The sequence below is a fragment of the Mesorhizobium sp. CO1-1-8 genome (assembly GCF_020164875.1).
Taxonomy (GTDB): Bacteria; Pseudomonadota; Alphaproteobacteria; order Rhizobiales; family Rhizobiaceae; genus Mesorhizobium.
On the sequence record NZ_JAIUGZ010000011.1, the window covers coordinates 57,672 to 259,160 of the forward strand.

General features: G+C 61.9%; 171 protein-coding genes, 3 tRNA genes and 5 pseudogenes (1 of these 179 cut by a window edge). 114 read left to right on the forward strand and 65 right to left on the reverse strand.

The genetic code is table 11. The annotated features are described in order from the left end of the window. Nucleotides 1-1,211, forward strand: the 3' portion of a protein-coding gene (locus LB558_RS21260; RefSeq protein WP_224699332.1) for an ATP-binding protein. 4,015 nt of this gene lie to the left of the window's left edge; only the last 1,211 of its 5,226 coding nucleotides appear in the window; the start codon falls outside the window, past its left edge; it ends in the stop codon at nt 1,209-1,211. A 55-nt stretch (nt 1,212-1,266) separates the two neighbouring features. On the opposite strand, the gene LB558_RS21265 is transcribed toward LB558_RS21260, so the two are convergent. The 3 genes from LB558_RS21265 to LB558_RS21275 all read right to left on the reverse strand — a co-directional run bounded on the left by LB558_RS21265 (nt 1,267) and on the right by LB558_RS21275 (nt 8,589). After that, on the reverse strand, nt 1,267-4,368 hold the full coding sequence (locus LB558_RS21265) for a hypothetical protein (RefSeq protein WP_224699333.1): 3,102 nt from the start codon (nt 4,366-4,368) through the stop codon (nt 1,267-1,269). Between the two features lie 72 nt (nt 4,369-4,440). Continuing rightward, nucleotides 4,441-8,172 (reverse strand): poly-gamma-glutamate hydrolase family protein, encoded by a 3,732-nt coding sequence (locus LB558_RS21270; protein ID WP_224699334.1) that lies wholly within the window; start codon nt 8,170-8,172, stop codon nt 4,441-4,443. Between the two features lie 219 nt (nt 8,173-8,391). Continuing rightward, nucleotides 8,392-8,589 carry a helix-turn-helix domain-containing protein gene (locus LB558_RS21275; RefSeq protein WP_263495355.1) on the reverse strand — a complete coding sequence of 66 codons (198 nt, stop codon included), beginning with the start codon at nt 8,587-8,589 and terminating at the stop codon, nt 8,392-8,394. A 150-nt stretch (nt 8,590-8,739) separates the two neighbouring features. On the opposite strand from LB558_RS21275, the gene LB558_RS21280 reads away from it, so the two are divergent. After that, nucleotides 8,740-9,261, forward strand: coding sequence for a hypothetical protein (locus LB558_RS21280; RefSeq protein ID WP_224699336.1), 522 nt, complete (start codon nt 8,740-8,742; stop codon nt 9,259-9,261). 74 nt (nt 9,262-9,335) lie between these two features. On the opposite strand, the gene LB558_RS21285 is transcribed toward LB558_RS21280, so the two are convergent. The 3 genes from LB558_RS21285 to LB558_RS21295 form a co-directional block, all read right to left on the reverse strand. Further along, nucleotides 9,336-10,523 (reverse strand): tyrosine-type recombinase/integrase, encoded by a 1,188-nt coding sequence (locus tag LB558_RS21285; protein ID WP_224699337.1) that lies wholly within the window; start codon nt 10,521-10,523, stop codon nt 9,336-9,338. Between the two features lie 170 nt (nt 10,524-10,693). Then, nucleotides 10,694-10,769, reverse strand: a tRNA-Phe gene (locus LB558_RS21290). 322 nt (nt 10,770-11,091) lie between these two features. Further along, nucleotides 11,092-11,985 carry a helix-turn-helix domain-containing protein gene (locus LB558_RS21295; RefSeq protein ID WP_224699338.1) on the reverse strand — a complete coding sequence of 298 codons (894 nt, stop codon included), beginning with the start codon at nt 11,983-11,985 and terminating at the stop codon, nt 11,092-11,094. An 85-nt stretch (nt 11,986-12,070) separates the two neighbouring features. Here LB558_RS21295 and LB558_RS21300 point away from each other — a divergent pair, with 85 nt between their 5' ends. The 5 genes from LB558_RS21300 to LB558_RS21320 all read left to right on the forward strand — a co-directional run bounded on the left by LB558_RS21300 (nt 12,071) and on the right by LB558_RS21320 (nt 18,291). Then, nucleotides 12,071-13,342, forward strand: coding sequence for an extracellular solute-binding protein (locus LB558_RS21300; RefSeq protein ID WP_224699339.1), 1,272 nt, complete (start codon nt 12,071-12,073; stop codon nt 13,340-13,342). 104 nt (nt 13,343-13,446) lie between these two features. Continuing rightward, nucleotides 13,447-14,307, forward strand: a complete 861-nt coding sequence (locus LB558_RS21305; protein WP_224699340.1) for a carbohydrate ABC transporter permease — start codon at nt 13,447-13,449, stop codon at nt 14,305-14,307. Further along, the gene (locus LB558_RS21310) at nt 14,304-15,140 is read left to right on the forward strand and encodes a carbohydrate ABC transporter permease (protein ID WP_127256867.1); all 837 of its coding nucleotides are present in this window, start codon (nt 14,304-14,306) and stop codon (nt 15,138-15,140) included. Before LB558_RS21305 ends, LB558_RS21310 begins: the two co-directional genes overlap by 4 nt. An 8-nt stretch (nt 15,141-15,148) precedes the next feature. After that, on the forward strand, nt 15,149-16,228 hold the full coding sequence (locus LB558_RS21315; protein ID WP_224699341.1) for an ABC transporter ATP-binding protein: 1,080 nt from the start codon (nt 15,149-15,151) through the stop codon (nt 16,226-16,228). Between the two features lie 35 nt (nt 16,229-16,263). Continuing rightward, nucleotides 16,264-18,291: an aldo/keto reductase gene (locus tag LB558_RS21320; RefSeq protein ID WP_224699342.1), complete on the forward strand. Its 2,028-nt coding sequence runs from the start codon at nt 16,264-16,266 to the stop codon at nt 18,289-18,291. A 32-nt stretch (nt 18,292-18,323) separates the two neighbouring features. Here LB558_RS21320 and LB558_RS21325 read toward each other — a convergent pair whose 3' ends face one another. Next, on the reverse strand, nt 18,324-19,370 hold the full coding sequence (locus LB558_RS21325) for an AraC family transcriptional regulator (RefSeq protein WP_224699343.1): 1,047 nt from the start codon (nt 19,368-19,370) through the stop codon (nt 18,324-18,326). A 76-nt stretch (nt 19,371-19,446) separates the two neighbouring features. On the opposite strand from LB558_RS21325, the gene LB558_RS21330 reads away from it, so the two are divergent. The 6 genes from LB558_RS21330 (at nt 19,447) to LB558_RS21355 (ending at nt 28,446) form a co-directional block, all read left to right on the forward strand. Then, nucleotides 19,447-20,913 carry an alpha-glucosidase/alpha-galactosidase gene (locus LB558_RS21330; protein WP_224699344.1) on the forward strand — a complete coding sequence of 489 codons (1,467 nt, stop codon included), beginning with the start codon at nt 19,447-19,449 and terminating at the stop codon, nt 20,911-20,913. A 117-nt stretch (nt 20,914-21,030) separates the two neighbouring features. After that, on the forward strand, nt 21,031-23,115 hold the full coding sequence (locus LB558_RS21335; RefSeq protein ID WP_224699345.1) for an ABC transporter substrate-binding protein: 2,085 nt from the start codon (nt 21,031-21,033) through the stop codon (nt 23,113-23,115). Nucleotides 23,116-23,226: 111 nt separating this feature from the next. Continuing rightward, entirely contained in the window at nt 23,227-24,234 is a 1,008-nt protein-coding gene (locus LB558_RS21340) for an ABC transporter permease (RefSeq protein ID WP_127256879.1), read from the forward strand. Nucleotides 24,235-24,236: 2 nt separating this feature from the next. Beyond that, a complete protein-coding gene (locus LB558_RS21345) occupies nt 24,237-25,376 on the forward strand; it encodes an ABC transporter permease (protein ID WP_224699346.1) in 1,140 nt (379 codons plus the stop codon). A gap of 9 nt (nt 25,377-25,385) precedes the next feature. Continuing rightward, entirely contained in the window at nt 25,386-27,053 is a 1,668-nt protein-coding gene (locus tag LB558_RS21350) for an ABC transporter ATP-binding protein (RefSeq protein ID WP_224699347.1), read from the forward strand. Between the two features lie 19 nt (nt 27,054-27,072). After that, nucleotides 27,073-28,446 (forward strand): alpha-glucosidase/alpha-galactosidase, encoded by a 1,374-nt coding sequence (locus tag LB558_RS21355; protein ID WP_224699348.1) that lies wholly within the window; start codon nt 27,073-27,075, stop codon nt 28,444-28,446. Nucleotides 28,447-28,461: 15 nt separating this feature from the next. On the opposite strand, the gene yacG is transcribed toward LB558_RS21355, so the two are convergent. The 9 genes from yacG to LB558_RS21400 form a co-directional block, all read right to left on the reverse strand. Continuing rightward, on the reverse strand, nt 28,462-28,659 hold the full coding sequence (gene yacG, locus LB558_RS21360) for a DNA gyrase inhibitor YacG (RefSeq protein ID WP_136617172.1): 198 nt from the start codon (nt 28,657-28,659) through the stop codon (nt 28,462-28,464). After that, nucleotides 28,656-29,285, reverse strand: coding sequence for a Maf-like protein (locus LB558_RS21365; RefSeq protein WP_224699349.1), 630 nt, complete (start codon nt 29,283-29,285; stop codon nt 28,656-28,658). The genes yacG and LB558_RS21365 overlap by 4 nt, the downstream gene beginning before the upstream one ends. A gap of 21 nt (nt 29,286-29,306) precedes the next feature. Then, the gene (infA, locus tag LB558_RS21370) at nt 29,307-29,525 is read right to left on the reverse strand and encodes a translation initiation factor IF-1 (RefSeq protein ID WP_006200926.1); all 219 of its coding nucleotides are present in this window, start codon (nt 29,523-29,525) and stop codon (nt 29,307-29,309) included. Nucleotides 29,526-29,612: 87 nt separating this feature from the next. Next, nucleotides 29,613-30,083, reverse strand: coding sequence for a low molecular weight phosphatase family protein (locus tag LB558_RS21375; protein WP_224699484.1), 471 nt, complete (start codon nt 30,081-30,083; stop codon nt 29,613-29,615). Then, nucleotides 30,071-30,556 carry a UPF0262 family protein gene (locus LB558_RS21380; RefSeq protein ID WP_224699350.1) on the reverse strand — a complete coding sequence of 162 codons (486 nt, stop codon included), beginning with the start codon at nt 30,554-30,556 and terminating at the stop codon, nt 30,071-30,073. Before LB558_RS21380 ends, LB558_RS21375 begins: the two co-directional genes overlap by 13 nt. Before the next feature lie 6 nt (nt 30,557-30,562). After that, the gene (hisD, locus tag LB558_RS21385) at nt 30,563-31,855 is read right to left on the reverse strand and encodes a histidinol dehydrogenase (protein WP_224699351.1); all 1,293 of its coding nucleotides are present in this window, start codon (nt 31,853-31,855) and stop codon (nt 30,563-30,565) included. Nucleotides 31,856-31,862: 7 nt separating this feature from the next. Beyond that, nucleotides 31,863-32,297 carry a DUF2948 family protein gene (locus LB558_RS21390; RefSeq protein WP_224699352.1) on the reverse strand — a complete coding sequence of 145 codons (435 nt, stop codon included), beginning with the start codon at nt 32,295-32,297 and terminating at the stop codon, nt 31,863-31,865. Nucleotides 32,298-32,386: 89 nt separating this feature from the next. Beyond that, nucleotides 32,387-33,679: a UDP-N-acetylglucosamine 1-carboxyvinyltransferase gene (gene murA, locus LB558_RS21395; protein WP_224699353.1), complete on the reverse strand. Its 1,293-nt coding sequence runs from the start codon at nt 33,677-33,679 to the stop codon at nt 32,387-32,389. 146 nt (nt 33,680-33,825) lie between these two features. Further along, on the reverse strand, nt 33,826-34,002 hold the full coding sequence (locus tag LB558_RS21400; protein ID WP_224699354.1) for a hypothetical protein: 177 nt from the start codon (nt 34,000-34,002) through the stop codon (nt 33,826-33,828). A gap of 161 nt (nt 34,003-34,163) precedes the next feature. Here LB558_RS21400 and LB558_RS21405 point away from each other — a divergent pair. The 4 genes from LB558_RS21405 (at nt 34,164) to LB558_RS21420 (ending at nt 38,658) form a co-directional block, all read left to right on the forward strand. Then, nucleotides 34,164-34,238: transfer RNA gene (locus tag LB558_RS21405), tRNA-Thr, on the forward strand. 319 nt (nt 34,239-34,557) lie between these two features. Beyond that, a complete protein-coding gene (locus tag LB558_RS21410; RefSeq protein ID WP_224699355.1) occupies nt 34,558-36,198 on the forward strand; it encodes a DUF882 domain-containing protein in 1,641 nt (546 codons plus the stop codon). A gap of 174 nt (nt 36,199-36,372) precedes the next feature. Continuing rightward, nucleotides 36,373-37,284 carry a MurR/RpiR family transcriptional regulator gene (locus tag LB558_RS21415; RefSeq protein ID WP_224699356.1) on the forward strand — a complete coding sequence of 304 codons (912 nt, stop codon included), beginning with the start codon at nt 36,373-36,375 and terminating at the stop codon, nt 37,282-37,284. 57 nt (nt 37,285-37,341) lie between these two features. Further along, nucleotides 37,342-38,658 (forward strand): M20 family metallopeptidase, encoded by a 1,317-nt coding sequence (locus LB558_RS21420; protein ID WP_224699357.1) that lies wholly within the window; start codon nt 37,342-37,344, stop codon nt 38,656-38,658. Between the two features lie 126 nt (nt 38,659-38,784). On the opposite strand, the gene LB558_RS21425 is transcribed toward LB558_RS21420, so the two are convergent. Genes LB558_RS21425 through LB558_RS21445 form a run of 5 tightly spaced genes read right to left on the reverse strand, consistent with a single transcriptional unit; the run spans nt 38,785 to nt 43,408 of the window. Next, nucleotides 38,785-39,819: a branched-chain amino acid ABC transporter permease gene (locus LB558_RS21425; RefSeq protein WP_224699358.1), complete on the reverse strand. Its 1,035-nt coding sequence runs from the start codon at nt 39,817-39,819 to the stop codon at nt 38,785-38,787. Further along, nucleotides 39,816-40,691 (reverse strand): branched-chain amino acid ABC transporter permease, encoded by an 876-nt coding sequence (locus LB558_RS21430; RefSeq protein WP_224699359.1) that lies wholly within the window; start codon nt 40,689-40,691, stop codon nt 39,816-39,818. The genes LB558_RS21425 and LB558_RS21430 overlap by 4 nt, the downstream gene beginning before the upstream one ends. A gap of 12 nt (nt 40,692-40,703) precedes the next feature. Further along, a complete protein-coding gene (locus LB558_RS21435) occupies nt 40,704-41,417 on the reverse strand; it encodes an ABC transporter ATP-binding protein (RefSeq protein ID WP_127256929.1) in 714 nt (237 codons plus the stop codon). After that, nucleotides 41,414-42,151: an ABC transporter ATP-binding protein gene (locus LB558_RS21440; protein WP_224699360.1), complete on the reverse strand. Its 738-nt coding sequence runs from the start codon at nt 42,149-42,151 to the stop codon at nt 41,414-41,416. Before LB558_RS21440 ends, LB558_RS21435 begins: the two co-directional genes overlap by 4 nt. A gap of 3 nt (nt 42,152-42,154) precedes the next feature. After that, nucleotides 42,155-43,408 (reverse strand): ABC transporter substrate-binding protein, encoded by a 1,254-nt coding sequence (locus tag LB558_RS21445; RefSeq protein WP_224699361.1) that lies wholly within the window; start codon nt 43,406-43,408, stop codon nt 42,155-42,157. A 189-nt stretch (nt 43,409-43,597) separates the two neighbouring features. On the opposite strand from LB558_RS21445, the gene LB558_RS21450 reads away from it, so the two are divergent. The 3 genes from LB558_RS21450 (at nt 43,598) to LB558_RS21460 (ending at nt 49,851) form a co-directional block, all read left to right on the forward strand. Beyond that, nucleotides 43,598-44,416 (forward strand): alpha/beta fold hydrolase, encoded by an 819-nt coding sequence (locus LB558_RS21450; RefSeq protein ID WP_224699362.1) that lies wholly within the window; start codon nt 43,598-43,600, stop codon nt 44,414-44,416. 128 nt (nt 44,417-44,544) lie between these two features. Beyond that, the gene (metH, locus tag LB558_RS21455) at nt 44,545-48,354 is read left to right on the forward strand and encodes a methionine synthase (protein ID WP_224699363.1); all 3,810 of its coding nucleotides are present in this window, start codon (nt 44,545-44,547) and stop codon (nt 48,352-48,354) included. A 102-nt stretch (nt 48,355-48,456) separates the two neighbouring features. Continuing rightward, nucleotides 48,457-49,851: a multicopper oxidase family protein gene (locus LB558_RS21460; RefSeq protein WP_224699364.1), complete on the forward strand. Its 1,395-nt coding sequence runs from the start codon at nt 48,457-48,459 to the stop codon at nt 49,849-49,851. Nucleotides 49,852-49,884: 33 nt separating this feature from the next. On the opposite strand, the gene LB558_RS21465 is transcribed toward LB558_RS21460, so the two are convergent. The 3 genes from LB558_RS21465 to LB558_RS21475 all read right to left on the reverse strand — a co-directional run bounded on the left by LB558_RS21465 (nt 49,885) and on the right by LB558_RS21475 (nt 52,133). After that, nucleotides 49,885-50,172 carry a PTS sugar transporter subunit IIB gene (locus LB558_RS21465; protein ID WP_224699365.1) on the reverse strand — a complete coding sequence of 96 codons (288 nt, stop codon included), beginning with the start codon at nt 50,170-50,172 and terminating at the stop codon, nt 49,885-49,887. Between the two features lie 17 nt (nt 50,173-50,189). Then, the gene (locus tag LB558_RS21470) at nt 50,190-50,651 is read right to left on the reverse strand and encodes a PTS sugar transporter subunit IIA (protein ID WP_063170054.1); all 462 of its coding nucleotides are present in this window, start codon (nt 50,649-50,651) and stop codon (nt 50,190-50,192) included. Nucleotides 50,652-50,726: 75 nt separating this feature from the next. Then, entirely contained in the window at nt 50,727-52,133 is a 1,407-nt protein-coding gene (locus LB558_RS21475; RefSeq protein WP_224699366.1) for a PTS galactitol transporter subunit IIC, read from the reverse strand. Between the two features lie 342 nt (nt 52,134-52,475). Between LB558_RS21475 and LB558_RS21480 the strand changes: the two genes are divergently transcribed. The 3 genes from LB558_RS21480 to LB558_RS21490 all read left to right on the forward strand — a co-directional run bounded on the left by LB558_RS21480 (nt 52,476) and on the right by LB558_RS21490 (nt 54,490). Further along, complete coding sequence (locus LB558_RS21480) at nt 52,476-53,789, forward strand: NAD(P)H-dependent oxidoreductase (RefSeq protein WP_224699367.1); 1,314 nt, start codon at nt 52,476-52,478, stop codon at nt 53,787-53,789. Nucleotides 53,790-53,855: 66 nt separating this feature from the next. After that, a complete protein-coding gene (locus LB558_RS21485; protein WP_224699368.1) occupies nt 53,856-54,098 on the forward strand; it encodes a type II toxin-antitoxin system VapB family antitoxin in 243 nt (80 codons plus the stop codon). Then, on the forward strand, nt 54,098-54,490 hold the full coding sequence (locus LB558_RS21490; protein WP_224699369.1) for a type II toxin-antitoxin system VapC family toxin: 393 nt from the start codon (nt 54,098-54,100) through the stop codon (nt 54,488-54,490). The genes LB558_RS21485 and LB558_RS21490 overlap by 1 nt, the downstream gene beginning before the upstream one ends. An 8-nt stretch (nt 54,491-54,498) precedes the next feature. On the opposite strand, the gene proC is transcribed toward LB558_RS21490, so the two are convergent. From proC to LB558_RS21505, 3 genes are read right to left on the reverse strand one after another with little or no spacing between them, the layout of a single operon-like run. Next, on the reverse strand, nt 54,499-55,314 hold the full coding sequence (gene proC, locus LB558_RS21495) for a pyrroline-5-carboxylate reductase (protein ID WP_224699370.1): 816 nt from the start codon (nt 55,312-55,314) through the stop codon (nt 54,499-54,501). A gap of 60 nt (nt 55,315-55,374) precedes the next feature. Continuing rightward, nucleotides 55,375-56,721 (reverse strand): O-antigen ligase family protein, encoded by a 1,347-nt coding sequence (locus LB558_RS21500; protein WP_224699371.1) that lies wholly within the window; start codon nt 56,719-56,721, stop codon nt 55,375-55,377. Beyond that, a complete protein-coding gene (locus LB558_RS21505; protein ID WP_224699372.1) occupies nt 56,690-57,688 on the reverse strand; it encodes a glycosyltransferase family 2 protein in 999 nt (332 codons plus the stop codon). Before LB558_RS21505 ends, LB558_RS21500 begins: the two co-directional genes overlap by 32 nt. Nucleotides 57,689-57,860: 172 nt before the next feature. On the opposite strand from LB558_RS21505, the gene LB558_RS21510 reads away from it, so the two are divergent. Genes LB558_RS21510 through LB558_RS21520 form a run of 3 tightly spaced genes read left to right on the forward strand, consistent with a single transcriptional unit; the run spans nt 57,861 to nt 60,744 of the window. Next, on the forward strand, nt 57,861-59,033 hold the full coding sequence (locus LB558_RS21510; protein ID WP_224699373.1) for a glycosyltransferase: 1,173 nt from the start codon (nt 57,861-57,863) through the stop codon (nt 59,031-59,033). Beyond that, nucleotides 59,030-59,824, forward strand: a complete 795-nt coding sequence (locus LB558_RS21515; RefSeq protein WP_224699374.1) for a WecB/TagA/CpsF family glycosyltransferase — start codon at nt 59,030-59,032, stop codon at nt 59,822-59,824. Before LB558_RS21510 ends, LB558_RS21515 begins: the two co-directional genes overlap by 4 nt. After that, nucleotides 59,821-60,744 carry a DUF6492 family protein gene (locus LB558_RS21520; RefSeq protein WP_224699375.1) on the forward strand — a complete coding sequence of 308 codons (924 nt, stop codon included), beginning with the start codon at nt 59,821-59,823 and terminating at the stop codon, nt 60,742-60,744. The genes LB558_RS21515 and LB558_RS21520 overlap by 4 nt, the downstream gene beginning before the upstream one ends. A 99-nt stretch (nt 60,745-60,843) precedes the next feature. Here the strand turns inward: LB558_RS21520 and LB558_RS21525 are convergent, their stop codons facing one another. After that, nucleotides 60,844-62,139: a lipopolysaccharide biosynthesis protein gene (locus LB558_RS21525; protein ID WP_224699376.1), complete on the reverse strand. Its 1,296-nt coding sequence runs from the start codon at nt 62,137-62,139 to the stop codon at nt 60,844-60,846. A gap of 198 nt (nt 62,140-62,337) precedes the next feature. On the opposite strand from LB558_RS21525, the gene LB558_RS21530 reads away from it, so the two are divergent. The 4 genes from LB558_RS21530 to LB558_RS21545 all read left to right on the forward strand — a co-directional run bounded on the left by LB558_RS21530 (nt 62,338) and on the right by LB558_RS21545 (nt 69,005). Then, nucleotides 62,338-64,890 (forward strand): GumC family protein, encoded by a 2,553-nt coding sequence (locus tag LB558_RS21530; RefSeq protein ID WP_224699377.1) that lies wholly within the window; start codon nt 62,338-62,340, stop codon nt 64,888-64,890. Nucleotides 64,891-65,070: 180 nt separating this feature from the next. Then, a complete protein-coding gene (locus tag LB558_RS21535) occupies nt 65,071-65,970 on the forward strand; it encodes a bifunctional methylenetetrahydrofolate dehydrogenase/methenyltetrahydrofolate cyclohydrolase (RefSeq protein WP_224699378.1) in 900 nt (299 codons plus the stop codon). Nucleotides 65,971-65,990: 20 nt separating this feature from the next. Beyond that, complete coding sequence (locus tag LB558_RS21540; RefSeq protein ID WP_224699379.1) at nt 65,991-66,989, forward strand: GlxA family transcriptional regulator; 999 nt, start codon at nt 65,991-65,993, stop codon at nt 66,987-66,989. A gap of 351 nt (nt 66,990-67,340) precedes the next feature. Then, entirely contained in the window at nt 67,341-69,005 is a 1,665-nt protein-coding gene (locus tag LB558_RS21545) for a vWA domain-containing protein (RefSeq protein ID WP_224699380.1), read from the forward strand. A gap of 70 nt (nt 69,006-69,075) precedes the next feature. Here the strand turns inward: LB558_RS21545 and edd are convergent, their stop codons facing one another. The 3 genes from edd to zwf all read right to left on the reverse strand — a co-directional run bounded on the left by edd (nt 69,076) and on the right by zwf (nt 73,139). Then, on the reverse strand, nt 69,076-70,899 hold the full coding sequence (edd, locus tag LB558_RS21550) for a phosphogluconate dehydratase (RefSeq protein ID WP_224699381.1): 1,824 nt from the start codon (nt 70,897-70,899) through the stop codon (nt 69,076-69,078). A 72-nt stretch (nt 70,900-70,971) separates the two neighbouring features. Next, complete coding sequence (gene pgl / locus LB558_RS21555) at nt 70,972-71,688, reverse strand: 6-phosphogluconolactonase (protein WP_224699382.1); 717 nt, start codon at nt 71,686-71,688, stop codon at nt 70,972-70,974. After that, nucleotides 71,670-73,139 carry a glucose-6-phosphate dehydrogenase gene (gene zwf, locus LB558_RS21560; RefSeq protein WP_127320684.1) on the reverse strand — a complete coding sequence of 490 codons (1,470 nt, stop codon included), beginning with the start codon at nt 73,137-73,139 and terminating at the stop codon, nt 71,670-71,672. The genes pgl and zwf overlap by 19 nt, the downstream gene beginning before the upstream one ends. 315 nt (nt 73,140-73,454) lie before the next feature. On the opposite strand from zwf, the gene LB558_RS21565 reads away from it, so the two are divergent. Next, nucleotides 73,455-74,201, forward strand: a complete 747-nt coding sequence (locus LB558_RS21565) for an SDR family oxidoreductase (protein WP_027162287.1) — start codon at nt 73,455-73,457, stop codon at nt 74,199-74,201. A 91-nt stretch (nt 74,202-74,292) separates the two neighbouring features. Here LB558_RS21565 and LB558_RS21570 read toward each other — a convergent pair whose 3' ends face one another. From LB558_RS21570 to LB558_RS21585, 4 genes are all read right to left on the reverse strand, one after another. Next, nucleotides 74,293-75,144: an SH3 domain-containing protein gene (locus LB558_RS21570; protein ID WP_224699383.1), complete on the reverse strand. Its 852-nt coding sequence runs from the start codon at nt 75,142-75,144 to the stop codon at nt 74,293-74,295. Nucleotides 75,145-75,405: 261 nt separating this feature from the next. Further along, a complete protein-coding gene (locus LB558_RS21575; protein ID WP_224699384.1) occupies nt 75,406-76,692 on the reverse strand; it encodes an NAD(P)/FAD-dependent oxidoreductase in 1,287 nt (428 codons plus the stop codon). Between the two features lie 40 nt (nt 76,693-76,732). After that, nucleotides 76,733-77,101, reverse strand: a complete 369-nt coding sequence (locus tag LB558_RS21580) for a four helix bundle protein (protein ID WP_224699385.1) — start codon at nt 77,099-77,101, stop codon at nt 76,733-76,735. Between the two features lie 22 nt (nt 77,102-77,123). Beyond that, nucleotides 77,124-78,560, reverse strand: coding sequence for a glutamine synthetase family protein (locus LB558_RS21585; protein ID WP_027035719.1), 1,437 nt, complete (start codon nt 78,558-78,560; stop codon nt 77,124-77,126). A gap of 145 nt (nt 78,561-78,705) precedes the next feature. Here LB558_RS21585 and LB558_RS21590 point away from each other — a divergent pair, with 145 nt between their 5' ends. After that, nucleotides 78,706-79,419 (forward strand): HAD family hydrolase, encoded by a 714-nt coding sequence (locus tag LB558_RS21590; RefSeq protein ID WP_224699386.1) that lies wholly within the window; start codon nt 78,706-78,708, stop codon nt 79,417-79,419. Nucleotides 79,420-79,485: 66 nt separating this feature from the next. On the opposite strand, the gene LB558_RS21595 is transcribed toward LB558_RS21590, so the two are convergent. From LB558_RS21595 to aceA, 3 genes are all read right to left on the reverse strand, one after another. Continuing rightward, nucleotides 79,486-79,938 (reverse strand): response regulator, encoded by a 453-nt coding sequence (locus tag LB558_RS21595; RefSeq protein ID WP_224699387.1) that lies wholly within the window; start codon nt 79,936-79,938, stop codon nt 79,486-79,488. A gap of 231 nt (nt 79,939-80,169) precedes the next feature. Next, complete coding sequence (locus LB558_RS21600; RefSeq protein ID WP_127254689.1) at nt 80,170-80,412, reverse strand: hypothetical protein; 243 nt, start codon at nt 80,410-80,412, stop codon at nt 80,170-80,172. A 59-nt stretch (nt 80,413-80,471) separates the two neighbouring features. After that, nucleotides 80,472-81,761 carry an isocitrate lyase gene (gene aceA, locus LB558_RS21605; RefSeq protein WP_224699388.1) on the reverse strand — a complete coding sequence of 430 codons (1,290 nt, stop codon included), beginning with the start codon at nt 81,759-81,761 and terminating at the stop codon, nt 80,472-80,474. Between the two features lie 232 nt (nt 81,762-81,993). Here aceA and LB558_RS21610 point away from each other — a divergent pair, with 232 nt between their 5' ends. The 6 genes from LB558_RS21610 to LB558_RS21635 all read left to right on the forward strand — a co-directional run bounded on the left by LB558_RS21610 (nt 81,994) and on the right by LB558_RS21635 (nt 89,006). Beyond that, a complete protein-coding gene (locus LB558_RS21610) occupies nt 81,994-83,436 on the forward strand; it encodes a helix-turn-helix domain-containing protein (protein WP_224699389.1) in 1,443 nt (480 codons plus the stop codon). Between the two features lie 150 nt (nt 83,437-83,586). Continuing rightward, nucleotides 83,587-84,537: a DMT family transporter gene (locus tag LB558_RS21615; RefSeq protein WP_224699390.1), complete on the forward strand. Its 951-nt coding sequence runs from the start codon at nt 83,587-83,589 to the stop codon at nt 84,535-84,537. Nucleotides 84,538-84,877: 340 nt separating this feature from the next. Next, nucleotides 84,878-85,975, forward strand: a complete 1,098-nt coding sequence (locus LB558_RS21620) for a polyamine ABC transporter substrate-binding protein (RefSeq protein ID WP_224699391.1) — start codon at nt 84,878-84,880, stop codon at nt 85,973-85,975. 85 nt (nt 85,976-86,060) lie between these two features. Continuing rightward, nucleotides 86,061-87,200, forward strand: a complete 1,140-nt coding sequence (locus LB558_RS21625) for an ABC transporter ATP-binding protein (protein ID WP_224699392.1) — start codon at nt 86,061-86,063, stop codon at nt 87,198-87,200. Nucleotides 87,201-87,208: 8 nt separating this feature from the next. Then, the gene (locus LB558_RS21630) at nt 87,209-88,183 is read left to right on the forward strand and encodes an ABC transporter permease subunit (RefSeq protein WP_224699393.1); all 975 of its coding nucleotides are present in this window, start codon (nt 87,209-87,211) and stop codon (nt 88,181-88,183) included. A gap of 4 nt (nt 88,184-88,187) precedes the next feature. Then, complete coding sequence (locus tag LB558_RS21635; RefSeq protein ID WP_224699394.1) at nt 88,188-89,006, forward strand: ABC transporter permease; 819 nt, start codon at nt 88,188-88,190, stop codon at nt 89,004-89,006. A 23-nt stretch (nt 89,007-89,029) separates the two neighbouring features. Here the strand turns inward: LB558_RS21635 and LB558_RS21640 are convergent, their stop codons facing one another. Next, on the reverse strand, nt 89,030-90,883 hold the full coding sequence (locus LB558_RS21640; protein WP_224699395.1) for an AsmA-like C-terminal region-containing protein: 1,854 nt from the start codon (nt 90,881-90,883) through the stop codon (nt 89,030-89,032). Between the two features lie 236 nt (nt 90,884-91,119). Here LB558_RS21640 and LB558_RS21645 point away from each other — a divergent pair, with 236 nt between their 5' ends. Next, the gene (locus tag LB558_RS21645; RefSeq protein ID WP_224699396.1) at nt 91,120-93,078 is read left to right on the forward strand and encodes an acetoacetate--CoA ligase; all 1,959 of its coding nucleotides are present in this window, start codon (nt 91,120-91,122) and stop codon (nt 93,076-93,078) included. A gap of 268 nt (nt 93,079-93,346) precedes the next feature. On the opposite strand, the gene LB558_RS21650 is transcribed toward LB558_RS21645, so the two are convergent. Next, on the reverse strand, nt 93,347-97,123 hold the full coding sequence (locus LB558_RS21650; RefSeq protein ID WP_224699485.1) for a PAS domain S-box protein: 3,777 nt from the start codon (nt 97,121-97,123) through the stop codon (nt 93,347-93,349). A 247-nt stretch (nt 97,124-97,370) separates the two neighbouring features. Here LB558_RS21650 and LB558_RS21655 point away from each other — a divergent pair, with 247 nt between their 5' ends. From LB558_RS21655 to LB558_RS21700, 10 genes are all read left to right on the forward strand, one after another. Beyond that, the gene (locus LB558_RS21655; protein WP_224699397.1) at nt 97,371-97,829 is read left to right on the forward strand and encodes a phasin; all 459 of its coding nucleotides are present in this window, start codon (nt 97,371-97,373) and stop codon (nt 97,827-97,829) included. Between the two features lie 371 nt (nt 97,830-98,200). After that, a tRNA-His gene (locus LB558_RS21660) sits at nt 98,201-98,277 on the forward strand. Between the two features lie 129 nt (nt 98,278-98,406). Continuing rightward, entirely contained in the window at nt 98,407-99,768 is a 1,362-nt protein-coding gene (locus LB558_RS21665) for a DUF6538 domain-containing protein (RefSeq protein ID WP_224699398.1), read from the forward strand. A 445-nt stretch (nt 99,769-100,213) separates the two neighbouring features. Beyond that, nucleotides 100,214-101,176, forward strand: coding sequence for an ArdC family protein (locus tag LB558_RS21670; protein ID WP_224699399.1), 963 nt, complete (start codon nt 100,214-100,216; stop codon nt 101,174-101,176). Beyond that, nucleotides 101,173-101,580 (forward strand): DUF2958 domain-containing protein, encoded by a 408-nt coding sequence (locus tag LB558_RS21675; protein WP_224699400.1) that lies wholly within the window; start codon nt 101,173-101,175, stop codon nt 101,578-101,580. Before LB558_RS21670 ends, LB558_RS21675 begins: the two co-directional genes overlap by 4 nt. 64 nt (nt 101,581-101,644) lie before the next feature. Beyond that, nucleotides 101,645-103,774, forward strand: a complete 2,130-nt coding sequence (locus LB558_RS21680; RefSeq protein WP_224699401.1) for a ParB/RepB/Spo0J family partition protein — start codon at nt 101,645-101,647, stop codon at nt 103,772-103,774. A 166-nt stretch (nt 103,775-103,940) separates the two neighbouring features. After that, nucleotides 103,941-108,260, forward strand: a complete 4,320-nt coding sequence (locus LB558_RS21685) for a strawberry notch family protein (RefSeq protein ID WP_224699402.1) — start codon at nt 103,941-103,943, stop codon at nt 108,258-108,260. Further along, nucleotides 108,260-109,324, forward strand: a complete 1,065-nt coding sequence (locus tag LB558_RS21690; protein WP_224699403.1) for a toprim domain-containing protein — start codon at nt 108,260-108,262, stop codon at nt 109,322-109,324. Before LB558_RS21685 ends, LB558_RS21690 begins: the two co-directional genes overlap by 1 nt. Before the next feature lie 319 nt (nt 109,325-109,643). Then, nucleotides 109,644-110,573: a DUF2493 domain-containing protein gene (locus LB558_RS21695; RefSeq protein WP_224699404.1), complete on the forward strand. Its 930-nt coding sequence runs from the start codon at nt 109,644-109,646 to the stop codon at nt 110,571-110,573. 348 nt (nt 110,574-110,921) lie between these two features. Beyond that, nucleotides 110,922-111,089, forward strand: coding sequence for a hypothetical protein (locus LB558_RS21700; protein WP_224699405.1), 168 nt, complete (start codon nt 110,922-110,924; stop codon nt 111,087-111,089). A 45-nt stretch (nt 111,090-111,134) separates the two neighbouring features. On the opposite strand, the gene LB558_RS21705 is transcribed toward LB558_RS21700, so the two are convergent. Further along, nucleotides 111,135-111,575 (reverse strand): Lrp/AsnC family transcriptional regulator, encoded by a 441-nt coding sequence (locus LB558_RS21705; RefSeq protein WP_224699486.1) that lies wholly within the window; start codon nt 111,573-111,575, stop codon nt 111,135-111,137. Nucleotides 111,576-111,704: 129 nt separating this feature from the next. Between LB558_RS21705 and rocF the strand changes: the two genes are divergently transcribed. From rocF to LB558_RS21775, 14 genes are all read left to right on the forward strand, one after another. Continuing rightward, nucleotides 111,705-112,640 carry an arginase gene (gene rocF, locus LB558_RS21710; protein WP_224699406.1) on the forward strand — a complete coding sequence of 312 codons (936 nt, stop codon included), beginning with the start codon at nt 111,705-111,707 and terminating at the stop codon, nt 112,638-112,640. Further along, nucleotides 112,637-113,695 carry an ornithine cyclodeaminase gene (locus LB558_RS21715; RefSeq protein ID WP_224699407.1) on the forward strand — a complete coding sequence of 353 codons (1,059 nt, stop codon included), beginning with the start codon at nt 112,637-112,639 and terminating at the stop codon, nt 113,693-113,695. Before rocF ends, LB558_RS21715 begins: the two co-directional genes overlap by 4 nt. A 558-nt stretch (nt 113,696-114,253) precedes the next feature. After that, nucleotides 114,254-114,580: a DUF736 domain-containing protein gene (locus LB558_RS21720; protein WP_224699408.1), complete on the forward strand. Its 327-nt coding sequence runs from the start codon at nt 114,254-114,256 to the stop codon at nt 114,578-114,580. Nucleotides 114,581-114,753: 173 nt separating this feature from the next. Further along, nucleotides 114,754-115,014: a DNA -binding domain-containing protein gene (locus LB558_RS21725; protein WP_224699409.1), complete on the forward strand. Its 261-nt coding sequence runs from the start codon at nt 114,754-114,756 to the stop codon at nt 115,012-115,014. 123 nt (nt 115,015-115,137) lie between these two features. Continuing rightward, nucleotides 115,138-115,512, forward strand: a complete 375-nt coding sequence (locus LB558_RS21730; RefSeq protein ID WP_224699410.1) for a transcriptional regulator domain-containing protein — start codon at nt 115,138-115,140, stop codon at nt 115,510-115,512. Then, nucleotides 115,412-115,906, forward strand: coding sequence for a DUF2285 domain-containing protein (locus tag LB558_RS21735; protein ID WP_318011658.1), 495 nt, complete (start codon nt 115,412-115,414; stop codon nt 115,904-115,906). Before LB558_RS21730 ends, LB558_RS21735 begins: the two co-directional genes overlap by 101 nt. A 128-nt stretch (nt 115,907-116,034) precedes the next feature. Then, entirely contained in the window at nt 116,035-116,316 is a 282-nt protein-coding gene (locus LB558_RS21740) for a helix-turn-helix transcriptional regulator (RefSeq protein ID WP_224699412.1), read from the forward strand. A gap of 99 nt (nt 116,317-116,415) precedes the next feature. Then, complete coding sequence (locus LB558_RS21745; protein WP_224699413.1) at nt 116,416-116,928, forward strand: DUF2840 domain-containing protein; 513 nt, start codon at nt 116,416-116,418, stop codon at nt 116,926-116,928. Further along, nucleotides 116,925-117,470, forward strand: a complete 546-nt coding sequence (locus LB558_RS21750; protein WP_224699414.1) for a S26 family signal peptidase — start codon at nt 116,925-116,927, stop codon at nt 117,468-117,470. The genes LB558_RS21745 and LB558_RS21750 overlap by 4 nt, the downstream gene beginning before the upstream one ends. A 71-nt stretch (nt 117,471-117,541) precedes the next feature. Continuing rightward, a complete protein-coding gene (locus LB558_RS21755; RefSeq protein ID WP_224699415.1) occupies nt 117,542-117,877 on the forward strand; it encodes a DUF736 domain-containing protein in 336 nt (111 codons plus the stop codon). Between the two features lie 3 nt (nt 117,878-117,880). Then, nucleotides 117,881-118,654 carry a lytic transglycosylase domain-containing protein gene (locus LB558_RS21760; RefSeq protein WP_224699416.1) on the forward strand — a complete coding sequence of 258 codons (774 nt, stop codon included), beginning with the start codon at nt 117,881-117,883 and terminating at the stop codon, nt 118,652-118,654. 243 nt (nt 118,655-118,897) lie between these two features. Next, nucleotides 118,898-120,637, forward strand: a complete 1,740-nt coding sequence (locus tag LB558_RS21765) for a relaxase/mobilization nuclease domain-containing protein (protein ID WP_224699417.1) — start codon at nt 118,898-118,900, stop codon at nt 120,635-120,637. Between the two features lie 23 nt (nt 120,638-120,660). Then, nucleotides 120,661-122,649, forward strand: a complete 1,989-nt coding sequence (locus tag LB558_RS21770) for a conjugal transfer protein TraG (RefSeq protein WP_224699418.1) — start codon at nt 120,661-120,663, stop codon at nt 122,647-122,649. Nucleotides 122,650-122,654: 5 nt separating this feature from the next. Beyond that, nucleotides 122,655-123,092, forward strand: a complete 438-nt coding sequence (locus LB558_RS21775; RefSeq protein WP_224699419.1) for a CopG family transcriptional regulator — start codon at nt 122,655-122,657, stop codon at nt 123,090-123,092. A gap of 206 nt (nt 123,093-123,298) precedes the next feature. On the opposite strand, the gene LB558_RS21780 is transcribed toward LB558_RS21775, so the two are convergent. Continuing rightward, complete coding sequence (locus LB558_RS21780) at nt 123,299-124,609, reverse strand: type II toxin-antitoxin system HipA family toxin (protein ID WP_224699420.1); 1,311 nt, start codon at nt 124,607-124,609, stop codon at nt 123,299-123,301. Continuing rightward, on the reverse strand, nt 124,609-124,863 hold the full coding sequence (locus tag LB558_RS21785; protein WP_224699421.1) for a helix-turn-helix domain-containing protein: 255 nt from the start codon (nt 124,861-124,863) through the stop codon (nt 124,609-124,611). The genes LB558_RS21780 and LB558_RS21785 overlap by 1 nt, the downstream gene beginning before the upstream one ends. Nucleotides 124,864-125,299: 436 nt before the next feature. Between LB558_RS21785 and trbB the strand changes: the two genes are divergently transcribed. From trbB to LB558_RS21840, 11 genes are read left to right on the forward strand one after another with little or no spacing between them, the layout of a single operon-like run. After that, nucleotides 125,300-126,235 carry a P-type conjugative transfer ATPase TrbB gene (gene trbB / locus LB558_RS21790; RefSeq protein WP_263495362.1) on the forward strand — a complete coding sequence of 312 codons (936 nt, stop codon included), beginning with the start codon at nt 125,300-125,302 and terminating at the stop codon, nt 126,233-126,235. After that, nucleotides 126,232-126,558, forward strand: a complete 327-nt coding sequence (locus tag LB558_RS21795) for a TrbC/VirB2 family protein (protein WP_224699422.1) — start codon at nt 126,232-126,234, stop codon at nt 126,556-126,558. Before trbB ends, LB558_RS21795 begins: the two co-directional genes overlap by 4 nt. Beyond that, nucleotides 126,555-126,836, forward strand: a complete 282-nt coding sequence (locus tag LB558_RS21800) for a VirB3 family type IV secretion system protein (RefSeq protein ID WP_224699488.1) — start codon at nt 126,555-126,557, stop codon at nt 126,834-126,836. Before LB558_RS21795 ends, LB558_RS21800 begins: the two co-directional genes overlap by 4 nt. A gap of 10 nt (nt 126,837-126,846) precedes the next feature. Next, on the forward strand, nt 126,847-129,303 hold the full coding sequence (trbE, locus tag LB558_RS21805; RefSeq protein WP_224699423.1) for a conjugal transfer protein TrbE: 2,457 nt from the start codon (nt 126,847-126,849) through the stop codon (nt 129,301-129,303). Next, the gene (gene trbJ / locus LB558_RS21810; protein ID WP_224699424.1) at nt 129,300-130,058 is read left to right on the forward strand and encodes a P-type conjugative transfer protein TrbJ; all 759 of its coding nucleotides are present in this window, start codon (nt 129,300-129,302) and stop codon (nt 130,056-130,058) included. Before trbE ends, trbJ begins: the two co-directional genes overlap by 4 nt. Nucleotides 130,059-130,068: 10 nt before the next feature. Continuing rightward, the gene (gene trbK-alt, locus LB558_RS21815) at nt 130,069-130,395 is read left to right on the forward strand and encodes a putative entry exclusion protein TrbK-alt (RefSeq protein WP_224699425.1); all 327 of its coding nucleotides are present in this window, start codon (nt 130,069-130,071) and stop codon (nt 130,393-130,395) included. Between the two features lie 2 nt (nt 130,396-130,397). Beyond that, a complete protein-coding gene (gene trbL, locus LB558_RS21820) occupies nt 130,398-131,774 on the forward strand; it encodes a P-type conjugative transfer protein TrbL (RefSeq protein WP_224699426.1) in 1,377 nt (458 codons plus the stop codon). 3 nt (nt 131,775-131,777) lie between these two features. Next, nucleotides 131,778-132,467: a conjugal transfer protein TrbF gene (gene trbF / locus LB558_RS21825; protein ID WP_224699427.1), complete on the forward strand. Its 690-nt coding sequence runs from the start codon at nt 131,778-131,780 to the stop codon at nt 132,465-132,467. After that, nucleotides 132,464-133,525, forward strand: a complete 1,062-nt coding sequence (gene trbG / locus LB558_RS21830) for a P-type conjugative transfer protein TrbG (protein ID WP_224699428.1) — start codon at nt 132,464-132,466, stop codon at nt 133,523-133,525. Before trbF ends, trbG begins: the two co-directional genes overlap by 4 nt. Then, on the forward strand, nt 133,522-134,664 hold the full coding sequence (locus LB558_RS21835; RefSeq protein ID WP_224699429.1) for a TrbI/VirB10 family protein: 1,143 nt from the start codon (nt 133,522-133,524) through the stop codon (nt 134,662-134,664). The genes trbG and LB558_RS21835 overlap by 4 nt, the downstream gene beginning before the upstream one ends. A gap of 1 nt (nt 134,665) precedes the next feature. Further along, nucleotides 134,666-134,890, forward strand: coding sequence for a DUF2274 domain-containing protein (locus LB558_RS21840; protein WP_224699430.1), 225 nt, complete (start codon nt 134,666-134,668; stop codon nt 134,888-134,890). A 9-nt stretch (nt 134,891-134,899) separates the two neighbouring features. Here LB558_RS21840 and LB558_RS21845 read toward each other — a convergent pair whose 3' ends face one another. Next, nucleotides 134,900-135,865: a LysR family transcriptional regulator gene (locus LB558_RS21845; protein ID WP_224699431.1), complete on the reverse strand. Its 966-nt coding sequence runs from the start codon at nt 135,863-135,865 to the stop codon at nt 134,900-134,902. Between the two features lie 180 nt (nt 135,866-136,045). Here LB558_RS21845 and LB558_RS21850 point away from each other — a divergent pair, with 180 nt between their 5' ends. The 6 genes from LB558_RS21850 (at nt 136,046) to LB558_RS21875 (ending at nt 140,864) form a co-directional block, all read left to right on the forward strand. Further along, nucleotides 136,046-136,267, forward strand: coding sequence for a helix-turn-helix domain-containing protein (locus tag LB558_RS21850; RefSeq protein WP_224699432.1), 222 nt, complete (start codon nt 136,046-136,048; stop codon nt 136,265-136,267). Nucleotides 136,268-136,702: 435 nt separating this feature from the next. After that, a complete protein-coding gene (locus LB558_RS21855) occupies nt 136,703-137,362 on the forward strand; it encodes an ABC transporter permease subunit (RefSeq protein ID WP_224699433.1) in 660 nt (219 codons plus the stop codon). 12 nt (nt 137,363-137,374) lie between these two features. Continuing rightward, on the forward strand, nt 137,375-138,124 hold the full coding sequence (locus LB558_RS21860) for an ABC transporter permease (RefSeq protein ID WP_224699434.1): 750 nt from the start codon (nt 137,375-137,377) through the stop codon (nt 138,122-138,124). A 56-nt stretch (nt 138,125-138,180) separates the two neighbouring features. Continuing rightward, nucleotides 138,181-139,023: a transporter substrate-binding domain-containing protein gene (locus tag LB558_RS21865; RefSeq protein WP_412033489.1), complete on the forward strand. Its 843-nt coding sequence runs from the start codon at nt 138,181-138,183 to the stop codon at nt 139,021-139,023. Nucleotides 139,024-139,099: 76 nt separating this feature from the next. Next, complete coding sequence (locus tag LB558_RS21870) at nt 139,100-140,353, forward strand: CapA family protein (protein ID WP_224699436.1); 1,254 nt, start codon at nt 139,100-139,102, stop codon at nt 140,351-140,353. Between the two features lie 61 nt (nt 140,354-140,414). After that, the gene (locus LB558_RS21875) at nt 140,415-140,864 is read left to right on the forward strand and encodes a helix-turn-helix domain-containing protein (RefSeq protein WP_263495352.1); all 450 of its coding nucleotides are present in this window, start codon (nt 140,415-140,417) and stop codon (nt 140,862-140,864) included. Between the two features lie 23 nt (nt 140,865-140,887). Here LB558_RS21875 and xth read toward each other — a convergent pair whose 3' ends face one another. Beyond that, on the reverse strand, nt 140,888-141,685 hold the full coding sequence (xth, locus tag LB558_RS21880) for an exodeoxyribonuclease III (protein WP_224699437.1): 798 nt from the start codon (nt 141,683-141,685) through the stop codon (nt 140,888-140,890). Then, the gene (locus LB558_RS21885) at nt 141,686-141,868 is read right to left on the reverse strand and encodes a DUF3606 domain-containing protein (RefSeq protein ID WP_224699438.1); all 183 of its coding nucleotides are present in this window, start codon (nt 141,866-141,868) and stop codon (nt 141,686-141,688) included. A gap of 452 nt (nt 141,869-142,320) precedes the next feature. Here LB558_RS21885 and ligD (LB558_RS21890) point away from each other — a divergent pair, with 452 nt between their 5' ends. Next, complete coding sequence (gene ligD / locus LB558_RS21890; protein WP_224699439.1) at nt 142,321-144,966, forward strand: DNA ligase D; 2,646 nt, start codon at nt 142,321-142,323, stop codon at nt 144,964-144,966. On the opposite strand, the gene ligD (LB558_RS21895) is transcribed toward ligD (LB558_RS21890), so the two are convergent. The 3 genes from ligD (LB558_RS21895) to LB558_RS21905 are packed head-to-tail and all read right to left on the reverse strand — an operon-like array spanning nt 144,967 to nt 147,712. Beyond that, nucleotides 144,967-146,022: a non-homologous end-joining DNA ligase gene (ligD, locus tag LB558_RS21895; RefSeq protein WP_224699440.1), complete on the reverse strand. Its 1,056-nt coding sequence runs from the start codon at nt 146,020-146,022 to the stop codon at nt 144,967-144,969. 1 nt (nt 146,023) lies between these two features. Next, nucleotides 146,024-146,833 carry a Ku protein gene (locus LB558_RS21900; protein WP_224699441.1) on the reverse strand — a complete coding sequence of 270 codons (810 nt, stop codon included), beginning with the start codon at nt 146,831-146,833 and terminating at the stop codon, nt 146,024-146,026. A 12-nt stretch (nt 146,834-146,845) separates the two neighbouring features. Continuing rightward, on the reverse strand, nt 146,846-147,712 hold the full coding sequence (locus LB558_RS21905) for a Ku protein (protein ID WP_224699442.1): 867 nt from the start codon (nt 147,710-147,712) through the stop codon (nt 146,846-146,848). Nucleotides 147,713-148,195: 483 nt separating this feature from the next. Here LB558_RS21905 and LB558_RS21915 point away from each other — a divergent pair, with 483 nt between their 5' ends. Together LB558_RS21915 and LB558_RS21920 are read left to right on the forward strand one after the other, a co-directional pair. Next, nucleotides 148,196-149,311: a substrate-binding domain-containing protein gene (locus LB558_RS21915; RefSeq protein WP_224699443.1), complete on the forward strand. Its 1,116-nt coding sequence runs from the start codon at nt 148,196-148,198 to the stop codon at nt 149,309-149,311. A gap of 132 nt (nt 149,312-149,443) precedes the next feature. Beyond that, complete coding sequence (locus LB558_RS21920) at nt 149,444-149,806, forward strand: hypothetical protein (RefSeq protein ID WP_224699444.1); 363 nt, start codon at nt 149,444-149,446, stop codon at nt 149,804-149,806. 503 nt (nt 149,807-150,309) lie between these two features. Here LB558_RS21920 and LB558_RS21925 read toward each other — a convergent pair. Both LB558_RS21925 and LB558_RS21930 read right to left on the reverse strand, forming a co-directional pair. Further along, on the reverse strand, nt 150,310-151,551 hold the full coding sequence (locus LB558_RS21925) for an NAD(P)/FAD-dependent oxidoreductase (protein ID WP_224699445.1): 1,242 nt from the start codon (nt 151,549-151,551) through the stop codon (nt 150,310-150,312). 16 nt (nt 151,552-151,567) lie between these two features. Beyond that, entirely contained in the window at nt 151,568-152,956 is a 1,389-nt protein-coding gene (locus tag LB558_RS21930) for a PLP-dependent aminotransferase family protein (RefSeq protein ID WP_224699446.1), read from the reverse strand. A 288-nt stretch (nt 152,957-153,244) separates the two neighbouring features. On the opposite strand from LB558_RS21930, the gene LB558_RS21935 reads away from it, so the two are divergent. The 4 genes from LB558_RS21935 to LB558_RS21950 are packed head-to-tail and all read left to right on the forward strand — an operon-like array spanning nt 153,245 to nt 157,570. Further along, entirely contained in the window at nt 153,245-154,387 is a 1,143-nt protein-coding gene (locus tag LB558_RS21935) for an ABC transporter ATP-binding protein (protein WP_224699447.1), read from the forward strand. A 16-nt stretch (nt 154,388-154,403) separates the two neighbouring features. Beyond that, nucleotides 154,404-155,456 (forward strand): ABC transporter substrate-binding protein, encoded by a 1,053-nt coding sequence (locus LB558_RS21940; RefSeq protein ID WP_224699448.1) that lies wholly within the window; start codon nt 154,404-154,406, stop codon nt 155,454-155,456. Between the two features lie 6 nt (nt 155,457-155,462). After that, nucleotides 155,463-156,743, forward strand: coding sequence for an ABC transporter permease (locus tag LB558_RS21945; protein ID WP_224699449.1), 1,281 nt, complete (start codon nt 155,463-155,465; stop codon nt 156,741-156,743). A gap of 2 nt (nt 156,744-156,745) precedes the next feature. Continuing rightward, nucleotides 156,746-157,570, forward strand: a complete 825-nt coding sequence (locus LB558_RS21950; protein ID WP_224699450.1) for an ABC transporter permease — start codon at nt 156,746-156,748, stop codon at nt 157,568-157,570. 536 nt (nt 157,571-158,106) lie between these two features. Here the strand turns inward: LB558_RS21950 and LB558_RS21955 are convergent. The 3 genes from LB558_RS21955 to LB558_RS21965 form a co-directional block, all read right to left on the reverse strand. After that, nucleotides 158,107-159,516, reverse strand: coding sequence for a hypothetical protein (locus LB558_RS21955; RefSeq protein WP_224699451.1), 1,410 nt, complete (start codon nt 159,514-159,516; stop codon nt 158,107-158,109). Continuing rightward, nucleotides 159,506-160,705, reverse strand: a complete 1,200-nt coding sequence (locus LB558_RS21960) for an MFS transporter (RefSeq protein WP_224699452.1) — start codon at nt 160,703-160,705, stop codon at nt 159,506-159,508. The genes LB558_RS21955 and LB558_RS21960 overlap by 11 nt, the downstream gene beginning before the upstream one ends. Nucleotides 160,706-160,810: 105 nt before the next feature. Beyond that, on the reverse strand, nt 160,811-161,536 hold the full coding sequence (locus tag LB558_RS21965; RefSeq protein ID WP_224699453.1) for an AraC family transcriptional regulator: 726 nt from the start codon (nt 161,534-161,536) through the stop codon (nt 160,811-160,813). 377 nt (nt 161,537-161,913) lie between these two features. Between LB558_RS21965 and LB558_RS21970 the strand changes: the two genes are divergently transcribed. After that, nucleotides 161,914-162,972, forward strand: a complete 1,059-nt coding sequence (locus tag LB558_RS21970) for a class I SAM-dependent methyltransferase (RefSeq protein WP_318011656.1) — start codon at nt 161,914-161,916, stop codon at nt 162,970-162,972. Between the two features lie 176 nt (nt 162,973-163,148). Further along, complete coding sequence (locus LB558_RS21975; RefSeq protein WP_224699454.1) at nt 163,149-164,090, forward strand: LysR family transcriptional regulator; 942 nt, start codon at nt 163,149-163,151, stop codon at nt 164,088-164,090. Between the two features lie 1,099 nt (nt 164,091-165,189). Here LB558_RS21975 and LB558_RS21980 read toward each other — a convergent pair. Next, nucleotides 165,190-166,020, reverse strand: a complete 831-nt coding sequence (locus tag LB558_RS21980; RefSeq protein WP_224699455.1) for an excalibur calcium-binding domain-containing protein — start codon at nt 166,018-166,020, stop codon at nt 165,190-165,192. A 319-nt stretch (nt 166,021-166,339) separates the two neighbouring features. Between LB558_RS21980 and LB558_RS21985 the strand changes: the two are divergent. Then, a pseudogene (locus LB558_RS21985) lies at nt 166,340-166,459 on the forward strand (KTSC domain-containing protein); the annotation flags it as partial. A gap of 37 nt (nt 166,460-166,496) precedes the next feature. Further along, on the forward strand, nt 166,497-166,706 hold the full coding sequence (locus LB558_RS21990) for a hypothetical protein (RefSeq protein ID WP_224699492.1): 210 nt from the start codon (nt 166,497-166,499) through the stop codon (nt 166,704-166,706). 8 nt (nt 166,707-166,714) lie between these two features. Here LB558_RS21990 and LB558_RS21995 read toward each other — a convergent pair whose 3' ends face one another. Then, complete coding sequence (locus LB558_RS21995) at nt 166,715-166,903, reverse strand: DUF3606 domain-containing protein (RefSeq protein ID WP_224699491.1); 189 nt, start codon at nt 166,901-166,903, stop codon at nt 166,715-166,717. A 110-nt stretch (nt 166,904-167,013) separates the two neighbouring features. On the opposite strand from LB558_RS21995, the gene LB558_RS22000 reads away from it, so the two are divergent. The 4 genes and pseudogenes from LB558_RS22000 to LB558_RS22015 all read left to right on the forward strand — a co-directional run bounded on the left by LB558_RS22000 (nt 167,014) and on the right by LB558_RS22015 (nt 169,462). After that, nucleotides 167,014-167,307, forward strand: coding sequence for a hypothetical protein (locus LB558_RS22000; protein ID WP_224699456.1), 294 nt, complete (start codon nt 167,014-167,016; stop codon nt 167,305-167,307). Between the two features lie 75 nt (nt 167,308-167,382). Continuing rightward, nucleotides 167,383-167,929, forward strand: a pseudogene (locus LB558_RS22005) (IS1595 family transposase); the annotation flags it as partial. 134 nt (nt 167,930-168,063) lie between these two features. Continuing rightward, a pseudogene (locus LB558_RS33235) lies at nt 168,064-168,204 on the forward strand (helix-turn-helix domain-containing protein); the annotation flags it as partial. A gap of 7 nt (nt 168,205-168,211) precedes the next feature. Further along, complete coding sequence (locus LB558_RS22015) at nt 168,212-169,462, forward strand: ATP-binding protein (protein WP_224699457.1); 1,251 nt, start codon at nt 168,212-168,214, stop codon at nt 169,460-169,462. A gap of 289 nt (nt 169,463-169,751) precedes the next feature. Here the strand turns inward: LB558_RS22015 and LB558_RS22020 are convergent, their stop codons facing one another. Next, a complete protein-coding gene (locus LB558_RS22020; protein ID WP_224699458.1) occupies nt 169,752-171,485 on the reverse strand; it encodes a DNA methyltransferase in 1,734 nt (577 codons plus the stop codon). A gap of 804 nt (nt 171,486-172,289) precedes the next feature. Between LB558_RS22020 and LB558_RS22025 the strand changes: the two genes are divergently transcribed. The 3 genes from LB558_RS22025 to LB558_RS22035 are packed head-to-tail and all read left to right on the forward strand — an operon-like array spanning nt 172,290 to nt 177,752. Next, the gene (locus tag LB558_RS22025; protein ID WP_224699459.1) at nt 172,290-173,054 is read left to right on the forward strand and encodes an ImuA family protein; all 765 of its coding nucleotides are present in this window, start codon (nt 172,290-172,292) and stop codon (nt 173,052-173,054) included. After that, nucleotides 172,966-174,489, forward strand: coding sequence for a DUF6504 family protein (locus tag LB558_RS22030; protein WP_224699460.1), 1,524 nt, complete (start codon nt 172,966-172,968; stop codon nt 174,487-174,489). Before LB558_RS22025 ends, LB558_RS22030 begins: the two co-directional genes overlap by 89 nt. Continuing rightward, nucleotides 174,486-177,752: an error-prone DNA polymerase gene (locus LB558_RS22035; protein ID WP_224699461.1), complete on the forward strand. Its 3,267-nt coding sequence runs from the start codon at nt 174,486-174,488 to the stop codon at nt 177,750-177,752. The genes LB558_RS22030 and LB558_RS22035 overlap by 4 nt, the downstream gene beginning before the upstream one ends. Before the next feature lie 59 nt (nt 177,753-177,811). Here the strand turns inward: LB558_RS22035 and LB558_RS22040 are convergent, their stop codons facing one another. The 3 genes from LB558_RS22040 to LB558_RS22050 form a co-directional block, all read right to left on the reverse strand. Next, the gene (locus LB558_RS22040; RefSeq protein WP_224699462.1) at nt 177,812-178,573 is read right to left on the reverse strand and encodes a class I SAM-dependent methyltransferase; all 762 of its coding nucleotides are present in this window, start codon (nt 178,571-178,573) and stop codon (nt 177,812-177,814) included. Nucleotides 178,574-178,842: 269 nt separating this feature from the next. Next, nucleotides 178,843-179,553, reverse strand: a complete 711-nt coding sequence (locus LB558_RS22045; protein WP_224699463.1) for a hypothetical protein — start codon at nt 179,551-179,553, stop codon at nt 178,843-178,845. 5 nt (nt 179,554-179,558) lie between these two features. Next, nucleotides 179,559-180,152: an SOS response-associated peptidase gene (locus tag LB558_RS22050; protein ID WP_224699464.1), complete on the reverse strand. Its 594-nt coding sequence runs from the start codon at nt 180,150-180,152 to the stop codon at nt 179,559-179,561. Between the two features lie 265 nt (nt 180,153-180,417). Between LB558_RS22050 and LB558_RS32945 the strand changes: the two are divergent. The 4 genes and pseudogenes from LB558_RS32945 to LB558_RS22070 form a co-directional block, all read left to right on the forward strand. Next, nucleotides 180,418-180,540, forward strand: a pseudogene (locus LB558_RS32945) (DUF2285 domain-containing protein); the annotation flags it as partial. A 1-nt stretch (nt 180,541) separates the two neighbouring features. Further along, nucleotides 180,542-180,742, forward strand: a complete 201-nt coding sequence (locus LB558_RS32950; RefSeq protein WP_318011657.1) for a DNA -binding domain-containing protein — start codon at nt 180,542-180,544, stop codon at nt 180,740-180,742. Nucleotides 180,743-180,936: 194 nt separating this feature from the next. Next, on the forward strand, nt 180,937-181,416 hold the full coding sequence (locus LB558_RS22065; protein ID WP_224699465.1) for a hypothetical protein: 480 nt from the start codon (nt 180,937-180,939) through the stop codon (nt 181,414-181,416). Between the two features lie 596 nt (nt 181,417-182,012). Beyond that, nucleotides 182,013-182,318 (forward strand): hypothetical protein, encoded by a 306-nt coding sequence (locus tag LB558_RS22070; RefSeq protein ID WP_224699466.1) that lies wholly within the window; start codon nt 182,013-182,015, stop codon nt 182,316-182,318. 164 nt (nt 182,319-182,482) lie between these two features. Here the strand turns inward: LB558_RS22070 and LB558_RS33240 are convergent, their stop codons facing one another. Both LB558_RS33240 and LB558_RS22080 read right to left on the reverse strand, forming a co-directional pair. Then, nucleotides 182,483-182,851, reverse strand: coding sequence for a hypothetical protein (locus LB558_RS33240; RefSeq protein WP_412033487.1), 369 nt, complete (start codon nt 182,849-182,851; stop codon nt 182,483-182,485). 226 nt (nt 182,852-183,077) lie between these two features. Further along, nucleotides 183,078-184,592: a protein adenylyltransferase SelO gene (locus tag LB558_RS22080; RefSeq protein ID WP_412033488.1), complete on the reverse strand. Its 1,515-nt coding sequence runs from the start codon at nt 184,590-184,592 to the stop codon at nt 183,078-183,080. Between the two features lie 530 nt (nt 184,593-185,122). Here LB558_RS22080 and LB558_RS22085 point away from each other — a divergent pair. The 10 genes from LB558_RS22085 to LB558_RS22130 all read left to right on the forward strand — a co-directional run bounded on the left by LB558_RS22085 (nt 185,123) and on the right by LB558_RS22130 (nt 195,679). Beyond that, a complete protein-coding gene (locus LB558_RS22085; RefSeq protein WP_224699468.1) occupies nt 185,123-185,632 on the forward strand; it encodes a hypothetical protein in 510 nt (169 codons plus the stop codon). A 412-nt stretch (nt 185,633-186,044) separates the two neighbouring features. Next, nucleotides 186,045-186,755 carry a transcriptional regulator NanR gene (gene nanR / locus LB558_RS22090; RefSeq protein ID WP_224699469.1) on the forward strand — a complete coding sequence of 237 codons (711 nt, stop codon included), beginning with the start codon at nt 186,045-186,047 and terminating at the stop codon, nt 186,753-186,755. Then, the gene (locus LB558_RS22095) at nt 186,752-187,057 is read left to right on the forward strand and encodes a putative quinol monooxygenase (protein ID WP_224699470.1); all 306 of its coding nucleotides are present in this window, start codon (nt 186,752-186,754) and stop codon (nt 187,055-187,057) included. Before nanR ends, LB558_RS22095 begins: the two co-directional genes overlap by 4 nt. A gap of 50 nt (nt 187,058-187,107) precedes the next feature. Then, nucleotides 187,108-187,884 (forward strand): HpcH/HpaI aldolase family protein, encoded by a 777-nt coding sequence (locus tag LB558_RS22100; protein ID WP_224699471.1) that lies wholly within the window; start codon nt 187,108-187,110, stop codon nt 187,882-187,884. 10 nt (nt 187,885-187,894) lie between these two features. Continuing rightward, nucleotides 187,895-188,950, forward strand: coding sequence for an NAD(P)-dependent oxidoreductase (locus LB558_RS22105; RefSeq protein ID WP_224699472.1), 1,056 nt, complete (start codon nt 187,895-187,897; stop codon nt 188,948-188,950). Nucleotides 188,951-189,066: 116 nt separating this feature from the next. After that, a complete protein-coding gene (locus LB558_RS22110; protein ID WP_224699473.1) occupies nt 189,067-190,722 on the forward strand; it encodes an extracellular solute-binding protein in 1,656 nt (551 codons plus the stop codon). A 91-nt stretch (nt 190,723-190,813) separates the two neighbouring features. After that, nucleotides 190,814-191,755: a carbohydrate ABC transporter permease gene (locus LB558_RS22115; protein ID WP_224699474.1), complete on the forward strand. Its 942-nt coding sequence runs from the start codon at nt 190,814-190,816 to the stop codon at nt 191,753-191,755. Next, complete coding sequence (locus LB558_RS22120; protein WP_224699475.1) at nt 191,755-192,603, forward strand: carbohydrate ABC transporter permease; 849 nt, start codon at nt 191,755-191,757, stop codon at nt 192,601-192,603. The genes LB558_RS22115 and LB558_RS22120 overlap by 1 nt, the downstream gene beginning before the upstream one ends. A gap of 11 nt (nt 192,604-192,614) precedes the next feature. Beyond that, entirely contained in the window at nt 192,615-193,709 is a 1,095-nt protein-coding gene (locus LB558_RS22125) for an ABC transporter ATP-binding protein (protein WP_224699476.1), read from the forward strand. Further along, on the forward strand, nt 193,706-195,679 hold the full coding sequence (locus LB558_RS22130) for a hypothetical protein (RefSeq protein ID WP_224699477.1): 1,974 nt from the start codon (nt 193,706-193,708) through the stop codon (nt 195,677-195,679). Before LB558_RS22125 ends, LB558_RS22130 begins: the two co-directional genes overlap by 4 nt. A 296-nt stretch (nt 195,680-195,975) precedes the next feature. On the opposite strand, the gene LB558_RS22135 is transcribed toward LB558_RS22130, so the two are convergent. The 3 genes from LB558_RS22135 to LB558_RS22145 form a co-directional block, all read right to left on the reverse strand. Continuing rightward, on the reverse strand, nt 195,976-198,129 hold the full coding sequence (locus tag LB558_RS22135) for a putative bifunctional diguanylate cyclase/phosphodiesterase (protein WP_224699478.1): 2,154 nt from the start codon (nt 198,127-198,129) through the stop codon (nt 195,976-195,978). Nucleotides 198,130-198,744: 615 nt separating this feature from the next. Further along, on the reverse strand, nt 198,745-198,999 hold the full coding sequence (locus LB558_RS22140) for a hypothetical protein (protein WP_224699479.1): 255 nt from the start codon (nt 198,997-198,999) through the stop codon (nt 198,745-198,747). 389 nt (nt 199,000-199,388) lie between these two features. Then, on the reverse strand, nt 199,389-199,643 hold the full coding sequence (locus LB558_RS22145) for a hypothetical protein (RefSeq protein ID WP_224699480.1): 255 nt from the start codon (nt 199,641-199,643) through the stop codon (nt 199,389-199,391). Nucleotides 199,644-199,904: 261 nt separating this feature from the next. Here LB558_RS22145 and LB558_RS22150 point away from each other — a divergent pair, with 261 nt between their 5' ends. Then, nucleotides 199,905-200,336, forward strand: coding sequence for a hypothetical protein (locus LB558_RS22150; RefSeq protein ID WP_224699481.1), 432 nt, complete (start codon nt 199,905-199,907; stop codon nt 200,334-200,336). A gap of 973 nt (nt 200,337-201,309) precedes the next feature. After that, nucleotides 201,310-201,489 (forward strand): annotated as a pseudogene (locus tag LB558_RS22155) (Crp/Fnr family transcriptional regulator); the annotation flags it as partial.

Genomic DNA, 201,489 nt, shown 5'->3' on the forward strand with positions numbered 1-201,489 from the left:
GGGTTGTCGAGGCGGTCTTTATCTCTGCGAAAGCCTATGCGGCGGCGCACCCCAAATTCTATTGGACGCTGCTGGATATCGGGCTTCGACAGTGCGTTCTCGAACGAGAAGAGATACCTGAAACTTATTCGAAAGCATGGGACCAGCGCGAGGCAGCACGGAATCTGTTGCTCCTTGAGCGTGCGGACACGCTTCTCCAATCGCAAGTGGTCACCAATCTTCCCGACATCCCGATGCCGTGGATCAAGACGGGAAAGCCGATCGTGCGAAGGAACCGCGAGACCGACGGATATGACCGCAATAACACGATCTTCATGTTCAACCTTGCCGAGAAAATCCTCTTCAAATCGACGTTTGATCCGATCTTGAGCCAGGCGGAAATGCGCCCTCTGTTCTTGCGCCTGCTTGATCAACTGATGGAATGGAACATTCAGGAAATCGTCCCGCCGTTTGCTGCGTCTCGGCGTGAATATCTTGGTGACCACACACCCTTTGAATGGGTGTTCGGTTTTTCTGCCTGGTGTGGAAAGGTCTGTTTAGCCTTGACGCCAGACGAATGTCGCCAAGTCTTTCTGCAGCGCATTTTTTTGCAAGACAACGAGACCGCGCTGCTCATCATGCAGAGCCTGATGCGTTCCTTCATGGTCAATGCATTCCTCGTTCCCAATACCATCAAGGATGAACACGTGGCCTTGTGGAACGAGATGGCGGAATGGGTATTCGGCAATCCGGAGTGGCGGCATGGAGAGCGACAGGAGCATCTCGACCGCGAGTTTCAAAGCTGCGCACAATGTCTGCTGTTTTGCATGACCCCTGATTTATCGCCCAGGATATGGAGCGTTGCTCCAAACTGGCCGCACTGGTCGAAGTTCATGCCAGTTGTCGAGCGCGCGGTTCGAGAGTTCGGCCTTCACAAGTCGCTATTCTCGACAGTTGCTGTATTTCTTAATAATAGCGGCGCAGATTTGTTGCCTGATCCGGCGCTCTGCTGGTTGCGCGACATCGTCGTCGCGAAAAAGCGCGACCTTCCGTTCTGGAACGAGCATGGCGATCATGCAGTCGAAATCATCAAATCAGTCGTTGAAAAAAAGGCGGCAAGCTTGACGGCTGAGTACCGGGATATGATCTCGCTAATAGCCGACATTCTGGTGGACAACGGCGTCAGGGGCGCGGGATCCTTTCAACAAGAGCTCTTACGGGCAAGCCAATAGGTCTAGTTGATGCAAGTGGCGCAAGCCCATCCGACAGGGTGGTACCTGTAGTGGCCTATAGATCGGAAAATGGCTCGATCAACTTTGAGCTAATCTTTGTCTCCTTAGGAAACTCAACAAGCAAGCTGCGCGCCAGATCGCCCAGGGCATCGGCCCGGTTTTTCGTGACGTGGGCGAGCCACGCAATTGCTATACGGGCAGACCCATTGCGCACTTTGTGTTTGCCTTGTCGGCCAGTCAGCGCGCTTCTCCATCCTTTTTCGGCTATACTCAGGTCGACTTGACTGAGAATGTACTCGAAGGCTTCCGGGGCAACCTGCCGGCTCACACGCAGGAACAACACTGCCTCGTCGAAGAAGCTCGGGTTTTCCTTGGAGAGCGCGCCGGCCATGAATGAGGGATAATTGCCAAGCAGCGCTTTCACCAGCGCCGGCCGGCGCTGGTGAAATTCAGCTAGGACGACCGCACCCAGCTGCCAGCGACTAGACAGGTCGACCCGAGCACCCCGTTCTATCTGCCGAAACGCAGCTTGCGGCGCCATAACGGCGAACCGCGCGTCGAGCAGGTCGATTTCCTCGATATGCTCTTCGATCAGGCGGGCAACTTCCTTTCGCCCTACCTTGCTCGCATGGCATTGAGCAATAAACACGTCCGCATCATGCGGCAGGTTCGCCCAGTTGTCGCCAATGGCTGCATCGATTGCCTGCCAGTCGAGCGCTGCGATCGTCTCTTCATAGATATCCCGACGATGTCTTAGAAGGATATTGAGCAGTTCGGCCGAGCCCTGGAAACCACGCGGCGTTAGTTGCGAAAGCTTCGCTGCAAGCGCCTTCGGCTCCCATATAGAGCATAGCTTTGTGGCGATCGCGCGCGACCGGGCGGTTGGTGCCAGTTTGCCCACGTAGACTCCTAGGGGGTCGAAGACCCGTAGGGTGCTTCCAAATATGTCGTCCAACTGCTCGATGGCGTCGATCGGGTCGGCACGCATCCGCTCGGCGATTGCTGGTCCTAGCGCCTCGACGCAATCGCAACCGAACTCCCCGTCCAGGTAGGCAAATTGCTGACAGAACCATGCAGCGTGGTAGATTTGGCTCGAACCCGGCCAGTTGGCGATGAATCTCAGGGCCTTTCCGCGATCGACGCGGGTGAGGTAACGGGCGGTCCATTCCGGCGTTAGCGCGCCGAAGGACTGCGAGACCATCTTGGTGACCTCGCAAGCAAAATCTGCCGACGGCGCTTCCATTGCCTGGTTCAACGCATCGGCGATCCCTTCAGGGTTTGAAGCGCGGATGATCGCGCGACCGAAGCGCCGGTTGCGGTAGGTGCCGTTGATGAAAGCGCCAACTGGATAGGCCGCCTCGGGCATCGGCGCGCTGAACCAGCGGGCGATCGTCTCAATCTGCGCCTTGGTTGGGCGCTTGAAATAGTCAGCGATGTAGCAATCGATTTCGCGCAGGGCATATGCCGCCGCAGCGATGTCGGCCGGCGCCTGCGCAGTCCAGCACCGATCGAGAAAGGGCTCGAGCGAGTCGCGCCCGATAAGATGGGTCCAACTGGTGTCGCGTCGGCTCATCCGGAATTGCGTCAACAAACTGCCGAGACCCGCCAGCGGCATCATTGGATCGGCCAGAGCGTGACCAATCATGGCGGCGATCTGTTGACGCCCGTCCTTGTCCTGATCCGTCAGGATCGGATCGAAGACTTCGGCGGAGAAGCGCTGGTGCGGGCAGCGTAGGTCGTTGGCGGCTAGGACGAGGCGTTGTTCGACGAGCCATTCGATAGCGCGCCCGGCGGCGTCTGGCGTAACTTGCGCGGCGCCGAGCAATGGTGCGAGGCCGCTCGCGTCCGCACGCGCGTCCCGTGACGCAAGTTGACGGATTGCAGCAGCCCCGAGCAAGATGTCAGCGCCAGCCGCACGGGCGGAGGCGACGATCGATCGTACCCGGTGCCATCCGCCGCTCAACACAAAACAGAACTGCCAGGGGAAATCGGATTGGGCCGCAACATTGAGCCGCCAGTCAATGCTCTCTTGGCCACGCCCGTCGCCGATCCGATCATCAATCTTGCGAACCGCCGCCAAGGTCTCGTCATGCCGGGCGCGCAGCTCGTCGGCGATCACCCGGACCGCGCGCTTAGCATCGAGATGTATTGTGCCGGGCCGAGTACCCGCTCCATCAACGCTGGTGAACGTCGACAAGAGCAGCTTCGTCTCGCTTGCGCACTGCTCGGCATGCACGAGCCTATGAGGTGAGGTGAGATGGGCGTCATCGATAAGATGAACGGTCGGCACATCATCGTCGGTCAGTTGGATCCGCACGCTTGCTGGATCGGTCAGCCGCAGGACGCGATAGCCTTTGCTCGCCCAGGTCTCGACTGCCTGGAGCGCGCAAACCGACTTTCCCGAGCCCGGCACGCCTGCAAGCCTCGCCGAATAGCTTGCCTTCAGCTCCCGGACAAGGTCCCCAGCTTCGGGCAATCGTGGACATTGCATGGCGTCGGCCGCGCCGAGCGCTCGACCGAGCAGCGCCGGGCCCAAACCGCGGCCCTGGTCAAAGCGGAGCGTCTGCCAGACGCCCCTCGCATCGCTGGAAGCTTGGTTCGCCGCAGCGGTGAATTGTTCGATCATGGCGAGCACCTCGTCACGGCGAGGTAACGCGCGTACGGCGGCAAGCAGCTCCTGCATATGGCCGCCATGCTCAGGGTAGAATTGCTCGATGACCTTGGGGTGCTCGCCCATCAGAGCCACCAAGGTTTGCCAGCCGAGCACATTGACCGGAAAGGCGCCCAGCGCTTCACGTTCCGCCGAGCGAACCCTAGCGTGCTCTTGTAGAGTTCCATCGGCGGGCGCAGTGGTTGCGAGTATCCAATAGGCGGGCTGGGGCTGGAAATGCTCGGCCTTGGCAAGTTCGGCATCGAACTCGGCGATCGTGACCTTTCCGCCATAGTTCGCATCCTTGCCTTTGCATTGGACGCAGTGCGTGCCGGCATGGGATCCGGGTGCCCGACCCCAAACGTCGACGCCGTGCTGCGGCTGGCCCGTCCGGCCGTTTTTCTGCGTGTAGGGATCGCCCCATACCGCCGCGAACAGGCAGCGACACAGGTCCTCGAACCGACCCCAATCCTTGGGCGGCAAAATCTGGAGGGCGGTGAATTCCATCGTTTACAGCCGGCTCAGAGTCATTCGGTCCGATAAGCGGCCGTTTGCGCCGCACAACGGCGCTGGTGCCAATTATGGGCGCGTTCCATGCGGAGCCTCTAAGTGAGTTTGCACAATGGCAGACCGAACTGCGCCGGCAAAGCTCGCCAGCTTTTGGGCGTCGGCAATCAATGCATCCCGAAGTGTCCTTGGGATTTCAAGTTGCCCCCCAGCTCCGCGCTTGCCTCGATTGCAAATGTTATCCGGCTCTTCGCCGGGAAGGCGATGCCCTGTGGTGAGGACGCTAAACCCCGCGTCCTGCAAATTCTTGGCCACAGCATCGCGCAACTGGTGATCGAGACCACCGAGCCAGACGCTTTCTGTATCCCCCTCGTCCTTTCGACCGTGCACGGTGACCACGACGTCGGCTGCCGCCGCTAGGCGCAGACCTTCCGGCTCATCAAACAGATGCGATTCGATGTGGAGATCGGAGTGAGGACGGTCTGGTTTCAACCCTTCGAAGCAGTACAACGAAAGGTCATTGCCTGCGATCGCTACGGCGATCTCGGAGGTGCCAGGTTCGATCGTTCCACCATGAGGAGCGGCAATTAGGACGGGCAACGGCTTCTCGGTGAAGAACTTTCTGTAGTCCCCGCCTTCCGTCTCGCCAGCGGCAAGGGTCAAATAGGATTTGTATTTGTCGGACGTTTTTTCCGGTTTTGTCGACCGCACGGTCGCTCCAGATGAAACGTCGGATGTGGCCTGATTTCCGGACATTCCGCTCACATCGTCGTCTTCGCCGCTAACCTCGTCGGTGTCTGCGTCCTCGTCTTCATAGTCTCGGCGGCGCATTTCTCTTTCCGACTCGGCGCTGCGATGTTCCGACGCGATACGCAGGTTGAGTTCGGCAATGTGCTTCTCGGCAAATGCTTTTACCGAAGGACGCTCGTCCGACAGCCACTCCGACAGCGAATCTCTTCTAACTCGCCACGCGTCGGCGAAGCCCAAAGAGCCAGAAACCACTCCAGTACTATCGATTACAGCTCTTACCTCGCTCATTTTTCGATCATTGTCCGGGAACCGTGACACGATCTCCTTCAACGCAGCGTGTGTGGAGATTTCCCCGTGGTAGTTTCGCAGGATCGCAAGCGCGAAGTCCGCCTCTAAGTCACCGCCCGCCGTTACTAAATCGGCAAGCGCAGCAGCAAACTCCGCTGGGCAATGGGGGAATGCGCTACTAATCAGGCGGCCGCCCCGAAACTGAAACAGTCTCCGATCGTCTGCGAACCAGGCCAGACCCTTTCGGATAGCAAGTGCGGGATCTTTTGAGAGTGGCTTTTCCAAACCATGGAACCGGAATGGAACTGCCTCAAAGGGACCTTCGCTATCATTTTTGCCACGGTCTTTGGCCAAGCGGGCACCAAAATAGTCCCAGACTGCCTCCGGCTGACTTTCGGCCAGCCGAGCGAGAATGGCCTCCGCCTGATATTCTACTTTGCGAACATAGCCCAAGTTCTCGAGGATTTGCGCTCTTCGTTCCGGGGTGATCTCGCTGTAGACCTTTGCGGACTTCCGGAGAAACCACGCTTCCGATACCCATCGGACATCTTTGCGCACGGTAAGGAATGCCAAAGCGTCGCGTAAGAAACTGTCAGGGTCGGAGATGCGCTCGGTCCCGTAGTGCTCCAAGGCTAAAAGCAGGCATTCGCTTACCGCCACTGAGTCCAACGCATCAGTAGCACGCATCAATAGGCGTGCCGCGAAATCGGGATTGCTAACCTCCGAATAGCGAAGATGGCGTGCTATGCCTGACAGCATAGTTCCGGACACCAATTCTCGTTCCAAGACATTTGCATAAATCTCGTTGCGCCCACTCCGCGACAGCCCATTAAGGAACCCTGGGAGAAAGCGGCGCAGATCATCGGACGCTCTCGCCAATAATCTGTCAGCCACCTCGGGCTTTCGCTCGGCCAAATTGCTGAGGAAATTTCCGAAAACAGGGAAAGTTGCCAGGTCGGCCGACTTGGTTTCCGCGCAGCGCGCCAGCAGGTCGAACCACTGGTTCTCGTTTGCATCATTGATCGCTTCGATGTAGCGATCTGCCTCCCTCTTTCGAAACTCATCGGCTCTCTCATAGTCGAATTCCTCATCCGCCCAATGTTCTGGGTAGACAGATTCAAATCCGACCAGAACTTTGTACTGGCGGAACCGGTCGTCTGCGTTGATGGTATCGCGGAACGTTAGGATAGCAGCTATGAGCGCGGCAGCTTGGCTTCGACAGTTGAATCGGTTCCCCCCGTCACCCGCCAACGGCTTGGTTCGCCGGTAGTCATAAAGCAACTGGTGTTCGAGGTGCTGAAGCAGCTCGTAGCTTTCTGAGCTAGCCATTGTTGTCACAAACTCGACAATGCGCGTTGAGTCCGTGAGCGTAATGGCCAGTAGGTCGTTGGAATATTGGCCCTGACTAGGAACTCTGGTGGCCGCGTCCAACGCGTCGAGGACTCTGCGCTTTTGCGTGTCGTCAGTGGATCGCTCGTAGGCTGCAAAAAGACCCTTCATCGCCTTGTCGCGGACCAACATCAGCTGGTCGGATGCGGGCACTGCACCAGTGCTAAGCACCACGGAATCAGCTTTCCACTTGGCACCTGTGATGTCGGATTGGATGGCCTCGGTCCAAACAGTTAGGGCGACGGGCCGAATGCTGTCCAGTTCAGCACTACTCATTCCGGCAAGATGGTCCACAAGCGCCATCTGGAGCATCGGTCCGACTTTGTTGCAGGCGTCGATACTGTACTCGGCCAGGCGCTTGACTGCGTTTAGAATTGCCTGACGAATGTCCTCAGCCGACTCGTCTCGATAAATATCGATAAGCAGCTGCAATGTTCCGACCACGTCGGCATAGCGCAGCCGCTGTATTATCTCCAAAACAAGCGAGGTCACGGCAGCGGCGTCAAAACCCTCCATTTTTCCATAGGTGGTTTCTATTGGAACGGCCCCCGTTGCGCGGGCGGCCTTGACGGCTCGAAGCAGCGGAGCCTTGAGCCCCTCGTAAGCGGTTGGCAAGTCGTCGTAGTTGGAGATCGCGTAATCTTTAAAACCAGAGAGGATTTCGTACCGTTCGTTGTTGTTATGAGCACCATCGAGCAGCGTCGCGATGTCCTTGTCGAACAGACTCTTGCCTTGAAGGAGACGCTCATATTCCTGCTGAGCCTTCTGAATCTCAAACCCAGCCGGAATCAAGTACTTGTCCATAATCCGTGCAAATCGGCCGGCGATTGCCTTCATCGCTTCCCCGCCATAGCCGTTGCCCAGCTTGTCCTTGTAGAGAATATCGTGAGAGGTTTCCGACCAAGCATGGTTCAAGATCGTTTGGACTTGGATCTCGCAGCGCAGGCCGGCGAACTTTGCGTATTCAGGGAGGCGCGTTCGATCCTCGCGAAGCCTGATCGTGTAGTGCATCGCGCGATATCGGGCCTCCTCGTTCTCCGGAATGGGATGATGGATCTTGGTCGAATCCTCCTCGATTTCGAAGTTGTCGCGGATTAGCGACGATGCCAAGAAACGATCAACGTCGTTGTTGGTGTAGAAGATGAGCCGAGCGCCGGCGAGATCGCGCCGGTCAAGCTCAAGCGTCTGAGTATCCTGTCTGTTTGCCTCGACAAGACGACGACGGAGGCTTTCGACATCTTTTGCGCGACACTGAACAGATTGGGGCCGAGGGAGGTTTTTATGCGCGCGCAACGCATTTTCCAGGATGAATCGAACTGTTCGCGCAAACTCATCGTACGTTGATAGATACGTCTTTTCGTATTCGTCGAGGTTCATGGAGGTAGGTCTCAATTTGACAATGGCTGCCATCGCATGGGAACGCATTCTATGCAGCGGGGCGCCATCCGGCGTCTTGCTAACACTCCATCCACGTGTCGAAGTCGACGGCTCTTGCGGATGGATCTGCTGCCTTTTCCCGAGCGACGTTCGCCGCTCGCTCGCTACAGCGCATCTATCGGCGCGCTCGCGAGCGGCTAAGCCGGGGTTAGTTCATACTCAGTCTGGTTCGGCTGCCAATCTCTTGATAGCGACAGAGGGATCGAATCCCAGAATTTTCGCTAGATCAATGAATTCGATTACGTCTACGCGCCGTTGCCCGCTTTCGAGCCGAGCTACAAACGACTGATATTCACCCAGCTTCGCTGCGAGGTCAGTCTGTGTCAGTCCGATGGCCTCGCGCTTTTCAACAAGCATGGCGATCAACGACTGGTGGCGCTGCGTTCCCAGCGTTTTCACCACAGATTTTGCCTCATCCGGTTTCAGATGAGGACTTCAATTATATCTGATTTCCAGTTATCTTAAATTCAGATACGACATGTCCGAGTCAAGTTGGAGGAACTTTGGATGGCCTCATCAACAGCGGAAAAAAACGACCCTGCTCTCGTCCTATGGGCCGCGTGGCATCGTGCCCAACATACGTCTCAGTTGCTTTGCCGGGTGCAGCAGCGGTTGGAGACGAGAATTATCAGCAATACCGGAATTCAGGTATTGACCCCGGCCGAAATCACAAAGCAGCGCGCGCCAGTCGTTGCACCGGAAGGTGTCCGCCAATACGCTGTCGCTCAGGAAGCCGAAGTCTTGGCTGTGACCGAGGCGCTCAAACTTCAGGATGCGCTCCCAGAGGTAGTAGCTCTGTCGCTAGCTGGCATATTGGCCAAGTTGGAGGTGATCGTCGGAGCGGACCGGGATATCGGCGATCCGACCGATTTCCCTTGGCCAGACCTCGCTTCCGTTCTGCGCGACCTGAAGGCGATTGCCGGCAATCTGCCAGCCTGTCAGTCGGATCGCGCCATTACCCATGCGGCTGTAGCGCGGCATTGGAAGGAGGCCGCAAAGCTCGTTGCGGCATTGGAGGCGCACAGGTAAACGGCTCAAGAGCTTATGCCGGCAGCGATCACGCCAACCCGGAACAGCGGCTCTGCCGTGGAATGCGGACAAAACTAACGGGCCGTCTTTAGTCTATCCAGCAAATCTCCCCACTCCTGCATCAGAGTCACCCGCTGCTCCCAATAGGTGGCGCGGTTGTAGGTCCGCCGGATTGCGTTCTTATCCTGATGCGCCAGCACCGCCTCAATTACGTCTGGATCGCAATTGTTGGCGTTGAGGATGGTGCTGGCGGTCACCCGGAAGCCATGGGCGGTCACTTCGTCCTTGCCGTAGCCCATACGCCGCAGCGCGGAATTCATGGAGTTCTCGGAAAGCGGACGTCTGGTCGAACGGATCGAAGGGAAGACCAGGCCGCCGTGCTCGGAGAGCGGCCAGATCTCTTCCAAGACCTGAAGCGCCTGTTTGGATAGCGGCACATCGTGCGGAGCACGCATCTTCATGCGTTCGGCCGGGATGCGCCAGACAGCCTTATCTCGGTCGAACTCGCCGCGGGTCGCGCCCCGCACCTCGCCGGGACGGACGCAGGTAAGGGCAAGGAACTGGAGGGCGGCTTTGAGGGTTGGCCAGCCGTCGTACTCATCGATCGCAACGAGGAGCTGGCCAAATTTCTTTTCATCGGTAATCGCGGCACGGCCGTTGGCTTTCGGCGCCTGAAGTGCGCCTTGGAGCGCCAGGGTGGGATCGGTCTCGGCTCGCAGGGTGACAATCGCCAACCGGAAGACACTGCCGATGACGCCCCGTAAACGCCTAGCCGATTCCCGTCGCCCGCTCTTCTCGATTTTCTGAAGGATATGGAGAATCTCGGCGGGAGTGATCTCTCGGATGGGACGGTTGGCGAGCGGGCTGGCCAAGTCTTCGAGGAGCCACTCGGTTTTGGTCACCGTGGCCGCCGCTGCGTCCCGTTCCTTCATCCGTGTAATGTATTCCTCGGCGATTAGCCCGAAGGTGGTGCGCGCTTCTGTGAGAGCCGCAACCTTCTCCTCCTTACGCTTGGCGGAAGGGTCGATGCCGTCGATCAGCAATCTCTTGGCATTGTCCCGCCTCATTCTCGCGTCGAGAAGCGAGACAAGCGGGTACTTGCCAAAAGAGAGGATGTTTTCCTTTTGCAGATAGCGATAACGCAGCTGCCAGAGCTTCGAGCCGCTTCTTTGGACGACGAGATAGAGCCCATCACCATCAGCAAGGCGATACGGCTTCTCTTTAGGCTTGGCGTTCTTACAGGCGAAATCGGAGAGCGACATGGGTAACGGACCTCCTGGGCATGGGTAATACCCGGATCGTTACCCACAAATTGATGCGTTGCAACGGTACACGGCGGGTCGCCATGAGCGGGCCAGACCAGCCAACTAATTGATTTCTATAGATTAGTGGGGCGATGTGAGAAGGGTTGGGAAGCTATGGGAAAGGCAAGTGGTGCCCAGAGGCGGATTCGAACCACCGACACGCGGATTTTCAGTCCGCTGCTCTACCAACTGAGCTATCTGGGCCTGTTCCGGCAAACGAAAACTCGCAGACCGGAATTCATCGAGGCACCGTGCGGCGTCCCTTGAAAGCGCGTGGGTTATAGCACGGGAATTCGGCCTGTCCAGCGCCTAGGTGGCGATTTCAGGCAGGAAAAGCGATGCCGTGCGATGCCCCGGTTTCCATGCTGCTTGCAGGCCTGAATGGCGCACGGCATGGCACGATCCGGCCTTCGCCATTCTTGTCCGTGCCGCTATTGCGGGCTGACATGCCGTGGCACTGCCTTTGGCCGGCGATCGAGGCGCACCAATGCATTTGCGGCTCGGACGCGCCACTGGTTGCCGCCATCTATCTGGCGCCGGTCACGCCGCGGCGAAAATCGGAGGGCGACATGCCGGCGAGCTTGCGGAACGATTTGTTGAAAGCGCTGAGCGAGCCGAAACCCGAATCCATGGCGACGCGCAGCACATTGGCGTCCTGATGCATCAAAAGCGCCTGCGCATAGCTCAGCCGCAACAGGTTCACATATTCGTTGAGCGTCATGCCGGTCGATTTCTTGAACAGGCTCATGGCATATTTGGGATGGATGTCGGCGGCCGCCGCGATGTTCACGCAATCGATGTCGTAGAGGAAGTTTTCGGCGATGAAATCGCACATGCGACCGACATTGCGCGACGATTGCTGGTCGAAGGGACTGCCTGTTTCCTGGTCGGTCGGAGTTGCGGATACCAGCCGGTAAGGTTCGAACCGCACCCGCTCCAGCCGCAGCAGCAATTCGTTTACGGCGTGTTCCGCCTTGGCCTGGTCGCCGGACCGGGCGTAGCGGCTCCAGCGCTCGAAATTATGGTTGTCGGACTGGTCGGTGGCTGATGTCACCAATGTTGCGCCCGTCATCAGCCGGTGCCTTATGTCGGTGGGCAGGTGCAGCCGGAAGAAATGCACCAGCGGCAGATGCGCTCCGGCATAGATGGCGTCGTCGGACAAATCGTCCATCTGGTGCGGCAGGCCACCCCAGAACAGGCACATCTCGCCGGCCGAAAGCGAAATCTCGTGGTCATTCATGCGGTAATGCACGCTGCCGCGCACGATGAAATTAACCTCGACCTGGGCGTGCCAATGCGGCTTGAGCATCACCAGCGGATTGGTGTGAAACATCTGCAGGAGCAGCGGCAGGCCTTCCACGCTGCTGGCCCCAGGCTGGTAGAACGGCCGTTCAGGCATCTTACTTTCCGCCAATTTCATATTCCCTTTGACGGCGACAGGCCTTTCCCACTGCATAGTCTAGCCACGCTCACAGTGAGAGAGCAAATGAAATGGGAGGATTTCAATGCGCATCACAATGACCTGCGCCGCGCTCGCGCTTGCCCTGGGCTCAGCCCCGGCCTTCGCGCAATCCGGCGAAATCACCATCTGGAGCTGGAATGTCGCGGCTTCATCGCTGAAGGCGACCATTGCCGGCTTCAACAAGCAATTTCCCGACGTCAAGGTCACGGTCCAGGATCTCGGCAATCAGCCGACTTACGACAAGTCGATCGCCGGCTGCGCCGCCGGCGGCGTAGGCCTGCCCGACATCGTCACCGTCGAGAACGGTGAGGCCGAGAATTACTGGAGCCAGTTCCCCGACTGCTTCGTCGACCTGCATACGCTCGGCTACACAGCCGACGACCAGAAAAAGTTCCCCGATTTCAAGCGCACCGAGCTGGAAGTGGGCGACAAGGCCTACGCGATGCCGTGGGACTCCGGCCCGGTGGCCGCCTTTTATCGCCGCGACTTCTACGAAAAGGCCGGCGTCGATCCAGCGTCGATCAAGACCTGGGATGATTTCATTGCCGCGGGCAAGAAGATCCAGGCCGCCAACCCAGGCGTCTCGATGACCAATGCCGATTTCAACGGCGACTCGGAATTCTTCCGCATGATCTCCAACGAACAGGGCTGCGCCTATTTCTCCGAGGACGGACAATCGATCACGGTCAACCAGCCCAAATGCGTCGATGCCATGACCAAGGTCAAGGAGATGAAGGACGCCGGCATCATCTCATCGGCCGACTGGGGCACCAAGATCACCAACAATACCGCCGGCACGGTCGCCACTCAGATCTATGGCGGCTGGTATGAAGGCACTATTCGCACCGAGTCTGCCGGTGAAAACGGCAAATGGGGCGTCTATCTGATGCCGAGCCTCACCGCCGACGGGCCGCGCGCCGCCAATCTCGGCGGTTCTTCCCTGGCCATCACATCGGCGTCCAAGAACAAGGAGGCTGCCTACGCCTATCTGAAATACACGCTCGGAACCAATGAAGGCCAGATCACGATGCTGAAGGAGTTCGGCTTGGTGCCGTCCCTGATCTCAGCGCTCGACGATCCCTATGTCGCGCAAGGCCTTCCTTACTGGGGCGGCCAGGCGGTGTGGAAGGACATTCTCGGCACCTTGCCGAAGGTTGTTCCGAGCCGCGGCACGCAGTTCCAGAGCGACGCCGAAATCATCGTCCGCGCCGTGCAGACCAAGTATCTGGCCGGCGGCTATCCGGACGCCAAGGCAGCGCTTGACGATGCCGCAAGCCAGATCGCCGCGGCGACCGGACTGCCCGTCAAATCTTGATCTGGACGATGGCCCCGGGCGGCATGATGCTGCCTGGGACCATTCCCGAACGCGCCCGGCGTTTCAGCGGGCGCGCCACCCCTTGAACGCGGAAGGAGGCAAAAATGCGCAATCGCAACGCCACGGCCTATCCCTTCCTCACGCCCTATCTGCTGATCTTCGCGATCTTCTGGGTGTGGCCGATCATCAGCTCCTTCATGATCTCCTTCCAGGCGACGCGCACCGTGCCGTGGCGGTTCGCGCCGAGCTTCAACTGGGGCCGATTGATCGGCGATCCGGCCTTCTTCAACGCCCTGAAGAACACGCTGCTCATTCTGGTCATCCAGGTGCCGGTGATGATCTCGCTGGCGCTCGTCATGGCGGTGCTTTTGAACTCGCCGCTCTTGAAGGCGCGCGGCCTCTACCGCTTCGCCTTCTTCGCCCCGGTGGTGGTCGGCGAAGTTGCCTATTCGGCGGTGTTCCGGCTGATGTTCAACCTCGATTTCGGCATCATCAACAAGCTCCTGAACAGCGTCGGCCTGCCCAAGATCGACTGGTTTTCCAACGTCACGCCGGCGATGGCGCTGATCATGATCGCGGTGACCTGGCGCTGGGCCGGTTACAACGCCATCATCCTGCTCGCCGGCATGCAGTCCATTCCCGAAGATGTCTACGAGGCGGCGACGCTCGACCGCGTCAGCAAGCTCAAGCAGTTCTTCTACATCACCCTGCCGCTCCTGAAGCCGGTCATCGTGTTCTGTCTCGTGCTGTCGATCATCGGCACCATGCAGCTGTTCACCGAGCCCTTCCTGATCACCGAGCGCGGCGGGCCGGGCGGCGGTACGGAGACGCTTGGCCTGCTGCTTTACCGCCAGGGTTTTCGGTCGCTCAATTTCGGCTATGCGTCGGCCGTCGCCTACACCATGGCCGGGCTGGCGATCGCCATCACGCTGGCGCAGCTGTGGCTGACGAGGGAACCGAAATGAGTTCGCGCTCCTCCGCCAGACTGGGACGCAGCATCGCTCTGCATCTGTTCCTGACGCCGCTGGCGCTGATCTGGCTGTTTCCGCTGTGGATGATGGTGGTGTTCTCGACCATGCCGGACAACGGCATCTTCAGCCCCGGCATCGAGCTTTTGCCGCACGGCAACTTTATCGACAATTTCAACAATCTGCAACGTGACACCAACTTCGTCGGAGCCATCGGCATTTCGGTCTCGGTGGCGGTGACTTACACCATCCTGTCGGTGCTGCTGACGTCAATGGCCGGCTGGGCGCTGGCCCGCTACCAGTTCTTCGGCAAGGGCGTGGTTGTCGCCATCATCCTGGGTACCATAACGCTGCCTTATGCGGTCGTGCTGATCCCGCAATTCATCATGGTGGCGCGCGACTTCAAGCTCGCCAACACCTGGGTGGCGCTGATCGTGCCGCCGCTGTTCAATTCGCTTGGCGTGCTGTTCATGCGGCAGAGTTTTTCGATGATGCCGGACGATCTCTTCGATGCGGCGCGCGTCGAGGGCGTCAAGGAATGGCGCATCTTCCTCTTCGTCGCGCTGCCTTTGGCGCGGCCGATGCTGGCCGCACTCGCCATCATCCTGTTCCTCGCCTCCTGGAACAATTATCTGTGGCCGCTTTTGATCAACAGCCAGCCGGGTTCGATGACAGCGCCGGTAGCGCTCGGCACGCTGATTGGCCTCACCAAGGTGTCATGGGGCGGCATCATGGCGGGCGCGGTCATGCTGACGGTGCCGATGCTCGTCGTCTTCGTGCTGCTGCAGCGTCACTTCATAGCCGGCATTGCAGCCGGCGCGGTCAAGTAAGAGGCAGCATGGCAACGGTCACGCTCAACAATGTCGTCAAGCGCTTCGGCGTCTTCGAGGTCGTCCATGGCGCCAGCATCGACATCAAGGATGGCGAGTTCGTCGTCTTCGTCGGCCCCTCCGGCTGCGGCAAATCCACACTGCTCAGGATGATCGCCGGGCTCGAGGACATCAGCGGCGGCGAGATCGCCATCGGCGGCAAGGTGGTCAACGATGTCGAGCCGGCCGACCGCGGCATCGCCATGGTGTTCCAGTCCTACGCGCTCTATCCGCATATGAGCGTCGAACAGAACCTCTCTTTCGGCCTGCGCATGACCGGCAACCCAAAGGCCGACACCGAACGGCGGGTGAAGCGGGCGGCCGAGATCCTGCGCATCAGCGAATTGATGGAGAGGCGCCCGAAAAAACTCTCCGGCGGCCAGCGCCAGCGCGTCGCCATCGGCCGGGCCATCGTGCGCGAACCGCAGGTGTTCCTGTTCGACGAGCCGCTCTCCAATCTCGACGCCGAACTGCGCGTCCAGATGCGCGTCGAGATCTCCCGGCTGCACAAGGAGCTCGGGGCCACCATGATCTATGTCACGCACGACCAGACCGAGGCGATGACGCTCGCCGACAGGATCGTCGTGATGCGCGCCGGCCATATCGAGCAGATCGGCCGGCCGCTTGATCTCTACGACAACCCCGACAATCAGTTCGTCGCGGGCTTTGTCGGCTCGCCGAAGATGAACTTCATCAAAGGCCGCATAGTCGGGCACGATGCACGCGGTGTCGTGGTGGAACTGGCGGGTCAGGAGAAGACCCGTATCACCCAGCCGCTGACAGGCGCCATGCCCGAAGTGGGCAGCAAGGTTATCGTCGGCGTGCGGCCCGAACATTTCGGCAGTGCGGGAGAAGGTGGCGCCGACCTCGTCGTCGGCCTCGACGTGATTGAGCACCTCGGCGGCACGAGCTTTCTCTACACCAGAACGGCCAACGGTGAAGACGTGGTGATCCAGCGCGATGCGGCGAAGGTCCCCGACACATCAGAAATCACCGTTTCCATCCGCAAATCCTACCTGTTCGACGAAAAGGGACTGCGGCTGCGCTGACCGCCGGCCCTTCCCAGCCTTCAAGGAGAATGACAATGATCGCAACCACGCCCATTCGCTGGGGTATCCTCGGCCCGGGCAGCATCGCCCAGTCCTTTGCCGGCGGCGTGGCCGCTTCGCGCACCGGAAAGCTGGTCGCCATCGGCGCCCGCAATCCCGCCACCCCCGGCCTCGCCGAGAGTTTTCCCGGCGCCCGCATTCTCGACGGCTACGACGCGCTGCTCGCCGACCCCGAAGTCGATGCCGTCTACATTTCGATACCGCATCCCGGGCATGCGCAATGGGCGATCAAGGCGGCCGAGGCCGGAAAGCATGTGCTGTGCGAAAAGCCGCTGGCGCTGACCGCCTTCGAGGCCGACGCCATGATGCATGCCGCACGCAAGGCCGGCACATTCCTCGGCGAAGCCTTCATGTACCGGTTGCACCCGCAGACCAAGAAGTTGGTGGAACTGATCAGGTCTGGCGTCATCGGCGAGATCAGGATGATCAAGTCGAGCTTCGGCTTCGCCATGCCGGGCTTCATGCCGGAGCACCGTCTCTATGCCAACGACTCTGCCGGCGGCGGCATCCTCGATGTCGGCGGCTATCCCGTCTCGATGGTGCGGCTTATTGCCGGCGCGGCCGTCGGAAAGCCCTTCAGCGAGCCGGACAAGGTGGTCGGCGCCGCCCATCTTGGCCAGTCCGGCGTCGACGAATGGGCCTCCGCGCTGCTGCATTTCCCAGGCGGCATTGTCGCTGAAGTCTCCTGCAGCATTTCGCTCAACCAGGACAATGTCCTGCGCATCCTGGGCACCAAAGGTCGCATCGAAGTGCCGGACTTCTGGTTCGCCGGCGGCAACCGCGAAATCGGCCTGGGCCGGATCGACATCATCGCATCCAACGGCGCGTGCGAGACCATCAGCGTCGACGAGAAGCGCCATGTCTATTCCTTCGAGGTCGACGCAGCCGGTGAGGCCATCCGCGCCGGGCGGCAGGAATTCGCCTGGCCGGGGATGGCGTGGGCGGAAAGCCTCGGCACCTTGCGTGTGCTGGACAAATGGCGGGCGGCAGCCGGCCTCGAATACGGGATCGAGAAGGCCGAGCAGCGTACCAACACCATCTCCGGCCGGCCTTTGCGGTCCGGCGGCACGGCGATCGCCAAGCGCACCATTCCTGGCCTGTCGAAGCCGGCATCGGTGGTGGCGCTCGGCTTCGAGGATTTCCGTACCTTTTCCTCAGGCTCGATCCTGCTCGATGCCTTTTTCGAGGCCGGCGGCAATCTCTTCGATACCGGCTATGTCTATGGCGGCGGCTATACCGAGAAGCTGCTTGGCGAGTGGTTGAAAAACCGTGGCGTGCGCGCGCAATCGGTGGTCATCGCCAAGGGCGCTCACTCGCCGCTGTGCTATCCCGATGTGATCGGCAAGCAGCTCGACCAGACGCTCGAACGCCTGCAGGCCGATCATGTCGATGTCTACTTCATGCACCGCGACAATCCCGATGTGCCGGTCGGCGAATTCGTCGATGCGATGGATCGCGAGGTGAAGGCTGGCCGCATCCGCGGCCCGTTCGGCGGCTCGAACTGGACGATGGAACGCATGGATGAGGCCATCGCCTACGCCGAACGCACCGGCAAGCAGAAGCCCGGTGCGCTGTCCAACAATTTCTCGCTGGCTGAAATGCTGGAGCCGATTTGGGCAGGCTGTGTCACGTCCTCCACGGATGCATGGAAGGCCTGGCTGACATCCAGGCAGATGCCGAATTTCGCCTGGTCGAGCCAAGGGCGTGGCTTCTTCACCGATCGCGCAGGTCGGGACAAGCAAGACAATGAGGAATTGGTGCGGGTGTGGTACTCCGAGCGGAATTTCGGCCGCCGCGACCGGGCGATCGAACTTGCCGCGAGACTGGGCAAGAGCCCGATCCATATCGCGCTGGCCTATGTGCTCGCCCAGCCATTCCCGTCCATCCCGCTGATCGGGCCACGCACCCTGGACGAGTTGGACGACAGCCTGCGCGCGCTCGACATCACGCTGTCGCAGGGCGACCTCGAATGGCTGGATGGCGGCAGTCTGCGCGCGGCCTAGTCTAGTTCGCTGCCGGTTTAACGGTAGCGGCGTCAGGTCTCGTCATCAGGCGCCCTGACGCCACGCCTGGCCGGAGTCCGCAAATTGGCATACATGCCGGTGGTGCGGAATTGGCTGGGCGTAATGCCGTAGCAGCGGCGGAAGACCTTCGAAAAATAGTTCGCGTCCTCGAAGCCGCACAGTATGGCGACCTCCTTCACCGGCAGGAAATCCGCCTTGGTCAGCAGCTTCGCCGCGCGCTGCAGGCGCTGCTGCAGCACGAATTCGGCCGGCGGCAGGCCTTCGCTCTCGGCAAAGCAGCGTGAGAAATGCGCTCGGCTGAGGCCGCTGATCTGGACCAGGTCCGCCACCGGCAGCGGCCCGTCGAGATTGGCGTTGATGTGATCAATGACCGGCTGCATGGCGCTCATTTTTTCGGCGAAGGCATGGGAGCCGAAGACATCGTCATAGAGCGCCATCGCAGCCTCGTAGGCGACCGCCGAAGCAGCACCCGGCGAAGCGGCCCCTTTGATCAGGCGCAGGCTGCAATCGGCAAGATGATCGATTGTCGCCGGCTGCAGCCGAAACACCGGACCCGAGACGCTGAGGATCGACTTGTGGATGCGCAGCGCTTCCTCGCCGTTCATCGAAATCCAGAAATATTCCCAGCGCTCATCTCCAGCCAGCCAGTAGCGGTGGTTGTGCGGCACCAGCACCAGCAATGTGTCGTTCTTCTGCAGGCGGTAATTGCGATTCTCATAGCGCAGCCGGCCGGTTCCGCTGATCGTGTGCTGGAGCACGGTGAACGGTGTCTGGCCGCGCTTGCGACCGTCCCAATCGTAGATCTCGTCCTCGCGCACCTCATAGCCCGTGCTCGTCGGCATGGCGTGCAGGCGCTGGCGACCGCGCGGCAGCGAAATCGTGCGCATGGATTGTCCGTTGGTTATCAAATCATGCAGCACAAAATTACCCCTGAAAGCATAATCCTTCTCTGGTCGCGGTCGCGAATAAGCGCATAATCCCCGTCGAAAAGCGAGAGAGATCCGTAGTCGAGGAGCGGACAGGGAGGTTGGCAGGCCGGATTCCGGCTTGTCGCGCATACATGTTACGGCATGTGGCTACAACTTCCCATTGTCATTCCTTGCCTGCAATTCGAAATGGAATGAGGTGCGGCTGATGAGTTTCAAAATCGCTATCATCGGTGCCGGCAGCGTCGGCTTCACCAAGAAATTGTTCACCGACATCCTGTGCGTGCCCGAATTCAAGGACATCGAATTCGCGCTGACCGACCTCAGCGAGCACAATCTCCAGATGATCAAGGCGATCCTCGACAGGATCGTCGAGGCAAACAGGTTGCCGACCAGGGTGACCGCGACCACCGACCGCCGCAAGGCACTGGAAGGCGCACGCTACGTCATCAGCTGCGTGCGGGTCGGCGGCCTCGAAGCCTATGCCGACGATATTCGCATTCCCCTGAAATACGGCATCGACCAATGCGTTGGGGACACGATATGTGCCGGCGGCATTCTCTATGGACAGCGCAACATCCCGGTGATCCTGGATTTCTGCAAGGACATCCGCGAGGTCGCCGAGACGAACGTCAAATTCCTGAACTACGCCAACCCGATGGCGATGAACACCTGGGCGGCAATCGAATACGGCAAGGTCGACACCGTCGGGCTCTGCCACGGCGTCCAGCACGGCGCCGAGCAGATCGCCGAGGTGCTGGGCGCCAGGTCCACGCAGGAACTCGACTATGTCTGTTCCGGCATCAACCACCAAACCTGGTTCATCGACCTGCGCCTGAACGGCCGCCCCATCGGCAAGGACGAACTCGTGGCCGCCTTCGAGGCGCATCCGGTCTATTCCAGGCAGGAGAAGCTGCGCATCGACGTCCTGAAGCGCTTCGGCGTCTATTCGACCGAAAGCAATGGCCATCTTTCCGAATATCTGCCCTGGTACCGAAAACGTCCCGACGAGATCACGCGCTGGATCGATATGTCCGACTGGATCCACGGTGAAACCGGCGGTTATCTCCGCCACTCGACGGAAACCCGCAACTGGTTCGAAACGGAATATCCGCAGTTCCTCGAAGCGGCGTCAAAGCCGATCGACCGGGAGAAGCGCTCCAATGAGCATGCCAGCCACATATTGGAGGCGCTGGAGACCAACCGGGTCTATCGCGGCCATTTCAACGTCAAGAACAATGGCGTGATCACCAACCTGCCGCAGGATGCCATCATCGAGTCGCCGGGCTTCGTCGACCGTTTTGGCATCAACATGGCCGCCGGCATCATGTTGCCGGAGGCCTGCGCCGCCACCTGCATCGCCTCGATCAACGTCCAGCGCATGTCGGTGCATGCCGCGATATCAGGCGACATCGATCTTCTGAAGCTGGCCGTGCTGCATGACCCGTTGGTCGGCGCGGTTTCGACGCCGGAGGAGGTCTGGCAGATGGTCGACGAAATGGTCGTCGCCCAGGCGGCCTGGCTGCCGCAATATGCCCATGCGGTTCCGGCCGCCAGGGTGCGGCTGTCGACATCTCAGGTGAAGACCCGCGAGTGGGCGGGCGCCGCACGGCGCAGCGTGCGCTCGATCGAGGAACTGCGCGCCGAAAAAGCCGCGCTGAAGCAAGCCGGCTGAAAATTCATGCGGTGATGGTGGGTCCATGGGAGGCGGATCCACTGCCACGAAGCCGTTTGAATTCGAGGAGAGGCGGAGCGGGTGCACCGCTCCGGACAAACAAGAGGGAGAGAGACCGTGAGGAATTTACGCAATATCGGCCTTGCCGCCGGACTGACGCTGAGCGTCTCGGTCTCGGCACTCAGTGCTGACGCTTCCGAGCCGACGGTTCCGCCGGCGCCGGCACCGTTTCCCGCCGAAGGCAAGATCAACTATGTCGCGCGTGACTCGATCCTGGAGTTCAAGGCGCTCCCCGAATATCACGAGCCCGACTGGGTCACCGAGAAATACGTCAAGACCGGCAAGCTGCCGCCGGTGAAAGACAGGTTGCCGAAGGAGCCGCTGGTCTTCAAGACGGGCAACATGCAGGACGGCATCGGCGTCTATGGCGATACGATGCGCCACGTCATCGGCGGGCGGCCGGAAGGCTGGAACTACGGCGCCGGCCAGACGCAAGGGTGGGGCGGCATCGACATCGGCCTCTCCGAATGCCTGACGCGCACCGCCCCGCTGTTCCAGGTCGAGGCCAAGGACACCGAGCCGCTGCCGAATCTGGCCAGGAGCTGGGATTGGTCGAGCGATGGCCACAAGCTGACCATGCACCTCATCGAAGGAGCGAAGTGGTCGGACGGCGCGCCGTTCAATGCCGACGATGTCATGTTCTACTGGGACGACGAGGTGGTCGATCCCAACGTCTCGCCGCTGAACGGCGCGACGCCGGAAACCTTCGGCGTCGGCACGACGCTGAAGAAGATCGACGACTACACCGTCGAATGGACCTTCAAGGATGCCTTCCCGAAACAGTACCTGTATGCCATGGCCTATGGCACCTTCTGTCCCGGCCCCGCGCACATCCTGAAGCCGCAGCATCCGAAATATTCGAAGAACACCTACGATCAGTTCAAAAATGCCTTCCCGCCGGAATTCATGAATATGCCGGTGATGGGTGGTTGGGTCCCGGTCGAATACCGGCCAGACGACATCATCGTCATGCGCCGCAATCCCTATTACTGGAAGGTCGACGAGAAGGGCAATCAGCTGCCCTATCTCAACGAGCTGCACTACAAGCTGTCGACCTGGGCCGATCGCGACGTCCAGGCGGTGGCCGGCGCGGCCGATTTCTCCAATCTGGAGCAGCCGGAAAACTTCGTCGCGTCGCTGAAGCGTGCGGCGGAGGCGAACGCGCCGGCCCGTCTTGCTTTCGGCCCGCGGCTCATCGGCTACAATCTGCGCTTTAATTTTTCCGCCAATGGCTGGGGCAATCCGGACGAACGTGGGCAAGCTGTGCGCGAGCTGAACCGCAACGAGGATTTCCGCAAGGCCGTCACCATGGCGCTCGACCGCAAGGCGCTCGGCGACTCGTTGGTCAAGGGGCCGTTCACCGCCATCTATCCCGGCGGCCTGTCGTCAGGAACCAGCTTCTACGACCGCGCTTCGACGGTCTACTACCCCTTCGACCTCGAGGGCGCCAAGGCGGAACTCGCCAAGGCCGGCCTCACGGATACGGACGGCGACGGCTTCGTGAATTTCCCTTCCGGCACCGCCGGCGGCAAGAATGTCGAGATCGTGATGCTGGTCAACAACGACTACACGACGGACAAGAGCCTTGCCGAAGGTGTCGTCGCCCAGATGGAAAAGCTTGGGCTGCGGGTCGTGCTCAACGGCCTCAACGGCACCCAGCGCGACGCTTCGCAATATTCCGGCCGCTTCGATTGGCTGGTCCGGCGCAACGAACAGGAACTGACGTCGGTGGTGCAGAACACCGTGCAGCTTGCCCCGGTCGGTCCGCGCACCAGCTGGGACCATCGGGCGCCGGAAAATGGCGAGGTCGATGTGATGCCGTTCGAAAAGGACCTCGTCGACATCGTCAACAAGTTCGTCTCCACCCAGGACAATGACCAGCGCGCCAGCCTGATGAAACAATTCCAGAAGATCTCGACGGAGCACGTCTACAATGTCGGCCTGACGGAATATCCCGGCGCGCTGATCGTCAACAAGCGCTTCTCGAACATTCCGCAGGGCACGCCGATCTTCATGTTCAACTGGGCCGAAGATTCGATCATCCGCGAACGGGTCTTTGTCGCGGCCGACAAGCAGGCGAAATACGAATTGTTCCCGCAAGAACTGCCCGGCAAACCCGGAGAGAAGGGGCCGATGAATTAGGTTTACCTCCCTGACTGAGAGACCTCCGGCCGCGCCGCTGGCGCGGCCGGACAAACCAACCTCCGGACGCAACCAAGGGCGCGATCGGCGAGACAAGGAAACGAACCGTCCATGCTGCGATTCCTGCTCACGCGCATAGCGTCGGCAATCCCGGTCCTCGCCATTTTGAGCCTGGCCACCTTTGCCATCATCCAGGCGCCACCGGGCGATTATGCCGACTATATCCGCTCGCAGGCGATCAACCAGGGTGGAGCCTCCTTCGCAGAAGCCGACGCGCAGGCAAAGGCCTATCGCATCGAGCATGGCCTCGATAAGCCGCTGCCCGTCCAGTATCTGAACTGGATCGGCGGCATCGTCACCCGGGGCGATTTCGGCTACAGCCTCTACTACAACAAGCCGGTCGCCGACGTGGTCGGAGAGCGCCTGCCGCGCACGCTTCTCCTGGCGCTGGTCTGCCATCTGCTCGCCTCGGTGCTGGGCATCACATTCGGCATATGGGCGGCGACCCGGCAATACACCTGGATCGACTCGACACTGTCGGCCATCTCCTTCCTTGGCATGACGGTGCCGCGGTTCCTGATGGCGCTGATCATCGTCTATCTCCTGGTCTTCCAGTTCAACGTGTCGGAGATCGGCTCATTCTTCTCGCCGCAATATGGTGGCGCGCCGTGGTCGTGGGCCAAATTCATCGACCTGGTCAAGCATGTCTGGCCGGTGGTGGCGATCGCCACTTTCGGCGGGCTCGCTTACAATATGCGCGTCATGCGCGGCAATCTGCTCGACACGCTGAACGCGCAATATGTCGAGACGGCAAGGGCCAAGGGGCTGACCGGCGCCGCCGTCGTCATGCGCCACGCCGTGCCCAACGCGCTGCATCCGCTCATCATGTATCAGGGCGTGGTGCTGCCCTATATGCTGACCGGCGAGATCGAGACGGCGATCATCTTCGCGCTGCCGACCGTCGGCCCGGCGATTGTCGGCTCCATGGCTGTCGGCGACGTCTATGTCACCGCCACCTTCATGATGGTGCTGTCGGCGACGCTGATCGTCGGCAACATCATCGCCGACATGCTGCTCGTCCTGCTCGATCCGCGCGTACGCCAGTTCGGGGAGGGTTAGAGATGTTGGCGCGCGATCCATCACCGCCACCGCTGCCTGCCGAAGGACCCATCGTTGCCAAACCGGCGCGCGGCAACGAAAGCTACATCGCGCTTGTCTGGCGCCGGCTGAAGCGCTCCTGGACCGGCATGGCCGGGCTCTGGCTCGTCGTGCTGCTGCTGGTGATGGCGGTGTTCGCCGAATTCATCGCGCCAATGGACCCGAAGGTCACGGATGTCGGCTTCGCCCCGCCGCAGGTGCCAAGCTTCCATGACAGAGACGGCGGTTTCACCGCACGGCCGAGGGTCTATGCGCTGGCCGATTCGGCGGACCTCGATCCGGTCACCTTCCAGCCGGTCGTCGGTCCCGACTACGACCATCCAAGGCTGCTTGGCTTCTTCGTGCATGGCGCGCCCTACAAGCTGTTCGGGCTCATCCCGGCGGACCGGCATCTGTTCGGCTCGCTGGACGGCCAGCCGGTGCATTTCCTCGGCACCGACAAGTTCGGCCGTGACGTGCTGTCGCGCGCCATCCACGGCTCGCGCGTCTCGCTGATGATCGCGCTGACGGTCGTCTTCATCATCACCGTCATCGGCACAACCGTCGGCATGGTTTCGGGCTATTTCGGCGGCAGGTTCGATGTCTGGATGCAGCGCTTCGTCGAACTGGTGCTCGCCTTCCCGCAGCTGCCGCTCTATCTGGCGCTGACGACGCTGATCCCGGTCACCGCTCCCACCAACGTCTTCCTGGCTTTCGTCATCATCGTCATGTCGGCCTTGGGCTGGGCGCAGATGTCGCGCGAGGTGCGCGGCAAGACGCTGGCGCTGGCGCGGATCGAGTATGTGCGCGCCGCCATGGCGGTCGGCGCCACCGACCGGCGCATCATCATGCAGCACATCTTCCCCAATGTGATGAGCCATGTGATCGTCGCCGTGACGCTGGCGATCCCGACGGTGGTGCTGCTCGAATCCTTCCTCGGGTTCCTCGGCTTCGCCGTCAAGCCGCCGCTGATCTCGTGGGGTCTCATGCTGCAGGACACCGCGACCTATTCCGTCATCGGCACCTATCCCTGGATCCTGTCGCCGGTCGGTTTCGTGCTCGTCACCGTCTTTGCCTTCAACGCGCTGGGCGACGGCCTGCGCGACGCCGTCGACCCTTATTGAGGTGCTGAGATGACCGTCGCGCTCGCCGAATCCCTTGCACCGGTCGTCCGTCACGACCATGACGGACGCCAGGACCAGCCGATCATCAATGCCCGCAACGTCGCCGTGGCCTTCAAGGTCGAGCACGGCGTCGTCGACGCGGTCAAGGACATCTCTTTCCAGCTCTATCGCGGCGAGACGATCGCAATCGTCGGCGAATCCGGCTCCGGCAAGTCGGTGACGGCGCGCACCGTCATGGGTCTGCTGTCGCGGCGCGCCACGGTGTCCCCCGGGTCGAGCGTCTGTTACGACGGGCAAAACATCCTGAAATTTCCCGAGAGCGCCCGGCGCAAGCTGCGCGGCAACCGCATCTCGATGATCTTCCAGGAGCCGATGAGCTCGCTCAACCCGATCTATACGGTCGGCAGCCAGATCGTCGAGGCGATCAGGGTGCATCGCAAGGTCAGCCGCAAACAGGCCTGGGCGCGCGCACTGGAACTCCTGCAGCATGTGCAGATTCCCGATCCTGCCGCGCGGCTCAAGCAATACCCGCACCAGCTCTCTGGCGGGCAACGCCAGCGGGTGATGATCGCCATGGCGCTGGCCAACAATCCAGACGTGCTGATCGCCGATGAGCCGACCACGGCGCTCGATGTCACTGTCCAGGCGCAGATCCTGAACCTGATCCGCAGCCTGCAGAAAGAGCTGCGCATGGCGGTGATCCTGATCACCCACGACCTGACCGTGGTGCGCCAGTTCTCCGACTACGTCTATGTCATGCAGCATGGCGAAATGTGCGAGCACAACGTCACCGAACGGCTCTTCGCCGATCCGCGGCACCCCTATACGAGGCGGCTGCTGGCTTCCGAGCCGCACGGGCAGCCGAAGCCGCTGCCGGAGGGCTGTGGTACCATTCTCGAAGCCAGCGGCGTGCGCGTCTCATTCATGCTGCGCCACGGCACTTTCCTGAAACCGGACTGGCGAGAGCTGGTCGCCGTCGACGATCTCAGCCTCGGCCTGTGCCACCATGAGACGCTGGGGCTGGTCGGCGAGTCCGGTTCCGGCAAGACCACCTTCGGCCAGGCCCTGCTCAGGTTGATCGACGCCAAGCGCGGCGAGATCCGTTTCGACGGCAAGCCTATCCACGGCCTGTCGCGGGCCCAGATGCGGCCGTTGCGCTCGCGCATGCAGATCGTCTTCCAGGATCCATTCTCCTCGCTCAACCCGCGCATGACGATTGGACAGATCATCGAGGAAGGGCTGATCGTCAACAGCATAGGGTCGACGCGGCGCGAGCGGGTCGAACGGGTGCGCGACGCGCTGGTCAGCGCCGGCATGCCGGGCGATATACTGTCGCGGTTTCCGCACGAATTCTCCGGCGGCCAGCGCCAACGCATCGCCATCGCCCGCGCCATAGCGCTCGAACCAGAATTCATCCTGCTCGACGAGCCGACATCGGCACTGGACCTCTCCGTCCAGGCGCAGATCATCGACCTCCTGCGCAAGCTGCAGGACGAGCGCGGCCTCAGCTACCTCTTCATCTCGCACGACCTCAAGGTGGTGCGCGCGCTGTGCCATCGCGTGATCGTCATGCAGAACGGCAAGATCGTCGAGCAGGGGCCCGTCGACGACGTCCTGTCCAATCCCAAGACCGCCTACACCGAACGGCTCGTCAGGGCCGCTTTCGACGTGGCTTGAACATATGCCGGAGGTTAGCATGGCAAGAAATCCCAAGATCACGTTCATCGGCGCCGGCTCGACGGTATTCATGAAGAATATTGTCGGCGACGTGCTGCAGCGCCCGTCGCTTTCGGGCGCGACGATCGCGCTGATGGACGTCAACCCGCAGCGGCTGGAAGAGAGCGCCATCGTCGTCAACAAGCTGATCGCGACGCTTGGCGTCAAGGCGAAGACCGAGACCCATTCGGACCAGCGCAAGGCGCTGGCCGGCGCCGACTTCGTCGTCGTCGCCTTCCAGATCGGCGGCTACGAACCCTGTACGGTCACCGACTTCGAAGTGCCGAAGAAATACGGCCTGCGCCAGACGATCGCCGATACGCTGGGCGTCGGCGGCATCATGCGAGGCCTCCGGACCGTGCCGCATCTGTGGAAGGTCTGCGAGGACATGCTCGCCGTCTGCCCCGAAGCGATCATGCTGCAATATGTCAACCCGATGGCGATCAACACCTGGGCGATATCGGAGAGATATCCTGAGATCAGGCAGGTCGGCCTCTGCCATTCGGTGCAGGGCACGGCAATGGAGCTGGCTGAAGACCTCGACCTTCCCTACGAAGAAATCCGCTATCGCTCGGCCGGCATCAACCACATGGCCTTCTACCTGCAATTCGAGCATCGTCAGGCGGACGGCTCCTACCGCGACCTCTATCCCGATCTGGTGCGCGCCTATCGCGAAGGCCGTGCGCCCAAGCCCGGCTGGAACCCGCGCTGTCCCAACAAGGTGCGCTACGAGATGCTGACCCGGCTCGGCTATTTCGTCACTGAAAGCTCGGAACATTTCGCCGAATACACGCCCTATTTCATCAAGGACGGACGCCCGGACCTGATCGAGAAATACGGGATCCCGCTGGATGAGTATCCCAAGCGCTGCATCGAGCAGATCGAGCGCTGGAAGGGGCAGGCGGAAGCCTATCGCTCGGCCGATCGCATCGAAGTCGAGCAGTCCAAGGAATATGCCTCCTCGATCATGAATTCGGTCTGGACCGGCGAACCATCGGTGATCTACGGCAATGTCCGCAACAATGGCTGCATCACCTCGCTGCCCCGGGATTGCGCCGCCGAAGTGCCGTGCCTGGTCGACGCCTCCGGCATCCAGCCGACCTACATCGGCGACCTGCCGCCGCAATTGACCGCGCTGATGCGCACCAACATCAACGTGCAGGAATTGACGGTGCGGGCGCTGATGACGGAAAACCGCGAGCACATCTACCATGCGGCGATGATGGATCCGCACACCGCGGCCGAACTCGATCTCGACCAGATCTGGTCACTGGTCGATGATCTCTTGGCCGCTCACGGCGACTGGCTGCCGGACTGGGCGCGCGTCAACCGCAAGAACGAAGCTGCCGCCTGATCGGCGGCGCTCGACTTATTTCGGAGCGTCGGGGTCCGTCTCTTCCTCGTCGTCGCGGGCCGAGATGACATAGGCGCCCTTCAGCCAGCGGTTGAGGTCGATGTCCTTGCAGCGCGTCGAGCAGAACGGAAAGGTGTCGCGCGCCGACGGCTTGCCGCATTCGGGACAAGGGCGCTTCGGGCGCAAGGGCGTGACTTTGGGGTCGGAACTCATAGCCGGGTTCCCGCCAGCCAGCCGCCATGCACCTTGAAGCCTTCACCGCTCAACAGCGCGACGGTCTCATAGAGCGGCAGCCCGACGATGTTGGTGTAGGAGCCGACCAGCTTGACAACGAAGGCGCCGGCGAGGCCCTGGACGGCGTAGCCGCCAGCCTTGCCGCGCCATTCACCCGAGGCGACATAGGCGTCGATCTCTTCGCGTGGCAGCCGCTTGAAACGCACCCGCGTCTCGACCAGCCGCTGGCGCAGCTTGCCACCTGGGGTGATCAGGCAGATGCCGGAATAGACCCGGTGCGAACGGCCCGACAACAGCCCGAGGCAGTTGGCGGCATCGTCGAGGGTCTCGGCCTTGGGCAGGATGCGCCGCCCGACGGCGACCACCGTGTCCGCGGCCAGCACGAAGCCCGGCGCATAGTCGGTTTCGGTCTGCAGCGAGGCGAACGCCTTCTCGGCCTTTTCCTTCGACAGCCGCTTGGCCAGCGAGCGCGGATGCTCGGCACGCAGCGGTGTTTCGTCGACATCGGCCGGCAGCACGCGGTCCGGCTCGATGCCGGCCTGCTGCAAGAGTTCGATCCGGCGCGGCGAACCCGAGGCAAGCACCAGCTTCTGCAAAATGCTCATCGCGGACCAGTCGGGCTTTGCTTACTTGAAACGATAGGTGATGCGGCCCTTGGTCAGGTCGTAGGGCGTCATCTCGACCAGAACCTTGTCGCCGGTCAGCACGCGGATGCGGTTCTTGCGCATGCGGCCGGCCGTATGGGCGATGATTTCGTGTTCGTTTTCGAGCTTTACCCGGAACATCGCGTTCGGCAACAATTCCGTCACGACACCCGGAAACTCGAGGACTTCTTCCTTCGGCATTCGATACCTTTGCTTGGATGGTAGTTCCAGCACCCTGGCCGGAATTTCGGCGGAACCTATATGATAATCGTCCGCTTGTGAACACGCTTAATCCGTCGCGTTTTTTGCTTCAGGATGCAAAAAACGTCGGCCTATGCGCACCTTCAGCCGCTCGCGCACGTCGCGATAACTGGCCATGATCTGTTCGCGGGTGCCGCTGGCGTCGGTCGGGTCCGGCGTCGGCCAGTATTCGACCTCGACCGCGAGCGAGCGGGTGAGTTCGAGTGCGGCGTGGTGCGCTTCCGGCGCCAGCGTGATGATCAGGTCGAAATAGTCGTCCTCGAGATCGTCCATCGTCCTTGGGTGACGCTCGCCCAGCGTGAGACCTTCTTCGGCCAGCACCGCATCGACGAATGGATCGCGCTCGCCGGCGCGGACGCCGGCGGAAGCGACAAAGACGGTGGCGGGCAGCATGCGGCGCGCCAGCTGCTCCGCCATTGGCGAGCGCACGGCATTCATGCCGCACAGGAACAGGATCGAACGGGGCAGGGCGCCGGGTGCCAGGGCTAGCCCCGCCAGTGCAGCACGCAGACCAGCGTGAACAGCCGGCGCGCCGTATCGAAGTCGATGTCGATCTTGCCGGACAGCCGGTCCATCAATGTCTGGGAGCCTTCATTGTGCAGGCCGCGGCGACCCATGTCGATCGCCTCGATGTGGCTCGGCGTCGAGGAGCGGATGGCGTCGTAGTAGCTTTCGCAGATCATGTAGTAGTCCTTGACGATGCGCCTGAGAGGCGTCAGCGACAGGATATGGGTGACGACGGCGGCGCCATCCTCGCGGGCCACGGCAAACACCAGGCGCTGCTCGGCCAGTGACAGTTTCAGCCGATAAGGACCGGCGCCGCTGTCATTGACGGGTTGAAAACTGTTTTCCTCGATCAGGTCGAAGATCGCCACCGCGCGTTCATGCTCGACATCGGGTGTCGAACGGCCGATCGATTCATCGAGTTCGACATCGATCAGCCTGGCGCGGGTTTGATCGGGGCCAGACATCGCCGCCTACATGTTCAACCGTATGGCGACGGAGCGTCCATGCGCGTCAAGGCCCTCCGCCTTGGCCAGCGCAATCGCCGCCGGCGCCAAAATCCGCAACTGCTCCGGTCCAAGCTTGAGGATCGACGTGCGCTTGACGAAATCGAGCACCGACAGGCCGGACGAGAAGCGCGCCGAGCGCGCCGTCGGCAACACATGGTTGGAGCCGCCGACATAGTCGCCGATGGCTTCCGGCGTGTGGCGGCCGAGAAAGACGGCACCCGCATTGCGCATCCGCGACAGGAAACCCTCGGCATCGTCGATTGCCAATTCGACATGTTCGGCGGCGATGCGATCGACCAGCGGCAGCGAGGATTCAATGGTTGGAACCAGGATCACGGCGCCAAAATCGCGCCAGCTCGCCGCAGCCGTTTCGGCCCGCGGCAGGCTCTGCAGCTGGCGCCCGACCGCTTGTTCGACAGCGATGCCGAAGGTCGGATCGTCGGTGACGAGGATCGACTGCGCCGATGTGTCGTGCTCGGCCTGGGCCAGCAAATCGGCGGCGATCCAGTCCGGATCGTTGCTGCCGTCGGCCACGACAAGCACTTCCGATGGCCCGGCGATCATGTCGATGCCGACGGTGCCGAACACCTGCCGCTTGGCCGCCGCGACATAGGCATTGCCTGGGCCGACGATCTTGGCGACCGGCCGGATTGTCTCGGTGCCGTAAGCAAGGGCGGCGATCGCCTGCGCGCCGCCGACGCGGTAGATTTCCGACACGCCAGCGATATCGGCAGCCACCAGCACCAGCGGATTGATGACACCGCCCGGCGCCGGCACGACCATAACGATGCGCTCGACGCCGGCCACCCGGGCCGGGACGGCGTTCATCAGCACCGAGCTTGGATAGCTCGCCGTGCCGCCCGGCACGTAGAGCCCGACTGCCTCGACCGCTGTCCAGCGCCAGCCGAGCTCGACGCCGGCGGCATCCGTATAGCGATCGTCCTTCGGCCGCTGCCGTTCATGATGCGAGCGGATGCGGTCGCGCGCGAATTCCAGCGCCTCGATCGTTTTTGGGTCGGCGGCCTTGTAGGCTTGGGCGATATCGTCCTTCGAAATCGCAATCCCGAGGCTTTTCAGCTCGGCATGGTCGAATTTCCTGGTGTAATCGATCAGCGCCGCGTCGCCCTCGGCGCGCACGCGCGCGATGATGTCGCGCACCGCGGCGTCGACATCGGCCGACACCTCCCGCTTGGTCGTGAGGAAGGCGGCGAAACGCTGCTCGAAATCGGCATCGGACTGACGAAGCGTAATGGCCATCGGACGCTCAGGCCTTGTGGATGGGGCGCGAGGTGGCTTCCCATGCCCCGCCGATGTCGGCAAGACGGGCCTCGATGCATTCGACGTCGAGCATGATCGCGCCGCCGCCCGCAAAGATCAGCTCGACGATGCCGGCCGGCTTGCTGATCTCGATGAAGCTGATCGCCAGCAGAGACAGGACTTCGGCAGGCTTGTTGCGGTCGATACCGCTGGTCTTGGCGCCGAGCACGCGGTCGAAATGCAGCACGGCCTGCCGTCGCTCATTATGCGGGCGAAACAGGCCGGATTTTGCCTCCCAGACGAAACGGTTCATGGTCAGCAGGAAACGTTTGGCCGCTGGCAGGAATTCGAGGTCGCTGACTTTCAGCACGGCATCCTGGACATGAGCCGAAACGATGCTCAGATCCTGATCGTCGAGCGCGATAAGCTTAAGGCCGGTCATGCGGAGGTCGCACCTGAAGGTTGATAACTGAACCTTCTGTTAGGCGGTCTTTCCCGTCCGCGCAACCGCACCGCAAGGGGTTGCGATTCCTACGCCGAAATTCGCTCGATCACCGCGCCGCAGTTGGACAGCTTTTCTTCCAGCCGCTCGAAGCCGCGGTCGAGATGATAGACGCGGTTGACCGTGGTCTCGCCTTCCGCCGCCAGGCCGGCGATGACCAGCGAGACAGAGGCGCGAAGATCGGTCGCCATGACCGGCGCGCCCTTCAGTTTCGGCACGCCGTCGACGATCGCCGTCTGGCCAGAAAGCGTGATATGAGCGCCGAGCCGCGCCAGTTCCTGAACATGCATGAAGCGGTTCTCGAAGATCGTCTCGGTAATGCGCGACTTGCCCTTGGCCATCGTCATCAGGCCCATGAACTGCGCCTGCAAATCGGTCGGGAAGGCCGGGAAGGGCGCTGTCGTCACGTCGACCGGCGAAATGCCGGCGCCGTTGCGCCTCACATGGATGCCGGAATTTGTCGGCGTGATTTCGGCACCGGTCTGGGCGATCACGTCGAGCGCGGTCTGCAGCAGATCCGGCCGCGCGCCCTCAAGCACGACGTCGCCGCCGGTCATGGCGACGGCCATGGCGTAGGTGCCGGTCTCGATGCGGTCGGGAATGACGCGCACGCGCGCGCCCGACAGCGATTCGACGCCATCGATGGTGATGGTCGGCGTGCCGGCGCCATGAATCTTCGCGCCCATGGCGTTGAGGCACTCGGCGAGGTTGACGATCTCAGGCTCGCAGGCTGCATTTTCCAGCACCGTCTCGCCCTTGGCGAGTGCCGCGGCCATCATCAGCACATGGGTGGCGCCGACCGAGACCTTCGGGAAGATATAGCGGTTGCCGACAAGCCGGCCATTCCGGGTCTTGGCGATGACATAGCCGGTGTCGACGTCGATATCGGCACCCAGCGCCTGCAGGCCCTCGAGGAACAGATCGACCGGCCGCGTGCCGATCGCGCAACCGCCGGGCAGCGACACTTTTGCTTCGCCCATGCGGGCCAGCAGCGGGCCGATCACCCAGAACGAGGCGCGCATCTTCGACACCAGCTCGTAGGGCGCCGTCGTGTCGACGATGTTGCGGGCGGAGAAATTGATGGTGCGCGAATAGCCCTCATTCTGCTTCTCGCGACGGCCATTGACCGAATAATCCACGCCGTGATTGCCGAGGATCCGGATCAGCTGCTCGACATCGGCCAGATGCGGCACGTTTTCCAGCGTCAGCGTGTCGTCGGTGAGCAGCGAGGCGATCATCAGGGGCAGGGCGGCGTTTTTCGCGCCCGAGATCGGAATGCTTCCCGAGAGCTTGTTGCCCCCGACAATTCTGATGCGATCCATGGAAGAGCGTCCCTCTCGGCCAAAAAGGGCCGGTTCAATCGTTTGAGTAGCGGCCCGTCTAGACCATTGGCCAATCTGGTTCAACAATTACACTGGTGCAAGAAATAGGATTTCGCGAACCCCGGGCCAAGAGTGGCCGATTTGAGTTAATCTTTTTGTATTTCCTTCGATGCAGCGAGCCCGTCCGGGCGCAGGTCGGCCTCGCCGGTCCGCCGCGAGCGCGACTGCGCCTTGCGCTTTTGCAGGTTGGCCCGCAATTCGTCGGCAAGCCGATCCTTGCGGATTGTTGCTCTGTTTTTCGGTGGAATTGTCTTGTCGTCCATCGCCCCGTCCGCGCCGGCGACCCACCAGCTTGCTGTTCAGGGATAGCCAACATTGTGGCACGGCCATGTCATTAAAAGCTATCCGGCAAAGCCTTTCACAGAAGCGTTGCACTTGGCCTTGCGCTTGCCGGTTCGATATGGCAGAAGCCCCGCCATCAGCGGCTGCGGTAGCTCAGTGGTAGAGCACTCCCTTGGTAAGGGAGAGGTCGAGAGTTCAATCCTCTCTCGCAGCACCAGTTTCCAACATCCCTGTTGCCGCACGCTTGTCCTCTGCATTTGCGAGGGCGAGGGTACATGGGGATGGCGCGGCCATCGTGCTGGCGGACCTCATCGGCGGTGCATTGCTTCAGAAGATGGCTGTCACAGGCAAATCCAGCCGAAGCGCATTCCCGCAAGACACGATTCGTTAACCAAGATGCTGTTCATCGACATGACGTATTGTGGCATGGATGCCCGGCTGCGCCGGTCCGGTCCATGCTTGTCAGGAAGAGGGCCAAAAGGCTCCTGATCTGGGCGGAAACCTGAAATCGCTCGAAACAAAAGAATGTGCAAGGCATGAACGTGAGCGAAAACGTGCAAAACGCCCCCGGTGCTTCCCGTCTTTGGACACTGCCTGCCATCATCGCAGCGTTCCTTTGCCTGTGCGTTACCGGCGCGTTCGCGGAGACGCGTGCTTTGAAGATTCAACATCTCCATACGGGCGAGAAGGCTGAAATCGTCTTCAAGCGCAACGGGCGCTATGATCCGGCGGGATTGAAGAAGATCAATCTCATGCTGCGTGACTGGCGTCGCAACGAACCGACGAAGATGGATCCGCGCCTGCTCGATCTTGTCTGGCAGGTCTATCGCGCCAGTGGCTCGACAGCCTATATCCACGTGGTCAGCGCCTATCGGTCGCCAGCGACGAACGCCATGCTGCGCAGCCGCTCGAAGGGTGTGGCTCGGGAGAGCCAGCACATGGTTGGCCGCGCGATGGACTTCTTCCTGCCGGATGTGCCGCTGAAGAAACTGCGCGACATCGGCCTCAAGATGCAGGGCGGCGGCGTCGGCTACTACCCTACCTCCGGTTCGCCTTTCATCCATATGGACGTGGGCAATGTGCGGCATTGGCCAGGCATCAGCCGCCAGGAGCTCGCAAGGGTATTCCCGAACGGCAATACCCTGCATGTGCCGAGCGACGGCAAACCGCTGCCCGGTTATGGGCAGGCATTTGCCGCCTACAAATCGCGCAAGGACGCCGGCACGACCGACATCGAACTGGCAAGTGCCGACGGTGGCCAACGCAGGCCGCGCGGCCTGCTGGCAGCCCTTTTGGGTGGGCGCGGCGCGGACGAGACCGACGATGTCGCCGAAGCGGTGCCGGCGCCACGCAAGCCTGCCAGGTCCGTTGAACCCAGGCCCGCCGGCATCGCAATCGTGCCGCCGCAGGATGCCCAGCGCGCCGACATCCAGACGGCTTCCGTCGATAGGACCGAAGAATCGCCGATTGGAGCGGAGAGGAAGACGCCTGAAGCAATCGTCATGGCGATGGCGCAGGGCTCAGTGCCGCTGCCAGCCTTCGCCCCGCGCACCGGGCCAACGACCAGTATTCCGACCCCGCAAATCGCGCCACTTGCAACAGCCGACGCTTCCACGGCGCGGGCCGAACTGGCCAAGCCAACGGCAACCGATGCTGAGATTCCCTCGGGCAAATCGGATGCCGGTCCCGCGAGCGGCGCGCCGGACCTGGTGGCGCTCAACATCCCGTTGCCGACATGGCGACCGGGAAGCCTGACCATCCCGACCCGCCAGCCTGAAGCAGACAAATCCGGCGACGCGGTCGCTGCCTTGCTGGCCTTGAACCACGCCGATGACGGCCTTGATGGGTTGGCCGGCCAGCGGGTCTCGGTTACTCAACCGAAGCCCGAAGATCGCGTCAGGACCAGCCCGAAGGCCGACCGTGTCCAGCCACGTCTCGATCCCGAAGCCACTGCGGTCATCGTGCCGGCCGCGCTGTCTGGCCGGCTGATAGAGACAGGTCGCGGCATCGTCGGCGCAGCCAGCCCCGCGACGGCGCCCGTCATTGCCGCCAATCTCATCCGCACCGCGCCGGAGCACATCTATCTCGACGGATTCCAGCCGCGAGGACAGACCTCGGATCACCGACGCTTCACCGGTTCCGCGGTCAAGTTCCTGCCCATCGCCAGCTTCAATTAGACGCAAGCCCTCGTTCGATCCGACGTGGATGTGTGCACGACGGGATGGCTTGGCCGTCCCGGGATTGCAAGCCATGCCGAACGCTCGGATGGCTCTGTAAGGAAATTTCCAAATTTGACAAACATGTGCGAAATTGTAAGATAATCGTCTTTCCGTCGGCGATAGGCGATGACAATGTCGATCCGCGAAGAACTGGCCAACACGACCGTGGCGTTCACCTCCGCGGAAGAGAAGATCGTCCAGGTCCTGCTCGCCGATTACCCGATGTCCGGGCTGGGCACCGCGACCCGGCTGGCCCGGCGCGCTGGCGTCAGTGACCCGAGCGTGACGCGGCTGATGACCAAGCTTGGCTATGTCGGCTTTGCCGACTTCCAGGCACGCCTGCTCACCGAAGTCGAATCCAGGCTGCATTCGCCGCTTTTGATGATGGAGGCCAAGCGTCCGGGCGGCTCCAGCGAAGGCACCGCACTTGCCTATTTCCATTCGGTTTCCGACAGCCTGGAGCGCACGCGTACGGCTGTGCCGGTGCAGGCCTACACGCGCGCCGTCAACATGCTGCTCGAGAGCAAGGGCCAGGTCGTGCTGTTGGGCGGCCGTTTCAGCCGTCACATCGCCTCCATGCTGGCCGGCTACCTCCTGCAGTTCAGGTCCGGCGTGCGCGACATCGGTTCGTTGAGCCCCGCCGATTTCGACCTGCTGATCGACCTTGGCAAGCGCGACCTCCTCGTCGTGTTCGACTACCGGCGCTACCAGTCGGACGTGGTGAGCTTTGCCCAGCAGGCCAAGGAGCGCGGCGTCTCCATCCTGCTGTTCACCGATGTCTGGCTGTCGCCGATATCTGACATCGCCGACCTGACCCTGGTCGCGGCGATCGACGCCAACTCGCCGTTCGACACGCTGGCGACGGCCGTTGCCCAGATGGAAACCGTGTTTGCCCACGCGCTGGAGGGCCATGGCGCCGGGGTTCGCAAGCGCATCGAGGACATCGAGAAGATCCGCAGCGCCAATGCGGTCACGCTCGATGCCGTCCCGTCGTCATCGGCCGACGACGCCGCCAAATCCAAAACCAAAACCACAAGGAAATAGTGTCGCTGCGCCCAGTGCAGCGATGCAAGGCGCCGCGACGCAGAGAAGGAAGCGACAATGCCCGACAACCAGACCATCATCGATGCCGTGCAGGCTGAGATCGAGACCGATCGCGACTGGTTGATCGGCCTGACCCGCGACATGGTCCGTATCCCTTCGGTCAACCCCAAATTCGAGCCCAACCCGGCGATCAACCGCGAGGCGGATGTCCAGGCGCTGCTCGAACCGATCCTCAAGCAGGACGGGTTCAGGACCGAGCAATGGGATGCCTTGCCCGGCCGCCCCAATCTGGTCGGCGAATGGGCGGGAGACGAGGACCGCAGCCTGATCTTGTGCGGCCACATCGACGTGGTGCCGGTCGGCGCGATGAAGGACTGGTCGGTCGATCCGTTCGGCGGCGAGATCACCAATGGCCGGCTCTATGGCCGTGGCGCCGTCGACATGAAAGGCGGCGTCGCCGCTTGCATCGCCGCCGCGCGCGCGATCCGCAAGACGGGCATCACGTTGCAGGGCCGGCTCGCCATCCACTCCGTCGTCGACGAGGAAGCCGGCGGCTTCGGCGCCATGGACGCGGTCAAGAAGGGCAAGCTCGCCAAGGCGGTGCTGGTCGCCGAACCGACCTGGGGCGATGTCCTGCCGGTCGAAGGCGGGCTCGAATGGGCGCGGGTGACGATCCGCGGCCGCAACGCCCATTCCGCGCTGCGTTACAACGAGATTTATCCGCAGCGCCACGACAAGGACCGGCTGGAGCCGGGTGTCAACGCGATCGAGATCGCCGCCCGCTTCATCGCCGCCGTGCGCCAATATGAGCTGGACCGGACGCGGGCGAAATCCCATCCGCTGCTGCCGCTCGGCATGAACACCATCAACATCGGCGTCATGCATGGCGGCACCGGCCTTGGCGAACACGGCCTGCCGACCGTGATGACCAACCCGGCCATCATTCCCGATGTCGCGGTGCTCGATCTCGACATGAAATTCCTGCCGGACGAGAACTCGGCCGACTATCGCCGCGACTTCGAGACGTTCGTCCACCATTTCGCGCAGAACGATGCGTGGCTGCGCGACAATCCGCCGGCGATCCAGTGGGAGCTCGGCGGGCTACATTTTCCGCCGATGAACACGCCGGTCGACCATCCGCTGGTGACATCGCTGATGAAGCGCAAGGCCATGGTCGGCAAGGCGCCGCAGGTGCGCGGCTTCGTCGCCGTGTGCGATGCCGCACACTATGCCGGTGCCGGCGTCGACGGTGTCATCTTCGGCCCGTCGGGCGACGGTTTCCATGGTTCCGACGAATATATCGAGGTCGAATCGGTGGTCGAGACCGCCAAGGTGATCGCCGCTTCAGTCATCGATTGGTGCGGCATCCGTTAGAGCAATTCTAGGAAAAGTGTGAAGCGGTTTCCCGTCCAGAATTGCGTCAAAACAAAGAGTTGGAGCATTTCACCGCTTCTCTGAAACGGTGAGCTGCTCCAACGAGGAGCCACTATTCCGAGCCAATCAGGCCGGGCGTTTGAGCCGCCCGGCGACGGCGCCCCATGAAGCCTTGATCATGCCGACCAGGCCGCTCGGGTAGGCCAGCATCACGCCGATGATCAGCACCGCCGTGATCATCGGCCGCCAGGCGCCGAAATCGGCCATCCATTCGGCGAAGATCGTCAGCACGAAAGAAGCGATGATGGCGCCGTAGATGGTGCTGGTGCCGCCAAGCAGCACCATCGACAGGATGATGGTCGCGAGACTCATGCCGAAGACGTCGATCGATGCATTGCGCTGGTAGGCGGCGTAGAAGGCGCCGGCGATGCCGGTGAAGAAGGCACTTGCCGCAAGCGTCAGCATGCGCTGGCGCACGATCGAGACGCCGCGGCTGATGGCGTATTCCTCATTGTCACGCAAGGCGACGATGCTGGCCCCGGCGCGTGAGCGCACGAACACGCGCAGGAACAGCGTGCTTGCCACCAGCAGCGCCAGCGCGATGTAGAAATAGGCAAACTTGCCGTCGCGGACCATGTTGTGGTCGAACAGGTAGAGTCCGGGAATGCGCACCAGCCCTTGCGTGCCGCCGGTGATGGCGGACTGGCTGATGATCACCTGCATCACCAGTTGCGCGAAGCCGAAAGTGACCAGGATGATGTAGATGCCTTTCAGCCGCAGGATCGGGATGGTCACCAGGATCGCCGCCAGCGTCGCGATGACACCGCTGGCAAACAGCGCGATCCACGGGTCGAATTCGGCCAGCTTGGTTAGCAGGCTGTAGGCATAGACGCCGATGCCGAACAAAGCGAGATGGCCGAAATTGAAGACGCCGCCATAGCCGAGGCTGAGGTCCCAGTTCGAGGCGACGATCGCATAGATGAAGGCCATGATCAGGATGTGGCGGGCATAGGTGTCACCGAAGATCAGCGGCAGCAATGCCAGCAAGGCGAAGCCGAGCACGAAGCCGATGGCCTCGTGCTTCCATGGCGTGCGGCCGGGAGCGATCGGGGTTGCCGCCTCTGCATGGCCAAGGGTGATCGGCGATGTCGTGTCGGTCATGCTAGGCCTCGGGAGCGGCTGGCAAAGATGCCCTCGGGGCGCACCATCAGGGTAAGGATGAGCACGCCGAACAGCAATGCCGGCGTCCAGTACAAGCCGAAATAATAGCTGCAGGCGGCTTCGAAGAAGCCGATCAGATAGGCGGCGAAGATCGGGCCCGATATGCTCGATATGCCGCCGAAGACGACGACGATCAGCGCCTTCAGCAGTGGATCGCTGCCCATCACCGGCGACATGAAACGGTAGCCGCCCATGAAGATGCCGGCGAGCCCGGCCAGCGAAGCGGCAACGGCGAAGGCCAGCCCATAAAGCGCGGTGACGTTCAGCCCGACAAGGTGGCTGGCATCTTCATTCTGCGCTACGGCGCGCAGCGCCAGCCCCAGCCGCGTGCGGTTGAGGAACATCCAAAGTGCGGCCAGGATCAGCGGCGTGATGACGATGATGGCGATCTGGTGCAGGGAGACGCCGACGCCGCCGATGGTGGTGTTGCCGGCGATCAGCGCCGGGATCTGCTTCGAGCGCGGCCCCCAGATGGTCAGCGCGCCGTTCTCGATCAGCGATCCGGCTGCCAGCGTGGTGATGACGACGACCAGCACGATATTGGGCCGGCCGATCAGCGGCCGCACGACGCTCGCCTGCAGGATCCAGCCGACGCCGGCCATGACGACGACGGCGATGGGAAAGGCGACCGCCGCCGGCAGGCCGAGTTCGACCAACTGCCAGGCGATGTAGGCGCCCAGCATCATGAACACGCCATGGCTGAAATTGAACACGCCGATCGTCGTCCAGACGAGCGCCAGCCCGACCGCCATCATGGCGTAGAGCGAGCCCTGGAACAGGCCGCCGAACAGGATTTCCGCCAATGCGCTCATCTTCGGATTATCCTAATGGCCAAAATACATCGACATGATCTCGCCGTGGTCGAGGCTTTCGCCCGGCTTGATCTCGGTCGCCACCGCGCCATGGTTGACGAGGTAGAGTTGCTGCGTCAGCTCCAGCAGGAATTCGATATCCTGCTCGACGACGATCAGCGGCACGCCGCCGCGCGAAATGTCCATCACGGAGGCGCAGAGCTCATCCTTGATCTTGGGCGCCAGCCCCAGCGTCGGCTCGTCGAGGATCAGCAGGCGCGGATGGCTCATCAACGCCGTGCCGATCGACACCATCTGGCGCTCGCCGCCCGATAGCGTGCGCACGCGCTGGCGCCAGCGTTCCGCCAGTTTCGGGAACAGCCTGACCACCTTTTCGCGGTTCTCCGCCTCATGCGGCCGCGCGCGCGGCGAATAGGCGCCGAGCGCCATGCAGTCGGCGATCGAGAGATCGGGAAACAGCCGGTTGCCTTGCGGCACATGGATCAGGCCGGCGCCGACGATGGCCCGCGCGCTGTGGCCGACAATGTCTTGCCCGTCGAACAGGATGCGGCCGCTCTTCGGCTGCAGCAGCCCGGAGATCGCACGCAGCAGCGTCGTCTTGCCATGGCCGTTGGGGCCGAACAGGCCGACATTGCCGAAACGGCCGGCCTCCAGCGAGATATCGTGCAGCACGGTGACGCGGCCATAGCCGGCGGTGACGCCTTCGACGCTGAGGATGGGATTCACGCCGCCGACCTCCTCGTGCCGAGATAGGCCTCGATGACGCGCGGATCGGCAATCACGCCGGCCGGGTCGCCGGCGGCCAGCACGCGGCCATTGTTGAGCACCAGCAGATGCTGCGAAAGGCTCATCAGGAAGGTCAGCACGTGTTCGATCAGAAGGATGGTGATGCCGCGTTCGGCGGTGCGGCGGATCAGGCCGATAGACGTCTCGATCTCGGGTTTGGTCAGGCTCGATGCCGGCTCGTCGAGCAAGAGCATGCGCGGCTGCATGGCGATCGCGGTGGCAAGCATCAGGCATTTGCGCTCGAACACGGACAATTCGCCTGCAAGCCGGCCGAACGACTGGGATCCCAGCCCAACGAACTCCAGCGCCTCGGCGGCGGCATTGCGGGCCATGGCCGCTGTCTTTTCCTGCTTGCCGTAGCTGACGCCGATCAGCGCGTTCTCGAACACGGTCAGCCCGTCGAAGCTGGTCTCGCGCTGAAACGTGCGGGCAAGGCCGAGGCGTGCGATGGCGTGTCCCGATTTGCCGTTTATGGCAATGCCGTCAAACCGGATCTGGCCCCGGTCGGGGCCGAACGGGATGCCGGTGATGATGTTGAACAGCGTGCTCTTGCCGCTGCCGTTCGGGCCGGCGATGCCAAAGATCTCGCCGGCCTCGACCTTGAACGACACGCCGTCGACGGCCTTCAGCGAACCGAAGGCCTTCGACACGTCGTCCAGTTCAAGCAGGGCCATTCCCTACTTCATCCAGGGCTGGAGCTTGAAGGCGCCGGTGGCATATTTCTCCGGCGAGATCAGCGTGCGCTGGCCATCCCAGATCTGGAAGAAGGTGATCGGAATATAGTCGTCGCCCTGCGTGGCAAGGTGGGTGGCGGGATCGAATTTCAGCCGCCCTTCCGCGACCTGCTTGTCGGTCTCCGACAGCGCCTTCATGATCGCCGCATGGTCGGATGCGCCGCCGACCTTCTTGACCGCGTCGAAATAGACATTGGTCATTTCGTAGAGGCCGACGCCGTAGGTGCCGCTCTCGACGCCGTATTTTGCCTTGAACTTGGCTGCCACCTCATCGGCGCGTGGGTTCTTCGGCGTCGTCAGCGCGCCGCCGAGCAGGTTGTAGATGACACCATCCGATTTCTTGCCGGTCAGCTCGACGAATTCCGGAACGCTCGGCGCGTATTGCAGGAAGACGAGGCTCTTGGTCGGCTGCTCGAGGAACTGGTTGAGGAAGGATGCAGAATTGCCCGGCAGATAGTCGGTGTTGATGACGACATCGGGAACGTTCTCGCGCACCTTGGCGAGGATCGAACGCCAGTCGGTCACTTCGCCGAAGGGCACGATCTCGTCGACGGTGATGGTCCAGCCCTTCTCCTTGAAGGTCTTCTTCATGCCTTCGGAGATGGTCTTCGAATAGGCGTTGTCGGACGATATGATGGCGACTTTCTTGGTCGGCAGGGTGATCTTGCCATCGGCCGCGAGCTTCTCGACGAACAGGGTTACGTCGGTGTTGTAGGCGTCGAAGGAAGGCGTCAGCGACCAGCAGCACATGTATTTGTCGGGGCTCGGCGCGATGATGTCCCTGGTCTGCTGCGAGGTGGCCGCCAGCATGTAGGGCATTTCCGCCTCGGCCATGTTGTCGATCTCGAAATTGGTCAGGCTGGCATAGCCGGTCAGCATGAAGTGCACGCCCGGATCGCCAAGCAGGCGTTCGACGGCGCTGGTGACGTTGCCGGCGGACTGATCCTTGACGTCGCCGACCGCCAGTTCGAACGTATCCCCGGCAACGCCGCCGGCTGCGTTCGCCTCGTCGATGGCCATCTGCACGCCGCGCTGGAATTCCTGGCCGTCCGCCGCGGCAGGGCCGGTGAGCGGCGCAAGCAGGCCGATCTTGACAACGTCGGCAAAGGCGGGGGCGGCTGATGCGGCAAACATGCCGATCAGCGTCGTGCTCATCAGCATATGGCGGATTCGACTTGCGGCGGATTTGGACTTCATCGTGCTGTTCCCTGTTTTCCTCCCGTTCATCGGGAGTTGGATAATTGACAATCTACGCATAATTGTTCTTATTTGAAAAGGATTTTTCAACGCAACCTGGCCGGGAAGATGGTTCCCGCAAAGGTATGGAAGCCGTGGCGCTTTGCTGCGCAAATGCATTAAAACAGGGCATTCCCGACGGAGCGCACAATGACGATCTCGCAGAAGACCCTTGAAACCAGCCACGGCAAGATCGCTGTTCGCCAGACCAGTGGCCAGGGAGCCGCTGTTATGCTGATCCACGGCAATTCATCTTCCAGTGCCGTTTTCCGCAACCAGTTGGAGGGCCCGTTGGGCGAGCGCTACCACCTCATCGCTCCCGACCTGCCCGGCCATGGAGCGTCCGGCGATGCGATCGATCCGGAGCGTTCCTACAGCATGGAAGGCTATGCCGATGCCATGACCGAAGTGCTTGGGCTGCTCAGCATCGACAACGCCATCGTCTTCGGCTGGTCGCTCGGCGGCCATATCGGGCTTGAGATGATCGACCGCTTTCCCGGCCTGCTTGGCTTGATGATCACCGGCACGCCGCCCGTCTCGCCCGAGGAGGTCGGCAACGGCTTCAAGCCGAGCCCGCATATGCACCTTGCCGGCCAGGAAACCTTCACTGCCACCGATGTCGAGGCCTATGCGCGCAGCACCTGCGGCGAACCGTTCGAGCCGTTTCTCATCGACACGGTGGCGCGCACCGATGGGCGGGCACGGCGCCTGATGTTCGAGAAGTTCGCGGCCGGCACGGGTCGGAACCAGCGCGAGATCGTGGCCGGCAAGACGCCGCCGATCGCCGTTCTGAACGGCATCGACGAGCCATTCGTCAACACCGATTTCGTCTCCGCTGTGAAATTCTCCAATCTATGGGAAGGTAAAGCCCATCTGCTCGACAAATCCGGCCACGCGCCGTTCTGGGATTCGCCGGATCGCTTCAATCCGATCTTCGCCCGTTTCCTGGCAAGCGTCGACGGAGCGTAGGTCCCTCGGAAACCGGCGCCACGGACCGCCTTCGCGGTGGGTGGGTGACAATCACGCGCATCCATCGTATATTGACATAAAGATATCCTTATGTGACATGGAAAGGCCTGTCGCCAAAGGGATAAAAAATGTCGCAGAATTCTGCCTCGCTGGACGCATTGTTCGGCCCCGTCGCGGTAAAACCCGACGGCTCGGAGGTGCTTGCTGCACTCACCGCGGCGGCACGCGAGCGCATCCTCATCCTCGACGGCGCCATGGGCACGCAGATCCAGGGCCTCGGCTTCGACGAGCGCCAGTTTCGCGGCGAGGCTTTCGCCGGCTGCGCCTGCCACCAGCAAGGCAACAATGACCTCCTGATCCTGACGCAGCCGCAGGCGATCGAGGAGATCCATTATCAATACGCCATCGCAGGCGCCGATATCCTCGAAACCAACACCTTCTCCTCGACCTCGATCGCCCAGGCCGACTACGGGATGGAAGATGCCGTCTATGCGCTGAACCGCGACGGAGCGCGGCTGGTGCGGCGCGCAGCGGTGAGGGCCGAGCAGGAAGACGGCAAGCGCCGCTTCGTCGCCGGAGCGCTCGGGCCGACCAACCGCACCGCCTCGATGTCGCCCGACGTCAACAATCCCGGCTATCGCGCCGTGACCTTCGACGACCTGCGCCTTGCCTATGGCGAGCAGTTGCGCGGGTTGATCGATGGCGGCGCCGACATCATCCTGATCGAGACCATCTTCGACACGCTGAACGCGAAGGCGGCGATCTTCGCAGCGGAAGAGATCTTCGTCGAGAAGGGCGTGCGCCTGCCTGTGATGATTTCGGGCACCATCACAGACCTCTCCGGCCGCACGCTGTCGGGCCAGACGCCGACGGCCTTCTGGCATTCGGTACGCCATGCCAGCCCCTTCACCATCGGCCTTAACTGCGCGCTCGGCGCCAACGCGATGCGGGCGCATCTGGCCGAAATATCCGGTGTCGCCGACACTTTTGTTTGCGCCTATCCGAATGCCGGCCTGCCCAATGAATTCGGCCGGTATGACGAGAGCCCGGAATTCATGGCCGCGCAGATCGAGGATTTCGCCAGGGAAGGGCTGGTCAATGTCGTCGGCGGCTGCTGCGGCTCGACGCCGGAGCACATCCGCGCCATCGCCGAAGCGGTGAAGAAATATCCGCCGCGCGCCATTCCGCACATCGCGCCGAAGATGCGCCTGTCCGGGCTGGAGCCGTTCACGCTGACCGACGAGATTCCCTTCGTCAATGTCGGCGAGCGCACCAATGTCACCGGGTCAGCCAAGTTCCGAAAACTGATCACGGCGGGCGACTATGTCGCCGCACTCGACGTCGCGCGCGACCAGGTCGCCAACGGCGCCCAGATCATCGACATCAACATGGACGAGGGTCTGATCGATTCGAAGAAGGCGATGGTCGAATACCTCAATCTGACCGCCGCCGAGCCGGACATCGCCCGCGTCCCGGTCATGGTCGACAGTTCGAAGTGGGAGATCATCGAGGCCGGGCTGAAATGCGTGCAGGGCAAGCCGCTGGTCAACTCCATCTCGATGAAGGAGGGCGAAGAGGCATTCCTGCATCATGCCAGGTTGGTGCGTGCCTATGGCGCGGCGGTGGTCGTCATGGCCTTCGACGAGGACGGCCAGGCCGACACCAAGGCACGCAAGGTCGAGATCTGCACCCGCGCCTACAAGCTCCTGACCGAGCAGGCCGGCTTCCCGCCCGAGGACATCGTCTTCGATCCCAATGTCTTCGCCATTGCCACCGGCATCGAGGAGCACGACAATTACGGCGTCGACTTCATCGAGGCGACCGGCGAGATCACCGGCACGCTGCCGCATGTCCACATTTCAGGCGGCGTCTCGAACCTGTCCTTCTCGTTTCGCGGCAACGAGCCGGTGCGCGAGGCCATGCATGCCGTATTCCTCTACCATGCCATCCAGCGCGGCATGGACATGGGCATCGTCAATGCCGGTCAGCTCGCCGTCTACGACACGATCGAGCCTGATCTGCGCGAGGCCTGCGAGGATGTCGTGCTCAACCGCGTGCCCAGGGGCGGCGGCACCGCCACCGAACGCATGCTGGAGATCGCCGAACGCTTCAAGGGCACGGCGGGCCAGGAAGCCAAGGAGCGCGATCTTGCCTGGCGCGAATGGACTGTCGAGCAGCGGATCAGCCACGCGCTGGTCAACGGCATCACCGAATTCATCGATGCCGACACCGAGGAAGCCAGGCTGGCCGCCGAGCGCCCGCTGCATGTCATCGAAGGCCCGCTGATGGCCGGCATGAACGTCGTCGGCGATCTGTTCGGCGCGGGTAAGATGTTCCTGCCGCAAGTGGTGAAGTCGGCGCGGGTGATGAAGCAGGCGGTGGCCGGATTGCTGCCGCATATGGAAGCCGAGAAGCTGGCCAATGCCGCCAACGGCATCGACAATGGCGAGCGCCAGACAGCGGGAAAAATCCTGATGGCGACGGTGAAGGGCGATGTCCATGACATCGGCAAGAACATCGTCGGCGTGGTTCTCGCCTGCAACAATTACGAGATTATCGATCTCGGCGTCATGGTGCCGGCGGCCAGGATCCTGCAGACAGCGCGCGACCAAAATGTCGACATCATCGGCCTGTCCGGCCTGATCACGCCGTCGCTCGACGAGATGGTGCATATGGCCGCCGAGATGGAGCGTGAAGGTTTCGATATCCCGCTGCTGATCGGCGGCGCGACGACCAGCCGCGTGCACACGGCGGTGAAAATTCACCCGCGCTATACCAGGGGTCAGACGGTCTACGTCACCGACGCCAGCCGGGCGGTCGGCGTGGTCTCGTCCTTGCTGTCGAACGAGAGCAAGGGCGGCTACGTCGACACGGTGCGCGCCGAATACAAGAAGGTCGCCGACGCGCATGCCCGCTCCGAAGCCGACAAGCAGCGGCTGCCGCTGGCCAAGGCGAGGGCCAATGCGCACCGCATCGACTGGTCTCAATATGAGCCGCCGAAGCCGTCCTTCACAGGGGTGAAAGTCTTCGAGAACTGGGACCTGACCGAGCTCGCACGCTACATCGATTGGACGCCGTTCTTCCAGACCTGGGAGCTGAAGGGCCGCTATCCGAAGATACTTGGGGACGAGGCGCAAGGCGCCGCCGCGCGCCAGCTGTTCGAGGATGCGCAGGCGATGCTGAAGAAGATCATCGCCGAGAAATGGTTCGCGCCGCGCGGCGTTATCGGTTTCTGGCCGGCCAATGCTGTCGGCGACGACATCAGGCTTTTCACGGACGAGAAGCGCTCACAGGAATTGGCGACCTTCTTCACGCTGCGCCAGCAACTGACCAAGCGCGACGGCAAGGCCAATGTCGCGCTATCGGATTTCGTCGCCCCAGCGGAGTGTGGCAAGCCGGATTACATCGGCGGCTTCATCGTTACCGCCGGAATCGAGGAGGTGGCGATCGCGGAGCGTTTCGAGCGCGCCAACGACGACTATTCGTCGATCATGGTCAAGGCGCTGGCGGACCGCTTCGCCGAAGCTTTTGCCGAGCGTATGCATGAGAAGGTGCGCAAGGAATTCTGGGGCTATGCGCGAGATGAAGCGCTGGCGCCGGACGAGCTGATCGGCGAACCCTATCGCGGCATCCGCCCCGCGCCCGGCTATCCGGCGCAGCCTGACCACACCGAGAAGGCGACTTTGTTCCGGCTGCTCGACGGCGAAGGCAATGCCGGCGTCAGCCTGACGGAAAGCTACGCGATGTGGCCGGGCTCGTCGGTGTCGGGACTCTATCTGGCGCATCCCGAAAGCTATTATTTCGGCGTCGCCAAGGTCGAACGCGACCAGGTCGAGGATTATGCGCGCCGCAAGGCGATGCCGTTGGCCGAGGTCGAGCGCTGGCTTGGCCCCATCCTCAACTACGTGCCGGCTCACTATGCCGAGGCGGCCGAATAGCGACGGCATGCGTTCAACAGAATTTGCGCTGGTTGCCGGCTTGTGATCCATGGCGTGGCGGTTACACCTTCGCGGGCAGTCGCCTTGCAGTTGGAGCGCCGAATGACCTTACTCACACGCCGCAGGCTTTTGAAAACGGCAGCGATTGCCGGCGCGGGCGGGGCCGGGCTTTCGGCCATGGGCCGGCTTGGTGGCTGGGCCGCTGCCACGCCCGAGCCGGTGGTTTTGCAGACGGCAAAGATCCAGACGAAGCTGATGGATGTCGGCCAGACCAGGGATGTGCTGACTTATGGCAACGTCGGAATGCCGCCCGTGCTCAGAATGAAAAAGGGCGAGCCCTTCGCTGCACGCCTTGTCAACGCGATCGACGATCCGACGACGATCCACTGGCACGGCATTCGCGTTCCAAACAAGATGGACGGCGTGCCGTTCCTGGTCCAGCCCTACGTCTACACCGGCGATCATTTCGACTACGCCTTCACGCCGCCCGATGCCGGCACCTTCTGGTACCACCCGCATTGCAACACGCTGGAGCAGATGGGCCATGGCCTGACCGGCGTGATCGTGGTCGAGAATCCCAACGATCCGAAATTCGATGCCGAAATCGTCCTCAACCTGCGCGACTGGCGCCTCGGCGACGACGGTCAGTTCATCGACCAGTTCCGGCCGCGCGATGCCGCGAGAACCGGCACTTACGGCACGGTGCGCACCGCCAATTGGCTCGACCAGCCGCAATATGATGCGCCGGCCGGCGGACTGGCGCGGCTGCGCGTCGCCATCACCGACGTCACGCGTATCTACGCTTTTCGCGTCGACGGTGCGGAGGCGAGTGTCATGGCGCTCGACGGCAATCCGGTGCCTGAGCGTTTTTCTCCCGATGCCTTGCTGCTTGGACCGGGACAGCGCCTGGAGCTGGCCATACGCATGCCCGACGAGGAAGGCGCGATCATCAGCTTGAGGGACGTCAGGGGTACCAAGCCAAAAATCCTGGCAACCCTGCACGCGACCGGAAACTCCCTCAAACGGAACATTCACGATGTTGCTCCACTGGAGCTCAATCCGGTGTCGGAAGTAGATCTCACCAGCGCCCAACATATTTCCCTGGCGCTCAGCGCCACGGCGGAAAACGTCCCGAGCGATGGCATCTGCGGTTCGCTGGGCTACAGTTTCTGGGCCATCAACAAAGTGCCGTGGCCCGGTGACACCAAGGATCCGACCGCGCCACTGGCCGAACTGAAGCTCGGGCGCAGCTACGTCATCGACATGGAGAACCTTACGCCGCAATCCCATCCGATGCATCTGCACGGCATGAGCTTCAAGGTGCTGTCATCCTCGACGCGCCAGGTCCAGCCCGTGATTTCCGACACCTATCTCATCCAGCCCAACGAAAAGGTTCAGCTCGGTTTCGTCGCCGACAATCCCGGCGACTGGCTGCTGCACTGCCACATCATCGAGCATCAGAAATCGGGCATGACGAGCTACGTCACGGTGGTGTGAAGCCGCGTCAGCCTGCGCGTAGCGTCTGGACCGTCACTTGCGCAATTGCGCCTCGATCTCGTCGAGCACTTTTTCCTTGCCGATGCCGGTGAGGAAGGCGAGGCCCTTGATCACCGGCTTGGTCACCGAAGCGGAGATCGGGGTGGTTGCGACGATGAAGTCGACATTGTCGGCCAGTCCGGGCACTTCGGTGGCCTTTGCCTGCTGGGCGTTGAAGGTGAGGCCGCGTTTCTTCATTTCCTCGGTGACGGCGACATTGACCGCAGTCGAGGTGGCGATGCCCGTGCCGCAGGCAAAGAGAATGGTTTTCTGTCTGGACATCTCTGCTTCTCCTTGTTTCAGCCGAGTACGGCTCGCACGTCTTCGAGGGTTCTGGCCGACCTCAAATCATCCAAGGCTTGCGGGTTCTGGATGGTGGCCATGACGGCCTGCAACGCCTCAATCTGCTTGTCCTTGTCGTTGATGGCAAGCAGGAAGACGAAACCGACCGGCAGCATCTCGTCGGGATCCTCCATGTTGGCGAAGGTCACTGGTTGCTTCAATGTGCCCATCGCGATGCCAGGCTTCAGCACATGCTCCGGATCGGTGTGCGGCACCGCGACATTGTCGGAACGTTCCAGCGGCAGTCCGGTCGGGATGGTCAATTCGCGGCGCACGACCGCGTCGGCATAGGAGCTTTTGACATAGCCAAGAGTCTCCAGCCGGCCGGCCAGAATGCGGATGATCTCCTCATTGGTCGAGGCATCGGATCCGAGCACGATCGCGTCGGGGTCCAGAAGCTGCATGAGGCCGTCGGACATTCTTTGCTCCGTCGATGAATCGTGCGCCCCGAGGTAGGGCGCACGATCGGTTTAAAGGGTGGACGCTATCAGGGTTCAGGCCGTCTCTTCGGCCGGCTCGTCCTCGGCGCCCGCGGCCCGCTCCCAGCCGAGCGGATTGCGGCGGTAAAGGACAAACAATGCCGCGATGACCACCGCGATCACGATGATGCCGATAAGTCCAAGCCCCTGGATCGCCTCGATGACCACATAAGGCACCCACAGGAAGCCGTCGACCACCGAGGTGATCTGCAGCGCGTCCGCCGGCAGCTTGAAGCCCGACGAGACTGCTGCACTGGTGAACAGCGGCGCCAGCGCGTTGGCGACGTAGAAGCCGATGGCCAGCGTAACCGTGCCGATCACCACCATGCGGAACACGTTGCCTTTGACCAGAGGCGCGGTCATGGCGACGATGAAGGGGATGACCGCAAGGTCGGCGAACAGGATGACGCGGTTGCCCGGCAGGATGATGGACAGGATGATTGCGATCGGCACCAGGATCAGTGACGACGAGATCGCCGCCGGATGGCCGATCAGGATCGCGGAATCGAGGCCAACAAGAAGCTCGCGATCGCCCGTGCGCTTGCGCACGAATGCCTGGGCTGCGTCGGAAACCGGCAGCAGGCCCTCCATCAGGATCTTGACCATGCGCGGCAGCAACAGCATGACCGCCGCCAGCGTCATGCCGGTGCCCAGAACCTTTGCCAGCACCACGCTGAGATCACCCGCATTGTAGAAGGCGATCGCACCAAGCACGAGGCCGATGATGAGGCCCATCACGACAGGTTCGCCGAACACGCCGAACCTGCGCTCGATCGTATCGGTGTTGATGTTGATGCGGTTGATCCCTGGAATGCGGTCCATGATCCAGTTGAGCACAATGGCGATCGGCAGGATCTGCGCCGAGGCGAGATGCGGCACCGAAATGCCGGGGACGCCGTAAAACTGCTGCACCGCGCGTGCCGACCAGTCGGCAAACAGCAGCGAGAGTGCCGCGACAAGTGCTGCGACCGCGATGCCATAGGCCAGATTGTCGGTTGCGGCGACGACCAGCGAGCCGACAAAGGCGAAGTGCCAGAAATTCCAGACGTCGACATTGAGCGTGCGCGTCATGCGTGTCAGCAACAGCACGATGTTGACGAGGATGCCGACCGGAATGACCCAAAGGCCGACCGATGAGCCGAAGGCGATCGCGGCCGCGGAGGGCCAGCCGACATCGATGATGTCGCGATGGATGCCGGTGTTGGTGACGATGGCCTTGGCAACGTCGCCAATCGACGTGAACATGAGGCCAAGCACCAGATTGATGCCGATGAAGGCGACGCCGATGGTGACGGCGGCACGAAAAGCCTTGCTGACCTTGGCGCCCAGAACCACGGCGATGATGAAAATGACAATTGGCAGCAGGATCGTCGGGCCAAGCGTATCGATGGCCCCTTTTAGGCCCGCGAGAACAGTATCCATTTTTCCTCCCCTGGAGCCGCGAGCCTTCGCTCGACGCCTCGCAATGATGCTCCATCCAGCCTTTGACGCGCCCTGGCGCAAAGACACTCCCCAATTTGCCCCAGAGCCGAATGCTCCCCGACTGTCACGTCGGTGAACATTTGCCTTTGTTGACAAACGAATGTTTTATTGAGGTTGTCCGCTGCAATGTCAATTGGTTGCGCTTCGGCCAATCGAGCCTCGGCGGACGTCTCTTCCGAGACGATTTCGTGGGAAATTGCCGGTCGCGACCGGGTTTCGTTGGCAAATGGAACCCGTTCCCTGCTATCCGACCCAAATCACGAAGCTGTGGACATTTCCTGCATGACCAACGTCGCCCTGACCGGGCTTGCCCGTGATCTCGCCAAGCGTGCCGCCGAAGGCCGCCCGGTGCGCATCGGTGTCATCGGTTCGGGCGAAATGGGCACCGATCTGGTCACGCAGGGCATGCTGATGCCGGGCATTTCGGTCTGCGCCGTCTCGACGCGCCGCCCGCACACCGCGCGCGATGCCATCCGTATCGCCTATGGCGACGAAGCCATGGCGGTCGAAGCTGACACCGCGTCGAAAGTCACCGGCGCCGTCGAGAGCGGCAAGATCGCCATCACCTCCAACGAGATGCTGGTCACCAACCCGCTGATCGACGTCGTCATCGACGCCACCGGCAAGCCGGGCGTCGCCGCCGATTTCGATCTGATGGCGATGGAGCACGGCAAGCATCTGGTGATGATGAACGTCGAGGCCGACGTCACCATCGGCTGCTATCTGAAGCAGCAGGCCGACCGGCTTGGCGTCGTCTATTCGGTGGGTGCGGGGGACGAGCCGTCGAGCTGCATGGAACTGATCGAGTTCGCGTCGGCGCTCGGGTTGACCATCGTCTCGGCCGGCAAGGGCAAGAACAACCCGCTCAACCACGATGCCGTGCCGGACGACTATCGCGCCGAAGCGATCCGCCGCAACATGAACCCGCGTATGCTGGTCGAGTTCGTCGACGGTTCCAAGACCATGGTCGAGATGTGCGCCATCGCCAACGCCACCGGGCTGGTGCCCGATGTCCCCGGCATGCACGGTCCGAGGGCCGACCGCGATGACCTCGCCAAGGTGCTGATCCCGCGTGAGGATGGCGGACTGCTGACGAAGAAAGGCGTCGTCGACTACACGGTCGGCAAGGGCGTCGCGCCTGGCGTCTTCGTCATCGTCGAGGCGACGCATCCGCGCATCATCGAGCGCATGGACGATCTGCATATCGGCCACGGCCCCTACTACAACCTGTTCCGGCCCTATCATCTGACCTCGCTGGAAGTGCCGCTGACCGCCGCCCGCATCATGCTGTTCGGCAAGCCCGACATGGTACCGCTGCCGCGGCCCGTTGCCGAAGTCTGCGCCGTCGCTAAGCGCGACCTTGCCGCCGGCGAGACCTTCGATGCGATCGGCGAGACCTGCTACCGCTCCTGGACCATGACCGTCGGCGAAGCCCGCGCCCAGCGCGCCGTGCCGGTCGGCCTGCTCGAGGGCGGCAAGGTGCTGAACCCGGTCAGGAAAGGCGAATTGCTGACGTCAGACAATGCGTCGCCCGATCCGACGACCAGACTGTTTGCCTTGCGCCGGCTGCAGGACGAGATGCTGTACGGAAAATAGTCCGTTGTGGCGCTGTCATGACAAATGCACTATGTTGTAGTGGCAAACGTCGCTGAGGACAGGTCAATGAATCTCCAGATCAGGGATCCGCGCGCCCGCGAACTGGCGCGTCAGCTCGCCGCCAAACGCAAGATTTCCATGACCGAGGCGGTCATCGAAGCGCTTGAGTCTGAATTGAAACGGGAAAGCGGACGCGTTCCCCTAGCGGATCGACTTGCTGCCATCGCCGAGGATCTTAGGGCCAAAGCCGGCCAGGGCGGCCGCCCTGTAAGTAAGGATGAGATCGACGACATGTGGGGACATTCCTGATGTTCGTCGATACCTCTGTCGTTGTCGCAATTCTCTCGAGAGAAGGGGACGCCGGTGAATGGAGCAATCGAATCCAGGCAACACCACACAAAATAACTTCACCACTAGTCGTGCTCGAAGCAGCAATGCGGCTCTCCACCATGCTTGCTATCGAGCCTGTTGTTGTGGAAGCGGCGATAGAGGCGTTTCTGCGCGAAGCTGAAATCGAAATCGTGCCGATCGGCGCCGGCGATGCCAAGCTGGCGGTTCAAGCGTTCTCGGACTATGGGAAGGGGCGCGGGCATCCCGCCCAGCTCAACCTTGCAGATTGCCTGTCCTACGCTTGTGCCAAGAGTCACGGCGCGGCTTTGCTCTACAAGGGCAACGACTTCTCGCACACGGATCTCGCTTAAACGTCCGTTTATTTCCCCAGTTCGACCGACCGCAGCCGCGCAGCCTCCACCGCCTGCGTCAGCAGATTGGTCAGCCGGTCCTCGCCCATCAGCACGTCCAGCGCCGCGGCCGTCGTGCCCTTGGGGCTGGTGACTTGCTGGCGCAGCACACCCGGTTCCTCGCCGCTTTCGGCGGCAAGCGAGGCGGCGCCGTAGACGGTCTGCATGGCGAGCAGCTTGGCGGTCGCCGTCGGCAGCCCGGCCTTCTCGGCTGCCACGGTCAGCGCTTCGATGAAATGGAAGATATAGGCCGGCCCCGATCCGGACACGGCGGTCACCGCATCCATCAGGCCCTCATCGTCGATGGTGGTCACTTCGCCGCTCGCCGACAAAAGGTCGGCGACGAAACGCTTGGTGTCATCGGACACGAGCTTGTTGGAGAACACCACCATCATGCCCTTGCCGATCGCCGCCGGCGTGTTGGGCATGCAGCGCACGATCGGCGCGCGGTTGCCGAGGATTTCCTCGAAGGTGGCGGCAGGCGTGCCGGCGGCGATGCTGACAAAGGTGGTGCGGCCGTCGCCGAAACGCTCGTAGGAGGCCGTGACGTCGCGGATCACCTGCGGCTTCACCGCGATGACGACGAGATCGGGCACGGCATCGGCTGGTATGCTACTGGCATCGGCTGATGTCGCGCAGCCCAGCGCTGCCGCGCGATTGCGCAGATCGGCATTGGGCTCGACCACGAAAACCGCCGACGGCGCAAGCTTGCCGGATTTCAGCCAGCCCGTGAGCATGGCGTAGCCCATATTGCCGCAGCCGGCGAGAACAAGCCTGATCGTCATCGAAAGCCCTCCGAAGGAAAGCCATCACATAGACGCTGGCGCTTGCCTGGGGAAGCCCTGTCAGGACGGACGGGAAGATTGCGCACCGTGATCGGGATCACGAACCGCCATCGGCCGGAGTGAGACCTGCCTGAGGCCAAGCACGCCGAGCACGAAGAACAGCCACACCGGGTCGCCGCGATGGAAGAAGAAGCTTTCGAGGAAAGCGTTCAGCGCTGTGAACAGCACCACCATCATGAAGAAATCGCCGAGAAAGATGTTCTCTCTGCGCAACGGAATGCGCATGTAGTCGCGCAGCGGCGCGATGAGGAAGGTGTAGACCGCCACACACAGTGCCGGGATGCCCATCAGCACGGCGATGTCGAGATAGCCGTCATGGCCGTGCACGATGGTTCTGATGTCCCACGGCCGGTCGAAGGGCTGGTCCTGGTTGAGCAAGAGCGGCGTGCCCCAGAAGCTCTCATAGCCGTAGCCGGTCCATGGCTTCTTCGCCAGCATGCTGCCGGCGAACTCCCACAGTGTCGTGCGTCCGGTATAGGTCATGTCGGGGAAATAGATCGCCGCGAGATGTTTTACAGGCGGCAGGAAGACGATGCCCAGTGTGCCGACCGCCGTGGCGATGATCGCCAGGGCAAACAGGATCGGCGTGCCGAGCCGCATGCCTATCAGGCTCGGGAACATCACGATCAGGATAGAGAACGGCACCAGGCCGGCTGTCGTCTTTGAACCGGTGTGCAGCATGAAGATCATCGCTGCGAAGAAGATCCCGGCACCCCAGTAGCGCTGTCCGCGCCGGTAGAGATAGAGGCCTGCGAAGCTGAGGCAGGCCATGATCGGCCCGGCGATGTTCTTGTGGGTGAACACGCCGCGCCACAGGCCGGCATGCTCGGGCTCCTGCGAGTCGGCTGTGTGCATCGCCTCGTGCGGAAAGACGATGAGGCCGAGATAGGAAAGGCCCATGACCACGACGGCGGTGAAGATGATCACCTTCGAAAAGGCCTCGGCGTCGCGCGGCAGCACCAGGATCGTCGCCATCGTCAGGATGCCGATCAGCGTGAAGGAAGCGGCGCGCATGGCCGAAGGCGGATCGGTCGACAGGATCACCGAGAGGAAAAAGAAGCCCAGCATCAGCACCCAGGACGGGCTGAGCAGCGAGCGCACCACGCGCGGATCGGCAAAGGCCATCAGCGAGAAGATCGACAAGGCGCCGAGCGAACCGAAGCCAAGCTGGTTGACGATGTCGCCGCCTTGACCGGTGAGTTCGGCGCCGGCCGGCTGGAACGGCCGGAAGGACACCATGATGACGGTGAACAGCAGCGCGGCAATGGCGGTGGCCACGCCTTCGCGCGTGAACGCGTCGCTGAGCGGCGCGCGCTCAGTTTTTCTCAGGCTGGCGGTATTGCTCATTGGCATATCCGAATTCTGCCAGCACGCGGCCCAGCGCCACATGGACGGGGTAGATGGCGATATCAGGCGATCCGGTCCGCGCCAGCCGGATCAGGCCGCGAAACGGCGAGGCGGCAAGCAGTGCCAGGCTCTTCAGCAACACTTTGGCGCCGGCCATTGGTGTGCCGGCGCGCTTCTTCTTTTCGACGAGTGTCGAGATGACGCCGTTGCGCAGGCTGCGGGCTCGAATCCAGTCGGCTTCGGTACGCCGCGCCGGAACGGCTTCCAGCACCTTGGCCTCGGCGCACCAACCCAGAACAAAGCCCTTTTGCGCCGACCGGCTGAGAAAGTCGGAATCGCCGCCGCCCATGAAGTTGAATCTGAGATCGAGAAACGGCGGACCCATGGCGATCAGCACGTTGCGCCCGACCAGAAGATTGCCGGACGAATAGAGCGCCGGCACGCGTCCGGTTTCACGGTAAGGCGGCGCGAACACCGGATGCTCGGCCCATCGCGCATGGGCGGGGTCGGCAAACATGGGCACCTGTGGGCCGCCGACAATGTCGGCGCCGAGCGTTTCGGCAGCCCGGCACATCCGTTCCAGCCACTGCGGATCGGCGATCTCGTCATCGTCGATGACCAGCAGATGCCTGAAGTTCGGGAATTGCAGGATGGCCGTCTGCCAGCCGGCATTGTAGGCGCTGCAATTGCCGCGCTCATGCGCGATGATGACGAGGCCCGGCATCTCACCGCGCTCGAACAGCGGCAGCGCCGCCTTGGCGCCGGCCCGCGTCTCAGCTTCGTTCTCCATGACGATCACGGCAAAGCGCCTGCCGGTTTGCTGCGCGCGCAGCGACGCCAGCGTTTCCAGCACCTGCTCGGGACGCTTGAAGGTAGGCAAGGTGACGACGGCTTCGACGGCCTCGACGTCGAGCCGCGGCGCGCGTCCCGCGATCGATACCGAACCGTCCGATGGCAAAGGGATCATCCGTGTCCAGCCACATGGTGAGTTGGGCTCTGGTAGCACCACGGTTGATAAGGTTTCGTTAATCACCTTGCACGGAGAAGCCCCGCAGGCAGGGACTTTCGGTCGTCGAATGTGCTGGCTTAATCAAGGGTTCACCGCACTTTGCTACCGGCTACACCACAGGATAGGTGAGATGCATCTGCTGTTCGCCACATCGATCGTGCCCGACGGTGCTCTCGCCTCGGGCTACGAGATCGCCAACGCTGCGATCATCGCTGCCTTGCGGCGCGCTGGCGCGCGCGTAACCGTCATCGGCTTCACCTGGCCGGGGAAGCCCCCGGCCGACCCCGAAAACACCGTGGTGCTGGGTGCCATCGACGTGCGCACGGACAATGCCTCCGCGCGCCAAAAGCTGGCCTGGGTCGGCAAGGCGCTGCTTTCGGGCCTCACCTTCGCGTCGGTCAAGCTGCGCGCCGTGTCCGACAGCGATGTTCTCGCTGCCATCGAGCGCGCTGGACCGGTTGATGGCTATGTCTTGAATTCCGTGCAGTTCGCCGGCGCCTTCGAAAAGCTGTTCACTGAGCGGCCTTCGATCTTCGTTGCCCACAATGTCGAGCATCTTTCGGCGCGGGAGAATGCCGCTGCCGCAGGCAGCCTCCTCCAGCGCCTGCTGTTTCGCCGCGAGGCAAGGCTGCTCAAGACCGTCGAAGAGCGTCTCTGCCGCCGGGCGCGCTTCGTCTTTACCCTGGCCGAAGAAGACCGCGCCGCACTCGGTGTCGCCTCGCACAACCGCTCGGTCGTGCTGCCGCTGGTGACCGGTGCCCAGGTGCCAACCCTGAAAGGCCCGCGCCGCATCGACTGCGACGCCGCCCTGATCGGCACCTGGACCTGGCAGCCGAACCGCATCGGCCTCGACTGGTTCCTGGGCAAGGTCGTGCCGCATCTGCGGCCCGATTTCCGCATCCGCATCGCCGGCCACATGCCTTCCGGCGTCGCCTCGAAGCATCCGGGTGTTGAATTTGTCGGCCGCGTGCCCGACGCGCAGGCTTTCGTGCGCGGCGCCGCCGTCATCCCGCTGATCAGCACCGCCGGCAGCGGCGTCCAGCTGAAGACCATCGAAACCTTCGAGCTCGGCTTGCCTTCGGTGGCCACCAGCCGTTCGTTGCGCGGCATCGACCACCGTCCGGCCAACTGCGTCGTCACCGACGATCCCGTCGCCTTCGCCAAGGCTCTCGAGGCTCAGGCGTCCGACATCCGCGACGTTGACGGCAGCGCGTTCCGGGGCTCGCAGGTCAAGGCGCTCGACGCTGCCATTCGGCTCGGCCTCGAAAAGCTCGCACCCGTCAGGCAGGAGGCGTTTGCATGAACATGCATTCCGCCCGCGCTGCCTCCGGGCTCGACAAGTTGAAGACGATCCTTGGCATCCCGGTGGTTGCGGTCCGTTGGAACGATGCCATCGCCCTGCTGAACCGGTTGATTGCCGAGCGGCGCTTCACCAAGGTCAGTTTCCTCAACGCCCACAACGCCAACATCGCCTATACCGACCCGGTGTTCGCCCAGGCACTCGATGATTTTCTCATCCTGCCCGACGGCATAGGTGTCGATCTGGCGGCGAGACTCCTCTACGGGGCGCCGTTTCCCGACAATCTGAACGGTACCGATTTCGTCCCGGCCTTCCTGCAGGCCTCGACGACGCCACTGACCGTCGGGCTGCTCGGCGCGACGCGCGTCAATGCCGAAGCGGCGTCGGTCAAGTTGGCGGCTCTGGCCGTGCAGCACCGGTTCGTGGTGATCCATGACGGCTATTTCCCCGCTTCGCAGGAATCGGAAATCGTCGACCGGATTGCCGCGCTTCGGCCGGACGTGCTGCTCGTCGCCATGGGCGTGCCGCGCCAGGAATTGTGGATCGAACGCCATATCGACGCGCGCCATTGCACGCTGCCGATCGCCGTCGGCGCGTTGCTTGATTTCCTGAGCGGCGCGGTGCCCCGCGCGCCCTTGTGGATGCGCCGGCTGCGGCTCGAATGGCTGTTCCGGTTGGCTGTCGAGCCGGGCCGCTTGTGGCGCCGTTATGTGGTCGGCAATCCCCTGTTCCTGCTGCGCGTCGTCAGGCAGAAATTCTCGCTTACACCCGAAGCAGCGAGGGATATCAAGTGAACAGCAGGTTCGTGCCAGGTGCCGCTGTCGAGCCAAGCCCGCTGCGGCAGACACCGACGGCGGCCATCGTGACGGCAAGCTACGCGCCCGACTTCGAGCGCTGCCGCTTGCTGTGCGAGACACTTGATCGCCACGTTTCCGGCGCGGCGCACCATTACATCCTGGTCGAGCATCGCGATGTCGGTCAGTTTCGCCAATTGGAAACCGGCCGTCGCACGGTCGTCGACGAGCGTGAATTGCTGCCGCGCTGGCTGCACGCCTTCGACGATCCGCTCAGCCTGTTTCGCCGGCGTGTCTGGCTCAGCCTGAAGACGCAGCCGCTGCGCGGCTGGCATGTACAGCAGCTGCGCCGCATCGCCATCTCGGCGCATGCCGGGGAAGACGTGCTGATCTTCTGCGATTCCGATGTCGCTTTCCTGAAAACTTTCGACTGCGGCGCCTTCTGGCGCGACGGCAAGGTGCGGCTTTTCCGCCGCGACGGTGTGTTGACGGAAGAAGGTCATGAGGAGCATCGCATCTGGTCGCGCAATGCGGGATCGGCACTCGGCATCGACCCGTCCCGGACGTCGATCCATGACTATATCTCGACGCTGATCGCGTGGCGGCGCGACACCGTGCTGGCCATGTGCGGCGAGATCGAGAAGGTCCATGGCCGAAACTGGGTCGAGGTCGTCGGCTCGGCGCGCAAATTCTCCGAATGCATGATCTACGGCCGCTATGTCGACGACCTGCTTCACGGAGCCGGCCACTTCCACGGTTCGGAAGAGTTCTGCCGCGTCCACTGGACCGGCGAAGCGCTGTCGGATGACGAGTTCCGCCGCTTCGTTGCCGCCATGGCGCCGGAGCAGGTGGCGATCGGCATGCAATCCTTCATCGGCACCGATATCGGCCGCATCCGCCGTCTGATTGGGTTGGATTAGTGCATGTCGCTCAAAAGTGGACCCGGTTTTGAGGCAACGACATGCATAGAAACAAGGGCTTAAAGCGCGTCGCATGTTTCCGTTTCGACGCGACGCGCTTTAGACGGGTTTGGCCGGCTTGCGCATTGCCGAATAGGTGAGCAGCGTCGAGGCGAGATACAGAAGCAGGAAGACGACATTGAGCGACAGCACGAGGTTCGGCGTGTCGAGGATGGTCGTCAGCACATAGGTCAGCAACAGCGCCTTCAGCGCGGCGAGCAGGCCGAGATTGAGCGCCCGCACAAGCGTCTGGCCGCGTGCGAACAAAAGCTCGGCCTGGTATTCGACGAGATTGCGCAGTCCCGGCACGCAGATCGCCAGCGCCACCAGCGGGGCTGCCTCGGCGACATTCTTGCCGAGCGCATTGGGGAAGAAATGCAGCACGATGCCGAGCGTCAAGAGCGCCAGCGTCGACACCGCGAAAACGCCGCCTTCGATACCGCTCTTGACCGCCAGCCGCGACAGCAGTTCCGGCGCGCGCATCATGCGCTGCACCAGCATCATCGAGAAGGTGCGGATCGGAATGGCGGTCAGGTCGACCAGCCGCATGATGATGGCGTAGATGCCAGCCAGATGCGGGCCGCCGATCGCCAGCACCAGCAGCTTGTCGAACTCCATCTGCAGGTAGAACAGCACCTCGGCGCCGGCCACATAGATGGAATCGGCCAATCGCCGAAGATACAGCGCGACGCGCAGCCGCAGCCTCTGGCGCGGGTAGAAGAAGCCGAAGGCAATCAGCAGCGAGGCGGCATTGGCTCCGATATAGAACCAAGACCATATCCAGACGCTGTGTTGCGCGGAGATCATGAACAGCACCGCGCCGAGCGCCCGCAGCGCCGTCGCCAGGATGGCCAGCAGCGCGGCGCGGCCGAATTTGCCCAGGCCATTGTTGACGATCAGCGCCACCTCGACCGGCCGCCACAACAGCGCTTCGGCAAAGACGATTGCGGCAAACACCGACAGCGGCACGGTGTCGGCGAAGAAAAGCAGATAGACGCCGAACGAGGCCGCGGCCAGCAGCGGCAGCGACAGCACGCCGAGCAGCAGGAAGCCGGCGGAAAAGGTGCCGATCAGATTGGGGCGGATGGTGGCGGTGCGGTAGAGCGCCGAGATGAAACCGAAGGCGAGGATGCGCGACAGCATGACACCGGCCGCCGACGCGGTGGCGAACATGCCGAATTCGGAAATGGAAAGCGTGTTGGCCAGGGCGATGAAATAGGCCAGCGAAAAAACCAGTCGTCCACCGGCGCCGCTGATCGCCGAGAAATAGTCGCGAAGCAGCCCCCGTCGTTCGGCCAAAAAGCTGCCGATCCGGGCGAGGGGCCGCCTTTGCGGTATGTCACTGGCCTGCGTCATGTCTCAGGGAGAGCCTAGGCCGGAAAACTTAACGTGCCGTTCTGGAGCCTGAGCCCGTGTCGAAAATAGATGCAACCGAAGCGAGAAACCGACGCTTCGGCGCGGGAAAATTAACCTTTTGTTTTCCATGCCTGTTTAGCGTGGCTTAACGAATGGCCAATCGCCGTTCGCAGGTCGCCAAAGGTAAAGTTCCAGACGATGGTCGACAGGGAAAACCGCGAAGACTGGAAGCGCGAGCGCTCATTGCTGGCGCTTGGCCAGGCTGTGCGCGGCGACGAACCCGACGCGTCGCTGGTCTCGATAGGCGACCGGGCAGACCCATCATGGCGCGAGGATGCCGCCACGCGTCACCGCCTCGCCCGTTCGCAGCGCGAGGCGCGCAACCCTAAACTGCCGGATCCGTTCGCGTCCGACGAGGATCAGGAGCGGGCTTCATCGCCGCACCGCGCGCAAACCACGCCACGGACACAAATTGGTGCCGCCGAAACCGGTGGCGCCCGTCGCGCCGGTCGCACATCGGAACCTTACGCTGCAGGCGACGCGCCGGTATCCCGAAACGACGGCACGGACAGCCAGCAGTGGAAGCCGCTGATCGATCCGATGCAGGTCGTGCGCGGTGTCGGCAAGTCGAAGCTGCTGATCGTGACGACGACACTGCTGGGCGCCGCGCTCGGCGTCACCATCGCGCTGTCGACGCCGAAGAAATATGAGGCCACCACCGAACTGATCGTCGACCCGCGCGACCTGAAGCTCACCGACCGCGACCTCACCCAGTCGGTCGTCGCTTCCGATGCCACGCTGGCCATCGTCGAGAACCAGGTTCGCGTGCTGACCTCAGGCACCGTTCTCAACAAGGTCGTCGACAAGCTCAATCTGGTCAACGATCCGGAGTTCAATGGGCAAGGCAGCGGCGGCCTCAGCGTCATGTCGCTCATCCGCTCCGTCCTGTCCCGCAATGATGGGCCGGGCGGTGTCGACGACAGCCGCCGCCGCGCGCTTGCTGTCGGCAATCTGGCTGAGAGCCTTTCAGTCGAGCGCGGCGGCAAGACCTTCGTCATCACCGTCAGTGCCACCACGCAGAATGGCGAGAAATCGGCCCTCATCGCCAACACGATGACGGATGTCTTCCTGCAGACGTTCGGCCAGATACAGTCGGACACCGCAGGCCGCGCCACCGACGAACTGACGGCCAGGCTTGACGAGTTGCGCAAGGGTGTCGAGGCGGCCGAGCGCAAGGTCGAGGATTTCAGGGCTACCCATGATCTCGTCGACGCGCAGGGCCATCTCATCAGCGACGACGAGATGCTGAAACTCAACGAGCAACTGTCGGTCGCGCGCGCCCGCACGCTGGAACTCAACGCCCGGGCGGCTTCGGCGCGGTCGGTCGATGTCAATTCGGTCCTCACCGGCACCTTGCCGGAGGAGATCAACTCCAACACGATGAGCGATTTGCGTTCGCAATATGCATCGCTCAAGCAGGAGGCTGACCGCGCTGCTATCCGGTTCGGCCCGCGTCACCCCGAACTCCAGGCGCTCAATGCCCAGATTGCCGGCGCACGCGACCGCATCGCCTCGGAGCTGCGCCGCATCGGCTCGTCGCTGCAGGTCGACCTCAAGCGCGCGGTCCAGCTCGAACAGGATCTTGCCTCTCGCCTGGCGCAGCTGAAGGTGCGCAGCGGCGACGTCAACAGCGACCTCGTGTCGATGCGCGAACTGGAGCGCGAGGCCGCCGCCAAGCGTTCCGTCTACGAACAGTATCTGCTGCGCGCCAAGGAGACCGGCGAGCAGAAGGACATCAACACAGCCAACATCAATGTGATCTCGAAGGCCTTCGCGCCGCTCGAGCCGAACGGGCCGTCGCGGGTCGTGGTCGCGCTCGCCGGCCTGTTGCTGGGCTTCGCCTCCGGCATTGGCCTCGGAGCCATGCGTGGCGCCTATGAGAGCCTGCGTGACACCGCCAATTCGCGATCGCGCCGCGATCATGGCGCGGACGAACGCCGGACGTCTTACGAAGACAAGGCATATCGGGCAGCGCCGCCGCCGGCGCCGCCACTACCACCAGCGCCGCAGCCATCGACACCCCCGCCTGCATCACCCCCGCCTGCATCACCACCGCCGGCCGCGCCACCGCCCGTCCAGCAAGCAGAGGTCTCGCCGGCCGAAGGTCCCGGCCGGATCGGTGCCTTGCTGTCGAGGCTGCACAAGTCCGTCTCCCGCAGGCCATCCCGGGAGGAGCCGTTCGATACCGTCGAATGGGCCTCTGCCGAAAACGGGAAGCCAATGCGGGATCCGCAATACCGCGCCTATCCCCAGTCGGCGCCGGCCTTCGAGCCTCGGCAAGCGGTCGCGACAGCATACCCGGCGCCGCCTTTCCAGCCCGGCGGCCATCCGCAGCAGACGGCGCAGCCGCCACTGCCGCCTCCCATGGTGACGCAGCGGCCATATTCCGGGCCGCAGCTCTATCCCTACGCGCAGCCATTGGGCTACGCGCAGCAGCCTGGCTATCCGCAATCGATGCCGGCCGCCAATGCCGGGCAGCAGCCCGATCCGGCTCAGCCTGCATCCGAGTCCTATCCACAGCCGCCGCAGCAGCAGGCGCCTCAGCCTCATCAGCGATCGGCGGAGCCGTCGCGGGCCGTGGAGGATGCCGAGCAGCAAGCGCCAATCGAGGAAATCCGCGCCAGCCTGCGCGAATTCCGCGAAGCGGTTCGCGAACTGACCGAGAGCCGCGCGCGGCGCCGCTACTTCTGAGCCACAAAAATCTACGCGGTGCCGTACAAAAACATGCCGGTTTCGCGTAAACGGCATGGGACGGCGCTTTGGCGGGATTGCATGTTGGAATTTTCGTGAAAATGCCACGCTGTGAAAGATCGAAAAGCGCGTCGCTTCCGGAAGCGACGCGCTTGGGCATTCTGGTGTTGAGGGTAGTCCATGGCCGAAGTGATTGATGGCAAGAGCGTTGCCGGGGACGTTGTGGGGGCGGTCAAGACCCTGACGGCTGAACTTGTCGCCAAGGGCAAGGCCAAGCCCGGTCTTGCCGTGGTCATCGTCGGCGAGGATCCCGCCAGCCAGGTCTATGTCGCGTCCAAGTCGCGCACCGCCAAGGAATGCGGCTTTCATTCCGTCCAGCACACGCTGCCGGCCGAAACCTCAGAACCGGCATTGCTGAAGATCATCGGTGACCTCAACGCCGATCCGGCCATCAATGGCATCCTCGTGCAGCTTCCGTTGCCGGCCCACATCGACGCCGGCAAGATCATCCAGACCATCGCGCCGGAAAAGGATGTCGACGGCTTCCATTTCATCAATGTCGGCAAGCTCGGCACCGGTGAACTCGAGACAGCCTTCGTGCCCTGCACGCCGGCCGGCTCTATGCTTCTGATCGAGCGGGTGCGCGGCAAGGACCTGTCCGGCCTCAACGCCGTCGTCGTCGGTCGCTCCAACATCGTCGGCAAGCCGATGGCCAACCTCCTGCTTGCCGCCAACTGCACCGTCACCATCGCCCACAGCCGCACCAGGGATCTGCCGGCCTTGGCCCGCACCGCCGATATCCTTGTTGCGGCCGTCGGCAGGCCGGAGATGATCAGGGGTGATTGGGTGAAGCTAGGCGCCACCGTCATCGATGTCGGCATCAACCGCATTCCGGCGCCGGAAAAGGGCGAGGGCAAGTCTCGCCTCGTCGGCGATGTCGCCTATGCCGAAGCGGTCAAGGCCGCCGGCGCCATCACGCCGGTGCCTGGCGGTGTCGGGCCGATGACCATTGCCATGCTGATGGCCAATACGTTAGCCTCGGCCTACCTAGCGGCCGGATTGAAACGGCCGTCCTTCTGACCCGCCAGAAAGCCGCAGCTTTGCCGAACCCCAGTGTTCCCCCAGAACGGCCGGTCATCGCGGACCCCGTTCAAGGCGGCCGGCAGTTCGCTTTCCTGCTGGTAGACAAGTTCTCCATGTTCTCGCTGGCTGCCGCGATCGATACGTTCCGGTCGGCGAACCGGTTGCTTGGCCGCGACTTCTACGGTTGGACGACGGTGTCGGCCGATGGCGATCCGGTGATGGCTTCCAATGGCCTGCCGCTCAAGATCGACTACGCCGTTGCCGACCTGCCGCCAGTCGATATCCTTTTCGTCTCGGTTGGGCTGACGACGGAATTCCCCGGCAAGAGCAAGGTGCTGGCGGCTTTGCGAAGCTGGGGCCGGCGCGGCAATGCGCTGGGTGCCCTGTCGGTCGGGTCCTACCTGCTGGCCGAGGCCGGCCAGCTCGAGGGCTATCGTTGCACCATCCATTGGGAAAACCGTGCCGGCTTCGTCGAACGCTTCCCCGACATCAACTGCACAGGCAACGTCTTCGAGATCGATCGCAAGCGCTACACCTGTGCCGGCGGCACCACTTCGATCGACCTGATGCTGGAGATCGTGCGCGGCGATTTCGGCTCGAACCTCGCCAATGGCGTCGCCAACCAGTTCCAGCACGAACGCATCCGCTCGGCCGGCGACCGTCAGCGCGTCGGGCCGGAACGCGACCTGACCGGCAAGTCGGAGAAGCTCAGGCGCATCGTCGAACTGATGGCCGACCACCTCGACGAGCCGCTTTCGGCGGTACAGCTGGCCAAATCCGCCGGTCTGTCGGTGCGCCAGGTCGAGCGCCTGTTCCTGCGCCATCTCAGCGTCACGCCCGGCCGTTATTACATGCGGCTGCGGCTGGAGCGGGCGCGCGAACTGCTGCGCCAGACCAACATGCCGATCCTCGACGTGGCGATCGCTACCGGTTTCACCTCGCATTCCTACTTCGCCCAGAGCTACCGGCTGCAATTCGGCAGGCCGCCCTCGGAAGAGCGCCGAACGACCTACTGAGCGGGTTTTCGTTTTCGTTGAAAAGTTCGGCATTCGGCCCCGGCGCATCGGCCAGGGCAGCGAATTCGGGTAAACGGGTTGACGGGTGCATCAACGAAAAACCCGCCTGGGCGGCGGGTCACCGGCGCAAATCAGCACCATAGCGAAATATGTACCATAGCTGAGGGCACCCAGTCAAGAAAAAATTCCTATCGTGGAAAATTATCGCACTGCCGACACCGCCGAACTGGCTGTCGTCAGGACTTTTGTCAAGCTGGGCTCGGAGCCCTACGCACCGGGCGCCGGACTTGTGTCCCGGCGCCGCGTCAAATAGCTTGCCGCCCGGATCAGGGGCGGATTTAGGAGATTTCGATGGCGGGACTTGCACGGGGCGTCGCTGCGGCGATCCTCCTTTTGTCGATGACGACGTTCGGCTTCGCCGCAAACAAGGTCATCATCATTCTCGATGCGTCCGGCTCGATGTGGGCGCAGATCGACGGCAAGCCCAAGCTCGAAATCGCCCGCGAGTCGCTTCGAACCGTGCTTCAATCGGTCCCCAGCGACGACGAGATCGGCTTCATGGCCTATGGCCACCGTGAAAAGGGCAGCTGCGACGACATCCAGCTGATCGTACCGCCGCAGGCAGGTTCGGGCAGCGCCATTTCGGCCGCCGCCGACAGCCTGAAATTCCTCGGCAAGACGCCGCTGACGGCGGCGGTCAAACAGGCGGCCGAGGCGCTGAAATACACCGAGGACAAGGCGACGGTCGTGCTCATCACCGACGGGCTCGAAACATGCGGCGGCGACCCTTGCGCGCTTGGCAAGGAGCTCGAGGCATCCGGCGTCGACTTCACCGCAGACGTCGTCGGCTTCGGCCTTACCGCCGACGAGGGCAAGCAGATCGCCTGCCTCGCCGACAACACCGGCGGCAAATACATCCAGGCCTCCGACGAGAAGGCGCTGCAGGAGGCGCTTGCCGAGACCGTGGCGGCGCCGGTGCCGGCTCCTGAACCGGCTCCCGCGCCAGCCCCGGCACCCGCGCCCGAGCCGGCCAAACCGGACTTCAATTTCCAGCCGACAGTGGTGATGGCCGAAGGTGGCGAGCCGATCACCGACGGCAACGCCTGGGAGATCTACAAAGCGGATGCCGACGGCTCGCGCGGCGCGGCGGTCACCACCGAATATGGCGCCTACAACGGCAATCTCGAGCCGGGCGACTATATCGTCGTAGCGCGCGACGACGAGGCCAAGGTGGAGCAGAAATTCAAGATCGAGGCCGGCCAGGTCTACAAGCCGCTCTTCACCTTGAACGCCGGCACCATTCTCATTCATCCGCGGCCGAGCCAGGGCGCAGATATCAGCGACGCGGCCAGCCTCAATTTCGTCTATCCGGGCGGCAGCACCACCCACTATGGCGACACCAAAGTCATCGTGCCGGCGGGCGAACAGAAGATCACGGTTCAGATCGGCGCCGGCACCGTTACCGAAACCATGCAACTGGCCGCCGGGCAGACGGTCGAGAAGGACGTCATTGTCGGCGTCGGCCATGTCGTGCTCAACGCTTTCTACCTCGCTGGCAGTGACAAGGCCGACAGTTCCGGCCTCGGTTTCGAGATCGTCAAGGCGAAGAAGAAAATCGACGGCACGCGTGACAGTGTCGAGCATTCCTATGGACCGGACAGCAAGTTCTGGCTGCCGCCGGATGACTACGTGGCGCTGACCACGCTTGATCTTGCGGTCGTTGAGCACCCGTTCAGCATCAAGGTCGGTGATGCCATGGATATCAAGGTGCCGCTCGATGCCGGGGTGTTGGCCATGTCGGCTCCCGGTGCCTATTCGATCGAGATACTGTCGGCGAAAAAGGAAATAGAGGGCAAGCGCAAGGCGCTTGGCCTGAACTATGGCGACACTTGGCAGCAGACCGTTCCGGCCGGCGACTATGTGATCGTCCGTCACATGTCCGATGCGGGCCATGACAAGGAAATGCCGGTGACGGTCAAGGCTGGCGAACGGAGTGAGATGACCGTCACGCCGTGACGCCGTGTGATCGACAGCGGAAAGGGGCGGTCACGAGCCGCCCTTTTTCATGGACAGGATGGTGAGTCCGTCAAGCCGTGCCGAAGGCGCTTGCGCCATGGTCGGCGCGGCCGACCAGTTGCCGAAAGCCGGCAAACAGCTCGCGGCCGAAACCGAACTCGTTACCGATGAGATCGGCATCCGCCGTCCGGCGCAGCGCGAAGTCGCCGGCCGGCACCAGAACTTCGAGTGTGCCGGCATCGGCGTCGAGCCGGATGATGTCGCCTTCGTGGATCCTGGCGATAGGACCCTCCTCGACCGCCTCCGGTGTGACATGGATCGCCGCCGGCACCTTGCCGGAGGCGCCCGACATGCGCCCGTCGGTGACAAGCGCCACGCGCTGGCCGCGATCCTGCAGGATGCCGAGTACCGTGGTCAGTTTGTGCAACTCCGGCATGCCATTGGCCTTCGGCCCCTGGAAGCGGATGACGGCGATGAAATCGCCGGTCAGCGTGCCTGCCTTGAACGCATCATTCAGCCCTTGCTGGCTGTCGAAGACCCTGGCCGGCGCCTCGATGATACGCCGCTCCGGCTTCACGGCGGAAGTCTTGATGACGGCATGGCCGAGATTGCCCGACAGCACCTTCAGGCCGCCGGTCGCCTGGAATGCCTTGTTGAACGGCGCCAGCACCTTCTCGTCGCCGCTTGTCCGCGGCGAGGCTTCGCGCACCACGCCTCCGTCGGCGCCGAGCTTTGCCTCGACCGCATAAGGCCGCAGCCCTTCGCCCCACACCGTTTGCACATCCTCGTGCAGGATGCCTTCGTCGAGCAGTTCGCGGATCAGGAAGCCGAGCCCGCCGGCGGCGTGGAAATGGTTCACGTCGGCGAGGCCGTTCGGATAGACCCGGGCCAGCAGCGGCACCGCTTCCGACAGGTCGGAAATATCCTGCCAGGTGATGGCGATGCCGGCCGCCGCCGCCATGGCGATCAGGTGGATGGTGTGATTGGTCGAGCCGCCGGTGGCGTGCAGGCCGACGACGCCGTTGACGATCGAGCGCTCGTCGATCATCCGGCCGACGGGCGTATAGGCGTTGCCAAGCGCGGTGATCGCCAGCGCCCGCTTGGTCGCCTCGCGGGTCAACGCCTCACGCAGCGGCGTGCCGGGGTTGACGAAGGAAGCGCCCGGCGTGTGCAGGCCCATGATCTCCATCAGCATCTGGTTGGAATTCGCCGTGCCGTAGAAGGTGCAGGTGCCGGGTCCATGGTAAGATTTGGACTCGGCCTCCAGCAGTTCGGCGCGTCCGGCCTTGCCCTCGGCATAGAGCTGGCGGACCTTGGCCTTTTCGTCATTGGGCAGGCCGGTGGTCATCGGTCCGGCCGGAATGAAAACCGCCGGCAGATGGCCGAAGGTGAGTGCCGCGATCACCAGCCCCGGCACGATCTTGTCGCAGACGCCGAGATAGACGGCGGCGTCGAACATGTTGTGCGACAGGCCGATCGCGGCGGCCATGGCGATGACATCGCGCGAAAACAGCGACAACTCCATGCCGGGCTGGCCTTGCGTCACGCCATCGCACATCGCCGGCACGCCGCCTGCCACCTGGGCGATGCCGCCGGCTTCGCGGGCTGCATCCTTGATCAGCGCGGGGAAGGTCTCGAACGGCTGATGCGCCGACAGCATGTCGTTGTAGGAGGTGATGATGCCCAGGTTCGGCACCTTGTCGGCGCCCAGCGCGAGCTTTTCCGAGGGGCTGCACACCGCAAAGCCATGGGCGAGGTTGCCGCACGACAAAACGGCCCGGTTGGCGGTGCGGTTCGACGCCTCGGCGATACGGCCGAGATAACGCTCGCGGCCTGGCTTTGAGCGCTGGCGGATGCGCTCGGTGATGGCTTCGATATCGCGTCTGGCGGTCATGGTGTCGGTCCTTTCAGGCGAGGTCCCGGAAACATCCTCCCGCCGTTTGCCGGGACCAGAGTAAATCGGGAATCAGGGGGCCCAGAAAACCTCTACGGGCTTATGCGCTGCGTCGAGCACGGCACGGATCGGCTTTCGCGGCCCGGGCGCAACCGCGCCGTCGAAGGCGACACGCTTGTCCTCACCCTCTATGTGCAGCGCGACGAAGCCGGCTTCGACGATGCGCGCCAGCGACAGGGTCAGCCGCGGCTCGCCCGCACTTGCCGCATGAACGGGCAGCACGATCCTGTCGGAAGACGGGTCGAGCAATGTAACCAGGTCATCGGCATCGGGAAAGAACGAGGCGGTGTGGCCGTCCGGTCCCATGCCGAGCACGACGACATCGAGCGGCCAGGGCAAGGACCGGAGCGCTGCATCGTCGGACGAGGCCGCATCCTCGATGCTGGTGGCTTCGTGATAGAGCGGCACGAAACGAGCCGCCTTGGCCGCGTTCTGCAACAGATTGGCGGCCACCAGCCCGGCATTGGAGCGTGGCGAGGAGGCCGGCACGAAACGCTCGTCGACCAGCGTCACGATCACCTTGTCCCAGGCGATGGGTATCGCTGAAAGGGCGGCGAAGAATTTTGCCGGCGTGGTGCCGCCGGAGACGGCGAGCAACCCCGTGCCGCGCTCGGCGATTGCCTTGGTCAGGCGGCCGGCGACATGACCGGCGAGGGCTGCCGCCAGGTCCTGGCGCTCAGTGAAGCCGTTCCAGCTATAGGCGGCGCTGTTCAATTGCTCTCGTGCCATGTCCGCCCGTCACGTTCGATCAGCGCTATCGATGCCGATGGGCCCCAGGTGCCTGCCGTGTAGCCCTGTGCCTCCTGCCTGGCACTTTCCCAGGCATTCTGGATCGGGTCGATCCATTTCCACGCCGCCTCGACTTCGTCACGGCGCATGAACAGGGTCTGGTTGCCACGGATGACGTCCATGATCAGCCGTTCGTAGGCATCCGGGGCGCGGCCGTCGAAGGACTGCGCGAAACTCATGTCGAGCGAGATCTGGCGAAGCCGCATGCCGCCCGGGCCCGGATCCTTGATCATGATGAACTGCTTGACGCCTTCGTCAGGCTGCAGCCGTATGACCAGCTGGTTGGCGAAGATCGGTCCGGCACTGTCGCCGAAGATCGAATGCGGGATCGGCTTGAATTCGATGACGATTTCCGAAACCCGCGTCGCCAGCCGTTTGCCGGTGCGGAGATAGAAGGGAACGCCCGACCAGCGCCAATTGCCGATCTCGGCCTTGATGGCGACGAAGGTTTCGGTGTTGCTGTCCTTGCCGAGTTCCTCGACATATCCTTTCACCGGTCCGCCGGCCGAAGCCCCGGCGCGATACTGCCCGCGCACGGTATGCTTCGGCGCCTCGTTGCCATTGATGCGCTTCAGTGCCCGCAGCACCTTCAGCTTTTCGTCGCGCACGGCGTCGGCATCCATCGACGATGGCGCTTCCATGGCGACGAGGCACAACAGCTGCAGCATATGGTTCTGCACCATGTCGCGCAGCGCGCCGGCCTTGTCGTAATAGGTGACGCGGTCCTCCAGGCCGACGGTCTCGGCCACGGTGATCTGGACATGGTCGATGTGGGCTGAATTCCACAACGGCTCGTAGAGCGCGTTGGCGAAGCGCAGCGCCATCAGGTTCTGCACCGTTTCCTTGCCGAGATAATGGTCGATGCGGAAGATCTGGCTTTCGTGGAAGTCGTCGCCGACCAGGTCGTTGAGCTTGCGTGCCGAATCGAGATCGCGGCCGATCGGCTTTTCCAGCACGATGCGCGAGTTCGGCGTGATCAGATTGTGCTCTTTCAGCTTGTGCGAGATGTCGCCGAACAGCGCCGGCGCCACCGCCAGGTAGAAGGCTCGGATGCGGTCGCTGTCGCCGATCGCCTTCTTGAGCTTGTCGAAGCCGGCGCCGCTCGTCGCATCGGCGGAGACGTAGGACAGCCGCGCCAGAAAAGTCTTCAGTTCCTTGGCGTCGATGTCGGCCGGTTTGACGTGCTCGGAGATCGCCTGTTTGGCGAAGGCCTGGAATTCTTCGTCGCTCATTTTCGAGCGCGATGTGCCGATGATGCGTGTCGGCTCCGAAAACTGATGGTCGCGCTGGCGATAATAGAGCGACGGCAGAAGCTTGCGCTCCGACAGATCGCCGGTGCCGCCGAAAATGATGAAGTCGAAAGGCTCGACGGGGATGATCTGGCTGGTCATGGTCTGTCCGCTTTGACGCCGGTCGCTGTGACGCGGCTGATATAATCTAATCGATTTAAATTTTCCAGTGCCATGGTGTCACATCTGGGTGTATGCGCCTGCCCCTTGACAGTCCGATGACCCGGAGGCTTGTTGACAGGCGCGGCTCCGGAAGCCTTCGCAGTTGCAGCATAGTGCGGGATCGACGCGAAAGCCAAAGGAGAAATCGGCGATGGCTCAAGATCTTTCGACCAATCCGGTCAGAAGCGGTGGCCTCGCGCGGATGTGCGCCGTTGGCATCTCGGTCGATAGGCGCCAATCATGAGCGGGAAGAGCATGCGTCTGGAAAACAAGGTCGCCGTCATCACCGGTGCTGCGTCGGGCTTTGGCGAGGGCATTGCCAGGCGCTTTGCGCAGGAGGGTGCCAGGGTCGTTGTCGCCGATCTCAACGCCAGGGGTGCGGAGCGCGTCGCCGGCGAGATCGGCGAAGCGGCGATCTGGACCCAGACCGATGTCTCGCTGCGCTCCGAATTCGACGAGATGATCTATGCCGCGAAAAGCGCCTTCGGCCGCATCGACATCATGGTCAACAATGCCGGCTACACTCATCGCAACGGCGACATGCTCAATGTCGACGAGGAGACCTTCGACCTGATAACCGCCGTCAACATGAAGGCGATCTATCACGCGGCACTTGCCGTGGTGCCGATCATGGAGCGGCAGGGCGGCGGCGTCATACTGACCACGGCCTCCACCGCGGGTCTGCGGCCGCGCCCCGGCCTCACCTGGTACAACGCGTCGAAAGGCTGGGCGATCACCGCCACAAAGTCGATGGCGGTCGAACTGGCGCCGAAGAACATCCGCGTCAACTGCCTCTGCCCGGTTGCCGGCGAGACCGGCATGCTGGAGAAATTCATGGGCGCCGACACGCCCGAGATCCGCGAGAAGTTCCGCGCATCGATCCCGCTCGGCCGGCTTTCGACGCCGCTCGACATCGCCAACGCCGCACTCTGGCTGGCCTCGGACGAAGCCGCCTTCATCACCGGCGTGGCGCTGGAGGTCGATGGCGGCCGCTGCATCTGAAAGCCTGATGTATGTCGCTCGAAAGCGGCCCCGGTTTGGGAGAACGACATGCATCAGAACAACAGGCCTGCCTCACGCAGAGCGGTGGGCGTCACGCGCCGGTCTTGATGTAACTCTTGTAGATCCAGCCGGTCTTGCCGTTGTAGGTGATCTGACACCATTTCTTGCAGCTCATCACCTGCACCGAGGTTTTGGCTGGCACCGTACCGATGGCGGCGGCATTTTTCTTCGGGGCGCTTCGCATGGTCACGGCCCTCAGAATGCGCCCTGTTCCAGCGGCTGCGGCTTTCCTTGGCTTCGCCTTGGCTTGGCTGTCATCGCCTTCTGCCGCTGGCTCTTGGGCCGGCGCTTGCGGTTGCACCGCGGGAATGGCGGCGGTTTGTGCGCCGTCGGGATGGTTGCCCGCGGCTGCGCTGGGTGCGGCGACCTTGGCAAGTTCGGTGGCGGCATCGGTATCGGCTGCCGGCTGCGCGAATGCCGCCGCTTGCTTGTCCGGTGCCTTGTCCGCCAGTTGGCTGGGAGCAGTCGAATCGGACGCGGATGCGGCCTTCGGCTGGGAACCGGTCCAGCGCGGGTCATTGGCGGCGAGTGCGGGGATGTTGGCTTGCGCGGCTGCCACGGTTGTTGGAATTGCGTCGGACTTGCGCACCTGCGGCACGGCTGCCGCGGCGACCGCGGCCCCAACCGGGGTTATTTTCGTCGTCTTCACCGGAACCGTTGGAATGGTCTGTTCGGGGCTCGCTGCCGCTTGTCTGTCGCTGGCCGGCAATGCCAGCCACAGCGCCACGGCGGCGACGCCAAGCAGCGCGGCAGTACCGATCGCGGCGATCACCAGATGCGAGTTCGAACGGACTTCCTGCCAGAAGGACGGCCGCATGTCGTATCCGAACTGCATGGCAAAGCGCCGACGTTCCGGCGTACCGAAACTGAAGGGCTCTCTCACTCTTGCCACCTCCATAAGCGGCCGACGTTCTTTCGATCTGTGCCGGAAGTCCGGAGTCTGATCCGCATCGGTCCCAAAAACAACGCGGGCAGGCCCGCAACAATCCCCGAACAATCGCCCAGAAGCGGCAGCTTTCGGCTGCGATTGTGGCATCAGTACGCCATTATAGGGGATTCTGCGCCTTTGCGGGAAATTGCGCAATGCGTCGCACGGGCAACAAATGTTACAATATATATTACAATATTACATCAGGACGGTCGGCTAGATCCTGTCCCGCAGCGCAAACCAGTTGAGCGCCAGGAACAGCAGCGGCGTGCGGAAACGCCGGCCGCCAGGGAAAGGCAGGATTTTCAGGTCCTCGATCAACTTCAGCCGGTCGCGGTTGCCGGCAACGGTTTCGGCATAGAGTTTACCAAAGTAATTCGACAGCATGACGCCGTGGCCGGAATAGCCGCCGGCCGAGATGACATTGGGCATCACTTCGCGCACGAAAGGCTTTCTCGGCACCGTGATGCCGACATAGCCGCCCCAGCCATGCGTGATCTCGACATCCCCGAGCGCCGGATAGAGTTCCGCGATCTGGCGGCGAATGTGGATGTGGATATCCTTCGGATCGTTGACGCCATAAACCTCGCGTCCGCCAAACAGCAGCCGCCCGTCCTTCGATCTGCGGAAGTAGCGCACGACGAAGCGGGAATCGTCGACCGCTTCGCCGCCCAGCAGCACGTCTGAGTCCGCCCCCAGAGGAACGGTTGCACCGATGAACGAACCGATCGGCATGATGTGCGCTGCACTCACCGGCTCGAGCGTGCCGCCATAGGCGTTGACCGCTATCAGGCATTTCTGCGCCGTCACCGTGCCTCTCGGTGTCGAAACCTTGACCTTGCCGCCACTGGAAATGATGCCGGTCGATGGCGTCGCTTCGAACAAATGCGCGCCTGCAAGCGCTGCCACCCGCGCCGTGCCAATCACCAGCTTCATCGGATGGATGTGCCCTGTGCCGGTATCGCGCGTGCCGCCGAAATAGGAGGTCGAGCCCAGCCGCTCCGCCGTCTCCCTGGCATCCATGAACGAGATATGCGGGTAGGAAAAACGGCTCGCCATGATCTCGGCATGCGCCTTGTAGTCGTCGACATAGCGCGGCTTGTGCGCCACCGAGAGCTGGCCCGGCATATAATCGATATCGATCTGGTTGGCGGCAGTGAATTCGAGGAGATGCGTCTTTGCCTCTTCGGCGAGATCGAACAGCGCCTTGGCGCGGGAGAAGCCATATTCGGCTTCCAGGTCTTCGACCCAGGCACGCTGGCCGGTGCCAAGCTGCCCCCCATTTCGCCCCGAGGCGCCATCACCGAAGCGATGCGCCTCGATCAGCACGACATCGGTCCCCGCCTTGGCCAGATGCGCTGCCGCCGACAGCCCGGTAAAGCCGCCGCCGATGACAACGACATCGCATATCCGGTCGCCATCCAGCGCCGGGTATTCAGGTCTCGGACCGGCTGTGTCCTCATACCAGGATCGGCCGGGGGAGATCGGGGATTGGTAGGGCATGATGCTCGCTGGGAGTAGGGGAGTAGGGGAGTAGGGGAGGCTATTCGGCTGCAAGTTTACGGATGAGAAGTCGAAGAAGCTTTCCCACACTTTCGGTACTCGCCAACAATGGGGCGGACGTCGCTTTCGGCGCGATGCCAATACGTTCAGCAATCAGAAGCTGAGTTTCCAGTTCCTTCAATGATCCTTGGGCAATACGGAGAAACTGCAGATAGGAGCCTCGAATTTCCCTGCCATACCCCTCGGCTATGTTTGCGGGCACCGACGTTGCAGAGCGCCGCACTTGGCTGGTCAGTCCATAAAGTTCTTCTTTGGGCCAGGATTTAGTAGCACCGTAGACCGCCACCGCAAGATCCATCGCCTGCTCCCAAACCAGCAGGTCCTTGTAGGACCCTGTGTTTTCGGTCATCTGTTCCTACTCCCCTACTCCCCTAAACATTGAGCAGCAGATACTCTCGCTCCCACGGACTGATCACTTCCATGAAGGTCTCGAACTCCGCCCGCTTGATCGCCGCATAGGTGGCGGCGAACGACTTGCCCAGATGCGCGCAGAGTTCCTCGTCGCCCTCGAACAGGTCGACGGCTTCGAGCAGGCCGCGCGGCAGGTCGATCTCGTCGGCGTTGGCTGTGGTCAGCACGGGAGGCTCGGCCTTGATCTTGTTGGTGATGCCGATCAGCCCGCAGGCGAGCGACGCCGCCAGCGCCAGATAGGGGTTGGCATCGGAGGACGGGATGCGGTTTTCGACACGCCGTGCCGCCGGGTCCGAGCGTGGCACACGAAACGCCGTCGTGCGGTTGTCATAGCCCCATTTGTTGTTGACGGGCGCCGATGCCGCCTGTGTCAGCCGGCGGTAGGAATTGACATAGGGCGCGAACATCACCAGCGCGTTCGGCACATGCTTCTGCATGCCGCCGATGAAGTGGAAAAAATCGTCGGTTTCCGAGCCGTCGGCGGCCGAAAAGATGTTCTGTCCAGTCTTCTTGTCGATGATCGACTGATGGATATGCATGGCCGAGCCAGGCTGCCCCTGGATGGGCTTGGCCATGAAGGTGGCGTAGATCTCGTGCTTCAGCGCCGCTTCGCGAATGGTGCGCTTGAACATGAACACCTGGTCGGCCAACTCGATCGGGTCACCATGGCGCAGATTAATCTCCAACTGGCCGGCGCCTTCCTCGTGGATCAGCGTGTCGATCTCCAGGCCCTGGCTTTCGGAGAAATGGTAGATGTCGTCGATCAGTTCGTCGAATTCGTTGACGCCGGCGATCGAATAACCGGCGCCGCCGCCAATCGCGCGTCCCGAACGGCCGACCGGCGGTGTCAGCGGATAGTCCGGATCGGGATTCTTGCGCACTAGGTAGAACTCGATCTCGGGCGCCACCACCGGCTTCAGGCCGAGCTTGTCATAGGCAGCCACCACACGCTTCAGCACATTGCGCGGCGTGAACTCGACCGAGCGTCCGTCCTGGTGGACGAGGTCGCAGATGACCGCGGCCGTCGGGTCTTCTTCCCAGGGCACCACCGTCAGCGTCGACAGGTCCGGCATCAGTTTGAGGTCGCCGTCGTCTTCCGGGTAGTGGAAGCCGTTGCCATCTTCGGGGTAGCCGCCGGAAATCGTCGTCATGAAGACTGCCGACGGCAGCGCCAGCGAGGTGTTGGAGGTGAATTTCTTCGACGGCATCATCTTGCCACGCGCGACCCCTGCCTGATCGGGCGTGATGCACTCGATGTCCTCGATGCCGCGCCATTCCAGCCAGGCGCTGACTTCCTTCCAGTTCTTGACGCCCCTTTGGTTTTTCACGAAGGCAGGCGTGCGGGCACGTCCTCCGCGGCTCGACGGACGGACTTCCTTTTTTGCAGGCGGCATCATTCACCAGATTGGGTTGCGGATTGTGGAGTATAGCCGTGCCCTCCTGTGGAAGGGAAGGGGAGCCGCGTCGGGCATTGGCCGGCGCGGTTGAAAATCACGCCAATCGGCTTAGTTTCGGCCCTCCCAATTCCAACCGAGGCGTTCAATGCGGCACGACGGTAAACTGACGACGATCGGCTTCGACGCCGACGACACGCTTTGGCAGAACGAGCAGTTCTTCCGCCTGACGGAGAAGCGCTTTGCCGCCATGCTCGCCGATCATGGCGAAGCGGAAAACATCTCGGCACGATTGCTGGAGGCCGAAAGGCGCAACCTCGCCGTCTATGGCTTCGGCATCAAGGGATTTACCCTGTCGATGATCGAAACGGCGATCGAGGTCACGCAAGGCCGCGTACCGGCCTCGGTCATATCAGAGATTCTCGATGCCGGCCGCGAGATGCTGAGCCATCCGATCGAGGCCTTGCCGCACGCGCGCGAGACTATTGAAAAGCTTGCCGGCGCATTCCGCCTTGTGCTGATCACCAAGGGCGACCTCTTCGACCAGGAGCGCAAGCTGGCTGGCTCTGGCCTGGGCGATCTGTTCGATGCGGTCGAGATCGTCAGCGACAAGAATGCCGCCACCTATAGCAGGCTCTTCAACCGCCACGGCGATGGTCCGGCGAAAAGCATGATGGTCGGCAACTCGCTGAAGTCGGATGTGGTGCCGGCCATCGAGGCCGGCGGCTGGGGTGTCCATGTGCCGCACGAACTGACCTGGGTGCTGGAGCATGTCGAGGCGCCGGTAACCGAATCGAGGTTCCGCCAGATATCCGATCTCGGACAACTGCCCGGACTGATCGAAAGCATCATCGATCCGTGATTGCCGGGCCTTACCTGGTTGCTCAATCCGGACGGAAAAACCGTTACACACTTTCCCGCAATTGCCTTAGCGGCCGATGAGGCGATCAATCACCGGTTGCAACCGTTCGGGCGTGATCGGCTTGGCGACCACCACGTCGATGATGCCGGGCAGGCCCAGACTTTCTGTCGTGCCATTCTTGGTTGAAAGCAGGATTACCGGTGGCTGCGATTGGCCCGAGGCCCGCCGCAATGCGGCGATGCTGGACATCAGGCTGTCGCAGTCCTTGTTGTCTGCGCCGCCGTCAAGGACAACCGCGCCGGGAATGAGCGACCGCAAGATCCTTGCCGCCGTGTCGGGAGATTCCGAAATCGGCTTGAGCCCGGATCGCTCGACGATCTTTGAGATCACCACGCGATTGATTGGCGATTTGCCGACGACAAGCACCTGCGACGGATCACGGATCGCCTCGGTGGTTGAGTCGCGGGTCACCAGATTCGGATGTCTTGGAATCTCGCCTTCGCGATTCACCGGGCACACAAGTCGGCCAAGAAGCTCGCCCCTATTTCAATGCAGAGTTGAATCCGGAGCGCAATTGGCGTGAGATCGGAGCCTATGTCAAGTTGAAATAAAAGTGCCCGAGATCATCGCCGGGAGCAGTGAATTTCAAGCAACGCTACTGTACTCAACTGTCCACACGTGAGCTTGATGAAAAGAAGATTCACCTGCGCGGAGGGTGCGCAGGTGAAGGATCGGTTGCATGGGTTTCGGTCAGCCGTGGCTATGCTGCGTGACGATCACCGGGATCAGCAAATCGCCCCAGTTGCCGTCGCCGCCGTGATGTCGTGCCGAGCGCACGAGCTCCACCGAGACGCCTGCCTCGACCGCCTTCATCACCGACTGGTTCAGGCGGTGCAGGTCGTTGGCCAGCATGCGGATCGTCGCTTGCTGGTCGACGCTCATCGTCGTGGACTGTTCTTCGGCGCGTTCCTTGACACGGCTTATCGATGCCATTGGTCTTCTCCTTGTGTTCCAAGCCCTGTTGGGCGTTTCCTCTGTATTTCTGTGATCCGCTATTCCGCGGCCGGTTTGAACTGCGCGTGCTCGGTCGATTCATGCATGGCGGTGGTCGACGACTGGCCGCCGGTGATCGCCATCGACACGGCGTCGAAATAGCCGGTGCCGACCTCGCGCTGGTGCTTGGTTGCGGTGTAGCCATTGGCCTCCGCCGCGAACTCCGCCTCCTGCAACTCGGAATAAGCCGCCATCTGCCGTGCCTTGTAGCCGCGAGCCAGTTCGAACATGCCATAGTTGAGCTGGTGGAAGCCGGCGAGCGTGATGAACTGGAACTTGTAGCCCATCGCGCCGAGCTCCTTCTGGAACCTGGCGATCGTCGCGTCGTCGAGGTTCTTCTTCCAGTTGAACGACGGCGAGCAATTGTAGGCGAGCAGCTTGTCGGGGTAGTGCTTACGCACGCCCTCGGCGAATTTCCGGGCCTGCGCCAGGTCGGGCTTCGAGGTCTCGCACCAGATCAGATCCGCGTAAGGCGCATAGGCGATTGCGCGGGCGATGCAGGGCTCGATGCCGTTCCTGACATGATAGAAACCTTCAACCGTGCGCCCGGCGCCGTAGTCGACGAAGGGCTGGTCGCGTTCGTCTATGTCGGAGGTGAGCAGCTTGGCGGCTTCCGCATCGGTGCGCGCGACGACCAGGGTCGGCGTGCCCATCACGTCCGCCGCCAGGCGCGCGGCGTTGAGGTTGCGGATGTGCGCCGCGGTCGGGATCAGCACCTTGCCGCCGAGATGGCCGCATTTCTTCTCCGACGCCAACTGGTCCTCATAGTGGACGCCGGCAGCGCCCGCCTCGATGAAGGCCTTCATGATCTCGAAGGCGTTGAGCGGTCCGCCGAAGCCGGCTTCCGCGTCGGCGACGATCGGCGCGAACCAGGTCTCGACCGAAAGCCCATTGGCTTCGGACGTTTCGATCTGGTCGGCGCGCTGCAGCGTGCGGTTGATGCGCTTGACCAGTTCGGGCGCCGCATTGGCCGGATAGAGCGACTGGTCCGGATACATCGCGCCAGCCGTGTTGGCGTCGGCGGCAACCTGCCAGCCCGACAGATAGATCGCCTTCAGCCCGGCGCGCACCTGTTGCATCGCCTGGTTGCCGGACATGGCGCCGAGCGCGTTGACGAAATCCTCCTCGTGGATGAGCTTCCACAGCCGGTTGGCGCCCATTTCGGCGAGGCTCTGGCGGATCTGCACCGACCCGCGCAGCCGCTTCACATCCGCTGCGGAATAGGGCCGTTCGATACCGTCGAAGCGACCTTCCGGGGCCGATGGGACGAGGTTGTAAAAATCAGTCATTGGTCACTCCGAAGGATTTTTGCACTGGGCCGGGCGTCAATCATCGGTGCGCCGGATGTGACTGAATTTACATTGCGGCGCGAAATGAGCCAGAAGAACTAAGGAATTCGCCAAAATATAAAGGAAAACCTGTGTTGCGTTTGACAGGTTCGCGCTGTAAATTTGTCATGATTGTAAAGCGTGGCTTGGTGAGATCGTCGCGAAATCTGTGTAATTCTGTCAAGGACAGTCGATGGCTGACCAGAAAATATTCGCCGGGCCGCGCATCCGCCGCATCCGCAACGCCAAGGGCCTGACCCAGACGGCGATGGCCGAGGGCCTTGGCATCTCGCCGTCCTATCTCAACCTGATCGAGCGCAACCAGCGGCCGCTGACGGTGCAGCTGATCCTCAAGCTGGCGTCCGTCTACAAGGTAGACCCGCACGAACTGCAGGGCGAGGCGAGGGGGTCTGTCGCCGCCTTGAAGGAGGTGTTCACCGATCCACTGCTGGTCGGCGAACTGCCGGGCGATCAGGAACTGATCGAGCTTGCGGAGGCAGCGCCCAACGCGTCAGCGGCGGTGATAAAACTGTTCCGCGCCTATCGCGAGCAGGCCGAGCGCCTGTCCGACCTCAACGAATTGCTGGCACGCGAAGGCCGCGCGACGGCGCTCTCCGGCGCCCGCCTGCCGATCGATGAGGTGCACGAGATTTTCGAGCGCCGGCCGAACCATTTTGTAGCACTCGAGGAGGAGGCCGCAGCCTTCACCTCGGTGCTCGATCCCGGTGACGATCTGTCCGGCGCGCTGAAGGCTTGGCTGAAGCGCGAATATGGCATCGTGGTCAAGGTGCTGCCGGTCGCGACCATGCCGAACTGGCGCCGCCGTTATGATCGTCATTCGCAGCGCCTGTTCCTGTCCGAACGCTTGTCGCCGTTCGACCAGTTGCGCGAAGTCGCGATGGAGGCCTGCCTGATCCGCATGACGGTCGCGGTCGCCGGCGAGATCCAGGCGCTCAAGCTGAGCACCGACGAGGCGCGCCGCCTGGCCCGCTTCGAACTTGGCCGTTACGCGGCGCATGCGCTGATGATGCCCTATCAGGCCTTTCACGCGGCTGCCGTGCGCGCCCGCTATGACATCGATATCCTGCGTTCGCGATTCGGGGTCTCCTTCGAACAGGCGGCCAACCGGCTGACCATGCTGCAGCGGCAGGGTGCCTCGGGCGTGCCGTTCTTCATGCTGGAGGTCGACAATGCCGGCAACCGCTTCCGCAAGGCCGGCAGCCAGGGCTTTCCTCAAAGCCGCTTTGGCGGCGGCTGTCCCAAACTGCCCGTGCATGTCGCCTTCACCCAGCCCGGCCAGGTCTTCGTCGAGGCAGTGGAAATGCCCGACGGCGCCGAGTTCCTTTGCATCGCCCGCACGCTGGAAGGGCCGCAAGGCGCATTCTCGGAACGCCCGCGGCGCACCGCCCTGCTGCTCGGTTGCGACATCGGCTTTCGTGACGAGATCGTCTATGGCGCGGCATTGCCCGGTGCGGCAATCACCGCAAAGGCCGGCACCGTCGCGGCGACGCCGGTCGGGCCCGCTTGCCGGCTTTGCGAACGCGTCGGCTGCATGGCACGGGCCGAACCGCCGGTGACGCGCCCGCTCGGCCTCGACGAGATGGTGACGGGCCTGAGTGCTTTCGATTTTCAGTAGCGCCATGTTCCTCTGAAATGGGGCAGGGTGCCACAATTGTCGCCGGCCGCTGGCTCAGTTCCGGCCTGCGCCTTTGCGTTACGCGAACAGAGCATCTTTTTGTCGTCCCTTGCGCATCGTCCCGTCCACAAAAGCCCGACAGTCGCGCTCATGATCGATACCGCATCGCCGATCGTCGCATCGCCAGCCGTCTCGCCTCGCGAGGAGCGCGTCGGCATGCTTTTGGTCTTCCTGTCGGCGCTGATGTGGAGTTTCGGCGGCACCATCGCCCGCTTCATCACTGTCGGTGACAGCTGGACGGTCATTTTCTGGCGCTCCGTCTGGGCAGCCGCCTTCCTGGTCTGCTTCATGGTCTGGCGTGACGGCTGGCGTGGCACGCTGAAGCTGTTCCGCGACATGGGTCTGCCCGGCCTTGCCGTGGGGATCTGCTTTGCCACCGCATCGACCGCCTTCGTCGTGGCGCTGGCCTACACCACCGTCGCCAACATCCTTTTGATGCAGGCAGGCGTGCCGTTGCTGGCGGCGCTGTTTGCCTGGGCGTTGTTCCGCGAAAGGGTTGGTGTCGCCACCTGGGTGGCGATTGCCGCGGTCATCACCGGCGTCGCCATCATGGTGTCGGAATCGCTTGATGGCGCCGTCTCGCCCATAGGCGATGGGCTGGCGCTGCTGATCGCGGTCATGTTCTCGGTCGCCACCGTCATCACCCGGCGGTTCTCCGGCGTGCGCATGACGCCGGCGACGTGCCTCGGCACCATGCTCGCGGCCGGCTTTGCCGCCTCGCAGGCATCGACCTTCACCGTGTCAGTCAGTGACATGGGCTTTCTGTTTGCCTTCGGCGTGGTCAATCTCGGCCTCGGCCTCGCCTTCTTCGCCACCGGCGCGCGACTGATCCCGGCGGCCATCGCGGCGCTGCTCGGCACATTCGAGCCGATCCTCGGCCCGATATGGGTCTGGCTCATCCATTCCGAGGTGCCGTCGGGGCGCACCATCATCGGTGGCGCGGTTGTGGTCACGGCGCTGCTCGTCCATATCGGGCTCGAATTCAAGCGCCAGGCACGGCCCGAACGCGCAGGGGTCATCGGGGTGCCGTCGCCTAATTGAAGCGGCCCGCAGCTTTGCCATTGACAACGTCGCTGCAGCACGGGCAGGCTGGGAATACGGCAACAACAAGACAGGCGTATCTTGCCAAGTCTCCCAGCCGGTCCGATCGAGACCGGACCATATCGTCGTATCTCTGCCCGCGCCCCGGCGAAAGCCTATGACGGTATTGGCACGCCTCCCAGGCCGCCTCAGGGGCATCGAGCCATCTCATCGAACCGCCTGCATGGGCTCGGCAGTTCGCGCTTGTCGCCCCTTGGAAAGCTCAATAGTCTGAAGAAAATGCCGGTCGCGCTGATATCGCGACGAGCCGGCGAAGGAACACTCATCAAAGGAGAATAGAATGATCCGCAAAGCGCTCTGGCTTTCGGCAACCTCGGCATTCCTGACATTTTTCACCGTCGGCGGTCACGCCGAGGATCGTGTCGTCAACGTCTTCAACTGGTCGGACTACATCGACAGTTCGATCATCGACGATTTCACCAAGGAAACCGGCATCAAGGTCGTCTATGACACCTTCGATTCCAACGAAATCCTTGAGACCAAGCTGCTTGCCGGCGGCAGCGGCTATGACGTCGTCGTGCCCAGCGGCAACTTCCTCGCGCGCCAGATCCAGGCCGGCGTGTTCCAGAAGCTCGACAAGTCGAAGCTGCCCAACATTTCCAACATGTGGGACACGGTTTCGGAGCGCACCGCCAAGTACGACCCCGGCAACGAATACTCGGTCAACTACATGTGGGGCACGGTTGGCATCGGCTACAACATCAAGAAGGTGCAGGCGGCACTCGGCACCGACAAGATCGACAGCTGGGATGTCTTCTTCAATCCCGACAGCCTGGCCAAATTGAAGGACTGTGGCGTCTACGTGCTGGACTCGCCGGCCGACATCATTCCGGCTGCACTGAAATATCTCGGCCTCGACCCGAACAGCACATCGCCAGACGATATCGCCAAGGCCGAGGAGACCTTGCTCAAGGTCCGGCCCTACATCAGGAAGTTCCATTCCTCCGAATACATCAACGCGCTCGCCAACGGCGATATCTGCTTGGCCGTCGGCTGGTCGGGTGACGTGTTCCAGGCGCGCAACCGCGCCGTCGAGGCCAAGCAGGGCGTCGAAATCGGCTATTCCGTGCCGAAGGAGGGCGCCCAGATGTGGTTCGACCAGATGGCGATCCCTGCCGACGCGCCGCATGTCGCGGAGGCGCTCGAGTTCATCAACTACATGATGAAGCCGGAAGTTATCGCCAAGTCGTCGAACTACGTGCTCTACGCAAACGGCAACAAGGCTTCGCAGCAATTCGTCGACAAGGCATTGTTGGATGATCCTTCAGTTTATCCAGATGCCGAGACCATAAAGAAGCTCTACACCGTCTTGCCATACGATCCCAAGACCCAGCGCGTCATCACGCGCACCTGGACCAAGATCGTCACTGGCCAGTAAGCAATCCGACACGGTCCCGGCAGCCACCTGCCGGGACCGTTTTTTACCTGGGGCAATAAGCAAGAAAATCAGGACGGAGTGGGACATGAAATCGCTTGGCAGCATCCGCAGGGATTTTGCACCGTGGAACGACCCGAACGCCAAGCCGTACATCCAGTTCGACAACGTCACCAAGAAGTTCGGTGACTTCACCGCCGTCAACAATCTGTCTCTGACCATCTTCGAGCGCGAGTTCTTTGCGCTGCTTGGTGCTTCCGGTTGCGGAAAGTCGACGCTGCTCAGGATGCTCGCCGGCTTCGAGGAGCCGACAGCCGGCCGCATTCTGCTTGACGGCCAGGATCTGCGCGGCATCCCGCCCTACCGGCGGCCTGTCAACATGATGTTCCAGTCCTATGCGCTGTTCCCGCATATGACGGTCGAGAACAACATCGCCTTCGGCCTCAAGCAGGACGGCATGCCGAAGCCCGAAATCGCATCGCGCGTTGCCGAGATGCTGAAGCTGGTCAAGCTCGAGCAATTCGCCAAGCGCAAGCCGCATCAACTGTCCGGCGGCCAGCGCCAGCGCGTTGCGCTCGCCCGTTCGGTAGCCAAACGGCCGAAAGTGCTGCTGCTCGACGAGCCGCTCGGCGCGTTGGACAAGAAGCTGCGCGAAGAGACGCAGTTCGAACTGATGGACCTCCAGCAGAACCTCGGCCTGACCTTCGTCGTCGTCACCCACGACCAGGAAGAGGCAATGACCATGGCCGATCGCATCGCCATCATCGACAAGGGCGAGGTGATGCAGGTGGCAACGCCGGCCGAAGTCTACGAGGCGCCGGGGTCGCGCTTCGTCGCCGGCTTCGTCGGCAATGTGAACATGTTCGAGGGCAAGATCGCGCGTGGCGATGCCGGCAGCGCCAGCATCGATGCCGGCAACGGCATCACCATCCGCACCGACAATGCCGGCACCGCCGGCGCCGGGACGGCCGTCACCTTCGCCATCAGGCCGGAAAAGATCAAAGTGTCGTCGAAGAAGCCGGCCGAGGCGGTCAACGCCATCGAGGGCGAGGTCTACGACATCGCCTATCTCGGCGATATGACCGTCTATCATGTCAGGCTGGACGACGGCCAGGTGGTGCGCGCCAGCACCATGAACGCGGCCCGCATTACCGAGGATCCGTTGAGCTGGAACGACCGCGCCTGGGTTTCCTTCCGGCCCGACGCCGGCGTCGTGTTGACGCGGTAGGGGCGACCATGTCGAGCGCCGCCGTCACCACCGCCTCAGCCTCTCCGGCATCCAATGCCGGCAAATCCATCCTTGCCAGGCTGGGTGCTGCTTTCGTTGGCCGACTGGTCATCATCATCCCGTATGTCTGGCTGCTGTTCTTCTTCCTCATTCCGTTCGTCATCGTCTTCAAGATCTCGCTGTCGCAGACGGCGATCGCCATTCCGCCCTATACGCCGGCGCTCGATTTCAGCGGCGGTATTTCAGGGTTCCTTGCTCAGCTGAAACAACTCAGCCTCGACAACTACACCTGGCTGACGCAGGACGCGCTCTACTTCAACGCCTATGTGACCAGCGTCATCATCGCCGCGGTCTCGACGGTCCTGACACTGCTCGTCGGCTACCCCATCGCCTACGGCATGGCGCGCGCGCCGGCGACGATCCGCCCAACCTTGCTGATGCTGGTGATCCTGCCGTTCTGGACCTCGTTCCTGATCCGCGTCTACGCCTGGATCGGCATTCTCAAGCCCGAAGGGCTGCTCAATCAGCTGCTGCTCGCCACCGGTGTCATCCACCAGCCGCTGATCATCCTCAACACCTATACGGCGATTTTCATCGGCATCGTCTATTCCTACCTGCCGTTCATGGTGTTGCCGCTCTATTCCGCTCTCGAGAAGATGGACTATTCGCTGATCGAGGCGGCCAAGGATCTCGGCTGTCCGCCGACAAGTGCTTTCTGGAAAATCACCTTCCCGCTGTCGCTGCCCGGCGTCATCGCCGGCTGTCTGCTGGTGTTCATTCCGGCTGTCGGCGAATTCGTCATTCCCGATCTGCTCGGCGGATCGCAGACGCTGATGATCGGCAAGACGCTGTGGAACGAGTTCTTCGCCAATCGCGACTGGCCGGTATCGTCGGCCGTTGCCGTCATCCTGCTGATGCTGCTGATCGTGCCGATCATGCTCTTCCAGCGGGCTCAGGCGCGCGCTCAGGAAATGGACAGGTGACCTCATGAACGCCACCTGGAGCCGCTTCAACATTACCTCGATCGTGCTCGGCTTTGCCTTTCTCTATCTGCCGATCGTGCTGCTCATCGTCTTCTCGTTCAACGAATCGAAACTGGTCACGGTCTGGGGCGGTTTCTCGACCAAATGGTACGTCTCGCTGTTCCACAACGAGGGCCTCATGGACGCGACCTGGGTGACGGCGCGTGTTGGCCTGATCTCGGCCACCGTTGCGACGGTGCTGGGCACTCTGGCTGCACTCACCTTGACCCGCTACACGCGCTTCAAGGGCAGGGTGCTGTTCTCCGGCATGGTCTTTGCGCCGCTGGTCATGCCGGAAGTCATCACCGGCCTGTCGCTGCTGCTGCTCTTCGTCGCGGTAGGCCTCGACCGCGGCTTCCTCACCGTAACGCTCGCCCACATCACGCTGACCATGTGCTTCGTCGCCGTGGTCGTGCAGTCGCGCCTCATCACCTTCGACCGTTCGCTGGAAGAAGCCGCGATGGATCTCGGCGCAACGCCGGTGAAGACCTTCTTCCAGATCACATTGCCGGTCATCATGCCGGCGATCGTCTCCGGCTGGATGCTGGCTTTCACGCTTTCGCTGGACGATCTGGTCATCGCCAGCTTCACCTCCGGGCCGGGCGCGACGACGCTGCCGATGAAGATCTACAGCCAGGTCCGCCTCGGCGTGACGCCGGAGATCAACGCCGCCTGCACCATCCTGATCGCCGTTGTGGCGATTGGCGTCGTCATCGCCTCGCTTGCCAACAAGCGGCGTGAGGTGCAGCGCCAACTCGACGAGCGGGCCGCGCAGCGCGGCTGAAAGATGGAAGGCGCGGTGGCGGCCTATTCCCCCGAAACGCCGCGGCTGATCGGGGAAATGAACGGCGTGCTCCAGGTTCCGCCGACGAAGAACGACGACTGGTTGGGACCTTGTTGGCCATTGGCCTGCGTTGCCGCCTGCTCCGGCTGAATGACGCCGCCGGACAAGGCCAGTCCGCGCCCGGCATAGGACGCGATGCCGGACAGCCAGATCTTGTACTTCGCTGAATTGGCCTCGGCCTTGTCGATCCGCGCCACGCCCTTCGAAATGGTGGCCTTGATCTCGGCACCGTCGATCGGCAGCGTTCCGTCGGAGACGTCGTCGAGCGCGAAGAAGCCGCCCTGTTCGGTATGTTTGAGGAAGGCCGGCAGGTTGAGCTTGCTCAACGCACCCGGCCCGAAGGTCGCCGAGACCGAGCCGTCGGCATTGTCGAAGATGGAATCCCAGGTTCTGCCCGGCCCCTTGAGGATCACCGAGACGGTGCCCGTGCCGACCGGCACCAGCCGCGTCATCCCTGCGGCCGTGCCGAAAGCACCGCCGTCGATGTCGGACGCCAGAAGGCGGATTTCGACCTGCGAGCCTTCCGGCTTGCGATCGAAGCGAAGGCTGGTCTGGATGTTGCCGCCGAAGGCCGAGGCATCGGAGATGTCGAAGACGGACAGACCATCCTTGACCTGGGCGGTGGCGGCGACATCGGCGAGCTGGGTAGGCCCCGCCGTGGCGTGCGCCGCCGACAACCTGAGATCGAGATTGATCTTGTCGGCGAAACTTGTGTCGATTTCGCCGGGTCCCGCCCCTCCGGTCGGCACCAGCGGGGTGAAGGCCGACAGAAACGATCTGAGGTCGAGCGTGTCGAAGGCGAGCGTACCGGAGATCACCGGTTGTGCTTCACCAAGCGAGAGGTCCAGCGCACCCATTCCCGGATTGTTGTCGAGCGCAATCGACGTGTTGTCGAACTTGACGCGCCCGCCGGTCGCGGTGATCTTGCTCGAAATGCTGACCGAGCCGATCGCTGCACCCGGAGCGATACCAGCCTGCGACCATTCCAGGACACGCCGCAAAGAGGGCGCCGAGAACTTCGCCTGACCGTCGAAATAGGTATTTTCAGACATGCTGGCAGTGCCGTCGAACGAGAAGGTGGCGGGTGCCGCCTTGAAGGACAGCGTCAGCGGCGCCGTACCGCCGGCAAACAGCACAAGCGGTTTGGCCGAGGCGACGTCCAGAGCGACGCTTTCGCCCCGCCAGATCCCTGTTGCCGACAGCGTCGCATTGCTGTTCATCGCCGCCCAATTCGCCTGACCGTTCAAACTGCTCAGGATCTCGACGTCCTTGCCGCCGATGGAGGCTACCATTCGGCCGTCGCGAAACTCGACCGTGCCGAAGGTGTCGTTAGGCAGCTTGTCGAGGTCCGGCTTGGCGGGGTCGGCATTGACCACGCCGCGCGCCGTGTCGATGGAGCGCGTGATGCGCCCGCCGGTCGGGACAGCAGGCAGGAAAAGGCCGGCAGGCGTGCGCTGAACCCGGATCGTCGGCCGCACCAGCCGCGCCGTCGAAAACGCCACGTCGCCGCGTAGCGCCGCCATGGCGGAAAGGTCGACCTCGACCCGTTCTGCCTCGACCACCGGCGGCGCCTCGGTGTCGGTCCATTGTGAAAGCGTCACATCGGTCAGGATTGCGCGGAATGTCGGCCAAACCTCGATGCGCGGCGAACCGTCGATGGCGACACGGAAGCCGCTCCACGCGCTCATTTCCCAGGCGATGCGGTCGCGCACGATACGGGTGGAGGCGATCAGCGGCAGGGCGGCAACGACCAGCGCGACGACGATCACGGCAGCGCCGATCGCCCATATTCCGCGCCGGATCATAGATGATGGCATATGGCCCCGTATGCTTCCATTCCGACAAATCGCCCGACGGGTGTAACCCCAGTCGTGACCACGACTTCCGGCCGCCACTACGACTTCAAGTTGTCACTACGACTTAGGGCTGAGGCATTTCAAGTCTTTATGGCCCGGCGATGGCATTTGCGCACATCTGGTCGCATCAGCCGAACAAAATCTTGCTCTGCTGCGCTGCGATATGCATAAGCGATGGCGACCGTGGAGGAACGATCATGGCTGCCGGACAACCGCTCTGGACCCCGACGCAAGACCAGATTGACGCAGCACCCTTGACCGCCTTCACCAAGGCCGCCGGAGTGAAAGCCGGCGTAGCGTTTTCCTCGTATTCGCAGCTTCACGCCTGGTCGGTCGAGGACCGTGAAGGGTTCTGGAGCCTGATCTGGGATTTCTGCGGCATCGTCGGCGACAAGGGCGATAACCTGCTCGTCGACGGCGACAAGATGCCCGGCGCTTCTTTCTTTCCCGATGCGACACTGAATTTCGCCGAGAATCTGCTGAAGAAGACCGGCTCAGGCGACGCGATCGTGTTTCGCGGCGAAGACAAGGTCGAACGCCGGCTGTCCTGGAACGAATTGCACGCGCTGACCTCGCGGCTGCAGCAGCTTTTCCTGTCGCTCAAGGTGAAGAAGGGCGACCGCATTGCCGCCATGATGCCCAATATGCCGGAGACCGTCGCCGCCATGCTGGCCGCCGCCTCGATCGGTGCCGTCTGGTCGTCCTGCTCTCCCGATTTCGGCGAGCAGGGCGTACTCGACAGGTTCGGCCAGATCGAGCCCGTCGTCTTCATCGCGCCGGACGGCTATTGGTACAATGGCAAGGCGATCGAAGTCGCCGACAAGATCGCCGCGGTCGCGGCCAAGCTCGGCACTGTCCGCCAGATCCTGGTCGTCGACTATCTCGGCACATCGAGCGATGTAGCCGGGACCATCGACAAGGCGGTGGCGCTGGAAGAGGCGCTGTCACCGTTCGCCGGCAAGCCTGTCACTTTCGAGCCGCTGCCGTTTTCGCATCCGCTCTACATCCTGTTTTCGTCGGGAACGACCGGCATTCCCAAATGCATCGTCCATTCGGCCGGCGGCACGCTGATCCAGCATGTCAAGGAACACCGGCTGCATGCCGGTCTCACCGACGGCGATCGCTTTTTCTACTTCACAACCTGCGGCTGGATGATGTGGAACTGGCTGGTGTCGGGGCTCGCTTCGGGTGCGACGCTGCTGCTCTATGACGGTTCGCCCTTCTACCCCGACGGCAATGTGCTGTTCGATTTCGCCGATGCCGAGAAGATGACTTTCTTCGGGACCTCGGCCAAGTTCATCGATTCCGTGCGCAAGGCTGGCCTCAAGCCGATCCGCACGCATGATCTGGCCACCGTGCGGGCAATCTCCTCCACCGGCTCGCCGCTGTCGCCGGAAGATTTCCGCTTCGTCTATGAAGGCATCAAGAAGGACGTGCATCTGGCTTCGGTCTCCGGCGGCACCGACATCGTCTCCTGCTTCGTGCTGGGCGTGCCGACGCAGCCGGTCTGGACCGGCGAGATCCAGGGACCCGGCCTCGGCCTGGCAGTCGATGTCTGGGACGACGACGGCAGGCCGGTCCGGCAGGAAAAGGGTGAGCTGGTCTGCGCAAAAGCCTTTCCGGCGATGCCGATTGGCTTCTGGAACGACCCCGATGGCAAGAAGTACCGGGCGGCCTATTTCGAGCGCTTCGACAATGTCTGGTGTCATGGCGATTTCGCCGAATGGACCGAGCATGGCGGCCTCATCATCCATGGCCGCTCCGACGCCACGCTCAACCCGGGCGGGGTGAGGATCGGCACGGCGGAGATCTACAATCAGGTCGAGCAGATGCCCGAGATCCTGGAAGCATTGTGCATCGGACAGGACTTCGACAACGACGTGCGCGTTATCCTGTTCGTGCGGCTGGCCGCCGGCGTGCAACTCGACGAGGATCTGGAAAAACGCATACGGGCAAAAATCCGTAGCGGCGCGAGCCCGCGTCACGTGCCGGCAAGGATCGTCGCCGTCACCGACATCCCGCGCACCAAGTCGGGCAAGATCACCGAGCTTGCGGTGCGCGACGTCGTGCATGGCCGCGCCATCAAGAACAAGGAGGCGCTCGCCAATCCAGAGGCGCTCGAGCTGTTCAAGAACCTGCCGCAGCTGGCCGAGTAATTGGCAGCCGGCATGGTTAACGAAATATCTCGCTAGAATTTACCTAGATTTCATGAGTGGTACACATTCGTAAATTTTCCGGCGCCCCGGTAAGGAGTTGTTAAGGTCCGGCGTCGATAGTCGCACGTAACTTGAGGGAGAAATCCCGTTCCTCAGCCCCGAGGATCCGAATTCGCTCAAGCCCCCGTTGTGACAGCAATCCCATCTCTTAAGGCGTCCCTTTGGGCGCCTTTTCTTTTATCGGGATCGAACAGTGGAGAGGGCTGACCTATTCCGCGAGCACACGGGTCGACGGAAAAGCGACCTCGACCAGGGTGCCTTCGCCCGGTGTCGAATTGATGGTGAACCGGGCACGGTTGGCTTCCACCATCGCTTTGGTCAACGGCAGTCCAAGCCCGGTCCCGTCGCCGCGTCCGCGCTTCAGGGCGTTGATCTGCTTGAACGGCTTCAGCGCCTGCTCGATCTCGGCATGGCTCATGCCGATGCCGGTGTCGCGCACCCGCATGACGACGTCGCCCGACGTCTCATAGGCGGTCGAGACGATCACCTGGCCGCCGGCCTGGGTGTAGCGGATGGCATTGGACAGGATGTTGAGCGCGATCTGGCGCACGCTGCGCAGGTCGGCCACCACTTCCGGCAACCGCGAAGCGAAGCTGGAGCGGATGATGACCCGTTCGCGATTGGCCTGCGGCTGCATCATCGCCACCGTCTCGGCCAGCGTGTCGTTGAGCGACACCGCCTCATAGGCCATCTCCTGCTGGCCAGCCTCGATCTTGGAGATGTCAAGCAGGTCGTTGACCAGGTCGAGCACATGATTGCCCGAGCGGTTGATGTCGCGCAGATAGTCGCGGTAGCGATCGTTGGCGACAGGTCCGAACTTCTCGTCGACCATCAGTTCGGAAAAGCCGATGATGGCATTGAGCGGCGTGCGGATCTCATGGCTGATGCGGGCGAGGAAATCGGTCTTCTGCGAGGACGCGCGCTCGGCCACCGCACGTGCCTGCGTCAAGTCCTCTTCGGCCCGTTTCCACTGCGTGATATCGCGAACGACGGCGCAGAAGCCGCTGTCGTTGGGCAGCCGGCCGATGGTCATGAACAGCGGAATGAAGCGTCCTTGCGATTCGCGCCCGATCACCTCGCGGCCGTCATTCATGACACTCGCCACGCCGGGCTCGGACAGCCCATTGAGATAGTCGCGTGCCGCGCGCTGGCTTTCGATGGCAAACAGCGACGCGAATGGCTTGCCGGTCACGTCGTCGCTGTCGAAGCCGAACAGTGCTTCGGCCGGCCGGCTGATCGATCGGATGGTGCCGTCACGGCCGATCAGCACGACGCCGTCGGTGGCGGTGTCGATGATGGTGCGCATCTCGGCGATGCGCGCCTTGAGCTCGGAAACATCCGGCTGCGTCTGCTCGTCGCCAACCACATGCAGGCTCGCCGGCGCATCATCCTCGCCGGAGCGTCGCACGACCAGCATCAGCGCCTTGCCGTCGCGCCAGGGGACAGAGCGCAAAATGGCCTCGATCGGGAATTCCTGTCCATCTCGCGTCTTCAGCCGCAGCGCGCGATCGGTGCCGTCGGAAACGCCGTCGTCGGCATAGGGATCGGCAAACAACGCGCCGAGGCCGCCCGCATCCGCCAGATCGTCGAGCGCCTCGTAGCCGGTCAGGCTGAGGAATTCCTCGTTCGCATAGTGCAACTGGTCTCCGGAATGGATGAGCAGCGGCACGGGCAGCTTGCCGAGCAGCGACGTGTCCGGAGCCTTGTGTTCATCTCCGGCGGAAAACGCCGACGGCACGAACCCTTCGGCCTTGAGCGGCGGAACCTGCAGGCGAGGGCGCTCGACGCGTATTTCCGCAGCGTCGCCCGCATTGACAGTTTCCCCGGTAACCGCCTGCTCGTCGGGCGACGCGGCTTCCTCGTCGGGCTGCGCCCAATCCTCACTGTCTTCGGCATCGCGAAAGTCTGCTGACGTCATGCTGTCGTCATCGAGGACGTCATGTGTCGCGCCAGCGGCTTCAGGCTCTTCGCCGGGCGAAACGGCAGGCGTGTTCTCTGGTTCCGCCGCCACCGGGCCACGTTCGTCATCTTGGCCGGCATAGTCGAGCAACGAGCCCGTCACATTCATTCCCGGGGGGGCTTCACGAGCCGCTTCGTCCGGGTGACCGTCAAGCCGTGCCAGATCCTGCTCGTATTCGGCATCGGCATCGAATGGCTCGACCGGTTCGTTCTCTGGCCCTGACGCAGGGATGCCGTCGGTGCGAAACGGGTCGTCGGACGCCCTGACCGGAGCCTCGGCCTCCGCCGTCGACGCCTCCGCAGTCTCAGTCTCTGGCGGCTCGACCGGAGCACTATCCTTCTTCAGCCGCTCGCCGATTTCGCGGAACGCGCTGCGTTCCAGGGTCGACAGGCCCTTGTCGTTGGCTGGCTGGCGATGTTCGGCGAGCCGGATCACCTTGTCGGCAAAGCGCCGCTCCTGTTTCGGCACGATGGTCAGCGCCGGCACCTCGCCCTTGAACGGATCCGATGCCTGAGGGCCCTCGGCCTTGGCATCCTCGGCGTTCGGCTGTTCGGGCGCGGGTTGGATGGCTTGCGGTTCCGGCGTTGCCGGCGCCTGGCTGTTGGGCACCAGCGCCATGCCGATGGCCTCCGGATCGACGACCGCGTCGCTGGCGCGGGCGACGCCGAAGCCGCGGAAACCCTCGAAGGCGCGGCTGCGGCCGTAAACAGGCAGCGCCGCCAGGTCGACCGGTATCTTCAGATCGGTGCCGACGACCGGCCACAGCACGGAGCGCCCGGACCAGGTATCGCGCCGTTCGAGGAGCCCCGATATCTCGCCGGAGGGGTCGAGGCCGAATGCAGCGGCGACATCCCTGAAGCGTCGGCCGATCACGTCTGCCGCCGGCCTGCCGACGATGTCGGCGAATTCCGGCGACAGCGCGCTGAACTTGCCTTCGGCATCGGTGCGCCAGACGAAGCGCACCGGCGCCGCTGCGCGGTCTATCGCCGAGACGGTCGTTGGCGTGGCCGCGGAGGTGGCCTGGACTCCCACGGCGGCCGGCTCTTGAGGCGCTTCAGGTTCGGATGCGGCAGGTCGCGGCGCCTGTTGCCCTCCGTCCTCGCCGGCGTTGAAGTACCAATGGTCGTGCTGCGCGGGCGTGCGCTCTGCTGCCGGCTGATCGCTGTTGGCAGCCGTCGGCGTCTGCCCGATCGCGTCGGCGATCTCATGCGGCTGCGATGCGGCGATGTCGTCGGCCGGCTGCGAGGTGCCTGGTTCGTCGGTCGGTGTCTCGCGACCCTGTTCCGGCTGGGAAGCCGCGTCGCCAGCAGGCGCCGCCTCGGCAATGGTTTGCGTAGGATGTTCGCCCGCAGGCGCTGTGTCGTCGAGCTGGTCCTCGTCGATCACCACCAGCAGATGCCGCTCCTCGGTCAATCTTGCCAGCCCCGCCGGGTAGGAGGCCGTGCCGCCGGGGACAAGGCGCTTGATGATGCGGTCGCTCTCGGCTGCGACGTCGGCAACCAGTGCCGCCAGCGTCTTCGGCAGGATACCCAGTGCCGAAAATCCTTCCGAGGCCGCCTCGACGTTGCCCGCGGCATCGACAAAGGCTATAAAATGACCATCCTCGGTGAAGCCGCTAATGGCGCGCGCGGCGATTTCGCCGGCACTGCGTGACCCTGTCTGAGCCGCCGGCACTGCCAGCATGATCGCCTTTTCGGCGTCCGGCATGGTCACCGCACTGGCCAGGAAGCCGACTGCGCGGCTGGTCATGCCGGTCGCCAGCCGCACCATGATGGCGCGGTCACTGCCAATCTCGGGAAATCCGTTGGTCGCCATGATCTGGCGCCTGGCGATCACGGGCAACTGCGCCGAGGCGCCGATGATCGTCTCGATGTCGGGATAACCAAACATCGCGGCTCCTGGCCCATTGGCCCAGATCACCTGCTCCAGATCCGCCGTCAGGATCGCGATCGCGTCGCCTGCGGCAAAGCGCTGGCGGACCGCATCGAGCACGGCGACATCGAGGAAGGAATATTCGGACGGCATGCGCTTGGCGGACCTCACGGAGCGGCGATTTGCAGTTAACGCTTTGTTAATAAAAGCCGGAGGCGCGAAGGTCCACAAGCCAGAACGTGCAAAGGCTGGAATCTGGGCTCGTGGTTAACGGCCCAAAAGAAATTTATGGTGCACTGCAACAAAGATATTGCAATGCACAAAATTTGCCTTTATATTGCCATCATACATGAACGAGACGGCTTTCTGTCAAAGCCGCTGCCGCTGAAAAGGATGGAAAATGTCCAGGACCAAGACCGCCGAGACGATCGAAAACGTTGAATTCCCGAGCTTCGACGCTTCCAAGGCCACTGACCAGATCCGCGCTTTCGCCGAAAAGGGCGTTGAGCAGTCGAAAGAGGCCTATGCCAAGCTGAAGACCGGCGCCGAGGAGACCCAGAAGGCTCTGGAGTCGACCTACGAGACCGCCAAGACCGTTTCCAGCGACCTGTCGCTCAAGACCATCTCCGCTTTGCGTGCCAATGCCGAGGCCGGTTTTTCCCACCTCGAAGCCCTGATCGGCGCCAAGTCGCTGTCGGAAGTCGTCGAGTTGCAGACCGCCTTCCTGCGCAAGCGTGTCGAGTCGACCGTCGAGCAGGCCAAGGACTTCCAGGCCGTTGCCTCCAAGGCGGCCGAGGACGTCTCCAAGCCGATCAAGACCGCCTTCGAGAAGGCGATGAAGGAAATCAAGGTTGCCTAACATTTGCGCATGATCTGAAGATGCAACAAAAGGTCGCATTTTCTTAAAAACCGATCATGTGTATGATGGCAGCCATCAAGGAATACCCGGTGAGTGGAACCTCCTCCCTCTGCTCTCCGGGGTGACCAGCCAGCACCTCCTCCCGCTGGCTCGTAACAGGAAAAGGCCGGCACCTCCTCCCGCCGGCCTTTTTCTTTGTCCGTCGCCCGGTCCCTGCCTGCGCCTTCTTGCTGGCAAATGCCGCGCCGATGTGGGGAAGTGCCCTTTGCTTTCCAAAAGCCTTGAATTAGAATCCATAAGCCCGTAAGGACGCATCGCCGAACGACAGAGCGGTCGGGACGAGCTTTCTGTTCGATCCGCTCAGGCAACGTGCCGTTGTAGCTCAGATGGTTAGAGCGCCGGATTGTGGATCCGGAGGTCGCTGGTTCGATCCCAGCCAACGGTACCATCAGACTTTCCCATAAGTGTTTGATTTTGCTGCAGAATTTTGCCAAGAGATGCTTGGCTCTTGCAGCGGTTTCCGGTTTTGTGCTACGTATTGTGCTACCTATTGTGCTACAAGGAGCGTCTTGGTACCATGGGACGACGTCGTGAGGAGCAAGATCCTGACCGCTTCCTGCGACTGAGGGGGGATCGTTTCCACTACTATCGCCGCGTGCCCAAGGAGGTCCGCGACCTCGACCAGCGCGGTGAATTCGTTCGGCGCGCCCTCGGCACCGCTGACCGAAAAAAGGCGCGTACCGCCCGAGATCTCAACGAGGCAGCCGATAATGCTTTGTGGGCATCGTTGATGCTGGGTAACAATCCACAGGCGGCACGCATCCGACATGATCAAGCCATCAAGCGCGCCGAGTCGCTGGGGTTCGTTTATCGGCCACTTGCCGAGATACTCACCGCCGAACCGTTGGAAACCATCCTTCAGCGCTTCGAAACCACGATAGCAGAGCCGGCGAAATCCCCTGTGGTGGATGCCGTCGCGGGCATGGTCGAGCGACCTGACGAAAAGATGTCCGATGCGCTGAAGGTCTACTTCTCCGAGATCGTTCGCGATGAGTTGCGTACCAAGAGCCCCGATCAGCGCAAGCGCTGGAAGGCCAAGCGGCAAATGAGCGTCGATGTGTTCATCGAACTGGTCGAGGACAAGCCGATGAGCAAGATCACGCGCGAAGACGCGCTGAAGGTTCATAAATATTGGCTTGACCGAGTGGCGCCGGAGGAGGGCGCTGGCGATCGCTCGGCCTCTACGGGCAACCGCAACATAGGCAACCTGCGATCGCTCTACGGAGATTATTTTCGCCATCTGGGATTCCCTGAGCAAAAGAACCCGTTTGCCGATCTATCCTTTAGCGACAAATCGAAGCGCAGTCGCCCGCCATTCCCAACCGACTGGATCAAAGACAAAATACTCGCGCCGGGTGCCTTGAGGGATCTCAACGACCAGGCGCGGGGAATCGTGCTGGCGTTTGTAGAGACCGGCTGCCGGCCCAGCGAGATTGCGAACCTTCATGATGGCGTGATCCATCTTGAACATGACGTACCGCACATCTCGGTCGAGCCTCGCGAGGATCCGGAGGATCCGCGCGAAATCAAGACAGCATCGTCAGTGCGAAAGGTACCGCTCGTCGGCGTTGCTCTGGAGGTCTTCAAAAAGCACCCGAACGGATTTCCGAGATACAAGGACCGCGAGGCGCAGCTATCGGCTGCCGTCAATAAGCATTTCAAGAAGCACAATCTCTTCCCCACCGAGAACCACACCTTCTACTCGCTCCGCCACTCCTTCGAGGACCGTATGAAGAACGCACGGCTCGATGAGGAACTGCGGCGTATGCTGATGGGCCATACGATCGACCGCCCCAGATACGGCGAAGGCGGTGAAATGAAGATGTGGCAGGAGGAGCTTATGAAGATCGCACTGCCGTTCGATCCTGCAATCGTTTGACTCGCTCGTGTACAATGGCGATCCGTTCTTTCCTCGCCTGGTAGTCTTGCAGCGCGCGCTCCAGGTGGTCGTACAGGGGGAGCCATGCCTCACCCTTGTCGCCTCGCGACACGATTATCTCAGCAACGCGGTCGAGCACGCGCTCGATGCGCTCTGCCGTAACGGGCCGAGGCGCCGGCGAGTAGGACCTCACCATTTTACCCTTCTTGCGACCAGCATCCACTCCACGCGTCCCAACTGTCCTTGCGGGAAGGAGATTGAGGCGCGAGTTCCAACGTTGGGAAAGGCGAAAATCCGAAACGCGTGGCCTGGCGTGCCATCTCGCGCACATAGGTCGATCCGCGTTGCGGCCGGGTCCTACAGGAGAGTGAGAGTGCGGACCGGGTCTTCCGTGACGGGTTGAGAGCCGGAGGAAAGCCTCCGGTGCCCGTCGCGGAGAACCGCGATGTCTTATCAACGCAATCGAGCCGGCGGCGTTGCTTCCCGGAGCAGCCTTTATGATGATATCACCAATAAGATCATCACCGGGTTGGAGGCGGGCCGTTTCCCTTGGGTTCAGCCTTGGGGGACAGCCGCTGCGAAAGCGCCGCTGTCGGTTCCGAAGAATGCCAGCACCGGCAAGGCCTACAGCGGCATCAACGTGCTCATCCTCTGGGGCGCCGTCGTCGAGCGCGGTTATCAGACGCAAAGCTGGTTGACCTTTCGGCAGGCACAAGTGCTCGGCGGCAACGTCCGCAAAGGGGAGCAGGGCACCACTGTCGTGTATGCTGATCGCTTCATCCCGGACGATGAGAAGAAGCGCGCCAGAGAGGCCGGCGAGGATGCCCGAGCGGTTCCGTTCCTCAAACGCTTTACGGTATTCAATATCGAGCAATGTGAAGGTTTGCCAGATGCAATCTCCGTGTCGCCTCCGCTACCGGACGCGCGGCTGATCGACCCTCGTGTCAAGGCGCTGATCAGGGGCACGAGTATCGAATTCCGTATCGGCGGGAACCAAGCCTACTATGTACCGGCTCGCGACTATGTTCAGGTGCCTCCTCCGCAAGCGTACTTCGAACCGATCAACTGGCATCGCACCGCGCTGCATGAGCTTGGTCACGCTACGGGCCACGCCTTACGCCTCGGCCGCGATTTGTCCGGCTCCTTTGGAACCAGAAAATATGCCTTCGAGGAGCTCGTGGCTGAGATCAACGCAGCGTTCTGCTGCGCCGCGCTCGGCATCGTGCCAACGGTACGACATGCTGACTACATAGGCTCTTGGCTCGAGGTGCTGCGAGAGGACAACCGCGCTATCGTGCGCGCCGCCTGCCAGGCCAGCAAGGCGGCCGATTGGCTTCTCAGTCACCTACCTGAGGATGGCGCGCTGCCGTTTGAGATGGATGCGGGTGCCGACAGGAGGGCCGCATGATCCTGCTGTGCCCAGACCTACACGATCTCCTTCTCGCCAATAGCCGCCGCCGCGAAGCTGACCACGTCCCGGCTGTCCGCTTCTTCAATCCGCTCGGTGCCGGCACATGGCTCGCGACTGAACTCGACGAGGATGGCGACACCCTGTTCGGGCTGGCCGACCCCGGTTTCGGTTGTCCCGAGCTTGGCTCCTTCAGCCTCTCTGAATTGCAATCGATCCGCCTGCCATTCGGCATGACCATCGAACGCGATCTCCTTTTCACCGGAAAACACCCCATCTCGGCCTATGCGGAGGCTGCCCGCATCGCTGGAAGCATCCCGGGGGGCGAACGCATCTTGCGCGGCGCTGCCGATGGGCAGCGGTGTGACCAACCGAGCCCGAAGGTAGGAGAGGAAGAGGGTTGAGGGGATTTCGTGACGGGTTCAGGACCGAGAGAGAGGCTCTCGGCGCCCGTCGCGGAGAAACCCGATGGTCACTGCCGTTCAAAAGATCACCCTGTCGCCCTCGCGCGACATTCCCTTCAACAAGCTGGTTCTCGCCCAGACCAATGTCAGGCGCATCAACGCCGGCGTCTCGATCGAGGACCTCGCTGCCTCGATCGCCCGTCGCGGCCTGATCCAGGGCATCCACGTCCGTCCCGTTCTCGATGCCGATGGCCAGGAGACCGGGATGTTCGAGGTGCCGGCCGGCGGCCGCCGCTACCGCGCCCTGGAAATGCTTGTGAAGCAGAAGCAACTCGCAAAGACGGCGCCCGTACCGTGTGTTGTCGGCAACTCTTCCGGCCCAATTCTCGCCGCGGAGGTCTCGCTAGCCGAGAACATGGACCGCGCTCCGCTCCATCCGCTCGATGCATATCGCGCCTTCAAGGAAATGCGCGACAAGGGCATGTCGGAGGAGGAGATTGCTGCCGCCTTCTTCATCTCAGTCAACATCGTCAAGCAACGTCTCAAGCTCACCGCCGTGTCTGCGGCGCTCCTCGACGTCTATGCCGACGATGGCATGACGATCGGCCAACTGGAGGCCTTCTCGGTCAACAATGACCATGCACGGCAAGAGCAGGTCTGGGAGGCAGTCAAGAACAGCTGGTCGAAGGAGCCATACCAGATTCGCCGCATGCTGACCGAGAACACCGTTCGTGCCTCTGACAAGCGAGCCGTCTTCGTGGGATTGGACGCGTATGAGGCAGCAGGTGGCGAAGTGCTGCGCGACCTGTTCCAGTCGGATGATGGCGGATGGTTGCAAGATGTGCCGCTGCTCGACCGTCTCGTCACCGAGAAACTGCAGGTGATGGCCGACGAGATCGCCAACGAAGGCTGGAAGTGGATCGAAGTCGCGGTGGGCTTCCCCTATGGCGCGGCGCACGGCTTGCGCGAACTCGATGGTACGCCGGTCGACCTCTCCGACGAGGAGCAGGCAACGCTCGGCGCATTGCGTGACGAGTTCGGCAAGCTGCAATCGGAATATGAGGAGGCCGACGAGTTGCCGGATGAAGTCGACCAGCGGTTCGGTGAACTTGAAGCCGCGATCAAAACGCTGGAATCGCGACCTGTTCGCTTCGAGCCGGCTGATGTCGCGCGCGCCGGTGTCTTCATTAGCGTGGATTCGGATGGGTCGCTCCTCGTCGAGCGCGGCTTTGTGAAGCCGGAGGACGAAACCCCCGGTGCGGCCGAAGGCGACAACAGTCACAGCGTCGAGGGAGGCTACGAACCAGCCACGACGGGCTCGGTTCAGCGGGCCGTCATCACCATCGGTGGTCAGCCGACCGAGCCGGGGGATGATGAGGAAGATGAAATCAAGCCATTGCCGGATCGCCTGATCATGGAATTGACTGCCGAGCGTACGCTGGCGCTGCGCGACAAACTCGCAAACGATCCGGCGACCGCTTTCCTGGCAGTGCTGCACAAGCTCGTGCGTGACGTTTTCTCTCGCTACAGCTCGAATGGCGTGGCGATGGAAATCTCTGTCCGCGGCACGGTCTTTTCGGCGCAGTCTTCCGAGCTTCGCGATACACCTTACGCACGCGCGATCGACATTCGCCATAAGGCCTGGGAAGCCCGTCTTCCGGGTGCTGTCGCCGATCTTTGGGATGCGCTTGCGGCGCTCTCGGCCCCTGAGCAGGCCGAGTTGTTCGCCCATTGCGCATCCTTCGGCGTGAACGCTCTTTATGAACGGGCCGATCGCTACGGCAACGGCGCCATCTCCGCGCATGGCGTGCAGCAGCGACTTGCCGAGGCCGATCATCTGGCTCGTGCGGTCGGGCTCGACATGGTTGATGCCGGCTGGCGGCCGACGGTTGGCAACTATCTCGGTCGCGTCACCAAGGCACGTATCCTCGAGGCCGTGCGCGAAGGCGAAGGCGAGCGCGCCACGCAGTTGATCGACCACCTCAAGAAGGGCGACATGGCCAAGGAGGCGGAGCGGCTCCTGGCCGACAGTCGCTGGCTGCCTGAACCCCTGCGGCTTGCCGAGCTAGATCTAGAGGCGGCCGATTCCTCCTCGGACAGCGAAGACGAAGCGCTGCCCGAATTTCTCGCAGGTGGCGGCGACGACGGAGTGACTGACGACGAGGAGGAACCGCAGCTCCCGGCCGCTGAGTAGGCACAGCCTCCTTTCAGATCGACTTGCCCGGCACTCGCAAGAGCGCCGGGCTTTTTTTGTGCGCGGACGATCAGAGTGAGAGTCCGGCCGCGACGGGTTTGAGCCCGTCCGGTCAGAGAGAGCGCCGGCGAGCTTTCCCGTTGTCGCTCTCCCGAGGGCCTTCCCGATGAACGTTTTGTTTCCGACGGCGACTGTCAATCCAGTTGCGTCTGCTTCCCTGCCTTCCGATCCAGCCGCTGCCATATACGCCGCGGCCCTGCATCTCCTTCCCCATCTCGAACGCGGTCAGCGTATCGACACAGCCGATTTGCGCGCCACAATGGAAGCGGCATTCGGCCGGTCCGACGCCAGTGGCGCCTGGGATTGGAAGACCGCCTATGATGCCGGCGAGGCGGCGACCGTCCTTTTTCTTCGCAGATATGGAAAATCGATTCTACGCAAAGCCGGATCTCCGGCTTGCGCCTTACCGCTCTACGGCAGGATTGCCGACCTTCTGCCCACACATACGCGCCGGTCCGAGGAGAGCCAGGCGTTCCAGCAGTTTTCCACTCCGATCCCCTTGGGCTTCGCTGCTGTCGCCGCGGCGGCCATCACCCCTGCAGACCGTGTGCTTGAGCCTTCCGCTGGCACTGGCCTGCTCGCCATCCTTGCCGAGATTGCCGGCGGTTCGCTTGTCCTCAATGAACTCGCCGCACTACGCGCATGTCTGCTATCCGCACTCTTTCCGGCCCTCACGGTCACCCGGTTCGACGCCGCCCAGATGGACGATCATCTGGATCCGGCGATCATGCCGACCGTCGTGCTGATGAATCCGCCATTTTCCGTGCTCGCCAATGTCCAGGGTCGTGTCGCCGATGCAGCCTGTCGCCACGTCGCCTCGGCACTTGCCCGGCTTGCCGATGGCGGTCGTCTGGTCACGATCACCGGTGCGAACTTCGGGCCGGAGACACCTGCCTGGCGTGATGCCTTTGTCCGCCTGCAGGAGCGCAGCCGGGTCGTTTTCACCGCTACGATCGGCGGCTCGGTCTATGCGAAGCATGGCACGACCATCGAGACGCGGCTGACCGTCATCGACAAGCTGCCGGCTGGCGACTCATCCCTCTTTCCGGCCTCTCCCGGTCTTGCACCGGATGTCGCGACCCTGCTCGGCTGGATAGCGGAACATGTGCCTGCGCGGCTGCCGGTCGCGAATACGGTCAAAGTCGTTCCCGCTATTGCGACATCCCGCACCGTGCGAGGCTATCTCGCGCGTCCTGCCGCTATGCCGGCTCGCTCGAACCAGTCCGAACTCGTGGGCGTCGAGCTCGCCTATGAGACGGTAGACTGGGCGCCCGACGAGGGTGCGCGCCTGACCGAGGCGATCTATGAGGAATACGGATTGCAGACGATCCGCATTCCAGGGTCCCAGGCGCATCCAACCAAGCTGGTGCAATCCGCCGCAATGGCCTCCGTCGCACCGCCGAAGCCGGGTTATCGACCGACGCTTCCGAGCGGTATTCTGAAGTCGCTCTCCGATGCCCAACTCGAAACGCTGATCCTCGCCGGCGAGGCTCATGCGGGCTTTCTCGCCGGATCGTGGTCGGTCGACGATACATTCGACATCGTCAAGGCCGCGCCGGAGGATGCCGAACGCGCCGTGCGCTTCCGGCGCGGTTTCTTCATCGGCGACGGCACCGGCGTCGGCAAGGGTCGGCAAGCGGCGAGTATCGTTCTCGACAACTGGCTGCAGGATCGTCGAAAGGCGGTGTGGATCTCCAAGTCGGACAAGTTGCTCGAGGACGCTCAGCGTGACTGGTCGGCACTCGATATGGAGCGTCTGCTAGTCACCCCGCTGTCGCGCTTCCCGAAAGGCCGTCCCATCACGCTGCCGGAAGGCATCCTGTTTACAACCTATGCCACGCTACGCTCCGACGACTGCGGCGAGAAGGTTTCGCGCGTCAAGCAGATCGTCGAATGGTTGGGCTCCGAGTTTGAAGGCGTGATCATTTTCGACGAAGCGCATGCCATGCAGAATGCCGGTGGCGGCAAGGGAGAACGCGGTGATGTCGCCCCGTCTCAGCAGGGCCGCGCCGGCCTGCGTCTACAGCACGCCCTGCCGGGGGCACGTGTCGTGTATGTCTCCGCGACTGGCGCCACGACGGTCCGCAATCTCGCCTATGCCCAACGGCTCGGCCTGTGGGGCGGTGAGGATCTGCCATTCTCGACCCGTGCGGAATTCATCAACGAGATAGAGGCGGGTGGCGTGGCAGCGATGGAGGTGCTGGCCCGGGACCTCCGAGCCCTTGGCCTTTACACGGCGCGCTCGCTGTCCTTCGACGGCGTCGAATACGAACTGGTCCAGCATGAACTGACGCCAGAACAGCGGCGTATCTACGATGCCTATGCGGCTGCCTTTGCAGTCATTCACAACCATCTCGATGCAGCCATGCAGGCCGCCAACATCACCTGCGACAGCGGCACGTTGAACCGCCAGGCCAAGTCAGCCGCACGCTCGGCCTTCGAAAGCGCCAAGCAGCGCTTCTTCGGCCATCTTTTGACATCGATGAAGACGCCGACGTTGATCCGCTCGATCGACCAGGATCTCAACGCCGGGCATTCGGCGGTCATCCAGATCGTCTCCACCGGCGAGGCGCTGATGGAGCGCAGGCTAGCCGAGGTCCCGACGCAGGAATGGAACGATGTCCGCGTCGACATCACGCCACGAGAATATGTCCTCGACTACCTCGCGCATTCCTTCCCAGTCCAGCTCTACGAGCCCTTCACCGATTCCGAGGGCAACCTGTCGTCAAGACCGGTCTTCCGTGACGGCCAATCGGTGGAAAGCCGCGAGGCGGTCGCGCGCCGTACGGCTCTGATCGAGAAGCTCGCCAGCTTGCCAGCGGTCCCCGGCGCGCTCGACCAGATCGTCCAGCGCTTCGGCACGGATATCGTGGCGGAGGTGACAGGCAGGTCACGGCGCATCGTCCGGAAGGGCGAACGGCTCATGGTTGAGAGCCGCGCGGCGTCAGCCAATCTCGCCGAGAGACAGGCCTTCATGGACGACATGAAACGCGTTCTCGTCTTCAGCGATGCAGGCGGGACAGGACGCAGCTACCACGCTGACCTGTCGTCACGGAACATTCGGCTTCGCGTCCACTACCTGCTCGAGCCGGGCTGGAAAGCCGACACGGGCATCCAGGGTCTTGGCCGCACGCACCGGACCAATCAGGCTCAACCGCCGCTTTTCCGGCCGATCGCGACCAATGTGAAAGCAGAGAAGCGCTTCCTCTCCACCATCGCCCGCCGCCTCGACACGCTGGGTGCCATCACGCGCGGCCAGCGCCAGACTGGCGGACAAGGCCTGTTCCGGCCAGAGGACAATCTGGAGTCGCACTATGCGCGCGATGCGCTGCGCCAACTTTATCTGCTGATCGTACGCGGCAGGGTAAAGGGCTGTTCCCTGCAGCAATTCGAGGAGATGACCGGCCTGAAGCTTATGGACGAGAACGGCATCAAGGATGACCTGCCGCCGATCACCACCTTCCTCAATCGGCTGCTGGCACTCACCATCGACCTGCAGGACATCCTGTTCGCGGCTTTCGAGCAACTGCTCACCGCCAAGGTGGAAGGGGCCATCGCTGCGGGCCTCTACGACGTTGGGCTGGAAACGCTGCAGGCGGAGAGCTTCGTCGTCACCGACCGGCGCACGATCTACACCCATCCCGGCTCAGGCGCCGAAACGCAGCTCCTCACCATTATCCAGCGCCAGCGCAATCGACCGATGCCGTTCGAGGAGGCTATCGCCTGTTGTCAGGATCCGCGGTCCATCCTGCTCGTCAACGAACGCTCAGGTCGCGCCGCCGTGCAGGTTCCAGCGCCATCACTCATGCTCGACGATGGCGAGGTCGAACGGCGCGTTCGCCTGATCCGTCCGATGGAACAAAACCATGCTTCTCTCCGTCTGACAGAGGAAAGTCATTGGACCGATGTAGATCGCGACACCTTTGCGGCGGCCTGGAATGCAGAGGTCGCCAACGTCCCGGCGTTCTCCGATTCAACTATCCACGTCGTCGCAGGACTGTTGCTGCCGATCTGGAAGCGGCTGCCAAACGACTCAAGCCGTGTCTATCGGCTCCAGACCGATGACGGCGAGCGCATCATCGGTCGCATGGTCTCGGCAGCTTGGGCCGCTGGCGCTCTCGCAACGGGTATGCGCACACTTACAACAGACGATGCCTTCGCCGCACTGATCGATGGCCGCACAACGCTCGACCTTGCCGAAGGACTTCATCTGCGACGTGTCCGCGTCATGGGTGCCAACCGCATCGAGCTTTCGGGCTTCACCGACACCGTGCGCGAGCGGCTCTCGGCCTACGGGCTTTTCCACGAGATTATATCCTGGAAGCTTCGCATGTTCGTTCCCACCGATGACGCGGGACCGGTCATCCTTGCCAGGGTCCTCGATCGCTATCCGGTGCAGTGCATCAGCGAGAGGGAGGACAGCTGATGCCCCGTCTCGATGTTTCCGAACTGGCATCTCGGCTCGGCCAACAGGCCGAGGCAGTGTGCAGCCGCTATCTCTCCAACGGTCATCGCGAGGGGCGTTACTGGCTGGTCGGCGATGTGCGCAACACGCCGGGTCGGTCCATGTTTGTCCGCCTGAAAGGACCGGAATTCGGCAAAGGCGCCGCCGGGAAATGGACCGACGCCGCCACTGGCGAGCACGGCGATCTGCTCGATGTCATTCGGGAGTCTTGCGGCCTGGCCGACTTCAAGGACGTCGCCGACGAGGCGCGCAGCTTTTTGTCGATACCCCAACCGGCGCCCGATCCAACTGAACGTAGAAGGCAATCGGTTCTTGCCCCTTCCGGCTCTGTCGAAGCGGCGAGGCGGCTGGTTTCCATGTCGCGGCCGATCTCACGGTCGCTCGTGGAGACGTATTTGCGTGGACGTGGATTAACGGCCTTGCACGAAACCGGAAGTCTTCGATTCCATCCGCGTTGCTACTACAGGCCCAACGTGGATGCGCCGACCGAGATCCGGCCCGCGATGATTGCGGCCGTCACTGACTTGACAGGCAGGCTTACTGGGGCACACCGCACCTGGCTCGATCCGGCCGGTTTCAGCGAGCCCCACCTTGGCCGCGCGCCGATCGACACGCCCAGGCGTGCCATGGGTGATCTGCTTGGGCACGCGGTCCGCTTCGGCGTCGGCTGCGATGTCATGGCAGCCGGTGAAGGCATCGAGACGATGCTGTCACAGCGTACGGCGCTGCCTTCCATGCCGGTGATCGCGGCCCTGTCGGCAGCACATCTGTCCGCCATCCTGTTCCCAGACACACTGCGGCGTCTCTACATCGCCCGCGACAATGACCCGGCGGGGCATGGAGCAGTGGCGACCCTTGTCGAGCGCGCCAACTCGGCGGGGATCGAGGCGATCGTGCTGCAGCCGCAACTCGGCGACTTCAACGAGGATCTGCGTCTGCTCGGTCCCGATGCCCTCAGGACAATCCTGCGGGTTCAGATCGCACCGCAGGACGCTGAACGCTTTGTGGCGCGAGCAGCGGCCTGACCGGGAGGGAAGCGAGCGCTGGCCTTGTCCCTGGCGATGGTCGCCGCAATGTCCGGCTTCTTTGCCGGAAGGCGACGCCCCACGGCCTTCTAGAGGGCGATCGATGCGCCGGTCGGTCGGGATTGGCAATGGCTGCGCCCGGCTATTTTCCGGCGCGCCGCGGAGGCGCGTTCCATCGCGAACAAAATAGCCGGGCTTCGCCATCCTCCACTTCCGTTCCGGCCCTGCGCTGGCGCTGCGGGTGCAGATCCGAACCGTCCGTCGCCGTCGTCGCCATGAAGGCCGCGATGGACGCGACCGATCCAGGAAAGGAAGGCACATGAGCGACCACCATGATACGGACTTCGAACAGCCGCACGCGTCATCGCCGACCGAGCACGTCCTTCACGAACTACAACTCTACGGCTACCGGCCCTTCGAAGACGAACCCGATCCGCGACCGCTTCCCGAGGGGCCTGTCATCGCAGCCAGCATCGCCGACATCTTCGACGCCCTCGTGGTGGCGATGGCCGACACACGTCTCGAACCCGACCTCGAGGAACTGCTCTGGGGCACGGTCAACCTGTTCCATCGCGCAACCAACCGGATCGAACGCCAACTCGACGACAACGAACTCTCCCAGCGGCGCCTGCAGCGCGAACAGGACGGCTCCGAGGTCAAGTCCGTTGAACTTGAACTGCTCACCGCCCAAGGTCAGTCGCTGCTCGAAAGCCGCCATGCCTTCGAACTGATGCGGGATCAGGCCGCCGAGCACTTCGAGCGACACACCCTTTCGATCTGGCGACCGCGTTCGGGTTCCGTGGTCAACCACCGCAATCTCACCGCGGCGATGATCGACAGCCGCGATTTCCTTGCCGCAAAGAAGTATGCCGACAGTCAGGTCCTTTTGCCTCCTGGGCCGAAGGTCGCCTTCACCGGCGGCCTCGACTTCAATGACCATCGCCTCATCTGGGCCAAGCTCGACCAGATACACTCCAAGCATCCGGACATGGTTCTGGTCCATGGCGGATCACCCAGGGGTGCCGAGTTGATCGCCGCCAAATGGGCTCACAATCGCAAGGTGCCACAGATCGCCTTCAAGCCTGACTGGACCAAGCACGCCAAGGCCGCTCCCTTCAAACGCAACGACGCGATGCTCGACACAATGCCTATCGGCGTCGTTTATTTTCCAGGCACGGGCATTCAGGAAAACCTCGCCGACAAGGCGCGCGGGCTGGGCATCCCGGTCATGAAATTCGGCGCCACTTGAGGGGTCGCGTCCTGCCAACTCCGCACGCGACTTACCCGTCCGACAGAGCGCCCCGAGACAAGGTCAGGCGATGGCGCTTCCCGGCATGGCTGCGCTGAATGCAAAGTCTTGAGCTTGGATTTTCGTCTTGCCGGCTCCTGATTGGAAGCGGGGATCGCTCTCCTCGTTCATGGGCGCGATTCCTTGCTCCGGACCGAGGGCCTGATGCCATCAACCCGTAAAGGGTCGGACTACGCAAAGCGTGCCGCCGTTTCGACTTCGCCTCCACGGTGATTGCGGCCCTCGGCCGGACACATCGGGCGCCTGTCACGCGGGGAGCAATCCCCGCTTCCAATCAGGAGCCGGAAGATGTCTCTCGCACAAGCAAACGCCTTTGCCCTCAGCCTCGCCACCAGCCTCATGGTTAGCATCGTTGTCTTTCGCGCCGGCGACGGGACCCTCTCCGTAATGCCCGCAGAAGAGTACGACGGCGACGCCTCAGAAATCGTCTGTGAAATCGACCCCTATGCAAGGTGAACTGGCAAGGCCTTGCAGCTCCGCGAGGCTGGTCGCCCACAGCAGTTATGTCAGTCGTGCGCGGGTCGTGCGCGGCGTGGCCAGCAGCAGACTTGTCTCGCTGCCCGTTATGCCGGGGATCAGCCTTATCCTTCGCAGCACCGCGTCGAAATCGGTCAGCGTTGCGGTGCCGAGCTCGACCACCAGGTCCCAGCGGCCGTTGGTGGTGTGGATGGTGGAGACCTCGGCGAGGCCGCCGAGCGCCTTGACCACGCGGTCGGCGGCGTGACCTTCGATCTCGATCATCATCATGCCACGGATGCGTTGATCGACCGCGTCGGCGCGCAGCACCACCGTGTAGCCGATGATCTCGCCGGATTTCTGCAGCCGCTCCATGCGCGCCCTGACCGTGGCGCGCGAGACGCCGAGATCAACGGCGAGGTCGGAGACGCTGCGCCGCGCATCGTGCCGCAGAAGCGTCACCAGTCTTTCGTCGAGCGGGTCCATCATTGTCCATCTTGATCAGAATTGCTGCTCGAAATGATAAATGAGTCTTATCGAAATGCCAATTTCGCCTGTTCAAACCGCCAGCGAGCGATGATCCAATCCACGCAATCAATCGCGAGGGCGAAAATCATGCGCTGCAGGATCGTTGGCGTGCCGGTGCAGGACGGCGCGGGCAGGATGGGATGTGAGATGGGACCGAGCGCGCTTCGCACGGCGGGGCTAGTCTCGGTACTTTCGGAACTCGGCCATGAAGTCGAGGATTGGGGGGCGGTCGAAAAGATCGCGGCCCACCCTCTCGTCCATGGCAATCTTGCGCTGAAGGCGCTGCCCGAGATTTCCGCCTGGACGGCGGCGATCGCCGAGACAGCCTATGCGGCCTCGCGGGAAGCCATGCCGATCTTCCTTGGCGGCGACCATTCGATCTCCGCCGGCACGGTCTCCGGCGTAGCGCGCCGCGCGGCCGAACGCGGTCGCCCGCTCTTCGTGCTGTGGCTCGACGCGCATCCGGATTTTCATACGCTCGACACCACCACCAGCGGCAACCTGCATGGCGTGCCGCTCGCCTATGCCAGCGGCAGGGCGGGCTTTGACGGCTACTTCCCCGATCTGCCCGTTGCCGTCGACCCTGCCCGCATCTGCGTCATGGGCCTGCGCAGCGTCGATCCGGCCGAGCGCCGGGCGCTGAGCGAAGCGGGCGTCACCGTGCACGACATGCGCACCATTGACGAGCATGGCATCGCGCCTCTGCTGCGCGCCTTCCTGGCCGTCGTCGAAAAGGCCGGTGGCCTGCTGCATGTCAGCCTCGATGTCGACTTTCTCGACCCCTCGATCGCGCCGGCCGTCGGCACCACCGTGCCTGGCGGCGCCACCTTCCGCGAGGCGCATCTGGTGATGGAGATGCTGTCCGACAGTGGGCTCGTCTCCAGCCTGGACCTGGTCGAGCTGAACCCGTTCCTCGACGAGCGCGGCCGCACCGCCACACTCATGGTCGACCTGACCGCCAGCCTGATGGGCCGCCGCATCATGGACCGCCCGACCCTCAGCCATTCCGGAAGCATGTCATGACCCAGCCATCGCGCCTTGCCATCGTCCCTTTCGTCAGCGTCGACCGCATGATGAAGCTGGTGCTGACCATCGGCGTCGAGCGGTTCCTCACCGAACTCGCCGCCTATATCGAGGAGGATTTCCGCCGCTGGGAACTGTTCGACAAGACGCCGCGCATCGCCTCGCACAGCCATGACGGCGTCATCGAGCTGATGCCGACCAGCGATGGCCGGCTCTACGGCTTCAAATATGTCAACGGCCATCCGAAGAACATGCGCGAGGGCCGCCAGACCGTGACTGCCTTCGGCGTGCTCGCCGATGTCGGTTCCGGCTATCCGATGCTGCTCACCGAAATGACGATCCTGACGGCGCTGCGCACAGCGGCCACTTCGGCTGTCGCGGCCAAATATCTGGCGCAAATGGGGTCGCGCGCCATGGCCATCATCGGCAATGGCGCCCAGTCCGAATTCCAGGCCGTTGCCTTCAAGGCGCTGCTCGGCATCGACCGGCTGCGGCTCTACGACATCGACCGCCAGGCCTCGGAAAAGTGCGCCCGCAATCTTGCCGGCAAGGGCTTCGACATCACCATCTGCACCACCGGTCAGGATGCGGTGGAAGGCGTCGACATCATCACCACAGTGACTGCCGACAAGCAGTACGCCACCATCCTCACCGACAACATGGTCGGCGCAGGCGTTCACATCAATGCGGTCGGCGGCGACTGCCCCGGCAAAACCGAGCTGCATCGCGACATCCTGCTGCGCTCCGACATTTTCGTCGAGTTCCCGCCGCAGACGCGCATCGAGGGTGAGATTCAGCAGCTCGACGCCGACCATCCGGTGACCGAGCTGTGGCAGGTAATGACCGGCAAGGCAGAAGGCCGCAAGACGGCGGAACAGATCACGCTGTTTGATTCCGTCGGCTTTGCCACCGAGGATTTTTCAGCCCTGCGCTATGTCCGCGACCAGCTCCAGGCCACCGGCCTCTATGAGGAGCTCGACCTGCTCGCCGATCCAGACGAGCCCCGCGACCTCTTCGGCATGCTGCTCAGAGCAGCGATCCAACCGGCGGCTTGAGCAGCGTCCTACAGGTAAGGTCAATCACTCGCTCGGTGGCAGCGCCAGCTTCATCGATTTACTGCCGCTCACGCGGCGCATCGTCATCCCCTATGCCCGCCGGATCAAAGAGCGGCTTGATCGCAACGGACGACGAGATCGCAGAGATTGCGGCCAGGCGCTCGGTTCGTCACCGGCAAATGCGACTGGGAGGCGTGGGAGCTCCCCTTGGTTGATGCCGATCGCGCTCACGTGGCTTTCTCTGTGAAGTCGGACCCAAGGCAGTCCTATCTCCTCACCACAACCCAGTCGTTACGGGCACACCGGTAGCGGTCTCTTCGATTGGTGTTTCTGGTCTGAAGGACGGCTTCGCCTCGGTCGCCTGTGACGCAACGGCACGTCGCGACTTTCTTCCCCTGCCGGCTGCGCCGCCATTCCTCGCGAACAACAAAGTCGCTCCCGTACCGTCCTGCGCTTCGCTTCGGCCCTTGGGTGCGCCGGCGATCGCCTTCGCCCTTGCGACCACCATCGAGACCGCAATGGTGCGGCTCGAAGCAGACAGGATCAAGGAGAACTATCATGGCTACCATCGGCACCTTCAAGAAGTCCGGCAACAACGAGTTCACTGGCGAAATCGTCACCCTCAGCGTCCAGGCTCGCGGCGTCCGCATCGTCCCCGAAACCCGGGCCAACGGCGAAAATGCCCCCAGCCACCGCGTCTTCGTCGGCCGTGCCGAGATCGGCGCCGCCTGGTCCAAGCAGTCCAACGAGGGCCGCGACTATCTCGGCCTCAAGCTCGACGATCCGAGCTTCACCGCCCCGATCTTCGCCAACCTCTTCAATGACGAGGACGGTGAGGGCTACAGCCTGATCTGGTCCCGCCCGAGCCGCCGCAACGCAGAATAGAGACTCGTCAGAAGTTCCGCCCGGGCCGTCCGGGCGGAACCTCACTTGAAGCCGCGAGGCCCAAGGGGCGGCGATGCCGGGATTGCATCGTGTGATGCTCGCGAAGCGGCCTCCGCAGCCACCGTGACATCTGTAAGAATTGCGTTTTACCTCTAACCCGTGGGGGAGTGCACATGATTGAGCCGTTCGACGACACCGCGCCAACGGGAGACGAACTCACCGACTACGATCGCCGCCACATCAAGCTGTACATGCGCTTGTTTGACGCCGACGCCGACGGCGCCGATTGGCGCGAGGTCGTCAAGATCATCTTCGGGATCGATCCGAAAGAAGAGCCTCGACGCGCCCGACAGGTTCATGACAGCCATCTGGCGCGGGCGCGCTGGATGACGCGAACCGGCTACCGGCATCTCCTGCGCAAGACCGACACCTGACAAGCATTTTCGCCTCGGTGATGCTGAAAAAGCATCACGCGATGCCCATCCGGGCTCTTCCGCCAATCGCAATGGCCCGGAATCGATTCAGGCACCACTTGCAGCCCGATGAGGAACCGCACGATGAAGCCGGACACGTCACGTTGGCGGGACAACACCAGCTACGACTTCTATGACAGCTTACCAGTTGAAGGGCTGGCCTGGGAGTGCTTGCGCCGTTGGAATGCGTATCAGCGGTTCTACGTGACGCTCGCCCGTTTGGGAGCGGAGACGCAACCGTTTCCAACAAAAGCGCAGAGACGCTGGGGGTTGCGATTTCGCCGCTCGTCCCGAGCTGTCCGCATTGATGCAAGACGTCCTGTGGTCACCTCTTGCCGACCCCGCGGTGCTGACCCTTGTGCCGTCGCCAGACTTCCTGTCAACCGATCTTTTCACGGGACTCGCCGGGATAGGCGCTCACCACGACAGCCCGCAGGGGTCGCATGCCATCGTCCATGACAGCGGGATCGCAACGCAGCTTCTCCTCTTTCCGGGCAGCGAAGCGAGTTGTTCCCGCGCGGCCTTGATCCCGCTGGATTCCGCGACCCTGGGGCGGGTCGAGGCCCTGGTCCGTTTCTGGCGCGGCTATAGCGGGCGGCCTGTGCCGCCCGATACGCGAATGACTGTTCAGCAGAGGCGCCGGTTGCGCTTGATGATGCGGGCCGCCGACGGTCGCACGAACGGCGCCAGCTATCGTGAAATCGCGACTGCTTTCTATGGGACGGGGCGTGTTGCCTCCAGTCCCTGGAAAACCTCGCCGCTTCGCAGCACCGTGATCGGTCTCGTCAAGGGCGCAAGAACCATGATCGCCGGCGGCTATCTGCAATTGCTGCGCCATCGCAAGCGCTCCTAGCCCTCCTGGGGTGGGAATATTGCACCCCCCAATCTTCCCCATCCCCAGCGAAGCCGCCTTTCCGCCACAGTGGTCGCTGCCCGCCGCTGAGCACCAGCGGCCCTCAAAACCTCACGGAGGCTCGATACATGCGACCAGATCTAGCTGCTTTGCCGCCGCGCTTTCTGCGCACCAAGGAAGCTGCAGAATTCCTCAGCCTGTCGTCGCGCACGCTCGAGAAACACCGTACTTATGGCACCGGCCCTGGCTATCGCAAACTCGGCGGCCGTGTCGTCTACGCCGTGGACGATCTCAAGGCCTGGGCTGAGCGCGGCGCAGTGACCTCCACTTCCGACCCGCGCGGATCCGTGCTTCCAGCCAAGCGCCATCCATCAGCGGCCCCTGCCCCGGCCGGGCGGTTTGGCCGCTGAACTGGGCTCGTGCAAAGAGGCCTCGGATCCACCACGCCGGCCTCACTTCAGCAACTACATCACGCGGTCTGCTTCCCCGCGAAATCAGGAGACAGCCAAATGGGCACTGTCGTTGACTTCCGTTCAGGCCGATCGGCAATCCACGCGATGGACGGCTTGACCCACGTCGAATTGACATGGGTTGAGAAGAAGATCGAGTACTGGATCCGCTTCGGTTCGGCGGCTCGGGAGAAGATTCTCGACCGCCATCGGCGCATCGTTTCGTTTCGCCCAGGCACCGTCTTTGCCTTTGTTCGCTGGGCAGCGAACGATTTTGGCACGCTCATTTCCCGCATCGACATCGTGCGCGCTGTCGCCGAAGGCGAAGCGCACCAGACGCTGCCTTTCGTGCGACCCGGCGGCGACATCCTGCTCAGGTCTGATGGCTGGCCCAGGGTGGAGCGGGTGTTGCAAATGATCGATGCCATTGAGCAACTCGGCATCGATCCGGAAGCGGTCTCGGCTGATCACTGGCGGCATGTCCACAACCGATTGACGGCGGGACAGGAGCCACGCGCCTATACCTTGGATCTTCACCGCGCCCACTTGCTCCGGCGGCGGGTCCAGCCATGACGCGGCCCGCAACCTTGCTCGCGACGGTGCTCGCGACGACGGCCATGCTCTGTCCCGCGTTCACCGCGGTGTCCCCAAAGTTCATCTGGAACGCTTCAGCCAGTACACCAATTGGCCTGTACCTGATCGAAGGCGGCGTGCCATTCTCGGCAAACGATCTGGTTGCCGTTGCCCCGCCCGAACCGCTTGCAACATTGCTTGCCGATCGCGGTTATCTGCCGAAGGGCGTGCTGCTCATCAAGCATATCTTTGCGGTCACAGGCCAAACCGTGTGCCGGAAAGGGCTGACTATTTCAGTCGATGGCATTGACGTCGGTATGGCGCTCAAACGCGATAGCAACGGTCGCGACCTGCCGCATTGGCAAGGCTGCCGACGCATCCCCGCCGACGCCGTTTTGCTGATGAACAGTCACGTCCGCGACAGCTTCGACGGTCGCTATTTCGGCCTCCTCCCCACCGGTCACATCATCGGCCACGCGGTTCCGCTGTGGACGGACGAGCAGGGCGTCGGCCGCTTCCAATGGCGTGCGCCAGCGCGGTGAGCGCGCGCCACCGGCGGCGCCCTCGGTGCCGTCTGATCGTCACCGCAAACATCAAGCACAGGAGACAGGAAATGCCACAGATCGGCGAGTTCATCAGCCATCAGACCGGATATTCGGGACGAATCCGCACGCTCAACCTGGACCTCCAGGTTGCGATCATCGCGGCCGAAGCTAACGAGACAGACAATGCGCCCGACTACCGTGTGCACGCAGGTGGCGAAGACGGCACTGCGATTGGCGTCGGTTGGAAACACTCCAGTGAAAAGGCGGGAGACTTCATATCGCTGCAGATAGACGATCCGACTTTTGCGCAGCCGATCCGCGCTTATCTGTTCCAAAACGGTGCCGACAAAAAGTCCTGGTCTTTGCAGTGGTCGCGTCTGCGTGACCGCCCCGAGAAGGACTAGGCGATGTTGGCGCGCCGCCGGCCGACGAGCCGGCTGGGAACGCCTGCGTTGCCTCGCGCAACCCGACGTTCAGCTCTGTTAGTGCTTGCCGGGCTCTGCTTCAAATGCGTCTTTCCCGCAACTGCACTGGCCCAGAACCCGTCGGTCGCCACGTCGACGGCGCGCGGTCCTTACGAGACCCACATAGCGGAAGCGGCGCGCAGCTTCCGCCTTCCACCGGCCTGGATCCGTGCCGTGCTTGACGCCGAGAGCGCCGGCGATCAACGCGCCACATCGCGCAAGGGTGCCATGGGTCTGATGCAAATTGTGCCGGAAACCTGGTCCGACCTGCGCGCACGGTATCGCCTCGGCCGCGATCCCTACGACCCGCACGACAACATCATCGCTGGCTCGGCCTATATCCGCGAGTTGGTTGATCGCTACGGATCGCCCGGCTGGGTTGCTGCGTATAATGCCGGCCCAGGCCGCTATGAGGCGTCGCTGCAGGGCAGGAGGCTGCCTCGCGAGACGCGTGCCTACGTTGCCGTCGTTGCATCCGCCATACTCAACGACGGCGCGCGGAGAGCTCCCAGTCCGGCAGCCACAGCACGGCACGGCTGGAAGGACGCTCCGCTCTTCGCCGCGCAGCCTGTCAGCAACCCGGACGATGGTTCGATGCAGCTGGAGCTTTCCCGAAATGATCCTTCAAACGCTGCGCCCGCGGAAGGATTGGCCGACGCGACACCGCGATCGAGCGGTCTGTTCGCGCCGCAAGCGAGCGTAAGGTCCGCGCCATGAGCTTCCTCAACGCGCTTCGCAACATCTCGTGCTCCAGCGGATCATCGCGTGCGGAAAGGGGAGATGCAGGTAACACGACCGAGGGATGGCTAGATAAAAGGCCGCACATTGTGCGTCGGCCGGTCGGTTGTTGTTGTCGGGTTTTCAGGGGCGATGCGCACATTGCTGCCGTCCGGCGCAATGTGCGTCGACCGCCGAACACTTTGTATCCGCATGCGCTTTTTCACATTGCGGAGCAGCGACGTGACCGATGAGCGCGAGTTCCGCATCCGAGCCGGGCGCATTCGCTCCAACCGTGGTCAAGCTGCGCGGCCGTTCATCGCACAGGCGCTGGCGGCGGCGAAGAAGGCAGGCGGCAGCATCTCCCGATCCGGTCAAATCAGCCCGGGCAACCGATCCAGCTTCGGCCGAGGCCGGATCGCCAATGTCCAGGCCAATCGTCTGCTGACCGGCCGCTCGCGCGTGACAGTCATCAAGACCCGGGTCGTTCGTCACTCCGCACGCGCCGCACCGTTGGCCGCGCACCTCAACTATCTGCGGCGCGAGGGTGTGACCCGTGATGGGGAAGGGGGCCGCATGTTCGGCTCCGGAACCGACAATGCGGACGTCACGAGTTTCGCCGAGCGCTGCGGTGGCGATCGTCATCATTTCCGCTTCATCGTCTCGCCGGAAGACGCCGTTGATATGGGCGACCTCAAGTCCTTCACCCGTGACCTGATGAGCCAGATGGAGAAGGACCTAGGCACGAGGCTCGATTGGGTCGCGGCGGACCACTGGAACACCGACAACCCTCATATCCACATCATCGTGCGTGGCCGCACAGATGATGGACAGGATCTCGTAATCTCACGGGACTATATCAAGGAAGGTATGCGCGCCCGTGCTGCCGATCTCACTACGCAAGAACTCGGGCCCCGCTCCGATCTCGACATCCGCCGCAATCTGCAGCGGCAGATCGAAGCCGAACGCTGGACCCAGCTTGACCGGCAGCTGCTTCGGGACGTTGCTCATACCGGCTTCATCGATCTTGCCCCAAGCGCGCATAGGCAGCCGGATGAGTATCAGGTGCAGAAGGTCGGCCGCCTGCGCAAGCTCGAGGCCCTCGGTCTTGCCGGCCAGGTCGGGCCAGGCCAGTGGGTCATCGACGACAAGGCTGAAGAAACGTTACGCGAACTCGGCGAGCGTGGTGACATCATCAGGCGCATGCACCGCGCGCTGTCCGAGCAGGGCGTCGAGCGTAGCTTGGCTGGTTATGTGCTCGCGGCCGAAAGCCTCGACGTGCCCATCATCGGTCGGCTGCTTGATCGCGGTCTCGACGACGAACTGAAAGGCACCGCCTATGCCGTAGTCGACGGCGTCGACGGACGCGCTCACCACATCAGACTTGGCGATCTGGAGGCAACCGGCGACGGGCCGCCGGGGTCGATCGTCGAACTGCGCACGTTCGAAGATGCGAGAGGCCAGCGTCGGGTCGCGCTCGCCGTCCGCTCCGATCTTGGTTTGCATGAACAGATCACGGCGGCGGGAGCGACGTGGCTCGATCGCGAGGCCATCGCGCGCGAGCCTACCGCCTTGAGCACAGCTGGCTTCGGCGCCGAGGTTCATCAGGCTATGGAACAGCGGGCCGGTTACCTGGCCGGCGAAGGCCTTGCGAAGCGTCTCGGCGGGCGCGTCGTTTTCAGCCGCGACCTGATCGAGACGCTGCGCCGCAGGGAACTCGAACGGGTTGGTGAAAAACTCGCAGCCGAGACTGGCCAGCCCTTCAATCGCGCCGCCAGCGGTGACTATGTAGCCGGCGCCTATCGCCAGCGGATCGTCCTGGCCTCGGGCCGCTTCGCCATGCTCGACGACGGCCTTGGCTTCCAGCTCGTGCCGTGGACGCCCTCGCTCGAAAAGCGTCTCGGCCAGCACGTCTCCGGTGTCGCTCGCGGTGACGGCGGCATCGACTGGAACTTTGGTCGCAAAAGGGGACTCGGCCTCTAACGCATCCAAGAAAGGACCTTGCCATGTCCGCCACGAAAATCCTTTGGGGTCAGATTCTCAGCGTCCTCTTGATCGTGCTGTTGACGACCTGGACGGCGACGCAATGGACGGCATGGCGGCTGGGCTTCCAGGCCCAGCTCGGTCCGCCCTGGTTCGAGCTCGCCGGTTGGCCCGTCTACTATCCACCTGCCCTGTTTTGGTGGTGGTACTTTTACGACGCCTACGCCCCTGACATCTTCGTGGAAGGCGGATTGATTGCCGTGTCCGGCGGCTTCCTCACGATCATTGTCGCGATCGGCATGTCGGTGTGGCGCGCGCGGGAAGCCAAGAACGTCCAGACCTATGGTTCGGCGCGGTGGGCGAACAGCAAGGAGGTGGAGACTGCCGGGCTGCTCGGCACCGACGGCGTGGTGCTCGGGAGCTATGACCGCCACTACCTCCGACACGACGGGCCTGAGCATGTGCTGTGCTTCGCCCCGACCCGGTCGGGGAAGGGTGTCGGCCTGGTGGTGCCTTCGCTGCTAACCTGGCCGGGGTCGGCGATCGTCCACGACATCAAGGGTGAGAACTGGCAACTGACCGCCGGCTTTCGTGCCGTGCACGGCCGCGTGCTGCTCTTCGATCCCACCAATTCGAGATCGTCGGCGTACAATCCTCTCCTGGAGGTCCGCCGCGGCGAATGGGAGGTTCGCGACGTTCAGAACATTGCCGACATTCTCGTTGACCCGGAAGGAAGCCTTGAGAAGCGCAACCACTGGGAAAAGACCAGCCACGCGCTTCTGGTCGGCGCGATCCTTCACGTTCTTTACGCCGAGAAGGACAAGACCCTGGCCGGTGTCGCCGCTTTCCTCTCCGATCCCAAACGCCCGATCGAAACCACGCTGGCGGCAATGATGAAGACGCCCCATCTCGGCGAGGCGGGTCCACATCCGGTCATCGCAAGTGCGGCGCGCGAACTGCTCAACAAATCCGACAACGAACGCTCCGGTGTGCTTTCCACCGCGATGTCCTTCCTCGGTCTCTATCGCGACCCCGTCGTGGCTGAGGTGACGAAGCGCTGCGACTGGCGGATCAGCGACATCGTCGGCGGCAAACAACCGGCGACGCTCTATCTGGTCGTGCCTCCCTCGGACATCAACAGGACCAAGCCGCTCATCCGTCTCATCCTCAATCAGATCGGACGCCGCCTGACAGAAGACCTGCATGCCATAACAGGCCGGCACAGGCTACTGCTCATGCTGGACGAATTTCCGGCCCTCGGCCGTCTCGACTTCTTCGAGAGCGCGCTGGCCTTCATGGCGGGCTATGGTTTGAAAAGCTTCCTCATCGCCCAGTCGCTGAACCAGATCGAGAAGGCCTATGGCCCGAACAACTCGATCCTCGACAACTGCCATGTTCGTGTGAGCTTTGCCACGAACGATGAAAGGACCGCCAAACGTGTATCCGACGCGCTCGGCACGGCAACCGAGATGCGGGCGATGAAGAACTACGCTGGCCACCGGCTCTCGCCCTGGCTCGGACATCTCATGGTGTCGCGACAGGAGACGGCCCGCCAGTTGTTGACCCCTGGAGAGATCATGCAGCTTACCCCCACCGACGAGATCGTGATGGTAGCGGGCACCCCGCCGATCCGGGCGAAGAAGGCACGTTACTACGAAGATCCCCGTTTTCAGGACCGCGTCTTGCCGCCACCCGAACTGGCTCGAGCCGGAACGGTCGATCCTGACGACTGGACCCGATTCCCGGTCCCAACCCGCACAGAGGTTGCGCACAGGGCAGGAACGCCCCCGCAGGACGACGGAGATCCAACGGAGTCCGAGCGGCGGCTGCAACCCGAACTCAATCGCGCGCGGCCCGTCGAGAAAACGGCTCCGATCGAAAATGAGTTCGAGATCAACCCGGCCGATGATTCCGACGACGACGAAGCTGTCCGCAATCGGCGCCTGGCTCGCCTCATGCAGGGCGTGGCGCGGCAGGTTTCGCTCGATCCCGATGACGGCATGGATTTGTAAGCGCCATGACCAGTCGAAAGAAGAAAGTGCAGATCTCTGTCTATCTCGATCAGGCGGTCATGGTGATGCTTGCGGACTACGCGGCGCGGCGCGAACAATCCCAGTCCATGATCGCTGAAGCTGCCATCGCATCGTTCCTGTCGCCGGACGCGGATGAGCGTCGCGAGGCGGCGATCGCCAAACGCCTCGATCAGGTCGACCGCCGCCTGACCAGGCAGGAGCGCGATATCGGTATCGCGGTAGAGACGCTCGCCGTGTTCGTCCGCTTCTGGCTCGCCACCACGCCAGCCTTGCCAGAGCCGACCGCCCAGGCGGCGCGGGCCAAGGCGGCCGAGCGCTATGAGGCTTTCGTCACGGCCTTGGGCAGGCGCCTGGCGAAGGGGCCGAAACTGCGGCAGGAGATTTCGGAGGACGTCAATCCGATCGACGACAATGGCATGTAATGAAGGGCGATGGATGTCTTCGTCGGTCGGGACCGCGAAGGGCAACGTCGGCGATGATGCCGATGATGATGATCAGCACAATGAGCAATGCTTGCAGCCGTGACGCCTTTAGTCATCGCCACGCCATCAACGCTGCCTCAGCGCAGAGGCAGTCGGCATCCCCGCCATGAGCGCTGATTGTACCTATTGGATTGAGGCGTTCATGATCAACTTGCGGCAGCAAGCAAAAGCGCTCGCTTGCCTATTGCCGACCTGACTGACCCGACAAGCTGTTCGGGAAAGCCGCGCCGCAATTTGGAGATCACGGCCTCGGTCTGCTTCTCCGCGTTTGCGGCAATGTCTTCGAAAATCCTGCGCATGACAGGCGTCCCCACGCCAGCAATGTCAGCCGTCTGCATGAAGTGGCGGGGCATAATTTCGTGCACCGAATAGTGCCGGCTTTTGCCGACTGACATTGACAGCTTGAATTTTTTGCGGGGAATCTGTCCGGCATCAAGGCTGGGCTGCGCCGTCAGTACGTCGTAAAGGGGCGTCATGCGAAACCGTCCGCCAGGGCTGAGAAAGATGCTGAAGTTCTTGGCATGCCCGTCGGTTGCGCCAATCAACCAGAATATTATGCAAGCGCGCAAGAAGACGGCAATGTCGTCTTCAGGCGTGTCACTGCCCTTCAGAAGCTCGACAATCTGAGCGATGCCAGGACCGCCCTCGGACTGATATTTGCGCGTGGGCGGCACTGATAGCGCTTGGCAGACATCCTCCTGCGGCAGGCGCAGAAGGCGGCCGTCACGGGCCCACAGCCTGTCGAAGCGCTCGACGATCAGCGTGCGGCGCTCCCCGAATTCAGCGATCTCTGCCCGGGCCGCAGGAACGCCGAACGCCTCAAGCAGCTTGAGGCACAGATACTCGTTCTCGACGCTATTGGATAGGTCGATGCCGTTGGGCAACCGGCCGATCTGCGGTTTCAAGATGTGGGTGGTCGCCGCCGTGCCTATCGGCTTGAACCAGCGTCCGTCAGTGCGCAAGAGCGCCGTCTTTTCCTGGGCACCTGCGATCGAGATGCGGAAATCCTCGTCCTCGCCAAGACCGAGAGGAGCGGCAGCGAGGTTCTTGATTATCTCGGCGATCTCTCTGTTGCTGACCGGCTTGCCATCGCTGCTGCCGGCATCGCCGGGATCGATGCCGTCGGGCAGAAACTGCAGCGCGCCGACGCAGTCATGGCCGACGGCGGCGAGCATGCTGTAGGCGTCAGTGCCTTCCGCACCCACGCGTTCTGCAACGCGCTTGCGGATAGCTTCATTGTCGGGAAGCAGGTTGTCGAAGACATTGATCACAGGCGCGCCTATATAGCGGTCCTCGCGCAAAGGGAGCGAGAGCGACACTGGGAAGGTGCCGCGCCAGTCCAGCCATTCGCCGGCGTATTGGAAGTCTATTGCGCCCGTCGGTTCTCTGCGCAGCACGCCTACCAGGCGCCCGTTCAGAAAGACGTTCAGCGGTGCGTGAACCGGCCGCCGCGCCATCAGAACAGATCCTCGATGTCAGCGGTGCTGCCTTTACTGCGCGCGCGAACGACGAGCTCAAGATCGAGAGCGGAGAGAGCCGCCATCAACGTGCGGAGTTGCACCGCGGGCTCGCCGGCTTCGAGGCGGGACACCGTGCCTTGGCGCAGGTGGATCTGGTCGCCAAGTGCCCCTTGCGTGAGGTCGGCTTGCCTGCGGGCGCGACGCAGGATGGCGCCGAGTTGCTTTTCATTGCGAGCGATCTGGTCGGTCATTGTTAGTCTCCAAACACCTGCATACGCGACTGCGTATAAAATGTCAATATACGCGATCGCGTCTAAACCCAAAATATACGCGACACCGTGTAAAATGTAGATATCGCGATTGCGTATGGTGTTCGACAACGGCTCGCACAGAGCCGCCTTGTGGCGGTCCCCTTGAATGGGAGAATGAGCGAGGCGCGCGACAGCCGTTGTAGCACCGACTCGACCGCAGAGGCGTTCTCAAAGCGGAGGAGGGCGATAGCTGCACCGCCGTTCTCCTGTATTTGTACGCCACGCTACCACGGCGATTGAAACTTGTTGAACTGGCCCGATTTCTGGCTCTCTTGATCATCCCCGAGCGGGGACGGCCTGAGTGGTTCCCGACTGAAACGGGGACTGGATCGTGGTTTCGCACAACAATTCCGAAGGTCGCGCGCGCAGTTCGCGCATGCTGCGCACAGCGCTCGGAGCCGAGATAACACGGCTCCTCGACGATCCCGCAGTCGTCGAAGTCATGCTGAACCCCGATGGCCGTATCTGGGTGGACCGCCTTGCAGGAGGTCTGGCCGAGACGGGAGAGGTGCTGTCTGCCGCCGATGGCGAGCGCATCGTCCGTCTGGTCGCCCATCACGTCGGCGCGGAGGTGCACCCGCGCTCTCCGCGGGTCTCTGCCGAATTGCCCGAAACCGGAGAACGGTTCGAAGGATTGCTGCCGCCGGTCGTTGCCGCGCCAGCCTTCGCGATCCGCAAACCCGCCGTCGCGATCTTCACACTCGAAGACTACGTTGCGGCAAGCATCATGACAGCCGGCCAGGCGGCGACGCTGCGTGCCGCCGTCGCTGCCCGCGCGAACATCCTGGTCGCCGGCGGCACATCCACGGGCAAAACGACCCTGACCAATGCCTTGCTCGCCGAAGTCGCGAAGGGGGCCGATCGCGTCGTCATCATCGAGGACACGCGCGAACTCCAGTGCGCCGCACCCAACCTTGTCGCCATGCGGACTAAGGATGGTGTCGCCACCCTCTCCGACCTGGTCCGATCCTCAATGCGCCTGCGACCAGACCGCATTCCGATCGGCGAAGTGCGCGGCGCCGAAGCCCTCGATCTTCTGAAGGCATGGGGCACCGGGCATCCCGGCGGCATCGGCACCATCCATGCCGGATCCGGGATCGGGGCGCTGCGACGCCTCGAGCAACTCATCCAGGAAGCTGTCGTCACTGTTCCACGCGCGCTGATCGCCGAAACAATAGATCTGGTCGCTGTCCTGTCTGGACGTGGTTCCGCGCGGCGGCTGACCGAACTCGCACGCATCGATGGACTTGGACCCGACGACGACTATCGCACCTCCCAAGCCACCCCGAACAAAACAGGAGACAATTCATGATCCGCAAGCTTTCGCGCGAGCACCTTGCTACAGCGGCCACAACCCTCATCGTCTCTCTTATGGTAGCCCCGGCCGCCAATGCCGCCGGCTCGTCCATGCCGTGGGAGCAGCCACTAGAGAAGATCCTTCAGTCGATCGAAGGCCCGGTCTCCAAGATCATTGCTGTGATCATCATCATCGTCACCGGGCTGACGCTTGCCTTTGGCGATACTTCCGGCGGCTTCAGACGGCTGATCCAGATCGTCTTTGGACTGTCGATCGCCTTCGCGGCGTCGAGTTTTTTTCTGTCGTTCTTCTCGTTCGGCGGCGGAGCGCTGATCTGATGGCCGCTTTTGAACAACTCGACGCGGTGCCGGGGTTCACCGTCGCCGTTCATAGGGCGCTGTCCGAACACATCCTGCTCGGCGGCGCGCCACGCTCCATCGCAATACTGAACGGCACGCTGGCGGGCGCCGTTGGCCTTGGCCTGCGTCTGTGGCTGATCGGTCTCATTATTTGGGCGCTTGGGCACTTCGCGGCGGTGTGGGCTGCCAAACGCGATCCGCTGTTCGTGGAAGTCGGCCGCCGGCATCTGCGCCTCCCCGCTCATCTAGCGGTTTGAGGGTGCGGACATGATGAACCTTGCCGAATATCGTCGCACCGTGAGCCGCCTTGCCGACTACCTGCCATGGGTTGCGCTCGTCGCACCGGGCGTGGTGTTGAACAAAGACGGGAGCTTTCAGCGAACCGCCGGGTTCCGTGGCCCAGATCTCGAATCCGCCGTCGCGGCCGAACTGGTCGCCGTGGCATCCCGAATCAACAACGCCCTCCGTCGCCTGGGTTCGGGCTGGAGCATCTTCGTCGAAGCGCAACGGCACGAGGCAGCGACTTATCCCGAGAGCCAATTTCCAGACCCGGCCTCCCGCCTTGTCGATGCCGAGCGCAAAGCCGAGTTCGAGGAGGAAGGGGTTCACTTCGTCTCCAGCTACTTCGTCACCTTTCTCTATCTGCCGCCGGTCGAGGATGCGGCGCGTGCGGAGACGTGGCTCTACGAGGGGCGGGAACAGTCCGGCATAGACGCCAACGAAATCCTGCGCGCTTTTCTCGACCGAAGCGAGCGCGTGCTGTCTTTGCTCGACGGCTTCATGCCGGAATGCCGCTGGCTCGACGACAGCGAGACAATGACCTACCTGCACTCGACTGTCTCGACGAAGCGTCATCGGGTGCGCGTCCCGGAGACACCGATCTATCTGGATGCGGTGCTGGCCGACCAACCGCTGACCGGTGGTCTTGAACCCCGTCTTGGCAATCAGCATCTTCGCGTGCTCACCATCGTAGGCTTCCCGACCGCGACCACGCCAGGTCTGCTCGACGAGCTCAACCGGCTGGCCTTTCCCTATCGCTGGTCGACGCGCGCAATCCTGCTCGACAAGACCGATGCGGCCAAACTGCTGACGAAGATTCGGCGGCAATGGTTCGCCAAACGCAAGTCCATTGCAGCGATCCTGAAGGAGGTCATGACCAACGAGGCCTCCGCGCTCATGGACACCGATGCCGCCAACAAATCCGCCGACGCCGACATGGCTTTGCAGGAGCTCGGGGCGGACGTGGCGGGCATGGCCTATGTCACTGCGACCGTCACGGTCTGGGACGCCGATCCACGCGTGTCGCAAGAGAAACTTCGTCTTGTCGAGAAGGTCGTTCAGGGTCGCGACTTCACTGCCATGGTCGAAACCGTCAATGCCGTAGATGCTTGGCTCGGCTCTTTGCCCGGACATGCCTACGCCAATGTCCGCCAGCCGCCCATCTCGACACTCAATCTCGCCCACATGATCCCCCTCTCTGCCGTGTGGGCGGGGCCGGAACGGGACGAGCACTTCGGTGCGCCCCCCTTGCTCTGTGGCAAGACCGAAGGCTCGACCCCGTTCCGGTTGTCCCTGCATGTCGGTGACGTCGGCCATACCCTCGTTGTCGGGCCCACCGGGGCTGGCAAGTCGGTGCTGCTCGCGCTGATGGCCCTGCAGTTTCGCCGTTATGCGCGGAGCCAAGTCTTTGCCTTCGATTTCGGCGGCTCCATCCGCGCCGCCACGCTTGCCATGGGCGGCGACTGGCACGATCTCGGGGGCGAACTCACCGAAGGCACCGAAGCCTCGGTCTCCCTCCAACCACTTGCCCGCATCCACGACACCTATGAGCGCGCCTGGGCGGCCGACTGGGTCGCGGCAATCCTGGCCCGCGAAGGCGTTCCCCTAACTCCGGATGCCAAGGAACATATCTGGACCGCGCTGACGTCGCTCGCCTCGGCGCCAGTCGAAGAGCGCACCATCACCGGCCTGAGCGTGCTGCTGCAGGCGAACGATCTGAAGCAAGCCCTCCGCTCCTATTGCATCGGAGGTCCCTACGGCCGGTTGCTCGATTCCGAGGCGGAGCGCCTTGGCGCGGCATCCGTGCAGGCGTTCGAGATCGAGGGTCTTGTCGGCACTGGAGCAGCACCTGTGGTTCTCTCCTACCTCTTCCACCGTATCGGTGACAGGCTCGACGGGCGGCCGACATTGCTCATCATCGACGAGGGCTGGCTCGCCCTTGACGATGAAGGTTTCGCCGGCCAGCTACGCGAATGGCTGAAGACGCTGCGCAAGAAGAACGCTAGTGTCATCTTTGCCACCCAGTCGCTGTCCGACGTCGCCAGTTCGAACATCGCGCCCGCGATCATCGAGAGCTGCCCGACCCGGCTGCTGTTGCCGAACGAGCGCGCGATCGAGCCGCAGATCGCAGCGATTTATCGCCGCTTCGGCCTCAACGACCGCCAGATAGAAATCCTAGCGCGGGCGACGCCGAAACGTGACTATTACTGCCAGTCCCGGCGTGGCAACCGCCTCTTCGAACTTGGCCTGTCCGAAGTTGGGCTGGCGCTCTGTGCCGCATCCTCAAAAACCGATCAGTCTCTGATCGCCAGCATTGCCGCCGAACACGGACGCGACGGCTTCCTGGCGGCCTGGTTGCGCGCCCGAAACGCCGGCTGGGCCGCGGACCTCATTCCCAACCTCTCCACCTCCGTAACGCAAGCTGAAAAGGACCTCCAATCATGAATAGCCGCAGGAACCGCTCGCGCGCAGTATTGGTGGCCGCCGCCATGTTCGCTTCACCTTTTGCGATCTCGCTGATCGTGACTGCGCCGGCACAGGCATTCATTGTCTTCGACCCGTCTAACTATTCGCAAAATGTGCTGACGGCGGCCCGATCGCTTCAGCAGATCACCAACCAGATCACCTCGCTGCAGAACCAAGCCCAGATGCTGATCAACCAGGGGCGTAATCTTGCGAGCTTGCCCTTCTCCTCGCTGCAGCAGTTGCAGCAATCCGTGCAGCGAACACAACAGCTGCTGAGCCAGGCGCAGAACATCGCCTTCGACGTCCAGCAGGTCGACAAGATCTTCCAGCAGCAATATGGTGGTGTCTCGCTCTCCGCGTCTGACGGACAACTCGTCACGGATGCGCGCTCGCGATGGCAGAATACTGTCGGCGGTCTTCAGGACGCCATGCGCGTGCAGGCAGGCGTCGTCGGAAACATCGATACCAATCGCACGCAGATGTCGGCGCTTGTCGGCGCCAGCCAATCAGCCACCGGCGCGCTCCAGGCAACGCAGGCCGGCAACCAACTTCTCGCCCTTCAGGCCCAACAGCTCGCGGATCTCACTGCCGTTGTCGCCGCCAACGGTCGCGCCCAGGCACTGACCGACGCCGAACGCGCCGCCGCCGCCGACCAGGGGCGCGAGCAGCGTCGCCGCTTCCTGATCCCCGGCTCGGGCTACCAGGCCGGCGATGCCAAGATGTTCAACCAGTGAGTTCAAGGCCATGGATGGCAGGATCCTCGCTCGCCTCGTCGCCGTCGTCTTCGTCGCGGTGGCCGTCACGGCCACCGCGATCGAGATGACCCGGAGGGAGAAAAGACCGGACAACGTCGCTCCACAGGCACCGACTGCTTTGGCGTCGAACCCGCTCAACGACGGCCTTCGCCAATGCCAGACCCTCGGTGAGGCTGCCTTGCGCGACAGCGGTTGTCTGCGCTTGTGGGCCGAACAGCGTGACAGGTTCCTTGGGCTCAAAGCGCCGTTTGCGAACTCGGCGTCTGGGACGGATACCGCGCCGTCGCCGGATGCGAGTTCGTCGGAGGCGAAATAGGCATGGGCAACACCGGGGTCATCGACCAATTCCTCGCCACCTTCACGCGCTACATAGACAGCGGGTTCGGTCTGCTTGGTGGCGAAGTCGCCTTCGTCGCCACCACCCTGATCGTCATTGACGTGACGCTCGCAGCACTTTTCTGGAGCTGGGGCGCCGACGATGACATTCTCGCGCGGCTGGTAAAGAAGACGCTATTCGTTGGCATCTTCGCCTACCTCATTTCCAACTGGAACAGCCTTGCCCAGATAGTCTTTGAAAGCTTTTCCGGTCTCGGCCTGAAGGCGAGTGGCACGGGCTTTTCTGTCCAGGATCTGCTTCGTCCCGGAAGGATCGCGCAGACCGGCCTCGATGCGGGACGACCGCTGCTCGAGGCGATCTCGGGGCTGATGGGCTACGTGTCCTTCTTCGAGAACTTCATCCAGATCGCCTGCCTGCTGTTTGCCTGGGCACTCGTCCTGCTCGCCTTTTTCATCTTGGCGGTCCAGCTCTTCGTCACGCTGATCGAATTCAAGCTGTCGACGCTAGCCGGCTTCGTGCTGATCCCGTTTGGCCTCTTCGGCAAGACAGCCTTCATGGCCGAACGCGTACTCGGCAATGTCATCTCATCCGGCATCAAGGTGCTTGTGCTTGCTGTCGTCATTGGTATCGGCTCCACGCTCTTCAGCGAGTTCACCCAAGGTTTTGGCGGGGAGAACCCTACGATCGACCAGGCGATGGCGATCGTGCTGGCGGCTCTGTCATTGCTTGGTCTCGGTATCTTCGGCCCAGGTATTGCCAACGGTCTTGTCTCCGGTGGCCCACAGCTTGGCGCGGGGGCAGCCGTCGGAACAGGGCTCGCGGCAGGCGGCATGGCATTGGTCGCCGGCGGCACGGCCGGCCTTGCGATGCGAGGCGGAACTGCCGCGTTGTCCGCGGCCCCTATGGCGGCGCGGGGCGGCTCGTTCCTCGCGGGCGGTGCGTCGAGTGCTTACACCCTCGGCTCCGCCGGCCAAGCCGGTGCCGCCGGTGTCGCCTCGGGGCTGGGTGGCGTTGCAGGCGCTGGTGTGTCTGCTGCTGCCTCGCCGCTCAAGCGCGTCGCCGCGCGCGCCAGCCAATCGATGAAGTCCAGCTTTGCGGCCGGCGCCAATTCGGCTGTCGAGGCCACCGGTGGTTCATCGACCCTGGGGACCGTCGGAGGCGCTGCCGAAGCTGCCAACAATCCGTCGCTTAGCCCCAACGGCCAATCCGGCAGCACGGCCAAAGGGCCACCCGATTGGGCCAAACGCATTCAGCGATCCCAGCGCCTGTCGCACGGCATCCAGACTACGGCGCATGCCGTCCGCGCCGGTGAAGCCCATGGCAGCGGCACATCGATTTCTCTGTCCGAAGGCAAATGACCAATGAACATTTTTCGACGACCCACCGTCCACTACGGCAAAACCGCTCAACCGGAGACGCCTTATCAGAAGGCCGCACAGGTCTGGGACGAGCGCATCGGCTCTGCTCGCGTGCAGGCCAGGAATTGGCGGTACATGGCCTTCGGATCGCTGATCCTTTCGGCTGGCCTCGCCTGCTCGGTTGTCTGGATGTCGGCCCGAGGGTCAGTCGTGCCGTGGGTCGTCCAGGTCGATGCGCTCGGACAGTCGCAGGCGGTCGCGCCGGCGACTGCCGACTACAAGCCGACCGATCCGCAAATTGCCTGGCATCTCGCCCGTTTCGTCGAGCAGGTTCGATCGATCCCGGCCGATCCGATCATCGTGCGCCAGGATTGGCTGCGCGCCTATGAATGGACCACCGACCAGGGTGCGGCGGCGCTCAATGATTATGCCCGCGCCAACGAACCCTTTTCCAAAGTCGGCAAGCAGCAGGTGGCTGTCGACGTTTCCTCGGTCATCCGTGCCTCCGCGGATTCCTTCCGCGTCGCCTGGACCGAGCGTCGTTACGAAAACGGTCAGCTCTCGACCACCGAACACTGGACCGCGATCCTGACGATCGTGGTCCAGCCGCCGCATGACACCGAACGGCTTCGGGTGAACCCGCTCGGCATCTATGTCAACGCCATCAACTGGTCGCGGGAGATGAGCCAATGAGCCTCGCACTTCGTGTCACCGCACTTTCCACTGTTCGTGGATCCGCGCTAGCCTCGGTGTTGTTTTCTGGGTTCGTACTCACGGGCTGTGCCACGTCCCAGAAGCCGCCACGGATCGCCTATGATGCCTACGTGCCGCCGTTGCCATCCGTCCCGGCAAGACCTGCCGAAGAGAAACCCAAGCCGCCACACATTCCACCCGGCTGGACACCAGCGCTGGGGGGCGTGGCCGGCGATACCCCGACAGCGCGCGTCGAGAACGCCAACGTGGCCGCGCGTGTCCAGCCTCGACGCGAGGGCTATTACAACGCTATCCAGATATATCCCTGGAGCGAAGGGGCGCTCTACCAGGTTTATGCCGCACCCGGGCAGATTACGGACATCGCGCTTGAGCCCGGCGAGACCCTGACTGGCACCGGCCCGATTGCGGCGGGCGACACCGCGCGCTGGATTATCGGTGACACCGAGAGCGGCTCGGGCGTCACCCGGCGCGTCCACATACTGGTGAAGCCCTCGCGCGTGGACATCACAACCAATCTCGTCATCACCACCGACCGGCGTAGCTACATGATCGAACTGCGGGCCGGTGAAAAGCCTTATATGCCGGCCGTGGCATGGGCATATCCGGCCCTGCCGCACAGCCAGCAACCGACCATGCCCGCAACGCCGACGATTCCTGACGTCGCAGCGCGAAACTACCGCTATGGTCTCGCGGGCGACACGCCACCCTGGAAGCCCATCGCGGCCTATGACGACGGCAGACGCGTTTATATCGAGTTCCCACGCGGAATCGTACAGGGCGAAATGCCGCCGCTGTTTGTCGTCGGTCCGGAAGGCGAAGCCCAGATCGTCAACAGCCGGGTCTACCAAAACATCCTGATTGTCGACCGCCTGTTCGGCGCGGCCGAACTGCGTCTTGGCAGCGGCAAACGACAACAGACCGTACGGATCGTCCGAGACAACGGGACCAAGACGGATCGCTTGCGCTGGATGCCAACCGCCAATTCAGTGTCGAAAGTCACGAGTGCACCGAGGCAAAGGGGAGGCGAGCAGCCATGAACGAGAACGAAACCGCCACTGCGCCGATGCGACTTCGCGCTGAGCCGCCGCGGGTGACCCGTCTGTCGCGCAAGACACTAGCCGGCGTCGCCTTCGTCGCGTCGCTCGGCATCGGCGGCGCGCTGGTATACGCGCTTCAGACGCGCGATCGAGACACCCACGGCGATGAACTCTATTCGACCTCCAACCGGCAGCCTGCCGATGGGCTCGCCAACCTGCCACGCGACTACACCGGCCCCGTCCTTGGGCAGCCGCTGCCGGGCGATCTCGGCCGCCCGATACTCGACGCCCAGAACAAGGGACAGCCCGTCGTTTCGCCAATGATAGCGGTGCCCAGTGTCGACGAGGCCGAACAACGCCGGCGAGCTGAAGATGAGGCGGCCCGGACATCCCGGGTTTTCTTCCAGGTAGGGGTTGCGACCAACACTACAGCCGAACATCGGATCGATGTCGCCGCGCAGGACCTCGCCGGTCTGCCTCCTGCCGGACAAACGCCACAAGACCGCCAACTTGCCTTCCTGAATGCAGCCGCCGACCGCAACACCGTCGCGCCCGACCGTGTCGTTCTTGCGGTTTCACCCTATGTGCTTCAGGCCGGAGCGGTTATCCCGGCCGCTCTCATAACCGGTATCCGTTCCGACCTGCCCGGTCAGATCACTGCACAGGTGACGGAGAACGTATACGATAGCCCGACTGGACGCGCACTTCTGATCCCGCAAGGCACAAGGGTGATCGGGCAATACGACAGCGGGGTAGGGTTCGGGCAACAACGTGTCCTGCTTGTCTGGAACAGGCTGATTTTCCCGGATGGCCGCTCGATTGTTCTGGAGCGCCAGCCTGGCGCGGACGGGCAGGGCTACGCAGGCCTTGAGGATGGCGTCGACTATCACTGGGCGGAATTGTTCAAGGCGGCCGCACTCTCGACCATACTCAGTGTTGGGGCCGAAGCTGGGTCGACGGGCCAGGAGAGCGACATCGTGCGTGCGCTGCGAAGCGGGGCCTCCGACAGCGTCAGTCAGGTCGGTCAGCAGATCGTCCAGCGCCAACTCGAAATAGCCCCCACGCTAACGATACGACCAGGTTTTCCCGTGCGCGTTCTGGTCACGCGCGATCTTGTCCTCGAACCTTACGGTGGCTGAAATGGCCAAGCTGAAGCTCGCGCCGATTGCCGATGACAAGCCGGTCAAAGTCTCGGTGGAATTGCCCGCTCGATTGCATCGCGACCTGACCAAGTATGCCGAGATTCTTGGAGGAGAAGCTGGGCAGCCTGCTACTGATCCAATGCGCCTGATCGTGCCAATGCTTGAGCGTTTCATCGCCACGGATCGCGGCTTCGCAAAGGCCAAGCAGGACCGCAAGGTTTAGTCCGAGTGGTCAAGAGGAACGATCGGTGCCGTGCGATACAGCGTGTAGCGGGAGAACAGTCGGCGCGCTTTGTGCTAACGGGCGGAAAGCAGACATGATTGCCTCGAGAGCGACCTCCAATGCGTTGGAAAAGACCCGGCCTTTCTGCCAGACCGCAACATAATGGTAGAGGGCCGATGGCTCTACCGGCTTTGCTCCCAGCTCGAACGCCGCATACTCTCGAGCGATGATTTCGTTGGTGATGGAGACACCAAGGCCGGCCGAAACAAACCCGACCTCGTAGCCATGGGAGTCGTACTCCACCAGTATATCCGGCTCGATCCCGGCAAAGCGCAGCGCGTTGAAGTTCATTTGATGCGACGCGAACTGAGGGTCGATGTCGACGATCCTTTCCCCCGCCAGGTCATGGGCTTCGACACATGCCTTTTTGGAAAATCGGTGGTGGCGATGGAAGATGCACACGTTGTGTGCCGAGCCCACTGGCGCCCATTCAAACAGGCGGGCGTCCAGAGGCAGCCTTGAAATTCCGAGATCTGCCCGGCCAGACAGGATATGCTCACCCACCTGTTCATAATTGCCCGAAATTGACCGGACACTCGAAGGCGTTTTCGACCGGATGGTCGCCACGACCTTCGGCAACGTCACGAAACCGAACACGGCGGGTGCGGCAATCGCAATCCGCTGCTTCTCATCGTTCTTCATTGCAAAAATCGATGCTTCCAGTCGCTCCAGGGAGGTCAGGGCTAATTCTACGTTCCGCAGGAGCTCCCAGGCCTCCTGTGACGGAAGGATGCGGTTGGTTGATCTCTCGAAGAGTTTGAGGCCGAGCACAGTCTCAAGTTGCTTCACCTGCTGACTTACCGCAGGTTGGCTTATCCCGAGCGCAGCAGCTGCTCGTCTTGTCGATCCGGTCCGCAGCACCTGACGAAACACCTGCAATTGTCGGAGCTTCAGGCCGCTCTGCAGTAACTCCATCTTGCGCCCTTTTCCCGAGAACGCCCGAGCCTCATGAGAATGGACTTGGCGGACCGAGGTGAGAATTCGATCAGGCCCAAGCGCCCTGGAAATCAGGTCGCCAATGAAGCACTGAATCCGTAAGCATATAGTCACTATAGTGACTGGTAAAGGGGCAGGTTTGCTTGTCGCTATGCGCGCATGCGCCTTGCGGAGATTTTTGGAGCAAACGTTCGTAGAGTCCGGAAGGAACGCGGCATGACCTTGGAGTCTCTGGCGACTGAGGCTGGGCTTGCGTACAGCTACATGGGCGGCATTGAGCGCGGGCAAAGGAACCCTTCTCTCAACGTAGCGGAGAAGATCGCAAAGGTACTGGAGATTGATCCGGTCACGTTGTTTTGCCGGTCTCATACGTCAAAATAGTCGGACGCCGGATGCGCCGTCGCACCCAGCGACGTTAGCTGCCAAGCAGTCGTGAGTTTTTGCCCAGCGTCACGGCAGGGCCTTCAACCACTGGCAAGTCCGATTGGCTCGCCTGACGTCGAGCTCGTTCGATCCTCGGATCCGGATTGGCAATTCCATTTGAAGCTGCGGAGGGCTGGAGAACTCGGGTGTCAGCGCGACTCCGCGACGGTGGCGTGCCGCGTTGCTCCTCGGAATGGCATATAAGCAGGCATTATAGCAAAAATCGTAAAGTTTATAGATTGAATGACAACGCAGGGGTCAGTAATTTAATCGAAAGCCCTGAGTAATTACAGGATACGCTCGGCTGAATTCGAAGTATTGTGTCATCAGCGTGAGATATGTCGGCTGAAGGTACGGCACGTATTGCGAATTCCCAAACCGATGGAAAGACTCATGGCCGGTTTTGCTGCTCAATTTGCCGCCGCTTTCATGATCACCGTGGGTCTTGCTCTTGTCAGCGGATTCCTTGGCACGGTATTCGGCCTGTTGTTGGCCATCTCAAAGAGCAAGCCTGCGGCACGTTTCAAAAGTGTGGTGACGGCTTACACGACTGTGGTTCGGGGTGTTCCAGAGCTCCTCATTATCCTCCTCATCTATTTCGGTGGAACCACATTCGCCAGCAAGATCGCTGGCAGGTATGTGGAGGTGAACGCTTTCACCGCAGGGGTCATCGCGCTTACCGTTGTCTTCAGCGGCTATGCGACGGAAGTCTTCCGCGGTGCGATCGCGGCAGTGCCGGCGGGCCAGACCGAAGCCGCGAAATCCCTTGGGCTGAATGCTTGGCACCGGTGGCTGTTCATTGTTGGCCCGCAGATGCTGAGGCTGGCGCTGCCCGCTTATGGCAATCTTTGGATATCGCTCTTCAAGGATACTGCGCTCGTCTCTGTCGTTGGGCTCACCGATGTCATGCGCGTCGCCTATGTCGGCGCCGGATCCTTGCGCGCGCCGTTGGCCTTCTACCTCGCGGCATCCGCTTTCTATCTCGCCCTGACGACGATCACCTTGCTGTCGATCCGGTTGGCGGAGCGGCGCTATCCCGCCTTCGGTCGATAGAAGGGCGCTCCCATGAACTTCGGCTTGATGTTAGAAGCTTTACTGGTTCTGCCCTCAGGCATCGGTCTCACCTTGACCCTGACAGTCCTGTCGCTGACGGCGGGATTTCTTCTGTCGGTGCCGCTGGCGTTCGCTCGCGCGTTTGGACCCCCAAGCCTGTCGCTCTCAGTGCTCGCCTACACCTACGCATTCCGTGGAACGCCGATGCTCGTTCAGCTCTTCCTGCTCTATTATGGTCTAAGCCAAATTGAGGCCGTGCGCGCCAGCGTCTTCTGGGTGATCCTGCGAGACCCGTTCTGGTGCGCTCTGTTTACCTTTTCTCTGAATAGTGCCGCGCACACCACTGAAATACTGTGCCGCGGTCTCCAGTCTGTGCCGACAGGTTTCGTTGAAGCCGCCAAGGCGCTTGGCCTAAAACGTTTGCAGATCGCCCGCCTTGTGACCTTTCCGATCGCTTTCAGGATTTCGCTTCCAGCTTACGGAAACGAAGTCGTGGGGATGATCAAAGGATCGTCGCTGGCAAGCACGGTAACGCTGCTCGAGATAACTGGAATGGCTCGACAGATGGTGTCTGAGACATTCGCGCCCTACGAGATCTTCATCGTCGCCGGAACGATCTATCTGGCGCTCACTTCAGCCGCAGTGAAAGCGACGCTGGTTCTGGAGCAACGGCTTTCGATCGATGGCACGCCCAAGCAACGACGCAAGGCACGGTTCCGACCGGCCTTGCCTGACCACGAGATCACGACAACGGTGCCGTGACACCGCAGCCTTACCTACTTCCCACTCACACCAAACGAAAGAGGTGCCTTATGCGCATGCCCGTGGCTATTGCCATTTCTGTCGCGTCCTTGCTCGCAGCATTGCCGGCGCGCGCCGAAAGTGAACGCGCGATATCGATCGCCACCGAAGGGGCTTCGCCACCTTGGGACGGGACAGACGGGAACGGCAAGCTCTACGGTTACGACGTCGATGTCGGTCGCGAACTCTGCCATCGAATGAAGCTCGAATGCGCATTCGTCGCGCAGGATTGGGATGGGATCATCCCGGCGCTGCTCGTTGGCAAGTACGATGTCATCATGTCGGGCATGGCGATCACCGAGAAACGAAAGCAGCAGATCGCGTTCTCGATCCCCTACGCCAGTGGCTTTAACCAATTCATCGTGCGCAAGGAGCTTGGGCTCGACGCCGCTGACACCAGGGAAAAAGTCAATCTCTCGACTATTGGCGACAGGGAGCAAGCAACCATCGAGCGGCTCAGGTCGGCCCTCGGCGGCAAAGCCATCGGCGTCTTGCGGTCATCGAATTCTGAGGCGGTCGTGAAACAACTGCTCGGCGACGTCGTGACCATTCGCAGCTACGATAGCCTCGACAACCTGAAGCTCGACCTTACTGCGGGGCGTGTTGACGGCGGCCTCGCTGACTATTTCACATGGCGCGATTTTTTGGAGGCGCCTGGTGGGTCGGTGGCGATGTTTTTCGGGCCTGAGCTGAATGGTGGTCTCTGGGGGCCTGGTGTGGGCGCCGGCATGCGGAAAGACGACACAGAGCTGCTCACCAAGCTCAATGCGGCGCTCGACGCTGCCACCAAGGATGGCACGATCAAGGCGTTGAGTCTGAAGTGGTTCAAGACGGACATTTCTCCTGCCGTTTCAAAGTAGCCGGATAACCGTCAAACACTTCTGTGTGGCGCTGGCTGGAGCCAGCACCCACCTTCATACCTATAGGGCGATTTCCATGAAAGACCCATTTTGTGCGGTTGTGACCGGCCAATCACTAATCACGCATGACATCCGCCTTGTTCAAGACGAACGCTTCGCGGAGGTTGAACGCTTCCTACGGCAAGGCGACATCGTCTTCACCAACTTCGAGTCGACGATTCTCGGCAAACATGGTGGTTGGCCGACCAAGGGCAAGTTCTTCGGCTACTCCACGGCTGAGGTGCTGGATGCATTGCAAGGCATCGGGTTCAACGCGCTTGCTCTAGCCAACAACCACGCATTCGATCTCGGCCCTTGCGGGGTTCTTGCGACGCTCGAGGAGGTCGAAGCGCGCGGCTTCCTGCATGCCGGAATCGGGGTTGACGAAACCGATGCCACGGAACTGGGCCGTCGCCATCTGGGAGCCCGCCAGGTCTCTCTTCTTGCAATGGATGCAGGCCCCGGCCCCGCCAACATGTATGCCGAGAACCGCACTGGCTCGCGTCCAGCTCGGCCTGGCGTCAACCGGCTCAAGACCGTTCGCAAGATCGGCGTACCGGACGGCCATTTCAGAAGGCTGGCAAGGCTCAGCGATCAATTGCAAAGCTCACACCTTGAAATCACCAACTACGCACAACCCGAGGACCCGCCCCATCTGGAGAGCCGGAAGGAGTTGAATTTCTATGGGACCCTGTTCACCCAGGCTGCTGACTTCAGACGCTTGATCGAGATCGATCCGCAGAGTGCGAATCTTCAGCTGTCCGCCATCCGGCACGCGGCTGCGCAAGGCGATTTTGTGATCGCCTATCTGCACCACCACCATTGGGAACCAGGTTGGCAGGACGTGCCGCGTTGGGTACAGGCCTTTGCCCGCACATGCATTGACGCCGGAGCAGACCTCTTCGTGAGCCACGGTGCACCCGTGCTTCAAGCGGTGGAAATCTACAACGGGTCGCCAATCTTCTACGGTCTCGGAAATTTCCTCTTTCACGTCCATGCGGATGAGAGCGAATGGGATCCTCCGGAAGTCTGGCAGAGCATTGTCGCCGCTTGCCGCTATGATGCGAACGGGATCCTCGAAGCCATAGACCTTCTGCCCGTCGTGATCGGCGAGGCAAATGGGCGCCATGGATGCCAAACGAGCGGATTGGTTCCTGTCCCAGCCGGCGGGCACGCGGCGCGAGATATTCTCGAGGGGTTCGCAAGCCGCTCGCGTTCCTTCGGCGCTGCAATCGAAATATCCGGGTACTCTGGTAGAATAGTTGTGCCGGCTGTGCGCAAATTTGGCTGACGATCAACGCAAAAACCTAGGGTCACTTAACCGAGAATGACCCTGTTGGAGCATCGAAGCCTTGTCGAAGCCGAAACGTTCGAATACTTGCTGGGCAGCGCCAAAGCCAAAGATCGGGCGCGACCCTCACCCCGCTGATCTTCACGTCGGCAGACAGATCGCGACGGTTCGCGTGCTGTCGAACGTATCCCAGGCTCAGCTTGCCCGATCGATAGGCGTCAGCTTTCAACAGCTCCAAAAATACGAGAACGCACGGAACCGGGTCAGTGCGTCCATGATCTACGAGATTGGCAAGTCCCTGGGCGTCCCCGTCAGTCGTTTTTTCGAAGGCCTCCCGGAGAATGGTGAGAGTGGCCGCGACGCTTTAGCTCTGCCGATCGATGAGCGCATGGACTTCATTGCCAGCGTAGAAGGTCGACACCTAATCGAGCACCTTATTCAATTGCCTCCGCGAGTGCGAGCCCGTGTATCGGCCCTTATCGCGGGTATCGGGGAAGTCATCGGCACATAATCCGGATCGAGCGCCGGCGTTCCTCATGACCCGATCTCGATCCAGGCTGGAGCGTGGTCGCTCGGCTTCTGCCAGCCACGTGTTTCGACATCCACGCCGGCGTTTCGGAGTCGGCCGGCAAGCGATGGGTTGAGCAGCAAATGGTCCATCCGCAGGCCGGAGCTGCGATCGTAGCCGCCGCGGTAAGAAAAATTCCAGTAGGTGTAGACGCCCTTTTCCGGGTGAATGCGCCGGACGGCATCGACCCAGCCATCCTGCAGCATCGCCGCATAGGCTTCCCGACTTTCCGGGAAATAGACGGCATCACCCAACCAACGCCTCGGTACGACCGCGTCGATGGGGGTCGGCACGACGTTGTAGTCGCCGCAAAGAATGGCTGGCGCTCCGTCCGAAAGCAGGACCTTGCTATAGCTGATCAGCCGCTCGAACCAGCGCAGCTTGTAGTCGAACTTCGGGCCAGGCGCGGGATTGCCGTTGGGCAGGTAAAGGCATCCGACGATCAACCCGTCAATCTCGGCTTCGATATAACGGCTGTGCGTGTCGTCCAGACCCCCTGGTAGGCCTCGCCGACGTTCGACCGGTTCGACGCCACGTGCAAGGATCGCCACCCCGTTATAGGACTTTTGGCCGTGCCAGATCGCGCCGTAGCCGGCCGCGCGGATCGCCTCGATCGGAAATTTCTGGTCGGATGTTTTCAGTTCCTGCAGGCAGACGATGTCGCTGGGGCTTTCAGCCAACCATCGCAGCAAGACGGGCAAGCGGCCATTGACACCGTTCACGTTGAAGGTGGCGATGCGAGTGATCCCCATATCCGAGGGCATCTACTTCTTGCCCAGCTTGCCTTCGACCTTCTTGCGACTGTTGCCGACCGACTTCACCGCCGACTTTACGGCATCCTTGCTGGCGCCGGTCTTGCCCGCCTCGTACCTCACTTCGTGGTTCTGCCCGCCGGCGACCTTGGCGCGATCCTGGTTGCGGCCACGCGTCGTTTGATTATTGGACATCTCTTCCTCCTGGTTTGCTGCTTCAATGCTTCACAACGCGACCGGACTCTCCGGGTTCAATCCCAGAACAACAAGAGATGTGGAAGTTGGAAAGAACGCGTCGACGGCTCCTTATCGTGAGGGTTGAGGAGGTGCAAAAGACCGCTCAAATTTCAACACGCCGTCTTGACCGACATTTTCGGTGCTCCCCAATCGTGTGCCATTGGGGCCACGAGGCCCGGCAAATCGGCGTCGCAGGGACGCTGCGCCGCTGCTTCGACCATGTTGCATTTCGGAGGATATGGCTATGAGAAGCCACGATTATTCCTCCTGCGCGCATCGGGGGCACAGTCGCTTGCTGATAGCACGAGCATGGACGTGTTGGAGCGAGGCATCGGCGCCTCGCTCTGCTCAAGGAACCTCTTGTCAGTCCGGATCATTTCTTCGAGAGGTAACCTACGTCCGAGGAATAGATGGCGACCGACAAGCTCTCAAAGTACAAAGCCAAGCGCGACTTCGAGCTTACGCATGAACCGAGCGGTAAGGAAGCGATCAAACCATCGAATCGGCGGCGGTTCGTCATCCAGAAACATGACGCCACTCGACTGCACTACGACTTGCGTCTCGAGCTGGATGGCGTGTTCAAATCTTGGGCTGTGACCCGCGGCCCGTCGCTTGATCCGCATGACAAGCGGCTTGCCGTCGAAGTGGAAGACCATCCGCTCGACTATGGCGATTTCGAAGGCACGATTCCGAAGGGGCAGTATGGCGGCGGCACGGTGATGCTGTGGGACCGCGGCTATTGGGAGCCAGAGGGAAAGAAGAGCCCCGAACAAGCACTCGCGAAAGGCGACTTCAAGTTCACGCTGGAAGGAGAGCGGCTGCATGGCAGCTTCGTGCTTGTGCGCATGGCCAACGACCGCGAGCGAGGCAAACGCACCAACTGGCTGCTGATCAAACATCGGGACGAGTTCTCGGTGGAAGATAATGGCGCCGCCGTATTGGAAGAGAACGACACCTCCGTGGCTTCCGGCCGCACAATGGAGGCGATTGCTTCCGGAAAAGGCCGCAAGCCCAAACCGTTCATGCTGCAGGTAAGCAAGGTGGAAGCCGATGCGGTGTGGGATAGCCGTACCGGGCTGGCGGCCCAGGAGCGCAAGGCAACACCTCACGGTAAGAAGAAGTCCCATGCGACCAGTCCTGTCGATCTGCCCGACTTCATTGCGCCGCAACTCTGCGAAACCCTTGCCCGTCCCCCATCGGGAAGCGGATGGCTGCACGAGATCAAGTTCGACGGCTATCGCATTCAGATGCGTGTTCTCGATGACGAGGCTACGCTGAAGACGCGGAAGGGTCTGGACTGGACGGCAAAATATCCTGCGATCGCACGCGCCGCCGGCGATCTGCCGGATGCGATCGTCGATGGCGAGATTTGCGCACTGGATGAGAATGGTGCTCCGGACTTCGCCGCCCTTCAGGCCGCGCTATCAGAAGGCAAGACCGACGCCCTAGTCTATTTCGCGTTCGATCTGCTGTTCGAAGGCGGCGAGGATTTGCGTGCGTTGCCGCTGTCGGAACGGAAGGCTCGCTTGCAGCAATTCTTATCCGACGCCGGCGACGACGCCCGCCTTCGTTTCGTTGAGCATTTCGAAACCGGCGGGGAGGCGGTGCTGCGCTCAGCCTGCAGACTGTCGCTGGAAGGCATCGTCTCGAAGCGCGCGGACGCGCCCTACATCTCCGGCCGCACCGAGTCGTGGGCGAAGTCCAAATGCCGCGCCGGCCATGAGGTGGTCATCGGCGCGTATGCGACGACCCATGGCAAATTCCGGTCACTTCTGGTCGGCGTCAACCGAGGCGACCATTTGGTCTATGTCGGACGCGTCGGCACGGGCTACGGCGCGGCGAAGGTCAAGGATCTGCTTCCAAAGCTGAAGGCGGTTGCGACCGCGAATTCGCCCTTCGCTGGTATCGGCGCACCGAAGAAGCAGCCCGGTGTCGTCTGGCTAAAACCAGAACTCGTGGCCGAAATCGAGTTCGCCGGCTGGACCTCGGACGGGCTTGTCCGTCAGGCAGCCTTCAAGGGGCTGCGGGAAGACAAGCCGGCCGCCGAAGTCGAAGCCGAAAAGCCGGCGTCGCCGAGCAAGACAGGGGTCCCCCAGCCGGCGACGCCAGCATCTTCGCAACCGTCCCGCCGCGGCGGCAAGGTCGATGTCATGGGCGTGCTGATTTCCAGTCCCGACAAGCCGCTATGGCCCGACGCCAACGATGGTAAGCCTGTTACCAAGGAGGATCTTGCCCGCTACTACGAGGCAGTCGGCGCGTGGCTGATCGAGCACATCCGCGGGCGGCCGTGCTCGATCATTCGGTCTCCGGATGGGATCGGTGGCGAGCAGTTCTTCCAGCGCCACGCCATGCCGGGAACGTCCAACCTGCTCGAACTCGTGACGGTATTCGGCGACAGAAAACCTTATCTGCAGATCGATCGTGTCGAAGGGCTCGCGGCGGTGGCCCAGATCGGTGCGGTTGAACTGCATCCCTGGAACTGCGAGCCACAGCAGCCGGAGCTGCCAGGCCGGCTGGTCTTCGACCTCGACCCGGGTCCCGACGTCCCTTTCTCCACGGTCGTGCGAGCGGCTAAGGAAATGCGCGAGCGCCTGGACCACCTCGGGCTCGTCAGCTTCTGCAAGACGACTGGAGGAAAGGGCCTGCATGTCGTGACGCCGCTCGCCGTCACCAAGCGTAGCAAGCTCACCTGGCCGGAGGCGAAGGGTTTCGCGCACGACGTCTGTCTGGCGATGGCGCGTGACAACCCTGAGCTCTACCTTATCAAAATGGCGAAGAACCAGCGTCACGGGCGCATCTTCCTCGACTATCTGCGCAATGACCGGATGGCTACGGCGGTGGCACCCCTGTCGCCGCGAGCGCGGCCCGGCGCGACCGTGTCGATGCCGCTCACCTGGACCCAGGTCAAAGCGGATCTCGATCCGAAGCGGTATACGCTGCGCACCGTGCCCGGCTTGCTGGCGAAGAGTACGGCTTGGCAGGATTATGCCGAAGGTCATCGTCCTCTGGAGCCAGCCATCAAACGGCTGGGAAAGACGATGAAGCAGGCCGCCTGATCAGGTCCCGCGGTCGGTCATGTCGAACACCGCCGCGTTGTCCTGCACCTCGCGCAGCCCCTTATACGACGCGTGCCGCAATTTTCCGTCGTCGCTCCAACCGCGAAATTCGATCTCGGCTATCAGCGCGGGCTGAGCGAAGACGAGATTCTCGCCCTTCAGGGGGACTGCCGGCTTGTGCGTCCTCAATCTGTCGAGGGCGTTTCGCAGTGAGGCGGCTTCCTTGCTGTTGAAGCCGGTCCCGACGGCGCCCACATAGACCCAATCGTTTCCGCGTTTCCCGGCAAGCAGCAGGCTACCGATCCCTCCACGGGCGGCCGCCGATAGCTCGTAACCGATTATCTTAAAGGTCTCACTCTGGATGCATTTGATCTTCAGCCAGTCGCCCGTGCGGCCGGACCGATAAGGCTGCTGGCGACGCTTCGCAATGATGCCTTCGAGGCCGGCGTGACAGACATGCTCGAGAAGGCCGGCGCCGTCGGCTTCGACTTCCTCGGAAAGCCGGATTGCTCCGTCGCCGCCCGCAACAATCAGATCCTCGAGCAGATGACGGCGCACGGCCAGCTCGGAACCGGTGAGGTCATGTCCGTCGAGATAGAGCAGGTCGAACACCATCATGACGGACTCGGTCGACGTTCGTTTGCCGCCACGTCCGCCAAGCGACCTTTGCAGTGCCCCGAAATCCGAGCGACCCTGAGGGTCCAGCACGACGGCTTCGCCGTCCAGGATGGCTGTGTGCACGCCGATCTTCTTGGCGGACGCCGCGATCGACGGAAACCTGTGTGTCCAGTCATGGCCGCCGCGCGTGAGGATGCGCACGTCCTGCCGATCGATATGGACAGCAAGGCGGTAGCCGTCCCATTTGACCTCGAAAAGCCAGTCCGGTCCGACTGGGACTTTCGGCTGCAGAAGGGCGAGGCAGGGCTCGATCCGCTCCGGCATCGGATCGAATGGCAAGTCGGGCTGATCAAGGTTGCGTTGCCGCAGGCGGCACGAGCGGACCGTTTGGCCGGATGGCGCGAGCAGCGTGGCTTCCGGTTTGGAAGAACCGCGCATCCTAGCGCTTGCCCGGACGGTTCTCCGCCTCGACGGACTTGCGCAAGGCATCCATGATATTGATGACGTTGTTGGGGGTTGCCTTGGGCTCTGCGCCCTTCGCCTTTGCCGGGCGCTTCGTCTTCTTGCGCTTGGCCTCGATGATCTCCAGCAGCTTGTCCTGAACCGGGTCAGACACGAGTTTGCTGTCCCAATGGCGGGTCTGCTTCTTGATAAACTGCTGGATCAGCGGCATCATCTCCGCGTCGGACTTCGCGCCGTCTATCGCCCCGAAGTAGGTTTCTTCGTCGCGAACCTCGTCGCCATAGCGCAGCGTCCACAAAACGATGCCTTTGCCGCGCGGCTCGAGCATGACGGCGCGTTCGCGGCGCGAGATCACCAAACGGGAAATGCCCACCATGTCCTCTGCTGCCATGGCATCCCGGATCACCGAGAAAGCCTCCTCGCCGACCGGATCGTTGGGCGACAGGTAGTACGGCGTATCGAGCCAGATCCACTCGATGGAATCGCGTGGCGAGAAGACGTCGATATCGATCGTCCGGGTGCTGTCGAGAGCGACGTTTTCGAGCTCCTCCTCCTCGAGGATAATGTAGTCGTTCTCGCCGCGCTGATAGCCTTTCACCTCATCCTCGCCCTGCACCTCCTTGCCGGTGACGGCATCGACATAGTGACTGACGACTCGGTTGTGGGTTTCGCGATTGAGCGTATGGAAGCGCACTTTTTCGCTGTCCGACGTTGCCGGCATCATCTGCACGGGGCAGGTCACCAATGAGAGCTTCAGATAGCCTTTCCAGTATGGACGGACTGCCATGACACCCTCCGATCAGGCGGCGCGTTTCGTGGTGGCCGCACGCTTTGGCTGGGGCTTCCGGTCATTGGTCGTCTTACCGGCGGCACGTTTCGGCTTCTCGCCTGCTCGCAGCCGGGCGCTTTGTCGCAAGGCTTCCAGCAGGTCGCTTTTCTTCGCAACCGGCGGCGCCTTCTTCTTGGGCAATGCCTTGCCCTCGATCTTTGCCTTCACCAGTTCGGCCACCGCCGCGTCATAACGGTCGTCGAAGCTCTTCGCGTCGAACGAACCCTTCTTGGTGTTGATGATGTGTTTGGCAAGATCCAGCATCTCGCCCTCAATCTTCATCTCGGGAATGTCGTCGAAGGCCTCCTTGGCGGAGCGAACCTCATAGTCGAAGTTCAGCGTTGTGCCGATCAGGCCTTTCCCATGGGGCCGGATCAAAACTGTGCGGAGCCGCCGGAACAACACCGTCCGCGCCAGCGCCGCGACTTTCGCCTGACGCATGCCGTCGCGGAGCAGCCTGAAAGCATCGGCGCCCATTTTGTCCGGCGCAAGGTAGTAGGGTTTGTCGAAATAAACGTCGTCGATCTCGTCGCAGGGCACGAAAGCCTCGATCTTGAGCGTCTTGTCGCTTTCCGGAACTGCCGCCGCAACTTCATCCGGCTCAAGGACGACGAAATCCCCGTTCTCTATCTCGTAACCCTTGACCTGGTCTTCCCGCTCGACCGGGTCGCCGGTCTCGCTGTCTACGAACTCCCGCCGGACCCGGTTGCCGGTATCGCGATTGAGCGTGTTGAAGGCGATGCGTTCGGACGTGGAGGCCGCGGTATAGAGCGCCACCGCGCAGGCAACTTCTCCAAACTTGATGTAACCCTTCCAGTTCGCACGCGCCGCAACCATGGGAACACACTCCAACACAACCTATACGAGTCAATAAAGAGACTCTTCGGCAGGAAGGTTCCGAGTCAAAATGAATCTTATTTCAAAGGGTTCCGATTCGACCAGGCGCTCATACCGACCGCTGCCAGTCAGACCTGGAGCAGTCGCGTTTCCACCAATCCAGAGTAAGTCGGCGGCGGGCACGTATCAGCTTCGAAACGCAAATTCGCCTTGGGTCCGCCCATCCCACACACGCACCTTGACGCTCCCGGTGGACGCGGTTCGAGCAGCGCGTCCTCCAGGCAAGTTCGATCGAGCCAGGCTATGCGCTTGTCCCGGCGCAGGACAGCCATCTGACGATCATGCTACGGCTCTGCATCGGCATTCGCCGCAATGGTCAGGATGGCGTAGGCCTCGGACCATTCGGGTGTTGCCGGCCGCCAGATTCGGCGAAATAGAACCTCCAAAACACGCAATTACTTGAAACCAATGGGAGGTACCAACATGCACCGCAGGACATTTCTGAATTCTTCCGCTGCCTTGATTGCCGTCACTCTTGCAGCACCGGCTCTGTTTACCGGCCAGGTCAGGGCGGACGCGATGGCCGATGCCACGGCGGTCGTGCAGAAGTATGCGCAAAAGGTCACGGCTTGGGACGGTCCGACCACCGGTCCGAAAGCGCAGCCGGGCAAGACCATCGTCGTTTTGGCTGGCGACCTCAAGAACGGCGGCATTCTCGGCGTCACCACCGGTGTCGAGGAAGCCGCCAAGGCGATCGGTTGGGAGGTCAAGGTGATCGACGGTGCCGGCTCGATCGGCGGCCGCACCGCCGCCTTCGGTCAGGCGATGGCGCTCAAGCCCAGCGGTATCGTGATCAACGGCTTCGATGCCGTCGAGCAGGCGCCGGCGCTGGAACAGGCGAAAGCAGCCGGCATTCCGCTGGTGTCCTGGCATGCCGGCCCGGTAATCGGACCCGATGAAAAAGACGGCGTCTTTGCCAACGTGTCGACCGACGCCATGCAGGTCTCCACTGCCGCCGCAGACTGGGCCTATGCCGACGCCAAGGGCAAGCCAGGCGTCGTCATCTTCACCGATTCGACCTATACCATTGCCATCGCCAAAGCCGACAAGATGAAGGCCGAAATCGATCGGCTGGGCGGCAAGGTGCTTGAGTATGTCGACACGCCGATCGCCGAGACCTCGCAGCGCATGCCGCAGCTGACGACGTCGCTGCTGCAGAAATACGGCGATGCCTGGACGCATTCGCCGGCCATCAACGACCTTTATTTCGATTTCATGGGGCCGTCTCTCGCGGCTGCCGGCAAGGCCGGCGCCGATGCGCCGATCAACGTCGCGGCCGGCGACGGTTCGGAATCGGCCTATCAGCGCATACGCGCCGGCCAGTTCCAGAAGGTGACGGTCGCCGAACCGCTGAACCTGCAGGGCTGGCAACTGGTCGACGAACTGAACCGCGCCATCGCCGGCAAGAAATGGTCGGGGTATCTGTCGCCATTGCATGTCGTGACGGCCGACAATGTCGAGTTCGACGGCGGCCCCAACAATTCGTTTGACCCCGCCAACGGCTACCGCGACGAGTACAAGAAAATCTGGGGCAAGTAAGCCCGCGTGGCGCGGGCGCGTCAGGCATGCGCCCGCAAGCCCGCTGCTGCTGCAAACGAACACAGGCCAGTTCAACAAAACGCGCGGGCGATGCCGCCCGCGCCACGACAACATTGACGCAGGAGCCTGCCAATGATCATTCGCTACGCCCTCTTCGAAGGTGAAATCCACGTTGGTCGCGAGGAAGAATTCCGGCGCTTCGTCAAGGAGCGGCTGGTGCCCCTGTGGACGCAATTTCCGGGCGCGCAAGAAGTGCGCGTGATGGACGGCAAGGAGCGTGACGAGGGCGCGCCGGGCTATGCCATGGCGCTCGCCATACGCTATCGCGACATGGACACTTGCAACAAGGCGCTGGAGTCAGACGTTCGCTTCCAGAGCCGCGAGGTGACCCGTGATCTTCTGACGATGTTCACAGGTCGCGTCCACCATCATGTGTTCGAGGCAAACGAATACGGGCCTGGCTCGGCCGCATCGATTCTGGCGGACGTCCGCTAGATCCGCTGGCGCTGACCGCTCCATTCGCGACCGTGGCCACGCGCCAGGTCTCTCCTTCGTCATCGCCGCTTGGATGATGGCGGTTGGCCTGTTCGTCGTGCTCGAATATTGACGATGCTATCCAATCGCCATCCCAAATTCTGTCCAAATCGGTTCGGCTGAGCGAGCATCGAATGCGCTGCCCATGTCAACTCATGAGGGCCGGCAACCATCGTCGCTCTTTTTCAATCCGGAACTGAGCGCTGCACCACCAGTCGAGTGGACAAGGTTTGGCTGCTGTACAGTGCTTCGGGCCTGTGACGATCCGTTGCCTATAGAAGCGCACGTAGCCGTGCCATGTCAAAGGCTGGCGAAGCGATCGCGAATGGGGACACATGTGTCGCCGAGAACCTCGCGACACATGATCTTGGCAGGGGCGACGTCCAGGCGCGCATCGACGATGCCTTCTTTGAAGGTGCAATACGAAAGCGGCAGGCGAAAGCCGGCTCGGTGACGGGTGCGACTTAGAATCGGTTAGGTGCAAACGGCGCAAGCGAGCGACCGACCGATCGATCCATGGCAAAATCTGCAACGAGCCGGGCAGTAACTGCTGCTAGGGTGAGCCCGAGGTGACCATGGCCGAAGGCGTAGATGACGTTCGGATTACGCGCCGATGGGCCGATCACGGGTCGGGAATCCGGCAACGACGGCCGGAAGCCCAGCCATTGCGAGGATGGCTGGCCGAGCGTCGGAAAGAACTGGCGCACGCCTCGGTCGAGCAACGCCAGCCGGCGCGGATTGGGTGGCGAGGCCGGCCGGCCAAGCTCAACCGTGCCGGCCACGCGCAGCCGGCCTGCCATCGGGGTCATGTAGAAGCCGAGATCGACCGGACACACCGGCCGCGTCAGCAGCGGCGTCTCGACCGGGAACTCCAGGTGATAGCCGCGCTCGGTCTCCAGCGGGATGCTGTCGCCGGCCTGCGCGGCCAGCGGCCGCGAGAAGGCGCCGGCGGCAATCACCGCCTTTTTCGCTCGGACCCGCAAGCCGGGGCCGCTGAGTTCGACACCGCCGTCATCGGCCCGCAGTCCTGCGACCTCGGCGCGTTGCAGCACGGCACCTCGGCTTGTTGCCGCTTTGAGGAGCCGCGTCATCATCGCTTGGGGATCGGTCAGGTTCATCGACTGCGGAAAGAACAGTCCTCCATCCGCCACCGCCGGCAGGTTCGGTTCCAATGCCGCCACTTCCTGCGGCGTTAGCACCGCTTGGTCGACGCTGAAATCGGCGCGCAGCGAGCGGCTCGGAGCACCCTCGGCAAGGTCGCCCGGACGGCGATAGAGATAGAGGCAGCCCTTGCGGCGCAAAAGGTCGCCGGCGTCAGCCTCGGCGGCCATCTCCTCCCAGGTCGGCAGCGCGTCCGCCAGAAGGCCCGCCATCGCCAAGGCGTTGGCGCGCGTGGCCAACGGCAGCGACTGGCGTACGAACCGGATTAGCCATGGCGCCAGATGCAGAAGCGCCGTCCAGCGCAGCGAGAACGGACTATCGGAATCGAGCAGCAGCTTCGGCAGGGCACGCAGAACGCCCGGATTGCCGACCGGCATGCAGGCATATTCGGCCAGCGTCCCGGCATTGCCAAACGAGGCGCCCGAGCCCGGTTCGTTGGGGTCGATGAGCAGCACCTCGCGGCCTTCCGCCGCAAGGCGCAACGCCGTCGCCAGTCCGATCACGCCTGCCCCGACAACGGCGATCTCGACGCTTTCATGTGTCACTGGCTGCTTCCCGAAATCACACAAAACCCGGCAGTTGCAGATGGCCCGCCGACAAAAGCTCGGCCATGCTCGCCAGAGCGGTGCGCAAATCCTCTTGCGAGCGTGCGGCGCCCACATTAATGCGCACGCCGTGCTGCACCGGCTCGCGGCCGACCGCGAAGGCATCGCCCGGCAGCACGGCGACGCCGCGCTCCAGGCAGGTGCGGGCAAAGCCGGCACCGCGCCAGGGTTCGGGCAGCCGCAGCCATGCATGGGTGGCGCTCGGCTGGCTCTGGACGTCGTAGCGGCCGAGGATTTCGCTCAATATGGCCTGGCGCTGCCGCAGTTCCTGTTTCTGCACCTCGATGATGCGCTGGGCCGAGCCATCCTCGATCAACCGCGCCCCGATCAGCGCCGTCAGCGGACTAATGCTCCAGCAATTGATGCGCAGCGCCGCCGCGACCTGGCCGGCAATGGCGCGTGGCGCGATGACGAAGCCGAGCCTGAGGCCAGGCGCCAGGCATTTCGACAGCGCGCCGATATGCACCGTCAGCTCCGGCTCCAGGCTCGCGAAGGAGGGCAAGGCATCATCGGCCAGCGGCCGGTAGACGTCGTCCTCGATGATCAGGACGTTGTGGCGGCGCGCCACCGCCGCGAGTTCACGGCGGCGCTGTTCCGAGAGCGTGATCGTGGTGGGATTGTGCAGCGTCGGCACCAGGAACACCGCGCGAGGCCGAAGCTGCGCGCAGGCGGCCTCGAAGGCATCGGGCCGCATGCCGCCGCGATCCATGGCGACGCCGCGCAAATCCAGCCCATGCACGCGGCAGAGCGCGTTGATTCCCTGGTAGGTCACCTCGTCCGCCAGCACCACCTCACCTTGCCTCGTCACCGCGCCAAGCAGGCAATCGAGCCCATGCTGGGCGCCCGCCGCCAACACGACGCGGCCGGGGTCGCCCTCGCCCGCGGCCGGTTTCAGCCAGTCGGCGATCGCCACGCGCGCCCACAGCGGCCCCTCTGGCGGGTGATAGTCCTGCAGCGAGGCGTAGTGCCGGTCCTTGGACAAGCGCGGCAGAAGGGCGGCGACCGCATCGAGATAGGCCGAGGTCGCCGGCCGGTTGACGGAGAGGTCGATGATGCCGCTCTGCTCGCTCGGCGCCGAGACGAAGCCCGGCCGCTCACCGGAGTCGCGCGCGGCCACCGTCGTGCCCCGCCCCGGCCGCGCTTCGAGCAGCCCCCGCTCCTGCAGCGTCGACAGCGCCCGCGTCACCGTGGTGACGTTGATGCCCAGTGCCCGTGCTATGTCGCGCTGCGGCGGCAGCCGGTCGCCCACCGCCAGCGTGCCGGCGGCGATGCGCTCGGCGATCGCGTCGGCAAGACGGCGATAGACCGGGCTTTCATCCGTGGCGAGACGAAGGTCTTCAAGCATGCGGGAATTCGACTGCGGGTGACATGTATGGCGCATCTAGCATAAGACAATATCTCATACAATAGAGCTTGTCTGACGCGAAGCTGCAAATCTCCTAGCACATTATCACTCAAGCATGCGAAAACCAGCTTGACGAACAAACTTGTGTGCATCTATGGTCGAGTCGAGATCAGTTGTGTGATCATACAAGTTGGATGGTGCGTTTTTGAGGCGCGCTAATTCGGGAGGACGAGGCATGGTTCGCAAATCGCACCTCGAATCGGTCGGCCGAGCCAAGGATTGCGCACGATGAACGTAGGCCAGGCCGCCGCGCTCACGCCGGCATCGCGGACCAGTTCCGGTGGCCCGGACTTCGTCGAATTTCGCGACGTTGAGAAATCCTACGACGGCCGCGCCTTCGCGGTGACGCGGATGAACCTCAGCGTCGCGCGTGGCGAGTTCCTGACCCTGCTCGGCCCTTCCGGATCGGGCAAGACGACGACGCTCAACATGCTGGCCGGTTTCGAGCGGCCGACGCATGGCACGATAATGCTGGAGGGGCGGCCGGTTGACCGTTTGCCGCCTTACCAGCGCAACATCGGCATGGTGTTTCAGAACTACGCGCTGTTCCCGCATATGAGCGTGGAGGAGAACGTCGCCTTCCCGCTCTCCGTCCGCCAGCTCGGCAGGTCCGACATCGCTACGCGAGTCGGCCGCGCACTCGACATGGTGCGGCTGAAGCAGTTCGGCGACCGCAAGCCGGCGCAGCTTTCCGGCGGCCAGCAGCAGCGCGTGGCGCTGGCGCGTGCGCTGGTGTTCGAACCGAGCCTGGTGCTGATGGACGAGCCGCTCGGCGCGCTCGACAAGAAACTGCGCGAGCACATGCAGCTCGAAATCAAGCACATTCACACCATGCTCGGCGTGACCGTCGTCTACGTCACGCACGACCAGAGCGAGGCACTGACCATGTCGGACCGCGTCGCCGTGTTCAACGATGGCGGCATCGCCCAGCTCGGCTCTCCAGACGAGCTCTACAATCAGCCGCGCAATTCCTTCGTGGCGAGCTTCATCGGCGAGAACAACACGCTGGAAGGCGTGGTCGAGGCCATCTCGGGCAAGGAATGCCGCGTCAGACTGATTGGTGGCGGCGACGTCACCGCACTCGCCGTCGACGTCGCGGAAGGCGATGTCTGCCATGTCGCCGTCCGGCCCGAGCGGCTGCGGCTCGGAACCGCTGCCGAGGGCGAGAACGCGCTGGCCGCATCCGTCGACGGCCGCATCTATCTCGGCGACCATCTGCGGCTGCTCGCCAGATTGCCCAACGACCAGGTGCTGACCGTCAAGGTCGACACCGAAGCGGCGATGGCGAACGGACAGGCTGTCACGGTCTGTTGCGCGCCCAATGATTGCCGCGCCTTTAAGGCCGATGCCGGACGACCGATTCCAACTTAAAACAGGGGAAAACACAATGAAACATCAGAGGATAAGTCTGCTCGCTTTGGCCGCCGCCACCGCCTGCATCACCATCGCTCAAGCAGCCCTTGCCGATGAATTGTCGATCATGGCCAGCGGCGGCGCCTGGCAGGACGCACAGCGCAAGGCCTGGTTCGAGCCCTTCAGCAAGGAGACGGGCACCAAGATACTCGAACAGGAATATCTCGGCGACCTCGGCAAGGTTAAAGCCATGGTCGAGACCGGCAACGTGCCGATCGATCTGGTGACGGTCGAAACCGCGACCGTGCTGCAGGGCTGCGATGCAGGCATATTGGAGCGCCTCGATTATTCCAAGATCGGCCCGCGCGAGAAATTCATCGAGGGCTCGGCTCTCGATTGCGGTGTCGGCCTCGATGCCTACGGCGACATCCTCGCCTATGACCCCACTGTGCTCAAGGACGCGCCGGCCTCTGTGCTCGACCTTTTCGACACCAAGAACTTCCCGGGCAAGCGCGCCATGCGCAAATTCCCGGCGCAGAACCTCGAATGGGCCCTGATGGCCGACGGCGTCGCGCCTGCTGACGTCTACCAGGTGTTGGCGACATCAGAGGGCGTCGACCGCGCCTTCAAGAAGCTCGACACCATAAAGAAGGACATCGTCTGGTGGGATGCCGGCGCGCAGCCGGCTCAGTTGCTCGCCTCGCAGGAAGTGGTGATGACCACGGCCTGGAACGGCCGCATCCAGAACGCAATCGACACCGACAAGAAGCCCTTCAAAATCGTTTGGAACAACCAAATCCTCGAATACGACATGATCGCCATTCCCAAGGGCGCCAAGAACCCGGACGCCGCGTACAAATACCTGGCCTATATCTCGACGCCGGAAAACAACGCCAAGCTCGCCAGCTTCATCACCTACGGGCCGGTGCGCACTGATGCGGCGTCCTTCGTAGCGGCCGACGCCTTGCCGAAACTGCCCAACGCGCCCGACCACCTGGCCGGCGCCTACCTCGTCGCGGATACCGAGTTCTGGGGCGACTATGGCGAGGATCTGGTCAAGCGCTTCAACGCCTGGCTGGCGCAGTAGGCGCTGATGTCGGCGCTGCAGCCCAGCGAACTCGACCGGCCCGCGCTGGCCCGCGGCCGGTCAGCCGCCGACGCCGAGTCCAGGTCGGTGTCGGCCGCGATCCGGCGCGCCGAATTCGGCGACCGGCTGCGCACGCTGGCGCTGGCCGCACCCTTGCTGCTGCTTCTGGGGCTGAGCTTCGGAATTCCGATCGTGCTTCTGCTGTCGCGCGCAATCTACGACCCGACTATCGCCAACGCCTTGCCGCAAACCAGCCAGGTGCTCGGCGCTTGGAACGGCGAGGGCCTGCCCGCCGATGCCGCCTTCACGGCATTGGCGGCGGACCTCAGGGACAACCAGGCTAAGGGCACCACCTACGAGCTGGCCAAAGCCCTCAACACCCGCTTGCCCGGTGCGCGCAGCCAGGTGCTGAAGACGGTGCGCCAGCTTGAAGCCGCCGGCGACAAGCCGCGATTGGAGATCATGAAGGGAGTGCCGTTCTGGTCGGCGCCGACGACATGGCCGGCTATTCGTAACGGCACCCATTCGATCACCTCGTTCTATCTGCTCAGCGCGCTCGACCTGCGCTGGAACCCCTATGGCGGCATCGAACGCGTTCCGCCCGAACAGGCGATCTTCCTGCAGGTGTTCCTGCGGACCTTTTTTGTCGCCGCAGCGGTGACGCTCGCGACCTTGCTGCTCGGCTTTCCGCTTGCTTATCTCATAGCAAACGTTCCCAAGGGGCTTGCCGCCATCCTGATCGTCGCCGTGCTGTTGCCATTCTGGACGTCGATCCTGGTACGCACCGCCGCCTGGACGGTGCTGCTGCAGAAATTCGGCCTAGTCAACGATCTGCTGCTATGGCTGGGATTTGCTTCCGAGCGTCTTGATTTGATGTACAGCCGCATCGGCCTGATCATCGCCATGACGCATATCCAGCTGCCCTTCACGCTGCTGCCGATCTACTCCGTCATGCGCACCATCGCGCCTTCGCAGATGAAGGCCGCCTATTCGCTGGGCGCAAAACCCTTTACCGCCTTCCGCCGCGTCTACTTTCCCCAGGTTTTGCCGGGCGTGATGGCAGGCTGCCTGCTCACCTTCATCTTGTGCCTGGGCTACTACATTACCCCGGCGCTCATCGGCGGCGCTAGCGATCAGCTGATTAGCAATTTCATCGCCAACTACGTCAATGTCGAACTGAACTGGGAAATGGCGGCCGCACTCTCCTTCATCCTGCTGGTCTTCACCCTGGGTCTGTTCGGTATCTTCGCCCGCGTCCTCGGCCTCAATCGCCTGAAGATGGTGTAGCCATGCTTTTGTCTCCCTATCCCAATGCTGGCGAACGGATCCGCGTCGCGTTGTTGTGGCTGTGGTGCGGGCTGGTCATTCTATTCCTGCTGGTGCCGATCTTGATCCCGGTGCCGCTCTCCTTCAACAGCGGCGCGTTCTTCATCTTCCCGCTCGAAGGGCTTTCGACGCGCTGGTACGAGGTGGTGCTGGGCACGCAACGCTGGCAGTCGGCGATCGGCAACAGCCTGCTCGTTGCCCTCGGCACAACGGTGAGCGCTACGATGCTTGGCACACTGACGGCCATCGCGCTGTCCAACGAGAAATTCCCCGGGCGCCACATCATCATGCCGCTGCTGCTGTCACCGCTAATCGTGCCCGTGGTCATCACCGCCGTCGGCTCGTATCTGTTCTACGCCCGCGTCGGCCTTGCCAGCACCTATGCCGGCATCATCTTGGCGCACACTGCGCTCGCCAGCCCTTTCGTGGTGGTGACGGTGGGCGCCAGCCTGACCGGCTTCGACCGTAACCTGATGCGCGCCGCCGCCATTTCGGGCGCCAGGCCGCTGACCTCGTTCTTCCGTGTCATGCTGCCGCTGATCCTGCCCGGCGTTCTCTCGGGCGCCGCCTTCGCCTTCGTCACCTCCTTCGACGAGGTGGTCGTGGTACAGTTCCTGGCCAGTGCCGGCCAGCGCACCATGCCGCTCGAAATGTTCATTGGTCTTCGCGAAAAGCTCTCTCCGGCGATCACTGCGGCCGCGACGCTGATGATGGCGCTGTCGATCGTGCTTCTGGTGGTGGCAAACCTGCTCGCCCGGCGCGGAGCGCCGTCTAGGGTGGGCCCCTAACCACCGTCATCTGCTGTGCTCGCCTTGAATTTAGCCCGCTTCGGGCCATTTCGGTTGCTCCGATGGCCTTGGCCAAGCTGAAGCCGTCCGAGGCCTTGGCCAGCAACATTGCAGTTTGACCTGTCAGCCTTTTTTTGCCGAAGTTGGATAGGTCAGGTCGCCTGTTCTTGAATAGCTTCTGAACGACGCAGCCATTTTGTCGCGTTCTACCGCCACCGTCGAGGTGGTGATACGCCAGCCGACGCGCCCCCTCCTTTTTTCTGGTGGGCGCCTTGCTGATCTGCCGATGATAGGTGGGGCGGCCTTGGTATCAATCCGACAATCGGATGGCTGCTTCGAGCATATCCGAGCGGTCGTGCTCTGGATCGCCGCCAATATGCAACCTGACCTTACGATGTGGGTCTCGCTCCAGCGCGTTGCTCTAATCTTCTGTCACCTGGATTTCTCGCTGCTTTTGCGTTTTGCCCGATCCGTGATCGATTCGCGACGGCAGGTGCTGCTCATTTTTGACCTCAGCCCCGGGCGGTTCCCGCCGCTTAGGAAAAGGCCCATTCTGGATCGCCTGGGGCAATCGTTCGCTCCCGCAGCTGTGAGCCAAGTTCAATCCAGGACGGATCAGCAACGAAACTGCTCAGACCTCCACAGGCATCAGCAAAAGACATATCGCCGAAGCGGTCGATGACCTCTCTGATTTCGCCTATGCCCTTTCGGATTGAGTCGAATGGATCCTCATCGCATTCAATGACGCGATGCCCCCAAGCTCCTGGCACATCATCGCTCGCGAGAGCGCGTCGAAGGTCCGCATCCATGTCTGCGGTCTCTAGAGCCCGACAAACGACGTAGCGCATGAGGGGATAGTAGACTGGCTGGTGGCTGCCTCCAAGCGCACGCACGCCGGGCAGGATCGACAGGACCAGAAACATGAGGAGCAGATTCGGTACAAGGCTGCGGTTCGCCAGCCGCTCAATGATATCGGGAGCCGCGAAGCGAGCTACCTTCGTTCTGGACGCCAGATTGATGAGTTCTCCACCCACCATGCGCAGCGGCAGGCGCTTTCCGTTTTCATAGTACCAAAAGAAGTCGGTACCGCGCGCGAGCCAGCCACCCCAGGGGCCAGCGGCCAGCCTGTCGATCTCGTCGAGGATATTCAAAGCCAGCTTTGGGGTCTCCAGCAACCTCGTACGCAGCCAGGAACCCTCGTCTGATAGGTGGTCTGACACTAGATCGGCAACATCCTCATCGTCAATTTGCAAAAAGGCAAAGCTCTCTCCGAACAGTTTTGGCCAGAGTATGCGATTGGCTGCCTTGATGGCATGCGCAGGCCGCTCGAACTGCGTCTTCGGCAGAAGACTGCGAAGCAGGGCGAGGGCGTCACCCTCGGCATTTGGCCCCGTCGGCACCAGTTCGAACCGGTATGATCCTGGCCCGGTCAGAAGGCTGTATCCGATCATCCGGCTTCGGCTGAGACCGAAGACGTTGACCGGCTTCCCGTCAAGCGTGATCCAGCCTGGCCCCTTGCGGGGCTTTTCAACGAGACTCACGGTTGAAACGGCATAGGAAACATAGGTAGGGCAGCCATGCGCCGAGAGGCCAAGCAGGCTGAAGATGTGGGTGTAATAGGCTTCAGGCTCCATGAGGAGAAACAAATGTGGGCCAGTCTGTATCACGCGGCGTTGTTCTAGATCTTTGCAGATTTGGGACACGGCGTTGATCGGCAATCCGTTCCGCGTTCCCGCATTCCTGATCGTATCGAGCAGCTTGGCAAACGCGCGGCTGCGAATTTCGCCTTCCGGCTTCTGGGCAGGCGCTTCGAACAAGTGGGATGCATAATCGCGAAGTGGACGGCAATGATAGGAGCGCGTCCAAGGATAGAGCGTTGCCAAAGAGTCCAGCACCGCCTGCTTAGCGTCTGTGTCCGTCGCTAGCTCGTCCACCTCACGGATCATCCTTTCGCTGCGCGATGCCGATGCTCAATGCAGGAATGCTGAGAAGGAGGACCACGCCGAATCCGAAGAAGATTGTCGAAGGAAATACGCTGCCGCCCAAAACGCCAGCGATGCTGAATATGACCAGTCCCAGCGCGACGGCGAGACTGTGCATAGCGCCCTTGGCCCTGCCCAATACGTTGTCAGGCATACGCGACTGCAGTGTGACCTCGACGCTCACCCGGCCCAGATTGTAGAGAAACCCGAGCGTGGCGAAGACGATCAATGTCCAAGGCGCGCGCACAGACATCAACGACATCAACGCGAGCGCCGTTGAGGCCAAAAGCATGGGGTGCAGTATAGGACCACTTGCCGCTCGTGTCAGCCTGACGAGAACAGCCGCCCCAATAATTGAACCAGCCGACCACGCGGCCTCAAGGTGGCCGAAATCGGCGACGGTGCCTTGCTGCTCTTCCAAGACGAAGCTTGATCCCATCACCGTGACCAGCACCGCGCCTCCATAGAGAAGGGCATAGGCGGCAAACAGACGAAGGAGATGCTTGTCCAAGTTCGGTCCCAGGTCTTTGGCCGTTCTGACACCCTGCGGGAAGAGGCCCGGCCGCATCCACGAGAGTGAGCCGGCTGAAACGAGGAACAACACGGCGAGCACCATGAACGCCAGGGCAGGGGAGCGCCCACCCAGCAACGACCCGGCTAGCAACGCTGCGCCGAGGCTGCCAAACTGCATGATGAAGAAGATGACGGAATTCGATGCCGCAAGTTCGGCGCCTCGCGTCATGAGCGGGATCATTGCTTGCGAGGCGGTCAGTGCGACACGATCGCAAATAGAAAAGAGCGCTGCTGACACGCAGAGTGTGAAAAAAGCGTCCAGATACAGGAGCGTACAAGCCGTGGTGAGCAAGATGGCAAAGCGACCAAGGTCGGCCGCGATGTTCAAGCGCCGTCGGTCAAACCGGTCCGCTGCCAGGCCGGCCAGAGGACTTGCGACGAATTCGACAACACTGACGGTCGCAACCACTGTCGCCACGCCGGCGCTTCCGTAGCCTGCTGCGACAACAGTCCAGGCGGATGCGATGTAATAGCCATTGCGTCCGACTGCCGCCGATAGCGTGCTGGCCAGGAATCCAAGCCATAGCCGGGAGCGGATGCTTGATCTGTGGTCGGCGTGAATTTGAATTGCATTTGACAAGGGCTGCGCATCCTATTGGCGCTTGTCATACCCACTGCCTAGATTGCCGCTTAACAATCACGCTCGTTTTTTCAGTTCGTTGCTGAATTCAGTGCAGGTGTTGAATCAAACTCTGGACCAGCGGCGGTATTCCTTCGGACTGGCGCCAAACGCCCGTTTGAAGGCGATCGTGAAATGGCTTGAGCTGCCGAACCCGCATTCCAGCGCGATCTCCGTCGCAGACATATTGGTCGATCGCAGCATGTCGGCGGAGTGATCCAGTCGACGCCGTGCGATGAACGCGTGTGGCGTCATTCCGGTAGACTGCTTGAAAGCCCTGCTGAAATGGAAACGACTGACACCTACTTCCTTTGCCAGATCGGCGAGCGTCGGTGTCTCGTCCCATGAGGACTCGATCATCGCGATCGCCCGTTTGAGATCGAAGGCTGACAACCCGCCTTTCGCCGGCTCATGATAGTGGCCGTTGCGCCTGACCATCTGAATGAGCAATTGCATGGCCTGGCTCTCGACCATCGTCGCGCTGATCGGATCGGGTTGTCTGAGCTCGATGGCGATCCGTTGCAAAGCCATTTCCACCGTGCTGTCGCGAAACCCGATCGCAGCCGGCAGGTCTCCTGAGCGATGACGCACCATCCCGCCGAATGCCTCGTCGGTGAAGCCTTTTGCAATCGAGACGAGCAGGTAGGCGGCCGTCGGTTCTCCCTCGTCCCACCCCTTCCAATCGCAGCCGGCAGGCATATGGATTACCGAACCAGCCCGCCGTGGCGAAAACGAGATCCGACGCCCGTCGACGAAATCCTCTCCGCGGCTTGCCGCCCCTTTCAGGTTCATCAGGAATATGTGGCCTGGGAACGAAATTGCTGTTTCCTGGCGCTCCAGACCAGTTCTCCTGATCAAGTCCGCCCGTATGTTGCCCCAACTCTCATGTTGGTGTGTAAGCGTCTGGTGCTGTGAACGGCGGATCTTGTTCGGATCGAGGCAAGGGGTGTCCACGGATGGCAGCAGCCTTCATACTAAGAGTAGCCCGCCCTCCCGTGTTTTGCCTAACCAGAGGTTGCTGGACAAATCACAACTAACTCAGGATTGGCAGAAGATGTGACTTTAGTAAAAAAATGGCAATCGTAGGAAAGCCGCTCGTATTCAGCAGGCCTACCAGTACCCCGGCCAAGATTCGAATCGATCCGAAACATTAGATCACTCTTAATTGAGTGGAGTTTTCCCATCGAGGTCTTGGCATCTCACCAAAGCAACGGTGCGGGAGGCATAGTGCGATGCGAGGACTCAACGACTTCCTGGCCGAGTGCGATCAAGGACCACGGATCAACCAGCTGGCAGGCTTTTTCGCGGCAACCGCAGCAGGTAAAAGCGGGATGCCAGTTCGCAAGCCTCAGGCCGACCCACGCCTCCTGCCCAACGACGAACTCCTGCGAGATCTCGTCCGCCTGCACGCCGCCCGGCAAGGTTTTTTCGACCAGCACTATCACGGCAGCATTCCCTACAGACTGGAAGAGGAGTGCCGGATGGCCTACGCGGTGCTGAACTATGCCCGGCGCCGGGGTGCTGCGCTGTCGCTGTATAGTCTCGGAACGGCGGAAGGCACGATGGCCAGAACACTGTCCGAATTTTCGGATGGGCAGATTCTTTCGCTGTCCTGCAGCCCGAACCCCGAGAACTACAAATCCTTCATGGCCTATGGCGAACCGGCCCACGCCGAATTCTTCGTCGGCCCGTTCCACCGGTTGACCAAGGATGCGCTCGGATCGGATCGGCGGCTGACGAAATTCACGGGAGGCTTCGACGTCATCCTGGAGGACACAACCTTCCAGATGTATTCGCCTAACAGGCCCAAGCAGATCGAATTCGTGACCCAGCACCTCAAGCACGGCGGCATCTTCGTCTTCGTCGAAAAATTCAGGGCGGCCGATGAAAGCGACTACCAGCGTCGAGAGTACCAGAAGGATTATGGCTTCAAGGCGAGGTACTTTCCCCCGGACGAAATCGCAAAAAAGAAGACGGACGTCCTCGGGACCATGTTCAACAATGAGGTGACGCTGGCAGAGATGGCGCGCTCCGTAGGTGCGCATTTCAGGTACTGCACGATGACGTGGAACAGCGGCAATTTCTGCAGCCTTGCTGCGAGCAACAGCAAGGAAAATCTCGACCTCTACGCTTCACAGATGTCGGCGCCCGCCATTCCGCATGAGTATGTCTACGAAACCAGCGTATCTGACGCAGCGACGATCGCCATCACTGACAATCTGATCTGACGCAGCCATGGGGTGGCCGCCGCGCCGAGGCTCCAGGCGGGCAGGCGACACAGTTGAGCCGCCTGCGTGTCACCCGTCCGCAATGCGGATCCGATCGCATGCGGTGAGACAGGCGCCTCCTGCGGCGATGGTCACGAAGCTCAAGGGACATGACGCGGAACGGGAACGCCATCCAGTTGCTGACCTACGCTTTTGCGGCCATGGATCACGGCAGCTTGCGTCAGGCAGCAAGAGCCCTGAGAGTCCAGGAATCCTCGGTCAGCCGCAACGTCGTCAAACTCGAACAGCTTCTCGACATGCAGTTGTTCGAGCGCGATGTGCGCGGCGTTCGCTTGACGAAGACAGGCCGCGCCTGGATCGAAATCGTGCGGGCGCACTACGACGGCCTGCTTGATGCTTTCGCCGAGCGTGTGCGCGATAACAACGATGCCAAGACACTCAGGATTGGGCTGTGCTGGGTGACAGGAGGAGAATTCCTCAAACGCCTCATCGAGCGTTTCGGCAAGCTGTACCCGGACATAAGGCTGACCATTGAGAATGTCCCATCGGGCCAGTGCCTTTCTGCGATACGCCGCAGGCGCTTCGACCTTGTGTTCACACATCACATTGGCACCGCCAAATTCTGCAGCAGCGAAGTGTTCTGGCAAGAGCGCCTCTTCGTGCTCCTGCCGTCCTGTCATTCTCTTGTCGAGAGGCCGGTGCTCAGATGGTCCGACCTCGCGGACATGCCTCTGCTTGTCCCGGTCGGGCTAGAAGGGCCGCCGTCGGACCTGTGCCTGCTCGAACGCATCGCGGCCGGTGGCGGGCCTGCCGTTCATACTTGTCGCGCGAACCAGGCGACGGTCATCTTCCAGGTGGGACTGGGGCAAGGCGTCACTTTGGCCGAGGCGAGCTATGCCAGAACAGTCGCCACCGATTCTGCCCTGTGGAAGCCGCTTCGCGGGAAAAACAGCGTCAGTTCGATCAAGGGCGTGTGGCTAGGATCAAATCCAAAGCGTGCCGTCCTCCGGTTCGTCGGGCTCGCCAAGAACATGGCGGAGGGAAGTCCAAGAGGGCGACGCGCGAAACCTTCAAGGGTTATTCCGGGAGCTACGCCCACTAGCCGAAATGCGACTTGAGTCGCAGGCCGCCGATGAGACTGCGTGGCGGCAGCATAACGGAACGAACGTCTTGTTTCTGGAAGCGGTGTCGTGGGGGCCGTACAACTGATGCCGGGCGCTTGGGAGGCGACCAAGCCACGTCGACCGAGACGTCTTAGCCTGCTTGGCGTAACTGCAACGTTCAGCGCCCATAGATACGGTTCCGCAACCTCACATTACAATCGCGGTCGGGCTACTTGATTTTCTCGCTGAGCCGCATCGATGGATGCCCGCTCCCCATCCGCAGACGGTTCACCTCCCGGGTGAACTCGTCGCAGCCTGCTTGAACAGAGTGGGACCCAAGCCGTTGGCCAGACGAAGCTCCCGGTTTCCCGGTTCCAGAGCCTTCATCTTCTCCAGGACGCCCCCGGAAATGCCCGGTCGCCGAACCGTTGTTCACTCGGTTTGAGCGCCGAGCACCTGATCTTGGCTGCTATCGAGGAAACGGTCCCCATCGGGGGGTATGTTCGGCTTCGTGGCTAAAACAAGCCGCACCGCTGGGCGCGGACTTCAGATGAAAATTGTTCGTTGTTTTGCTGGTATAGCTCGACGGTCTCACGAGTTGGAGCCTCCGGCAAACCCGGTGCGGTTCAAAGCCCCCTTGGCGGTGTTCTAATTGTCGAGCCCCCCTACGAGTTTTCAGGTCATGCGGGACTGCGGCGGCTGCCGGGTTTCGGCGTTATCCCCCAGGACTTCAACTCGAGATTCGGATGGCTGGTGAGCGACGGGAGCTTGCTCGAGAGCTGTGCAGCGATCTGGGTGAAGATCCCGTGCGTTTTTCTCTCCAATCGGCCCTCGGTGATGCCCCGGAGGACGTCGGCAACAGAGCCCGCGTCGCGCTCGGCGTGAAAACAAATGGACCGAGTTCGTAGCGATGATGGTCTGGCACGCAGGTGGCAATCTCCCCGTAGCCTCTCCAGAGTTCCACATAGCCTTGATGCGCAAGTTCGTGGACGTGCCGGCATACACAGGTCCCGCCACTCCGACTCTCAAAATCAATAAAAGAGTTCCGCGCATCAGCACGTTCTGCAGCAACCTGGACTTTGAGCAGCCGCGCTGCCTTTTGTGATCGTTTTTGCTAACACAGCGTCTCGCACGCCACGCCGTCGCCATCGCGATCCAGCTTGCCACCCCATGAGCAGTTGCTGAGATACCATTGAGCCTCGTCGCACGAACTGATTTGCGAGCATTTCCGCCGCGGCTGACAGGAATAGCTTTGCGCTACCTGTTGGCGGCTGATGAAGCCTAGCGGTTGGCTCACCGCCGGTCCGGCATCGTCTCTATGCCCAGCGCGCCATTCCCACGGCGCTTGGAACTTTCCGGCCCACAGCCCGACCTTCGCTGCCTCCGCTTTCGCCTGATGCGCTGCATAGGCACCATGGCTGTATTTCGGCCAGTCGAGCGCCTGGCCGTGCTCGACCATCCAGGCGGCCGCACTGGCACCGTCGGCGCGCCGGCAGTCGCCTACGAAGCGGTTGTAGCGGTCCCACGCGACAAAGGTGCATGTGACCGGCCTCGAGGCGGCCAAGAACTCGTCGAGCGCTGCCGCGGCCTTCGCACCGCAGCGGTAGCGGAAGCCCTTGGCGTCGTCGCATTGTTGGGCGGACTCGGGCGCGTCGATGCCGTTGAAGCGAATTCGCTGCCGGTGGACCTCAATCGTGTCGCCATCGATGACTGAGGCGACCCCGGTGATCGGCGCGGGGCTGCCTCCAATCCAGTCAGACACGTGAAGGCCAGGGGCGCCTTCGCTGTGCTGCAGGATGAACTGCGCCACATAGGCAGCCATCGCCGCCAGCGTCACGAAGACCAGGCGCTTGGGAACGCCTGCTAGAAAGCGCGCACGTGCCCGCTGCGCACCACGCCGCTTGCGCCACTGATCAGACCTGTTGTCGTATCGATACTTGTCCACGCCCTGCGTCCCCACAGACAAGATGCGACTCTTTCCGCCGGGAGTCGAGTCGGATCACAGTCCGCGGCAGCGGCGCCCCGGCGGGCCTCATCCGGGGAACAAAAAGCCCCGGCGCTGGGTCGCGGCACCGGGGCTTATGGCATGTACGAGCTACCTAGCATGCGCGCATATGAGACTGCGCTAATATCGTAAATGAATGGTGAACCGAACACTCTGGCGGGAGGGGAAAGGCGGCCCTATAACGGGCGGCTTTCCATGGCGCTTGCCTCGGGCAAGGGCGCGGAAATGCAACCAACGCCTCCGCCACCCGTTGGGCGCCATGCCGTCGCTCTCGATAAGCAAATTCGAATACAATCCGGACACCAGGGTTCTCTCAGTGTGGTTCGTAGAGAGCGGCAGGCAATATGAATTTCTGGACGTACCCCCGGAGACCTTTGCCCAATTTAAATCTGCCTTTGCCAAGGGCCGCTATTTCAATGATCGCATCCGCAACCATTTTGCGTTCCGGCCCGTGGCACAAGCTCCAACTCCAGCGGCTCATGTCCGGGCTGATCGTGCCAAGCGACCTGGCGGAAGTCGCGCATGTCGAGCTGCTGGCCGCACACCGGGCAAATCATACGATTGTCCCGCTCGTCGGCAGGCTCTCCGCCGTGCTGCTCTCCGGGGATTGGCGAGCCAAGGTCTGAGAGCTTGGTCATCTACTGCCCAGCGCTTTTGCTTCTCGTTCCAGCTTCTTCCGGTCATTGCCATGTTTTTCGATGAGTTCCCGCACTTCGGGAATCGTAAGCTGAAACTTGCTGGCGAGATAACCGACCTCATATTCTTCGTCGCCTGATACCCGGTCGCGGTCGCGGAAATCACGCTTGCTCTTGTCGTCTGGCATGGTTGTTCCTCCTCGATGTGTTGATCCGCAACGCGCGTCGGTCCGCATTGTTCATCCTTCTTGGAATTATTTTAGCTAAAGCTGATTGAATTGCGGGTGTGGGTCAATTCATGCGTTTGAAGTCCATCAAGCCGATGGAGCCGGAGCTTGTCGATAACCCGCCAGAGGATGACGACTGGATTCATGAAATAGAGTTCGACGGCTACCGCACGCAATTGATCAAGGACGAAGACGGCATCCGCTTGCTGACCAGGAGACGGTACGACTGGACTGCACGGTATCAGGTTTTTGCCGACCAAGCTGCGGCGATCGAGACCTTTCATCATCGAAGGCGAGGCCATTGTGGTCGACGCGTCCGGTCACCCGGATTTCCATGCGCTGCAGTCGGCTGTCAGCAGCAGTGAGCCATCGCAGGATTACTATCTTGTCGCCTTCGACCTTCTAGAACGGCAGCGATCTGCGCAACGTGCTGCTCGAGAATGGGCGGCAACGGCAAGACCGTCGAGGTGGACGAAACCTATATCGGTCGCTTGAAGGTTGCCCCGGTCAAGTCGGGCGGTGGCGCTCACAAGAACTCTGTCGTTACGCTGGTCGAGCGCGGTGGTCGCGCTCGTTCCTTCCATGTCGATACCGCTCGCATTGGCACGATCATGCCAATCGGTCCGCGCCAACATCGCCAAGGAAAGCGCTCTGATGACTGACGAGGCTGGCATGTACCGCCGCGTGGGCCAGGAATTCGCTTCTCACGATGTCGTCACGCATTCCAAGGACGAATATGTCCGCTACGAAGGCGAGAAGACCGTCCACACCAACACGGTCGAAGGCTTCTATTCGATCTTCAAGCGCGGCATGAAAGGCGTTTACCAGCATTGCGCCGAACACCATCTTCACCGCTACCTTGCCGAGTTCGATTTCCGCTACTCGAACCGGTCGGCCATGGGCATTGAAGACAACGTTCGTTCGCTCATCGCCTTGAAAGGTGCCAAGGGCAAGCGCCTCACGTGCCGTAGGCCTGTTGAAGTCTAAGGAGACGTACTTCCGTAAGCTGGTCCAGCTTCAGTTGCCGCTCTGGCGATACGAACATCCCAAGCGACGTCCCAAGAGAAAATGAGATGGTTCTCATTCATGACACGGAGAAACTGGTTGAGCGGCTTGTCGCCATGCCGCGCGAATGCGAATGGCTAGAGTTCAAGGTCAACCAGTTCAACAAAGAGACGGTTGGCAAGTACGTTTCCGCAATCGCAAACTCGGCAATCCTATGTGCGCAGGACTGCGGATATCTTATTTTTGGGGTCGAGGATGAGACCCATGAAGTCGTCGGCACGACCGTCAGGCTGGCGCATGAGAAGGTCGGCAACGACACGTTTCTCTTTTGGCTTCACAACCGCCTTTTCCCGCGTCCTTGTGGAGCACAGGGCCTGCTATTACGGCGGCAAACGTGTCGAGGTTTTGGCGATTTCACACGGCTATCAAGAGCCTGTGAAATTCAACAGCATCGCATACATTCGTGTCGACACCTCGTTGCAGCCACTAGGACACAGCCACCGCGAACGCGAAGTCTGGCAGGCGAGTAACCGGTTCACCTTCGAGCAAACGATAGCGCAAACACACTTAAGCGCAGAAGAGTTGGAAGGCGTTTTTTACCTAAGAACGCTCGTAGCAAAGCTAAAGGGAGCGGAGTCATCAACCAATAGCGTGTTCGACTATCTCATGATATCCGATCACCGCGATAACAAACAAGGTGCGTTTGACGTCTTTAACCTCTTCGTCGTGCTTGCGGCGCGGGACTTGCGCCGTTGGCCGGGCCTCGAAAGAAAGGGCGTAAGGGTTATCGAGTACACCGGCAAATCAAAGCTCGACGCGAAGTCCGATGCGTCCGGTAACAAGGGGTACGGCGTAACATTCGAGGCTTTGCTAAACTACATCATGGAGCGCGTGCCGCACCGCGAGGAGATGCAGCACGGCAAGCGCATTACTGTCTATGATATGCCGCGAGTTGCCATCCGCGAGATTTTGGCGAATGCGATAATTCATCAGGACTTCACAGCGAGTGGCGATGGCCCAGTAGTGGAAATTTTCCCTGACTGGCTCAAGATCACTAATTCTGGTGAGCCACTGATTTCCACAGATCGCTTTATCGACGCTCCCTCACGCTCTAGAAACGACAGATTTCGAGGGCTGATGCACCAGCTTGGGTTTTGTGAAGAACGAGGAAGCGGCATCGACCGTGCAGTCTCCGCCATCGAGAGAGCTATCTTGCCGCCGCCTTTGTTCCAAGCCGAAGAAGGCACCACCGTCACGACGCTCTACGGGCCGCGCCCGTTCGCAAATATGACAACAGAGGAACGCATTCGGGCCTGCTATCAGCATGGATGCTTGATGTTCGAATCTGGAGACAGGATGAGCAACAGCACGCTGCGCGCTCGGCTTGGCCTATCGGACCGGCAGGCGCCCTCTGTTACTCCCGTGATCAACGATACCAAAGATGCAGGCCTAATCCGCCCCGTTGGCGAGGACCAGGCAAATAGGAACGCTCGCTACATACCCGCATGGGCGTAATCTTCATCGCCTGTGCATATCTAAGGTTAACGCGCAGGAAAAGCTATCGAAGTCAGATGGATAGCGCAGTGTCACTTATTTCGTCGCCTCTGTAGGACGACGCCATGACCGACCGCAAAAAGCCCCAGAAAGAGAAGTTCGATGAAGCCGCTCGCGACAGGCAATACCAGAAGTTTATAGACAAGGCGCGCGAACTGGAAACGGACGAATCCGAAGAGAACTTCGACCGCATCTTACAAAAGATTGTGAAATCGCCGCCGCAGAAGGGACGACAAAACGAAGTCTTAGGCTATTTTGCTTTCCGCCTATCCGAGCGCGTCACTTCGATTTCGACGGGCCTAATAGGCCGGTTCCCCTTTCGCTTTTCAGCGATAACTGGTTGGCTTCCCTCAATCGGGAATAGCATTTCCGTCTGGCCTTCAACCCTTTTGCGAGACCGTTTTGGCGGCGTAAGTGCCGGCTGACGTCCTGCCTCTGGCGTATCGATCATGCCGGGCAAATCTACTGGATTTGCTTGGAAGAGCATATCAACGGTAAGGATTTGCAGTTTCGCAACGCGCCTAGAAGGTGGACCAACATCTCGCTCTGAGGCGGCTTCTTTGACCATAGCCGGGGTTGGACTATCCAGGCATACCAGAACGCCAATCTCTGCGCCTTCGCGCTGCACGACCGACTTGAGTTTGTGGATAGCATCGACCCCGACATGCAGCCCGCCCTTCACGGAAACAACGGCTCGATTTGGCTGTTCAATGCCAACGCGGTGATACCGTATGATGCCGTCAATTCCGCCGTCTGCGCCGGGACGATCCTTTGGAATGCCGCCAAGCGTAAAAACTGCCCACTTCTGAAATTCCAACCAGTCCCGTCCGGCAAGGGCCCTCGCGTCGTTTGCGTCCCTTGGGCGCCCAAAGATTTTGTAGCTGTCCTTAATTGATGGGCCGAAGGCTTTGACCAAGCGCCCTTCGATAACGTGGATCGCTAAATAAGTAACATCTATCCCAATCCAGTTGCGCCCTAAGTTTTGCGAGGCCTCAACGGCTGTTCCGCACCCGCAAAATGGATCGAGGACAACGTCACCCTTATTGGACGATGCAAGGATTATCCGTTCCAGCAACGCGAGCGGCTTTTGCGTTGAGTAGCCTAGACGTTCGTTCCCGGCTGGGTTGATCTTGTCGATGTCATCCCAAATGTCGCTTACTACCAACCCCTTCAATTCGTCCCGATATCTCTTGATCTGCGGCCAGCCGCCGCCGGGCGGCCAATAGAGCTTGCCAGCAGCGTCAAGGGCCTCAAGATTGTCGGTGGTAAACTTCCAGTGCGCACCCTTGACCGCCGGGTCATAACCGCGCCAAGCCTGACCGGATGAACCCTGTCGGGTGCCTGCGGCAGTTAGGCTGTTGCGCCAATACAGGCGACCGTCGCCATCCTGATATTTGTAATATTTGTCTAAGTAGTCTTCGGCGTAGTCGGTTCGTGGATTCGTCCAGGTAAACACGTTGCTCTTGGTATAAAAAAATAGCACGTCATGAACCGGGCCGTAGCGCTTCGCGCTGTTATGCGCGCTGTGTCTTTTCCAGATAATTTCGTTCTGGAACCGATCCGGTCCAAAAATCGCATCTAGGATCAGTTTCAGGTAGTGGCTCGCTGTCGGGTCGCAATGCAAATAGAGCGAACCTTTCGAATTCAGCACGCGACGCATCTCAATCAATCGAACAGTCATCATGGCCAGATACGCCATCATGTTGCTGTTTCCAAAAACCTTTTGGAACGCATCTAACAAAGAGCCGGCTTCAAGGTGTCTCTCCGCCGTTTCGTCAATTGCCCGCTGTGCATCGCGTCCCCATTTCCATGTGTCTTCAAATGCGTGCGATTGAGCTTGCGAAGGGCCACCCCGCTTCGTCCCATAAAGAACATTGTAATTGGCGTTCGAATTAAATGGCGGGTCTAGGTAGATCAAATCCACTGACTCTGCTGGCATTGCCCGCAGCACATCAAGGTTATCGCCGAAGTGAAGCTCGTTCATAGCTTTTGTCCCCGACAACAGAGTTGCAGGTTGCGGTTAACTATTTGAGAATTAAGGGTTTATTAACGAATGACCGACGGGCGGCGGTGCCGTTCCCTAAGGTTGAGGACTGGTTTTTGTGCGCTTTCGTGAGAGTGCCGGCCTGTCCTGATTATATTCCTATTTTGGTGCTAGGTTTGTCAACGATATAATCGCCCCTGCCATCGGTGAACAAAATGAGAACACAAAAGTCATCCCTCTTGTAGCGGCAGGAATATGTTGGTTATTTCAGGGCCCGACGGGGCAAGAACTGATCGATTTTCCCAAGCCACTCGCCGTGGCCAACCCCATCGCACTGTTGCGGACCAACGGCCGGGCTGTCGAGAACCCGAATTGCGCGCGATCTCGCCGGTCGGCTTCCCTCCTAAGGCAAACCACGCGGACCACCTCGGACGGGGACAGTCGGTCCCGCGTCCCGTCCTGCGGCCGGCGCTATGCTGACGCTCCTACGGCTGTCCTGTTAACCGCCCGCGGCGGGGGCGAATTTCCTCCCGTCCAGCGCGCGACGATGTCCCCAATTGCCGACGCGCGCAGGACTGCGGTTTATACGCCGTTTTTCTTTTGGGCGCCGCCAGCCGCCGGCGCGAACATCCAACAGGACAGGTGGCCTTCGACGCCTCATCCTGTTGGCAGACGGTTCTGCCGGTGCCACGGGGCGGTCGCGACAACATTTCTTCCGCAGCGCCACCTCGCTACGCCATTGACTCTTCAGCAAGAAGGGAACAAATGGGGAACATCCCGCCATCATATCGCGTTCAGGGACAGATGAGTGCATCGAGGTCAAACGCTGCTATTTCCGATCTGCGAGATCGCATTTCGCGTCTCGAAGGCGGTAATGCGCGCAAAAGAGCGGTGCTCCCATTCGGTATCCCCCCTATCGACAGTCATCTGCCAGGCCGGGGTGTGGCGCTTGGCGCACTTCATGAAGTTGCCGGCGGCGGCAATGGAGCGATCGATGGCGCCGCAGCGTCGCTTTTTGCAGCCGGGATTGCAGCCAGGACGCAAGGCAAGGTGCTGTGGTGCGTGACGCGCCAGGATCTGTTTGCGCCGGCAATCGCCCAGGTCGGACTGCATCCCGACCGGGTGATCTATGTTGAAGCCGGTGACGACAAATCCTTGCTCGCCTGCTTCGAGGAAGGTCTGCGGCATGTCGGGCTTGGAGCTGTGGTCGCGGAAGTGGCGCGCCTGTCCATGACTGCCTCGCGCCGGTTGCAACTGGCATCGGAAGGCTCCGGCGCAATGGGCATCGCCATCCGCCGCTGGCGCCGCCAGACCGAAGCCGCCGATTTCGGGCAGCCGACGGCGTCTGTCACCCGCTGGCGGGTTTCCGTGCTGCCGTCGCGACCGCTGCCTGTGCCCGGCGTTGGCCGGGCGCGATGGCAACTTGAACTGATCCGGTCTCGTGGAGGGGAAACACTCGATATCGAAGTGGAGGCTTGTGATGCAAAGGGTCGTCTCGCTCTTCCTTCCAAACTGGCCGACCGACCGGCTCAGAAGGAAATTGGGCGACGTCTCGCCGCCAGCGGATAAGCCTTTGGTGCTGGTCGGGCGGCATGGTAATCGTCGCCTGGTGACTGCGGTGGATCGCGCGGCGATAGAAGCGGGCTTACGCGTCGGAATGCCCGCGACGAAGGCACAGGCCCTCGTGCAGGGCCTGGTGGTTATGGACGCCGAGCCCGATGCTGACGCGGAGGCATTGGAGCGGCTGGCGCTATGGGCGTTGAGACGCTATGCGCCGATCGCCGCTGTGGATACTCCGGACGGATTGGTCATGGAGACCACGGGCGCCGATCACCTTCATGGCGGCGAACAGTTGATGCTGGCCGATATGGTCGAGCGTCTCAGCCAGGTTGGCTTCTCGGCGCGGTCAGCGATTGCCGATAGCTGGGGTGCTGCTCATGCGGTGGCGCGGTACGTCAAGCAGACCGTCAGCGTGGTCGCCGTCAACGCAACCGTCGACGCCATTGGTCCTCTGCCCATCGCGGCACTGCGGTTGCCCGATGCGATCGTCAGTGGTCTGAGGATTTTGGGCTTCGACAGGGTAGGCGAGCTTCTCAAGCAGCCGCGCGCGCCACTCACGCTGCGCTTCGGGCCGGAACTCTGCCGCCGCCTTGATCAGGCTGCTGGACGCCTTGCTGAACCGATAGAGCCGGTGCGGACATTCGACCTGCTCGAGGTGAAACGAGCCTTTGGCGAGCCCATCAGTGCGGCCGAGACGATCGCGCATTATGTCGGCAAGCTTGTTCAGGCGTTGTGTGCCGAATTGGAGACCAGAGGCCTCGGCGCCCGGCGGCTCGACCTGCTGCTTTACCGCGTCGACAACCGCGCCGAAGCCATCCGCGTCGGCACGGCCTTGCCTGTCCGCGATGTCAAGCGGCTGACGCGTCTCATCTGTGACAAGATCGAGACGGTCGATCCGGGCTTTGGTATCGAGTTGATGTGCTTGTCCGCGCCTCTGGCTGAACCGCTGACTCCCACGCAGACCATTTCCTCACTTATCGAGCATCGGGAGGCCGACATCTCGGATCTGATCGACATCCTCGGCAATCGTGTCGGTGAGGAGAAGCTCTATCGGTTTACCCCGGTGGCAAGCGACGTGCCCGAGCGATCGTTCCGGCGCGTGGCGCCGGCGTCGGCCGAAAACGGCCAGGCATGGCAAGATCATTGGCCGCGGCCGGCTCGTCTGTTTGCCGTGCCGGAGCCCATCGAGGCGATAGCGTTGCTGCCGGATCATCCGCCGGCCAGCTTTACCTGGAGAGGCATCCGCCGACGGGTCAAGCGCGCCGATGGCCCCGAGCGGATCTTTGGCGAATGGTGGAAGCGTGATGCCGAGCTTGCCGCCGTGCGCGACTATTTTCAGGTCGAGGACGAAGCCGGCGAGCGGTTCTGGATCTATCGCGCCGGCGATGGCGAGGATGCCGCGACCGGTTCGCATCGCTGGTTCCTGCATGGCATCTTCGGATGACTGCGTCTTATATTGAACTGCAGTGCACCTCGCATTTTTCCTTCCTGCGCGGCGCCAGCTCCTGCGAGGAATTGTTTGCGCAGGCCGCAATCATGGCCCTGCCGGCGCTTGCCATCTGTGATCGCAACAGCCTGGCTGGCGTTGTGCGGGCTCACGAGGCTGCAAAGGCAACCGGCGTCAGGCTGATCGTCGGCTGCCGGCTTGATCTGGCGGAAAAGATTTCCATCCTGGTCTATCCAACCGATCGCGCGGCCTATTCGCGGCTTTGCCGCTTGCTGTCGCTGGGCAAGAAGCGTGGCGGCAAGGCGAGATGCGTGTTGCATTGGGCAGACCTTGTCGCCTATGGCGAAGGCCTTGTTGGCGTGTTCATTCCGGATCAGGCTGATGACACATGCTCGCTCTGGCTGCGGCGGCTACACCAGGCATTTGGCGATCGCGCCTATATGGCGCTGACCTTGTTTCGCCGTCCAAATGACGCGCTGCGGCTGCACGAACTGTCCAACCTTGCTGGACAGGCCGGCGTGCCGACGGTTGTTACCAACGATGTGCTCTTCCATGAACCGTCACGGCGCATCTTGCAGGACGTCGTCACCTGCATCCGCCACAATGTTTCGATCGATGGTGCCGGGTTTCGGCGCGAGCGGCATGCCGACCGCTACCTGAAGCTGCCTGACGAGATGGCTCGTCTTTTCGGCCGCTATCCCGAAGCGATCGCTCGGACGGTTGAAATCGCCGAGCGCTGCCGGTTTTCACTGGACGAGCTCGCCTTTCAATATCCCGAGGAGCGCATGCTGCCGGGCCTGACGCCGCAGCAAGCCCTGGAGAAGCTGACTTGGGAAGGCGCGACGGAGCGGTTTCCCGAAGGTGTGCCCGACAAGGTTGCCGCCACGCTCAGGCATGAATTGCAGCTCATCGAGAAGCTGCAATACGCGCCGTATTTTCTGACCGTCAATGCGATCGTGCGCTTTGCCCGCAGTCAGAACATCCTCTGTCAGGGAAGGGGGTCGGCGGCCAACAGCGCCGTCTGCTATGTCCTTGGCATCACCTCGATCGACCCCGACCGCAACGATCTTCTGTTCGAACGCTTTGTCTCCGAGGAACGTCGCGAGCCGCCCGATATCGATGTCGATTTCGAGCATGAGCGGCGAGAAATCGTCATGCAGTGGGTGTTCGACACCTATGGTCGTGAGCACGCGGCGCTGTGCTCCACCGTCATCCGTTATCGCTCGAAAGGCGCCATGCGTGATGTTGGCAAGGCTTTGGGCCTGCCGGAAGACCTGATCAAGATGCTGTCGTCCCAGGTCTGGGGTTGGTCGGACGAAGGTGTCCAGTCGAAACACGCCGAGGAGCTGAACCTCCATCCCGGTGATCGCCGCCTTCGCCTGGCGTTGGACCTCGCCAGGCAGCTCATCGGCGCGCCGCGCCATCTGTCGCAACATCCCGGTGGCTTCGTGCTGACCCGTGACAGGCTGGACGACCTGGTGCCAATCGAGCCGGCCGCGATGAAGGACCGCCAGGTCATCCAATGGGACAAGGAGGACATCGATGCGCTGAAGTTCATGAAGGTCGACGTGCTGGCGCTCGGCATGCTGTCCTGCATGAAGCGCGGCTTTGACCTGCTGTCGGAGCACAAGGGTATCACGCTTGATCTCGCCACCATCCCGGCCGAGGATCCGCGCACTTACGCGATGATCCGCAAGGCCGATACGCTCGGCACCTTCCAGATCGAGTCTCGCGCCCAGATGTCGATGCTGCCGCGCATCAAGCCGCGCACCTTCTATGACCTTGTCATCGAGGTCGCGATCGTTCGCCCGGGGCCGATCCAAGGTGACATGGTGCATCCGTATCTGCGCCGCCGCGAAGGCAAGGAGGACGTCGTCTATCCCAAGCCCGAGCTGGAGAAGGTGCTTGGAAAAACGCTGGGCGTGCCGTTGTTCCAGGAACAGGCGATGCGGGTGGCGATTGAATGTGCCGGCTTCACGCCTGGCGAAGCAGATCAGCTGCGTCGTGCCATGGCGACTTTCAAACACACCGGCGGGGTCTCCAGCTTCGGCGCCAAGCTGATTGGCGGCATGGTGAAGAACGGCTATCAGCGCGAGTTCGCCGAAAAGACCTTCAAGCAGCTGGAAGGCTTTGGCAGCTACGGTTTTCCCGAAAGCCATGCCGCGAGCTTCGCGCTGATCGCCTACGCCTCGTCCTGGCTGAAATGCCACCACCCTGACATCTTCTGCGCGGCCCTCCTGAACGCGCAGCCGATGGGCTTCTACGCGCCGGCACAGATCGTTCGTGACGCGCGTGACCATGGTGTCGAGGTGCGCCCGGTCTGCGTGAACGCCTCGCGCTGGGATTGCACGCTCGAGCCCACTGCGGGCGATGATCGGTTCGCCGTTCGCCTTGGTCTGCGTATGGTTCGCGGTCTTGCCAATGCCGACGCGGCGGCCATCGTCACCACACGTGCCGACCAGTCCTTTGCGTCGGTGGATGACCTTTGGCACCGGGCCGGTGTTCCCGCGGCATCTCTGGTTGAACTCGCCCAGGCCGACGCGTTCCAACCGTCACTGTTGCTGGCGCGGCGTGAGGCCCTGTGGGCGATCAAAGCGTTGCGCGATGAGCCGCTGCCGCTGTTTGCGGCCGCCTCCGCCCGTGAACATCGGACGGTGCCGGAGATCCACGAACCCCTTGTCGCGCTACGCGCCATGACATCAGGCGGTGAGGTCGTCGAAGACTACGGGCACGTCGGGCTGACGCTGCGCGATCATCCTGTTTCCTTCCTGCGCGCCGACCTGCGGCGCAAGCGTATCGTTTCTTGCCGGGAGGCCATGCAGGCGCGCGACGGCCAATGGCTGGAAGCAGCGGGCCTTGTGCTGGTTCGACAACGGCCCGGCTCAGCCAAGGGCGTGATGTTCATCACGATCGAGGATGAGACCGGCATTGCCAATCTGGTGGTGTGGGTCAAGGTGTTCGAAAAATATCGCACAGTCGTGCTCGGCGCCGGCATGATCAGCGTCTATGGGCGGATCCAGAGGGAAGGCGAGGTGGTGCATCTCGTTGCCCATCGGTTGAGCGATCTCTCAGTGGAGCTGGCCAGCGTTGGTGATCGCGATTCTGCCTTCCCGCTGCCGCATGGGCGCGGCGACGAGTTCCACCACGGCAGTCCGACGCCCGACCCGCGCGGGCTACCGAAGGGGCCGAGGCCGCGGGATATCATCGATCCCTATCTGCACATCGACCAGATCAAGGTGAAGACACGGGATTTCAAATAGGCTTGGATGAGACGAGCTGCTCTTCCGAGAGATGGCCGGGCCGCACTCCCGGAATAAATTTAGCTGCGTGAGACGATGACCGCCAGCGACGCCAGCTTGCCTTCGCTCAGGCTGCGGATGTAGTTCTTCCGCCGCTGCACGAATTCGGTTCCGAGCACGATTTCATTGGCCTGCTGTTGCGCAGGCGAAGGAATGATGCCGGAACTGGCCCGTTGCATCGCCAGTTCGATATGTTCGCCGGTCTCGTCGATAACTTCGTCAATATGGAAGCCCGCGCCGGCGAACAGGGTCTTCAGGGTATCCCGGTCAACAAGGTGGCTGGTTTCCGACGCAACTGCCCAGGGCAAGGGGTAATTCGGCTCGCCGCCGGCCAGCACGGCTTCGGTCCAGATCAATTTGCCGCCCGGCTTCAGAACACGAAAAGCCTGCCCGATGACGGCGGCCTTGTCGGCGATGTTCATGCCGACATAGAAGCAGATTGCCGCGTCGAATGTGTTGTCGGCAAAGGGCAGTTTCGCCGCGTCGGCTTCGTGGAAGCGAACCTTGTCGCCAAGGCCGCTGAGCGTGGTCAGTCGGCCGGATGCCTCGACAAAGGCCGGTGTGAGGTCGACGCCGTCCACCTGGCAGCCATAGGTGGCGGCCAGGAAGCGCGCCGGGCCGCCAATGCCGCTGCCGATATCAAGAATCCGGTCGGTGGGCGAGGGGGCAAGACGAGCTCCATGATTCCGCGTGGCGATGAGCTCGCGGCCGTGAAGCTGGTCGAACGGATAGAGCTGCGCGGCACTGATTTTATCGGGTTTCGCATCGGGAATCGCGGCCAATATGCGCTCGACGATGCCGTCGCTGCCGTAGTGTTTTGTGACGTCGATCATCGGGGCACTCCTCTGGGTGCGGAGCATCCACTAATGCCTGGGTTTCGGCAATCCAGAGGCTCTCTGAGCGTTTTCGGTGTCCTGTGCTGCTGTAGCGCTCAAAACCAGGATTGATACCGCCGGCAGCTTGCTTGCGAAGCCTGCTCAGATGCCGGCCTTCCGGCTAAGCCGGCACCCCACTGCCTTTGCCGAACGGTTGACCGCTCGTCCAAGGCGATCTAACGGAGCAGGCCCTCGTCGTCGAACGCGTCCCAGCCCTTCAACTTAGGCCCGGGAGCGTCATCTCTGGGGTTATTCCCGGCACCGCGAACCTTCTCGCTACCCTTTCCCGCCCGCGTCAGGGCAGCCTTGCCGGCACCGCGTCGCCTGTTCTCTGTAACTTGCTGCGCGTCCAGTTCGCGCCAAAGGCTTGGCAGATCACGATCAAGGATGTCCTCGATGTGCTTGGGATCGAACACGTGGAAGGTGACGGCCTTGGATCGACCGCGCATCTTCACGGTGCGGGTGCCAATGCTTTGCAGCCGTCCGTCTTTCAGCCACTTGTGACGCTCACGCGAAGAGATCGCGAGGATGTCCTCGGCCTCGCGCGGCAGGACCGGGAGTACTTCGATGGTTTCCAGCCTCTTGGCGATCTTGTTCGAGGCGGCCTCGAACTCTTCGGCATCGTCTTCGCGCATCCGCAATGTCATGCGACCAGTCTCGGCTTTGATGTACTTCCTCACCGCCCATGGCAGGCGGGCACGTATTTCACGCTCGATACCTTTCGTGCGCACCGACGAGCCAAGCGTCGCTGATGGCTGAAGTGGCCACTCGGCAATCAGTGACAACGAGGTGCTGATGCTTTCGCGAGAGCCGCGATCTCGAGGAGTCACAATAGCCGCAGCGATGCCGCCAAGAATCTTCCGGGTTCGCCCAAAACGCACGGGCATCTGAGCTAGTCGCTTCCTTGTCGCACGGTTTCTACCGCCAACGAGCCGGCCGGCAGGGCCTTCAACAGCTCCACCTCGGGTTTCGTGAGGTGGATCCATGCCGCCCAATCATCCGGGTGGAGCACCACAATCTGCCGATCGTGGATGGGCGCCACGTCCGGGCCGGGTTCCGTCGTCAGCATGGCGAATGTCGGGGGCTTGTTGCCTTCACCCTCGCGCCACAGGCCGGCGATCGCCATGAAGGAGGCGCCGTTGAGCGTGAAGCGATGCTTAGCCTTTGGAGACTTCTTTCCGGTGAATTCGAAGAAAGCCGACACCGGAATAAGGCAGCGTTTGCTGTTGGAGAACTTCCGTCCCTCCGAGCGAAAGTTGAAGATTGGCCCGCCTTTGGGCCCGGAGGGTGGAAAGGCAAAGGTCATACGCGTGAGTTCGATCGTGTCACCGGCGGCGCGCATGATCGGGGCGGGATCACTGATGCGGATGTCATTCGCCTGCGGCAAATCCAGTTCAGTTTGATGGGAGGGAATGGCGAGCGCCAGCGATTGCATCATCCGGCAATATTCGGCCCAGGCGATATGCTGCTCGTAGTCATTGCACATGGCTGCCCCATCGGTTCGGTCAGTTGCAGAGTAGCCAGATAGGGCGGCCTTGCCCGTAGCGCCATGGATTAGGTCCGAACTTGCGGTCGAAGAGGGTGCGCGAATTCGAGCGTCGCAGGGCAGCGCCCTCGACATTCCGCTGGCCGCGCGCCAGCGTGACGAAGTCGGCCTTCACTTGCCATCGTCGCCGGGCACCGTGCAGTTGGCCCTTCTCGGCGATACGCACCCAGGCGAACCGTTGGCTGCCATAATTCCACTCGATGACATGGCGCACGATCGGCTCCAATCGATTGAGCGGTTCATTCGCTCGATCCACAGGCAGCACTTTCCCGATGCCCGCTTGAACGCCGCCCAGCGCATTGGCCATATGCTGCGATGCCTTGACGGCCGTGAGGAGCAGGCATCTCATTTCGAAGTCGCGACCGCCTTGTTCGGCCGGAGGCTGGTCAAGCGCCGCCGAATGGCACAACTCGGCTTTTCGCTACCAGACGCATCGCCTGATGTGCGACGGCCTGAAGATGGTCGAGCGCGGCTATCGCCAATTGCTGCGCGCCCGGCGGATGCGCTGCGCGGCGGGATTGATGCGCTAAATTGTGTGGTGGAGGAGCTTTCTGTGACCTTACCCCGGCCGCCTCTGGCGAGCGGAAGCCGCGCTGCGGCGGGATCCTGGAGCGGTGTGTGGCCATCTTGGCCGCCCCCTCCGTTCGCGGTCGCGCTCCAGCTTCGAACTGCATATTGACGTCACGGACCCTCGTCCTCTGGACCCCTTGTCAGCCGACGCTAAATGAAATCGATGCGACGCTTACTTCTAGGCTTTACAGCCTTCCTCATCTGCACGACGTGGCTTCAGGCCGAAGCCTGGACGCCCTTCGGGGTCCGGCAGCTTGGCTTCACATTCGATATCCCCCCAGGCTTCGCCCTGACGCAGCATTCGCAACAGGGGGCGGCCTTTCGGGGCCCAAGGGAGGCGTTTCTGGTCGTTTGGGGCGCGCGACTGGGCAAAGCCAGTTTTCGTGCCGAGATCGAGCATCGCATGATCGAGGACGAGAAGGCCGGTTGGCGACTGACCTATCAGCGCATAGCCCCCAGATGGGCGAGCTACTCCGGTGTCAAGAACGGCGAGATTCGCTATGTCCGCGCAATTATGGTGTGCGACGAGCGGGCCGCACTTTTCACAATGAACTATAGGCAAACGGAAAAGGAACCGTATGATCCTATCGTCGTGCGTATGGTCCGGTCTCTGAAGGCACAAGGCTGCTCATAAGGTTTGGGGTGACGAGCGGTTTACAGGGCCGCGGCATGGCTCGTGATCGCGTATGGGCGGAATACCCGGCGCGTGCTTCGGCGCAGGTGAGGGAACCTGACTTTCCCTGGCATGTCTCGCCAGGGCAACGAAAATCCGAAGGGAAATCCATGGGCGCCAAATATCACGTGACGCAGCCTGAGCCTCCAAGGATAGGGCCAGCCGCACGCAAGAGGCTGCCGCCAAACCCCGGATTTCGAGACCAGGTGCACGGTGATGGCGACACGATAGACTTGGAGCCGCGGCCGGGAGGCCAAGAATATCAAACGCGCGCGGTCTTCACAGGAAGCGGTAGCTTGCAAGCTGGTAAAACCTGTCGAGTTGAATATGGACATGCTAGTCTGTTTTGGAGCGCCGTTCGTGTCACTTCCAGATGACGTCGATCGGGGGTCGCCCGGTCCGTCGCCGAGAACAGTGCCCAGGTGCGAGCCACCAGTCCAAACGAGTCCGAGCGCGATTTGCAACTTATCCCGGACAGGTTTGCGCCTCCGTGCAATGCGGCGGCTGATGGAACATCGTGAATGTCGCGGCCGTTTAAAGATCTTGGAGGTGGCCGCATGCACCTTGTCCAGATCCTGCTTCCTCGTTCCGACAACGCGGGAGAGCCCTTCGCCAAGGAAGACTTCGACCGGGTGAAGCAAGAACTCGCCGATACCTTCGAAGGTGTCACTGCGTATCTTCGGGCGCCCGCGGAAGGGGTGTGGAGGCAGGGAAAAGAGTCCGACATGGACGAGATCGTCATCTTCGAGGTGATGACTGAAGAAGTCGATCTACCCGATTGGCGAAGGCGCCGAGCGGAGTTGGAGCGCCGTTTCCGGCAGGACGAGATCATCATCCGCTACCTGCCTATGGCATTGGTCTAAGCAGCCCAAGAGGTTCAGATGCCTCTGGTTGATCAACGTGTTTGCCACCGTCCCGGGCCGAACAGCAACCACGGCATTCGACGAAATCTGGAATGGGTTGTTATAGTAAATTGCGGGCCTCTGCGACCTTCTCAACCGCGTGCGTCAAAGGTGGGCCGGAATGGCTATCCAAGGTCGACGTTTCCTGCGACGTCGGTCATTTGCCTTTTCCTGCCGCCGAACCTCTTCGAGGCCGGCAACGTGTTCCTTCGGTTCCTCGCGGTCCTTTCGAACGCGGCTTCAAACCTGGGCTTCGAGCAGCCTTCGCCATTTTTGGCAGTCGCAAGGATCTTCTTTTTGGCGAAATAGATGTCCTTCAACGTGTCATGGAAAAGTTCGTTCAGGCCCTTCGGTGAAGCCTTCTTGGTGGTTGCATCCGGTGTTCTCCCATTCGCGCTCAAAGCGAGGCAGGATAGCAACTCGATGAGGGCAACTGGTTCCGGAGGGCGTTCTCTGATTGCAGCGAGATTGGCGGGACCGCTGTATTCAGTCAACTTTCACGCTCAAGTCCAGTCTCCCAGCCCCGCCGCCGATGCTATATGGCCCTGATACAGTTGCGACGGTGGGAACAGCCGGCAACCCGACACTGTGCGCGAAGGAGGTCCACGTCGCTAGCAGTCGATCCGCTTCGTGATAGGTCGGACCTTCTGTGTAGTCGCGATGATAGCTTGCGAAACGGTATTCCGCATTTGCACATGTTAAGCGGCCGTCATGAATGTCTCACGTACCGCAGAATGTGTGTAGGACACGTTCATCGGGGCGTGGCGGGTCAGCATAGCCTTCTAATTCCGGCTGCTCATCGAAGGGCCGGCTCACTAGGCTCAGAATCTCCTCGAAAGGTGTGAAGTCGCCGCCCAGCGCCGCTTGTATCATCGCCTCGATGCGATGGTTGCGAGGGATGAATTTGGGATTGACGGCCTGCATGGCCGCCCGGCGCGTGGCCGTGTCGGCTGCTTCACTGGCGATCCGCTCGCGCCACCGCACCGACCAGGCATCGAATGCGGCGGGATCCCGAAACAGCTCCCGCGCCGTGCCCTGACCTTCCGGGGCGTCGAGGTCGTCGCTCAGGCGTCGGAAGCCGAGCGTAAAGTCTGCTTCGTCGCGAGCCAGCACATCGAGAAAATCAGCCGCGAGCTGCAGATCGGCCTCCGCCTCGGTCAGCAATCCGAGTTTTCTGCGGAACCCGCGCTGTAACACGGCCTCATAGGAGGACTGGAAAGACCCAAGCACCTCTTCGGCTTCAGAGACGGCTTCATTTTCGTCCGTGCTCAAGAGTGGCAGCAGAGTCTCGGCAAAGCGTGCAAGGTTCCATGTTGCGACACGAGGCTGGTTGGCATAGGCATAGCGGCCGACGCGGTCGATCGAACTAAACACCGCGCTCGGGTCATAGGCGTCCATGAAGGCGCATGGGCCATAGTCGATCGTCTCGCCCGAGATCGCCATGTTGTCGGTGTTCATGACGCCATGGATGAAGCCGACCAGCATCCAGCGCGCCACCAGATCGGCCTGTGCAGCGACAACGGCCTCCAGCAAAGCGCGGTACGGCCGCACTTGACCCGCCAGCTGCGGGAAGTGGCGCTGAATGGCATAGTCGGCGAGGATCTTGAGCCCCCCGGTGTCATGGCGCGCAGCGAAATATTGGAAGGTGCCTATCCGGATGTGGCTGGCCGCCACCCTTGTAAGGACAGCGCCGGGCAGCCGGACCTCGCGATAGACCGGCTCCCCGGTGAGCACAGCCGCCAAGCCTCGCGTCGTCGGAATGCCCAGCGCGGCCATCGCTTCGCTGACGACATACTCGCGCAGAACCGGGCCGAGGGCTGCGCGGCCGTCACCGTTGCGCGAGAACCGCGTCGGTCCCGATCCCTTCAGCTGGATGTCGCGGCGGATGCCGTTGACGTCCACCACTTCGCCAAGCAGGAGGGCGCGACCGTCGCCGAGCTGAGGCACGAAATTTCCGAACTGGTGGCCCGCATAGGCCAAGGCGACTGGCTGCAGGCCTTCCGGAAACCTGCTGCCCGCAAGCATCTCCACTCCGTCCGGGCTGGTAAGCTGGTCGGCGTCGAGCCCTAGTTCCTCGGCAAGGGGTCGGTTGAAGCGGATCAGCCGCGGTTCGGACACCGGCTTCGGACCTGTTTGCGCGAAGAAGCGCTCCGGCAATTGCGCATAGCTGTTGCTGAGTGCGGGAAGCCGCATCTGAATCGCTTGGGGTTTTTCAGCGGTCACGGGTGACGTCATGACAACCTGGCTCTAAAAGGGGAGGGGCCCAACAGCTCCCGTTTCGAGGAGCCTGTGTTTGCTTGTCATATAGGGACGCAACTTCGCTGGTACCATCCGGGTCCATCAGGCCGGCACCGGACAAAGCTGGGCACCACCTGCCTACGTCGGGCAAAAGGCGACTTACCCGCAGCGAGAAATATGGCTTTGCGCGTGCCGTGGCCGACCGCGCGATCTTCATGGACGCCGGTTAAATTTTCCAGGAAGGCAGTCAATGACAGCTTGTTGGCAATTCCCAACATGTCCGGACCAAGTTGTTTCAGAGCCAGATACCAAACACTAGATCAAGCGCAGTGCGCCTCACGTTCGACTGTGGGCATCCCAACAAGCCACTTGAGGTCTGGCTGCGCAATGTCGTTGCAAGGTTGACGAGCGGCTATCTGTTGGGGCCCACTCTTCGGTCTATCAGGCGTCTCCAAAGATCCGGCCCGGTAGGGAATGGAACCTTCTGCCGATCCGTGTGCTTTCGGACACGTCCGTCGGAGAACGATGTGGAGAAATTGATGCGGAACCTTATACTGGCCTTCGCAGCACTTGCCCTAGCCGCGTGCCAATCGGCTCCTGAACCGCCGCAATCCGCCGCTATCGAACCTGCTACCATTCCCTCCCAACCCGCCTTGGATCCTGCCGTTGTTCCCCCTGGCTCGGCAATAATGGATCAATCCGTGACAATCACTCCTCCTTCAAAGGGCGTTCCAACAAAGTACGCAGCTTTTTCGGGCAATTGGGCCGGACTATTGGAAGGCACATATGAAGGTAAACTGGCTGTTCAATCTGTTTCTTCGAACGGAAACGTGACCGTAACCTACGCGTGGGGAATTCTCGGCGATAACAATCCGGGAGAGGCCGCAGGCGAGGGAAAAATTATAGGGACTACGCTGAAGCTTGGGCGCCTCCCGAATGGTGCGGACGTCAGTTTTATGATGACGTCTGACGGAACGCTGGCCGGAACCCATACGCTCGCCGGGCAGACCTACACGGGCATGTTCATCAGGCAATGATCAAAGAAGATACGGTCGAGCTCCCGCGGTTTTGATCCGAGCGAGCGCCCCATTGTACAATCTCCCTATAGCGGCCCTTCAAAATGCATGCCGATGCCTTTGCGTCATAGCCGCTACGTTCAACGAGCGTGGCGGCCCCGAGCCGAAGGATTCCCACAACAAGGCGGCAAGGAAGCGCGCCTGACCGCTCACATCCTAAAACACACCACCGATGCCTATTCCCCCACCTAAGTCTGGTGGCGCGGCTATGGGGCGTGGCGGGGCGGCCTGGCGCAGCGTCTCACAGCGTCGTTTAGGCGAGGGATCAAAACGTATCATCGACGGAAACGCGTACCGTTCTCCTCGCACGAGCCTCGTTGACAGAGGCGCTCTGGAGCCATAGCGTACCTGACTGGTATAACAGGTACGCCACATGATCGGAGTTCTGATCAAACAGCGGAAACTTTCCGACGAGGTTGCAGCGCACCTCGAGCGTATGATCCGCAGGGGAGAACTGGCCGAAGCCGACCGGCTGCCATCCGAACGGGAACTCATGCGGCAGTTCGGGGTCGGGCGCCCGTCAATCCGCGAGGCCCTGCTGCATCTGAGCAAGATGGGCCTTGTCGAGGTGAAGTCCGGTGAACGTGCCCGCGTCACTCGGCCAACCCCCCAATTCGTGATCGATACCCTCTCGGGGCCGGCGCGGCACATGATTTCGGCCCCGGGCGGGGTCCATGACTTCCAGAGCGCACGTTTGTTTTTCGAAGTCGGTCTTGCCCGTAACGCCGCCCTCAATGCCACCCCAGAGGATCTTGAAAGCCTCAAAGAGGCGCTCGAAATCAACCGGCAGTCGATCGGGGACCTGACGCGCTTCGAGCGCACCGACGTCGACTTCCACTACGTGCTGGCGGTGATCACCCGCAATCAAATCTTCACAGCTATCCACGCAGCGTTGGCCGAATGGCTGCTCGAACAGCGTCGCACGACGTTGGCCAAGGGTGAAGACCGCAAGGCGTACCAGGCTCATCGCGAAATCTTCGAGGCCGTCGCCGCGCGCGATCCAGACGCATCAGAGGCGGCCATGCGCAGCCATCTCGAATATGTGGCCAAGCGGTATCTGCAACTTGCGGGGCCCAAGTTATGACCGGGTTTGTCGTCTGGGTCGATTTTCGCCTGAGGCCCGGTGCCCGCGAGAGGTTCCGACACCTAGTCGACGCCAACGCGAACGCGTCGATGCGCAGCGAAACAGGCTGCCGTCGCTTTGATGTGACGCAGGCGCGCGACGAGCCTGATCGGGTCCTGCTCTACGAGATTTACGACAGCGAAGCGGCATTCGAGCACCACTGCCGGACGGCTCATTTCGAGGAATTCAATTCGCGGAGCGCGCAGCTCGTCGACACCAAGCTTGTGACCATCTGCGACCTTGTTCTCGAAGCTTCGTCTTGAAGAACGCATAAGGCCAATGCGCCCCTCGTGGGCGAACGGGAGGGAAGTTCATGTCGGAGCCAAGTCTGAAGGCGTTAGCCTCTCACAGGCGGGTCAAGCTCGGTACGCTTGTCGCCGAATTCGCCACGCCGGGAATTGGTCACATCCTGAAGTCCGCTGGCTGCGATTTCGCCTTTTTCGACATGGAGCATTCGGGATTCAGCTTGGAAACGCTGAAGAGCGCCATCCGCTATTTCGAGGCAGCCGATCTGCCGGTTATGGTGCGTGTGCCGTCGCAGGACTACCATTTCCTTGCCCGCGCCATGGACATGGGCGCCGAAGGGCTGATCGCGCCGATGGTGAGTTCGGTCGAACAGGCGCAACACATCATCAATTCCATGAAATACCATCCGGCTGGCGCGCGCGGCGTGGCGCTGCAGATCGCTCATGACCGCTACCGTCCGGGTTCGGTCGCTGACAAATTCGAGGCCGCCAACAAGCGCTCGACGTTCATCTGCCTGATCGAGACCGCCGACGGCGTCAAGAACATCGACGGCATCGCGGGACTGGACGGGGTCGATTGTCTGTGGGTCGGACATTTCGATCTGTCGGTTTCGCTCGGCATTCCGGGCGACTTCGCTCACCCCACTTTCACGGCTGCAATGGCCAAGATCGTTGTCGCCGCCAAGAAGCACAACAAATCGCTTGGACGCTTGGTGCCCAACGTCGCGCAAGGACACGACTTCTACGCACAAGGCTTCGATTTCATTTGTTATTCGGGCGACGTTTGGGTCCTGCACGACGCGATGGCCGACGCGGTTTCCAAGATCCGGGCCGGGTGCCAATAGGAGCGGAGAGATGATGGACAGCGTGAAATTCAGGGTGGCGCTTTCCGGTGATTTCCGTAAGCCGGACGGCTCGCTGACCTATCCCGACTTCGACTTGGAGCCGCTGCGCAAGGCGCCAGGCCTCGAGATGGCATTCCTGGAACCGAATAACCCGCTTCGAGCCAGCCAGCTTGAGGATTTCGATGCGCTGATCCTCCTCACTCATCGCTTCGATTCCACGAGCGTCCCAAAGAGCGGTCGGCTGGCCGTCGTTGCCCGCTTCGGCGTCGGCTACGATACTGTCGACGTAGAGGCCTGCACTGCCGCCGGCATCGCCCTGGTCATCACGCCCGATGGGGTGAGACGGCCCGTCGCCGTATCCGTCATCACCTTTATGCTGGCATTGTCCGGCAAGCTGCTCACAAAGGACGCGCTCACCCGCAAGGGACCTCATGGTTTCGAGATGCGCTCGGAACATATGGGCGTCGGCCTCGTCGGGCGTACGCTGGGGTCGCTGGGCATCGGCAACATCGGCGCTGAGGTCTTTCGCCTGGCCAAGCCCTTCGATATGAGGTTCATCGCCCATGATCCATTTGCGGACAGGCAGGTCGCTGCCGAACTAGGCGTGGAACTGGTCGGGCTGGGAGATCTGTTTCGCCGCGCCGACGTGCTGTCGGTAAGTTGCCCGCTTACGCCCGAGACCCACCATCTCGTCAATGCCGAGCGGCTCGCGCTGATGAAGCCCACGGCTTACCTGATCAACACGGCGCGTGGCCCGATCGTCGACCAGAAAGCGCTGACGCAAGCCCTGCGGGAGCGCCGTATCGCCGGCGCCGGCCTCGACGTGCTCGAGCAGGAGCCGCCGGTTGCTGACGATGCAATCCTCAAACTCGACAACGTCATCCTGGCGCCGCACGCGCTTTGCTGGACCGACCAGTGCTTTGCCGGCAACGGCGCTGCAGACGTCAAGGCGGTGATCGAGGTTCAACATGGTCGCGAGCCGCGCGGTGTGGTCAATCGCGAGGTGCTTTCGAGCGAGCGGTGGAAGAATAGGCTGGCCGGTTTCGCCGGCTGCTTTGGAAGCTAGAAATAGGAGAATTTGGCGCGCCTCCGCGGCCCATCGCGGCGGCCTTACGGGAGGAATGCTCGACCGCCGCGCCTGCGGACGAGTGAGCAAACGAAAAAACGGGAGGACCAAGCACTATGAACGATCATGAAAAACGTGACTTTCAGGCAGGTCTCGAAGCAGAGGTCGACGCCTTCATGCGCGGCGAAACCACCCGCCGGGCTTTCATAACCCGCTTCGGACAGATGACCGGCATGTTGGCGGCGTCTGCACCCATCTTGGGCATGATGACCGACTGGGCGATGGCGCAGCAGACGCTCGAACTGGCGGACTCCACTTCGCCGCTGGGACAGGCGCAGGCCGCAGCCCTGAAAGCATCGAAGGAAGGCCCGGCGGACGGTTCCGCCTTCCGCGCGGTCGAGGCGGCCAAGGCGCACGCGGGCGTCACGATCAACATGACCTACGAGGCAGGCCTGCAGGCGCTCGATCCACGCAATTTCAGTGGGCCGATGTGGGAGCAGCTTACGGGCATGAAGTCGAATGTGGTCGAACTGTCGAACCCGGACCAGTACTCCAAGGCGGTCGCCGAGCACATCGCCGGCTCAGGCGCCTATGACGTGCTCGACATCTCGCCGGCCTGGACACCATCGCTTGCCGATGGCGGCGTCATCGCACCTCTCGACGACTACATCGCCAAATACATGAACCCGGCAGACCTCGAGGACTATCATCCTCTGTACAAGGCGCTGCCGACCTACAAGGGCAAGATCTGGGGGTTCTTCGACGACGGCGACATGTTCGCTCTCTACTACCGCAAGGACATCTTCGAGGATCCGAAGATGATGGAGGCCTACCAGGCAAAGTTCAACGCCAAGCTTGGACCGCCGAAGACCTGGGAGGAATATGCCCAGATCGCCCAGTTCATCACCGACCAGATGGCGCCAAAGGTCTATGGCGCGGGACACTTCCGTAAGGCGGGCAGCCCCGGCAATCAGTTCGACTTTCTGCAGCAGTACCGCGCCAACGGCGGGAAACTGTTTGGCGACGATATGAAGGCGGGTTTGGTTTCGGACGCCGGCGTCAAGACGCTGACAAACATGCTCGCCGCCAACAAGGCCTCGATCCCCGGCAACAACGAACTCGACGCCGTCTCCTTGTGGGCGGCTTTCCTGACCGGCAAAGTCGCTATGATCTATTCCTGGCCCCCGAGCGGCCGTATGGCGGCGAACTATTCGCAGTCGGCCACGGCAATCAACTTCATCCCCCAGTCGCAGATCGCTGGCAAAGTCGGCTATGCCGTCGTTCCGGGAAATCCGGAACATGCAACAGGCTTCAACAAGGCACTGTCGGCGGATTCGCCCAACCCCGAGGCGGCGTATCTGTTCATGCAATGGATATGCTCGCCACCGGTCTCGCTGGCGCGTTGCATGCTGCCCTATGCGCTACGAGACCCGTACCGCATCTCGCACTTCAAATCCGAGCTCTACGGAGCGCTCTTCCCAAGTGCCAAGGAGTACCTTGCCAACCTTAACAACTCGGCAAATGTTGGTTTGCTCGACCCGATCATGCCAGGCGCGCAGGACTACTTCCTGAGCATCGACCGCATGTGCACGGCGGTGTGGGCTGGTGCGGATCCGAAGGCGTCGCTGGAAACGGCGGCGGCCGAGTGGAACGAGACGACCGACCGACTGGGTGTGGATTCGCAGAAAGGTTTCTACAGCGAGTTCTTGAAACTGCCTGGCGCCACCGCTGACAACACGGTGGAAAAACTTGGCATGGCGGTCACCCTCTGAGGGGAGGCAGACGCCCTGGAGCAATTGGTGTTGCGGGCGCTTGGCTCGCAACACCTCGCCGAACCGCTAAGCAGCCTTTTTGGATAGACCAATGCAGCCCACCGCCACCATCCGTCGCTTGAAGGCCGCCGGCGCACCGCCCCGGCTATCTGCGTTCGCCCAATGGGCGGACCGCCATTTCAAGTGGCTGCTGGTGGGGCCCGCGGTGCTGCTGATATTAGCGCTGTCAATCTATCCGCTGCTGTTCTCGCTGGTCGTATCCTTCATCAACTACGACTTCCAGGTGCCGGGCCACGCCTTTGTCGGACTGAAAAACTTCGAGCGGGTCGTGTTCGATCCCGTGGCCCGTTGGTCACTGTTGCTGACGGCATGGCTGTCGGGCATCAGCGTCGCTATCGAATTCGTGCTCGGTCTGCTGGTGGCGCTGACAATGGTTCGCAGCTTTCCGGGCCGCGGCGTGATTATGTCAATCCTGATCGTGCCGCTGTTCATCAGCCCAGTCATCGTCGGCCAGGCCTGGACGCTGCTTTTGCAGCGACCTTTCGGACCGACCAACTATATCCTGACGCAACTGTTGGGGCAGGAGGTTACGATCGGCTGGATGACCGAGCGTCCGTGGCTCTATATCTCGCTGATCATCGCCGATGTCTGGCAGTGGACGCCATTCATGTTTGTCATCCTGCTCGCAGGGCTAACCGCAATTCCTCCCAATCTCTATGAAGCGGCAGAACTCGACGGGGTCAACGCCTGGCAGGCCTTCTGGGCTATCACGCTCCCGCATCTGGCGCCGATGATGCTGCTGGCGCTGACCTTCCGTCTGCTCGACGCCATCCGTATGTTCGATACCATTTTCATTATGACGGGCGGCGGCCCGGGCACGCAAACCTACACGGCCTCCTATTATCTCTATACAGTCGGCTTCACGCAGTTTCATCTGTCGCAGGCAACAGCCGGAAGTTGGCTGTTCCTGATCTTTACGGCGCTCATCGTGACGTTGCTGGTACGTCGGCTCTTGAAGGTCGAGCCGGTCTGATGGCCGCCGTCGCGCCGGCCCGCCGCAGGAAACGCTGGTCGTTGCCCATCGGCCGAATCCTGCTTTTGGGGTTCTTCCTGGTGTTCGTGCTGTGGCCGCTCTACTGGATGTTCAACACCTCAATCAAGCCCAGCGACGACTACCTCACCGTACCGCCTGTCTGGTTCCCCGCGGAGCCGACCCTTGTCCACTACGAAGCCGCGCTGTTCACCTATCGCGGTCTCGACGGGCTTATCAACAGCCTGATTATTTCGCTTTCGGCGACGGTGCTTTCGGCACTGATCGGCACGCTGATGGCCTATAGTCTGGCGCGCTACAACACGGGCGGCCGGCATCTGTCCTTCTGGGTGTTGTCGCAGCGTTTCCTGCCTCCTATCGGCATCGTCCTACCGGTGTTCCTGATCTACCGCGGGGTCGGGCTGTACGACACCCATATCGGGCTGATCATAGCCTACACGGTCTTTACGTTGCCGGTGTCCGTTTGGATGATGTTCGCGTATTTCCGCGGCATGCCGAAGTCGATGGAGGAGGCGGCCCTCGTCGATGGCTGCACGCGATGGGAGGCGTTCTGGCGCGTTGCCGTGCCACTCGCCGCACCCGGCATCGTCGCGGCGGCTGTCTTCGCCTTCATTGCCTGCTGGACGGAGTTCTTCTTCGCGCTGATTTTAACAAGCCGAACTGCCTTCACGCTGCCAACCGTCTTCCGCGCCTTCATCGGCTTCCAGGGCGCACAATATGGTGAAGCCGCGGCCCTTGCCATCGTCTCCCTCGTGCCATCGATCGCCCTTGGAGTGCTTGCTCAACGACATCTCGTGCGCGGGCTGACGCTCGGCGCCGTTCGCGGATAGGAAGGGTAGGCATGGCAGAAGTCAGAATCACCGGCTTGCACAAGCGCTACGGCGCCTTCCATGCGGTGCGCGGCATTGACCTCCACATCCGCGACGGCGAGTTCACCGTTCTGGTTGGTCCGTCCGGGTGCGGCAAGAGCACCCTGTTGAGGACTATCGCCGGACTGGAGGAGAGTTCACAGGGCACGATCGAGATCGGCGGCGAGGTGGTCAATGATTTCAGGCCGCGCGACCGCGACGTGGCAATGGTGTTTCAAGACTATGCGCTCTACCCGCATATGAGCGTGGCCAAGAACATCGGCTTTGGCCTCAAGGCTCGCAAGATGCCAAAATCAGAGGTCGAGGTGCGCGTTGCCGAGGCGGCGCGCATGCTTGGCATCACTCCCTTGCTGGGGCGTTTTCCGCGTCAACTATCCGGTGGTCAGCGCCAGCGCGTCGCCATCGGCCGCGCCATAGTCCGCAACCCCCGCATCTTTTTGTTCGACGAGCCGCTGTCCAATCTCGACGCACAGCTTCGCGACGAAATGCGCGGCGAGATCAAGCGCCTTCACCAGGATATTGCCACAACGATGATCTACGTCACCCATGACCAGATTGAAGCAATGACGTTGGCTGACCGCATCGTGCTGATGCGCGAGGGGCTGATAGAGCAGCAGGGCGCGCCACTCGAGTTGTTCGAGCGCCCGGCCTCGACCTTCGTCGCTGGGTTCTTGGGCTCGCCGCGGATGAGCTTCCTGCCAGGCACCCTTGCCTTGGAGGGAAGCGCCGCTGCCATCCGGCTCGCGGGCGCACTGCTCCCTTTGGCGCCCGGCAGGGGCCTCGAGGGCGCCGCAGACGGACAGAAGGTGCTGCTCGGATTGAGACCGGAACACCTCACTCGTGCGCACACTGCCACGCCGGCTCAGGGCACGTTTCGCTATGAGGCAACAATCGACTTGCTGCAGCCGACCGGCTCGCGCAGCTACGCGACATTCCGACTTGCCGGGGCGCCGGTGATGGCCGAACTGCAGGCGCACGACGTCAGCCGTCCTGGGGAGAAGCTGGCGATCGACATCAATATGAACCGGGCCTCTATTTTCGACGCCACGACGGAGCGGGCAATTTGACCTCGACAGCTTCTTTGGCAGTCCGCTTGTGTGGCACCGAACAGCTTGAGGCGCCGCTGCGCAAACTGCGCGCTGGCTCCTTGTCGGTCGCGTTCGACAATGGGGCGTTGCGTTATATCCGCATTGGGACGATCGAGGTTTTGCGCGGAATCTCGTTCCTTGTACGGGACGAAAATTGGGGAACCTGTACACCCGTTATCGATAATCTCCAGGTCGACGAATGGCCGAATGAGTTCAGCCTTGCATATCGTGGAACATGTTCCGCAACATCCGGTCGCCTAGTTTATCAGGTCCGCATCTCGGGCAGTAGCGATGGTGCGCTGTCGTTTGTGGCGGAGGCAGAGCCCGAGACTGACCTCTTGACCAACCGCGCCGGCTTTATCGTGCTGCATCCAATCGAAACCTTGGCCGGCAGGCCGGTGAAGGTGCTGCGTGTGGATGGCCGCGAGGAGCTATCGCTTTTTCCGGACCACATCGATCCTAGATGTCCGTTCACCGACATCCGGGCGTTGTCGCACGAGATCGCGCCTGGGATCTGGGCCACATGCACCATGGACGGTGACGCCTTTGAGATGGAGGATCAACGCAATTGGTCTGACGCCTCCTATAAAACCTATGTCCGCCCTCTGCGTCGCCCGTGGCCTTACCACCTGCCCAAGGGCCAGAAATTCACCCAGGCAGTCCGGCTTCGCGTGTCAGGAACGCTTCCTGCCGGGGCGTCTGAAAACCGCAACCCACTTATCAACCTGACGATCGGCAGACCCGTCGGCCGAGTGCCTCGCATTGGCGTCGGCGTCGCTGCCGACGAGGCAAAGCACGCGCTTGAATCCCCCGAGCTTCTACGACGAATGGCTCCGCAGTGGATGGTCTGCCAGGTCGATCTCCGGTTTGGACACGGCCAGGGTGAACTCGAAAGCTATGCCGCCCTTGCACGGCTGACCGGCGCAGGCGTGGTCCTGGAGATTATCACCAAAGGCACGCTCGATCCATTCGGCGAACTGGCGCCCGTCGCGGATGCTGTCCATACAATCGGCCTCAAACTAGAAGCTGTCTCCGTCTTTCCGGCGCAGGACATGAAATCCGTACAGCCGGGAGCACCGTGGCCGATTGTGCCCAGCTTCCACGAATGCTACTCCGCCGCTCGCCGGGCTTTCCCGGGGATCGCGCTGGGCGGCGGTATGGCCGCCTACTTCACCGAACTCAACCGCAAGCGTCCGCCAGCCGAAGCGCTCGACTACGTGACCTTCACCACCTGTCCAAGCGTGCACGCGGCGGATGATATCTCGGTAATGGAAACGCTTCAGGCAATCCCTCATCAGATCCGCTCGGCACATGCTTTCTTGGGCGACCGCGTGCCGCTGCGCATAGGTCCCAGTCAACTCGGCTGCCGCGAGAACCCCTACGGAAAGGGCACCGCGCTGAACGAAGCGAACGCCCGCATCTGTCTCAGCCGCAACGATCCGCGGCAGCGCGGGCTGTTCAATGCGGCTTGGTCGCTGGGCTATTTCGCGGCCTGCGCTCGCGAGGGGATCGAGGCCGTCGCGTTAGGTGACTTCACCGGCCCCTTTGGCCATATTCATGGGAAGGCTGATTTCGTGCAGCCGTGGTATGACCAGCAGGATGGCCGAACGGTCTACCCCGCTTTCCATGTCATGGCAGGTCTCTCAAAGCTCGGCGGAGCCACCTTGCTGTCCGTAGAAACTACCGCCGCTGACGGCATTGCGACGATCGCAGCCCAAAAAGGCCGGCGAGCGACCCTGTGGGTCGCCAACCTGACCGCCAAGGCGCAATCTGTGCGGCTTTCGGATGCGCCGGGCACCCCCCGTATTGCTCTTCTTGGCGCCGAGCAGTTCGAACGGGCGGCAACCGATCCCACCTTCATGGAGACCTCCGCAAGACCGCTGGATGACCAATCCATCTTGCTTGACGCCTACGCCGTGGCGCGACTCGACCACGGCCTCGCGTGCTAATCGCCCGTGCCGGCGATCTGCGAGGGGTGCCACGGTCGACGATGCCCTTCGTGCCCCGTTAAAGTCGCCCGATCGGCGTCACGACCGCCAACTCGGGTAGCTGCGCTACGCGTGCGATATTTGAGTGCGCTGGCGGTTGAACATCAATCGAACCCGGTGCAGCAACCATCACACTCTGCTGCTCGGGCGGCCAACCAACTGGGTAACTGCTTGGAGTTTGCTGTTGGCGCGTTTCTCAGGAACGGCCCAGAGAGAGTTGCCCCTCTGGACCGCCGGGAAATCACATCAGCGCATTGTCAGGCGGTCGCCCGCCTTGATGCGCCGTCGAAGAGATCCTGAAGTTCCTCTTTCGGCACCGGTCTGGAAAGTAAAAAGCCTTGTAGCTGGTCGCAGCCGAGCTTGCGCAGATAATTGCACTGGGTCTCGGTCTCAACACCTTCCGCCGTGGTGCTGAGGCCAGTCGCCCGAGCCAGTTCGATAATTGCCTGAACGATGGCCTCGTCACCGTTCGAGCCACCAAAGCCCTGCACAAAGCTTCGGTCGATCTTGATCCTGTCCACCTCCAAGCTCTGGAGCCGGCCTAATGAGGAAAATCCCGTGCCGAAATCGTCAAGAGCAAAGCGCACCCCGACACTGCGCAACGCTGCCATGTTCTGCTGGCATTCCGTCGGGCGCTGGGAGAGCGTGCTTTCCGTAACCTCCAGCTCGAGCCGCCGCGGATCCATTTGCGTTTCCAACAAGATGCTCGTCACTTTCATGGCAAAGCTCGGATTGTTCAGCTGCAATCCCGATACGTTCACTGCAAGGGTCTCGATCGGCCAATGCACCGCGTCTAAGCAGGCCTGGCGCAGGACCAGCTCGCCTAGCACTTCGATGAGCCCCGTTTCCTCTGCCAAAGGTACGAACAAGTCAGGGGCGACCCAACCGCGCTCTGCGTGCGACCAGCGCGCGAGGGCTTCGACGCCCGTCATCCTGTTTGTGTCGGCAGTGTAAAGCGGCTGATAATGCACCCGGATTTGCCCAGGCGTTTGCAGCGCCTTGCGCAGGTCCTGTTCGAGACCCTTACGCTTGGCCAGCGTCTGGTCCATCTCTGGTTTGAACAAAGCATAGGCGCTGCGACCGCCGGCTTTGGCGTGATAAAGGGCGAGGTCGGCTTTCCGCACCAATTCCACCTGGTCCACTCCATCCCTCGGAGCAAAAGCGACCCCGACGCTCACCCCGACAAAGACCTGAACTCCGGCGACTTCGAACGGCCGGCGCGCGGACTCGATCAAATGCTCGCACAATGTCTTGACCTCATTCTCGCCTGCGACCGCGCGCTGGATGACAATGAATTCGTCACCGCCCAGGCGTGCCACCGTGTCCGTCTCCTCGGTTAGCCGCCTCAGCCGGTCTGCGAACTCCCTGAGCAACTCGTCGCCGGCAGGGTGGCCAAAGCTGTCATTGACCTGCTTGAACCGGTCGAGGTCGAGATAGAGGATCGCGAGCTGCTCGCCCGTCGATGGCAGCCGCGTCAGCGCATCCGCCAAATGACCGTTGAAATGGCCGCGATTGTGCAGCCCTGTAAGCAGGTCGTAGTGGGCCAGGTGATAGATGTGATTCTCGGACTCAATCAGCTTCAAAGTCCGCCGCCGCAAAGCGGCGAGGGCCACAATAATTCCGCCAAGCACCAGTCCGAACACCGCGACGAGAGTTGGGACCAGTTGAAAAAGGACAAACGCCCCGGGCCGATATGGCTGCCACACAAAGAAGCCGACTGTCGAACCAGAGCGACCGATAAGGGGATAAGACGCCTCTTCAGAGCTAAGCATATTTGACCAGGAGAAGTGTGCGTCGTCCAGCAGATAGTCTTGGCGCAAGGAGGCAAGGAGACTGCCGTCCAGATATCGAACGGCGATATGTAGGTATTCCTGACCCGGTACTTGTGGAATGTGGCCACTGTCGGAAACGACGGGCTTGACGCTCACAATGGCAGGATGGCCGGAGATGACGACCATATCGGAAGCACCTATCGTGAGCACCTGTTCGGTGACGCCGTCGGTGTCGCCCCGCTTCAGTCCCGCCCTGAGGATCTCGACGAGAGGCGCTGTGATCGGGCGTATGGAATGGAAGCTCGCCAAATCCACCCCCAATCCATCGGCGAATGCGTAGACGGGCGCATCAATCGGATCGAGAATGTAGACCTCATCGTGGCCGAAATACGTGTGCATCCAGCTGCCGAGATTGGTGTCGACCCATTTCGCATCGTGGCGCCGCAGAGCGCCAACCGCGTCGTCCCAGACGGTTACGCTCTCCTGATCGTGGGCTATTCCGCTCTCCAGCTTGGATATGATCAACGCAACCAAGCTTTTCTGTCGCGACACGGCAACACGATCGGTCTGTATCGCCGACCACAGCAGAAGGCCTGTGGTGACGGTCGCAACGAGCAGAGTCACGGCAATGATGGGCATAGCCGTTCTCGTGAAAAAAAGGCGACGTGTTGGTTCGCCGAAGTGCCGGGGCAGCGTCATGAGGCTGCTGTACGCTAAGAAAACTGCTGGACCGTTAAGAGGCAACAATGGCACACGGTGTCCCTCTGATGCCGTCCAAGAAGGCGGTGGTCTTCTACGGCGAACCGGAACCCCAATCCTTAGGCAAGCGACTACGATCGATTGTAGGCGTAGAGTCGGCGCTCCTTCGCCAGTGGCCGCCGAAGCGGTTGTCGTATCTCAACTGTTGCGGTGGAGCGAAAAGCTCATACGGTCCCTACCGGACCTTCGGAGTATGATTCCAGAATTGACTCACGAGAACCTTTGCTTTGGCTCACTTCGCTGGCACGCAGCGACGGAGCACATTGGCGAACCGGCGCTCTTACGGAGTGGGCAAGACCTTACGCCGCTGCCAATTGGGCAAACGCCGTGAAAGTCTTGGCCTCCATTGGGCGTCCAAAAACATAGCCCTGCAGGACATCGCAGCCTAGTTCCTTCAAACCTGGACACGCGCGAGAACTGCCAATGGGCGCGTGTTGCGGAACCACATTAGGCGGCCCTCATAGCGGCCGAAACGCTTGCGTCCTTCCTCGCAGCTCAGAGCCTGGGTGTCTGACCCGTTTCCATCTGAAGGAAGTCTGCCGACGAATTCCGCAACACCGAGTCGTGGAAAGCGTCGATGGCAGAGCCGTGGGTGATATCGACCAGCACGGCCGCTGCGGCTTCAACCTTGTCGGCCGCTTCGTCTACTTTGTCGAAACGCATCAGCATTCGATCGTGGAGCATCGACAACCGCGTCGCGTGATAAAGGACGCTGCGCCTGTGATAGTCCGAGTCCAGCGGCTCAAACATTATTGTCATAACGCAATTCCTCGCCGTTTTCATTGCCATACGGGGTCATTTGATGACGCCCGAAAGATACTGGTCTGTGTCCCGAGCCCCCATAACGCGCTGTTGAATGCCCGAATCCTGCAGCACAGTGCAATGTCACGCGACGCCATTTTCGGTCCGTTTCCTCCTTCGCGCGCGACAGCGATTTATCGGCTCGTTTCACCCTCAACCTTGCACGTCCAAGACCAAGACTCTCAGCCATTGTTCCGCTTCCTATTCGGTTGCGGTCCCTTCGACTGATAAAGTACGGCTGTTCTGTTTGGTTCCGGTCAAAGACAGCAATCGCGAACCGGCTCCCAGATTGTACCAGGAGGCCGAACGCCTATCTTAGTCGTCGTTGTCCTCGATGATCATGTGACGCCGGTGCTGGCGGCGTTCGATCGAGCCCGTGGTGACGACGACGTGATCGCGGCGATGGTGCTTGCGATGCCAATGGCGCTTGCCGTTGTCGTATAAAGCGCCCGTGCGGTGACGGCGAGGTGAAGGCGAGATCCATCCTCGTTGATGACTGCAACGCGGTTGTTGCGGTGACGGTGATGCTTGTTCGTGGTGATGACGATTAAGTCCGCCGAAGCCACGGCAGGCAAAGGGCCAGCGATCAACATCGTTTGCGCGCTTTGGTTCCTGTCCTGAATGACAGCACACACTCGTCGGCCATCAGGGGCGCGAGAAGACAGTCTGGATTCTTTTAAGCCAGCTGTCGGGCTCCGGCAAATCGGCAGGCCGAAATCGACCACTAGTCGGGGCCCGCTTGACGTAAACGTACTTGGGCGGCTAGCGGCAAGTGGCCGCCTGACGGCTCTTGTCAGCGCGCCGGGGCGCGATAATTTTTGTGGGGAAGGGACATCGATCTACAGGAGCCGACGATGGAACACCAAACTCTAAGCCAACTGCAGACAATTGCAGAAGTAGAACCCCTGTCGACATACCCGATCATGACCCGGCAACAGCGCATCGAGCGCTGGGCAGAGTTGCTGGAAAAACATCCCGAGCGACGCCTGAGAGCGCTTACCGGCACGGAGTATCTGAAGCGGGAAGCTCGCGACACGGCGCGCAGTGAGGGCTCGGCAATTACAGTGGCTTTCGAGGACCCGCTAATGCGTGCGTTAGGCCTGAAGGATGACACCTATGGGGAAGCAAAGCGCTTCTTCGAACTGTCTGACGGGGAACTGCATGACATCGTCTGCAGTTGCCATGTCGGAACCACGTTCAGAGGCGAGTGGGCTGCCGCTAGAGTCCGCCGGTCAATCGGAGGGAACAGGTTTCTTAAGTGGCTTAGAGAGAGACTGTGGCACTGAGTTCGCCAAGGACGGCGATTGAACCTCGCTCCGAGAGGCGGAGGGCCGACGGATTGAGACGTGATCCGTCAACCCTTTTTGGCGATGACGGGTGCAACAGGGAGGGACTCCTCACCGCCGTCGACGGCAGCAATAACGACAGGGCGAGATTCGGATCCGGCCACAATTTTGTTCAAATTGCGGAACCATGCACAAGCTCGGTTCCGGGCTGGACGAAGGGTTCCGGACTGGACGAAGGGACGACCTGACAATGCTTCCGTGAGGGGCGCGACAGTTGCTGCCGCTGTCAACCGACAGATGGCCTTAGAGGCTATGAATCGCAATGCAGAGAACCTGCCATGCATCCGGGTTGATCATAGCTTACCGGACATCGTCAAGGAGATGCTCAAGCGACTAGAACAGGCAGAAGAGTTCACTCTTCATGATGAGCCTCCGCGAGGGCATCTCACCAGTTCACCTCTCCCTCCCAATCAAAGCACTGGAACGGAGAGAGCGCGTCTCGGCTGATGCCGGGGCGGGTTTGTCCAGCAAGGCCAAATCGGTTATTCCGATCCAGCGCTCATAGCGGACACTTGGGCTCCTTGTGCCTCGCGTCGGACGCCGTTTGACGCAATTCCCATCCGTCGATGGACTTCTGCACGTCGGCGGATATGGCTTGCGCTGTGGTAGGCGCGGCCCATGAAATAAGCGCAACGCTGACAGAGAATGAGATCAGCAAAGCGACGGCAGTCGCGAACAAAACGTGGTCCCTCTTTGGAAGCACGAGCTTAACCGCCACCCATCCGGTTCGTTCATTCACGATCCGCTAGGCTGTGTGTCGTGGTTACTCCTTGCTTAACGAGCCGTTGGCAATTTGACGCGCGGCCGTTTGCTAAGCCCGCATATGAAGCGTAGGCTCAGACATCGGCCGCCATTTGTCCGGGTGCAGTCGACAGTGAGAGGTACGTGCTCTTGCCCGTCAGGGAGAAGAGCCATGCCTCAATCCACTTTTCGCAATCATGTTTTGAATACCCTCACGCCTGGGGATTTCGCGCTTTTACGGCCATCGATGCATCACGTCGAACTGGCTATCAAAACCCGGCTGGAGATCGCATATCAGCCGATCGAGCACGTATATTTCCCCGAGACCGGTATCGCGTCCGTGGTCGCCGCC

What these genes read in the sequence shown, in the direction of transcription:
- LB558_RS21265 (WP_224699333.1), bottom strand. Translation starts at nt 4,368, where the DNA reads ATGGAATTCACCGCCCTCCAGATTTTGCCGCCCAAGGATTGGGGTCGG.
- LB558_RS21270 (WP_224699334.1), bottom strand. Translation starts at nt 8,172, where the DNA reads ATGAACCTCGACGAATACGAAAAGACGTATCTATCAACGTACGATGAG.
- LB558_RS21275 (WP_263495355.1), bottom strand. Translation starts at nt 8,589, where the DNA reads ATGCTTGTTGAAAAGCGCGAGGCCATCGGACTGACACAGACTGACCTC.
- LB558_RS21280 (WP_224699336.1), top strand. Translation starts at nt 8,740, where the DNA reads ATGGCCTCATCAACAGCGGAAAAAAACGACCCTGCTCTCGTCCTATGG.
- LB558_RS21285 (WP_224699337.1), bottom strand. Translation starts at nt 10,523, where the DNA reads ATGTCGCTCTCCGATTTCGCCTGTAAGAACGCCAAGCCTAAAGAGAAG.
- LB558_RS21295 (WP_224699338.1), bottom strand. Translation starts at nt 11,985, where the DNA reads ATGAAATTGGCGGAAAGTAAGATGCCTGAACGGCCGTTCTACCAGCCT.
- LB558_RS21300 (WP_224699339.1), top strand. Translation starts at nt 12,071, where the DNA reads ATGCGCATCACAATGACCTGCGCCGCGCTCGCGCTTGCCCTGGGCTCA.
- LB558_RS21305 (WP_224699340.1), top strand. Translation starts at nt 13,447, where the DNA reads ATGCGCAATCGCAACGCCACGGCCTATCCCTTCCTCACGCCCTATCTG.
- LB558_RS21310 (WP_127256867.1), top strand. Translation starts at nt 14,304, where the DNA reads ATGAGTTCGCGCTCCTCCGCCAGACTGGGACGCAGCATCGCTCTGCAT.
- LB558_RS21315 (WP_224699341.1), top strand. Translation starts at nt 15,149, where the DNA reads ATGGCAACGGTCACGCTCAACAATGTCGTCAAGCGCTTCGGCGTCTTC.
- LB558_RS21320 (WP_224699342.1), top strand. Translation starts at nt 16,264, where the DNA reads ATGATCGCAACCACGCCCATTCGCTGGGGTATCCTCGGCCCGGGCAGC.
- LB558_RS21325 (WP_224699343.1), bottom strand. Translation starts at nt 19,370, where the DNA reads ATGCGCGACAAGCCGGAATCCGGCCTGCCAACCTCCCTGTCCGCTCCT.
- LB558_RS21330 (WP_224699344.1), top strand. Translation starts at nt 19,447, where the DNA reads ATGAGTTTCAAAATCGCTATCATCGGTGCCGGCAGCGTCGGCTTCACC.
- LB558_RS21340 (WP_127256879.1), top strand. Translation starts at nt 23,227, where the DNA reads ATGCTGCGATTCCTGCTCACGCGCATAGCGTCGGCAATCCCGGTCCTC.
- LB558_RS21345 (WP_224699346.1), top strand. Translation starts at nt 24,237, where the DNA reads ATGTTGGCGCGCGATCCATCACCGCCACCGCTGCCTGCCGAAGGACCC.
- LB558_RS21350 (WP_224699347.1), top strand. Translation starts at nt 25,386, where the DNA reads ATGACCGTCGCGCTCGCCGAATCCCTTGCACCGGTCGTCCGTCACGAC.
- LB558_RS21355 (WP_224699348.1), top strand. Translation starts at nt 27,073, where the DNA reads ATGGCAAGAAATCCCAAGATCACGTTCATCGGCGCCGGCTCGACGGTA.
- yacG (WP_136617172.1), bottom strand. Translation starts at nt 28,659, where the DNA reads ATGAGTTCCGACCCCAAAGTCACGCCCTTGCGCCCGAAGCGCCCTTGT.
- LB558_RS21365 (WP_224699349.1), bottom strand. Translation starts at nt 29,285, where the DNA reads ATGAGCATTTTGCAGAAGCTGGTGCTTGCCTCGGGTTCGCCGCGCCGG.
- infA (WP_006200926.1), bottom strand. Translation starts at nt 29,525, where the DNA reads ATGCCGAAGGAAGAAGTCCTCGAGTTTCCGGGTGTCGTGACGGAATTG.
- LB558_RS21380 (WP_224699350.1), bottom strand. Translation starts at nt 30,556, where the DNA reads ATGTCTGGCCCCGATCAAACCCGCGCCAGGCTGATCGATGTCGAACTC.
- hisD (WP_224699351.1), bottom strand. Translation starts at nt 31,855, where the DNA reads ATGGCCATTACGCTTCGTCAGTCCGATGCCGATTTCGAGCAGCGTTTC.
- LB558_RS21390 (WP_224699352.1), bottom strand. Translation starts at nt 32,297, where the DNA reads ATGACCGGCCTTAAGCTTATCGCGCTCGACGATCAGGATCTGAGCATC.
- murA (WP_224699353.1), bottom strand. Translation starts at nt 33,679, where the DNA reads ATGGATCGCATCAGAATTGTCGGGGGCAACAAGCTCTCGGGAAGCATT.
- LB558_RS21400 (WP_224699354.1), bottom strand. Translation starts at nt 34,002, where the DNA reads ATGGACGACAAGACAATTCCACCGAAAAACAGAGCAACAATCCGCAAG.
- LB558_RS21410 (WP_224699355.1), top strand. Translation starts at nt 34,558, where the DNA reads ATGAACGTGAGCGAAAACGTGCAAAACGCCCCCGGTGCTTCCCGTCTT.
- LB558_RS21415 (WP_224699356.1), top strand. Translation starts at nt 36,373, where the DNA reads ATGTCGATCCGCGAAGAACTGGCCAACACGACCGTGGCGTTCACCTCC.
- LB558_RS21420 (WP_224699357.1), top strand. Translation starts at nt 37,342, where the DNA reads ATGCCCGACAACCAGACCATCATCGATGCCGTGCAGGCTGAGATCGAG.
- LB558_RS21425 (WP_224699358.1), bottom strand. Translation starts at nt 39,819, where the DNA reads ATGACCGACACGACATCGCCGATCACCCTTGGCCATGCAGAGGCGGCA.
- LB558_RS21430 (WP_224699359.1), bottom strand. Translation starts at nt 40,691, where the DNA reads ATGAGCGCATTGGCGGAAATCCTGTTCGGCGGCCTGTTCCAGGGCTCG.
- LB558_RS21440 (WP_224699360.1), bottom strand. Translation starts at nt 42,151, where the DNA reads ATGGCCCTGCTTGAACTGGACGACGTGTCGAAGGCCTTCGGTTCGCTG.
- LB558_RS21445 (WP_224699361.1), bottom strand. Translation starts at nt 43,408, where the DNA reads ATGAAGTCCAAATCCGCCGCAAGTCGAATCCGCCATATGCTGATGAGC.
- LB558_RS21450 (WP_224699362.1), top strand. Translation starts at nt 43,598, where the DNA reads ATGACGATCTCGCAGAAGACCCTTGAAACCAGCCACGGCAAGATCGCT.
- metH (WP_224699363.1), top strand. Translation starts at nt 44,545, where the DNA reads ATGTCGCAGAATTCTGCCTCGCTGGACGCATTGTTCGGCCCCGTCGCG.
- LB558_RS21460 (WP_224699364.1), top strand. Translation starts at nt 48,457, where the DNA reads ATGACCTTACTCACACGCCGCAGGCTTTTGAAAACGGCAGCGATTGCC.
- LB558_RS21465 (WP_224699365.1), bottom strand. Translation starts at nt 50,172, where the DNA reads ATGTCCAGACAGAAAACCATTCTCTTTGCCTGCGGCACGGGCATCGCC.
- LB558_RS21470 (WP_063170054.1), bottom strand. Translation starts at nt 50,651, where the DNA reads ATGTCCGACGGCCTCATGCAGCTTCTGGACCCCGACGCGATCGTGCTC.
- LB558_RS21475 (WP_224699366.1), bottom strand. Translation starts at nt 52,133, where the DNA reads ATGGATACTGTTCTCGCGGGCCTAAAAGGGGCCATCGATACGCTTGGC.
- LB558_RS21480 (WP_224699367.1), top strand. Translation starts at nt 52,476, where the DNA reads ATGACCAACGTCGCCCTGACCGGGCTTGCCCGTGATCTCGCCAAGCGT.
- LB558_RS21485 (WP_224699368.1), top strand. Translation starts at nt 53,856, where the DNA reads ATGAATCTCCAGATCAGGGATCCGCGCGCCCGCGAACTGGCGCGTCAG.
- LB558_RS21490 (WP_224699369.1), top strand. Translation starts at nt 54,098, where the DNA reads ATGTTCGTCGATACCTCTGTCGTTGTCGCAATTCTCTCGAGAGAAGGG.
- proC (WP_224699370.1), bottom strand. Translation starts at nt 55,314, where the DNA reads ATGACGATCAGGCTTGTTCTCGCCGGCTGCGGCAATATGGGCTACGCC.
- LB558_RS21500 (WP_224699371.1), bottom strand. Translation starts at nt 56,721, where the DNA reads ATGAGCAATACCGCCAGCCTGAGAAAAACTGAGCGCGCGCCGCTCAGC.
- LB558_RS21505 (WP_224699372.1), bottom strand. Translation starts at nt 57,688, where the DNA reads ATGATCCCTTTGCCATCGGACGGTTCGGTATCGATCGCGGGACGCGCG.
- LB558_RS21510 (WP_224699373.1), top strand. Translation starts at nt 57,861, where the DNA reads ATGCATCTGCTGTTCGCCACATCGATCGTGCCCGACGGTGCTCTCGCC.
- LB558_RS21515 (WP_224699374.1), top strand. Translation starts at nt 59,030, where the DNA reads ATGAACATGCATTCCGCCCGCGCTGCCTCCGGGCTCGACAAGTTGAAG.
- LB558_RS21525 (WP_224699376.1), bottom strand. Translation starts at nt 62,139, where the DNA reads ATGACGCAGGCCAGTGACATACCGCAAAGGCGGCCCCTCGCCCGGATC.
- LB558_RS21530 (WP_224699377.1), top strand. Translation starts at nt 62,338, where the DNA reads ATGGTCGACAGGGAAAACCGCGAAGACTGGAAGCGCGAGCGCTCATTG.
- LB558_RS21535 (WP_224699378.1), top strand. Translation starts at nt 65,071, where the DNA reads ATGGCCGAAGTGATTGATGGCAAGAGCGTTGCCGGGGACGTTGTGGGG.
- LB558_RS21545 (WP_224699380.1), top strand. Translation starts at nt 67,341, where the DNA reads ATGGCGGGACTTGCACGGGGCGTCGCTGCGGCGATCCTCCTTTTGTCG.
- edd (WP_224699381.1), bottom strand. Translation starts at nt 70,899, where the DNA reads ATGACCGCCAGACGCGATATCGAAGCCATCACCGAGCGCATCCGCCAG.
- pgl (WP_224699382.1), bottom strand. Translation starts at nt 71,688, where the DNA reads ATGGCACGAGAGCAATTGAACAGCGCCGCCTATAGCTGGAACGGCTTC.
- zwf (WP_127320684.1), bottom strand. Translation starts at nt 73,139, where the DNA reads ATGACCAGCCAGATCATCCCCGTCGAGCCTTTCGACTTCATCATTTTC.
- LB558_RS21565 (WP_027162287.1), top strand. Translation starts at nt 73,455, where the DNA reads ATGCGTCTGGAAAACAAGGTCGCCGTCATCACCGGTGCTGCGTCGGGC.
- LB558_RS21575 (WP_224699384.1), bottom strand. Translation starts at nt 76,692, where the DNA reads ATGCCCTACCAATCCCCGATCTCCCCCGGCCGATCCTGGTATGAGGAC.
- LB558_RS21580 (WP_224699385.1), bottom strand. Translation starts at nt 77,101, where the DNA reads ATGACCGAAAACACAGGGTCCTACAAGGACCTGCTGGTTTGGGAGCAG.
- LB558_RS21585 (WP_027035719.1), bottom strand. Translation starts at nt 78,560, where the DNA reads ATGATGCCGCCTGCAAAAAAGGAAGTCCGTCCGTCGAGCCGCGGAGGA.
- LB558_RS21590 (WP_224699386.1), top strand. Translation starts at nt 78,706, where the DNA reads ATGCGGCACGACGGTAAACTGACGACGATCGGCTTCGACGCCGACGAC.
- LB558_RS21600 (WP_127254689.1), bottom strand. Translation starts at nt 80,412, where the DNA reads ATGGCATCGATAAGCCGTGTCAAGGAACGCGCCGAAGAACAGTCCACG.
- aceA (WP_224699388.1), bottom strand. Translation starts at nt 81,761, where the DNA reads ATGACTGATTTTTACAACCTCGTCCCATCGGCCCCGGAAGGTCGCTTC.
- LB558_RS21610 (WP_224699389.1), top strand. Translation starts at nt 81,994, where the DNA reads ATGGCTGACCAGAAAATATTCGCCGGGCCGCGCATCCGCCGCATCCGC.
- LB558_RS21615 (WP_224699390.1), top strand. Translation starts at nt 83,587, where the DNA reads ATGATCGATACCGCATCGCCGATCGTCGCATCGCCAGCCGTCTCGCCT.
- LB558_RS21620 (WP_224699391.1), top strand. Translation starts at nt 84,878, where the DNA reads ATGATCCGCAAAGCGCTCTGGCTTTCGGCAACCTCGGCATTCCTGACA.
- LB558_RS21625 (WP_224699392.1), top strand. Translation starts at nt 86,061, where the DNA reads ATGAAATCGCTTGGCAGCATCCGCAGGGATTTTGCACCGTGGAACGAC.
- LB558_RS21630 (WP_224699393.1), top strand. Translation starts at nt 87,209, where the DNA reads ATGTCGAGCGCCGCCGTCACCACCGCCTCAGCCTCTCCGGCATCCAAT.
- LB558_RS21635 (WP_224699394.1), top strand. Translation starts at nt 88,188, where the DNA reads ATGAACGCCACCTGGAGCCGCTTCAACATTACCTCGATCGTGCTCGGC.
- LB558_RS21640 (WP_224699395.1), bottom strand. Translation starts at nt 90,883, where the DNA reads ATGCCATCATCTATGATCCGGCGCGGAATATGGGCGATCGGCGCTGCC.
- LB558_RS21645 (WP_224699396.1), top strand. Translation starts at nt 91,120, where the DNA reads ATGGCTGCCGGACAACCGCTCTGGACCCCGACGCAAGACCAGATTGAC.
- LB558_RS21650 (WP_224699485.1), bottom strand. Translation starts at nt 97,123, where the DNA reads ATGCCGTCCGAATATTCCTTCCTCGATGTCGCCGTGCTCGATGCGGTC.
- LB558_RS21655 (WP_224699397.1), top strand. Translation starts at nt 97,371, where the DNA reads ATGTCCAGGACCAAGACCGCCGAGACGATCGAAAACGTTGAATTCCCG.
- LB558_RS21665 (WP_224699398.1), top strand. Translation starts at nt 98,407, where the DNA reads ATGGGACGACGTCGTGAGGAGCAAGATCCTGACCGCTTCCTGCGACTG.
- LB558_RS21670 (WP_224699399.1), top strand. Translation starts at nt 100,214, where the DNA reads ATGTCTTATCAACGCAATCGAGCCGGCGGCGTTGCTTCCCGGAGCAGC.
- LB558_RS21675 (WP_224699400.1), top strand. Translation starts at nt 101,173, where the DNA reads ATGATCCTGCTGTGCCCAGACCTACACGATCTCCTTCTCGCCAATAGC.
- LB558_RS21680 (WP_224699401.1), top strand. Translation starts at nt 101,645, where the DNA reads ATGGTCACTGCCGTTCAAAAGATCACCCTGTCGCCCTCGCGCGACATT.
- LB558_RS21685 (WP_224699402.1), top strand. Translation starts at nt 103,941, where the DNA reads ATGAACGTTTTGTTTCCGACGGCGACTGTCAATCCAGTTGCGTCTGCT.
- LB558_RS21690 (WP_224699403.1), top strand. Translation starts at nt 108,260, where the DNA reads ATGCCCCGTCTCGATGTTTCCGAACTGGCATCTCGGCTCGGCCAACAG.
- LB558_RS21695 (WP_224699404.1), top strand. Translation starts at nt 109,644, where the DNA reads ATGAGCGACCACCATGATACGGACTTCGAACAGCCGCACGCGTCATCG.
- LB558_RS21700 (WP_224699405.1), top strand. Translation starts at nt 110,922, where the DNA reads ATGTCTCTCGCACAAGCAAACGCCTTTGCCCTCAGCCTCGCCACCAGC.
- LB558_RS21705 (WP_224699486.1), bottom strand. Translation starts at nt 111,575, where the DNA reads ATGGACCCGCTCGACGAAAGACTGGTGACGCTTCTGCGGCACGATGCG.
- rocF (WP_224699406.1), top strand. Translation starts at nt 111,705, where the DNA reads ATGCGCTGCAGGATCGTTGGCGTGCCGGTGCAGGACGGCGCGGGCAGG.
- LB558_RS21715 (WP_224699407.1), top strand. Translation starts at nt 112,637, where the DNA reads ATGACCCAGCCATCGCGCCTTGCCATCGTCCCTTTCGTCAGCGTCGAC.
- LB558_RS21720 (WP_224699408.1), top strand. Translation starts at nt 114,254, where the DNA reads ATGGCTACCATCGGCACCTTCAAGAAGTCCGGCAACAACGAGTTCACT.
- LB558_RS21725 (WP_224699409.1), top strand. Translation starts at nt 114,754, where the DNA reads ATGATTGAGCCGTTCGACGACACCGCGCCAACGGGAGACGAACTCACC.
- LB558_RS21730 (WP_224699410.1), top strand. Translation starts at nt 115,138, where the DNA reads ATGAAGCCGGACACGTCACGTTGGCGGGACAACACCAGCTACGACTTC.
- LB558_RS21740 (WP_224699412.1), top strand. Translation starts at nt 116,035, where the DNA reads ATGCGACCAGATCTAGCTGCTTTGCCGCCGCGCTTTCTGCGCACCAAG.
- LB558_RS21745 (WP_224699413.1), top strand. Translation starts at nt 116,416, where the DNA reads ATGGGCACTGTCGTTGACTTCCGTTCAGGCCGATCGGCAATCCACGCG.
- LB558_RS21750 (WP_224699414.1), top strand. Translation starts at nt 116,925, where the DNA reads ATGACGCGGCCCGCAACCTTGCTCGCGACGGTGCTCGCGACGACGGCC.
- LB558_RS21755 (WP_224699415.1), top strand. Translation starts at nt 117,542, where the DNA reads ATGCCACAGATCGGCGAGTTCATCAGCCATCAGACCGGATATTCGGGA.
- LB558_RS21760 (WP_224699416.1), top strand. Translation starts at nt 117,881, where the DNA reads ATGTTGGCGCGCCGCCGGCCGACGAGCCGGCTGGGAACGCCTGCGTTG.
- LB558_RS21770 (WP_224699418.1), top strand. Translation starts at nt 120,661, where the DNA reads ATGTCCGCCACGAAAATCCTTTGGGGTCAGATTCTCAGCGTCCTCTTG.
- LB558_RS21775 (WP_224699419.1), top strand. Translation starts at nt 122,655, where the DNA reads ATGACCAGTCGAAAGAAGAAAGTGCAGATCTCTGTCTATCTCGATCAG.
- LB558_RS21780 (WP_224699420.1), bottom strand. Translation starts at nt 124,609, where the DNA reads ATGGCGCGGCGGCCGGTTCACGCACCGCTGAACGTCTTTCTGAACGGG.
- LB558_RS21785 (WP_224699421.1), bottom strand. Translation starts at nt 124,863, where the DNA reads ATGACCGACCAGATCGCTCGCAATGAAAAGCAACTCGGCGCCATCCTG.
- trbB (WP_263495362.1), top strand. Translation starts at nt 125,300, where the DNA reads ATGCTGCGCACAGCGCTCGGAGCCGAGATAACACGGCTCCTCGACGAT.
- LB558_RS21795 (WP_224699422.1), top strand. Translation starts at nt 126,232, where the DNA reads ATGATCCGCAAGCTTTCGCGCGAGCACCTTGCTACAGCGGCCACAACC.
- trbE (WP_224699423.1), top strand. Translation starts at nt 126,847, where the DNA reads ATGATGAACCTTGCCGAATATCGTCGCACCGTGAGCCGCCTTGCCGAC.
- trbJ (WP_224699424.1), top strand. Translation starts at nt 129,300, where the DNA reads ATGAATAGCCGCAGGAACCGCTCGCGCGCAGTATTGGTGGCCGCCGCC.
- trbK-alt (WP_224699425.1), top strand. Translation starts at nt 130,069, where the DNA reads ATGGATGGCAGGATCCTCGCTCGCCTCGTCGCCGTCGTCTTCGTCGCG.
- trbL (WP_224699426.1), top strand. Translation starts at nt 130,398, where the DNA reads ATGGGCAACACCGGGGTCATCGACCAATTCCTCGCCACCTTCACGCGC.
- trbF (WP_224699427.1), top strand. Translation starts at nt 131,778, where the DNA reads ATGAACATTTTTCGACGACCCACCGTCCACTACGGCAAAACCGCTCAA.
- trbG (WP_224699428.1), top strand. Translation starts at nt 132,464, where the DNA reads ATGAGCCTCGCACTTCGTGTCACCGCACTTTCCACTGTTCGTGGATCC.
- LB558_RS21835 (WP_224699429.1), top strand. Translation starts at nt 133,522, where the DNA reads ATGAACGAGAACGAAACCGCCACTGCGCCGATGCGACTTCGCGCTGAG.
- LB558_RS21840 (WP_224699430.1), top strand. Translation starts at nt 134,666, where the DNA reads ATGGCCAAGCTGAAGCTCGCGCCGATTGCCGATGACAAGCCGGTCAAA.
- LB558_RS21845 (WP_224699431.1), bottom strand. Translation starts at nt 135,865, where the DNA reads ATGGAGTTACTGCAGAGCGGCCTGAAGCTCCGACAATTGCAGGTGTTT.
- LB558_RS21850 (WP_224699432.1), top strand. Translation starts at nt 136,046, where the DNA reads ATGCGCCTTGCGGAGATTTTTGGAGCAAACGTTCGTAGAGTCCGGAAG.
- LB558_RS21855 (WP_224699433.1), top strand. Translation starts at nt 136,703, where the DNA reads ATGGCCGGTTTTGCTGCTCAATTTGCCGCCGCTTTCATGATCACCGTG.
- LB558_RS21860 (WP_224699434.1), top strand. Translation starts at nt 137,375, where the DNA reads ATGAACTTCGGCTTGATGTTAGAAGCTTTACTGGTTCTGCCCTCAGGC.
- LB558_RS21865 (WP_412033489.1), top strand. Translation starts at nt 138,181, where the DNA reads ATGCCCGTGGCTATTGCCATTTCTGTCGCGTCCTTGCTCGCAGCATTG.
- LB558_RS21870 (WP_224699436.1), top strand. Translation starts at nt 139,100, where the DNA reads ATGAAAGACCCATTTTGTGCGGTTGTGACCGGCCAATCACTAATCACG.
- xth (WP_224699437.1), bottom strand. Translation starts at nt 141,685, where the DNA reads ATGCCCTCGGATATGGGGATCACTCGCATCGCCACCTTCAACGTGAAC.
- LB558_RS21885 (WP_224699438.1), bottom strand. Translation starts at nt 141,868, where the DNA reads ATGTCCAATAATCAAACGACGCGTGGCCGCAACCAGGATCGCGCCAAG.
- ligD (WP_224699439.1), top strand. Translation starts at nt 142,321, where the DNA reads ATGGCGACCGACAAGCTCTCAAAGTACAAAGCCAAGCGCGACTTCGAG.
- ligD (WP_224699440.1), bottom strand. Translation starts at nt 146,022, where the DNA reads ATGCGCGGTTCTTCCAAACCGGAAGCCACGCTGCTCGCGCCATCCGGC.
- LB558_RS21900 (WP_224699441.1), bottom strand. Translation starts at nt 146,833, where the DNA reads ATGGCAGTCCGTCCATACTGGAAAGGCTATCTGAAGCTCTCATTGGTG.
- LB558_RS21905 (WP_224699442.1), bottom strand. Translation starts at nt 147,712, where the DNA reads ATGGTTGCGGCGCGTGCGAACTGGAAGGGTTACATCAAGTTTGGAGAA.
- LB558_RS21915 (WP_224699443.1), top strand. Translation starts at nt 148,196, where the DNA reads ATGCACCGCAGGACATTTCTGAATTCTTCCGCTGCCTTGATTGCCGTC.
- LB558_RS21920 (WP_224699444.1), top strand. Translation starts at nt 149,444, where the DNA reads ATGATCATTCGCTACGCCCTCTTCGAAGGTGAAATCCACGTTGGTCGC.
- LB558_RS21930 (WP_224699446.1), bottom strand. Translation starts at nt 152,956, where the DNA reads ATGCTTGAAGACCTTCGTCTCGCCACGGATGAAAGCCCGGTCTATCGC.
- LB558_RS21935 (WP_224699447.1), top strand. Translation starts at nt 153,245, where the DNA reads ATGAACGTAGGCCAGGCCGCCGCGCTCACGCCGGCATCGCGGACCAGT.
- LB558_RS21940 (WP_224699448.1), top strand. Translation starts at nt 154,404, where the DNA reads ATGAAACATCAGAGGATAAGTCTGCTCGCTTTGGCCGCCGCCACCGCC.
- LB558_RS21945 (WP_224699449.1), top strand. Translation starts at nt 155,463, where the DNA reads ATGTCGGCGCTGCAGCCCAGCGAACTCGACCGGCCCGCGCTGGCCCGC.
- LB558_RS21950 (WP_224699450.1), top strand. Translation starts at nt 156,746, where the DNA reads ATGCTTTTGTCTCCCTATCCCAATGCTGGCGAACGGATCCGCGTCGCG.
- LB558_RS21955 (WP_224699451.1), bottom strand. Translation starts at nt 159,516, where the DNA reads ATGATCCGTGAGGTGGACGAGCTAGCGACGGACACAGACGCTAAGCAG.
- LB558_RS21965 (WP_224699453.1), bottom strand. Translation starts at nt 161,536, where the DNA reads ATGAACCTGAAAGGGGCGGCAAGCCGCGGAGAGGATTTCGTCGACGGG.
- LB558_RS21990 (WP_224699492.1), top strand. Translation starts at nt 166,497, where the DNA reads ATGATCGCATCCGCAACCATTTTGCGTTCCGGCCCGTGGCACAAGCTC.
- LB558_RS21995 (WP_224699491.1), bottom strand. Translation starts at nt 166,903, where the DNA reads ATGCCAGACGACAAGAGCAAGCGTGATTTCCGCGACCGCGACCGGGTA.
- LB558_RS22000 (WP_224699456.1), top strand. Translation starts at nt 167,014, where the DNA reads ATGCGTTTGAAGTCCATCAAGCCGATGGAGCCGGAGCTTGTCGATAAC.
- LB558_RS22015 (WP_224699457.1), top strand. Translation starts at nt 168,212, where the DNA reads ATGAAGTCGTCGGCACGACCGTCAGGCTGGCGCATGAGAAGGTCGGCA.
- LB558_RS22020 (WP_224699458.1), bottom strand. Translation starts at nt 171,485, where the DNA reads ATGAACGAGCTTCACTTCGGCGATAACCTTGATGTGCTGCGGGCAATG.
- LB558_RS22025 (WP_224699459.1), top strand. Translation starts at nt 172,290, where the DNA reads ATGAGTGCATCGAGGTCAAACGCTGCTATTTCCGATCTGCGAGATCGC.
- LB558_RS22030 (WP_224699460.1), top strand. Translation starts at nt 172,966, where the DNA reads ATGCAAAGGGTCGTCTCGCTCTTCCTTCCAAACTGGCCGACCGACCGG.
- LB558_RS22035 (WP_224699461.1), top strand. Translation starts at nt 174,486, where the DNA reads ATGACTGCGTCTTATATTGAACTGCAGTGCACCTCGCATTTTTCCTTC.
- LB558_RS22045 (WP_224699463.1), bottom strand. Translation starts at nt 179,553, where the DNA reads ATGCCCGTGCGTTTTGGGCGAACCCGGAAGATTCTTGGCGGCATCGCT.
- LB558_RS22050 (WP_224699464.1), bottom strand. Translation starts at nt 180,152, where the DNA reads ATGTGCAATGACTACGAGCAGCATATCGCCTGGGCCGAATATTGCCGG.
- LB558_RS22065 (WP_224699465.1), top strand. Translation starts at nt 180,937, where the DNA reads ATGAAATCGATGCGACGCTTACTTCTAGGCTTTACAGCCTTCCTCATC.
- LB558_RS22070 (WP_224699466.1), top strand. Translation starts at nt 182,013, where the DNA reads ATGCACCTTGTCCAGATCCTGCTTCCTCGTTCCGACAACGCGGGAGAG.
- LB558_RS22080 (WP_412033488.1), bottom strand. Translation starts at nt 184,592, where the DNA reads ATGACGTCACCCGTGACCGCTGAAAAACCCCAAGCGATTCAGATGCGG.
- nanR (WP_224699469.1), top strand. Translation starts at nt 186,045, where the DNA reads ATGATCGGAGTTCTGATCAAACAGCGGAAACTTTCCGACGAGGTTGCA.
- LB558_RS22095 (WP_224699470.1), top strand. Translation starts at nt 186,752, where the DNA reads ATGACCGGGTTTGTCGTCTGGGTCGATTTTCGCCTGAGGCCCGGTGCC.
- LB558_RS22100 (WP_224699471.1), top strand. Translation starts at nt 187,108, where the DNA reads ATGTCGGAGCCAAGTCTGAAGGCGTTAGCCTCTCACAGGCGGGTCAAG.
- LB558_RS22105 (WP_224699472.1), top strand. Translation starts at nt 187,895, where the DNA reads ATGATGGACAGCGTGAAATTCAGGGTGGCGCTTTCCGGTGATTTCCGT.
- LB558_RS22110 (WP_224699473.1), top strand. Translation starts at nt 189,067, where the DNA reads ATGAACGATCATGAAAAACGTGACTTTCAGGCAGGTCTCGAAGCAGAG.
- LB558_RS22115 (WP_224699474.1), top strand. Translation starts at nt 190,814, where the DNA reads ATGCAGCCCACCGCCACCATCCGTCGCTTGAAGGCCGCCGGCGCACCG.
- LB558_RS22120 (WP_224699475.1), top strand. Translation starts at nt 191,755, where the DNA reads ATGGCCGCCGTCGCGCCGGCCCGCCGCAGGAAACGCTGGTCGTTGCCC.
- LB558_RS22125 (WP_224699476.1), top strand. Translation starts at nt 192,615, where the DNA reads ATGGCAGAAGTCAGAATCACCGGCTTGCACAAGCGCTACGGCGCCTTC.
- LB558_RS22135 (WP_224699478.1), bottom strand. Translation starts at nt 198,129, where the DNA reads ATGCCCATCATTGCCGTGACTCTGCTCGTTGCGACCGTCACCACAGGC.
- LB558_RS22140 (WP_224699479.1), bottom strand. Translation starts at nt 198,999, where the DNA reads ATGTTTGAGCCGCTGGACTCGGACTATCACAGGCGCAGCGTCCTTTAT.
- LB558_RS22145 (WP_224699480.1), bottom strand. Translation starts at nt 199,643, where the DNA reads ATGTTGATCGCTGGCCCTTTGCCTGCCGTGGCTTCGGCGGACTTAATC.
- LB558_RS22150 (WP_224699481.1), top strand. Translation starts at nt 199,905, where the DNA reads ATGGAACACCAAACTCTAAGCCAACTGCAGACAATTGCAGAAGTAGAA.